The 225961-nt window shown below is 71.8% G+C and carries 210 protein-coding genes and 1 pseudogene (2 of these 211 running past the window's edge); 113 read left to right on the top strand and 98 right to left on the bottom strand.

Annotation, left to right across the window (positions count from 1 at the left end):
• Nucleotides 1-384, top strand: partial view of a TetR/AcrR family transcriptional regulator gene (locus NH2_RS07970; RefSeq protein WP_067650534.1) — the 3' portion only. It extends 219 nt beyond the left edge of the window; the window shows 384 of its 603 coding nt (coding positions 220-603); its start codon lies beyond the left edge, outside the window; its stop codon occupies nt 382-384.
• Here the strand turns inward: NH2_RS07970 and NH2_RS07975 are convergent.
• Nucleotides 377-1150, bottom strand: a complete 774-nt coding sequence (locus NH2_RS07975) for a MerR family transcriptional regulator (protein ID WP_067650537.1) — start codon at nt 1148-1150, stop codon at nt 377-379. The two genes, NH2_RS07970 and NH2_RS07975, sit on opposite strands and share 8 nt — an antisense overlap.
• A 218-nt stretch (nt 1151-1368) precedes the next feature.
• Here NH2_RS07975 and NH2_RS07980 point away from each other — a divergent pair, with 218 nt between their 5' ends.
• A complete protein-coding gene (locus NH2_RS07980) occupies nt 1369-2589 on the top strand; it encodes a PucR family transcriptional regulator (RefSeq protein ID WP_067650541.1) in 1221 nt (406 codons plus the stop codon).
• Nucleotides 2590-2598: 9 nt separating this feature from the next.
• On the opposite strand, the gene NH2_RS07985 is transcribed toward NH2_RS07980, so the two are convergent.
• Genes NH2_RS07985 through NH2_RS07995 form a run of 4 tightly spaced genes read right to left on the bottom strand, consistent with a single transcriptional unit; the run spans nt 2599 to nt 5100 of the window.
• Nucleotides 2599-3117, bottom strand: a complete 519-nt coding sequence (locus tag NH2_RS07985; protein ID WP_067650545.1) for a cyclophilin-like fold protein — start codon at nt 3115-3117, stop codon at nt 2599-2601.
• A 32-nt stretch (nt 3118-3149) separates the two neighbouring features.
• Complete coding sequence (locus NH2_RS30120) at nt 3150-3281, bottom strand: hypothetical protein (RefSeq protein ID WP_281202015.1); 132 nt, start codon at nt 3279-3281, stop codon at nt 3150-3152.
• Nucleotides 3278-4294, bottom strand: coding sequence for a zinc-dependent alcohol dehydrogenase family protein (locus NH2_RS07990; RefSeq protein ID WP_067650548.1), 1017 nt, complete (start codon nt 4292-4294; stop codon nt 3278-3280). The genes NH2_RS30120 and NH2_RS07990 overlap by 4 nt, the downstream gene beginning before the upstream one ends.
• 26 nt (nt 4295-4320) lie before the next feature.
• Entirely contained in the window at nt 4321-5100 is a 780-nt protein-coding gene (locus tag NH2_RS07995; protein ID WP_067650551.1) for a carboxymuconolactone decarboxylase family protein, read from the bottom strand.
• 153 nt (nt 5101-5253) lie between these two features.
• Between NH2_RS07995 and NH2_RS08000 the strand changes: the two genes are divergently transcribed.
• A complete protein-coding gene (locus tag NH2_RS08000) occupies nt 5254-6114 on the top strand; it encodes a helix-turn-helix transcriptional regulator (protein WP_067650554.1) in 861 nt (286 codons plus the stop codon).
• Between the two features lie 7 nt (nt 6115-6121).
• Here the strand turns inward: NH2_RS08000 and NH2_RS08005 are convergent, their stop codons facing one another.
• From NH2_RS08005 to NH2_RS08020, 4 genes are all read right to left on the bottom strand, one after another.
• Nucleotides 6122-8248, bottom strand: coding sequence for an acetate--CoA ligase family protein (locus NH2_RS08005; RefSeq protein WP_067650557.1), 2127 nt, complete (start codon nt 8246-8248; stop codon nt 6122-6124).
• Between the two features lie 101 nt (nt 8249-8349).
• Nucleotides 8350-9438, bottom strand: coding sequence for an NAD(P)-dependent alcohol dehydrogenase (locus NH2_RS08010; protein WP_067650560.1), 1089 nt, complete (start codon nt 9436-9438; stop codon nt 8350-8352).
• A gap of 36 nt (nt 9439-9474) precedes the next feature.
• On the bottom strand, nt 9475-10359 hold the full coding sequence (locus NH2_RS08015; RefSeq protein WP_067650563.1) for a cytochrome c oxidase assembly protein: 885 nt from the start codon (nt 10357-10359) through the stop codon (nt 9475-9477).
• Between the two features lie 54 nt (nt 10360-10413).
• The gene (locus NH2_RS08020) at nt 10414-11922 is read right to left on the bottom strand and encodes an aldehyde dehydrogenase family protein (protein ID WP_067650566.1); all 1509 of its coding nucleotides are present in this window, start codon (nt 11920-11922) and stop codon (nt 10414-10416) included.
• A 175-nt stretch (nt 11923-12097) separates the two neighbouring features.
• On the opposite strand from NH2_RS08020, the gene NH2_RS08025 reads away from it, so the two are divergent.
• Nucleotides 12098-12802 (top strand): TetR/AcrR family transcriptional regulator, encoded by a 705-nt coding sequence (locus tag NH2_RS08025; protein ID WP_084505313.1) that lies wholly within the window; start codon nt 12098-12100, stop codon nt 12800-12802.
• Between the two features lie 40 nt (nt 12803-12842).
• Here the strand turns inward: NH2_RS08025 and NH2_RS08030 are convergent, their stop codons facing one another.
• The 4 genes from NH2_RS08030 to NH2_RS08040 form a co-directional block, all read right to left on the bottom strand.
• Nucleotides 12843-13034: a hypothetical protein gene (locus tag NH2_RS08030; protein ID WP_067650573.1), complete on the bottom strand. Its 192-nt coding sequence runs from the start codon at nt 13032-13034 to the stop codon at nt 12843-12845.
• A 24-nt stretch (nt 13035-13058) separates the two neighbouring features.
• Nucleotides 13059-15098, bottom strand: a complete 2040-nt coding sequence (locus NH2_RS08035) for a linalool dehydratase/isomerase domain-containing protein (RefSeq protein ID WP_067650576.1) — start codon at nt 15096-15098, stop codon at nt 13059-13061.
• A 58-nt stretch (nt 15099-15156) separates the two neighbouring features.
• Nucleotides 15157-15285: a hypothetical protein gene (locus tag NH2_RS30125; RefSeq protein WP_281202016.1), complete on the bottom strand. Its 129-nt coding sequence runs from the start codon at nt 15283-15285 to the stop codon at nt 15157-15159.
• Between the two features lie 191 nt (nt 15286-15476).
• Nucleotides 15477-16106, bottom strand: coding sequence for a TetR/AcrR family transcriptional regulator (locus NH2_RS08040; RefSeq protein WP_067650579.1), 630 nt, complete (start codon nt 16104-16106; stop codon nt 15477-15479).
• 171 nt (nt 16107-16277) lie between these two features.
• Here NH2_RS08040 and NH2_RS08045 point away from each other — a divergent pair, with 171 nt between their 5' ends.
• A complete protein-coding gene (locus NH2_RS08045; RefSeq protein ID WP_067650582.1) occupies nt 16278-18653 on the top strand; it encodes an acetyl-CoA acetyltransferase in 2376 nt (791 codons plus the stop codon).
• Nucleotides 18654-18680: 27 nt separating this feature from the next.
• Here the strand turns inward: NH2_RS08045 and NH2_RS08050 are convergent, their stop codons facing one another.
• Nucleotides 18681-19274, bottom strand: a complete 594-nt coding sequence (locus NH2_RS08050) for a TetR family transcriptional regulator (protein WP_067650584.1) — start codon at nt 19272-19274, stop codon at nt 18681-18683.
• A gap of 249 nt (nt 19275-19523) precedes the next feature.
• Between NH2_RS08050 and NH2_RS08055 the strand changes: the two genes are divergently transcribed.
• Nucleotides 19524-19952, top strand: a complete 429-nt coding sequence (locus NH2_RS08055) for a nuclear transport factor 2 family protein (RefSeq protein ID WP_067650587.1) — start codon at nt 19524-19526, stop codon at nt 19950-19952.
• A gap of 26 nt (nt 19953-19978) precedes the next feature.
• Here NH2_RS08055 and NH2_RS08060 read toward each other — a convergent pair whose 3' ends face one another.
• From NH2_RS08060 to NH2_RS08110, 11 genes are all read right to left on the bottom strand, one after another.
• A complete protein-coding gene (locus NH2_RS08060; protein ID WP_067650590.1) occupies nt 19979-21142 on the bottom strand; it encodes an acyl-CoA dehydrogenase family protein in 1164 nt (387 codons plus the stop codon).
• 86 nt (nt 21143-21228) lie between these two features.
• A complete protein-coding gene (locus NH2_RS08065) occupies nt 21229-21924 on the bottom strand; it encodes a TetR/AcrR family transcriptional regulator (protein ID WP_067650593.1) in 696 nt (231 codons plus the stop codon).
• A 91-nt stretch (nt 21925-22015) separates the two neighbouring features.
• The gene (locus NH2_RS08070) at nt 22016-23053 is read right to left on the bottom strand and encodes a helix-turn-helix domain-containing protein (protein ID WP_245650473.1); all 1038 of its coding nucleotides are present in this window, start codon (nt 23051-23053) and stop codon (nt 22016-22018) included.
• 9 nt (nt 23054-23062) lie between these two features.
• A complete protein-coding gene (locus NH2_RS08075) occupies nt 23063-24031 on the bottom strand; it encodes an alpha/beta hydrolase (protein WP_067650600.1) in 969 nt (322 codons plus the stop codon).
• Between the two features lie 131 nt (nt 24032-24162).
• Nucleotides 24163-25302, bottom strand: coding sequence for an MBL fold metallo-hydrolase (locus NH2_RS08080; RefSeq protein WP_067650603.1), 1140 nt, complete (start codon nt 25300-25302; stop codon nt 24163-24165).
• 96 nt (nt 25303-25398) lie between these two features.
• Nucleotides 25399-26700: an AMP-binding protein gene (locus tag NH2_RS08085; RefSeq protein ID WP_067650605.1), complete on the bottom strand. Its 1302-nt coding sequence runs from the start codon at nt 26698-26700 to the stop codon at nt 25399-25401.
• Between the two features lie 61 nt (nt 26701-26761).
• The gene (locus tag NH2_RS08090) at nt 26762-27523 is read right to left on the bottom strand and encodes an SDR family NAD(P)-dependent oxidoreductase (RefSeq protein WP_067652452.1); all 762 of its coding nucleotides are present in this window, start codon (nt 27521-27523) and stop codon (nt 26762-26764) included.
• Between the two features lie 146 nt (nt 27524-27669).
• Nucleotides 27670-28869 carry a PucR family transcriptional regulator gene (locus tag NH2_RS08095; protein ID WP_067650608.1) on the bottom strand — a complete coding sequence of 400 codons (1200 nt, stop codon included), beginning with the start codon at nt 28867-28869 and terminating at the stop codon, nt 27670-27672.
• 708 nt (nt 28870-29577) lie between these two features.
• Nucleotides 29578-30429 carry a mycofactocin-coupled SDR family oxidoreductase gene (locus NH2_RS08100; RefSeq protein WP_067650611.1) on the bottom strand — a complete coding sequence of 284 codons (852 nt, stop codon included), beginning with the start codon at nt 30427-30429 and terminating at the stop codon, nt 29578-29580.
• Nucleotides 30430-30562: 133 nt separating this feature from the next.
• Complete coding sequence (locus NH2_RS08105; RefSeq protein WP_067650614.1) at nt 30563-30772, bottom strand: hypothetical protein; 210 nt, start codon at nt 30770-30772, stop codon at nt 30563-30565.
• Between the two features lie 38 nt (nt 30773-30810).
• Nucleotides 30811-31986: an amidohydrolase family protein gene (locus NH2_RS08110; protein WP_067650616.1), complete on the bottom strand. Its 1176-nt coding sequence runs from the start codon at nt 31984-31986 to the stop codon at nt 30811-30813.
• 104 nt (nt 31987-32090) lie between these two features.
• Here NH2_RS08110 and NH2_RS08115 point away from each other — a divergent pair, with 104 nt between their 5' ends.
• The gene (locus tag NH2_RS08115) at nt 32091-32714 is read left to right on the top strand and encodes a TetR/AcrR family transcriptional regulator (RefSeq protein ID WP_067650619.1); all 624 of its coding nucleotides are present in this window, start codon (nt 32091-32093) and stop codon (nt 32712-32714) included.
• 18 nt (nt 32715-32732) lie between these two features.
• On the opposite strand, the gene NH2_RS08120 is transcribed toward NH2_RS08115, so the two are convergent.
• Nucleotides 32733-33788 carry an acyl-CoA dehydrogenase family protein gene (locus NH2_RS08120; RefSeq protein WP_067650622.1) on the bottom strand — a complete coding sequence of 352 codons (1056 nt, stop codon included), beginning with the start codon at nt 33786-33788 and terminating at the stop codon, nt 32733-32735.
• 122 nt (nt 33789-33910) lie between these two features.
• Between NH2_RS08120 and NH2_RS08125 the strand changes: the two genes are divergently transcribed.
• Both NH2_RS08125 and NH2_RS08130 read left to right on the top strand, forming a co-directional pair.
• Nucleotides 33911-34564, top strand: a complete 654-nt coding sequence (locus tag NH2_RS08125; protein WP_281202017.1) for a PaaI family thioesterase — start codon at nt 33911-33913, stop codon at nt 34562-34564.
• 189 nt (nt 34565-34753) lie between these two features.
• On the top strand, nt 34754-36223 hold the full coding sequence (locus NH2_RS08130) for an aldehyde dehydrogenase family protein (RefSeq protein WP_067650624.1): 1470 nt from the start codon (nt 34754-34756) through the stop codon (nt 36221-36223).
• Nucleotides 36224-36414: 191 nt separating this feature from the next.
• Here the strand turns inward: NH2_RS08130 and NH2_RS29185 are convergent, their stop codons facing one another.
• Nucleotides 36415-36657, bottom strand: coding sequence for a ferredoxin (locus NH2_RS29185; protein ID WP_067650626.1), 243 nt, complete (start codon nt 36655-36657; stop codon nt 36415-36417).
• A 205-nt stretch (nt 36658-36862) separates the two neighbouring features.
• Here NH2_RS29185 and NH2_RS08140 point away from each other — a divergent pair, with 205 nt between their 5' ends.
• Entirely contained in the window at nt 36863-38116 is a 1254-nt protein-coding gene (locus tag NH2_RS08140) for a cytochrome P450 (protein ID WP_157103655.1), read from the top strand.
• A gap of 82 nt (nt 38117-38198) precedes the next feature.
• On the opposite strand, the gene NH2_RS08145 is transcribed toward NH2_RS08140, so the two are convergent.
• From NH2_RS08145 to NH2_RS08155, 3 genes are all read right to left on the bottom strand, one after another.
• On the bottom strand, nt 38199-39566 hold the full coding sequence (locus tag NH2_RS08145; RefSeq protein WP_067650631.1) for a FadR/GntR family transcriptional regulator: 1368 nt from the start codon (nt 39564-39566) through the stop codon (nt 38199-38201).
• A 237-nt stretch (nt 39567-39803) separates the two neighbouring features.
• Complete coding sequence (locus NH2_RS08150) at nt 39804-42068, bottom strand: CoA transferase (protein WP_067650634.1); 2265 nt, start codon at nt 42066-42068, stop codon at nt 39804-39806.
• 42 nt (nt 42069-42110) lie between these two features.
• The gene (locus NH2_RS08155) at nt 42111-42737 is read right to left on the bottom strand and encodes a cysteine hydrolase family protein (RefSeq protein WP_067650637.1); all 627 of its coding nucleotides are present in this window, start codon (nt 42735-42737) and stop codon (nt 42111-42113) included.
• Nucleotides 42738-43028: 291 nt separating this feature from the next.
• On the opposite strand from NH2_RS08155, the gene NH2_RS08160 reads away from it, so the two are divergent.
• Together NH2_RS08160 and NH2_RS08165 are read left to right on the top strand one after the other, a co-directional pair.
• Entirely contained in the window at nt 43029-44627 is a 1599-nt protein-coding gene (locus tag NH2_RS08160) for an AMP-binding protein (RefSeq protein ID WP_084505318.1), read from the top strand.
• A gap of 70 nt (nt 44628-44697) precedes the next feature.
• Complete coding sequence (locus NH2_RS08165; protein ID WP_067650642.1) at nt 44698-45492, top strand: MBL fold metallo-hydrolase; 795 nt, start codon at nt 44698-44700, stop codon at nt 45490-45492.
• A gap of 55 nt (nt 45493-45547) precedes the next feature.
• Here NH2_RS08165 and NH2_RS08170 read toward each other — a convergent pair whose 3' ends face one another.
• From NH2_RS08170 to NH2_RS08180, 3 genes are all read right to left on the bottom strand, one after another.
• Nucleotides 45548-45979, bottom strand: coding sequence for a Zn-ribbon domain-containing OB-fold protein (locus tag NH2_RS08170; RefSeq protein ID WP_067650645.1), 432 nt, complete (start codon nt 45977-45979; stop codon nt 45548-45550).
• Nucleotides 45979-47175: a thiolase C-terminal domain-containing protein gene (locus tag NH2_RS08175; protein ID WP_067650648.1), complete on the bottom strand. Its 1197-nt coding sequence runs from the start codon at nt 47173-47175 to the stop codon at nt 45979-45981. Before NH2_RS08175 ends, NH2_RS08170 begins: the two co-directional genes overlap by 1 nt.
• Nucleotides 47176-47304: 129 nt before the next feature.
• Entirely contained in the window at nt 47305-48201 is an 897-nt protein-coding gene (locus tag NH2_RS08180) for an SDR family NAD(P)-dependent oxidoreductase (protein ID WP_084505319.1), read from the bottom strand.
• Between the two features lie 137 nt (nt 48202-48338).
• On the opposite strand from NH2_RS08180, the gene NH2_RS08185 reads away from it, so the two are divergent.
• The 8 genes from NH2_RS08185 to NH2_RS08220 all read left to right on the top strand — a co-directional run bounded on the left by NH2_RS08185 (nt 48339) and on the right by NH2_RS08220 (nt 56266).
• Nucleotides 48339-49238: a LysR family transcriptional regulator gene (locus NH2_RS08185; RefSeq protein ID WP_067650658.1), complete on the top strand. Its 900-nt coding sequence runs from the start codon at nt 48339-48341 to the stop codon at nt 49236-49238.
• A gap of 232 nt (nt 49239-49470) precedes the next feature.
• Nucleotides 49471-50301: a mycofactocin-coupled SDR family oxidoreductase gene (locus tag NH2_RS08190; protein ID WP_067650659.1), complete on the top strand. Its 831-nt coding sequence runs from the start codon at nt 49471-49473 to the stop codon at nt 50299-50301.
• A gap of 43 nt (nt 50302-50344) precedes the next feature.
• The gene (locus tag NH2_RS08195) at nt 50345-51568 is read left to right on the top strand and encodes a cytochrome P450 (protein ID WP_067650662.1); all 1224 of its coding nucleotides are present in this window, start codon (nt 50345-50347) and stop codon (nt 51566-51568) included.
• Nucleotides 51562-52356 carry an SDR family oxidoreductase gene (locus tag NH2_RS08200; protein WP_067650665.1) on the top strand — a complete coding sequence of 265 codons (795 nt, stop codon included), beginning with the start codon at nt 51562-51564 and terminating at the stop codon, nt 52354-52356. The genes NH2_RS08195 and NH2_RS08200 overlap by 7 nt, the downstream gene beginning before the upstream one ends.
• Nucleotides 52353-53378, top strand: a complete 1026-nt coding sequence (locus NH2_RS08205) for a phosphotransferase family protein (protein WP_067650672.1) — start codon at nt 52353-52355, stop codon at nt 53376-53378. The genes NH2_RS08200 and NH2_RS08205 overlap by 4 nt, the downstream gene beginning before the upstream one ends.
• The gene (locus tag NH2_RS08210; protein ID WP_067650676.1) at nt 53378-54601 is read left to right on the top strand and encodes an acyl-CoA dehydrogenase family protein; all 1224 of its coding nucleotides are present in this window, start codon (nt 53378-53380) and stop codon (nt 54599-54601) included. Before NH2_RS08205 ends, NH2_RS08210 begins: the two co-directional genes overlap by 1 nt.
• A gap of 52 nt (nt 54602-54653) precedes the next feature.
• Nucleotides 54654-55523, top strand: coding sequence for an LLM class F420-dependent oxidoreductase (locus NH2_RS08215; protein ID WP_067652455.1), 870 nt, complete (start codon nt 54654-54656; stop codon nt 55521-55523).
• On the top strand, nt 55520-56266 hold the full coding sequence (locus NH2_RS08220; RefSeq protein ID WP_067650678.1) for an SDR family NAD(P)-dependent oxidoreductase: 747 nt from the start codon (nt 55520-55522) through the stop codon (nt 56264-56266). Before NH2_RS08215 ends, NH2_RS08220 begins: the two co-directional genes overlap by 4 nt.
• Before the next feature lie 83 nt (nt 56267-56349).
• On the opposite strand, the gene NH2_RS08225 is transcribed toward NH2_RS08220, so the two are convergent.
• Nucleotides 56350-57327: an aldo/keto reductase gene (locus NH2_RS08225; RefSeq protein WP_067650681.1), complete on the bottom strand. Its 978-nt coding sequence runs from the start codon at nt 57325-57327 to the stop codon at nt 56350-56352.
• Between the two features lie 9 nt (nt 57328-57336).
• The gene (locus NH2_RS08230; protein WP_067650684.1) at nt 57337-58224 is read right to left on the bottom strand and encodes an NAD-dependent epimerase/dehydratase family protein; all 888 of its coding nucleotides are present in this window, start codon (nt 58222-58224) and stop codon (nt 57337-57339) included.
• A gap of 187 nt (nt 58225-58411) precedes the next feature.
• Between NH2_RS08230 and NH2_RS29190 the strand changes: the two genes are divergently transcribed.
• From NH2_RS29190 to NH2_RS08255, 5 genes are all read left to right on the top strand, one after another.
• Complete coding sequence (locus NH2_RS29190) at nt 58412-58894, top strand: lipocalin-like domain-containing protein (RefSeq protein ID WP_067650688.1); 483 nt, start codon at nt 58412-58414, stop codon at nt 58892-58894.
• 227 nt (nt 58895-59121) lie between these two features.
• On the top strand, nt 59122-60246 hold the full coding sequence (locus tag NH2_RS08240; protein WP_084505324.1) for a Gfo/Idh/MocA family protein: 1125 nt from the start codon (nt 59122-59124) through the stop codon (nt 60244-60246).
• 27 nt (nt 60247-60273) lie between these two features.
• A complete protein-coding gene (locus NH2_RS08245) occupies nt 60274-60768 on the top strand; it encodes a nuclear transport factor 2 family protein (RefSeq protein WP_067650693.1) in 495 nt (164 codons plus the stop codon).
• A 34-nt stretch (nt 60769-60802) separates the two neighbouring features.
• Nucleotides 60803-62044, top strand: a complete 1242-nt coding sequence (locus NH2_RS08250) for an NAD(P)/FAD-dependent oxidoreductase (protein ID WP_084505325.1) — start codon at nt 60803-60805, stop codon at nt 62042-62044.
• A gap of 242 nt (nt 62045-62286) precedes the next feature.
• Complete coding sequence (locus NH2_RS08255) at nt 62287-62478, top strand: ferredoxin (protein WP_067650696.1); 192 nt, start codon at nt 62287-62289, stop codon at nt 62476-62478.
• A gap of 61 nt (nt 62479-62539) precedes the next feature.
• On the opposite strand, the gene NH2_RS08260 is transcribed toward NH2_RS08255, so the two are convergent.
• The 3 genes from NH2_RS08260 to NH2_RS08270 all read right to left on the bottom strand — a co-directional run bounded on the left by NH2_RS08260 (nt 62540) and on the right by NH2_RS08270 (nt 66397).
• Nucleotides 62540-63337, bottom strand: coding sequence for a FadR/GntR family transcriptional regulator (locus tag NH2_RS08260; protein WP_067650700.1), 798 nt, complete (start codon nt 63335-63337; stop codon nt 62540-62542).
• A gap of 109 nt (nt 63338-63446) precedes the next feature.
• Nucleotides 63447-65597, bottom strand: a complete 2151-nt coding sequence (locus NH2_RS08265) for an acyl-CoA dehydrogenase family protein (protein WP_067650702.1) — start codon at nt 65595-65597, stop codon at nt 63447-63449.
• Nucleotides 65598-65638: 41 nt separating this feature from the next.
• Nucleotides 65639-66397 carry an SDR family NAD(P)-dependent oxidoreductase gene (locus NH2_RS08270; protein WP_067650706.1) on the bottom strand — a complete coding sequence of 253 codons (759 nt, stop codon included), beginning with the start codon at nt 66395-66397 and terminating at the stop codon, nt 65639-65641.
• Nucleotides 66398-66544: 147 nt separating this feature from the next.
• On the opposite strand from NH2_RS08270, the gene NH2_RS08275 reads away from it, so the two are divergent.
• The 5 genes from NH2_RS08275 to NH2_RS08295 all read left to right on the top strand — a co-directional run bounded on the left by NH2_RS08275 (nt 66545) and on the right by NH2_RS08295 (nt 71908).
• Entirely contained in the window at nt 66545-66829 is a 285-nt protein-coding gene (locus tag NH2_RS08275) for a hypothetical protein (RefSeq protein ID WP_245650475.1), read from the top strand.
• Nucleotides 66830-66931: 102 nt separating this feature from the next.
• Nucleotides 66932-68212 carry an FAS1-like dehydratase domain-containing protein gene (locus NH2_RS08280; RefSeq protein ID WP_067650711.1) on the top strand — a complete coding sequence of 427 codons (1281 nt, stop codon included), beginning with the start codon at nt 66932-66934 and terminating at the stop codon, nt 68210-68212.
• Nucleotides 68213-68268: 56 nt separating this feature from the next.
• Nucleotides 68269-69051: an enoyl-CoA hydratase/isomerase family protein gene (locus NH2_RS08285; protein ID WP_157103656.1), complete on the top strand. Its 783-nt coding sequence runs from the start codon at nt 68269-68271 to the stop codon at nt 69049-69051.
• A 1-nt stretch (nt 69052) separates the two neighbouring features.
• The gene (locus tag NH2_RS08290; RefSeq protein WP_067650715.1) at nt 69053-70243 is read left to right on the top strand and encodes an acyl-CoA dehydrogenase family protein; all 1191 of its coding nucleotides are present in this window, start codon (nt 69053-69055) and stop codon (nt 70241-70243) included.
• A 144-nt stretch (nt 70244-70387) separates the two neighbouring features.
• Nucleotides 70388-71908, top strand: coding sequence for a class I adenylate-forming enzyme family protein (locus NH2_RS08295; protein WP_067650718.1), 1521 nt, complete (start codon nt 70388-70390; stop codon nt 71906-71908).
• Nucleotides 71909-71947: 39 nt separating this feature from the next.
• Here NH2_RS08295 and NH2_RS08300 read toward each other — a convergent pair whose 3' ends face one another.
• The 6 genes from NH2_RS08300 to NH2_RS08325 form a co-directional block, all read right to left on the bottom strand.
• Nucleotides 71948-72571 carry a GTP-binding protein gene (locus NH2_RS08300; RefSeq protein WP_067650721.1) on the bottom strand — a complete coding sequence of 208 codons (624 nt, stop codon included), beginning with the start codon at nt 72569-72571 and terminating at the stop codon, nt 71948-71950.
• On the bottom strand, nt 72552-72926 hold the full coding sequence (locus NH2_RS08305) for a DUF742 domain-containing protein (protein WP_067650724.1): 375 nt from the start codon (nt 72924-72926) through the stop codon (nt 72552-72554). Before NH2_RS08305 ends, NH2_RS08300 begins: the two co-directional genes overlap by 20 nt.
• Nucleotides 72923-73354 carry a roadblock/LC7 domain-containing protein gene (locus NH2_RS08310; RefSeq protein ID WP_067650726.1) on the bottom strand — a complete coding sequence of 144 codons (432 nt, stop codon included), beginning with the start codon at nt 73352-73354 and terminating at the stop codon, nt 72923-72925. The genes NH2_RS08305 and NH2_RS08310 overlap by 4 nt, the downstream gene beginning before the upstream one ends.
• 13 nt (nt 73355-73367) lie before the next feature.
• Entirely contained in the window at nt 73368-75740 is a 2373-nt protein-coding gene (locus NH2_RS08315) for a sensor histidine kinase (RefSeq protein ID WP_067650730.1), read from the bottom strand.
• A gap of 355 nt (nt 75741-76095) precedes the next feature.
• Nucleotides 76096-77103: a DUF2889 domain-containing protein gene (locus NH2_RS08320; protein ID WP_067650733.1), complete on the bottom strand. Its 1008-nt coding sequence runs from the start codon at nt 77101-77103 to the stop codon at nt 76096-76098.
• A gap of 37 nt (nt 77104-77140) precedes the next feature.
• Nucleotides 77141-78043, bottom strand: a complete 903-nt coding sequence (locus NH2_RS08325; RefSeq protein ID WP_084505327.1) for an acyl-CoA thioesterase — start codon at nt 78041-78043, stop codon at nt 77141-77143.
• A gap of 150 nt (nt 78044-78193) precedes the next feature.
• Between NH2_RS08325 and NH2_RS08330 the strand changes: the two genes are divergently transcribed.
• On the top strand, nt 78194-79690 hold the full coding sequence (locus NH2_RS08330; protein WP_067650736.1) for a class I adenylate-forming enzyme family protein: 1497 nt from the start codon (nt 78194-78196) through the stop codon (nt 79688-79690).
• Between the two features lie 120 nt (nt 79691-79810).
• Here the strand turns inward: NH2_RS08330 and NH2_RS08335 are convergent, their stop codons facing one another.
• A complete protein-coding gene (locus NH2_RS08335) occupies nt 79811-80611 on the bottom strand; it encodes a FadR/GntR family transcriptional regulator (RefSeq protein WP_067650740.1) in 801 nt (266 codons plus the stop codon).
• Nucleotides 80612-80720: 109 nt separating this feature from the next.
• Here NH2_RS08335 and NH2_RS08340 point away from each other — a divergent pair, with 109 nt between their 5' ends.
• Genes NH2_RS08340 through NH2_RS08355 form a run of 4 tightly spaced genes read left to right on the top strand, consistent with a single transcriptional unit; the run spans nt 80721 to nt 85371 of the window.
• On the top strand, nt 80721-82262 hold the full coding sequence (locus NH2_RS08340) for a class I adenylate-forming enzyme family protein (protein WP_067650743.1): 1542 nt from the start codon (nt 80721-80723) through the stop codon (nt 82260-82262).
• 4 nt (nt 82263-82266) lie between these two features.
• Nucleotides 82267-83415, top strand: a complete 1149-nt coding sequence (locus tag NH2_RS08345; protein WP_067650750.1) for an acyl-CoA dehydrogenase family protein — start codon at nt 82267-82269, stop codon at nt 83413-83415.
• Nucleotides 83416-83428: 13 nt separating this feature from the next.
• Nucleotides 83429-84577, top strand: a complete 1149-nt coding sequence (locus tag NH2_RS08350) for a thiolase family protein (protein WP_067650755.1) — start codon at nt 83429-83431, stop codon at nt 84575-84577.
• Nucleotides 84574-85371: a crotonase/enoyl-CoA hydratase family protein gene (locus NH2_RS08355; RefSeq protein ID WP_067650757.1), complete on the top strand. Its 798-nt coding sequence runs from the start codon at nt 84574-84576 to the stop codon at nt 85369-85371. Before NH2_RS08350 ends, NH2_RS08355 begins: the two co-directional genes overlap by 4 nt.
• A gap of 92 nt (nt 85372-85463) precedes the next feature.
• Here the strand turns inward: NH2_RS08355 and NH2_RS08360 are convergent, their stop codons facing one another.
• Genes NH2_RS08360 through NH2_RS08370 form a run of 3 tightly spaced genes read right to left on the bottom strand, consistent with a single transcriptional unit; the run spans nt 85464 to nt 90215 of the window.
• Nucleotides 85464-86186 (bottom strand): ABC transporter ATP-binding protein, encoded by a 723-nt coding sequence (locus NH2_RS08360; RefSeq protein WP_067650759.1) that lies wholly within the window; start codon nt 86184-86186, stop codon nt 85464-85466.
• Nucleotides 86183-88930 carry a branched-chain amino acid ABC transporter permease/ATP-binding protein gene (locus NH2_RS08365; protein ID WP_067650761.1) on the bottom strand — a complete coding sequence of 916 codons (2748 nt, stop codon included), beginning with the start codon at nt 88928-88930 and terminating at the stop codon, nt 86183-86185. Before NH2_RS08365 ends, NH2_RS08360 begins: the two co-directional genes overlap by 4 nt.
• 43 nt (nt 88931-88973) lie before the next feature.
• The gene (locus NH2_RS08370; RefSeq protein ID WP_067650765.1) at nt 88974-90215 is read right to left on the bottom strand and encodes an ABC transporter substrate-binding protein; all 1242 of its coding nucleotides are present in this window, start codon (nt 90213-90215) and stop codon (nt 88974-88976) included.
• Between the two features lie 310 nt (nt 90216-90525).
• Between NH2_RS08370 and NH2_RS08375 the strand changes: the two genes are divergently transcribed.
• From NH2_RS08375 to NH2_RS08415, 9 genes are all read left to right on the top strand, one after another.
• A complete protein-coding gene (locus NH2_RS08375) occupies nt 90526-91518 on the top strand; it encodes an NAD(P)H-dependent flavin oxidoreductase (RefSeq protein WP_067650768.1) in 993 nt (330 codons plus the stop codon).
• Nucleotides 91519-91536: 18 nt separating this feature from the next.
• Nucleotides 91537-92319, top strand: coding sequence for an enoyl-CoA hydratase-related protein (locus NH2_RS08380; protein ID WP_067650771.1), 783 nt, complete (start codon nt 91537-91539; stop codon nt 92317-92319).
• A complete protein-coding gene (locus NH2_RS08385; protein WP_067650773.1) occupies nt 92312-93115 on the top strand; it encodes an acyl-CoA thioesterase in 804 nt (267 codons plus the stop codon). Before NH2_RS08380 ends, NH2_RS08385 begins: the two co-directional genes overlap by 8 nt.
• Nucleotides 93112-95385, top strand: a complete 2274-nt coding sequence (locus tag NH2_RS08390; protein ID WP_067650776.1) for an acyl-CoA dehydrogenase family protein — start codon at nt 93112-93114, stop codon at nt 95383-95385. Before NH2_RS08385 ends, NH2_RS08390 begins: the two co-directional genes overlap by 4 nt.
• A 19-nt stretch (nt 95386-95404) precedes the next feature.
• The gene (locus NH2_RS08395) at nt 95405-95908 is read left to right on the top strand and encodes a DoxX family protein (protein ID WP_067650783.1); all 504 of its coding nucleotides are present in this window, start codon (nt 95405-95407) and stop codon (nt 95906-95908) included.
• Complete coding sequence (locus tag NH2_RS08400; protein ID WP_067652459.1) at nt 95905-97419, top strand: AMP-binding protein; 1515 nt, start codon at nt 95905-95907, stop codon at nt 97417-97419. The genes NH2_RS08395 and NH2_RS08400 overlap by 4 nt, the downstream gene beginning before the upstream one ends.
• A 170-nt stretch (nt 97420-97589) precedes the next feature.
• Nucleotides 97590-98726 carry a lactonase family protein gene (locus NH2_RS08405; RefSeq protein ID WP_084505328.1) on the top strand — a complete coding sequence of 379 codons (1137 nt, stop codon included), beginning with the start codon at nt 97590-97592 and terminating at the stop codon, nt 98724-98726.
• A 47-nt stretch (nt 98727-98773) separates the two neighbouring features.
• The gene (locus tag NH2_RS08410) at nt 98774-99943 is read left to right on the top strand and encodes a lactonase family protein (RefSeq protein WP_157103658.1); all 1170 of its coding nucleotides are present in this window, start codon (nt 98774-98776) and stop codon (nt 99941-99943) included.
• Complete coding sequence (locus NH2_RS08415) at nt 99940-101109, top strand: lactonase family protein (protein WP_157103659.1); 1170 nt, start codon at nt 99940-99942, stop codon at nt 101107-101109. Before NH2_RS08410 ends, NH2_RS08415 begins: the two co-directional genes overlap by 4 nt.
• Before the next feature lie 6 nt (nt 101110-101115).
• Here the strand turns inward: NH2_RS08415 and NH2_RS08420 are convergent, their stop codons facing one another.
• Together NH2_RS08420 and NH2_RS08425 are read right to left on the bottom strand one after the other, a co-directional pair.
• Nucleotides 101116-102333 carry a cytochrome P450 family protein gene (locus tag NH2_RS08420; RefSeq protein WP_157103660.1) on the bottom strand — a complete coding sequence of 406 codons (1218 nt, stop codon included), beginning with the start codon at nt 102331-102333 and terminating at the stop codon, nt 101116-101118.
• Nucleotides 102334-102520: 187 nt separating this feature from the next.
• Entirely contained in the window at nt 102521-103951 is a 1431-nt protein-coding gene (locus NH2_RS08425) for an FAD-dependent oxidoreductase (protein WP_169811463.1), read from the bottom strand.
• Between the two features lie 175 nt (nt 103952-104126).
• On the opposite strand from NH2_RS08425, the gene NH2_RS08430 reads away from it, so the two are divergent.
• A complete protein-coding gene (locus NH2_RS08430) occupies nt 104127-104741 on the top strand; it encodes a TetR/AcrR family transcriptional regulator (protein WP_067650801.1) in 615 nt (204 codons plus the stop codon).
• Nucleotides 104742-104827: 86 nt separating this feature from the next.
• On the opposite strand, the gene NH2_RS08435 is transcribed toward NH2_RS08430, so the two are convergent.
• The 5 genes from NH2_RS08435 to NH2_RS08455 all read right to left on the bottom strand — a co-directional run bounded on the left by NH2_RS08435 (nt 104828) and on the right by NH2_RS08455 (nt 111574).
• The gene (locus NH2_RS08435; protein WP_067650804.1) at nt 104828-106996 is read right to left on the bottom strand and encodes a 3-hydroxyacyl-CoA dehydrogenase NAD-binding domain-containing protein; all 2169 of its coding nucleotides are present in this window, start codon (nt 106994-106996) and stop codon (nt 104828-104830) included.
• A 22-nt stretch (nt 106997-107018) separates the two neighbouring features.
• The gene (locus tag NH2_RS08440) at nt 107019-108233 is read right to left on the bottom strand and encodes an acetyl-CoA C-acetyltransferase (protein WP_067650806.1); all 1215 of its coding nucleotides are present in this window, start codon (nt 108231-108233) and stop codon (nt 107019-107021) included.
• 31 nt (nt 108234-108264) lie between these two features.
• Nucleotides 108265-109035 carry a glucose 1-dehydrogenase gene (locus tag NH2_RS08445; RefSeq protein WP_067650809.1) on the bottom strand — a complete coding sequence of 257 codons (771 nt, stop codon included), beginning with the start codon at nt 109033-109035 and terminating at the stop codon, nt 108265-108267.
• Nucleotides 109032-110576: an acyl-CoA carboxylase subunit beta gene (locus NH2_RS08450; protein WP_084505331.1), complete on the bottom strand. Its 1545-nt coding sequence runs from the start codon at nt 110574-110576 to the stop codon at nt 109032-109034. The genes NH2_RS08445 and NH2_RS08450 overlap by 4 nt, the downstream gene beginning before the upstream one ends.
• Nucleotides 110577-110767: 191 nt before the next feature.
• Nucleotides 110768-111574 (bottom strand): ester cyclase, encoded by an 807-nt coding sequence (locus tag NH2_RS08455; RefSeq protein ID WP_067650815.1) that lies wholly within the window; start codon nt 111572-111574, stop codon nt 110768-110770.
• A 165-nt stretch (nt 111575-111739) separates the two neighbouring features.
• Here NH2_RS08455 and NH2_RS08460 point away from each other — a divergent pair, with 165 nt between their 5' ends.
• From NH2_RS08460 to NH2_RS08525, 14 genes are all read left to right on the top strand, one after another.
• Nucleotides 111740-113719, top strand: a complete 1980-nt coding sequence (locus NH2_RS08460; protein WP_084505333.1) for a flavin-containing monooxygenase — start codon at nt 111740-111742, stop codon at nt 113717-113719.
• Nucleotides 113720-113771: 52 nt separating this feature from the next.
• A complete protein-coding gene (locus tag NH2_RS08465; protein ID WP_067650818.1) occupies nt 113772-114866 on the top strand; it encodes an alpha/beta hydrolase fold domain-containing protein in 1095 nt (364 codons plus the stop codon).
• 85 nt (nt 114867-114951) lie between these two features.
• Nucleotides 114952-115620, top strand: coding sequence for a TetR/AcrR family transcriptional regulator (locus NH2_RS08470; RefSeq protein ID WP_084505335.1), 669 nt, complete (start codon nt 114952-114954; stop codon nt 115618-115620).
• A gap of 47 nt (nt 115621-115667) precedes the next feature.
• Nucleotides 115668-116441: an enoyl-CoA hydratase/isomerase family protein gene (locus tag NH2_RS08475; RefSeq protein ID WP_157103661.1), complete on the top strand. Its 774-nt coding sequence runs from the start codon at nt 115668-115670 to the stop codon at nt 116439-116441.
• Between the two features lie 4 nt (nt 116442-116445).
• Complete coding sequence (locus NH2_RS08480) at nt 116446-117648, top strand: CaiB/BaiF CoA transferase family protein (protein ID WP_084505429.1); 1203 nt, start codon at nt 116446-116448, stop codon at nt 117646-117648.
• A 151-nt stretch (nt 117649-117799) separates the two neighbouring features.
• Nucleotides 117800-118762 (top strand): LLM class flavin-dependent oxidoreductase, encoded by a 963-nt coding sequence (locus NH2_RS08485; protein ID WP_067650826.1) that lies wholly within the window; start codon nt 117800-117802, stop codon nt 118760-118762.
• Between the two features lie 20 nt (nt 118763-118782).
• The gene (locus NH2_RS08490) at nt 118783-119931 is read left to right on the top strand and encodes an acyl-CoA dehydrogenase family protein (protein ID WP_067650828.1); all 1149 of its coding nucleotides are present in this window, start codon (nt 118783-118785) and stop codon (nt 119929-119931) included.
• Nucleotides 119932-119942: 11 nt separating this feature from the next.
• On the top strand, nt 119943-121166 hold the full coding sequence (locus NH2_RS08495; RefSeq protein ID WP_067650830.1) for a thiolase family protein: 1224 nt from the start codon (nt 119943-119945) through the stop codon (nt 121164-121166).
• A 2-nt stretch (nt 121167-121168) separates the two neighbouring features.
• Nucleotides 121169-122686 (top strand): AMP-binding protein, encoded by a 1518-nt coding sequence (locus NH2_RS08500; protein ID WP_067650833.1) that lies wholly within the window; start codon nt 121169-121171, stop codon nt 122684-122686.
• 33 nt (nt 122687-122719) lie between these two features.
• Nucleotides 122720-123586: a 3-hydroxyacyl-CoA dehydrogenase family protein gene (locus NH2_RS08505; RefSeq protein ID WP_067650835.1), complete on the top strand. Its 867-nt coding sequence runs from the start codon at nt 122720-122722 to the stop codon at nt 123584-123586.
• Nucleotides 123583-124383 carry an enoyl-CoA hydratase/isomerase family protein gene (locus NH2_RS08510; RefSeq protein WP_067650836.1) on the top strand — a complete coding sequence of 267 codons (801 nt, stop codon included), beginning with the start codon at nt 123583-123585 and terminating at the stop codon, nt 124381-124383. The genes NH2_RS08505 and NH2_RS08510 overlap by 4 nt, the downstream gene beginning before the upstream one ends.
• Entirely contained in the window at nt 124380-125636 is a 1257-nt protein-coding gene (locus NH2_RS08515) for a phosphotransferase family protein (RefSeq protein ID WP_067650839.1), read from the top strand. Before NH2_RS08510 ends, NH2_RS08515 begins: the two co-directional genes overlap by 4 nt.
• 37 nt (nt 125637-125673) lie before the next feature.
• On the top strand, nt 125674-126597 hold the full coding sequence (locus NH2_RS08520) for a DUF7064 domain-containing protein (RefSeq protein WP_067650842.1): 924 nt from the start codon (nt 125674-125676) through the stop codon (nt 126595-126597).
• Between the two features lie 110 nt (nt 126598-126707).
• Nucleotides 126708-127250 (top strand): TetR/AcrR family transcriptional regulator, encoded by a 543-nt coding sequence (locus NH2_RS08525; protein ID WP_218021673.1) that lies wholly within the window; start codon nt 126708-126710, stop codon nt 127248-127250.
• 58 nt (nt 127251-127308) lie between these two features.
• On the opposite strand, the gene NH2_RS08530 is transcribed toward NH2_RS08525, so the two are convergent.
• Nucleotides 127309-128457 carry an acyl-CoA dehydrogenase family protein gene (locus tag NH2_RS08530; protein WP_067650848.1) on the bottom strand — a complete coding sequence of 383 codons (1149 nt, stop codon included), beginning with the start codon at nt 128455-128457 and terminating at the stop codon, nt 127309-127311.
• 87 nt (nt 128458-128544) lie between these two features.
• On the opposite strand from NH2_RS08530, the gene NH2_RS08535 reads away from it, so the two are divergent.
• On the top strand, nt 128545-130320 hold the full coding sequence (locus NH2_RS08535) for an acetyl/propionyl/methylcrotonyl-CoA carboxylase subunit alpha (RefSeq protein ID WP_067650851.1): 1776 nt from the start codon (nt 128545-128547) through the stop codon (nt 130318-130320).
• Between the two features lie 52 nt (nt 130321-130372).
• Here the strand turns inward: NH2_RS08535 and NH2_RS08540 are convergent, their stop codons facing one another.
• The 7 genes from NH2_RS08540 to NH2_RS08570 are packed head-to-tail and all read right to left on the bottom strand — an operon-like array spanning nt 130373 to nt 135759.
• Entirely contained in the window at nt 130373-131584 is a 1212-nt protein-coding gene (locus tag NH2_RS08540) for a thiolase C-terminal domain-containing protein (RefSeq protein WP_067650853.1), read from the bottom strand.
• On the bottom strand, nt 131571-132005 hold the full coding sequence (locus NH2_RS08545) for a Zn-ribbon domain-containing OB-fold protein (RefSeq protein ID WP_067650856.1): 435 nt from the start codon (nt 132003-132005) through the stop codon (nt 131571-131573). Before NH2_RS08545 ends, NH2_RS08540 begins: the two co-directional genes overlap by 14 nt.
• Nucleotides 132006-132033: 28 nt before the next feature.
• Nucleotides 132034-132786, bottom strand: coding sequence for an SDR family NAD(P)-dependent oxidoreductase (locus NH2_RS08550; protein WP_067650859.1), 753 nt, complete (start codon nt 132784-132786; stop codon nt 132034-132036).
• 13 nt (nt 132787-132799) lie between these two features.
• The gene (locus NH2_RS08555) at nt 132800-133339 is read right to left on the bottom strand and encodes an SDR family oxidoreductase (protein ID WP_067650862.1); all 540 of its coding nucleotides are present in this window, start codon (nt 133337-133339) and stop codon (nt 132800-132802) included.
• Nucleotide 133340: 1 nt separating this feature from the next.
• Entirely contained in the window at nt 133341-134486 is a 1146-nt protein-coding gene (locus NH2_RS08560; protein ID WP_084505336.1) for a thiolase family protein, read from the bottom strand.
• Nucleotides 134483-134929, bottom strand: coding sequence for a Zn-ribbon domain-containing OB-fold protein (locus NH2_RS08565; protein ID WP_218021675.1), 447 nt, complete (start codon nt 134927-134929; stop codon nt 134483-134485). Before NH2_RS08565 ends, NH2_RS08560 begins: the two co-directional genes overlap by 4 nt.
• The gene (locus NH2_RS08570; protein WP_084505337.1) at nt 134929-135759 is read right to left on the bottom strand and encodes an enoyl-CoA hydratase/isomerase family protein; all 831 of its coding nucleotides are present in this window, start codon (nt 135757-135759) and stop codon (nt 134929-134931) included. Before NH2_RS08570 ends, NH2_RS08565 begins: the two co-directional genes overlap by 1 nt.
• A gap of 302 nt (nt 135760-136061) precedes the next feature.
• Here NH2_RS08570 and NH2_RS08575 point away from each other — a divergent pair, with 302 nt between their 5' ends.
• The 5 genes from NH2_RS08575 to NH2_RS08595 all read left to right on the top strand — a co-directional run bounded on the left by NH2_RS08575 (nt 136062) and on the right by NH2_RS08595 (nt 142076).
• Nucleotides 136062-137075 carry a CoA transferase gene (locus NH2_RS08575; RefSeq protein WP_067650865.1) on the top strand — a complete coding sequence of 338 codons (1014 nt, stop codon included), beginning with the start codon at nt 136062-136064 and terminating at the stop codon, nt 137073-137075.
• Nucleotides 137072-138364 (top strand): CaiB/BaiF CoA transferase family protein, encoded by a 1293-nt coding sequence (locus NH2_RS08580; RefSeq protein ID WP_067650868.1) that lies wholly within the window; start codon nt 137072-137074, stop codon nt 138362-138364. Before NH2_RS08575 ends, NH2_RS08580 begins: the two co-directional genes overlap by 4 nt.
• Nucleotides 138361-139863 (top strand): aldehyde dehydrogenase family protein, encoded by a 1503-nt coding sequence (locus NH2_RS08585; RefSeq protein ID WP_067650872.1) that lies wholly within the window; start codon nt 138361-138363, stop codon nt 139861-139863. The genes NH2_RS08580 and NH2_RS08585 overlap by 4 nt, the downstream gene beginning before the upstream one ends.
• The gene (locus tag NH2_RS08590; RefSeq protein ID WP_067650874.1) at nt 139860-141362 is read left to right on the top strand and encodes a CoA transferase; all 1503 of its coding nucleotides are present in this window, start codon (nt 139860-139862) and stop codon (nt 141360-141362) included. Before NH2_RS08585 ends, NH2_RS08590 begins: the two co-directional genes overlap by 4 nt.
• Nucleotides 141363-141437: 75 nt before the next feature.
• The gene (locus NH2_RS08595; RefSeq protein WP_067650877.1) at nt 141438-142076 is read left to right on the top strand and encodes a TetR/AcrR family transcriptional regulator; all 639 of its coding nucleotides are present in this window, start codon (nt 141438-141440) and stop codon (nt 142074-142076) included.
• 20 nt (nt 142077-142096) lie between these two features.
• Here NH2_RS08595 and NH2_RS08600 read toward each other — a convergent pair whose 3' ends face one another.
• The gene (locus NH2_RS08600) at nt 142097-142654 is read right to left on the bottom strand and encodes a TetR/AcrR family transcriptional regulator (RefSeq protein WP_067650880.1); all 558 of its coding nucleotides are present in this window, start codon (nt 142652-142654) and stop codon (nt 142097-142099) included.
• Between the two features lie 115 nt (nt 142655-142769).
• Here NH2_RS08600 and NH2_RS08605 point away from each other — a divergent pair, with 115 nt between their 5' ends.
• The 8 genes and pseudogenes from NH2_RS08605 (at nt 142770) to NH2_RS30135 (ending at nt 149615) form a co-directional block, all read left to right on the top strand.
• Nucleotides 142770-143678, top strand: coding sequence for an SDR family NAD(P)-dependent oxidoreductase (locus NH2_RS08605; RefSeq protein ID WP_067650882.1), 909 nt, complete (start codon nt 142770-142772; stop codon nt 143676-143678).
• A 22-nt stretch (nt 143679-143700) separates the two neighbouring features.
• Entirely contained in the window at nt 143701-144375 is a 675-nt protein-coding gene (locus tag NH2_RS08610) for an NAD-dependent epimerase/dehydratase family protein (RefSeq protein WP_245650476.1), read from the top strand.
• A gap of 446 nt (nt 144376-144821) precedes the next feature.
• The gene (locus tag NH2_RS08615) at nt 144822-146063 is read left to right on the top strand and encodes an ABC transporter substrate-binding protein (protein WP_218021676.1); all 1242 of its coding nucleotides are present in this window, start codon (nt 144822-144824) and stop codon (nt 146061-146063) included.
• Nucleotides 146064-146180: 117 nt separating this feature from the next.
• Complete coding sequence (locus tag NH2_RS28635) at nt 146181-146399, top strand: hypothetical protein (RefSeq protein ID WP_067650885.1); 219 nt, start codon at nt 146181-146183, stop codon at nt 146397-146399.
• 41 nt (nt 146400-146440) lie between these two features.
• The gene (locus NH2_RS08625; protein ID WP_169811464.1) at nt 146441-147508 is read left to right on the top strand and encodes a lactonase family protein; all 1068 of its coding nucleotides are present in this window, start codon (nt 146441-146443) and stop codon (nt 147506-147508) included.
• Between the two features lie 267 nt (nt 147509-147775).
• Nucleotides 147776-148591: a mycofactocin-coupled SDR family oxidoreductase gene (locus tag NH2_RS08635; RefSeq protein WP_169811473.1), complete on the top strand. Its 816-nt coding sequence runs from the start codon at nt 147776-147778 to the stop codon at nt 148589-148591.
• Between the two features lie 342 nt (nt 148592-148933).
• Nucleotides 148934-149062: pseudogene (locus NH2_RS30130) on the top strand (alpha/beta hydrolase); the annotation flags it as partial.
• Between the two features lie 115 nt (nt 149063-149177).
• Entirely contained in the window at nt 149178-149615 is a 438-nt protein-coding gene (locus NH2_RS30135) for an alpha/beta hydrolase fold domain-containing protein (protein WP_281202022.1), read from the top strand.
• Between the two features lie 43 nt (nt 149616-149658).
• Here the strand turns inward: NH2_RS30135 and NH2_RS08645 are convergent, their stop codons facing one another.
• Nucleotides 149659-150465, bottom strand: coding sequence for an MBL fold metallo-hydrolase (locus NH2_RS08645; protein ID WP_067650895.1), 807 nt, complete (start codon nt 150463-150465; stop codon nt 149659-149661).
• A 225-nt stretch (nt 150466-150690) separates the two neighbouring features.
• On the opposite strand from NH2_RS08645, the gene NH2_RS08650 reads away from it, so the two are divergent.
• Both NH2_RS08650 and NH2_RS08655 read left to right on the top strand, forming a co-directional pair.
• A complete protein-coding gene (locus tag NH2_RS08650; protein ID WP_067650898.1) occupies nt 150691-151737 on the top strand; it encodes a lactonase family protein in 1047 nt (348 codons plus the stop codon).
• Between the two features lie 215 nt (nt 151738-151952).
• Complete coding sequence (locus tag NH2_RS08655) at nt 151953-153656, top strand: N-acyl-D-amino-acid deacylase family protein (RefSeq protein ID WP_067650901.1); 1704 nt, start codon at nt 151953-151955, stop codon at nt 153654-153656.
• 76 nt (nt 153657-153732) lie between these two features.
• Here NH2_RS08655 and NH2_RS08660 read toward each other — a convergent pair whose 3' ends face one another.
• The 3 genes from NH2_RS08660 to NH2_RS08670 all read right to left on the bottom strand — a co-directional run bounded on the left by NH2_RS08660 (nt 153733) and on the right by NH2_RS08670 (nt 156773).
• The gene (locus NH2_RS08660) at nt 153733-154077 is read right to left on the bottom strand and encodes a hypothetical protein (RefSeq protein ID WP_157103662.1); all 345 of its coding nucleotides are present in this window, start codon (nt 154075-154077) and stop codon (nt 153733-153735) included.
• Between the two features lie 66 nt (nt 154078-154143).
• Nucleotides 154144-155598: an aldehyde dehydrogenase family protein gene (locus NH2_RS08665; protein ID WP_067650907.1), complete on the bottom strand. Its 1455-nt coding sequence runs from the start codon at nt 155596-155598 to the stop codon at nt 154144-154146.
• Nucleotides 155595-156773: an iron-containing alcohol dehydrogenase family protein gene (locus NH2_RS08670; protein ID WP_067650910.1), complete on the bottom strand. Its 1179-nt coding sequence runs from the start codon at nt 156771-156773 to the stop codon at nt 155595-155597. The genes NH2_RS08665 and NH2_RS08670 overlap by 4 nt, the downstream gene beginning before the upstream one ends.
• 110 nt (nt 156774-156883) lie before the next feature.
• Between NH2_RS08670 and NH2_RS08675 the strand changes: the two genes are divergently transcribed.
• The 4 genes from NH2_RS08675 (at nt 156884) to NH2_RS08690 (ending at nt 160417) form a co-directional block, all read left to right on the top strand.
• Nucleotides 156884-157624, top strand: coding sequence for an SDR family NAD(P)-dependent oxidoreductase (locus tag NH2_RS08675; protein ID WP_067650913.1), 741 nt, complete (start codon nt 156884-156886; stop codon nt 157622-157624).
• Between the two features lie 59 nt (nt 157625-157683).
• A complete protein-coding gene (locus tag NH2_RS08680; protein WP_067650916.1) occupies nt 157684-158076 on the top strand; it encodes an acyl-CoA thioesterase in 393 nt (130 codons plus the stop codon).
• 79 nt (nt 158077-158155) lie between these two features.
• Nucleotides 158156-159352, top strand: a complete 1197-nt coding sequence (lhgD, locus tag NH2_RS08685) for an L-2-hydroxyglutarate dehydrogenase (RefSeq protein ID WP_067650919.1) — start codon at nt 158156-158158, stop codon at nt 159350-159352.
• Nucleotides 159353-159427: 75 nt separating this feature from the next.
• Nucleotides 159428-160417, top strand: coding sequence for a LacI family DNA-binding transcriptional regulator (locus NH2_RS08690; RefSeq protein WP_157103663.1), 990 nt, complete (start codon nt 159428-159430; stop codon nt 160415-160417).
• 37 nt (nt 160418-160454) lie between these two features.
• On the opposite strand, the gene NH2_RS08695 is transcribed toward NH2_RS08690, so the two are convergent.
• Entirely contained in the window at nt 160455-161348 is an 894-nt protein-coding gene (locus NH2_RS08695; RefSeq protein WP_169811465.1) for a LysR family transcriptional regulator, read from the bottom strand.
• Between the two features lie 89 nt (nt 161349-161437).
• Here NH2_RS08695 and NH2_RS08700 point away from each other — a divergent pair, with 89 nt between their 5' ends.
• On the top strand, nt 161438-163210 hold the full coding sequence (locus tag NH2_RS08700; RefSeq protein WP_067652476.1) for an acyclic terpene utilization AtuA family protein: 1773 nt from the start codon (nt 161438-161440) through the stop codon (nt 163208-163210).
• A 154-nt stretch (nt 163211-163364) separates the two neighbouring features.
• Here the strand turns inward: NH2_RS08700 and NH2_RS08705 are convergent, their stop codons facing one another.
• Entirely contained in the window at nt 163365-163568 is a 204-nt protein-coding gene (locus NH2_RS08705) for a cold-shock protein (protein WP_067650927.1), read from the bottom strand.
• A 308-nt stretch (nt 163569-163876) separates the two neighbouring features.
• On the opposite strand from NH2_RS08705, the gene NH2_RS08710 reads away from it, so the two are divergent.
• Nucleotides 163877-164764, top strand: a complete 888-nt coding sequence (locus NH2_RS08710; protein ID WP_067650930.1) for an AurF N-oxygenase family protein — start codon at nt 163877-163879, stop codon at nt 164762-164764.
• 10 nt (nt 164765-164774) lie between these two features.
• Nucleotides 164775-166166 carry an FAD-dependent oxidoreductase gene (locus NH2_RS08715; RefSeq protein WP_067650932.1) on the top strand — a complete coding sequence of 464 codons (1392 nt, stop codon included), beginning with the start codon at nt 164775-164777 and terminating at the stop codon, nt 166164-166166.
• Here the strand turns inward: NH2_RS08715 and NH2_RS08720 are convergent.
• The 5 genes from NH2_RS08720 to NH2_RS08740 all read right to left on the bottom strand — a co-directional run bounded on the left by NH2_RS08720 (nt 166127) and on the right by NH2_RS08740 (nt 170856).
• The gene (locus NH2_RS08720) at nt 166127-166978 is read right to left on the bottom strand and encodes a glycosyltransferase family 2 protein (RefSeq protein ID WP_084505344.1); all 852 of its coding nucleotides are present in this window, start codon (nt 166976-166978) and stop codon (nt 166127-166129) included. The two genes, NH2_RS08715 and NH2_RS08720, sit on opposite strands and share 40 nt — an antisense overlap.
• Nucleotides 166975-167955: a hypothetical protein gene (locus tag NH2_RS08725; RefSeq protein WP_067650935.1), complete on the bottom strand. Its 981-nt coding sequence runs from the start codon at nt 167953-167955 to the stop codon at nt 166975-166977. Before NH2_RS08725 ends, NH2_RS08720 begins: the two co-directional genes overlap by 4 nt.
• The gene (locus NH2_RS08730; protein WP_067650938.1) at nt 167952-169040 is read right to left on the bottom strand and encodes a glycosyltransferase; all 1089 of its coding nucleotides are present in this window, start codon (nt 169038-169040) and stop codon (nt 167952-167954) included. The genes NH2_RS08725 and NH2_RS08730 overlap by 4 nt, the downstream gene beginning before the upstream one ends.
• Nucleotides 169037-170137: a glycosyltransferase gene (locus tag NH2_RS08735; protein ID WP_084505345.1), complete on the bottom strand. Its 1101-nt coding sequence runs from the start codon at nt 170135-170137 to the stop codon at nt 169037-169039. The genes NH2_RS08730 and NH2_RS08735 overlap by 4 nt, the downstream gene beginning before the upstream one ends.
• Before the next feature lie 107 nt (nt 170138-170244).
• The gene (locus NH2_RS08740; protein WP_067650941.1) at nt 170245-170856 is read right to left on the bottom strand and encodes a TetR/AcrR family transcriptional regulator; all 612 of its coding nucleotides are present in this window, start codon (nt 170854-170856) and stop codon (nt 170245-170247) included.
• An 89-nt stretch (nt 170857-170945) separates the two neighbouring features.
• On the opposite strand from NH2_RS08740, the gene NH2_RS08745 reads away from it, so the two are divergent.
• The gene (locus NH2_RS08745; protein ID WP_067650944.1) at nt 170946-171875 is read left to right on the top strand and encodes a metal-dependent hydrolase; all 930 of its coding nucleotides are present in this window, start codon (nt 170946-170948) and stop codon (nt 171873-171875) included.
• Nucleotides 171872-173023, top strand: coding sequence for a DUF7802 domain-containing protein (locus NH2_RS08750; protein ID WP_067650947.1), 1152 nt, complete (start codon nt 171872-171874; stop codon nt 173021-173023). Before NH2_RS08745 ends, NH2_RS08750 begins: the two co-directional genes overlap by 4 nt.
• A gap of 73 nt (nt 173024-173096) precedes the next feature.
• On the opposite strand, the gene NH2_RS08755 is transcribed toward NH2_RS08750, so the two are convergent.
• Both NH2_RS08755 and rph read right to left on the bottom strand, forming a co-directional pair.
• Entirely contained in the window at nt 173097-174941 is a 1845-nt protein-coding gene (locus NH2_RS08755; protein WP_067650950.1) for an anthranilate synthase family protein, read from the bottom strand.
• 231 nt (nt 174942-175172) lie between these two features.
• A complete protein-coding gene (rph, locus tag NH2_RS08760) occupies nt 175173-177821 on the bottom strand; it encodes a rifamycin-inactivating phosphotransferase (RefSeq protein ID WP_067650953.1) in 2649 nt (882 codons plus the stop codon).
• Between the two features lie 304 nt (nt 177822-178125).
• Here rph and NH2_RS29670 point away from each other — a divergent pair, with 304 nt between their 5' ends.
• Nucleotides 178126-178344 carry a helix-turn-helix domain-containing protein gene (locus tag NH2_RS29670; RefSeq protein WP_067650959.1) on the top strand — a complete coding sequence of 73 codons (219 nt, stop codon included), beginning with the start codon at nt 178126-178128 and terminating at the stop codon, nt 178342-178344.
• A gap of 102 nt (nt 178345-178446) precedes the next feature.
• On the top strand, nt 178447-178887 hold the full coding sequence (locus NH2_RS08775) for an SRPBCC family protein (RefSeq protein WP_067650962.1): 441 nt from the start codon (nt 178447-178449) through the stop codon (nt 178885-178887).
• An 8-nt stretch (nt 178888-178895) separates the two neighbouring features.
• Here NH2_RS08775 and NH2_RS08780 read toward each other — a convergent pair whose 3' ends face one another.
• From NH2_RS08780 to NH2_RS08790, 3 genes are all read right to left on the bottom strand, one after another.
• Entirely contained in the window at nt 178896-179597 is a 702-nt protein-coding gene (locus tag NH2_RS08780) for an LmeA family phospholipid-binding protein (protein ID WP_067650966.1), read from the bottom strand.
• 80 nt (nt 179598-179677) lie between these two features.
• Nucleotides 179678-180076 carry an Rv0313 family protein gene (locus tag NH2_RS08785; protein ID WP_067650969.1) on the bottom strand — a complete coding sequence of 133 codons (399 nt, stop codon included), beginning with the start codon at nt 180074-180076 and terminating at the stop codon, nt 179678-179680.
• 27 nt (nt 180077-180103) lie between these two features.
• Nucleotides 180104-180421, bottom strand: coding sequence for a hypothetical protein (locus tag NH2_RS08790; RefSeq protein ID WP_157103664.1), 318 nt, complete (start codon nt 180419-180421; stop codon nt 180104-180106).
• Between the two features lie 427 nt (nt 180422-180848).
• Between NH2_RS08790 and NH2_RS08795 the strand changes: the two genes are divergently transcribed.
• Nucleotides 180849-182174 (top strand): serine/threonine-protein kinase, encoded by a 1326-nt coding sequence (locus NH2_RS08795; protein WP_067650975.1) that lies wholly within the window; start codon nt 180849-180851, stop codon nt 182172-182174.
• A gap of 74 nt (nt 182175-182248) precedes the next feature.
• On the opposite strand, the gene NH2_RS08800 is transcribed toward NH2_RS08795, so the two are convergent.
• Nucleotides 182249-183184: an AraC family transcriptional regulator gene (locus NH2_RS08800; protein WP_067650978.1), complete on the bottom strand. Its 936-nt coding sequence runs from the start codon at nt 183182-183184 to the stop codon at nt 182249-182251.
• Nucleotides 183185-183265: 81 nt separating this feature from the next.
• Here NH2_RS08800 and NH2_RS08805 point away from each other — a divergent pair, with 81 nt between their 5' ends.
• The gene (locus tag NH2_RS08805; protein ID WP_067650982.1) at nt 183266-183688 is read left to right on the top strand and encodes a pyridoxamine 5'-phosphate oxidase family protein; all 423 of its coding nucleotides are present in this window, start codon (nt 183266-183268) and stop codon (nt 183686-183688) included.
• Nucleotides 183689-183811: 123 nt separating this feature from the next.
• Here the strand turns inward: NH2_RS08805 and NH2_RS08810 are convergent, their stop codons facing one another.
• The gene (locus tag NH2_RS08810) at nt 183812-184033 is read right to left on the bottom strand and encodes a hypervirulence associated TUDOR domain-containing protein (protein WP_067650985.1); all 222 of its coding nucleotides are present in this window, start codon (nt 184031-184033) and stop codon (nt 183812-183814) included.
• Between the two features lie 299 nt (nt 184034-184332).
• Between NH2_RS08810 and NH2_RS08815 the strand changes: the two genes are divergently transcribed.
• From NH2_RS08815 to NH2_RS08825, 3 genes are all read left to right on the top strand, one after another.
• Nucleotides 184333-184956 carry a hypothetical protein gene (locus NH2_RS08815; protein WP_067650988.1) on the top strand — a complete coding sequence of 208 codons (624 nt, stop codon included), beginning with the start codon at nt 184333-184335 and terminating at the stop codon, nt 184954-184956.
• A gap of 126 nt (nt 184957-185082) precedes the next feature.
• Nucleotides 185083-185508, top strand: coding sequence for a response regulator (locus NH2_RS08820; RefSeq protein ID WP_439951744.1), 426 nt, complete (start codon nt 185083-185085; stop codon nt 185506-185508).
• Nucleotides 185509-185547: 39 nt separating this feature from the next.
• Nucleotides 185548-186234, top strand: a complete 687-nt coding sequence (locus NH2_RS08825) for a PAS and ANTAR domain-containing protein (RefSeq protein ID WP_084505347.1) — start codon at nt 185548-185550, stop codon at nt 186232-186234.
• 6 nt (nt 186235-186240) lie between these two features.
• Here the strand turns inward: NH2_RS08825 and NH2_RS08830 are convergent, their stop codons facing one another.
• Entirely contained in the window at nt 186241-186582 is a 342-nt protein-coding gene (locus NH2_RS08830; RefSeq protein ID WP_067650994.1) for a histone-like nucleoid-structuring protein Lsr2, read from the bottom strand.
• A gap of 271 nt (nt 186583-186853) precedes the next feature.
• Between NH2_RS08830 and NH2_RS08835 the strand changes: the two genes are divergently transcribed.
• From NH2_RS08835 to NH2_RS08850, 4 genes are all read left to right on the top strand, one after another.
• Nucleotides 186854-187279, top strand: coding sequence for a phage holin family protein (locus tag NH2_RS08835; RefSeq protein ID WP_067650997.1), 426 nt, complete (start codon nt 186854-186856; stop codon nt 187277-187279).
• Nucleotides 187276-187767 (top strand): DUF3618 domain-containing protein, encoded by a 492-nt coding sequence (locus tag NH2_RS08840; protein WP_067651000.1) that lies wholly within the window; start codon nt 187276-187278, stop codon nt 187765-187767. The genes NH2_RS08835 and NH2_RS08840 overlap by 4 nt, the downstream gene beginning before the upstream one ends.
• A complete protein-coding gene (locus NH2_RS08845) occupies nt 187764-188024 on the top strand; it encodes a DUF4235 domain-containing protein (RefSeq protein WP_067651003.1) in 261 nt (86 codons plus the stop codon). The genes NH2_RS08840 and NH2_RS08845 overlap by 4 nt, the downstream gene beginning before the upstream one ends.
• 94 nt (nt 188025-188118) lie before the next feature.
• Nucleotides 188119-188598, top strand: a complete 480-nt coding sequence (locus tag NH2_RS08850) for a Dps family protein (protein WP_067651006.1) — start codon at nt 188119-188121, stop codon at nt 188596-188598.
• Between the two features lie 398 nt (nt 188599-188996).
• On the opposite strand, the gene NH2_RS08855 is transcribed toward NH2_RS08850, so the two are convergent.
• A complete protein-coding gene (locus NH2_RS08855; RefSeq protein WP_067651008.1) occupies nt 188997-189716 on the bottom strand; it encodes a metal-dependent hydrolase in 720 nt (239 codons plus the stop codon).
• A gap of 355 nt (nt 189717-190071) precedes the next feature.
• Here NH2_RS08855 and NH2_RS08860 point away from each other — a divergent pair, with 355 nt between their 5' ends.
• The 3 genes from NH2_RS08860 (at nt 190072) to NH2_RS08870 (ending at nt 196005) form a co-directional block, all read left to right on the top strand.
• The gene (locus NH2_RS08860; RefSeq protein WP_439951739.1) at nt 190072-191706 is read left to right on the top strand and encodes a serine hydrolase; all 1635 of its coding nucleotides are present in this window, start codon (nt 190072-190074) and stop codon (nt 191704-191706) included.
• A 76-nt stretch (nt 191707-191782) separates the two neighbouring features.
• Nucleotides 191783-193999 (top strand): molybdopterin oxidoreductase family protein, encoded by a 2217-nt coding sequence (locus NH2_RS08865; RefSeq protein ID WP_067651010.1) that lies wholly within the window; start codon nt 191783-191785, stop codon nt 193997-193999.
• A gap of 152 nt (nt 194000-194151) precedes the next feature.
• Entirely contained in the window at nt 194152-196005 is a 1854-nt protein-coding gene (locus NH2_RS08870; protein ID WP_067651013.1) for a Na+/H+ antiporter, read from the top strand.
• On the opposite strand, the gene NH2_RS08875 is transcribed toward NH2_RS08870, so the two are convergent.
• The 5 genes from NH2_RS08875 to NH2_RS08895 form a co-directional block, all read right to left on the bottom strand.
• Nucleotides 195994-196548, bottom strand: coding sequence for a TetR/AcrR family transcriptional regulator (locus NH2_RS08875; RefSeq protein WP_067651016.1), 555 nt, complete (start codon nt 196546-196548; stop codon nt 195994-195996). The two genes, NH2_RS08870 and NH2_RS08875, sit on opposite strands and share 12 nt — an antisense overlap.
• 229 nt (nt 196549-196777) lie before the next feature.
• On the bottom strand, nt 196778-198028 hold the full coding sequence (gene mshC, locus NH2_RS08880; protein ID WP_067651019.1) for a cysteine--1-D-myo-inosityl 2-amino-2-deoxy-alpha-D-glucopyranoside ligase: 1251 nt from the start codon (nt 198026-198028) through the stop codon (nt 196778-196780).
• A 172-nt stretch (nt 198029-198200) separates the two neighbouring features.
• A complete protein-coding gene (locus NH2_RS08885) occupies nt 198201-198998 on the bottom strand; it encodes an SCO1664 family protein (protein ID WP_067651022.1) in 798 nt (265 codons plus the stop codon).
• Nucleotides 198999-199001: 3 nt separating this feature from the next.
• On the bottom strand, nt 199002-199589 hold the full coding sequence (locus NH2_RS08890) for a DUF3090 domain-containing protein (protein WP_067651025.1): 588 nt from the start codon (nt 199587-199589) through the stop codon (nt 199002-199004).
• Between the two features lie 89 nt (nt 199590-199678).
• Nucleotides 199679-200428 carry a histidine phosphatase family protein gene (locus tag NH2_RS08895; RefSeq protein ID WP_067651028.1) on the bottom strand — a complete coding sequence of 250 codons (750 nt, stop codon included), beginning with the start codon at nt 200426-200428 and terminating at the stop codon, nt 199679-199681.
• Between the two features lie 270 nt (nt 200429-200698).
• Between NH2_RS08895 and NH2_RS08900 the strand changes: the two genes are divergently transcribed.
• The 4 genes from NH2_RS08900 to NH2_RS08915 all read left to right on the top strand — a co-directional run bounded on the left by NH2_RS08900 (nt 200699) and on the right by NH2_RS08915 (nt 204848).
• Nucleotides 200699-201676, top strand: a complete 978-nt coding sequence (locus NH2_RS08900; RefSeq protein ID WP_067651031.1) for an aldo/keto reductase — start codon at nt 200699-200701, stop codon at nt 201674-201676.
• 129 nt (nt 201677-201805) lie between these two features.
• Nucleotides 201806-202837: a heme/hemin ABC transporter substrate-binding protein gene (locus NH2_RS08905; RefSeq protein WP_067651034.1), complete on the top strand. Its 1032-nt coding sequence runs from the start codon at nt 201806-201808 to the stop codon at nt 202835-202837.
• A 32-nt stretch (nt 202838-202869) separates the two neighbouring features.
• The gene (locus tag NH2_RS08910; RefSeq protein ID WP_067652484.1) at nt 202870-203943 is read left to right on the top strand and encodes a FecCD family ABC transporter permease; all 1074 of its coding nucleotides are present in this window, start codon (nt 202870-202872) and stop codon (nt 203941-203943) included.
• Complete coding sequence (locus NH2_RS08915) at nt 203940-204848, top strand: heme ABC transporter ATP-binding protein (RefSeq protein WP_067651037.1); 909 nt, start codon at nt 203940-203942, stop codon at nt 204846-204848. Before NH2_RS08910 ends, NH2_RS08915 begins: the two co-directional genes overlap by 4 nt.
• On the opposite strand, the gene NH2_RS08920 is transcribed toward NH2_RS08915, so the two are convergent.
• From NH2_RS08920 to NH2_RS08930, 3 genes are read right to left on the bottom strand one after another with little or no spacing between them, the layout of a single operon-like run.
• Complete coding sequence (locus NH2_RS08920; protein ID WP_067651040.1) at nt 204811-206907, bottom strand: MMPL family transporter; 2097 nt, start codon at nt 206905-206907, stop codon at nt 204811-204813. The genes NH2_RS08915 and NH2_RS08920 overlap by 38 nt on opposite strands.
• Nucleotides 206908-206914: 7 nt before the next feature.
• Entirely contained in the window at nt 206915-207460 is a 546-nt protein-coding gene (locus NH2_RS08925) for a WKL family lipoprotein (protein WP_067652485.1), read from the bottom strand.
• A gap of 24 nt (nt 207461-207484) precedes the next feature.
• Entirely contained in the window at nt 207485-207841 is a 357-nt protein-coding gene (locus NH2_RS08930; protein ID WP_067651044.1) for a hypothetical protein, read from the bottom strand.
• Between the two features lie 226 nt (nt 207842-208067).
• Between NH2_RS08930 and NH2_RS08935 the strand changes: the two genes are divergently transcribed.
• Genes NH2_RS08935 through NH2_RS08945 form a run of 3 tightly spaced genes read left to right on the top strand, consistent with a single transcriptional unit; the run spans nt 208068 to nt 210411 of the window.
• Nucleotides 208068-209078, top strand: coding sequence for a YncE family protein (locus tag NH2_RS08935; RefSeq protein ID WP_067651047.1), 1011 nt, complete (start codon nt 208068-208070; stop codon nt 209076-209078).
• Nucleotides 209078-209332, top strand: a complete 255-nt coding sequence (locus tag NH2_RS08940; RefSeq protein ID WP_067651050.1) for a DUF5703 family protein — start codon at nt 209078-209080, stop codon at nt 209330-209332. The genes NH2_RS08935 and NH2_RS08940 overlap by 1 nt, the downstream gene beginning before the upstream one ends.
• Complete coding sequence (locus tag NH2_RS08945) at nt 209332-210411, top strand: quinone-dependent dihydroorotate dehydrogenase (protein WP_067651053.1); 1080 nt, start codon at nt 209332-209334, stop codon at nt 210409-210411. The genes NH2_RS08940 and NH2_RS08945 overlap by 1 nt, the downstream gene beginning before the upstream one ends.
• Here the strand turns inward: NH2_RS08945 and NH2_RS29385 are convergent, their stop codons facing one another.
• Complete coding sequence (locus NH2_RS29385) at nt 210412-210864, bottom strand: hypothetical protein (protein ID WP_174552812.1); 453 nt, start codon at nt 210862-210864, stop codon at nt 210412-210414.
• Nucleotides 210865-211143: 279 nt separating this feature from the next.
• Here NH2_RS29385 and NH2_RS08955 point away from each other — a divergent pair, with 279 nt between their 5' ends.
• The 3 genes from NH2_RS08955 (at nt 211144) to NH2_RS08965 (ending at nt 215279) form a co-directional block, all read left to right on the top strand.
• On the top strand, nt 211144-212646 hold the full coding sequence (locus tag NH2_RS08955; protein ID WP_084505348.1) for a PfkB family carbohydrate kinase: 1503 nt from the start codon (nt 211144-211146) through the stop codon (nt 212644-212646).
• Between the two features lie 49 nt (nt 212647-212695).
• On the top strand, nt 212696-213295 hold the full coding sequence (gene ribA / locus NH2_RS08960) for a GTP cyclohydrolase II RibA (protein WP_067651058.1): 600 nt from the start codon (nt 212696-212698) through the stop codon (nt 213293-213295).
• A gap of 154 nt (nt 213296-213449) precedes the next feature.
• On the top strand, nt 213450-215279 hold the full coding sequence (locus NH2_RS08965; RefSeq protein WP_067652487.1) for an AMP-dependent synthetase/ligase: 1830 nt from the start codon (nt 213450-213452) through the stop codon (nt 215277-215279).
• 47 nt (nt 215280-215326) lie between these two features.
• Here the strand turns inward: NH2_RS08965 and NH2_RS08970 are convergent, their stop codons facing one another.
• On the bottom strand, nt 215327-215857 hold the full coding sequence (locus NH2_RS08970) for a YbhB/YbcL family Raf kinase inhibitor-like protein (RefSeq protein WP_067651060.1): 531 nt from the start codon (nt 215855-215857) through the stop codon (nt 215327-215329).
• 20 nt (nt 215858-215877) lie between these two features.
• Nucleotides 215878-217239: a M20/M25/M40 family metallo-hydrolase gene (locus NH2_RS08975; protein WP_067651063.1), complete on the bottom strand. Its 1362-nt coding sequence runs from the start codon at nt 217237-217239 to the stop codon at nt 215878-215880.
• Nucleotides 217240-217440: 201 nt separating this feature from the next.
• Between NH2_RS08975 and NH2_RS08980 the strand changes: the two genes are divergently transcribed.
• Nucleotides 217441-218172, top strand: coding sequence for a PAS and ANTAR domain-containing protein (locus NH2_RS08980; protein ID WP_084505349.1), 732 nt, complete (start codon nt 217441-217443; stop codon nt 218170-218172).
• A 3-nt stretch (nt 218173-218175) separates the two neighbouring features.
• Here the strand turns inward: NH2_RS08980 and NH2_RS08985 are convergent, their stop codons facing one another.
• Nucleotides 218176-218931: a GAF and ANTAR domain-containing protein gene (locus tag NH2_RS08985; RefSeq protein ID WP_067651066.1), complete on the bottom strand. Its 756-nt coding sequence runs from the start codon at nt 218929-218931 to the stop codon at nt 218176-218178.
• Nucleotides 218932-219214: 283 nt separating this feature from the next.
• Between NH2_RS08985 and NH2_RS08990 the strand changes: the two genes are divergently transcribed.
• On the top strand, nt 219215-220387 hold the full coding sequence (locus NH2_RS08990) for an AI-2E family transporter (RefSeq protein WP_067651069.1): 1173 nt from the start codon (nt 219215-219217) through the stop codon (nt 220385-220387).
• A 162-nt stretch (nt 220388-220549) separates the two neighbouring features.
• On the opposite strand, the gene NH2_RS08995 is transcribed toward NH2_RS08990, so the two are convergent.
• Nucleotides 220550-222640 (bottom strand): amylo-alpha-1,6-glucosidase, encoded by a 2091-nt coding sequence (locus NH2_RS08995; RefSeq protein WP_067651072.1) that lies wholly within the window; start codon nt 222638-222640, stop codon nt 220550-220552.
• Nucleotides 222637-223806, bottom strand: coding sequence for a glycosyltransferase family 4 protein (locus NH2_RS09000; protein WP_084505350.1), 1170 nt, complete (start codon nt 223804-223806; stop codon nt 222637-222639). Before NH2_RS09000 ends, NH2_RS08995 begins: the two co-directional genes overlap by 4 nt.
• A 360-nt stretch (nt 223807-224166) precedes the next feature.
• On the opposite strand from NH2_RS09000, the gene NH2_RS09005 reads away from it, so the two are divergent.
• The 3 genes in view from NH2_RS09005 to NH2_RS09015 are tightly spaced (at most 12 nt apart) and all read left to right on the top strand, a layout consistent with a single transcriptional unit that may run on beyond the window.
• The gene (locus tag NH2_RS09005) at nt 224167-224463 is read left to right on the top strand and encodes a DUF6285 domain-containing protein (protein ID WP_067651078.1); all 297 of its coding nucleotides are present in this window, start codon (nt 224167-224169) and stop codon (nt 224461-224463) included.
• Complete coding sequence (locus tag NH2_RS09010) at nt 224460-225455, top strand: phosphotransferase family protein (protein ID WP_067651082.1); 996 nt, start codon at nt 224460-224462, stop codon at nt 225453-225455. Before NH2_RS09005 ends, NH2_RS09010 begins: the two co-directional genes overlap by 4 nt.
• Before the next feature lie 12 nt (nt 225456-225467).
• Nucleotides 225468-225961, top strand: partial view of an acyl-CoA dehydrogenase family protein gene (locus tag NH2_RS09015; RefSeq protein WP_067651085.1) — the start only. Its footprint extends 769 nt past the window's final position; the window shows 494 of its 1263 coding nt (coding positions 1-494); it begins with the start codon at nt 225468-225470; its stop codon lies off the right edge, out of view.

Raw genomic sequence — 225961 nt, forward strand, 5'->3', positions numbered from 1 at the left:
GAGATCGCGGCGACGCTGCGGGCCCGGCCCGGCGCCGAGGCCCCCTGGGAGGCGCTGCGGCACGCGTTCGCGCCGCTGGTCGCGCAGACCGCACGGGACGAACAGGCGCGGGCGATGACCCGGTTGATGATGAACAGCCCGTCGCTGCAGGCGAGCCATCAGGCCAAACAGGCGAGCTGGCGGCAGGCGATGGCGGAGGCGCTGGACGCGCGGCTCGGCGACATCGCCGATCGCGGTGAGCGCGCCATGGTGGCCGACGCCCTGGCGGGCGCCGCGCTGGCGTGCCTGCACAGCGCACAGCTGCGCTGGCTGGACGGCGACGGCGAGCGATCGCTGAGCGAGCTGCTCGACACCGCCATGGGCGCGGTGCACCCGCTCAGCTGACCCGCGGCCCTTGCCTGCCTCCCGGGTGGCCTGCCTCCGCGGTGCGGTGCAGCCGGTCCGAGACCTCGGGCAGATCGGCCTGGATGCGCCGGTCCATGGCGCGGGCCAGCTGTTCGTCGGCGACCTGCCGCACGAAGGGGCGGAGCCGCTCCAGGGTGTCCGCCAGCTCGTGCAGCTCGGCGGGGGAGGGGTGGGCGACCACCCGGTCGAGCAGGTGGGTGCGGAATTCCTGCAGGATGCCGAAGGCCATCCGGTCGAAGGCGGCCTCCATCTCCCAGCTCAGGGCCAGGACCGAGCGCAGCGGGATGCCCGCGGCGACGAAACCGGTGGCGGCGTCGAGCAGCCGGCCGCTGCTGCACACGAAGTGGTCGTCCTCGACCCGCAGATAGCCGAGGGCGGCCGCCTCGGTGATCGCCTGTGGCGTCGCCTGCTCGCCGAAGCGGTCCAGGAGCTGGGCGAAGTCGATGGTGATCTCGCCGTCGCCCCACGCGGTCGAGGCCGCGGTCTCGAAGCCGAGCAGCTCGGAGACCTTGCTGCCGTTCTCGGCGCCCGCCAGGAGCTCGCCGATGCCGTCGAGGCTGTGGCCGCGGTCGAGCAGGTCGGCGATGACACCGAGCCGCTCCAGGTGCGCCTCGGTGTAGACGGCGTGCCGTCCGCGGCGGCCAGGGGCGCCGATCAGTCCGCGCTCCTGGTAGTAGCGCACGGTGCGGACCGGCACCGAGGCCGCCTCGGCGAGCTCCGCGATCCGGTACTCCCGGCCTGTCATCCCTACCTCGTCCCCGTCGGTGCCGATCGGCCTGCTGTGACGATCTTACTGCAACCTTCTCAGTGATAACTGGCCGTCGTGCCGGTTGGTCTCGGTCCTGGACGGCACAGCTGCGGAGATGTACCCTCCGATCACACTTATGACTGGCAGAGTTGAGGTGCGTCGCCGGCGACGCGCGGGGAGGCTCGATTCGCCCGACACGGGAAAGGTGCGAGCCGATGTTGACGAGCGCCCTCGACACCGGGGCAGAACTGCGGATCGCCGGAGTTCCGGCGGCGGGGTTCCTGCGTGGCGATCGCGCGCTGCGCGAGCAGCTGCTCGGCCACGTGTCCGGGCATGGGGCCAGGGCGGGTGCCGCGCTGCCGTGCGGTGCGTCCTGGGGCGAGGCCGCCGAAGTGGTCGGCGGGTGCCTGGAGCTGGTCTCGTCGGCGCTGCAGGACGGCCGGATGACGGAGGTTCCCTCGGCGCTGAGCGCCCGGATCGGGGATTGGGCCGCCGACGGCGTTGCGCTGGAAGCGGTGCAGTACGCCATGCACCGCGGGTTCCGCTTCGTGCACGACCGCCTGGCCCGGCACGCGGGCCGGGCGGACGCGCAGGCGGTCACCCTGGCCGGCCAGCGCCTCGCCGTGGTCTTCGACCGGGTTCAGGCCAGCTTCACCGGCGCCTATCTGCGCGAGGTACGGACCGAGCACGGCGGCGCCGCCGCCATCGGCGCCGTACTCGCCACCGCGCTGACCTCAGGAGCCGCGGTCCCGGCCACGGCGCGGGCCGCCGGATTCCCGATCGCCGACAGCTACGTGGTGCTCGCCCTCGGCCTCGGCGATCCGCATCGCGATGCCGATCGCTCGCTCCGCCGGGCGCGCACCGAACTCGCCGCTGCCCGGATTCCGGCGCTGCTCGGGGTGGGCGGCGGTACCCTGCTGGTTCCCGAAGGCGGTGACGCCGCCGCGCGGGAGGTCTTCGATCGGCTGCGCACCACCATCGGGGCGCCGATTCGCGCGGGCGCGGTGCGCGCGGCGCGCGGCGACGTTCCCGAGGCCGCCCGGCGCGCCCATGAGCTACTGGAGCTCGCCGAGCGGCTGGAGCGCCCGTCCGGGATCTACCTGATGGCGGATCTGGCGGTGGAGTACCAGGTCAGCCGCCCCGGACCGGGCAGGCGGCAGCTGGCCGCGGTGCTGGCGCCGCTCCGGGCCCAGCCGGAGCTGCTCGCGACGCTGGCCGCCTACCTGCGGTACGACCGCCATCGCCGCCGCACCTCGCGCGCGCTGTTCATCCACGACAACACCGTCGATCACCGGCTCCGCCGCATCGCCGCGCTGACCGGCCTCGATCCCATGCACGTCGACGGCCTGTGGTCGCTGCAGGCCGCGCTGGTGGCGCACAGCTACGAGCTCGGTGCCGTCGCGCCGGGGCAGCCGATCGCCGCCGAGGCCGGGTGAGCGGGCGGGTCAGCTCGCGGCGGTGACGGTGAGGGTGGAGCCGTCGGCGGCGCCGGTGACGGCCGCCAGCCCGCTCTCGATCTCGCCGATGAGCACGATGCCGGGGGCGGGGACGCGGAAGCCGTCGTCGAGGTAGTAGATGGCCAGGTCGGCGCTCGGCGCCCAGTAGCCGAGCTGCCCGGCGCGGTAGCCGTCCTGCCCGCGCCCGTCGGTGAGCTCGCGGGGCAGCGGCGCGACCTTCTCCCGCCCGCCGAGGTCGCGCAGGGTGACGGTGAGCGGGAGCAGGGCGGCGAAGTCGCGGGCGGTGGGGTTGTCGTAGAGGGTGGCGGCGGCGGTCGCCGTGCCGACGGTGAGCTGGATCCGCATGAGCGGAACCTCCTGGGGCGCGCCGGTCGCCGAGGCGGCGGAGGCGGTGGTCGACGGGCGGTCGGTGGCGCCGTCCGGCGCGGCGGAACAGCCGACCGCGGTGGCGGCGGCGACCGCGACGGCGGCGCGGACGATCGGCCGGGTCGTGCGGGGGAATGGCACCGTCTGGCTCCTGGTGTCGTGCGGTCGTGCTGTCAGGCGTCGGTGTCGGCTCGCCGGTACTCGTCGTCGGTGACGTGTTCGAGCCAGATGACCTCGTCACCTTCCCACAGCGCGAGGTGGATCATGAAGCGGCCGCGGCGGCTCACCGCGCGCGGCGCGTTCACGGTCGCAGCAGGGTCTTGATCGCGCGCCGCTCGTCCATGGCGGCGTAGCCGTCGGCGACCCGGTCCAGCGGCAGCGTGAGGTCGAACACCTGGCCGGGGGTGATCGCGCCGGACAGCACCCGCTCGATCAGATCGGGCAGGAACCGGCGCACCGGGGCCGGGCCGCCGCGCAGCCCGACGTGGGAGTAGAACAGCTGCTCACCGGGGATCGCCACGTCGTGCGGGACACCGACGAAGCCGACATTTCCGCCGGGCCGGGTCGAGCGCAGCGCCTGGTCCATGGCCTCCGGGGTGCCGACACACTCCAGCACCGAATCCGCGCCGACGCCGTCGGTGAGCTCGAGCACCCGCGCGACGCCCTCGTCGCCGCGTTCGGTGACGATGTCGGTGGCGCCGAAATCGAGCGCGAGCTTCTGCCGGTCGGCGTGCCGGCTCATGGCGATGACCCGCTCGGCGCCGAGTTGCCGCGCGGCGAGCACGCCCGAGAGCCCGACGGCGCCGTCGCCGACCACGACCGCGGTCGAGCCGGGGCGCACCTCGGCGGCGACGGCGGCGTACCAGCCCGTGCCGGTCACGTCGGAGAGCGCGAGCAGGCTCGGGATCTGGTCGGGGTCGGGCTGGTCGGGGGTGGCGACCAGGGTGCCGTCGGCGAGCGGGACGCGGATGTACTCGGCCTGACAGCCGCCGACGAATTCCCTGTGCGCGCAGGAGGTGTGGTAGCCGTTGCGGCAGTGCGGGCAGGTGTTGTCGGAGGCGAAGAACGAGCCGATGACGAACTGCCCCGGTGCCACGCCGGTGACCTCGCCGCCGACCTCCTCGACGATGCCGACGTACTCGTGCCCCATCGGCTGCGGCTGATCGACCGGGTTGATACCGCGGTAGTCCCACAGGTCCGAGCCGCACACGCAGGTGGCGACGGTGCGGATGATCGCGTCGGTGGGTGCGGTCAGAACCGGGTCGGGGAGCTGCTCGCTGCGGATGTCGCCGGGAGCGTGAATAACGGTGCCGCGCATGCGGTTTCTCCTTCGGGGGTCGGGGGTCAGCGGTTCGCGAGCACGTCGCGCACGACGGGCAGCGCGGAGAAGACCGGTGGCCAGCCGGTGTAGAAGGCCAGGTGGGTCAGGGTCTCGGCGGCCTGGGCCGCGGTGAGGCCGTTGTCGAGCGCGCGGCCGAGGTGGTAGGTGATCTGGGCGGTCTGCCCGGTGGCGATCAGCGCCGCGACCGTGACCAGCGACCGGTCGCGCGGCGCCAGCCCGGGGCGCAGCCACAGGTCGCGGAACAGCACATCGGTGGTGTACTGCCCCACCCCGGCACCGACCGCGCCGTAATCGCGCTCCACCCCGGCCGCGCGGGCATCGTCGGCGTCGAGATCCAGCGGTAGCGGGTTCTCCGGCGTGACCGGCGGCAGCTCCGCGGCGGTGACGCCGCGGCGTTGGAAGATCGGGGCGGTGACCGCGACCGCGCCATCGGCATTGCCCCGGCCTGCGTAGAACGCCAGGTGGGTGATGGTCTCGGAGATCTCGGCCGGGCTCAGCCCGTGGTCCAGCGCGCGCTCGAGCTGCGCGCCGAGCGGTGCGGTCTGGTTGCGGGCGATCAGGGCGGCCACGGTGATCAGGCTGCGATCGCGGGGGGAGAGATCCGGGCGGGCCCAGACCTGGTCGAGCACGGCCCTGTCGTAGTGGGCCAGTACCGGCGCGACCGCGCTCGGATCGGTGGGGGAGGGGGGCACTGTCGTCTCCTTGGCCGAGGTGCAGGCCGCGGTGCCGGTCACGACGAGCGCGGCGACCGCGGTGGTGAGGAAAGCTCTGGCACGGTTCATCGAGGGATCGGGCCTCCGTCGACACTGATAGCTGCGGGATTGCCCCTGGGGCGAAATCTATGCAACCAGCCGCGCCGGGGTGGTGGGAGGCACCGCTGTGAGGTGTACCGGCAGGGCACCCCACGCGCGCGGCGGCCGTCGTAACCTCGAGGTATGGACAGCCGGAGCGAGATCCGCGAGTTCCTCACCTCGCGGCGTGCCAAGATCACCCCGCAGCAGGCCGGGCTGCCCAGCTACGGCGGGCACCGCCGGGTGCCGGGGCTGCGCCGCGAGGAGGTGGCGCTGCTGGCCGGGGTGAGCGTGGAGTACTACGCGCGGCTCGAGCGCGGCAACCTGACCGGCGTCTCCGAACCGGTCCTGGAATCGCTGGCCCGCGCCCTCGCCCTCGACGACGCCGAGCGCTCGCACCTGTTCGACCTCGCCCGCGCCGCAGTCCCGGCCACCGCGCGGGCGCGCAGACCCCGCCCGCGCGCCCGGGTCCGGCCCGCCATGCAGCAGCTGCTCGACGCCATGACCGACACCGCGGCCTTCCTCCGCAACGGCCGCCTGGACATGCTGGCCACCAACACCCTCGGCCGCGCCCTCTACTCCCCGGTCCACGGCAATCCGCCGAACCTGGCCCGCTTCTGCTTCCTCGACCCCGCCGCCACCGAGCTCTACCCCGACTGGGACGGCGCCGCCGACACCTCGGTCGCGCTGCTCCGCACCGAGGCAGGCCGCGACCCGCACGATCGCAACCTCACCGACCTGGTCGGGGAGCTCTCGACGCGGAGCCAGGAGTTCCGCACCCGCTGGGCCGCCCACGACGTCCGGCTGCACCACACCGGAACCAAACGTTTCCACCACCCCGCGGTCGGCGAGCTGGTGCTGGCCTTCGAGGCCATGCCGCTACCCGCCGACCCGGGGCTGACCCTGACCGCCTACACCGCCGAGCCGGGTAGCGCCTCCCGCGACGCGCTCACCCTGCTGGCCACCTGGGCGGCGACCGCGGATCGGCACGACGCCGCGCTGTAGCCGGTTCTCAGGTGCGGTCGGTCCACTCCACGACGGCGTCCAGCGCCTCGATCCGCGTGCCGTCGACGCGCAGCGGGTTGATCTCGAGCGACACCAGATCCGGCCCGAGCGCCACCGCGAGGTCGCCGATCCGGGAGATGACGGTCGCGAGCCGGTCGCGGTCGACGGCGCTGCCGCCGCGCACGCCGTCGAGCACCGCGGCGCCCCGGAGCTGATCCAGCAGGCTCCCGGCCCGGTCGGGGCCGATGGGCAGCGTGGTCAGCACGGAATCGTCGAGTACCTCGACGAGGATGCCGCCGAGCCCGACGGCGAGCACCGGCCCCCACTGCGGATCGCGCACCACCCCGACCAGGAGTTCGGTGGCGGGCGGGCGCATGGGCGAGATCAGCACGCCCTCCACCCGGGCGCCGGGGACCGCCGTGGCCGCCGCGCGCACGGCGTCGTAGGCGCTGCGGACCTCGTCCGCGCCGCTGACATTCAGCCGGACCCCGCCGATGTCGCTCTTGTGCAGGATGTCCGGCGAGGCGATCTTCAGCACCACCGGCTCGCCGATCTTCTCCGCCGCCTCGATCGCCTCCGCGGCCGTGGTGGCGAGGGTGGCGGGCACCACCGGGATGCCCGCGTCGGCGAGCAGCCTGCGGGCGGCGGCCTCCGACCACGAGCCGCGGCGCGCGGCGGCGGGGGGCACCTCGATCTCCGCACCGATGTGCGGTGGGGTCGCCGTGAGTGCGCGGACCCGCTGGGACCAGCGGACGACGTGCTGCAACCCCACCACTCCGGCCTGCAGACCGGGCAGCACCGTCGGAATCCCGGCCTCGGCCATGATCTCGCGGCTGTACCCGGTCACCGGTTGCACGACCTGGTTGACGAAGACGGTGGGCACCGCGGCCGCGGCGATCCCGTCGCCGATCGCGGCGAGCAGCGGGGTACCGGGGTTCGGCCCGCTCCCGGCCCAGGGAATCGAGCTGATCACCGCGATCACCCCGATCGACGGATCGTCGGCGAGGGCGGTGATGGATTTGGTGAACAGGCTCGGGTCGATCACGGCGGCGCCGGTCACGTCGAGCGGGTTCTGCACGGTGCCGTAGGCGGCGAAGAACTCCTGCAGCCGATCCCGGGTGGGCGGCGCCAGTTCGGGCAGCTCGGCGCCGAGATCCTGGGCGCGGTCGGCGACGATGTCGCAGGCGCCGCCGGAGATCGAGACGACCCCGATCCCCGGCCGGTCCAGCAGCCCCACCTGGGCGGCGGTGTGCGCGGTGGCGATCATGTCCTCGATCGAGGTGACCCGGATGATGCCCAGCTCGTCGAAGACGGCATCGATGACCCGGTCGTCGCCGACGAGCGCGCCGGTGTGCGCCGCCGCGGTCCGCGCGGAGAGCTCGCTGCTGCCGGCCTTGAGCGCGACGATGGCTTTGCCCTTGGCCGCGGCGTTGAGCGCGGCGCGCCGGAAGACCTCGGGGTCGCGGATCGTCTCCATGAAGATCGCGATCGCCCGGGTGGACTCGTCCTCGACGAGGAAGTCGAGCACATGGCCTGCGGTGATCATCGCCTCGTTGCCCAGGGTCACCAGGTAGGAGAGGTCGGCGCCGATCATGGCGGCGAAATCGGCCATGGCCGAGGAGCTGGCCCCGCTCTGCGACAGCAGCCCGATGGATCCCGCCCCCCGCTGGGTCACCGGCACCGAGGTGGCGGCGATCCCGTCGGCGAAGTTGGCGAAGCCGAGCATGTTCGGGCCGAGCACGAGCATGTCCAGCGACTCGGCGTGCGCGACGAGCTCGGCCTCGGCGCGGCGCCCCTCGGGGCCCGCCTCGCCGTACCCGGAGGAGAGGATCACCGCGTTGCGGACCCCGGCGGCGTGCGCGTCGGTCAGCGCCTCCAGCGTGCCCGCCTGGGGCACCATCGCGTAGGCGAGATCCACCGGGACCGGGATCTCGCGGCAGGAGGTGTAGGTGGGCTGCCCGTGGGTCTCGGCCCCGCGCCTGTTGACCAGGTAGGTGCGGTCGCCGAAGCCGTGGCGGACGAGGTTGTGGTAGGCGCTCACCGAGAATCCGGACTTGTTCGAGGCGCCGACGAGCGCGACATTGCGCGGCCGGAACAGGGTCCTGAGCCGTTCGGGAGTGATGGCGACAGACATGGAGGGTCTTCCTCGGTGCGAAGGGGGGTGGGGGACCGAATGGCCGGGTCGGCGCGAAGGGCCGCTCGCCCGGGGCCGGGACAGCGTCGTCCTTCCCGGGGTCAGGGGAGGTGGAGCACCGGCTTGATGGCGTGGCCGTGCATGTCGGCGACCGCGTCGTTGATCTTCTCGAACGGATAGACCGTGATGATCTTCTCGACCGGGAACTTCCCTTCGGCGTGCCAGTTCAGCAGCGTGGGAATCATCTCGGCGGGGTTGGCGTCGCCCTCGATGCTGCCGCGTACGGTCTTGCCGTTGCTGATCAGATCGACGATGTTCACGGTCAGCTCGGGGCTGCCGATGCCGACGGTGACGAGCGTGCCGAGGGCATCGAGCGCCGCGAGCGCGTTCGCGATGACGGCGGGGACGGCGGTGGTGTCCAGCGCGTGGCTGGCGCCGCCGCCGGTGATCTCGGTGATCGCGGCGACGAGGTCATCCGCGGCGCCGTCGATGGCGTGCGTGGCGCCGACCTCGAGCGCGAGTTCGCGGCGCTGCGCCGAGAGGTCGACGGCGATGACCGTGCGGGCGCCGAGCGCGCGGGCGGCCATGACCGCGGCCATCCCGACGCCGCCGACGCCGAAGACGACGACGCTCGAATCGGCCTGCGGCCGCAGGATGTTGAGCACCGCGCCCGCGCCGGTCTGGAAGCCGCAGCCCATCGGGGCGGCGATCCGCAGGTCGACCTCCGGGTCGACCACGACGACGTTCTCGGCGGTGGCGATGGCGTGGTGGGCGAAGCTGGACTGGCCGAAGAAGGCCGACCAGACCGGGTCGCCGTCGATGCTCACCGGGGTGGTGCCGTCCGGGCGCGCGCCTGCGGCGTTGAGCGGGCCGAAGTTCGCGCAGTAGGCGCGGTGCCCGGCCGCGCACCGCGCGCAGGAACCGCAGCTGTTGTAGCTGATCAGCACCTTGTCGCCGACCGCGATTCCGGTGACGGCCGCGCCGATCGCTTCCACGATGCCCGCGCCCTCGTGGCCGTAGACGGCCGGGGTGTCCGGGGCGGAGTAGGCCTTGCTGGTGAGGTCGGTGTGGCAGATCCCGGCGGCCACGATCCGCACCAGCACCTCGTTCTCGCGGGGGTCGGAGAGCTCGACCCGCGCCGGGGTGAAGGGGCTCTCGGGGCCATAGGACAGCGCCGCTGTTGTGTGCATGGGAAATCTCCGAAAAAATCGAGTGGACAGGGGGTTTCAGGAGGAAGCAGGCCGCGCGGCCCGCGTCAGCACGGGCAGGAGGAAGATCGCCTCGACGATCATCATGAGCAGGCCGCCCGCGCGCTGGTCGGCCACCGCGGAGAGCCCGGCTCCGGCATGGGGGTGGCCGGGCAGGATCGGTTCGCCGGCCAGGATCAGGGCCAGGCCGATGAGTCCGGCCGGAATCCCGGCGAGGTACACCGCGACTCGCTGGGGTGTGGCGTGGACGGGGTCGGGGTCGCCGAGCACCCCGACCCACAGCGCCACGCCTGCGGCGAAGGTGAGCAGGGCGAACAGCGCGGAGCCGGGGCCGGTGGCCGGGGTCGGCAGGTGCCACAGCAGCATGATCAGCGCGTAGCCGAGCGCCGCCGGGATCGCCAGCCGCCGTACCACCGCCGCGGGGGCGCGACGGTGCCGATACACCAGCGAGGCGAGCAGCGACGGTGCGATCACCAGCAGCAGCATCAGCCGGATCATCATCGCCAGGTGTGACGCCCCGGCGGCGGCCTGCGCCACCGGGAGGAAGGCGACGACCACGATCGCGATCACCGCGAGGAGCCGCCATTCGTCCCCGCCGCCGCGGCGGCGGGTCAGCCATACCGTGACGGCCAGCGCGCAGGCCACGGCCAGCGTGACGGTTCCGGTCACCGGGGAGAGGTGCGCGCCCGCGGTGCCGCCGCCCTGCCCGTGCCCGCCGTGCGCACCCTGGAGCGGCTCGGGCTCCGCCGCGCTCCGCGCCGAGAGCAGGCGGCCGAGGCGGATCAGCCCCTGCGCGAGCAGCCAGGCCACGAGCAGCTCGACGGCGGCCAGCCCGGCCAGCCGGAGCAGCCGGGGCCGGGGCGGCTCCTGCGCTGCGGGCCGGGGGGCGGTGGGTGCTGGCATGGCTGGTCCTGGTGGTCGATTCGGTCGGGGGAGGCGGTCCCGGCGGCGGTGCGCTCAGCTCCGCGGGCGGCCGGCGACGCGCGCTTCGATCTCGGTCCGCGTCTGGCCGATGAGCGCCGCGATGCCGTCGGCCTCGGCCTCGCCCGCCGGGGGCAGCGCCCCGGCCATGACGCCGACGGGCAGCTCGCTCGCGGCCACCGTGCGCAGATGGCTGAAGGTGAGGAAGCCGGTCTCGCCGTGGTACGCGCCCATGCCGCTGCGGCCGATGCCGCCGGACGGCGCGCCGGGAATGCCCCAGTGCAGCGCGATGTCGTTGCGGGTGACACCACCGGAGGTGGTGTGCGCCAGAAAATGCCGGAACTCCGCGTCGTCGTCGCCGAACCAGTACGCCGCCAGCGGGCTCGGCTGCCGGTTGATGTAGTCGACGGCCTCGGTGCTGTCGTCGTAGCCGTAGACCACGATGACCGGTCCGAAGATCTCCTCGGTGGCGATCGCCATCTCGGGGGTGACGCCGAGCAGTACCGTCGGCGCGATCCGCCGGGACCGGCGGTCGGGCAGCTGCGCGAGCTCGCCGCGATCGGCGATGGTGACCGCCCGCGCGCCCTTGGCGACCGCGTCCTCGATGAGCCCGTTGACCCGGTCGAAGTTGCGCTCGTCGATGATCGACACCACCGAGCGGTTGGTCAGGTAGCCCGGGAAGTAAGCGCGGACCGCGCGCTCGTAGGCCGCGACGAAGGCGTCCTCGCGGCCGCGCGGGACGAAGACGTAGTCCGGGCACAGGCAGATCTGCCCGCCGTTGGTCAGCCGGAACCCGGCGATCCGCTCGGCGGCCTTCGTCAGATCGGCCCCGGCGGCGATCACCACCGGGTTCTTGCCGCCCAGTTCGAGGGTCACCGGCACCAGATTACGGCCGGCCGCCTCGGCGACGTGTGCGCCCACCGCGGGCGAGCCGGTGAAGAAGAGGTGGTCGAAGGGCAGGTCGGAGAAGGCGCGGGCGGTCTCCAGGCCCCCTCGGACCACGGCGACCTCCTCCTCCCGCATCCGGCTCGCGACGGCCCGCGCGAAGACTTCGGCGGTGCGCTCCGGGATGTCGGAGAACTTGATCATCACGCGGTTGCCCGCCGCGAGCGCCTCGATCGCCGGGTGCACCACGAGCCCGACCGGGAAGTTCCACGGCCCGATGACGCCGACCACGCCCTTCGGCCTGACCTGGACGAACGAGGGCGTCCCGGTCTCGGCCGTACCCGGCAGCGGGCGATCGCCCATCCAGCTCTCCAGATTCGCGCGCACGTCGGCGAGCGCGCCGACCCCGCCGATGATGTCACTCATCAGGTTCGCCAGCCGCGGCCTGCTGCCGAAGTCGGCGTCGAGCGCGGCGGAGATCTCCTCCGCGTACTCGAGTACCCCGGCCACGAACCGGTCGACCCGGTCCAGCCGGACCTCGGCGCCGGGGATGCCCTCCGCGATCGCCGCCCGCCGCTGCGCGTCGAGGAGGGCGCGCAGCTCGGCCGCGGAGGGGTCGGTGGACAGTACCGGGGTCTCGGTGTTGTCGAGCACGGTCATGGCTGGATTTCCTTTTCTGCGGTCGGCGAAGCCCGGGGCGGGAGCGGAGGCCGGGAGACTGGGAGAAGGGGGGTCGAAGTGTGACCCGCGTCATCTCACCTTAATACCGACAGGTATTGTTGGCAATAGTGCGGTTGGGGCGGGAGGGGCCGCGGTGCTTGGGTAGGATCATCAGGTGTCAGCGCAACGAGTGGTTCGTGACCCGGCCGCCGGACCCGAGCTGGTGGACGATGGCGGGGTGCCGCCCGGTCGCAAACGCCGCCCCGGCGGCGGGCGGCGGCGTGACCCGCGGATCGACGAGCGCATCCTGGCCGCCGCGCGCGAGGTCTACGCCGAGCACGGCTGGGCGGGCTTCACGCTCGACGCCGTCTCCAAGCTCGCCGGGGTGAGCCGCGACGCCATCTACCGCAGGCACGGTGACCCGCGCCGGCTGCTGCACGCCATGGTGCTCGAGGGCGAGCACCCGCAGCTCGCGCCCGAGCCCGGCGACGACCTGGCCGCCGTTCTGCGCCGCTACGCGCACTCGGTCTACGACTTCTTCACCGCGGGCCACGGCGCGGTGCTGCTCCGCGTGCACATGGAGGCCAAGCGCTTCCCGGAGGTGTACCGGGCCTACCGCGATCAGGTGGTCGAGCCCAATCAGCGCCGGCTGCACGAGACATTGGAGCGGTTGCTGGCGAGTGCGGGGGCGGACCTCGGCGATGTCGACATCGCGATCTTCACCGAGTCCATCGACGGCGCGATCCTGATGCACGCGCTGCTCAATCAGGACGTCGGTGACGACGAGGAGCGTGCCGTCCGGGCCAGGGCGATGCTCGAAGTGATTGTCGCACAGGCACTCTCGGCGGCCGGGCTGCCGCAGGGCGCCGCGCGCGGATGATCGGCCTCCCGGCCGCGGTGCCGCGCGCGGCGCCAGGGCGTCATCGGCTGGCGTAGAACTCGCGCATCGCCAGCCGCTGCAGCGGACGGCCCGGGGTGAGCCCGATGGCGGTGATCAGCATGTACCACGCGGGCACGCTGATCCAGTTGTCCACGATCGCGCCCGCGGTGGACTCCACTCCGCGCAGCGCGTCGAGTGCTCGTCCGGCAGCGGATTTCTCGTCGTTGGTCATGGGGATTCCCTTCGGTGGATGGGGTCAGCTGTCGGCGGCCGGGCGCAGCGCGACCGGGGTGCGGTCGGCCAGCGGGACCTCGAACCGCGCGGTGCCGGTCTCGTCGGCGGTCACCGGCGTGGTCGTGCCCGCGATGTCGGCGAGGTAGCCGCCGCCGGGGCGCAGCCGGGTGACCCGCACCTCGGTGCGGACCGTGCCCTCGACCGGGTAGAGCACGAAATCGAGCCGCTCGCCGTCGGTCTCGGCCCGGGCGACCATCGCGTCGTCGTACTCGACGTGGTCGAGCAGCGGGCCGGTGCTCCACGCCTCGGGCAGGCCGCGCTCGACGAGATCCAGCCAGCCGCCCTTGCGGGTGAACGCACCGCGGGCCAGCAGCGCGACCGCGGACAGCGAGGCGCCGGGGAACTGCAGGGTGCCGTTCTCCCGGTTCGACGGGGTGACCTCGAATGCCTCGTCCCACGCCGCCCGTGCCAGCTCCTCGTCTCCGGCCTCGCGTGCGGCATCCATGATTCCGCCGTACTGCGCGAGCTTGCCGCCCCCGGCATTGCCGTGGTCGAAGCCGCGGGGCATGTCCTTGAAGATCGTTCCGGTCGGCGCGCCGTTCTCGTCGTAGGTCCACACCCCCGCCCTGGTGAGCGCCCAGCCGCGGTCCGCGAGCTCGGGGACGAGCGGCCGCATCTCCACACTGGTGAACGGGACCGCGCCGTTGCCGTAGCCGGTCCGGGTGGACTTGAACATCAGCGAGGTGCCGTCGGGGCGGTGGAACTCCTCGTCGATGGTCTTGGTGAAGCCGTGCTTGATGCGATCCCAGTAGTTCGTGCCGAGCATCCGGTCGTGGATGCGGAAGGTGTTGGCGGCGGTGCCGTTGCAGAACGGGTAGAGCCAGTTGGGCTCGCAGACGATCATCGACCACGGCGATTCGCCGAGGTCGGCCTCGATGGCATCACACATGGTGCTCAGCGAGTACTCGTAGCGGCGATCGGCGTCCCAGGTGAAGCGCAGCGAGCCGGGTTCGAGGTAGCGCAGATCCCCGGTGGCGGACTGGTAGGTGGCGATCTGCAGGCCGTAGAACCCGGTGAGCATGACGTTCTGCTTGCGGACCGGATCCGGGTTGTTCTCCAGGTTGCCCCACAGGTTCTCCAGCCACCAGTAGCTCCACACCTTGCGCTGCTGGTACTTCGCGATCAGGTTGCGCTGCGCCGCGCTGAGGTAGCCGTGGAAGGCGGGCATCCGGGCGTACTGCAGCATCGACAGTGCCCAGCCGACCTGGTTGATCTGGTAGCGCACGGCGGTCGGCTGGAACTGCTCGAGGATGTCGTAGTTCGACCAGTCGTCGGCGTCCTGCCTGGCGACGTCGAGCACGGTGCGCGCGAGCAGCAGTTCGTCGCGGGTCAGCTCGGGGCCGACGAAGGGCTCCGGCCGGTCGTCGCCGCGCAGCGGCGGGGAGAACGCTTCCAGGTACTTGTTGGTCTCGGTCGCCACCGCCTGCTGCTTGTGCAGGTCCTGCCTGGCGCGCTGGACCAGCCACGCGGTCGCGCCGGCCACCGCCAGCGGCACGGCCACCCGCGCCGCGTCGTGCACCTTCGACGACTTCTCGGCTGCCCCGCCCGCGAGCAGGGCGCTGCCGAGCCAGGTCAGCGGGGTCATCAGCATATTGCCGTTGCCGATCCACACGATCAGGCCGGTGGCGCTGGTCAGCGCGGACAGCGCGCCACGCACCGGCTTCCCCGCGTAGGCGTAGCCGCCGCCGGGCAGCATCAGCCCGAGGCCGGTCGCGCGCCCGCGCCGGGAGCCGGCCAGCGCGCTCAGGCCGAGCCCGGCGAGCTCGACGGCGCCGAGAATCGCGAAGGTGCGCCGCTGCCTGGCGCGAGTGAGCGGGCCGTTGCGGTACCTGCGTTCGGGGATCACGATCGTCGACGGGTAGACCGCGCCCGCGTCGAGGTCGGGGTGTGCGAGCAGCTCGCTCCGCCGCGCGGGCGGTGCGACGGTGGCGAGCGCGCCGACCGCGCCTGCCGCCAGTGCCAGCGAGCTGCGTGCGACTCGGCGTCGAGTGCGTCTGTTCATGTTTCGGTGCTCCCGTGGAGTGGGTGAGGGTTGCTGAGGGCCGGTCGAGCCAGGGGGGTCATGCCCTGGCGGCCGCGCGGCGGCGTTCGGCCTCGATCACGATGTCGTTGAACGACGGGCGCCCGCGCCGGATCATGCGGGTCTTCAACGACGTGAACAGGGTGGCTACGAACAGGCAGCACGCCATCGCGGATTCCTCTCGTCGATTCGGGCGGCCACGAAGGAATGGACCGGCGGCCTGCGTTCCCGGGGCCGCGTGCCCGGTGGTTCGGCGTTGTCCGATGTCAGTACGCCGTTCGGATGTGACTTGCGTCATGACCGATGTTAATACCGACAATTAATGTTGGCAATAGGCAGATCGTCGCGGCCGACGGTGGTTCAGCGCCGGTGCCGCGCCCCGGTCGCGGCAAGGACGAAGTCGACCAACTGCTCGGCGTAGCTGTCGGCCGCGGCGAGCTGGCGCTCGCGCAGCTGCGGCGGCGCGGCCTGGGCATGCATCATCGCCGCGCCGCAGAGGGCGTCCAGCAGCAGCGTCACCGAGGTCTCGGGCGGGAGTTCGCCGCGATCGATCGCCCGCCGGACGATCGCGCGGACGGCGATCACCTGGGAGCCGGAGACCTCCCGGTAGTGCTCGGCCAGGCCGGGCACGAGGTGGGCCTCCAGGCTGAGCCGGAGCGCGGCGCGGCCGCCGTCGGGCAGGTAGATCGCCAGCATCTGCCTGGTCAGCGAGAGCAGCTCGGTGCGGACGTCGTCGAACTCCGGGTCGGTCACCAGCGCCACCCGGGCGCGCACCGCGTCGATGAGCAGGTCGGTCTTGTTCGGCCAGCGCAGGTAGACCGAGGCCTTCCCGGCTCCGGCCCGGCGCGCGACCGCGACCATGCTGAAGCCCGCCCAGCCCACCTCGCCGAACACCGCCATGGCGGCGTCGTAGACGCGCCGGTCGACATCGGGGTCGCGCGGGCGCCCGGAAGCCGGAGCCGCCGGGGCGCCGGCCGCAGTGCTGGCCATGGGTGCAGGCTACGGCCTGCGGGCGCATTGCGGAACAGTTTGTGTCTAGGTATTGTCGCTGCCGGCGATACCGAACGTGTGATGTTCAGTAAGTCGGCCGCGCTCGTCGCCGCGACCCGCGCTCTCACCAGCCCCGTCCGCCCCGCTCGGCGGTGGATTCCGGAGGAACCCATGACGATCTACCCCGACCTCGATCCCCGGACCCCGGTGATCATCGGCGTCGGCCAGGTGGCCGAACGCATCGACGACCCGGAGTACCGCGGCCTCTCCCCGGTCGATCTGGGAGTGGCGGCCGCGCGGGCGGCGGTCGCCGACGCCGGTGCCGAACCGGAGACGCTCATCGCGGCCATCGACACCCTGGCGACGACCAGGCAGTTCGAGGATTCCGTGCCGGGTGCGCCCGCGCCGCTCGGCAAATCGGCCAAGTACCCCGTCTCGGTGGCGCGCCGCCTCGGCGCCGCGCCGCGCCGGACGATCCTCGAGGTCGCGGGCGGACAGTCGCCGCAGCACCTGGTCACCGAGTTCGCCAGGGCCATCGCGGCGGGCGAGTCCGATGTCGTCCTGCTGGCCGGCGCCGAGGCGATCTCCACCATCCGTCACCTCGCCGCGGCCGAGACCAAGCCCGATTTCACCGACGACCCGGACGGTGACTACGAAGACCGGGGCTTCGGGCTGGCCGGGCTGACCTCGCTCGAACAGGCCGCACACGGCCTCACCACCGCACCCGTGCAGTACGCCCTGCTGGAGAATGCCCGCCGGGCGGCCAGGGGCGAGAGCCGGGAGAAGTACGACGCGGCGATGGGCGCGCTGTTCGCGCCGTTCACCGCCGTCGCGGCCGCCAACCCGCTCTCGGCGGCGCCGCAGCGGCGCTCCGCCGAGGAACTGGTGACCCGCACCGAGCGCAACCGCCCGATCGCCGATCCCTACCCGCGCTTCCTGGTGGCGCGCGACCAGGTCAACCAGGCCGCCGCCGTGCTGCTCACCTCGGTGCGGACGGCGGAGCGGCTCGGGGTCGACCCCGCCCGGTGGGTGTTCCTGCACGGACAGGCGGATCTGCGTGAGCGCCCGCTGCTCGAACGCGCCGAACTGGGATCGGCGCCGTCCGCGGTGGCCGCCGTCGAGCACGCGCTGGCGGTGGCCGGGGTGAGCCTGTCCGATATCGGCTTCTTCGACTTCTACAGCTGCTTCCCGATCGCGGTCAGCAATATCACCGACGCCATCGGGCTCTCCCCGGATGATCCGCGCGGGCTCACCCTGACCGGCGGGCTGCCGTTCTTCGGCGGCGCGGGCAACAACTACTCCATGCACGCCATCGCCGAGGCGGTCGGCCGGGTGCGGGGTGCCCCCGGCAGCCGCGCGCTGGTCTCGGCCAACGGGGGAGTGCTCTCCAAGACCTCGGTGGGCATCTACAGCACCACGCCGCGCGCCCTGCGGCCCGACGACAGCGCCGCGCTGCAGCGCGCCATCGATGCCGCGCCCGCCCCCGAACACGTCCGGCACCCGAGCGGCTGGGCGCGGATCGAGGCCTACACCGTGCAGCACACCCGCTCGCGCCGGATCGGCATCGTGATCGGCCGCCTCGAGGACGGCGGCGGCCGGTTCCTCGCGCAGGTCGCGCCGGGCGACGACGCGTTGCCTGCCCTGCTGGAGACCGCGGAGCAGCCGGTCGGCCTGCGGGTGTTCGTGACCGCGCTCGGCTACGGCAACCGGGTCACCGGCACCGAGGAGACCGCCGCGGAGCTCTTCCCGGCCCGGACGCCGGGGCTGCGCGACGACTACGAATTCCTCACGGTGCGACGCGAGGGCCATCTGCTGGAGATCACCATCGATCGTCCCGAGGTGCGCAACGCGCTGCATCCGCCCGCGCACGAGGAGCTCGACGAGGTATTCGACGCCTACTTCGCCGACCCGGATCTCTGGGTCGCCATCATCACCGGCGCGGGCGACAAGGCGTTCAGCGCGGGCAACGACCTGCTCTACAGCACCACCGGCAAGCCGATGTACGTGCCGCGCAATGGATTCGGCGGGATCACCACCCGCAGGGCGATGCACAAGCCGGTGATCGCGGCGGTCAACGGCTTCGCCATGGGCGGCGGGTTCGAGATCGCGCTCGCCTGCCACCTCGTGGTCGTGGGCGCCGACGCCACCTTCGCCCTGAGCGAGGTCAAGGTCGGGCTCGTCGCGGGTGCGGGCGGGGTGATCCGGCTGCCGCGAGCGATACCGCGCAAGCTCGCCACCGAGCTGATCCTCACCGGGCGGCGCATCGATGCCGAGGAGGCCGCGCTGCTCGGGGTGGTCAACCGGGTCGCGCCCGCCGGCGGCGCGCTGGCCGAAGCGCGCAGGCTGGCCGCGGAGATCATCGTCAACTCGCCGACCTCGGTCCGGTTGTCGCTGAAGCTGATGGAGCAGACCGAGGGCATCACCGATACCGTCGCCGCCGTCGCGGCGCCCACCGACGTGGTGGACGAGCTGATGTTCAGCCAGGACGCCACCGAGGGGCTGACCGCGTTCGCCGCCAAACGGGCGCCGGTGTGGCGCAACCGCTGACCTCTGCCCGCCGGATCCGGGCTACGGCTACGGCAGGCGGCCGGTGAAGAGTTCGGCCGCCTGCTCGAACCGGTCCTCGAGATGGTCGAGCAGCCGGGGCTGCCGGTTCAGCACGGCGTTCTCGAAGCTGGCGCGGTCGGTGATGGTGAAGGCCAACGACGACCAGAGCATCGGCCGGGCGTCGTCGTCGGGCCGCACACCCATCCGCTCGGCGATGATGTCGGCCACCATCCGGACCCAGTGCCGCTCCCGCTCGGTGTAGGCGGACAGCAGCCGGGGCGTGTCGTAGATCAACCGGACGACGGCGGCGTCGACGGCGGCGCACTCGCGCGCCGTCGCCACCATGGCTCCCATCAGCACCCGCCAGGGCGGCTCGCCGCCCGGATGATCGCGGACGTGCCTGTGGACGACGGGCGCCACCTCGTCGAACAGGCTGATGACCGCGTCTTCCTTGGACGAGAAGTGGCGGTAGAAGGTCCGCTGCACCACGCCGACCCGGTCGACGATGTCGTTGACCGAGACATTGTCGAAGCCGCGTTCGACGAACATCTCCAGGGCGGTGCGCTGCAATTCCGCGCGTACCGCGAGTCGCTGCCGTTCGCGCAGCGGGGGACGGGTCACGCCCTCGCCTTTCGTCGATGGTACGGACCGTTCACCCGACCGCAGGTGCGGTCATTGTGCCACAGCGGGCGCGCCGTCCGCCCCTTGTCCGGCGGCGACCGCCGGGATATTGTGACTGCGCTTACTGAATTGATGCGCATGACTGACAGATGAAGCGGGTCATCGGGGCTCGCGCCGTGCGCGTCCGAACCGTCGCCCGGCCTCCCTGTTGCGGCACATCTCGCAGCCATCCGACAAGTGAGGAACGCCGTGAGCGACAAATTCGATGTGGTCGAGACCCACAGCCGGTACTGCGATGCGCTGGATCGGGGGGACGCGGACGCGCTGGTGGACGTCTTCACCGCCGATGCCACGTGGACCTGCGGTCCGATGGGGACGTACCGCAATCACGACGGCATCCGGGCGCTGTGCAAGCTGACCGCGGAGGTGACCGGCGGCGCGGTCATGCACTCGACCTCGAACCACATCGTCGAGATCGACGGGGACACCGCCCGGCTGCGGTGCTACCTGCTCGGGATCTCCTGGAATCCGGCCGAGGGGATCGCGCCCAACGTCGGCGGCGCCGGGCGCTACGATGTCGCGCTGGTCCGGGCAGGCGACGCGTGGAAGATTCGGCAGATGGACATCTACCTCTCCGACGATCCCGACAAGGCGATCGACGACCGCTTCAAAGCCTGACGGCCCGGCCGCGGCCGGGCCCGGCGCTATCGGTGCGCGGGCAGGCCGAGCACGCGTTCGGCGAGATGGTTGAGCGCGAACTCGTTGCTGACCGGCCCGGATCGGGACAGCCGTGCGTCGAGGTAGTGGTCGAGCCAGCCGTTGCGCTCGTCCCACGCCTCGGCCCCGAGCACCTGCACCGCATGGTCGGCGCAGTCGAACGCGAGGTCCGAGGCCAGCACCTTGGCCGCCTCGGCGGCACCGGCGGCGTCCTGCCCCCGCTCGGCGTCGTGCCCGGCCGCGGCCTGCCACACCAGCAGCCGCACGGCGGCCGCGCGGGCGTGCAGCCGGGCCAGCGGATGCGCGATCGCCTGGTGCGCGCCGATCGGGGTACTTCCGGTGACGACACGCGATTTCGCGTGTGCGACTGCGTGATCGAGCGCATAGGTGGCCGAACCGGTGCAGAGCGCGGCGGTCAGGATGCGTTCGACGGCGGCGAAGGTCCAGAGCACCCGCATTCCCTGCCCCGGCGTCCCGACGACCGCCTCGGCCGGGACCACCACGTCCTCGAAGTCGAGCTGGTACTGGCGCACTCCCTCCCGGTACCGCATAGGGACCTCGGTGACGGTCACCCCCGGCGACCGCGGATCCACCAGAACGGTGGTGTGGCCGCCGTCGGTTCGCCCCAGGACGAGCACTCGCTCGGCGAGATCGACGCCGGAGCTGATCCGCTTGCGCCCCGAGACGCTGAAATCATCGCCCTGCGCGCGTATTTCGGTCCGCGCGGCGAACAGGTTGTGCCCGGACTCCGGCTCGGTCGCCGCCATGGCGAGATGCACCGAACCGGAGGCGACGCCGGGCAACCAGGCCGTGCGCGCGGCCTGCGGCCCCGCCCGGTCGATCGCGCGGGCGATGGCGATCGACAGCACCGGCATCCACAGCACGATCCCCCGCTCGGCGAAGGCTTCCAGCACGAGCGCGGCGCCGAGCAGCCCCGCCCCCTCCGGTCCGTCGAACGCCGAACCCAGGCAACCGGTTTCGCGGAACGCCTGCCACACATCGGGGCGGACGGCGCCGTGCTCGATGGTGTACGCGCGGATCGCCACAGCGTCCGCCGTGAATCGCGCCGCCGCCGAGGCCGCCCGCGCCCGCACGGCCCGGTACTGCGGACCGAGGTCGATCGGCTGCGCTTCGGGGATGGAAAAGGACATGGCTACTCCCGGTGGGTAAGGACGCGCGACAACGCTGACAGAGTAACACTCCAGAGTGTTGCTCTGTCAGGTTCCTGCGGCCTCGGTTACCGCGGAGCTCGCAGCGCGGCTTCGGTTTCCCCCTCGGCGAGCACCCCGCCGGCCGCGTCGAGCAGCTGAATCCGGAGCCGGCCCCGGACAGCCGCGGCAGCGGGCCGCGGCGGCGCGGGGCTTCCGGACAGCCCCGCTACCGCGGCGTCGACCAGGTCGTCCAGGTGCGCCGAGACCGTGCCGGACAGCTGCCCGGCCAGCCACTGCTGGGCGAGCGCGTGGGCGGGGCCGGTGACGATCGCGACGATCACCGCCATCGGCAGATCCCGCACGGCACCGGTGGCGACGAACGGCGTCAGCCACTCGCGGTAGGCCGCCGCGATCTCCTCGTTCATCGCCCGCAGCCGCTCGCCCGGCTCGGAAGCCCAGTCCAGCCGGCCCTGGGAATACACGAACCGAGCGCGGACCGGATCGGATTCGACCCAGCTCAACTGCTGCGCGATCACCCCGCCCACGCCGTCCGCCACCGTCGCCGGCCGCGCGGAGAGCACCTCCCGGTACCCGGCGTGCACCGCGCCCATCGCCTCCACGTACAGCGTGCCCGCGATCGCCTCCTTGCTGCCGAAATGATGGAACAGCGCACCGTTGGAGACCCCGCTGCGCTCCCGGATCCTGGTGATCGAGGTCCGCTCGTACCCGTCTTCGGAGAAGCACTCCAGTGCGGCGTGCAGGACCCGGTCACGAACGTTCATAGCGCGACAGAGTAGTGCTCCGGTGGCCGAGCCGACGTGACCGGAGGCCGACCGCGGGCGGATCGCCGGCGCAGCCCGGCGTGCCCGGCCGTCAGGGCATCGTGTTCAGCACCATCACCAGTGCGGCGGCCCTGGCGCGCCCGGCGACCGAGTCGACCGGGAAGCCCAGCTGGTCGGAGAGCCGCGCCAGGCGATGGCCGACGCTGCTGTGATGCAGGTGCAGCGTCTCCGCCGCGGCGCGCAGGGTTCCGGCCGCGAGGTACACGCGCAGCGTCTGCAACAGGTCGCGGCCGGACTCCTCCGCGGCCAGCGCGTCGGCGCGGATCAGGTCGGGAATCCGTTGCCGCAGAGTCGGATCGGCCGAGCCGAGCAGGACGAGCGCGCCCAGCTCGTCGGCGCGGACGACCGGCTCGGTCGCGGTCGCCTGGGAGCGGGCGAACCGGGCCTCGTCGAGGTAGCGATGCGCCGCGGAGACCGGACCGGCCAGCGAGACGCCGACCCGGCCCGCGCTGTCCGGGGGGCAGGCGATCTGTGCGGGCGCGAGCCGGACCAGGTCACCGTCGAGCACGACCGGCACCGAGCGCCCGGCCGTCGCGCCCGCGCCGCGCCCTGCGGAGTCGGCAGCCGTCACGACGACCCGGACCTGGGTGTCCGGCGTGAGACCGAGCGCGCCGCAGGACGCCAGCATCGCGGCCTCGCCTGCCGGAACCAGCAGTGCCCTCGTGTGTTCGGCCGAGGTCGGCGCCTGCGCGGGGTGCAGCACGATGGCGGTGGTGAGCGCCATGCGGTCCACCAGCATCTCGTCCAGCGCCAGCGTGGCTCCGCCGCGCTCGATCCACGCGGTCCCCGCCACCTCCCCGTCGACCACGATGGCCCGGCACACGGTGGGGGTGCCCACCGGCTCCGGTGAGCGGCGGCCGTGCTGGTCGCAGCGCAGCCGGATGGCGGGCCACCCCGCCCGGCCGGAGATGTCCACGCCCGCGGTGCAGCCGGCGAGCGCCGCGCCGGCTCGCACCACGGCCGCCGCGTCCGCGCCGTGCCGGACCAGGGTGTCGAAGTAGTCGATCACCCGCACCAGGCCGGCGGAGTCCGCGTCGAGCTCCGCCAGCCGGTACATCAGTCCTCGCATCCGGTGACGCTACGAGGCGGGCGCCTGCACGCGCAAGCCCCGGGCCAGCGCGTACCGCAGTTCGCGCTGACTGCGCTTGCTGACCTCCGCGCCGATCAGCGTGGAGCCGTGGAAGGTCCCGGGGAAGGAGTGCAGCTCCACGCTGACCCCCGCCTGCATCATGCGCTGCGCGTAGTCGATGCCCTCGTCGCGCAGCGGATCGAGTTCCATGGTGCACAGGTAGGTCGGCGGCAGGCCGGCGAGGTCGGTCACCCGTGCGGGTGCGGCGTACGGGGAGACGTCGGGATCCGACGGCCCGGCGTACGACTCGCCCAGGTAGAACTGCCAGGAGAGGATCGCATTGGGCCGATGCCAGACCGGGGTGTCGACGAAGGTGCGCATCGAGACCGTCTCCAGGCGGTCGTCCAGCTCCGGGATCTCCAGCAGCTGGAAGGCGACCGGCGCGCCCTCGTCCCGGGCGCGCAGGACGATGCTCGCGGCGAGCCCGCCACCCGCGCTCTGACCGCCGACGGCGATCCGCTCCGGGTCGATACCGAGCTCCGCCGCCGCGGCGCGCAGGTAGGTCAGCGCGGCCCAGCAGTCGTCGTGCGGCCCGGGAAACGGGGTCTCCGGGGCGAGCCGGTAGTCGACGCTCGCCACCGCGATCCGCAGCTGCCGGGCGACATCCACGCAGAACGGGTCGTCGCCCTGCGCGGTTCCGACGACGAAACCGCCGCCGTGGATCCACAGCAGGACCGGCAGCGGGCCCTCGCCGCTCTCCTCCGGGGTGAAGAGGCGGATGCCGACGTCGGGCGCGTCCCCGATGCCGGGTGCGGCGAGTTCCCGCAGCGACACCCCGTCCATCGAGAGCTCGGCGAGTTCCGGCGCGCGCATCTCGTCCAGGGTGACGCGGGCGGTGACGGGGTGGGCGAAGTCGAAGGGCGGCATCATCGTCACCGCGGCCGCGAGTTCGGGATCCAGGGTGGGGAATTCGGTCATGATGCCATCCTCGCGCTCGGAGTGTCGTGCGTCACTTCACCGCTGGCGGGTATGTGCGCCGCCCTTTCCGACACCTGTCGGATGCGGAGAGCCGAATCGCCGGTCGCGCGAGCAGCCCAGGCGCGCGGGCATCAGCGGGGGGCGGACGCGCCAGGAGCGGCTCGGTCGAGCGGTTCCCACCAGAAGTCGACGGCGGGCGGATCGCCGACGTCGACCAGCTCGCCCGGGCGCGGCACGGCCAGCCTGACCCGGTGTGCCGCAGCCTCCTTCGTGATCCGCCTGGCCGGCTCCGCCCACCCGTGCAGCGCGAGGTCGAAGGTCGCCCAGTGCACCGGGACGAGCAGAGCGCCGCCCAGTTCGCGGTGCGCGGTCACGGCCTGCTCCGGTGTCATGTGGATGTCGGGCCAGCGGTCTCCGTAGGCGCCGATCTGGGCCAGGGTGAGATCGAAGGGGCCGTAGGTCTCGCCGATGGCGGCGTAGCCGGGGAAGTAGCCGCTGTCCCCGGTGTAGAACGCCCGCCGCCGCTTCCCGGCCAGCACCCAGGAGGCCCAGAGCGTGCCGTCCCGGGAGAGCCCGCGCCCGGAGTTGTGCCTGGCCGGAGCCGCGGTGAGCCGGATGCCCGCGACGGTGGCGCTCTCGTGCCAGTCGAGTTCGACGATCCGTGCGGCGGGCACACCCCAGTGCTCCAGGTGCGCCCCGACGCCGAGCGGCACCACGAACGGCGCGGCCTGCAGCCGGAGCAGTTCGCGGATGGTGGCGGCGTCGAGGTGGTCGTAGTGGTCGTGGGAGATCAGCACCGCGTCGAGCGCGGGCAGCTCGCGCAGCGGTACCGGGACGCGGTGCAGGCGCCGGGGCCCCACCAGCGCGGACGGCGAGCACCGCGCGCTCCAGACCGGGTCGAGCAGCACCCGGACGCCCTCGAGCTCGACCAGCGCCGAGGCGTGCCCGTACCAGGTGACGTACAGTCCATCGGGCGCCGACGGCGCCGCCACCGGCGTCAGCACCGGAATCGGACCGGCGGGCACCCGCGCGGTGCCACCGGCGACGAACTCGGGCAGCGTCCGGAGCGCTCCCGCGGTCGAGAGCATCCGTACCGGGACCTCGTTGCGGAAGGCGCCGTCCCGGAACTGCGGGGACCGGCTGATCCGGGCCGCGCGGTCGCCCTTCGGCGCGGCGCCGAGCGCGGAAAGGACGTCACGGCCCGAGCGGGCCGCGGCCACCCCCGCGGCGGCCGTGCGAGCCACGGCGGCGCGCGCGTGACGTGATGCCATCGGACTGCTCCTGACTCTCGGCGGGCCGCGGGAGGGGCGGCATATCCGAAGGGTAGGTGAGCCCCCGGGCGCGTGCGCCCGGGGGCGCGCACGGCGTCACTGTCGCCCGTCGGCTCCGGCTGCCCACGCCTCCCGTTCGGCGTCCGATCCGGCACGGGGCCGGAGTACCTGAAGCCTGCCGTCGATGCTCAGCCGCCCGCGATCTCCGGTGCGGAACCAGCCGTCGGCGGTCAAGGCCGGGGCACTGCCCGCGCGCCGCGAATACCCGGCGAACAGCCCCGCACCGGTTACCTCGATCTCGCCGGAGATCCCCGCCCTGACCCGGACCCCGTGCCGGACGATCCTGACGTCGATGCCGGGCACCGGCGTGCCGATGAGATGCAGCGTCCGGGCGGAGGTGATCCCGGTCCTGGCGCCGTGCAGGATCAGCGGTGCCTCGGCCAGGCCGTAGTCGTGCGACATCGTGATGCCCAGCTCCCGCTTGACCAGCCTGTCGATATCCGGAACCTCCGGCCGCCAGTTGGCGAGCAGCGCCCTGACCTCGGGCACCAGGTGCCTGCTTCCCCGCGGCAGCGCCCGCCGCAGCCGGAGCAGCGCCAGGCCGAGTGCGCTGTCCCCGCACCCGACCGTCACGCCGAACTGGCGCAGCACGCCGACGGTGAAGGAGGGCGCGTGCGGCTGCATGAGAACGATCGGTATCCCGCACTCGATCAGCGCGGCCAGGTGAACGACCCCCCACACGCTGGAGAGCGGAAGCATCAGGGCACCGACATCCCGCCCGCCGCCACCGAGGAGCCCCCCGGCCCGCAGCGCGTGGCTCGCGCTGCCGAGCGACACGTCCGTGTGCTGGACGGCGGACGAACCGGCGGCAGGCGCGGCGCCGGTGAACAGCCAGCGCGGGCTCCACTCGCCGCGCCGGTACGGCGGCAGCCGGATGCCGGCGCGGGGGAGGGTCCAGCCCGGCTCCAGCGTGAGCAGCCGGACACCGGCGGCGGGTGCCGCGGCCGGCGCGCCCCCGCGTTCGCCGCGTTCGTTCTGCACCACGAGGACCTCCGCCGCCGCGGCCGTCAGTGCGGAGGTCAGTGCGGTCTCCGAGGCGTCCGCGGGCACCGGGGCCTGGACGACCCCGAGCCGGGCCAGCCCGAGCACGAGCAGCGCGGCGGCGATGCTGTTGTCGAGCTGCCAGGCGACGGTCATCTGCGGCCGGATGCCGCGGGCGAGCAGTGCCGAGGCCAGTGCCTCGGCCGCGGCGACGGCCTGCGCCGCGGTGAGGGTCTCGCCGTTCTCGCCGATGAGCAGGACGTCGTCGCGGGCCGGGGAGGCCGCCCTGCGGGCGAGCAGATCCCAGACGAAGCCCGGTTCGACGCCGCGCGGGCGGGCGGCCGGGACGAGTCCCACGGGCGCGGCGCGGGGCCGGTCGCGAAGGTCGGGCGGAGTGCGTGTCATCGCCGCGCCGATCTCACCGGGGCGCCATGCGAATCGCTCCGTCGAGCCGGATGACCTCTCCGTTGATCATCGGGTTGGCGACGATGTGCGCGGCGAGGGCTCCGTACTCCGCGGGGCGGCCGAGGCGGGACGGGTGCGGCACCTGGGCGCCCAGCGACTCCCGTGCCTCCTCCGGCAGGGTGCCGAGCAGCGGGGTTTCGAAGAGCCCGGGCGCGATCGTGTTGACCCGGATGAGCAGCGAGGCCAGATCGCGGGCGATGGGCAGGGTCATCCCGACCACACCGCCCTTCGACGCCGAGTAGGCGGCCTGCCCGATCTGCCCTTCGAAGGCCGCGACCGAGGCCGTGTTGACGATGACGCCCCGCTCGCCCTCGATCGGCTCGGTTCGCGCGATGCGTTCGGCGCCGAGCCGCAGCACGTTGAAGGTGCCGATCAGATTGACGTCGATGACCTTGGCGAAGGATTCGAGGGGGAAGGGTCCTTTCTTCCCGATGGTGCGCATCGCGGTGCCGATGCCCGCGCAGTTCACCACGATGCGCAGCGGGCCGAGCGACTCCGCGACGTCGAGCGCCGTCGCGATGGCGATCTCGTCGGTGACGTCGGCGGGCACGAAGCGCGCCTGCTCGCCGAATTCCGCCGCCACCGCCTCGCCTCGGGAGGAAGGTAGGTCCACGATCACCACCCGTGCGCCCGCGGCCAGCAGCGCCTCCGCCGTGGCCGCGCCGAGACCCGACGCTCCGCCGGTGACGACCGCAACACTGTCGGTGATTCTCATGTCCATGTCCTCCGCTCGCCGCTGTGGTGCGTACCTATATTACTATGTAATACAGGTAGATCCGTCGGCGATCGGAAACAGGCAGAGCCGGTCAATCGGGTGGGTTGCCGGTAAATCGCCGGACCGATTTCGCGCGGCGAGGGGGGTCAGCGAAAAGGTCTGACCGGCGAATGGAGTTCGCAATCGAAGCAGCTGCGCCGATGGTCGTACGCGATCAGCGCGTGCGCGGCACGGCAGATGCCCACCGCCGTCGTCAGATCCAGGCCGGTCAATCGCGTGATCCGCCGCAGCCGGTAATCGACGGTATTCGGATGCACGTGCAGCCGGCGCGCGGTCCGCTGCCGATTCATGTCGTAGGTCAGATAGACGCGCAGGGTTTCCAGCAGTTCGGGCGCGGTCTCCAGCGGGTCGAGCATGGCGGTGATCAGCCGGGAGACCGCACCGCCCCGCATCAGCTGGTATTCGACGGCCATATCGGCCATCGGGTAGAGGCCGGGGGGGCGGTTGCCCGCCCGGACCAGGGCCAGGAGTTCGTGCGCGTGCTCGGCCGCCTCCGGGATGTCCTCGGCGGTGCCGATCACCGTGGTCGCGGTGAGCGGGACCTCGGCGGCCTTGGAGAGCCGGGCCAGGGTCGCGGAGTCCAGCTCGGTGGCGTCCTCGGTGAGCGCGACCAGCACGGTGCCGCCATGGCAATCGAGCAGTGGCAGCATCCGGCTTTCGAAGAGTGCCCCGAGCTCGGCCAGCAGCCGGTTCAGTCCGCGCCGGGCCACGTCGAGTGGTTGATTGTCCCTGCCGCGCCGCCCGGTCGCGCGTTCGGGGATGGCGACGGCGACGACCTGGTACGAATTCGCGATCTCCACCCCCGCCTCGCGGGCGAGCGCGGTGTCGGCCCGGCCGCTGAGCAGCGCGACTGCGAGCGCCTGAGCCGCGGATTCGTCGTCGGCGCGGCGCGCTTCGGCCGCGTACGCGTCGGCGGCCTCGGCGGAGACCGTGTCGAGCAGCTGCATGGTGAGGTCGCTGGCCGCCACGAGCGTGTCGACGTCCGGCCCCTCCACCGCGAGCGCCGTCAGGCTGAAGGCGACCCGGGTCGCCTCGTGGCAGATCCGGAGGGTGGTGGAGAGGGGAACGCCGTCGCGAGCCCACTCGGTCGCGGTCGCCGCGATGGTGCCGAGCCGGTCCCGGGCGGGAACGACCTGGGTCTGCAGCATCTCGGTGACCAGATCCAGGCAGCAGCGGGCGAGGGCGATGGTGGTCGGGCCCGGTGCCGCGTCGCACGGGGAGAGGTCGAGATCGGAACGGCGGACCAGATGGGCGGCGATCTCGTCCGGGCTCGGCGGTGTCGCCAACGCTACCGACCTTTCGGTTTGCAAAGCGTTGCCGGACGAAACAGTTGACGAATCTATAACTTCGTGAGCCATTTGTTTGTCGCTCCGTTGCGTGCCGTGCTGATAATCCGCGCCCGACGGGTGAAACCGGGTGGAGGCCGCTGCGCGGTAGTTGCCAGCTATGGTGGAGATCGAACCATACTAAGTTGACCTAGTTGGCTACGCAAGGTCGCTGCCGCCTCCGCGGGGGAGCTATTACCCCGTTTACCTGGGCAGATCCCGATCGGGGGCCGGGGCGGGCGGAGCGTGTGACGCTCGGAAATTCGGACAAAGTGTTCGATCGATGTGTAGGAATAATCCTTTTTCGCCGCTGTCACGTGTGAGCTGTCACAGGAAATTCCGGGGTTTTGTGGTTCTGCACCATGATGGGTCCGATCGCCTCGATCGGCGCTACCGCGGGCCGTTCCGAGCTCGGTACCGGGCGATGTCGCAGCGCGCCGGGGTTTTCGGCTACCCGGCCCCTGGGCGCCGGACGACCTGCGGCGGCCCGGACGGCTCTGCGCACCCGGCAGCCACCGCCCCGGAACCGAGCGGCGGGCCCGCGCCACCCGGCCGGTGGCATCGGCCGCAGGCCGGTTCCCGGAGGCCGCCGCTCAGGGTCGGGCCGTCCAGCCGGATATTGCATGGCAGCGAATGTCTCGCGAATCGTCCGGCGGCCTCCGGTATCGCTCATCGCCCCTGTTTGACGATCGCCCCGGCGTCGATCTTCATCTGCATGCCGGTCACGTAGCGCGACTCGTCGGAGGCGAGGTAGACCACGGCGTGCGCGACATCGTCGGGCTCGACCCACGGGACGGGGATGGCCTGCAGCCGGCGGAAGCCGGCGGCCGCCTGCTCCGGCGTCGGCCGCTCCAGATCGGGCCGGAACGTCCGGTACAGCGCGTCGTTCTGCAGCATGACGGTGTCGCAATTCGTGGGATGTACCGCGTTGCACCGGGTTCCGCTCGGCGCGAGCTGGACGGCCAGCGTATTCACGTAGTCGATGACGAATCGCTTCGACAGGCTGTAGCCCGCGCCGCCCGGCCCCTGCGGGCCCTGCGTCGGCGCCCCCGCGCTGAGCAGCCCCGCGACCGAGCCGATGACGATCACCGAGCCGCCGGGAGTGAGGTGCGTGAGCGCGGCGTGCACGGTGTTGACGACCCCGACCAGGTCCACGTCGACCGAGTCGACGAAGGCGGCGAGCGGCCGGTCGAGGCCGAGCGGGCAGATGCCCGCGTTCGCGACCACCACGTCCAGACCGCCGAGTTCGGTCACCGATCGGTCCAGGAACCGCTCGACCGCCACGCGGTCGCGCACGTCGATCGCCTCGGCGATGATGCGGCGGCCGGTCCGCTCGACCAGACGCACGGTCTCGGCCAGATCGTCCGGGGTCGCCAGCGGATAGTTGTTCGAGGCGATGTCGGCGCAGAGGTCGAAGCCGATGATGTCGGCGCCCTCCTCGGCCAGCCGGACGGCGTGGGCGCGGCCCTGCCCGCGCGCCACGCCACTGATCAGGACGGTCTTGCCTGCTACCCGGGCCATGCTGTGCTCTCCTCCGATGGTGCTCGGTGCTGTCGTCGGCCCCGGCTTCGCTGCCGGGCCGGGGGTGTCCAGGACAGAAAACGGGCCGTGCGCGAATCGCGCACGGCCCGCTTCCGGTCCGGGGAAAAAGCGGTTACCCGCGCTCGGTCTCGGCGGTGTGCGCGCGTGCCAGCTCCAGTCCTTCCGCTCGGGTCGGGACGGTGGTGTCCCACCTGCCGCAGGTGCAGAAGGCGATGTAGTGATCGCCCTTGGGCAGGACCGCCTGGGTGTCGCAGTACCCGGAGGCCTCGGCCATGGAGGAGACGAACTCGCCCGGGAGGTCGTAGAGAACGCTGTCGCTCATCGGAGTGCTCTTTCGGTCGGTGGCATGGCGCGTCGCCGTCAGACGGTGGCGGTCTCGGGCTTCTCGGTGCCTGCCGCGGGGAGTTTGGGAGCATCCGGGAACAGCTCTTCGAACGTGCCGTGCGTGATCCGGTCCTTGACCTTCTGGTCCACGGTGTCGAACAGGTCGTGCAGGGTCTGCTGCGTGTGCCCGTAGGTGCCTTCGATGTGCGGGTAGTCGCTACCCCACATGACGTTGTTGTAGCCCATGCCGGTGAGTGCGGCGACCGCCGACTCGTCGTGCTGGAACGAGGCGTAGACCTGGGAGTAGATGATCTCCTTCGGCGAGCGCGAGAGCTTCGGCCGCACCGCCATCGAGTGCTGGCGGTAGCCCTCCTCCATGCGGTCGGCGACGAACGGCACCCACGTCGCGCCGCCCTCGGAGACCAGCACCTTGAGGCCGGGGTGGCGGTCGAGCGCGCCGGAGGCGACCAGCTTCATGACCGCGCGCTGGCCGCCGAAGGTGGTCTCGGTGTAGTTGAGCACCGCCCCGCCGGGGCCGCGGTAGGTGGCACCCGGGGTGCTGCCGGTGGTGAAATCGATGGGCTCGGTGCCGATGTGGAACGCGAGGACCATGCCGATGTCCTCGGCCAGCGCCCAGAAGGGCTCCCAATCGTCGCGGTTGTAGTCCTTCTGCAGGGGGTGCGGCGAGACCGGGAGGAAGACGGCGCGGTAGCCGATCCGGCCGCAGCGCTCCAGCTCGTCGCAGGCGTCCTGGATATCGAGGGTCGAGACCTGGGCGGTGGGGATCAGCCGCGGCGAGTAGTCCATGATCGCCTCCTTCGCCCAGTCGTTGGAGACCCGCAGCGCCTCCCGCAGCACCCGCGGGGTGCGGAAGGAGCTCGACCACATGCCGAGCGAGGGGAAGATGAGCTCGGTCCAGATCCCCTCCTCGTCGAGGTCCTTCAACCGCAGCTCGACATTGCCCGCGCCGGGCGCGCGATGGCTGGCGGCGTAGAACTCCTCCTGCGCGATGTTCGGCAACCGCCGCCGGAACGCCTGCCCGTCCACGTAGACGGTCTCCCACTTGCCGTCCTCGTCCTTCTCCGAGCGCGGGACCAGCTCGGCCAGATCCGAGGGCAGCCGCGAACGCCACAGGTCAGAGGGCTCGAGGAAGTGGGAATCGCCGGAATTGGCCCACAGCTTGTTGGACACGATCGGTCTCCGTTCGTCCATCCGAATCTTGGTAGATATTCTAGAATCGCATTCTAGGATGTAAGCTGATTATGAAGCGGCCGAGGCGCGGAGTCAACCCCCGGCGCACCGGCGAGGGAGGAACGATGCTGCAGAGCAAGGGGCCCGCACAGGCCCGGACGTGGACGAGTACGTCGGCCACCAAGGAGCGGATACTCGACGCCGCGGTGCAGGTTTTCGGGGCGAGGGGGTTCACGGCGGCCACGATGGCCGAGATCGTCGAGCGCTCGGGTGTCAGCGTGGGCAGCATCTACCATCACTTCGGCGGCAAGGCCGAGGTCTTCAACGCGATCTGGGAGAACTTCGGCGCGCTGCTGCGCCGCCAGGTCGAGGAGGGCATCGAGTCGGCGCGGGCGGCGGGCGAGACCGACCCGTTCGAGCTCTTCATCGTCGGAATCCGGCGCTATCTGCGGTTGATCTGGGAGAACCGGTCCAGGGCCAGGGTGATCGCCATGGGCGACACTCCACCGGGATTCGACGCCCAGCGCCGCAGGCGGAGCCGGGCGGGCGGCGACAGCGAGCTCGCGATCCTCGAGCTCGGCCCCTCGCGCCGGGACCGGCTCTTCGGCGACTTCCTCATCGCCATGCGCAACGAGACCACCATCGCGCTCTTCGGCATCGCCACCGAGGCCGAGGCCGAGAGCCTGATCGATGAGACCGAGCGGTGCTTCCGGCGCCTGCGCGGCGACGGCGCCGCGGGGCCGGAATAGGGTGCGGCCGCTCGGGGCTCAGACGCCGACCAGCCTGCGCCGGTGCTGCGCGACCGACCCGTCGAGCAGTTCGTCGACCTTGATCCGGCGGATCAGCAGGTGCACATCGTGTTCCCAGGTGAAGCCGATGCCGCCGTGCACCTGCAGCGCCGTCTGCGCCGCGGTGCTGGTGGCCGCGCCCGCGTACGCCGCCGCCGCCGCCACCGCCCGCAGCCGGGCGCTCGCATCGTCGCCGTCGAGCGCCACCGCGGCCGCCCACACCGCCGCGCGCGAGGTCTCGACGGCCAGCGCCATGTTCGCGCAGTGGTGTTTGACCGCCTGGAACGTCGCGATCGGGCGGTCGAACTGGGTGCGCTGGCCGGCGTACTCCACGGTCATGTCCACCAGCCGGGCGGCCGCGCCGACGGCGTCCGCTGCCCTGGCCGTCGCGAGCACGTCCTGCGCCCAGGCCAGGGTGCCGGTGGGCAGCGCCGACCACTGCCCCGCTTCCAGGGTGTGGTCCAGATCGAGCACCGACCAGGAGCGGGTCAGGTCCAAGGTCTGCAGCGTGCGGAGGCCGAGGCCCTCGACGGGCAGGACGGCGGCCGCCTCGGCGCCGGTGTCGGTCGCGGCGAGCACGAGCACCGAGGCGGCGCCGAGCAGGCCGGTCACCGGGGCGGTGCTGCCCTGCAACCGCAGCCGGGCGCCGTCGATCCGCGCGTGCGGGGCGGCGGTCTCGGGCGAGGGAAGCGCGGGAAGCACGAGCTCGGCGCCCGACTCCGCCTGCGCCAGCGCCGGGTGCTCGAGCTGCTCGAGCAGCCGCGCCGCGACCGCGAGTTCGGCCAGCGGCAGCGGGCTGCCCGCCCGCCCGTGCTCTTCGACGAGAACCGTGAGGTCGACCGCGGTGCCGCCGGTGTCGGCGGTGAGCAGGCCGATGAGGCCGGATTCGGCCAGATGGCGCACGGCGCCCGGGGTCGGCTGCGCCGGGCCCGCATCGATGCCGGGTCTGCGCTCGGCGATCGGGTCGTTGCGGGTGAGCCACGCGCGCTCGGCCTCGACCAGGGCTTCCTGCTCCTCGCTCAGCGCGAAGTCCATGTCACTCCTTCGGTCACGGGTGATGACTTAGTTAACCATGTAATCTACGTCCTGTGTGCGTTCGCGGGCAGGGGCAATCCTAGAGTTCGAACCGACCGGTTCATTCGAAGACGGAGGCGTACATGACCGACAATCATCAGGAGACCGCTCTCGACGAGGTCAGCGTCGGTGGCGGCTGGACGGCGGTCCGCAATCGCGGTTTCGACGCGGGCATCCACGACGAGCACCCCCAGCCCTACGACGAGATGATCGCAGGCGCCAGGGCCATGCTCGACGCGCTGGCGGGGGCGAATCCGCCGCTCGCGGTGGTCGACCGGGTGGCCGGGCACTTCGCGGAGGTGCGGCAGCTCCTGGCCGAGTTCCAGGTACCCGAGCGGCGTCGGCCCTTCGGGCACCTCGACGTTCCCGGCCGGGCGCAGTGCATGTCGCCCGCCGTCCGCGCCGAGCACTGGAGCCGGGATCGGCTCGCGGGCACTGTCACCTTCGGGCAGTACTACTTCGGCGGCAACGGCGCGGCGCACGGCGGCACCATCCCGCTGATGTTCGACGAGGTGCTCGGGCGGCTGGCCGGCACCGATCGCACGCCGTGCCGCACCGCGTTCCTGCACGTGGACTACCGATCGATCACGCCCATCGGGGTGGAGCTCAGCACGGTGGGCTGGGTGGAGCGGGAGGAGGGGCGCAAGCGTTACCTGCGCGGCGAGCTCCGCCACGGCGACGTGCTCTGCGCCGAGGCGGAGGGGTTGTTCGTCGAGCTGAAGCCGGGCCAGCCCTAGCTCAGGGCCGGTCTCGGGCCTTGCACGGGGCCGGTGGACCGTAATAGCCTGTGACGGAGACTACATATGCGTCTAAGTTAGCGTTGTTGTCTCCGTGGCTGCGGTCGCGAGCCGTCGAGCGGGACACTCCGGCGTCGCGCACCGTCGACGACCCACCAACCGATCCGGACCGGACCCCAGGAGCGACCCATGACCACCGCTACCACCGATCTCGGCCGTCCCGATGTGCATCTTCACATCGGCACCGAGCGCTTGGCCGAGGGCTCGGCGGGCACCTTCGAGCATGTGAATCCGGCGACCGGGCAGGTCGACAAGATCATCCCGCTGGCCGGGCCCGCCGAGGTCGACCGCGCGGTCTCCGTCGCGGCGGCGGCCTTCGCCACCTGGAAGCGCACCGTTCCGGCGGAACGGGCGCGGCTGCTGAACCGGCTGGCGGATCTGATCGATGCCAGGACCGAGGATTTCGCCCGGCTCGGCGCGATGGACAACGGGACGCCGATGAGCGGCGGCGCGGGCGGCGTTGGCCTGTCGACCTCGTGGATCCGGTACTACGCGGGCTGGGCGGACAAGGTCACCTCCGAGGTGACCTCGACCCTGACCGCGGGCGGCGACCTCGGGTACACCCTGCGCCAGCCCTACGGCGTGATCGGCATCATCATCACCTGGAACGGGCCGCTCATCTCGCTCGCGATGAAGATTCCGGCCGCCGTCGCCGCTGGCAACACGGTCGTGGTGAAGCCGTCCGAGCTGACGCCGTTCTCCGGCGAGCTGTTCGCCGAGCTCGTCGCCGAGGCCGGTTTCCCGCCCGGGGTGATCAACATCCTGCCGGGTGACGCGGCCTCCGGCGCCGCGCTGGTCGAGCATCCGCAGGTGAAGAAGATCTCCTTCACCGGCGGCCCCGCCACCGCGTCCAAGATCCTCGCCGCCTGCGCCCCGACGATGAAGCCAGCGGTGCTCGAGCTCGGTGGCAAGTCGGCCAACATCATCTTCGAGGACGCGGACCTGGACGCGGCGTGCGGGTTCGGCACCATCATGTCGGTGGGCCTGCTCGCCGGGCAGGGGTGCGCGTTCCCGACCCGGATGCTCGTCCAGCAGTCGATCTACGAGGAGGTCGTGGCGCGGGTCAAGGCCATCGCGGAGACGATCGTGGTCGGCGACCCCTTCGCACCGGATACCTTCACCGGGCCGGTGGTGAACCAGGCCGCGTTCGAGCGCATCCAGGGCGCGATCGCCAAGGCCGCGCAGGACGGCGCGCGGCTGGTCACCGGCGGCGCGCCGGTGCAGCTCGACGGCGATCTGGCCGGCGGCTACTACCTGCAGCCGACCGTGTTCGCCGATGTGGACCCGGACTCCGATCTGGCCCAGGAAGAAGTCTTCGGGCCGGTGCTCGCGATCATTCCGTTCCGCGACGAGGCGCACGCGATCGAGATCGCCAACAACACCCGCTACGGCCTCTCCGGCTACGTGAACACCAAGGACATCGGTCGTGCGCTGCGCGTCGCGGAGGAGCTGGTGACCGGCGAGGTGAAGATCAACGGCGCGGCCAGCCTGGTCGCCACCCGGCCGTTCGGCGGCCTGGGGCTCAGCGGCCTCGGCAAGGAGGGCGGCCGCGCGGGGATCGAGGAGTATCTGTTCACCAAGGGTGTCGGCATCGCCTGAGTGGTGCCGCCGGCCGTGGTGCCACACCGAGGCGGGCGGGCTCATCGCACCGATGGAGCCCGCCCGCCGGGGGTGCCCGCCGCGCGGATCCGTTCGCGGAGCCGCGCGGCCTTCCCGCACCTGTCGTGGTGCCGCAAAGAGTGCACTTTTCCAGCCGGTTCCGGCCCCTTCGGGCCGGGCGGCCGCATCGGTCAGTCGCCGAGTTCTATCGCGCCCCACGGGCACGCCTGGACGGCGCTGCGCACGGTGGCCGGGTCGACCTTGCTCCACTCGACATCCGAGCGGACCTCCGCCTTGCCGGTCTCGGCTTCGCCGGTCACCGCGAAGACGTCGGGTGCCTGCCTGGCACACGCGCCGGTGCCGAAGCAGAGTTCGTGGTCGACGGCGATCTCGAGGTGCGGTGACGACGAGGACTGATGGGCTGTATCGGTCACTGGCCTACTCCTGGGAGGGAAATGTTTTGGAATCGGCGCCGCCACGCTCTCGATTGGCGTGGAACCAGCACCTGCGACATAAACCGTATCCTGATTAGGACTAGTCAGGCGCTGCGAGTCACTATACAGTGATTCGGGCCACGTTAAAACGTGTACGGAATTGCGGATTTCGCTCTCGAGGCGAGAGAAAGATGTGGAGGACGGCATGACGGCAGCATCGACGGTGAAAGCCATCGGCGTGGACGAGCGGGGCATTCCGATGGTCGATCCGGCCTTCGTGCCGCAGGTGGTCGGCGGAGACGTCGACTGGCGCGGCCAGCTGGACGCACTGCGGGAGGCCTTCCCGCTCTTCCGCGTCGGCGAGGACAAGACGATCTGGGTGACCCGGCACGAGACCGCCCGCGAGCTGTTCGCCGACGGGGAGACCTTCTACGAGCCGAACTGGGTGCAGCAGTTCGGCAGCCACGACGCCCTGCTCGACGGCTCCGGCTTCAAGCCGACCGACGACTTCGACGCCGTCGCGGGCGCGCACCGGCAGGTCCGGCTCCGCCGGGCGGTGATGGAGCACTTCACGCCGAAGTACGTCAAGACCTGGGAACCCCGGATGCACGAGGTCGCCAGGGAACTACTGGCCAGGTTCAGCGATCGCGGCGAGTGTGACTTCGTCAACGAGTACTCGAAGTACTTCTTCCCCTACCTCTCGGCGCAGTGGCTGGGCGCGCCCAAGAAGGACTGGGACCAGCTCGTGCAGTGGCAGCACGAGATCTTCCAGCTCAAGCCCACGACCGAGGGCGACCGGATGCTGCACATGTCCGGGCAGGCGATGAACAGTGTGTTGCAGTACGTCAGCGGCCTCATCGCGGAGAAGCGGGTCAACCCGGACGACAGCTTCACCAGCTACGCGGTCCACACGACGGTCGACGGCACCCCCCTGACCGAGGAGGAGGTGCGCGGGATCATGACCATCACCGTCCTCGGCAGCGCCCATACGGTGACGGCGCATCTGGGCGAGATCTTCCGCCACCTCGCCGATCATCCCGAGCACCAGAAATTGGTCGCGGAGGATCCGGATGCCATCGATGCGCTCGGCGAGGAGCTGCTCCGGGTCCGCTCACCGTTCGGGCACAGCCGCGTGGTGACCAAGGACATCGATTTCCACGGCGTGCAGCTGCACCGCGGCGAGCAGTTGTTCGTCATGTACTCGATGGTCAACCGGGATCCGCGCTGCCCCGGATTCGATCAGGTCGACGTGGAGCGCAGGCCGAATCCGCACCTCGCGTTCAACTACGGCCCGCGCCGCTGCATCGGCCTGCACTGGGCGCGCTTCGCCCGCAACGTGGCCATCGAGGAATGGCACAAGCAGATCCCGAGCTACCGGCTCGGCGTCGACGTGACCGAGCTCACCGAGCAGATCTACGCCGGGACCGGATTCCCGTCGCTGCCGCTGGTGTGGAAGTAGCTCCACCGCGAAACCTCGAGACGTGCCCGGGAGATTCCCGGGCACGTCTCTTTGCGTGTGCGGGGGAGTGGCAGCCGAGTGCCTAGGCTGTGAGGTGCTGGATGTGGCGCCGGAGCCGGTGCTGGGCCAGCCCCTCGTCGCCGACCAGAACCGCTTCCACGATCCGCTGATGCACCCTGCCACCGTCGCCGTTGCCGCCGTTGCCGGTGCATGCCGCGCCCTGGCCGCCCTCGGCCCCCCGATGCCGGGCCCAGAGCTCGGTCAGGATGCCGAGGAAGATCTCCAGCACCGGATTCTCCGACAGCTTCGCCAGCCCGGCATGGAACCCGTCGCCGGCAGCCGCCTGCCCCAGCCCCGCCACCACCGCCGGATCGTCGCGACGCGCCAGCACCCGCCCCAGCGCCCCCACCTCGACCGTCTCGCGCACCACCACCAGGTCCTCGGCGCTCACCCGCCGATAACTCAGGTACAACGCGATCGTCTCCATACTCGCCCGCGGATCCGGCGCCGTCACCACCAGCCCACCGCCCGGCCCCCGCCGCATCCGCGCGACCGAGTGGTACTCGAGCAACCGCACCGCCTCCCGCAGCACCGCCCGCGACACCCCGTGCCGCGCCAGCAGATCCGCCTCCGACCCCAGCACCTGCCCCACCGGCCAGCCACGCCGGGTGATCTCGTCGTGAATCCGCCCCGCCACCACCTCGGCCAGCTTCGCCCCCGGCTCACTGGGCTGGCGCGTCGCCACCCCCGTACGCACCCGCCGCGTCCGCCGCTCCAGCAGCCACGCCGACACCCTCCGCAGGTGGTCGGCCGACGCCGCCTGGGCCCGCCCCCCGTCTCCGGAGATCACCGCCTCCACGATCTCGAGGTGGGTCGTGTGCGCGTGCGCCTTCCCCCGCGTCACCTCGTCCCGCGACACCAACCGCGTCGCGTGTGCGTACCGCGCGGTCAGCCGGGCCAGCACATCGACGAACAACCCCAGCACCGGATTCCCCGACGACTCGCCGACCAGCACGTGCAATACGTCCTGCGCGAAGATTCCGGGCTCGGCCGCCCGCTGCTGCTCCTCGGCCAGGCACTCGCGCAACCGCAGCACCCCGTCCTCATCGATCCGCGCCGCCGCCAAGCCGGCAGCCAGCGGCTCCAGCAGCAACCGCGCGAACATCAAGTCCTCGACCGTGGTGCCGATGTACTCGAGGAAGATCACCAACGCACGCGTCGCCGGTATCGCGTCCGGCGCTCGCACCAGCAACCCACCGTTCGGCCCCCGCCGCATCCGCGCGACCTGGTGATGCTCGGCCAGCCGCACCGCCTCCCGCAGCACCGACCGGGACACCCCGTAGCGCACCCGGAGATCCTGCTCCGACCCCAGCACCGCCCCCACCGGCCAGCCCCGGCCGATGATCTCGCCCTCGATTCGCCGTGCTACCTGCGACGCCAGCTTCCCCACGCCGACCGAGCCGGGGGCGGAGACGGGGTCGTCGAAGTCGGCGCCTACGGGGGCACCCGTTGTTGAGCTCGGCACGACGCCCCTCACGTTCGTATGTCAGGAGCCCTTATTGTAGTCGTAACCGGCTTTGCACCGTAAAGTCGACGCAGCGAGGCGGAATCAGCTGACTGAATCGGTAGTTCCGTGCGCAGCGGCGTCAGCTCCCTCCGGGCGGCACCGTGCCCGCCCGGGCTCCGGTCAGTGTGACCAGCCCGCGGGAATCACCGGCCCGGCCACGACCTTGCCGTCGTACAGCGCGTCGATGGAATCGGGCGAGTAGCCGAGTTCGGTCAGCACCTCGCGGGTCTGCTGGCCGATGATCGGCGCCGCGCGGTCGAATCGGAGGTCGAAATCGGGGAAGTGCCAGTAGGCGCCGGGCTGTTCCATCCGGCCGAAGAAGGCGTGGTCGTATCCGACGATGAGCCCCGCTTCGATGTTCTCCGGGCGATCGAAGAACTCGAATTGATATTCTTCGCGCACGAGTTCCGCGGGAATTCCGCGAGTCGCGAGCCGCTCCAGCAGTTCGCCGGATTCGTATTTCAGAATCGCGCCTGCGATATCGGAATCCGTGCCCGCGCCGACCGCGGCACGCAATTCGGCCAGTTGCTCGCCGGACTCGGTCACGACCGCGATCCATCCGTCCGCCGCTTCATAAATACGATTTCCGGGCCCGTATCCGACCTGTTCCGCGTCGAATCGCGGATAGGGAGCCAGGGTGTCGTCGGCCAGCCGCAGGAAGGTTTCGCTCTGGGTCATCGTGGTGGAGCGCAGCAGCGAGCCCTTGACCGTGGTCGAGCGACCGGTCCGGGCACGGTGGTAGAGCGCGAGCATCGTGCCGACGAACGAGGTCAGGGCGGTCTGCACGTCGAGCGTGCCGAGCCGGGAGAACTGCGGGGGATTGCCGGTCCCGCCGTTCTCGACTTCCCAGCCGCCCAGCGCCTGGAAGACCGAGTCGTACCCGGGGTTGTCGGTCTTCCCGCCCCGCTCGCCGTAGCTGGAGACGTAGCCGAACACCACGTCCGGGTTGATCCGCCGGATCGTTTCCTCGTCGATGCCGTTCTTGACCGCAGCGCGCGCCCGCTGGTTGTGGTGCACGACATCGGCCCACTCGACCAGCCGGCGCAGCACGCCCTGGCCGTCCTCGGAGGTGATGTCGAGGGCGATGGCGCGTTTGTTGCGCGAGCAGGCTTCCCAGAAACACGCCTTGTAGCGCAGCCGATCGCCGGAGACCGGTTCGACCTTGATGACGTCGGCGCCGAGGTCGGCCATGAGCATGGGAGCCATCGGACCGGCGAGGAACGACCCGAGGTCGAGAATCTTCAGCCCGGAGAGCGGCAGGTCGGGCCCGGGGGTGGTGGCCGTCGTGGCGCGGGCGGGCGCGGCCGCGGCGAGTTCCGCGGCGTCGTCCTGCCCGAGCAGCGGAGCGGGGCCGCGCACCCGCAGCGGCGGCTCGATCTCGAAGGGCAGCCCTGGCTGCCGGATCCGTCCGTGCTCCGGGTCGTCGAGGGTGACGGTGTAGTCGTTGGCGAGCACGTCGGGATCCCGGAGCAGCTCGCCCAGGTGCAGCGCGGGCTCGACCGCGATATCGGCGCCACGCAGCGCCGCGAGCCACTCGGAGCTGGGGCGCAGGCGCACCAGCGACCGGAATTCGTCGCCCCCCGGGGTGATCGACTCCGCTTCGGCTCCGAGTTCGGACACCAGCTCGCGGACCAGGGGGATGGATCGGAGCGGAACCTTCTCGCCCGGGTTCATCAGCTGCAGCCACACCCCGTCGCCGCACTCGTAGAGGGCCGTGGTCGGTGCGGTCTCGTATTTGGTGAGGAACAGCTCGGGGATGGGATTCGACGCTCGATTCCAGAACAGCGAGACCGTGTTGAGCATGCCCTGCAGCAGGCTGGTGTGCACGCTGCCGCCCCGCCCGGTCTGCTCCCGCACCAGCAGCCGGGCCAGGATCCCGCCCGCCGCGAGCGCCGAGGCGCCCCAGCTCGGCAGCGGGAAACGCATCGGAATGGGGCCGTCGCGATGGCCGAGGGCCTCGCCCATCAGCCCCGATCGCGCCTGGACCAGGAGATCGTGCCCCGGCAGTTCGGCGTCGGGGTGGTTGACCGGGTAGCCGGTCACCGAGCACACCACCAGGGCGGGGAACCGGTTCCCGAGCGTCTCCGGGTCGAGGCCGTGCCCGCGGGCGACGGCGGGGGTGTACCCGTGCACCAGGACGTCGGCCCCGGCCAGCAGGGATTCGAGGGTGGCCCGCCCCTCCGGGGTCTCCAGATCGGCGATCACGCTGCGCTTGCTGCGGTTGAGCGTCGGGAAGGCAGAGGTTGCGCGAGCGGGGTCGCCGGAGCGGGATTCCACCTTGACGACCTCGGCACCGGCTTCGGCCAGCGTGCGGGTGGCGGCGGGCCCGGCTAGCCCGGTGGTGAGGTCGACGACCCGCAGGCCCTCGAGGATACCGTCGGTCATAGGGAAGTTCCTCGTCGTGGTTCGAGCTCGGAGGGCGGGTGGTCAGCGCGCGGGGGAGGCCGCGGCGTGCAACTCTTTCTGCAGCGTCGAGCTGTCGGTGATGGTCGCGAGCAGCGGCAGATGCATCGTTACCTGCATCCGGTGGGTCTCCGCGGTGCCGCCCGCCGTGCAGTCCTCCACCAGGATCACGTCGTAGCCGTGCGCGATCGCCTCGGTGGCGGCGCCGGGCAGGGCGATATTCGTGGAGACGCCGGCGAGCACGACGGTGTCGGCGCGCAGCCCACGCAGCGTCGCATCCAGGTCCGTGCCGGTGAACGGCGCCATGCCGTGGTGCCGGTCGCTGACGACATCCTGTGGCGCGCAGACGATCTCGTCGTGGATCGCGGCTTCCCTGCTGCCCGCGATCAACCGGCCCGCCTTCTTGATCCGCGCGGCGAGAACGCAATTCGTCCGGAACCCGACGAAGTCGGGGCGCGCACTGATGGTGCAGTGCACGACCGGCAGATCCAGGGACCGGAAGGCCGCCGCGAGATCGTTGATCTTGCCGATGATCTCTCGCTCGACGACCTGCTCGATCAGCGGGCTGGTCTCGTAGGCGGGATTGGTGATGGCGTTCTGACATTCCGAGATCAGCAGTGCGGCCCGGCGGCCGGACTCGATGCCCTTCATCCCTGGTCCCTTCCTCGATGGTCCGCATCCCCCCGCCGGTCGCTCCGGCGACAGGCGGGTCCGGTGGCGCGTGTCACAGCTCACTCGGAAGGTAACTTAGATTACTTGGTTGGTCAAGAGCCGGGGGGTGACGGTCCTGGTGAAGCGCTGCCCGCGAGCGCGCCGGCCGGGATTCGAGTCGGAATTGGTCCAGCAGAAAGTTATATAGGTTAGTTTTGTTGGGCACGTGCCCGTCGCTACACCACGGTACGGCGTCGTCGATCGCGCAGCACCCGAACCCGAGAGATGATTATGGCAGCAACCGAGAACCTGTCCGCGTCGGCCGCGCAGTGGAACCGCGAGGGGTTCCACGGCAGCCGGACCTGGCCCGAGGTGCTCGCCCGGAGCTGTGCGGCGGGTGCCGCGGCCACCGTGGTCTACGCCGCGGGCGAAAGCACGCCACTGGTGACGACCGTCGGCGAGATCTTCGCGCTGGCCCAGCGCGCCGCCGCGGCGTTGCAGCTCCGCGGCATCGGGCCGGGGCGCGCGGTGGCCGTGCAGCTACCCAACGGCATCGAAGCCTCCATCGCCTACGCGGCGGTGCTGCTGACCGGCGCCGTCCTGGTGCCGATCGTGCACGTCTACGGCCCGAACGAGGTGCGCTTCATCCTCGAGCAATCCGGCGCCGAGGTGCTCGTGCAGCCGGCCCGGGTACGCTCGGCAGAGTACGCCGACCGGCTCCCCGGCTACGCCGAGATCTCCACCCTGGACCGGGTGATCGTGGTCGGCGACGACGTGCCTGCGGGCGCGTCGGCCTGGACCGAGCTGATCGGGACGAGCGCGCGGTACCGGCCCCCGCGCGTCGACGCGAACGACGTCGCGCTGCTGATCTACACCTCGGGCACCACCGCGGCGCCGAAAGGCGTGCAGCACAGCCACAATTCGCTGCTGGCCGAGCTGTGCTCCGGTCCACGCTCGCTGCTCGACGCCGAGGACTCGGTGCAGCTCGTCTCCTTCCCGCCCGGCCACATCGCCGGTGTGTCGAGCGTGCTGCGCCCATTGCTGCACGGCATCGATACCGTGTACATGGAGTCGTGGGAGGCGGCCACGGCGGTCGCGCTGATCGCGCGGTACCGGGTCACCGCGACCTCGGGCACCCCCTTCCACCTGGCCGGCCTGCTGGATCTCGGCGATGTCCGGAGCGAACTGCGGACCCTGCGCGAATTCCTGATCGGCGCGGCCACCGTGCCCGAGGAACTGCTCCGGCGCGCGGCGGAGGCAGGCATCAGCACCTACCGCTGCTACGGCTCGACCGAGCACCCCACCGTCACCTGCGGCAGCCCCGGCGAACCGGAGGCTGCCCGGCATCGCACCGACGGTGCGCCGCTGCCCGGCGTGCGGGTGCGCGTCGTCGACCGGGCAGGCGCCGAGGTGCCGGTCGGCGTCGACGGGGAGATCCTCACCCGCGGCCCCGACCAGTTCGTCGGGTACCGGGACGCGACCCTGAACGCGGCCGCCTTCACGGCGGACGGCTGGCTGCGCACCGGCGACCTCGGGCACCTGGACCCGGAGGGCAGGCTCACGATCACCGACCGGCTCAAGGACGTGGTGATCCGCGGGGGCGAGACCATCTCGGCGAGCCAGCTCGAGGACGTCCTCGCCACCCACCCCGCGGTGGCCGAGGCGGCGATCGTCGCCGCTCCCGACCCGCGCTACGGCGAGGTCGTGGCCGCGGTGGTGGTGCCCGCACCCGGCGCCGAGATCGATCTCGCGGCGGTGCGCGCGCACTTCGCCGCCTCCGGCCTCGCGAAACAGAAGACACCCGAGCGGCTGGTGGTCGTCCGGGAGCTGCCCCGCACGGCGCTGGGCAAGGTCCGCAAAGCGGAGTTGCGGGAGACCCACTTCGGCTGACGCGGCCGAAGCCGAGCGAAAGGACGGGACACACAGTGCATGCGCAATCGGGAGCAGCGGGGGAGAGCCGGTGAAGGTCGGAAGCATCGAGATCCTTCCCGTCGTCGACGGCACCGGGCGTGAACTCGCCACCGGCATGCTGAACCGGCCGGGCGTCCCCGACGCCTGGGCGTGCCACGCCGAGCAGCTCGACGCCGACGGCGTGCTGGTGTTCCCGCTGGGCGGGTTCCTGGTCCGGTCGGGCGATCGGACGGTGCTGGTGGACGCGGGAGCGGGGGCGATCGCCAACGACCGCTACACCGGCGGCCGCTTCCTGGACGGGCTGCGCGGCTACGGGGTGGCGCCCGAGGACGTCACCGACGTGGTCTTCACCCATCTGCACTTCGACCACGTCGGCTGGGCCACCCGGGGCGGCCGGATCGTGTTCCCGCGCGCCACCTACCGTGTGCACGAGGCGGATTGGGCGCACTTCGTGACCGCGCCCGACGCGCTGCCCGGCGCGGTGCGCAAACTCGCGCCGCTGGCGCCGCAGCTCGAACTGTTCGGCTCGGACGGGCCGATCGCGCCCGGCATCGACGCCAGGCACGCGCCGGGGCACACCCCCGGCTCGACCGTCTACGTCGTCTCCGACCGCGGCGAGCGGGCGCTGCTGCTGGGGGATGTCGTGCATTCGGTGGTCGAACTCGGCGAGCGCGACTGGGAGGCCTGGTTCGACGTCGACCCGGCCGCCGCGAGCCGGGTGCGCAACGAGATCGCCGACGAGGTCGCCGATACGCCGGATCTCGTGGTCGGCGCGCACTTCCCGGAGCTCGCCTTCGGGCGGGTGATCACCGCGGGCGGCGACCGGATGTTCCGGGCGGTCTGACGCGACCGGCCCGGTGGGATCGCCACCGGGCCGGTGCGGGCGGGCTCGTGCCCGCTCAGCTGTTCTCGGCAGGGCGGAACAGCGGAATCTTCCAGCCCTCGGTGATCGGGCTGAAGGTGACGGTCACCGGCATGCCGATGTACACCGCGTCGGGATCGACCTCGATGATGTCGCTGACCAGCCGTGCGCCCGGCGCGCCCTCGAGGTCGAGCACCGCCGCAGCGATGACGATGTCGGGGAAACCGGGGTAGCCGCGCACGATGGAGAACGAGAACACAGTGGCCCGTCCGGACAGCTCCACCCAGTTCTGCGCCTTGGAGCGGCAGTTGGGGCAGTACGGCGTCGGTGGCATCCGGAACGTGCCGCAGTCGCCGCAGGCCAGCGCGACGAGCCGATCCTCCTTGGCCGCCTGCCAGAACGGCTCGGTCACCGGGTTGGTGGTGATCCGCACGTGATCGCCGGGCAGTGCCTGCGCCGCGCCCGCCATCAGAGCGCCTTGCCCAGGATGAGCCCGCTGACCGGGATGTGCGCCGGGCCTCCGGTGCACAGCGCGAGTTCGGCGCCCTGCACCTGGTTGATGGCGGTACCGCGCATCTGCTCGATGCCTTCCTTGATATGGGTCATGCCGATGATGTACGCCTCGGAGAGCTGCCCGCCGTGCGTATTGACCGGCAGCGAGCCGCCCCGGTAGCGGATCGCGCCGCTCTCCACGAACGGCCCGCCCTCGCCCTTCTTGCAGAAGCCGTAGTCCTCGAGCTGCATGAGCACCATCGGGCTGAAGTGGTCGTAGAGCAGCGCGACGTCGATGTCCTCCGGGCCGACGCCCGCGCGGCGGTAGAGATGCTGGGCGACGGGGGCATGCCCGGAGGAGGCGAAGGTCTCCTGCGGCATGCCGAACCAGCCGAAGGCGCGGCCCCAGTCCCGGCTGCCGCCGTGCGCGGCCGCGATCACCGGCACCGGCTTCTGCTTGAGATCCCGGGCGCGCTCGAGGCTGGTGGTGATCACCGCGATGGCGCCGTCGGTCTCCAGGCAGAAATCGAGCAGGCACAGCGGCTCGGCGATCATCCTGGCGTCGAAGTAGTCCTCGGTGGTGATCGGCTGGTCCTTGAAGATCGCCTTCGGGCGATTCAGCGCGTTCTGCCGCTGCGAGACCGCGATCTCGGCGAACGCCTCGCGGCGGGTGCCGTAGTCGTGCATGTGCCTGCGGGTCAGCACCGACATCGAGTGCCCCGGCCCGGCCAGCCCGGCCGGCTGCAGGAACGAGTTGGTCGGGTTCGGCGCCGCCGCGGCGCCGACGGCGCCCAGCCGGGAGTGCGGGTTCTGCTGCAGCGCCATGACCGTGACGACGACATTCGCGTCGCCCGCCAGGATCGCCGCCCTGGCCAGCCCGATGGACCCGGCCGCGCCGCCGCCGCCCGCGGTGAGCGCCGCGGTGAAGGTCACCTCGGGGATGCCGAGGGTCTCCATGAACTCCGCGGTGTCCATCTTGTCGACGTAGCCCGCGCCCGCGCCCGAGTAGTAGGCGAATCCGTCGATGTCGGTGACCGACAGCCCCGCCTCGTCGCAGGCATTGATGATCGCCTCGCCCGCGAGGTCGGGAATGGTGCGCGGCCAGGACCGGCCGCGCTTGTAGTAGTCCGTGGCGCCGACACCGACGATGGCCACATCCGGAGCCGTCGTCATGCGCCTCCCTCCCGGGTAGAGCGGGGAGAACACAGCATTGTGGAGTCCTTCCGAGGAGGGCCGGCGACGCGCCGAGGAGTAATTGAGAGTACTTATCTTCGTTCAGTAGAGGTGACCGGTCCGCGATTGTCAACCGAGCGGTCGCTGCTGCGCAGCGGTGCCGAGCGCGGCCGCGGCCGCCGCCATCTTCTCGTGGGTCCAGGCACCGTCGGTGGTCACCACGGTATCCGGGGCCCAGCCGCGCCAGAGCACCACCCTGGACCCGGTGACCGCGAGGATCCGGCCGGTCATGGGAGCGCTCGCGGGCGCGGCCAGCCAGCCGACGACCGCGGCGACGCTCTCCGGCTCCAGCTCCGCGCGGCGCTCGGCTGGCAGTAGCTCGGTGCCCCACAGCGGGGCGGTCATGGCGGTGTAGGCCAGCGGCGCGATGGCGTTGACCCGCACGCCGTAGGGCGCCAGCTCCTTGGCCATGGCGGTGGTCATGGTGTTGATCCCGGTCTTCGCCACCGAATAGTTCACGTGCCCGGGATCACCGCCGTCCAGGCCGTTGCCGGAGGAGGTGTTCACCACCGCGGCCTGCCCCGGCCTGCCTGCCTTCGCTTCCGCGCGCCAGTACGCGGCGGCGAAGCGGGACGGGGCGAAGGTGCCCGTGAGGTGGGTCCTGAGCACCGAGTCCCAGGCCTCCTCGGTCATCGAGAACGACATCGCGGGCCTGCTGATGCCTGCGTTGTTGACCAGGACGTGCAACCCGCCGAAGGTCTCGATCGCCGCCTCCACCATCGACCGCGCCGTCGCCCAGTCCGCGGCGTCGCCGGCGAACCCGATGGCGCGGCCGCCCGCCTCCGTGATCTCGGCTGCGACCGCCGCCGCGGCCGCACCGTCCAGATCCTCCGCGACCACCGCCGCGCCGAGCCGCGCGAGCTCGCGCGCGTGCGCCCGGCCGAGCCCGGCTCCGGCCCCGGTCACCAGCGCCACCCGGCCTGCCAGCGGGTGCCCTCCGGCTGCCGGGGATCTCGATGCGACCATGTAATCAGTAAACTCAATAGCTTCGTCCCGGCGCAACCGGGCCGATTGCCGCCGAATCGGCGCCGCGCGAGTTCGCGCGGGCCATCATGGGGGAGCGGGCGCGCGCTCGCGTCGTGGTCCGGAGGAGGCTCGTCGTCGTGGACGTTCACCAGCTGCGGTGTTTTCTCGCGGTGGTCGAGGAGCGGCACTTCGGACGCGCCGCCGAACGCCTGCACCTCACGACCTCGCCGGTCAGCAGGGCCGTCCGCGACCTGGAGCGCGAGATCGGAGCACAGCTGCTGGTCCGGGGCCCGCGCGAGGTGACGCCGACGGCGGCCGGCGCGCGGCTGGCGGCGCGCGGCGCCACGGTCGTCTCGGCCTTCGACGCGCTGCTGCCCGACCTGCTCGCCGAGCTGGATGCCGCGCGCAGGGTCATCCGGGTGGGCAGCAGCCATCTCACCGAACCCGATGTGCTCGACACCGTGGTCGAGTGCGCGCGCAAGGCGGTGCCCGACCGCGAGGTCGTCCTGCAGATCCTGCCCCCGGCGGAACTCTCGGGCATGGTGGCCGACGGAGTGCTCGATCTCGCCGTCGAGTACCTGCCCGTCGAGCGCCCCGGGCTGCGGGCCCGCGCGGTGGCCGGCTACCGGATGGGCATCGCGATGCGCGCCGACGACCCGATAGCGGCGCGTCCCGGCGAGCTGACCGTGTCCGACGTGATCGGCCGCACCATTCAGCTACCCTCGGTCTCGGTGGTGCCGGTACCCCCGGTGGTGGCCGATCTCAAGCGGCAGCTGGAGGAGAAGGGCGCGCGCGACGTCCGGGTCTTCCCCACCGCCGATGTGATCCGCCTCGCCGAGCACGTGCGGCGCACCGGCGACCTCTCGCTGTCCTTCGTCGACGTGCAGACCGGGGCGACCCGGGTCTACTACGAGCAGTCCTTCCGCGTGCGGCGGCTGGCCGACGGACCGGAGATGACGGTCGGGGTCGTCTGGCGCGCCGACCGCGGCGAGGAGGCGATCCTGAACGCCATCCTCGCGGCCATTCCGGCGCTCTGAGCAGGGGCCGCCCGGCCGGTCGGTCCGGTGTTGCGTGTTGCGGGACGCCGCGTCGCGGAAACGGCAATTGAGATCCCCGGCCGGGTCGGCTCTAATGAGGTGACTGAATACTGTGCTGTCGCTCACAGCGGCGGACCGGGCGGTATGCCCGCGCAGCGCCGGTGGACCAGGCGCATGCAGGGAGGCGGCTCCGGAGCCCGCGCCTGGAGGACAACGAACGAAGGAGTTCACAGTGGCCGGATCTCTCGAAGGCCGCGTGGCTTTCATCACCGGCGTCGCGCGCGGCCAGGGCCGGGCGCACGCGGTGCGCCTCGCCCGCGCCGGCGTGGACATCATCGGGGTGGATATCTGCGCGGACTACCCGCACATGAACTATTCGAATGCGACCGAGGACGACCTCGCCGAGACCGTCGAGCTGGTCGAGAAGGAGGGGCGCCGGATCGTCGCCCGGGTCGCCGACGTCCGGGATTACCACGGGCTGAAGGCCGCCTTCGACGAGGGCTACGCCGAGTTCGGCCGGGTCGACATCGTCATCGCCAACGCGGGCATCATCCGGCTCGGCGACGAGCAGGACTTCCTGAGCGAGTGGCAGGAGGTCATCGACACCAACCTCACCGGCGTCTTCCACACCGTGCGCGCGGCGCTGCCCGCCCTGAAGCAGGGCGGGCGGGGCGGTTCGATCGTGCTGACCAGCTCCACCGCGGGGCTGAAGGGCACCGGTTCGGCGGTGGCAAGTTCGCAGGCCTACGCGGCGGCCAAGCGCGGCCTCGTCGGGTTCATGCAGACGCTGGCCAACGATCTGGCGGCGGAGTCGATCCGGGTGAACACGATCCATCCGACCGGGGTGGTCTCGGGGATGACGCAGAACCCGGTGATGGACCGGCTGATGGCCGAGGCCGCGGCGTCGAAGGACAACGCGATCTCCGCGATGCAGAACGCGTTGCCGATCCCGATCCTGCAGGCCGAGGACATCGCCAACGCCGTCGCGTGGCTGGTGTCCGACGAGGCGTACTACATCACGGGCGTGGCGCTGCCCCTCGACGCGGGCTTCACGGTTCGCTGAAGCCGCCGACACATTCGCCGTTCGAGCCAACAAAGGAAGAGCCATGGAGTCAGTGAGTACCGCCGAGGCAGCGCAGACATCCGGTTGCCCGCTCGCCCCGATGCGGGCCGGTTTCGACCACTCGACCACCCCGGAACTGCTGGCGCAGCATCGGGAGACCTGGAACCGGCTGCGGTCGGAGACGCCGATCTTCCGCAGCGACATCACCCCCAAGTACGACATCAACTACCTGATGACCTACGCCGACAACCTGGCGGCGCTGCAGGACACGGCGACGTTCTCCAGCAGTTCGGTCAACTACCTCGACGAGCCGCACCAGAAGCTGATCCCCGAGGAGCTGGACCCGCCGGAGCACGGCAAGTACCGGCGCACCCTGGCGGGGCCGTTCGCCCCGGGCGTGATCAAGAATCGCGAAGACGAGATCCGGCAGTTCTGCGGCGAGCTGATCGATGAATTCGTGGCGAAGGGCGGCGGGGATTTCAAGCAGGAGTTCGCGCTCAAGTTCCCGACCACGATCTTCCTGCGCATGATGGGGCTGCCGGTGGAGCAGCGCGACCAGTTCATCGAGCGGGCCGACATCATCATGCGCACCCTGCCCGAGAACGACCCGGACGGTTCGATCAAGGGCACCGCGGCGGCGCAGATCATCGGCGATCTCAACGCGGTGCTGGAGCTGCGCCGGGCGCACCCGACCGACGACCTGGTCTCGCATCTGCTGGCGCAGACCATCGACGGCGAGCCGGTGAGCACCGAGGACTTCTACGCGATGGGCTTCCTGCTCTACCTCGCGGGGCTGGACACCGTCGCCAACATGCTCGTCTACATGTTCCGGCACCTGGCCGAGGACCCGAAGCTGCGCCGGGAGCTGATCGAGGAGCCGGAGCTGATCCCGGACGCGGTCGAGGAGTTCCTGCGGTACTACTCGATCGCGTCCGGCGCCCGCGTCGTCACCACCGACACCGAACTGGGCGGGTTCCGGATCAAGAAGGGCGATCGGATCCTGTACTGCACCGCCGCGGCCGACCGCGATCCCGAGCAGTTCCCGGACCCGGACACCTTCATCCCGGACCGGCGCCCCAACCGCCACATCGCGTTCGGCGCGGGTCCGCACCGCTGCCTCGGCTCGCACCTCGCGCGGCTGGAGCTCAGGATCGCGATCGAGGAGTGGCACAAGCGGCTGCCGGACTACCGGGTACCGGAAGGCACCGTCTTCACCGAGCACGTCGGAACCGTGTCGGGGTACGACGCGCTGCCGCTGGAATGGTGACTGCGCCGGGCCGATTCACGGGCCGGACCGCCATCGTCACCGGGGCGAGCCGGGGCATCGGGCTGAGCGTCGCCGAGCGGCTGGCCGGCGAAGGCGCGAAGGTCGTGCTCACCGCGCGCGGGCCGGAGGCGCTCGCGGCCGCGGTGGAGAAGCTGGGCGGGCCGGAGTACGCGGTGGGCGTGCCCGGCCGCGCCGACGATCCCGATCACCGGGCCGCGACCGTGGCCCGGGCGATCGAGACCTTCGGCAGCGTGGACATGCTGGTGAACAACACCGGCATCAACCCGGTCCACGGGCCGCTGATCGAGCTGGATCTCCCGGCCGCGCGCAAGGTCGTCGAGGTCAACTGCCTGGCCGCGCTCGGGTGGACCCAGCAGGTATACCGCGCCTGGATGGCCGAGCACGGCGGATCCATCGTGAACGTGTCGTCGGTCGCCGGGGTGCTCCCCGCCCCCGGCATCGGGTTCTACGGTGCGAGCAAGGCCATGCTCAACCACCTCACCGAGGAACTCGCCGTCGAGCTCGGACCGGGGATCCGGGTCAACGCCGTCGCTCCGGCGGTGGTGAAGACCCGGTTCGCCAGCAAGCTCTACGAGGGCCGCGAGGACGTGGCTGCGGCGGCCTACCCGCTCGCGCGGCTCGGCGTGCCCGCCGACATCAGCGGAGCGGTGGCCTTCCTGCTCTCCGCCGACGCCGGCTGGATCACCGGCCGGGTCCTGGTGATCGACGGCGGCGTGACGCTGACCGGCGGGCCGGACGCGGGCGAGCCGATCCGGGCGACCCGATGAGCGCGGACGAGGTGGCCGGCCTCGACCTCGCCCGCCTCGGCGACTGGTTCGCCGAGGCCGTGCCGGGCGCGGGCAGCCGGCTCGGCGCGCGCCTGCTGGCGGGCGGCAAGTCCAACTTGACCTACGAGGTCACCGACGGCCGCTCGACCTGGATCGTGCGGCGGCCGCCGCTGGGCCACGTGCTGGCGACCGCGCACGACATGGCGCGCGAGTACGCGGTACTGGCCGCGCTGCGGGACACCGCCGTCCCGGTGCCCGCGACCTACGCGCTGTGCCGGGACGACAGCGTGCTCGGCGCGCCGTTCTATGTCATGGAACGCGTGGCCGGGACGCCGTATCGGTACGCCGCCGAGCTGGAGCCGCTCGGCGCGGAGCGCACCGGGGCCATCGCAGGCAGCCTGGTGCGCACCCTGGCCGAGCTGCACGAGGTCGATCCGGCCGGCGTCGGGCTCGGTGACTTCGGCAGGCCCGAGGGCTTTCTGGCCAGGCAGATCCGGCTCTGGCGCAGGCAGCTCGAGGCTTCCCGGACCAGGGAGCTGCCCGCCGCCGACGAACTGCACACCCGGCTGCTCGCCGAGGTCCCGCCGCAGTCGGCGCCGGGTATCGTGCACGGCGATTACCGGCTGGACAACGTCCTGGTCGACCAGGACGATCGCGTGACGGCGGTGATCGACTGGGAGATGGCCACCCTCGGCGACCCGCTGACCGACCTGGCGCTGCTGGTGGTCTATCAGCGGATCGGCCGGGTGGACCGCGGCCGCGCGGTGCCCGACGCCGCCTCCGCGCCCGGCTTCCTCGCCGAGACCGAGATCCTCGACGCCTACGCCGCGCGCAGCTCCCGCGACCTCTCCCGATTCGGGTTCTACCTCGCGCTCGCGGCCTTCAAGTCGGCGGCGATCCACGAGGGTATCCACTATCGCTACATCCACGGTCAGACCGTCGGAGCGGGTTTCGACCACGTCGGCGCCGTGGTGCAACCCCTGCTCGATATCGGGCTCACCGCACTGAAGGAGCTTCGCTGATGGACTTCGCGTTCGATGCCGAGACCGAGGAACGCCGCGCCACGCTGCTGGATTTCATGGACAGCCACGTGTACCCGGCCGAGCCGGTGTTCTACGAGCAGCTCGACCGGCTGCCGGATCGGTGGGCCTGGGATTCGGTCCCGGTGCTCGCCGAGTTGCGGGCCGAGGCGCGGCGCCGCGGCCTCTGGAATCTGTTCCTGCCCGGCGAGCACGGCGCGGGGCTGACCAACCTGCAGTACGCGCCGCTGGCCGAGATCACCGGGCGCAGCGGGCAATTGGCTCCGCCCGCGCTGAACTGCTCGGCTCCCGACACCGGGAACATGGAGGTGCTGTCGATGTTCGGCACCGAGGCCCAGCGCAAGGAGTACCTGGATCCGCTGCTGGAGGGCGAGATCCGATCGGCGTTCGCGATGACCGAGCCCGACGTGGCCTCCTCCGACGCGACCAACATCGCGACGAGGATCGAGCGCGACGGCGACTCCTACGTCGTCAACGGGCGCAAGTGGTGGATCACCGGTGCGATGAACCCGAACGCCCGGATCCTCATCGTGATGGGCAAGACCGACCCCGGCGCGGAGCGGCACCGGCAGCAGTCGATGATCCTGGTGCCACGGGACGCTCCCGGGGTGGAGATCCACCGGGGCATGAGCGTGCTCGGCTACGACGACCACGATCACGGCGGCCATGCCGAGCTGAGCTTCACCGATGTGCGGGTGCCCGCGGCGAATCTGATCGGCGCCGAGGGCGACGGCTTCGCCATCGCCCAGGCCCGGCTCGGTCCGGGCCGCATCCACCACTGCATGCGCTCGATCGGGGTCGCCGAACGTGCCATCGAGCTGATGTGCGCGCGCGCCGACGAGCGGGTCGCCTTCGGTAAGCCGCTCTCCGAACAGGGCGTCATCCGGGACTGGATCGCCGAGGCCAGGGTGCGCATCGAGCAGCTGCGGCTGCTGGTGCTCAAGACCGCGTGGCTGATGGACACGGTCGGCAACCGGGGCGCGCACGCGGAGATCCAGGCCATCAAGATCGCCACGCCGATCACCGTGCAGTGGATCCTGGACAAGGCGATCCAGACCCACGGGGCGGGCGGGCTGTCCCAGGACTTCACCCTGGCCGCCGCCTACGCGAGCATCCGCACCCTGCGCCTCGCCGACGGCCCCGACGAAGCACACAAGAACGCCCTTGCGCGGGCGGAACTGCGGCGGCACCGCGACGCGCGGTGACCCGGCCCGAGCCGCCGGCGGGGAGAACCGCCGGAAACGAGAGGAACTCACGATGCATTTCGGCTTGAACATGGTGCCGGTGCGGCTCACGGAGCTGACCGAGGTGGCACAGCGCGCGGAGCGGCTCGGGTTCGAGTCGCTCTGGGTGGGCGAGCACATTCTCACCCCGGTCTCGCTGGACCTCGCCTACCCGGGCGGGGACGGGAAGCCGCCGTTCGCGCCGGACTCCCACTTCACCGAGCCGTTCGCCACCCTCGCGCATCTGGCCGCGGTGACGACCCGGGTCCGGGTCGGTACCGGGGTGGCGATCCTGCCGCTGCACGCGCCGCTGTCGCTGGCCCGCTCCATCGCCACGGTCGACGTGCTCTCCGGCGGCAGGCTGAGCGTCGGGCTCGGGGTCGGCTGGATGCGCGAGGAGTTCGAGGCCGTCGGCCAGGATTTCGCTACCAGGGGCAAGCGCCTGGACGAGATGCTCGCGATCTTCGACGCCCTGTTCACCCAGGAGCGGCCGAGCTACACCGGGCGGTTCTACTCGCTGCCGGAGATGGGCTTCGAGCCCAAGCCGGTGCAGCGCCCGCGCCCGCCGATGCTGGTCGGCGGCTCCTCCGAGGCGGCGCTGCGCCGGGCCGCGCGGGCCGGCGACGGGTGGTACGGCGGCCAGCAGGGCCCCGAGGAGGTGGCCGGGATCGTGCGCAGGCTGCACGAGCTGCGCGCGGAGTACGGCAGGCCGGCCGACGAGCCGTTCGAGATCACGGTGCTGACCGGGTGGGGCAAGGGCTTCGACGCCGAGGTGATCGCCGGCTACGAGGCCGCGGGGGTGCACCGCGTGGTGGCGACACCGTGGCGCCGCAGCCGCGAGGCGATCGCCGGGATCGAGGAGTTCGCGGCGGCGGCCGGGCTGGCGTCGGCGGTGGCGGGGTGAGCACTCGCTTCGAGGGCAAGATCGCGCTGGTCACCGGTGGCGGCAAGGGCATCGGCGGCGCGATCTCGCTGGCGCTGGCCGCGGACGGGGCGGACGTCGCGATCAACTTCCGCAGCGACGCCGAGGCCGCCGAGGAGACGGCGGCGGCCGTGGCGGCGCTCGGCAGGCGCGCACTGCTGGTGCCCGCCGACATCGCCGACGAGGATGCCGTGGTGGCGATGGTCGACCGGGTCCGTGGCGAGCTGGGACCGATCGACCTGCTGGTCAACAACGCCGCCTACACCCGGCTGGTGGACCCCGAGAAGATGACCGTGAAGCTGTGGCGGCGGATGTTCACCGCGAACGCCGAGGCGGCGTTCCACCTCACCTGGCTGGCCAAGGACGATATGCGCGCCCGCGGGGGAGGGGCGATCGTGAACATCTCCTCCACCTCGTCGCTGAAGCCCGACCCCGCCATGATGGCCTACGGCGCCTCCAAGGCCGCGCTGAACTCGCTCACCGAGACGACGGCGCTGGCGCTGATCAAGGACAACATCCGGGTGAACGCGGTCGCGCCGGGGTTCGTGCAGACGCCGCGGGTGGGCACGGTTGATCCGGCCACCCTGGAGCGCATGGTGCAGAACCTGCCCGCGGGCCGGGGCGGCAGGCCGGAGGAGATCGCCGCGCTCGTCGCCTTCCTGCTCTCGGACGAGGCGAGCTACGTCAACGGTCAGGTGGTCACGGCGTCGGGCGGCCCGCGATAGCCGCGGGCAGCACGCCGAACCGGCGCCGAGCCTTCAGGCTCGGCGCCGGAATCACTTGTGCGGCAGCGTATGTCGGTGCGGAGTCAGAAGCCGACGATACCGTGCGGGATATACGGCTCCTCGAGCAGCCGCCGCTCCTCGTCGTCGAGCTCCAGCTCGAGGGCGGCCACCGCGTCCTCCAGGTGATGCGGCTTGGTGGCGCCGACGATCGGCGCGGTCACGCCGGGGGCGCCCGCCAGCCACGCGAGCGCGACCTGCGCGCGCGGCACCCCGCGCTTCTCCGCCACCTCGGCGACCCGCTCGACCACGGCGCGGTCGGCCTCCTCGGTCTTCTCGTACAGCCTGCCCATCATCAGGTCCGAGGACGACCGCGCGCTGTCCGCCCCGGGGTCGCGGGTCAGCCTGCCGCGCGCGAGCGGGCTCCACGGCAGGATCGCGACGCCTTGGTCGCGGCAGAACGGGATCATCTCGCGCTCCTCCTCGCGGTTGAGGAGGTTGTAGTGATCCTGCATGCTGACGAACCGGGTCAGCCCGTTCAGGTCGGCGGTGTACTGCGCCTTGGCGAACTGCCACGCGTACATCGACGAGGCGCCCAGGTAGCGGACCTTGCCCGCTTTCACCAGATCGTGCAGCGCCTCCATCGTCTCCTCGATCGGAGTGTGCGGATCCCAGCGGTGGATCTGGTAGAGGTCGATGTAATCCACGGCGAGGCGCCGCAGGCTGTCGTCGATCGCGGTCATCAGCGCCTTGCGCGACAGCCCACCGCCGTTCGGGCCCTCGCGCCACGGGATGAACGCCTTCGTGGCGATGACGACCTCGTCCCGGCGGGCGAAATCGGCGAGCGCCCGGCCGAGGATCTCCTCGCCGCTGCCCCCGGAGTAGGCGTTGGCGGTGTCGAAGAAGTTGATCCCGAGCTCGATCGCCCGCCGCAGGAACGGCCGGCTCGCCTCCTCGTCCAGTACCCACTGGTACCCGCCGCGGCTCGCGTCGCCGTAACTCATGCAGCCGAGCGCCAGCCGGGAGACCTGCAGGCCGCTGCGGCCCAAACGCACGTAGTCCATGTCGTCTCCTCAGCTCGGCAGGTGGTCGCGCCAGGAGCGCTTGGGATCCCAGCCGAAGAGCTTGCGCGCCTTGGCGATCGACTCCGGGCCCGCGTCCGGCCGGTCCAGCGTGCCCAGCGGCGGCGCCGAATCGCCGTAGGCGAGTTCGAGCAGCTCGGCCAGCGGCCTGCCGAGCATGTTGTCCGGCTGGGCCGCGTAGACGACCTCGTGGCCGGGAGTGTTCGCGGTCGCCGCGAGCACGATGAGCTCGCCGAGATCGTCGGCGTCGACATAGCTCCACTGGTTGAAGAACGGCTTGACGGCCTTCTTCGCCGACGCCTGCAGGGGAGCGACGAACGACGCGTACTCGCCCGGCTCCAGCACCAGCGAGGGCCGCACCGACACCGCGGTCGCCGTCGAGCGGCGCACCAGCGCGTCCAGGATCTGCTCGCCGAGGTACTTGGAGAGCGCGTAGGGCTCGTGCGGGCGGATCGGATGCTCCTCGTCCACCGGCAGGTAGTCCGGAAGCTGCGGGCCACCCTGGGCGCTCATGAACCCGGTCGCCGTCTCGCTGGAGGTGTAGACCAGCCGGCCCACCCCGCACCGGAACACCGCCTCGGCCACGTTGAAGGTGGTCATCGTATTGGTGCCGAAGACGATGTGGGCCGGATCGTGGACCGGGTCGGGCAGACCCGCGGTGTGCACCACGACGTCCGGCTGCACCGTCTGGATCAGCCCGGCCGTCTCCCCGTAGTCACGCAGGTCGGCGCGGATGTACGGGGGCGCGGCGGGGTCGATCGGCGGACCGTAGGACGGGGCGCCGATGTCGCTGGCCGTCACCCGGTGTCCCGCCGCCACCGCGGCGGCCACCGCGTGGCGGCCGACCTTGCCGCGTGCGCCGGTCACAAGTATCTGCACAGAACCTCCTGGGGAACTTCGGTCGCGGAGCGGGGTGCCGCGCCGTGCAGTAATGCAGTGTACTCTTTACCCTTGCGGAAGCCCAGCTTTTCGCACCTACCCTCTGATTCATTCAGAAGAGGAGACTCAACTCCTGCACGACGGCCGGACTTCCCGCCCGTCGGCTCCCCGGCGAAGTGGAGAACACGTGGCAGACAACGATCCCGCCCGCACCGTCACCGCCCCCCGCGGGCTCCGGGAGCGCCTGGTCGGCGCGTGGCGGCTGGTGACCTTCACCGGTCGCACCCGGTCCGGGCGGACGATCCACCTCATGGGCGAGCACGCCACCGGGCACCTGCTGTACTCCGCGGACGGCTTCGTGTCGGTGAACCTGATGCGCGCCGACCGGCCCCGGGGTGAGCACGGCACCCGGCTGGACGAGCTCGACGATGCCTTCGCCGGCGTGCTCGCTCGGACCTATCTCGCCTACAGCGGGCCGTACGAGCTGTACGAAGAGCGCGCGCTCGTCCGGCACCACTTCGAACTCTGCCTGGATCCCGATCTCATCGGGACCCTGCAGGAACGGCGGGTCGAATTCTTCGGCGACGAGCTCGAGCTCAGTGTGCCGACGCCACAGATCCCCGGTACTCAGCTGCCACTGTTCCTGCGCTGGCGCCGCGCGGCCGGATAAGGCTCCTCGTCGGCTCGGATTCCCCCACGGACGGCGCGGCGGAGTGGTAGGGATTCCGTGCGGAACGTGGTCCTTGACACAGTTGAGGGCACCGTTTAGCGTTAGGTTACTTAGTAAACCAAGTTCGCTCAGAGGGTGGCAACGGTGCCGCTTACCTGCGGCAACGGCGCCGCAGCCAGAAGTTGAACCTGGGTTTTCGTATCAATGCTGAGCGAAAGGATCGAGATATGCGGGTCGGCGTAATCGGCGCTGGAATGTACGCGAATCTGTCCCTCAACAATTACGTCGCGGCTGGTGTCGAAGTCGTTTCGGTGTGTGACGTCGTGCCCGAGCGGGCCAAGGCGGCCGCCGAGACGTTCGGCGTGCCGAACGTCGACGCCACCCACGAGGAGCTGCTCGAGCGTGCCGAGATCGACCTGGTGCACGTGGTGGTTCCGCCCGTGTATCTCGCGACGATCAGCCGGGACGTGATCGCGGCCGGGAAGAACGTGCTCTCCGAGAAGCCGCTCGGCGTCAGCGCCGAGGAGGCCGCCGACCTGCTCCAGCGCGCGGAAGCCGCGGGCGTCGTGCACGCGGTGGGTCACGAGATGCGCTACGACCCGCTGCACCGGCACGCGAAGAACCTGGTCGCCGAGGGGTTCATCGGCCGCCCGGTGGTGGTCAACGCGCGCGACTTCACGAACTACGCGACGAACCCCAAGTTCTCGACCTTCTACTCCTGCTGGCCCCGGATGGTGGCGGACGGCGGCGGCGTGATGCAGCAGCACCTCTCGCACACCATCGACCTCATCCAGAGCATCGTCGGCCCGATCACCGAGGCGACCGGGCGGGCTACCACCTACCAGACCACCGCACAGGTGCTCGACCCGTCGATCAGCCCCGCCAAGCTCTTCGAGCTCGGCGCGGAGGCGCCGACGATCGGCACCGTCGAGGTCGACGGCGACGATGTCGTGACGGTGCTGGCCACGACGGCCACCGGCGCCGTGCTCACCGTCAGCTCCGGCTGGACCGTGCAGCACCCCACCGGGCTGGCCTGGGAGATCCACGGCACCGAAGGCATCCTCACGCTGGACGGCGAAGGGGTGCTGCGCGGAGCGCGGAGCGGCGAGGAGCTCCGCGAGCTCACGGCTACCGAGGACGTCGGCGTGCAGGGCGCCCCCGACCTGCTGCGCCGCTGCGGGCTCGGGGTGGCCGAGCCGATGCACCTGCCCTTCATGTTCCAGGAGTTCGCTCGCGACCTCTCGCAGGTCATCGCCGGGAAGCGGGAGACCGGCGCCTACGCGACCTTCCGCGACGGCCTCGCCACCCGCAGGGCGATGGACCAGGTCGAGCGTTCGACCGTGCGCGCGTAGCCAGTTCGACCGATTTCGGAGGTAGTCATGCTCGATTCCTACACTCAGCTCCTGCTCGACGAGTTCGCTTGTCGCCGGTTGATCGAGAAGTACTGGTGGACCGAGAACGCGCGGAACGCCGCGGAGCTCGCGGCGCTGTTCACCGAGGACGGCCGCTGGGGTGCGGCGGTCGGCCGGGAAGCGGTCACGGCGCAGGCCGAGGGCTTCTTCGCGATGATGGCGCCGATCGCGAAGAACCCGACCGGCTTCGGCGGGGTCGACATCAGGGTCGACGGTGACGAGGCGACCGGATTCGTGCACGGCATCGCCCACCTGGTCCTGCCGCAGGACGGCGGCGGCACCAAGATCGTCGTGGTCGATGCCCTCTACGACGTGCGCTTCCGGCGCGAGCAGGGGGAGTGGCGCATCGCGCTGCTGACCGGAATCGACGCTCCGGAAACCCCCCACGATTCGAGTTTCCAGTTCGAGGCGCCCGGCACCGTGATCGATCACGGGATGCCGCAGGCGCACGCGGCGGGCTGACCGGCCCGTCGGCCGGATGTAGGTAAGGAGCCTGATGTCGGAATCCGTGGTTGTCGTCGGAGCGGGGCTGGCCGGTCTGCGAACGGTCGAAGAGCTGCGCCGGGCGGGATTCGGCGGCGCGATCACGCTGGCCGGTGCCGAGGCGCACCCGCCCTACGATCGCCCGCCGCTGTCCAAGCAGATCCTGGCCGGGACCATGACCCCGGATCAGGTCGTGCTGCGGAACGAGGACGCGCTGCGCGAACTCGACGTCACGCTCCGGCTCGGGGCCAAGGCGACGCGGCTGGACCGGATGAGCCGGAAGGTCGAGTTCGACGACGGGACGGTGCTGGAGTACGACCATCTCGTCGTCGCCACCGGAATCACCCCGCGGCGGCTGCCGATCGGCACCGAGCTGGCCGGCGTCCACGTCCTGCGCACGATCGATGACGCGCTCGCCTTCCGGGCCGAACTCGCGGAGGCGGCGTCGGTCCTGGTGGTCGGCGCCGGCTTCATCGGCTGCGAGGTCGCCGCCGGGCTGCGCTCGGCGGGGCAGGACGTGGTGCTGGTCGAGGGGCAGGAGCAGCCGCTGGCCGGGGTGCTCGGCCCGGAGGTCGGCGAGCTCGTGGCGCGGTTGCACCGCGCGGCCGGAGTCGATCTGCGGTGCGGGGTCTCGGTCGCCGAGCTGTTCGGTACGGACCGGGTGCGCGGCGCGCGGCTGTCCGACGGCGCCGAGGTGGCCGCGCCGGTGGTGCTCAGCGGCATCGGTTCGCGCCCCGCGGTCGAGTGGCTGCAGGACAGCGGTCTGGTCCTGGACAACGGAGTCCGCTGCGACGAACGGGGCCGGACCAACGACCCGCGGGTCTGGGCGGTCGGCGATGTCGCCGCCTGGTGGGATCCGGCCTCGGGCAGGCACCTTCGGGTCGAGCACTGGACCGGCGCGGGGGAGCAGGCCGCGATCGTCGCCGGTGAGCTGTGCGGGACCGGCAGCGCCGAGCGCGGTGTCCCGTACTTCTGGAGCGACCAGTACGACGTGAAGCTCCAGGGCTTCGGGCACTTCGGCCCCGACGACGAGGTCGCGGTGGCCTTCGACGACGGCCGCCGCTTCGTCGCGCTGTACAGCCGGGGTGCCACGGTGACGGGCGCCGTCGGCGGCGGGGTACCGCGCACCATGATCAAGCTCCGTGCGCTGCTGGCGCGCGGGGCGTCGACGGAGGAGGCGCTGGCGGTCGTGGCCGCTACCACCACCCCCGTGCCCTCCGCGGTCGCGCAGCCCGCTGCGACCGCGGACCGCTAGCGCGCCGATTCACCGAGCCGTCCCGGAGCCACTCGGAAGCCGCAGGGCCTTGCCGTGCGGCTTCCGTGCTCCGGGTCGGCGTCGCGGCGGGGCTGGAGGCGGGCATGGCAAGGGGCCGACTCCGGCTACTTATCCGGGGTTCGGCCGACAATTATGGCCGCCGATTGCCCGTATCAGTACACTGATCTCAGGCAGTACGTCGAAGCCTTCGACTCCTGCCACCACTTCGACCGGGAGGTTCGATGAAGGTTCACGTCGACACGAACAAGTGCTCCGGCCACGCCCTGTGTGCGGCCAACAGCCCGGAGGTCTTCGACCTCGACGACCTCGGCTATGCCGTGACGGTCGACGGCGACGTGCCCGCGGAGCAGCAGCGCGCGGCTCGGCTCGGTGCGGAATCGTGCCCTGAACGGGCCATCGCCATCGAGGACTGACAGCGCTGTCGGCTGTTTTCGACGCCTGCCGGTGTGGCCCCGCCGCACCGGCAGGCGCCGTTCACTCGAGAAGGTCGCGGACCTGCGTGTCCTCGCGGTCGCGCAGGACCAGCGCCCGCGCGACCACCATATGCTTCTGCCAGTGGGCGAAGGCGCCCGCGCCGTCCCGCGCGCGGAGCAGTTTGATCAGCTTGCGCTGGGACCGGACGAAGAGCTTGTAATTCGCCTCGTAGCGCTCCCAGGCGGTGTCCCGGCTCTCGGCCGACACCGTCGTGGTGTGGCGCTCGTAGATCTCCTGCAGCATCCCCGCGATCAGGGCCAACGTGGCGTTGCCTGCCAGCTGCACCATCCGTAGGTGGAACTCCGTCGCGGTCTTGGCGAAGGTGCCCGCGGCGAACGACGACGGGATGGCCTCGTCGACGATGCGCTCCAGCTCGTCGAAGGCCTCCTCGGTCCCGGTCTCGGCCAGCAGCCGGGCCGCGGCGGGCTCGATCGCCTCGCGGGCGACGTACACGTCGGCCACCGTGGCGCCGGACAGCTCCAGCAGCAGCGCGGCCGGCCGGGCGAGCACCTCGGGGCCGGGCACGCCGACCCGAGCGCCGGAGCGGGAGCCGCGACGCACCTCGACCAGCCGTTCGGCCTCCAGCACGCGCACTGCTTCCCGCAGGGTCGGGCGGCTCACCGCGAAGTGCTCCATGAGCTCGGCCTCGTGCGGCAGGTGGTCGCCGTCCTTGAGCTCACCGTCGACGATCATCCGGCGCAGCTTGCGCGCGACGAGTTCGGCGGTCTTCGGCGGGCGTACGGACCGCCCTGCCTCGCTGCGTACGGCGAAGAGGGGAGCCAACGCTTCCTCGGTCACGGGACCACCTTCCAGCTGTGAATGACTTCGCGTACCTAGTTAAAATACACGAGGGTATCCGGGGCAGCGGCCCGTGCGATGAGCGCTGCCCCGGATGACGGATATCGCCTCAGTTGGCGATGCGCTCCCGCGGCAGGCCGAGGACCCGCTCCGCGATGACGTTGCGGTTGATCTCCGAGGTGCCGCCCGCGATCGTCATCGCCCTGGAGAACAGGTAGTTGTACGCGCGCTGCGGCTCGTCCCCGGCTACCACGGCGGGGCCGGCGATCCGCATCCCCAGCTCGCTGACGTGCTGGGAATGCTCGGCGGCGAGGAGCTTGGTGATGCTGCCCTCCGGTCCCGGATCGCCGCCGGCCACCGCCCGCACCACCCGCCGGACGTTCAGCACCGCCATCGCCTGCTCCCGGGCGGCGAGCGCGGCCACCGCCCGGCGGATCGCGTCGTCGCCGGGGGTGTGGCGCTCCGCGAGGCCGAGCAGGCCGAGGGCCGAGCGGTCGTCGGTGCCCGGCGAGCCGCCGCCGATCGACACGCGCTCGTTGCCGAGGGTCGCGCGCGCGACGGTCCAGCCGTTGTCGACCGCGCCGACCACATCCTCGTCGGGAACGAAGACGTCGTCGAAGAAGACCTCGTTGAACACCGCCTCGCCGGTGATCTCGCGCAGCGGCCGCACGGTCACCCCGGGCGCGTGCATATCGACCACCACCGCGGTGATGCCCTTGTGTTTGGGCACGTCCCGATTCGTGCGGATGGTCGCCAGGCCGCGGTTGCAGTACTGGGCGCTGGAGGTCCACACCTTCTGCCCGGTGATCCGCCAGCCGCCGTCGACCCTGGTACCACGGGTCGCGACCGCCGCGGCGTCGGAGCCGGCGCCGGGCTCGGAGAACAGCTGACACCACACCAGCTCACCCATCAGCCCGGGGCGAATCCAGCGCTCGATCTGCGCGGCGTCGCCGTGCTGGACGAGGGTGAGCAGGATCCAGGCGCCGATCCCGAGGTTCGGCAGCTCGACACCGGCGAACTCCTCGTCGAGCACCAGCTGCTCCACCGGCGACGCGGCCCGGCCGAACGGGGCGGACCAGTGCGGCATGAGATAGCCGGAGTCGACCAGGAGCGCGCGGCGCTCTGCCTCCGGCGCGGCGCGGTACCGGTCGAGGAACTCGCGTGCCTGGACCCGGAAATCCGCCGCCTCGGCGGGAAGATCGACCGCGTGCTGGCGGCGCAGCCCCGCGGCGCCGGCGGCGGCGATCGAATCGAGGGCGGCGGCGGGGTCGCCGAAGAGCGCGCGCAGCGCCTGCGCGCGGCGCAGGAACAGGTGGCAGTCGTGCTCCCAGGTGAACCCGATACCGCCGTGGATCTGGATGCTCCGTTCGGCGTTGCTCACGAAGGCGTCGAAGGCGAGCACGCGCGCGGCATCGAGGGCGAGGTTCGCCTGGTCGCCCGCGGTGCCTGCGCGCGCGGCGTCCCAGGCCACCGCGGTCGCGAGCTCGGCGGTCGCGAGCATGTCGGCGAGCTGGTGCTTGACGGCCTGGAAGGACCCGATCGGCCTGCCGAACTGCTCCCGCACCTTCGCGTAGCCGAGCGCGGCGTCGAGTGCGGCACGGCAGCCGCCGGCGGCCTCCGCCGCGGCGAGGGTCCGGGCGATGTGCCGCAGCCGCGCCGCGGCGCCGGGGACGAGTGCCGCGGGCGTCACGTCGCTCAGCACCACGTGCGCGAGGCGCAGCGTCGGTTCGAAATCCGGGGCGGGCGCGACGGTGATCGCCGGGTCGTCCGCGGCGATCAGCACGAGGTCCGGTCCGGCGGTGAGCGCGAGCACGCCCGCGCCGACCGCGCCGACGACCAGGCCCGCGTCGCCCGAGACCGTGTCACCGGAGCGGGTGAGCGTCCCGCCGATGCCGAGCCCGGCGAGCGTCGAGCCGTCGGCCAGCCCCGGCAGCCACCGGGACTGCTGCTCGTCGTCGGCGGTCGCGGCGAGGGTCGCCGAGACCGCCACGCCGGGCAGGAAGGGGACGGGGACGAGCAGGCGCCCGAGCTCCTCGGCGACGACAGCCAGCTCCGGCAGCCCGGCCTCCGCACCGTCGAACCGGGAAGGCAGGTGCAGGGCGAGCCAGCCGAGTTCGGCGAGCTGCTTCCACAGCGGCGTGGTGTCGGTCTCCGGTGCATCCACCAGTCTGCGGGCGAGCCCCGCGGCGTCGTGGCCGGTGAGGAACGACCGGACCGCATCGGCGATGTCGCGGTGCTCGTCGGTGATCGCGAGTGGCATGGAGGGTTCCTAGCGGAGTCGGGGCGGGTGCGGGGGCGCGCTCAGCGGGGGGCGAACCGCTGGCCCGCGTCGAGCCGCAGGCACTGCCCGTTGAGCATGGGGTTGTCGATGATGGCGAGGGCCAGCTTGGCGTACTCCTCCGGCCTGCCCATACGCTTGGGGAAGGCGGCGTCCGCGACCAGCGCGCCGACCTGGTCGTCCTTCAGCCCGGCGGTGGCTCCGGTGGCGAACAGGCTCGGCGCGATGGCGAGCACCCGGATGCCGAGCGAGCCCAGATCCCGGGCCATGGTGAGCGCCATGCCCGCGATCCCCGCCTTGGCGGCGGTGTAGGCGACCTGGCCGATCTGGCCTTCGAAGGCCGCGATGGAGGAGGTGTTCACGATGACGCCGCGTTCGCCGTCCTCGGGTTCGTTACCCGCCATGTGGGCGGCGGCGAGCCTGCCGAGGTTGAAGGTCGCGATCAGGTTGAGGTCGATGACGCGGCGGAAGTTGTCCAGGTCGTGCGGGCCGCCGCGGCCGAGGGTCCGCTCCACCCGGCCGCCGCCCGCGGTGGTGACGATGATGTGCAGCCCGCCCAGCTCGGCGACGGCCGCGGCCAGGGTCTGCTCGGTGCCGTCGAAGTCGGTGATGTCGGCGGGGTGGAAGGCCGCGCCGATCGTCTCGGCGATCGCCTTCCCGTCACTGGACTCCCGATCGAGGATGGCGACCTGGGCGCCACCGGCGGCCAGCGCTTCGGCAGTGGCCCTTCCCATTCCGGAGGCGCCTCCGACGACGACGGCTTTCTTTCCGGTGAGCTGCATGCGGACTCCTGGGATCGAGTGGAATACTTATAGTACTATCTTAACTATGTGATGGGCGCTACCCCGCGGCTGCTTCGGCCCCGGGGCGGGCCCGGGCGTGCAGTCCATTCGAACGGAGGAACAGTGATTCTCAAGGTCGGTCAGTCGTTGGCCAGTTCCGTCGACGCCACCACCGTGATCGTGGTGCGCGCGCCCACCGCGGATGTCGCGTTGACCTGCGGCGGGGCCGAGATGGTTGTGGGCAGGAAGGGTACGGGCGACGGCTCCGGGATCGGGCCCGAGCATGTCGGCGGGGCGCAGCTGGGCAAGCGCTACGCCGACGAGGGGGCCGGCCTGGAGCTGCTCTGCACGAAGCCCGGGACCGGCAGGCTCGAGCTCGACGGCCGCGCGCTGCCGCTCAAGGCCGCCAAGCAGTTGCCGTCCTCGGACTGATTCCGCCCCCGTCGGAGTCTCGCCCCCGCTGCGGTCTTACATATTGCACTAGGTTCACTTACTCTGACGAAGAACCGAACTTATCGACCACGGAGGCACTCCTTGAGCACATCGGAGAAGACGGACACCGGACCCGAGGTCTACACGTTCCGCGAGGAGGACATCCAGCGGGCGAAGGACCTGGTCGGCGTCTTCCAGGCGGTGACCCAGCGTGAGCAGTACACCCGCGCCACCCCGGACGTCATGCGCAACTTCGCGCGCAGCTACGGTGACGACAATCCGCTGTTCGTGGACGAGGAGTACGGCCAGGACACCCGGTGGGGCGGGCAGATCGCGCCGCCGATGATCAATATCGCGCTCACCAAGGGGTTGCTCGCCGATCCGGTGCCGAAGGAGCAGCGCCGCCCGTCCTTCCGCGGCATCCACGTGTTCGTCTCCGGGACGACCACCGACTGGTACCGGCCGGTCTACGACGGTGACACGCTGCACTCCTTCCAGGGCTTCGAGAGCGTCGAGCTCAAGGAGTCGGAGTTCGCCGGCCGGTCGCTGATCGTCACGCGCATCCACGTGCAGTTCAACCAGCGCGCGGAGGTCGTGCAGACCCAGCGGGTGATCACCATCCACACCGAGCGGCACGAATCGAAGAAGCGCAAGAAGTACAACGCCATCGAGCCCGCGTCCTACACCCCGGAAGACATCGCGAAGATCGACGAGATCTATGCCGCCGAGTCGCCGCGCGGTGCGAACACCCGCTACTTCGAGGACGTCGCCGTCGGCGATTCCGTCGGGGTGATGGCGAAGGGGCCGCTGACCACCACCGACATGGTCGTCTTCCACTCCGGCGGCTACGGTTTCGCGCCGTACGCCCCCACCGCGAGCCGGCTGGCCTACAAGAACCGCAAGCGCATCGCGCCGTTCTACATCCCCAACGGCCAGGGCGTTCCCGACGTCGCGCAGCGCATCCACTGGGACAGTGAGTACGCCCGCTCGATCGGCGTGCCCGCCGCCTACGACTACGGCATGATGCGCGACTGCTGGCTGACCCACTACCTCACCGACTGGATCGGGGACGAGGGCTGGCTCGAGTCGATGTCGAGCCAGATGCGCAAGTTCAACTACCAGGGCGACACCCACACCATCACCGGCGAGGTCGTCGGCAAGCGGGTCGAGGGCGACCGCAACCTCATCGACATCGAGCTGCGCGGTACCAGCCAGCGCGGTGAGGTCACCTGCCCGGCCACCGCGACCGTCGTGCTGCCGAGCCGGGAGACCGGTCTCGCCATCCTGCCGACGGCCCCGGTCGAGCTGGAGCGAGTCGCGGCGCAGATGCTCGCGCGCCACGGCCGGCTGCGTGCCGAGCAGCGGCGCGCCGCGCGGGCATGACCATGGGCGAGCCGGCCACCGTCGCCGCCGGCGACCCGTATCTTTCAGGAGGAATTGTGGATCTGAGCGGTTTGACGACGGTGATCGCGGAGTTGAAGGACCACGTCCTGACGATCACCCTCGATCGCCCCGACCGGCTGAACTCGTTCACCAACACCATGCGCCGGGAGTTCTTCGACCTCTGGGCCTACGCCAGGGAAGAAGCCGACGTCCACGTGATCGTGCTGCGGGCGAACGGCGAGCGCGCCTTCTCCACCGGCGCCGACGTCAAGGAGGGCACCTTCCTCTCCGAGAACGTCTTCAGCCGCCGCGATCCCGGCATCGACCTCTCGCCCAAGCACAACGGCTGCTGGAAGCCGCTGATCTGCGCGGTGCACGGAATGGCCGCGGGCGGCGCGCTCTACTGGCTCAACGAGGCCGACATCATCATCGCCAGCGAGGACGCGCAGTTCTTCGATCCGCACGTCTCCTACGGCATGGTCGCCGCCCTCGAACCGATCGGGCTCGCGCACCGGATCCCGATCGGCGAGGTGCTGCGCATGGTGCTGCTCGGGCTGGACGAGCGGATGTCGGCCAAGCGCGCGCTGGAGATCGGTTTCATCAGCGAGATCGTGACCCGCGCGGAGCTGTGGCCGCGTGCCCAGGAACTCGCCGAGCGGATCGCGGCCAAGCCCGCGGCCGCCATCCAGGGCAGCGTGCGGGCGATCTGGGAGTCCAAGAACACCGGCCGCACCGCCGCGCTCGCCACCGGCATGTACTACACCGACATCGGTAACCCCCTCGGCCGGGCCGAGGTGGTCCGCTCGGAGGTCGCGACCCGCGAGTACCAGGTGCGCTGACATGGATTTCGGGATGACCCCGGAGCTGGAGAAGTTCCGTGCCGAGGTCCGCGACTTCATCGCCGCGAACAAGCCCGCCGTCGAGGTGAAGGCGGGAGTCCGCAGCGCGGAGAGCGCCGAAGAGCTGGCGCTGCTGAAGGAGTGGACCGGGAAGCTGTTCGCCGCGGGCTATATCGGCGGTGACTGGCCCGAAGAGTTCGGCGGCAGGGGGGCCGCGCACTCCTCCGAGCGCGACGTGGTCGTCGGCGAGGAGATCGCGCGCGGCCGTGCGCCTGCCCCCGTGCAGGGCGCCGCGCAGCTGGTGGCGCACGCGCTCATCGACTTCGGTACCGACGAGCAGCGGCGGGCGTACCTGCCCGGAATCCGCTCGGGCCGGTTGATCTTCTGCCAGCTGTTCAGCGAGCCCGGATCGGGCAGCGACCTCGCCTCCCTGCGGACCAGGGCGGTGCCCGGCGAGGACGGTGGCTACCGGGTCACCGGTCAGAAGGTGTGGACGACCAACGGGCACTGGGCCGATTACGGTTACCTGCTCGCGCGCACCGATCCGGAGGCGCCGAAACACAAAGGCATCAGCGCGTTCATCGTCGATATGCGGCTGCCGGGCGTCGAGGTGCGGCCGCTGCGGGAGATGACGGGGACCTCCGATTTCAACGAGGTCTTCCTCGACGGTGTCGAGCTCCCGGCGGACGCGTTGATCGGGGAACCGAACCGCGGCTGGACGATCGCCAATTCCAGTCTGTCGCACGAGCGCAGCGGCGTGGCCACGAGCGCGGTGCGGTTGCAGCAGAACGTGGAGGCGCTGAAGGACCTCGCGAAGAACGTCACCAGGAACGGCAGGCCCGCGATCGAGGACGGCGCGGTCCAGGACCGGATCGGTGAGCTGGCCGCGTCCGTGGCGGCGCTCTCGGCGCTGGTCTACGCGAACATCAGCCGGTGGTCGCGCAAGACCGAACGGCCCTACGACGCGCCGATGGCGAAGCTGATGTTCAGCGAGCTCGGCGTCGACATCGCCCGCTTCGCCCTCGAACTCGCCGGCGAGGCGGGGATTCTCGTCGAGGGTGATCCGAAGGCCGTCGACCGGGGCCGATGGCAGGACGAGTTCCTGTACGCGCGCGGTTTCACGATCGCGGGCGGCAGTTCGGAAATCATGCGCAACATCATCGCCGAGCGGGGGCTCGGGATGCCTCGGTAGGGGTTTTCCCGATTGACCTAGTTAACTATGTGATCTATCTTTGGGCCACATGGTTCTCTCGGCTTAGCGCGGGAAACCGCAGGACAACGGGACCGCTGCGGAACGAACTCCAGTTCTTCCCGTCGGCAGAAGTAGGAGCATCGAGTGACGGGTATCAGGGAAGCGCTGGGGTTGCTGTGGTCGGCATCCGACGACGCGAAACTGGTTCAGCAGGATGCGGCGTGGCATACCTGGAGCGGGGTGCGCGCGCTGGTCGAGAAGGTCGATATCGAACTCGGCCGGGTCGGCTGCGGCGAGGGCTCGCGGGTCGGGGTGGTGCTCGGTAATCGGATGGAATCCGTTGCCGCGCTGATCGCTGTGCTCGGCAAGGGCCGCACCATCATCACACTCAATCCGATGCAGCCGCTGCCGCGGGTCACCGCGGACGCGGTCGCCGCGCTTCCGCAGGTGGTGCTCGCCCCGCAGAGCCTCTGGGACGAGGAGGAATTCGCGTCGGCGCTGGCCTCGGCGGGCGTTCTCGGCTTCGCCGTCGACGGCGTCGAGGTGGTGCAGCGCACCGGGGGGCCCGAGGTCGAGCTCGGTGCCGCTGAGCACGATCGGGAGCCGGTCGCGGTCGAGATGTTCACCTCGGGCACCACCGGCCCGCCCAAGCGCATCAAGCTGACCTGGCGGCAGCTGGAGGCGGCGCTCGCGGCGGTGCACGGCCACACCGGCAAAGGGCTGGAGCGGCGGGAGCCGCTGACCGGCAGGGTCGCGCTCGTGTCGCTTCCGATCGTGCACATCGGCGGGCTGTGGGGCGTGATCCAGGCCCTCGCCGAGGCCCGCCCGATCGTCATGCTGCCGCGCTTCACCGTCGAGGGGTGGGTGACGGCCGTGTCGGAACACCGGCTCGGCCTCGCCGGCTTGCCGCCCGCCGCCATGCGGTCGGTCCTCGACGCAGGGGTGCCCGCGGAGAAGCTGGCCAGTCTGCGCGCCATCACCACGGGCACCACCTTCGTCAGCCCGGACCTGGCGGACGAGTTCAGTTCCCGCTACGACGTGCCGGTGCTGATCATGTACGGCGCGACGGAGTTCGGCGGCGCCATCGCCGGCTGGACGAAACCACTGCACCGGGAGTGGTGGAAGCGCAAGCGCGGCAGCGTCGGCCGGCCGTTCCCCGGCGTGCGGATGCGCACCGTCGACGAGCACGGGACAGTGCTGCCGGTCGGCACCACCGGCAGGCTCGAGGTGTGCTCGAGCCAGACCGGCACCGGCACCGACCAGTGGGTCCGTACCAGCGATCTCGCCCACCTGGACGACGACGGGTTCCTCTACATCGACGGCCGCGCCGACGACGCGATCGTCCGCGGCGGTTTCAAGGTGCAGCCGGAGACGGTGTGCGATGCCCTGCGCGCGCACGATTCGGTGCTCGACGCCTCGGTCTTCGGCCGGGCCGACGAGCGGCTCGGCCAGGTGCCGATCGCGGTGATCGAGCTGGTCGAGGGTGCGGCTCCGGTGGACGAGGCCGAACTCAAGGAGTTCGTGCGCAAGCAGCTGACGGCCTACGAGGTCCCGGTCGCGGTGTACGTGGTGGACGAGCTACCGCGCAGCGTTTCGCTCAAGGTCGATCGACGGCGGCTACTCGAGCTGGTCGCCGAAGTCGAGGCCGAAGCCGAATCGGCGTAGCGGCGGTGCCGGGCCTGCGCGCGCAGGCCCGGCACCGCGCTAGCCGCCCGAGAGATGCCCGGGCCGCATCTCGACCAGCCGATTCGCGCGCGCCAGCACGTATTCCATCAGGGTGAGCAGGACGTTCTTGACCGACTCCCGATGCCGTGCGTCGCACAAGGCGATGGGGGTGTCGGGGCCGAGGTCGAGCGCGGCCCTGACCTCCTCCACGGAGTACCTTGCCGCGGCGTCGAAGCAGTTCACCGCGAGCGCGAACGGGATGCGCCTGCTCTCGAAGTAGTCCACCGCCGCGAACGAGTCGCCGAGCCGCCGGGTGTCGACCAGCACGACCGCGCCGAGCGAGCCGCGCGAGAGTTCGTCCCAGAGGAACCAGAAGCGGTCCTGCCCCGGCGTGCCGAACAGATACAGCACGCACTGCGGCGTGAGCGTGATGCGGCCGAAGTCGAACGCGACCGTCGTCGTGGTCTTCGACTCCACGCCCGAGAGGTCGTCCACCCCGATGCTGAGTTCGCTGATGACCTCCTCGGTGCGCAGCGGAACGACCTCGCTGATCGTGGAGACGAGCGTGGTCTTGCCGACGCCGAAACCGCCCGCGATCAGAATTTTCACCGCGGTGATCGACACCGGATCCCGGTCGCGGAGCTCAGAGTGCGCGAATACCATCCAGTACCGTCCGAAGTAGATTGATGTCCGCTGAATCGGCGTTCATGGGCTGTGGCGAGCGGTAGGCCACGTACCCGTCGTTGATCAGATCGCCGATCAGCACCTTGGTGACCGCGAGCGGCCTGCGGATCGCGGCCGAGATCTCGGCGACCGATTTCGGGACACCGCACAGCCGCAGGATCTCCCGGTACTCGGGCTCGGCCCTGGTCATGCCGATGCCGGTCGACATCGTGATCACCAGCGTGATCATGTCCAGCTCGTGGCTGTTGCTCCTGGTGCGTCCCCGCGTCACCGCGTACGCGGGCACCAGTGGGCCCGCGTCGTCGTCGAACCAGGGTGTGTCCTGCGCGGTCATGGCAATCGATATCCCATGTCGTTGCCCGGATGCGGCCGGGTGCCGGTCGAGAGGAAGGATCCGACACTGGTGACGGTCTGGTTCATCTCGTAGGCGACCATGCCCATGTTCGTGGTGTCGTCGGCCAGCACCGCCAGGCAGGCGTTGTCGCCCGCGGAGGTCACGAACAGCATCGCGCGGTCCAGTTCGATGACCGACTGGCGGACCCCGCCGACGCCGAAGTGCCCGCCCGCGCTGCGGGCGAGCCCCTGCAGCGCCGAGGCCATGGCGCAGAACTGCTCGGCGCTGTCGCGGGTCAGGGAGCTGGATTTACTGATCAGCATGCCATCCGTCGAGAGGACCACCGCGCTCTCGATACCGGGTAAGCGGTTCAGTAGATCGTCGAGGAGCCAGTCGAGATTCCTGGTGGTGCCGGAAGAGGTCGTCACTGGTGTTCCCTGTTCAGTAGTCGGTGCCGGTGGAGTTCGGGTACCGCGGCGGATTCACGCGACCCTGGCGGGTCCCGTTCTCGATCGCGGTGTAGAGGGCCTTGGCTTCGTGCGCCGAGCGCTGGGCGGGCGGTTCCGAGTGCGGTGCCTGTTCCGGGGGCTGGGTGTGCGCGAGTTGCGGTGCCAGGCTCTCCTGGCGGCGCCGGCGCGGCAGGTCGGGGCGGGGGTCGTGCGGGGGCGGAGCCTGGTCGGCGTACCGGTCCGCGACGGGCCCGTCGAGCCGATGTCCCGGCTGTTCCGCACCGACGGCATGCCCGCCCTGCCAGGAGTGCGCACCGCCGCCGGCGGTGTGGTATCCGCCGGGGTCGGCCATCGCCGACGGCGCCCGATCGACAGGCGCGGGCGCGCGGTCGGCGCCCGCGGGCAGCTCGCGCCCGGGGTCGTCGTCGGCGGAGAGCAGCGCGGCCGGGACGAGCACCACGGCCTTGACGCCGCCGTACTCGGACTCGGCCAGCCGGACCGACACATCGATGCGCGCCGCGAGCCGGGCGACGACGAACATGCCGAGCCGGTTGTCCCTTGTCAGCGCCGCGAGCGCGAAATCCGGTGGCGAGGAGAGCATCTCGTTGAGCTCGGCCATGCGATCCGCGGGAATCCCGAGGCCCTGATCGACTATCTCGACCACCACGCCCCGGCCGACGGCATTGCCGGAGACCTCCACGCGCGAGTCCGGTGGCGAGAACGACGTCGCATTGTCGACCAGCTCGGCCAGCAGATGCATGAGGTCGGCGATCGCGCTGCCGATCACTCTGACGTCGGGCAGCCGCACCACCCGGACGCGCATGTAGTCCTGCGCCTCGGCCACCGCGCCACGGACCAGGTCCTCCAGCCGGACCGGATTGCGCCACTGCCGCCGCGGCTGCTCGCCGCCGAGGATGATCAGGTTCTCCGCGTTGCGGCGCTCCCGGGTCGCCAGGTGATGCAGCCGGAAGAGCAGGTCGAGTACCTTCGGATCCTCCTGCTCGTACTCCGCCTCGTCGAGGAGCTTGAGGTGCCGGTGCAGCACGACCTGGCTGCGGTAGGCGATGTTCAGGAAGACGGTGTTCACGCCTGTCCTGGTCTGCGCCTCGGCCTCGGCGGCCCGCACCGCGGTCAGCTGGGCGCGGTTGAAGGCATCGGCCACCTCGCCGATCTCGTCCGAGCCGAATTCGAGACGCTGCAGCGATGATTCGACGTCCACCTGCTCGCCGCGGCGCAGCTTGCCGACGATGTCGGGGAGCTGGTCGTCGGTCAGGGTGATCGTCTCGTCGCGCAGCCGGTGCAGGCGCCGGATCATCCGGCTCGACAGCTGCAACGCGGTCACCAGGGCGACGATGCTGACCGCGAGGATCGTGAGCCCGGCGACCAGTGAGCGATTCGCCCTGTTGTCGCCGGTGGCGTGGGTGAGCACGGTGGTGCGATCGATCTGCGCGTTCCAGACGCGCAGCAGGCCATCGGTCACCGCGACCACCGCCGCCTGCCACTCCGCGATGGGGATCGGCGGCGGCTCGCTCGTCTCGGCCGCGCCGCTGCGGGTTCCGGTTCGCGCGGCGGCGGTGTCCGGGCTCGTGCCCTGCAGCAGCACGCGCTCCGCCTCCTGCAGCCGCTGCCACTCGGCGGACGCGGTCAGCTCCTGCCAGCTTGCCTGCGCCTCCGGAGCGAGGGCGGCCTCGACCATCATCATCTGGTTGCGGAAGAACCCGATCTGCTGCACGACTTCCGCGCGCTCCTCGGGTGCCGAGCCGCCCGCGGTCGCGCCCGCGATCGCCAGGTCGTGGGCGCGGGTGAAGGCGTCGGTGGCGGCGATCAGGTCGACGACCGTGGCGAGGCCGAGCGCGATCTCGGTATCCGGCGCGCTGTGCGCGTAGGCCGACATGGCGCCGCGGGAGACCGCCATCAGCTGGTTGTAGAAGGCGTAGGCATCCAGGGGTGCGACGGCGTTCGTGTCGACCCGGGCCCGCATGGACAGCAGTTCGCGCCCCAGCTGCTCGAAGACCTTCTGCGCGCCGGCGGCGGAGCCGGGCTTGGCGGCCTCGTAGGCGGCGGTCGCCTCGATGCTGTGGCGCATCGTGGTGTCCAGCCCGGCTCGCGCGCTCTGCAGTTCGTCGGCGACCTCGCGGTCTCCGGCGATCCGGAGCAGCGTCACGCGCCGCTCGGTCTGCACCGTGCGGGCGAAGTCGACCGCTGGGGCGGCCTGGTCCTCCTGTTCGGCGGCCCAGTTCTCCAGCTGCTGACCATCCAGCACGAGGTATGCGGCCCCGCCGCCGCCGATGAGCAGGAGCGCGAGGCTGGGAATCAGCGCGATGGCCGACAGGCGCGCGCGGAGCGTGCGGAATGCCTTGAACACCCGATCCAACCTAGCCGGTGGTTCGTTCAGGGGATAGCTGTTTCGGACAATTGATTCTACTGATTTGCGATGCGTACCTGCTACCAACGGTGCGGCGACCACCGGCGTCCATATGGCCGTCTATGGTGGGATGACAGCGATTTTCGCGTTGCCGGACCCGCAACGGCCCGCCACTCCGCGCGGGGGACGCGATGCCCGATGCGGGGAAATAGGTCGTCTCTTTCGGCATACCGGCCGGAAGGATTCCGGCCGGGTCGCCTGCGCGGCAGCGGGAGGTCCGGGGTGGTTCCGCGGCGGCACGCACCGATACCGGCGGCGGCGAAAGCGGGGTGCGGGTGGCGTGCGCCTGCCGCGGTCAGCGCTCCGCGCGCAGCGCGCGGACCAGGGCGGGGACCTCGGCGAGCGCCCGCAGCGCGTCGTTGAGGTGGGTGCACCCCGCGGTGCCCGCGAGTTCGTGCTGCACGACGCTGCGCAGGTCGGCGAGTGGAGTGCCGATCACCGTGCCGACATTCAGCGCGGCGAGCGGGCACTCGGCGTACGGAAGTACCCGCGGATCGGCGTCGACGCCGAGCAGCCGTCCGGTGGCCGGGTCGGCGGTGGCGCGCACCCGGTACTCGTGCACGGCGACCCGTCCGCCCGCGGGCGTGGTCGAGCTGTCCTGGAACATCGAGTCGATGACGATCACATCGTCCAGGTGCACGTCGATGCGGCGTGCCCGGCGCATCGAGACCTCGGTGATCTCTTCCAGCGCGTGCCAGCCCGCGGGGTCGTCCGCCCGCGGCAGTGGCCCGACCGGCCGGACCCGATGGTCCCACTTCGCCGACCCGTCGGGCCGCAGCGCGGACGATCCCGCCTGCAGCCCCACGCAGACCCCGGTCACGTCGCGGGCGGGCCGGGTGGCGAGCGCCTGGACGAACACGTCGTGGTCGATCCAGCGGGAGTAGGCGAAGCCCGCGATCAGCGACGAGCCCGAGATGTCGTCGAGCAACAGGTAGAGCGGCGTGCCCGCGGCGGCTTCGTCGGCCATCGTCTCGGCCAGCACGCCCCGGGAGTTGCTGCCGCCGCGCAGCCCGGCCAATGCGGCGACGCGCGGATGCGCGGGCGTGGTCTCGATCTCCTCGATGGTGCGCGTCGCGGGGTCGACGCCGACCCGCATGGCGTCCTCGCGCAGCGGTACCGGGGCAGTTCCGTCGCCCGGGGTCAGCAGATCGCGGGCGCGCCCGGTGAGCCGGAGCTGGGTGCCCTGCCCGCCGGGCCAGCGCATGTCCACGGTCGAGGTGCGCCGGACCGAGCCGGGGCGGCGGGGCGGGGTCGGTCCGGCGGGCCCCCGCGCGACGAGGCCGATCGGAATCTCCACTGCCATTCGATTACCTCCTGCTGCACGGACGATTCGACAGCGGTCACGCTCGCAGCCGGAGCAGCCCCTCCTGGGTTGTGCTCGCGACCAGCACGCCGTCCCGGTCGTAGAGGTGGCCCCTGGCCAGGCCGCGCCCGCCCCCGGTCCACACCCCCTCCTGCTCGTAGAGGTGCCACTCGTCGGAACGGAATTCCTGGTGCAGCCAGATCGCGTGATCGAGGCTCGCGTGCTGCAGTCGCGGATCATCGACGGTGATGCCGTGCGGCGACAGGGTCGACGACAGCAGGAACATGTCCGAGACGTAGGCGAAGCCGGCGGCCTGCGTCAGGGGATCGTCGGGGAGCCGGTCGAGGGTGCGCACCCAGGCGCGCTGCCGCGGCGGCCGGGATTCTCCGCGCGCGATGGCGACCCGCGGGTACTCCTCGGGAAATCGGAAATCGATCGCGATATTGGCGCGCATCAGCGGCAGCCAGGCGGTGTGGTCGACATGATCGGGCGGAATCGAGTCCTCGAAGGCGGGGAGCTCTTCGGGCGGCAGCGCGGTGCTGCGCGTGAGCTGATGGGAGAAGCCCGGCTCCGGCCGGTGGAACGACGCCGTCAGCACGAAGACGGCCACCCCGCGCTGCGTGGCCCGGACCGTTCGGGTGGTGAAACTTCCGCCGTCCCGGACCCGCTCGACGTGGAAGACGACCGGCGCGCGCGGATTTCCGGGGTGGATGAAGTAGCCGTGCAGCGAGTGCGCCCGGCGCTCCGGCGGCACCGTCCGGCCCGCCGCGACCAGGGCCTGGGCGACGGCCTGGCCGCCGAAGATCCGCACCGCTTCGTCGTTGTGGGTCCGGCCGAGGAACAGGTCGGTGTCGATTTCCTCGAGGTCGAGGATGCGCGGAAGCGGCGGATGCGGACCGGGCGCGGGATCGATCGCGCCGAGCTCGAGGCTGCTGGACATCGATCCACTATATAACTAGGTCATAGTTGTGGCGACCGCGGACAATCGGAGCGACCGTCCACTTGTTGTACTATGATAACTATGTGAGCGCTTGCGGCTCGGCGTTCGATCGGCGACGATGCGGCTGAGATGCGGACTTGGGAGTGGCGAATGAATCTGACGATGCTGCTGGACATGGCGATCGATGGTTTCGGTGACCGGGTCGTCATCGGCTCCAGGGAGAACGGCATCACCGCCGCCGGGCTCGGGGCAATGGCCGCCGCGGGAGCGGCGGTGATCCGGGAGTCCGGCGCGGATTCGGTCGTCTATCTGGCCGTCAACGGACCGGCCTTTCCGGTGGCCATGTTCTCGGCCGCGCTGGCCGGGGTGCCGCTGGTTCCGGTGAACTACCGGCTCGGCCACGAGCAGATCCAGGCACTTCTGGCCAACCATCCGCGCGCGCTCGGGATCGCCGACGAGGCGCAGCTGCCGATTCTGCGCGACGCGGGCGTCGCGGCCAGGACTCCGGAGCAGTGGCTGGCCGCGACCGCCGAGCCCGGCGCCGCCGCGCTACCCGCCGAGGACACCGAGGCTCCCGCGGTGGTCATCTACACCAGCGGTACCACGTCGGCACCGAAGGGGGTGCTGCTGCGGCACGAGCACCTGACCTCGTACGTGTTCGGATCGGTCGAGTTCGCCTCGGCCGACGAGACCGACGCCGCGTTGATCAGCGTGCCCCCGTACCACATCGCCGCCGTCGCGAATGCCATCACCAGCCTGTACTCCGGGCGGCGCACCATCGTGCTCGAACGGTTCACCCCCGCGCAGTGGCTCGGGGTCGCCCGTGCGGAGCGGATCACCAACGCGCTCGTGGTGCCGACGATGCTCGCCCGGATCGTCGAGTCCGACGAGGACAAGACGCTGCCGTCGCTGCGCAGCCTGGCCTACGGCGGAGCGCCGATGCCGATCGCCGTGATCGAGAAGGCCCTGCGGATCTGGCCGGAGGTCGGCTTCGTCAACGCCTACGGCCTGACCGAGACCAGCTCGACGGTGGCCGTACTCGGACCGGAGGAGCACCGGGCGGCGCTGACCGGCTCCGATCCCGCCGTGCGCGCCCGGCTCGGGTCGGTCGGGCGAGTCGTGCCCGGCATCGACCTGGAGATCCGGGACGCGGACGGCGCACCCGTCGGCCCCGGGATCCCGGGCCGGATCTGCGTGCGCGGCGAGCAGGTCTCCGCCGAGTACGCCGGTATCGGCCGCGCGGTCGACGAGCGCGGCTTCTTCGACACCCGCGACCACGGGTACCTGGACGCGGAGGGCTACCTGTTCATCGGGGGCCGGGTCGACGACACGATCATCCGCGGGGCGGAGAACATCGCGCCCGCCGAGATCGAGGACGTCATCCTCCGGCATCCCGCGGTGCTCGACGTCGCCGTGGTCGGCGTGCCGGACGAGGTGTGGGGCCAGCGGATCGAGGCCGCCGTCGTGGCGCGCCCCGGCGCCGTGCCCGATGCCGAGGAGCTGCGCGACTACGTACGAAAGGTGCTGCGCGGCAGCAAGACTCCGGAGCGCATCGTGTACTGGGACGAACTCCCGCGGACCGAGACCGGGAAACTGGTGCGCAGGCACGTGCTCGAGCGGATCACCTCGGGCGACGTCGCGGTGTAATTGCGACGGGGGAGCGGGGCCGTGCACTCGCTGCGCGGTCCGGATTCCCGGCGCGGGCGGGAGGCCCCACCTCTGCCTCCCGCCGCGGCCCGCATCCCGCGCTCCGGCGCGGGCGGGCCATCAGGCGAAGAGGTCGACGACGGTCGCGCCACCCGGTCGGCCCCGGAGCAGCCCGCCGCCGGTGACCCGGAGGTGTTCGGCCCAGTGCTCCTGGGCACCGCGGCGGTCACCGGCGGCGATCAGCCCGACGAGTTCGTCCAGCGAGCCGAGGTCGGCGCCGTACCGGTGCGGCCCGGCCCCGTCCGCGGCGGTGTGCGCCCGGTGCGCGGCGATGACGGTGCCGAGCACGGTGGCCTGCACGGCCAGGCTCCGGTTACCGGCCCGTTCGACGACCAGCCGGTGGAACTGCGCGACGAACTCGATGTACTCGGCGCCGGGCGCCGGTGCGGTGGCATCGTGGTCGGCGATCCGGTGCAGCACTTCGACGCACGCGCGCAGATCGCGCAGATCCTTGGCGGTGTGGCGCTCGGCGAGCAGCCCGGCGCAGATCGGCTCGATGAGCATTCTCGCCTCCTGGATGTCGGCGAGGGTGGTGCCCTGCATCTGCAGGATCATGCCGATGTAGCGCGCCGCGACCGCGATATCGGGCCCGGTCACCTGCGCCCCGCCGCGCGTGCCGCGGCGGCTGCTGAGCAGCGACTCGGCCTCCAGGATGCGGATCGCCTCGCGCAGCGTCGGCCGGGAGATGCCGAACTGCGTCATCAGCTCGGCCTCGGTGGGCAGCACGTCGCCGGTCAGCAGCTCGCCGCGGACGATATCGCGCCGGAGCCGCATGGCGACCAGCTCCGCGGTCTTGGGCGTGCGCAGCGGCGTTCCTGCGGCGGCGAGCCCGCGGGACACGGCGGCACGGGTGTTCTTCATTGCTTCAGAGTACCCTGTGATTGTTGACCTAGTTAACCTTGTCAGTTATTTTGACCAAGGGTGCGCGGTCCACCCGACGGCCCGGTACCGCAGGTGTGGGAGGTTTCGCATGACAAGCATCGAGGGCGCGCTCGCCCGGCTGTGGGCGGCGGACAGCGACGCCGCCATGGTCAAACAGGGCGATACCTGGTTCACCTGGGGAGAGGTCAGGTCCCTCGCGGAGAGCCTGGACAGCGCGCTGACGGCCGCCGGGTGCGGCAGCGGCAGCAGAATCGGCGTCGTTCTCGACAACCGGGTCGAATCCATCGCCGCGCTGATCGCCGTTCTCGGCAACGGCCGCACCATCATCACGTTCAATCCGATGCAGCCGGTCGCCCGGCTCACCGCGGACCTGCGCGCGGCCGCTCCGCCGGTGGTCCTGGCCTCGGCGTCGATGTGGAGCGACCCGGTGTTCCGGGCCGCGGCCGAGGAGGGGTCGATCGCCGGCTTCGCGGTCGACGGGGATGCGGTGGTGCCGACCACGGCGGGGCCCGCGAGTCCCGCCCCGGACTCGGGCGACCAGGGCCCCGCATCGGTGGCGCTGGAGATCTTCACCTCGGGCACCACCGGCCCGCCCAAGCGTATCCCGCTCACCTACCGCCAGCTGGCGGCCGCGCTCGGCGCGGTGCACGGCCACACCGGGGCGGCGGCGCCGCCGGATCGAGTACCGCTCAGCGGCCGCGTCGCCCTGGTCACGTTGCCGATCGTGCACATCGGCGGGCTGTGGGGCGTGCTGCAGAATCTGGCCGAGGCCAGGCCCTTCGTCCTGCTGCCCCGATTCACCGTCGAGGGCTGGTGCGCGGCGGTCAGGGAGCATCGGCCGTCCGTGGCGGGGCTCCCGCCCGCGGCCATGCGCGCGGTGATCGCCGCCGACATCCCGCCCGCCGACCTGTCCAGCCTGCGTGCCATCACCGCAGGCACGACTTTCGTCCATCCGGACCTCGCGGACGAGTTCACCGCGAAGTACGGCATCCCGGTGCTGATCATGTACGGCGCGACCGAATTCTCCGGCGCCATCGCCGGCTGGACCAAATCCATGCACGAGCAGTGGTGGACCAGGAAGCGGGGGAGCATCGGCCGCCCGATGCCCGGTGTCGAGCTCCGCGCCGTCGGCCCGGACGGCGCCGTGCTCGCGCCCGGGCAGTCCGGCCGCCTCGAGGTGAGCGCCGGGCAGACCGGGAACGGCCGGGATGAGTGGGTCCGCACCTCCGATCTCGGCCGGATCGACGAGGACGGCTTCATCTACATCGAGGGCCGCGCCGACGACGCGATCATCCGCGGCGGGTTCAAGGTGCAACCGGAAACGGTCGCCGAGGCGCTGCGCGGCCACAGCGCGGTGGCCGACGCGACCGTGTACGGCCGGGACGACCAGCGGCTGGGGAAGGTCCCGGTGGCGGTCGTCGAGCTGCGCGACGGCGCGGCCCCGGTTCCCGAGGACGAGCTGAAGGAATTCTGCCGCGCCCAGCTGACCGCCTACGAGATCCCGGTGCGGATCTACACCGTCGCCGAGCTGCCCCGCGGCGTCTCGCTGAAGGTCGACCGGCGCAGGCTGCTCGAACTCGTCGCGGAGCTGGACGAGTCCGCGTCGGTCTCCGCAGTGACGGGAGGGTAGCCCGGTGCGCAGGGAGATCTTCGAGAGCGAGCACGAGCAGTACCGGGCGACCGTGCGGGAATTCCTCGCCCGCTACGCGACTCCGCATCAGGAGCAGTGGGAGGCCGACGGCATCATCGACCGGAAGCTCTACGTCCAGGCCGCCGAGTTCGGGTTGCTCGGCTTCGCGGTGCCCGAGGAGTTCGGCGGCGGCGGGATGGCCGACGACTTCCGCTACAACACGATCGTCAACGAGGAAGTGACACGGGCCTCCTCCGGTGGGCCCGCCTTCCCGCTGCAGAACGATGTGCTCGCGCCCTACCTGCTCGACCTCACCACCGACGAGCAGAAGGCTCGCTGGCTGCCCGCGTTCGCGCGCGGTGAGCTGGTCGCCGCGGTGGCGATGACCGAGCCGGGGGCAGGCAGCGACCTGCAGGGGATCAGGACCACGGCGCACCTCGACGGCGGCGACTGGGTGGTGTCGGGGTCGAAGACCTTCATCTCCTCCGGCATCCACGCCGACCTCGTCATCGTGGTGGCCCGCACCGACCCGGAGGCCGGGGCGAGCGGCGCCTTCACCCTGCTCGGGGTGGAGCGCGACATGCCGGGATTCACCCGTGGCCGCAATCTCGAGAAGCTGGGCATGCACTCCCAGGACACCGCGGAGCTGCACTTCGACCAGGTGCGGGTGCCCGCGGCGAACGTGCTCGGCGAGGTCGGCCGCGGGTTCGTGCACCTGATGCGCAACCTGCCGATGGAGCGGCTCTCGATCGCCGTGACCGCGGTCGCCTCCTGCCGGACGCTGCTGGACTCGACGCTGGAGTACGTGAAGTCGCGGCGGGCCTTCGGGGTGCCGATCGGCTCGCTGCAGGCCAACAAGTTCGAGCTGGCGACGCTGGAGACCGAGGTCGACATCGCCCAGGTGTACGTCGACCGGTGCATCACCGCGCTGAACGCGGGCACCCTCGACGGCACCGACGCGGCCAAGGCCAAGTGGTGGACCACCGAGCTGCAGCAGCGGCTCATCTACACCTGCCAGCAGCTGCACGGCGGGTATGGCTACATGATGGAGTACCCGATCGCCAAGGCGTACGCGGATGCCCGGATCCAGACGATCTACGGCGGGTCCACCCAGATCATGAAGGAAATCATCGGGCGTTCGCTCGGACTGTAGAAAGGAACTCGCTATGGGCGCAGTAATTGTCGAGGCCGTCCGGACCCCGATCGGAAAACGGAACGGTTCGCTCTCCGGCATCCACCCCGCCGATCTGTCGGCGACCGTCCTGAAAGAACTGGTGACCAGGGCGGGCGTCGATCCGGAGGTGATCGACGACGTCGTCTGGGGCTGCGTCGGGCAGGTCGGTGAGCAGACCTTCGACATCGCGCGCACCGCGGCGCTGGCGGCCGGCTGGCCGGAGTCGGTGACCGGGGTGACCGTGGACCGGCAGTGCGGCTCGTCGCAGCAGTCGCTGAACTTCGCGGTGGCCGGGGTGATCGCGGGCCACTACGACGCGGTCGTGGCCGGCGGTGTCGAGTCGATGTCGCGGGTCCCGATGGGCTCGACGGTGGCCGCGAACGGCACCCCGCACAGCCCGTGGTTCCTGGAGCGCTACGGGGTCTCGCCCAACCAGGGCATGGGGGCGGAGATCATGGCCGAGAAGTGGGCGCTGTCGCGCACCGAGCTGGACGCGTTCTCGGCGCGCTCGCACGAGCGCGCCGCGGCCGCGCAGGACGCCGGGCTCTACGACGACCAGATCGTGCCGGTCACCCTGCCCGACGGCACCGTCTTCGCCAAGGACGAGGGCATTCGCCGCGGCACCACCGTCGAGCGGCTGGCCGGGCTGAAGACGGTGTTCAAGGAGGACGGCGTCATCCACGCGGGCAACGCCTCGCAGATCTCCGACGGCGCCGCGGCACTGCTCATCGTCAGCGACGAGTTCGCCGAGCGGCACGGGCTGACGCCGATCGCGCGGCTGCACACCGCCGTGCTGGCAGGCGCGGACCCGGTGATGATGCTCGGGGCCCCCATCCCGGCCACCGAGAAGGCGCTGCGGAAATCGGGGCTCTCGGTCGCGGAGATCGACGTGTTCGAGGTGAACGAGGCCTTCGCGCCGGTGCCGATGGCGTGGCAGAAGGAGATCGGCGCCCCGGACGAGAAGCTCAACCCCAATGGCGGCGCGATCGCGCTCGGCCACCCGCTGGGCGGCTCGGGCGCCCGGATCCTCACCGACCTGATCTTCCACATGCGCCGCAACGACCTGCGCTACGGCCTGCAGACCATGTGCGAGGCGGGCGGGCAGGCCAACGCCTCGATTCTCGAGCTGGTGCGGGGATGACCGCCGCGACCGAGGCCGCCGCGCTGGTCGAGCGGAAGGGCAACGTCCTGCTGGTCACCATCAACCGCCCGGAGGCGCGCAACGCCGTGAACGCCGCGGTGAGCGCCGCTGTCGGCGGCGCGCTGGCCGAGGCGGAGGCCGACCCGGAGATCCGGGTGGTCGTGCTCACCGGCGCGGGCGACAAGTCGTTCTGCGCCGGGGCCGACCTCAAGGCCATCGCGCGCGGTGAGCCGCTGTTCGCGCCGGGGAACGAGCACTGGGGTTTCGCCGGGTTCGTGCGGCACGTGATCAGCAAGCCGACCATCGTCGCGGTCAACGGCACGGCGCTCGGCGGCGGCACGGAACTGGCGCTGGCCGCCGACCTCATCGTGGCCGCCGAGAGCGCGACCTTCGGGGTGCCCGAGGTCAAGCGGGGGCTGCTGGCCGGCGCGGGCGGGGTGTTCCGGCTGCCCGCCCAGATCCCGCAGCGGCTGGCCATGGAGATGATCCTCACCGGCGATCCGATCTCAGCGGCTACCGCCCGCGAGTACGGGTTGATCAACCAGGTCGTGCCGGACGGCACCGTGGTCGAGGCGGCGCTCGCGCTGGCCGAGCGGATCGCGGTCAACGCCCCGCTGTCGGTGCAGGCGAGCAAGCGGATCGCGCTCGGCATCCACAGCGGCGAGCGGCTCGCCGAGAACGACCGGTGGGGCCACTCCGAGTACGAGTGGAACGAGCTGATGACCAGCGAGGACGCCAAGGAGGGGCCGCGGGCCTTCGCCGAGAAGCGGCCGCCGGTCTGGCAGGCGCGGTGACCACCACGCTCGCGGCGCGCTCCGCCTGAGCCGGACAACGACGAAGCCGCCCCCGTCTCCGACGGGGGCGGCTTCGTCGTCTGGGCCGGGCCTCAGGCGGTCGCGCCCTCGGCGGCGCCCAGGTACGCCCGCTCGATCCGCTGCGGATCGGCCGCGAGCTCGGCCGCGGGGCCGTGCAGGACCTGCTGCCCGTGCGCGAGCACCACGGCGGTGTCGGCGGTCGCGAGCGCGAGGCGGACGTGCTGCTCCACCAGGATCACCGCGGTGCCCCGGTCGTCGGCGACCCGGCGGATCACCGGGAGCAGCGCTTCGACGATGACCGGGGCCAGCCCCATGCTCAGCTCGTCGATCAAGAGCACCGTGGGCTTCTGCATCAGCGCGCGCCCGATCGCGAGCATCTGCTGCTCCCCGCCGGAGAGCATGCCCGCGCGGACGCCGAGCCGCTCCCCGAGCCGGGGAAAGTACTCGACGATATCGGCGACGGCGGGCCCGGAGCGCTTGCGGGCCAGCTCCAGATTCTGGGTCACGGTGAGGCCGGTGAACAGCGCCCGGTCGTCCGGCACCAGCACCAGCCCGGCCCGCGACGCCTTGCGCGCGCGGCCGGACCCGATCTCGGCGCCCGCGATCCGGACCGTGCCGCCGAGCCGGGGGAGCAGCCCGGCGAGAGTGTTCAGCACGGTGGTCTTGCCGGCCCCGTTGGGGCCGAGCAGGCAGAGCACCTCCCCGGCGGCGAGGGTCAGGTCGAGGCCGCGGACACAGGGGCGACCGTTCGAATAGCCCGCGTCGAGGCCGGCGCATTCCAGGACGGCGCTCATGCCGGTACCTCCGTGGGAGCGTGGGTGGTGCCCAGGTAGGCCTGCACCACCCGGGGATCGGACCGAATCTGCTCGGGCGTGCCCTCGGCGATGACGCGGCCGAGGTCGAGCACGATGATCCGGTCGCAGATGTCGAGGACGAGCTCCATGTCGTGGTCGACCATGAGCACGGTCACCCCGGCGTCCCGGACCGCGAGCAGCCGCTCGCCGAGCCAGCGGCTCTCGGTGCTGTCCAGCCCCGCGGCCGGTTCGTCGAGCAGCACGATGTGCGGCCTGCCCGCCAGTGCCCGCGCCACCGAGACCAGCTGGCGCCTGCCCTGCGACAACTCGCTGACCGACCGGTCGGCCACCTCGTCGAGGTGCAGCACCCGGAACAGCGCATCGATATCGGGGGGCGCGGCCCCCTTGCTGCGCTCGGCGGCGGCCACCGTGCCGACGGCGACATTCTCCCGCACCGTGAGGTCGTCGTAGAGCTCGATGCCCTGGAAGGTCCGGCCGAGCCCGAGCCGGCTGCGGCGGTGCGGTTCCAGCCCGTCCACGCTGCGCTCGCCGAGGGCGACCGTGCCGGAGGCGGAGGCGAAACCGCTGAGCACGTCGATGCAGGTGGTCTTGCCCGCGCCGTTGGGGCCGATCAGCCCGACGATCTCGCCGCTGCGGACCGTGAAGCTCACGTCCTCGAGCGCGATCACACCGCCGTAGGAGACGCCGATGCCGGTGGCCGAGAGCAGCACCTCGCCGGAGACCTCCCTGACCCGCCGCCGCGGCGGCTCCGGGGCCGGGGCCGCCGCTTCGGTCTCGGCCTGCGGTGGCCGCCGCAGCAGGCCGCGGCCGTACGCGGTGATCCGGTGCAGCTGCCCGGCCAGGCCCTCGGGGTAGCGCAGGACCGTCACCACCAGCAGCACGCCGGAGATGATCGCGTAGTAGTCGCCCAGGTGCAGCACCCGGTCCATGAATATGAACAGGATGCCACCCGCGCCGAGGACCCCGGCGAGGACACCGCCGGAGACCGAGGTGATTCCGGCGATGTAGATGATCGCGAACAAGCCGACGCCCGCGAGCACCGCGAACGATTCGGCGGTGGCGACCGTCTGCTGATACCCCATCAGGGCGCCGCCGAGGCCTGCGATGAACGCGCTGATGGCGAAGGCCTTGATCTTCGTGCGGGACACGTCGATTCCGGCGGCCGCGGCCGACCGCTCGTTGGCCCGGACCGCGAGCATCGAGGCGCCGAGCCTGCTGGTCCGCAGCCGAGCCACGCCGAGCGCCACCACGACCAGCACCGTCAGGCACACGATGCCGAAGGCGATCCGGGGATACCCCTCGCCCGATCCGATGCCGAGATCGAGGCCGAACAGCGTCGGATTCTCGATGCGCGCCCCTTCCAGGCCGCCGTTCAGGTTGCTGTTGCGGAACCAGAAGGCGTCGAGGAAGACCGCGAGGGCGAGGGTCACGACGGTGACCGGCAGCCCCCTGATCCGCAGCGCGGGCAACCCGACGACGACGCCGATCACCGTGGCGGCCACTGCGGCCAGCAGTGGTGCGATCGGGAACGGCACGCCCAGATCCGTGGTCAGCCTGCTGAGTGTGAACGCGCCGATCCCGGCGAGGGTCAGCTGGGCCAGCGAGATCTGGCCGGCGAAGCCGGTGACGACCACCTGGGAGAGCGCGACGATCGCCACGATCAGGGTCGTGATGATCGCGGCCCGGTAGCTGCCGGAGGTGGCCGCGAGCGCGGCGACCGCCACCACGACCGAGACGACGGTGGGAACCACCAGCCCGTGCGGCCGCGGTGCCCGGCCGAGCGTCTGCACGATGACGGCGCCCCTGGTGGGCAGCGGGCGGCCGCGCACGACCAGGAAGAGGAGGATCAGCACCAGCGGAACCAGCTCGGCCATCCCGGATTTCGGGAACCAGTCGACCGTGTTCTGCAGGTGCGTGGTCTCCGACTGCAGCATGCCGATGCCGAGCCCGGCCACCACCGTGAGCGACAGCGAGGTGAAGTTGCCGACCAGTGCGGCGGCGAGCGCGGGAACGATGAACAGGGTGTAGGAGACCGGCACCAGCGGCACGATGGGCGCGATCAGAATGCCGCTCAGCCCCGCCACCATGGTGCTCAGCGCCCAGTTGCCGAAGGCGATGCGTTCCGGCGAGAGCCCGGTGACCAGCGCGCCCTTCTCCGACTCGGCGGCGGCACGGGTGGCGAGGCCGAAGCGGGTCCAGCGGTAGGCCAGGGTGAGCACCACCGCGAGGGCCACGATCACCCCCGCGAACCACAGCCGGTCGACGGGGATCCGGGAGCCCCCGAGCGAGATCACCCCGGAAGGCAGGATGTCCTTCACCGAGACCGGGGTGGTGCCGACCCGCACGGCGAGCAGCGCCTGTACGAAGAGCATCACGCCGATGGAGGCCACCGCCTTCGCGACCGGCGGCGCGGTGCGCAGCGGCCGGAAGACGACGGCGTAGATCAGCGCGCCGAGCGCGGCCGCGATGGCGAGCGATATCGCCATCGCGGGCCACAGGCCGAGGCGCTCTCCGAGGTCGACGGTCTTGGCCATCCCGGGAATCGGGTTGAGCAGTTCCCCCTTCCGCAGCAGTCCGTAGGTGTAGGCCACGTACAGCGCAATCGCTCCGGTGCTGAAGTTCACCACACCCGAACTGCGGAAGGTCATCACCAGGGCGAGCCCCAGCGCCGCGTATACGGCCCCGCTGCCGAGCCCTAGAGTAAGGAAGACCAGATGATCCATCACGGAAAGCTCCTCGCCTGCATCAATGTCTCGCGAACCGGAGCTACTTCGTGACCTGCGGGTCGGTGGCTACGCCGTCGCGCAGCGTGACCCGCACCATGTCCGTGCTGCACAGCGCGGGCAGCTGCGGCACGGAGCTGTCGCAGGAGAAGGTGATCCCGTGCCCGACCGGCAGCGGCACGTTCCGGGCCGAGGTGAGCGCGGCGGAGACCGCAGCCGCGGTCGGCTCGCCGGTGACCCCCTGGGCCGCGCGCACCAGGCCGAGGGTGCTCTGGTAGCCGGCGTAGGTCAGCCCGCTCAGCTCGGTGTTCGGGGCGTACTGCTTCATCACGGTGCGGTAGAGCACCGCCTCGGGGTCGTCGGAGGTGAGGTCCGAGGTGGAGAACACCTGCGCGCCGTCCAGCGCGTCACCGACCGCCTCCACGGTCGACGGGTCCGAGCACGGCTGCACCAGCATCTTGTCCTGGCCGGCGCCGAGCGTGTCGAGTGCCTTCAGCACCGAGGTGCACAGCGTCGGGTCGGCCGCGATGGCGACCGCGCCGACATCGCTGCCGATGCCGGAGCTCACCTGCGGGGTCGCGTCGGGGGTGCCTGCCGGGATCGGCACCACGTTCAGCTCGATGCCCTTGGCGGAGAAGGCCGCCTTGCCCATGGAATTCGCGGTCACGACGGTGGCGGGGGAGTCCAGGACGAAGATGGTGGTCTTCTTGTGGCCGCGCTCGGCGGCGTAGGTCGCCATCCCCTGCAATACGCCGGGGTAGCCACCGGTCAGCGAATACGCGCCGGGGGTGGTCATCTCGGCGGCGCTGGATGCGTTCGCCACCACATACGGGATGCCCGCACCGACGATGACCGGGACCATCGTGTCACCGAAGGCCGACGCGGTGACCACGACGGCGGTGACCCGCTCCTCCACCATCCGGTTGGCGCAGTCCCGGTTGGACGCCGGATCTTCCTTGGTCGCGCAGGTCACGAGCTCTACCCGATGGCCACCGATGCCGCCGAGGTTCGCATTGGCGTAGGCGACCACGGCCTCGGCCGCCTCGCGGTTGCCGGGCAGCGAGATCGCGGCGCCGCCCTCCGGGCTGAGCAGCCCGATCCGGATCGGGCTGCCGGTGGCGGCGTTGTCCGGGAGGGTGGTCTCCGGCGCATCGTCGGTCGAGCTCGACGACGAGTCGTCACCGCCGCAAGCCGTGGCGAGCGCGAGTGCGGGGACCAGGGCCAGCAGGGAGAGCCGGCCGACCCGGGCCCTGGTGGATCGCCAATGGTGACGCTTGTCGGTCATGGGATTCCTTCTTTCGGGGGCCGCTGAGCAGCCTTTGCTCACCGGTGATGTGGGTCACAGATCCGGGGGAGTGAAGCAAACGTATGGCGGCGCTCCAGATATGTCAATGAGCAATCTAGGTTGACCAGGTCTCGGAAAAAAATGAGACAAGCTAAGGACAGGATGTGCTGGCGGGTGCCATCCGCGGGTCCGAATTTGCAGGTAGAAGCAGATATCCTCGGCGATGCCGGTACCTGTTTGCCCTGGCCTAGATAGTCAACTATGTTATCTATGTAAAGCTCGATCGAGCGGGGAGCACTCAGGAGCGGCCATGCTGAAGACACGATTCACCGAAGAGTTCGGCGTCGAGCACCCCATCGTGCAGGGCGGGATGATGTGGGTCGGGCGGGCCGAGCTCGCGGCGGCCGTCTCCGAGGCGGGCGGCCTGGGAATCATCACCGCCCTCACCCAGCCGACGCCGGAGGCGCTCTCCGCGGAGATCGCCCGGGTCCGGGAACGGACCGACAAGCCGTTCGGGGTCAACCTCACCCTCACCGTGTCGATCAATCCGCCGCCCTACGAGGAGTACCGGCACGCGATCATCGACGCGGGCGTCCCCATCGTGGAGACCGCGGGCTCGAATCCGCAGGTGCACGTCGAGCATTTCAAGCAGCACGGAATCAAGGTCATCCACAAGTGCACCAGCGTGCGGCACGCGGTGAAGGCGCAGAGCCTCGGCGTCGACGCGCTGAGCATCGACGGTTTCGAGTGCGCCGGGCATCCCGGTGAGGACGACGTCCCCGGACTGGTGCTGATCCCGGCCGCGGCGGACCGGATCACCCTGCCGATCCTCGCCTCCGGCGGTTTCGCCGACGGCCGCGGCCTCGCCGCGGCGCTCGCGCTCGGCGCCGACGGCATCAATATGGGCACCCGCTTCATGTGCACTGTCGAGAGCCCGATCCACCAGCGGATCAAGGAGCAGATCGTCACCGCGACCGAGCGCGACACCCAGCTGGTGTTCCGGCAGCTGCGCAACACGCTGCGCACGGCCAAGAACCCGGTGAGCACCGAGGTGGTCGAGATCCTCGCCCGCGGCGGTACCTTCGCCGACGTGCAGGAGCTGGTCGCGGGTACCCGCGGCCGTAAGGTCTACGAGAACGGGGACCCGGACGCGGGGATCTGGACCGTCGGCATGGTGCAGGGGCTGATTCACGACATCCCGACCGCGGGCGACCTGGTCCGCCGCATCGCCGCAGAGGCCGAGACTGTGCTGCGCCGCTCCGTGGCCCTCATTCCGGACCCGGTTCCGGCCGAAGTCCGCTGACCGACGAAGGAGTTGGGGATGAGCGAGAACAACGGCGAGACCGTGGCCGAGCCGGTGCTGGTGACCCGGGACGGCCACGTCGCGATCCTGACGTTGAACCGGCCCGACCGGCGCAACGCCATCAACCGCGCGATGCGCAAGGGAATCAAGCGCGAGTTGTGGCGGCTCGACGCCGACGACGACGTCCGGGTGGTGGTGATCACCGGCGCCGGGACGGCCTTCTCCGGCGGCGTCGACCTGCCCGAGGCACTGCGCGGCCCCGCGCCCCGCACCGAGGGCACGACCCCCACCCAGGTGCTGCGCGCCATCGGCAAGCCGGTGATCGCGGCGATCAACGGGCCCTGCTACACCGGTGCCTTCGAGCTCGCGGTGAACTGCTCGTTCATCATCGCCTCCGAGCGAGCGGTCTTCGCCGACACGCACGCATCCATCGGGCTGCTCAACGGATGGGGCGGCAGCGCGATGCTGCCCCGGATGGTCGGGCTGCCCGCCGCGATCCAGATCATTCTCAGCGGTGAGCCGATCGACGCCGCGAGGGCGCTGCGGATCGGGCTGGCGAACGAGGTCGTGCCGCACGATCAGCTCATGCGCCGCACGCTCGCGATCGCCGAGCTGATCGCCGCGGCGCATCCGGGGGCGGTACGGCGCATGCTGCGGCTGCTCAAAGAGGGCGCGGGCGCGTCGGTCGCGCACGCGCTCGGCCTGGAGGCCGAGGCAGGCGCCTCCTGGCGCCCGGACGGCTCCGATGTCGGTGACCGGTACGGCAGCAAGCGGCCCGTGGAGCGGACCTCGGATGCCTGAGACCGCGGTGCCGAACCGGGCGGCGGGGGCAACGGCCACCGCGCTCACCGAGGTGCTGCGCCTGGAGCGCATCGACCGGGATCTGTTCCGCTCGGTCCAGTTGTTCGACAGCTCGCATCCGCTCTACGGCGGCCAGGTCATGGCGCAGGCGCTGCTGGCGTGTGGCGCGACGGTCACCGGCGCGGGGCGCGTGCCGCATTCGCTGCACGGCTACTTCCTGCGCCGCGGGGACGCCGCGCGGCCGGTGCTGTACCGGGTCGAGTGCGATCGCGACGGCCGGGCGTACTCGGCCAGGCGCGGGGTGGCCGTGCAGGACGGCGAGGTCGTCTTCAGCATGTCGGCGTCGTTCCGCACCGCCACCGCGGGCGCGGAGCACACCGGTGCCGAGGTGCTGCCGCTGTTGTCTCCCGGGCAGTGCGCACCGGTGGCGGTCCGCCCGGAGATCGCGCTCGAAGCCCGCGTGCAGGATTGGTCCTGCGCGCAGCGGAGCTACCCGGCCAGGTTCTGGGTCCGGCCGAAGGGCGATCTGCCGCAGAACGATCCGCTGCTGCACGCGGCGGCGATCGCCTATGCGTCGGACTTCTCGACCGGGCTCGCCCGTACCGTGGGCGGCCAGGTACTCGGTCCGAGCCTCGACCACGCGCTCTGGTTCCATCGCCCCCCGCTCTGGAACGACTGGCTCTTCGCCGACCTCGGCGCCGGCCGGACGGCGGGCAAGCGCGGCTGGTACACGGGTTCGCTGCTCGCGGGCGGCGAGATCGTCGCGAGCCTCGCGCAGGAGATGGCCTACCGGTGACGGCGCCGAGCGCACAGCACTGGCGCGCGCGGCTGGCCGCGCTGCTCGCCGACTACGCCGAGCGGCCGCGGCCCCGCACGTCGCGCGAGCGCGCCGCGGCCGCGCGCGCGTGGCAATCGGAGCTGGCCGATGCCGGTCTCGCCGCCCCCGGCTGGCCGGAGGCCGACGGCGGCCTCGGTCTCGGGCTGGACGACCAGATCGAGTACCACCGGATGCTGGCCGCGGCCGGGGCGCCGAAACACCCGAACCCCATCGCCTTCATCGTGGCCTCGACCCTGATCGTGCACGGAACCGAACTGCAGAAGAAGCGCTTCCTCGCGCCCCTGCTGCGCGCCGACGAGCTGTGGTGCCAGGGCTTCTCCGAACCCGGCGCGGGCAGCGACCTGGCCGCGCTCTCGACCAGGGCGGTCCGCGACGGCGATCACTACCGGGTGACCGGCCGCAAGATCTGGACCACCTACGCCACCGCCGCCGACTGGATGTTCGCCCTGGTGCGCACCGGCCCGGCCGGGCGGGGCGCCGACGGGATCAGCTACCTGCTGATCCCGATGGACTCCCCTGGCATCGGGGTCCAGCCGCTGCGCGACGCCGCGGGCGGTTGCCGCTTCGCGGAGGTCTTCTTCGACGAGGTCCGGGTACCGGTGGAGAATCTCGTCGGTGCCGAGGGCGCGGGCTGGTCGGTGATGCGCACCTCGCTCGGCCACGAGCGCGCGACCGCGTTCTTGGCCGACGAATTCCGCTACCGCGGCCTGGTGGACCGGGTCTGCACGCTCGCGGCGAACCGCGGTTACGGCCGCGATCCGCTGATTCGCCAGGAGCTGGCCGCGGTCGAGACCGGCGTCCGGGCCATCGCGGCGCACAGCGCGCGCGCCCTGGACGCCGTCCTGCGCGGCGCTGATCCGGCCGGGGCCGCCGCCATCGCCCGGCTCGTCAGGTCGGAGTTCGAGCAGCAGCTCCATCGGCTCGCGCTCCGGCTGACCGGCCCCGGCGCCGTGGCGGGCAGCCGCGCGGAGTGCGCCGTCGACGGCGGCCGCTGGGGATACGGCTATCTGATGTCGAGGGCGACCACGATCGGCGCGGGCACCGCCGAGATCCAGCGCAACACCATTGCCGAGAAGGTTCTGGGGCTGCCGTCGCACCGCGACGACGTCGTCCGGGCGGTGCCGGTCGCGCCGGGCCGGCCGCAGACCGCGCCGGAGCCGGAGGAGGCCGCGCTGCGCGCCACGCTGGCCCGGCTGCTGGCTCCGCACACGACCACGGAGCGGTTGCTGAGCTGGACCTTCGAGCAGGCCGATTACGACATCGGGCTCTGGGACGAGCTCGTCGGCTTCGGTCTGCCCGGCCTCGCGGTACCCGAGACGCACGGTGGCGCGGGCGCGGCCCTGCGGCTGCTCGCCGCGGCGGTGGAAGAGGTCGGATACGCGCTCGCGCCGGTGCCGCTGGTGCCGACCCTGATCGCGCTCGAGGTGCTGCGGCGCGCCGGTGCCGACGAGGCGGTGCGCGCGATCTGCGCCGGCGCCACCGCGGCCTTGGTCGCGCCGGTCGACGACGGCGGCCTGGCACTCGGCGGGGTACTGCCGAGCCTGGTCGGCGCCAGGGTGACGGGCTCGGTCGGGCTCGTCCCCGGCGCGCCGGTCGCCGATCAGCTGGTCGTGCTCGCCAGGGATGCCGTCACCGGGGAGCTCGCGCTCGGCATCGTCACCCCCGCGCAGGTCGGGCTCGCCGCGGCGGAATCCTTCGATGTCACCGGGACCATCGGCAGCGTGCTGCTCGACGATGTCGAGCCGGTGCTCGTCGCGCGCGGCGCCGAGGTGATCGACATCCTGGAGGCCGCCGGACCGGTCGCCCAGCTGCTGCTGGCCGCCGACTCGGTCGGCGTCGCGAACCGGGCCCTGGCGCTGGCCGTCGGCTGGGCCGTGCAGCGGATGCAGTTCGGCCGCCGAATCGGCTCCTACCAGGCGATCTCCCATCGCTGCGTGGATATGCTGATCAGCGCCGAGGGGGCGCGTGCGCTGGTGCTCGCCGCCGCGGACGGGCAGGCGGTCGATGCCGAGGCGCGGGTCGGCGTCGAGATCGCCTGCGCCGCCGCGCTGGACGCCGCGGTCCAGGCGGCCGAGCACTGCCTGCAGATCCACGGCGGCCTCGGCTTCATCTGGGATCACCCCGCCCACCTGTTGCTGCGCCGGGCGATCGCGAATCAGGCGACGCTCGCCCGGCCCGAGAACCTCCGCGACCGGGCCGCGAGCGCCGTGCTCGCCCGGCTGTCCTGAAACCCCGAAGGAGATCCCCGTGACCGCGATCGACGCCGGACTGGCCCTGCTGCGGGTGTGCCTAGGGCTCACCATGGCCGCGCACGGCTACGGAAAACTGTTCCGCGGCGGCCGTATTCCCGGTACCGCCCGCTGGTTCGACGGCATGGGCATGCGCCCGGGAACGGTGCACGCCTGGCTCGCCGCTGGCACCGAGGCCGGTGCCGGAATCCTGTTCGCGCTCGGGCTGCTCACCCCGCTCGCGGCAGCCGCCTTCGTCGCCCTGATGGTGGTGGCGGCGTGGACCGTGCACCGCGAGCACGGGTTCTTCGTCGCCGAGAACGGCTGGGAGTACAACCTGGTGCTCGCCGTCGGCGCGGTCGCGATCGCGGTCACCGGGGCGGGCCGGATCAGCCTGGACTGGGTGATATTCGACGGCAATCCGGTGACCGGCTGGACCGCGCTCGCGGTCTCGGCGGGGTTGGGACTGGTATCCGGGGTGGCGTTGCTGGCGGCGTGCTACCGGCCCGCGCGCACGGCATGAACCTCACCGAACTCGCCGCGCGCTACGAGGACAAGCCGGCGATCGTGCTCGGGGCCGCGGCCCTGAGTTACCGGGAGCTGGAGCAACGCTCCAACCGGATCGCCCGGATGTTCCGATCCCGCGGGCTGCGGCCCGGCGATCCGCTCGCGATCCTGATGCGCAACGAACTCGAGTTCTTCCCCGTGGTCTGGGCCGCGCAGCGCGCCGGACTCCGGTACACGCCGGTCAACTGGCACCTGGGCGCTGACGAGGCGGCCTACATCGTCGCGGACTGCGGGGCGCGGATGCTGGTCTACTCGGCCGAGCTGGCCGAGCTGGCCGCGGCCGCCGCGGCGGGCGCACCGGCGCTGCGAGCACGGATCGTGGCAGGCGCCGGCACCGCCGACGAGCATCTCGACGACGCGATCGCGGACATGGCGGAGACGCCGATCCCGGATGAGTGCGAGGGCTACTACATGCTCTACTCCTCCGGCACCACCGGCCGCCCCAAGGGCATCCTCCCCGCGCTCACCGGTGATCCGTTCGGTACCGGCCTCGGCATCGATCACCTCATGGCCTCCGCCTTCGGCTTCGGTCCGGACACGGTGTATCTCAGCCCCGGCCCGCTCTACCACGCGGCGCCGCTGGGGTGGACCTTCGGCACCGTGCGCAACGGCGGCACCGCGGTCGTCATGGAGCGCTTCGACGCCGAGGAGGCGCTGCGGCTCATCGACCGCCACCGCGTCACCCACGCGCAATTCGTCCCCACCATGTTCGTGCGCATGATCAAGCTGCCCGCCGCGGTACGGGAACGCTACGACGTCTCCGGCCTGCGCCTGGTCGTGCACGCGGCGGCGCCCTGCCCCGTGGCCGTCAAGCTGCGGATGATCGAGTGGTTCGGCCCCGTGCTCACCGAGTTCTACTCGGCCACCGAGGGAACGGGGTTCTGCATGATCGATACCCCGGAGTGGCTCAGCCACCGGGGTTCGGTCGGCCGGGCGGTCCGCGGCGTGCTCCACATCTGCGACGACGACGGCACCGAGCTCCCGCCGGGCGAGGTGGGCACGGTCTGGTTCGGCGACGTCAAGCGCTTCGAGTACTTCGGCGATCCCGCGAAGACGGCGGCCGCCTTCGACCACCGGGGCTGGAACACCCTCGGCGATCTCGGCCACCTCGACGAGGAGGGCTACCTGTATCTGTCCGCGCGCCGCTCCGACCTGATCCTGTCCGGCGGTGTGAACATCTATCCGCGGGAGATCGCGGATGTGCTCACCCTGCACCCGGCGGTCCTCGACGTCGCCGTCGTCGGGCTGCCGGACGAGGAGATGGGCGAGCGGGTGCATGCCCTCGTCCAGCTCGTACCGGACGCGGAGCCGCCCGGCCCGGCGCTGGAGCGGGAATTGATCGAGTACTGCCGAGCGCGGATCGCCTCCTTCAAAGCGCCGCGGAGTATCGCCTTCGGGCCGGTGCCGCGGCTGCCGAGCGGTAAGGTCCGCAGGCGCGACATCGTGCCGGGCGAGCAGCGGGGCTGACCGGCCGTCGTCCGCGCCGCAGTGGGATCGGTTCCGCTCCGGACCGCGTGCGGCCCAATTACAGTGTCCTGATTATGGTTCCGACAGCAGCCCGGTCACCAGTTACCAACTTGTCATAAAAACAGTACGAAACAGAACCGAAACCCGGGCGAATCGGCGACGATATCCCCATGAGTATCCTGAATAGGGCGGTCAGAGTGGGCTTGCGGGGCTTGCTGCCGCTCTCCGCGGTTCTGGGCATGGTCGGCGCCGGAGTACCGGCCACGGCGCAGCCCGATTCGGCGCGGAGCGAGCGGATCTACGTCGTCGGCGCGGCCGGCGACGGTGTGGTCGGCGTCGAGGTCTCGCCCGGTGCCGCCCCCCGGCTCCTCGGCGAGGCCGCGCCTGGCCCGCTCGGCGCGCTCGCCGTGGACGCCGCACCCGCAGGCGATTTCGTCTACGCCGGGTCGGCCGCGGAGGCCGGGATCACCGCCTACCGCGCGAACCCGGACGGCACGCTCGCCCCGGTGCCCGGCTCCCCGGTCTCGGCACCCGGCCCGGTCATCACCATCGTCGTCGCCCCCGACGGCAAACATCTGTACGCCTCCACCACGGTGGGGCTGCGGGGCGCCGTGGTCAGTTACGCGATCACCCCGAGCGGGCTGCCCGTGCAGCTGGGTGAACCGGTCGAGCTGGAGTACACCAGTCACTTCGGCATGATGGCGATCTCGCCGGACGGGCGTCACCTGTACACGACCGACTACTTCGGCAGCGCCATGATCCACCTGCCGATCGGGCCCGACGGCGCCGCGCTGCCCACGCGGCAGCGCATCGACGCGGGCAGCTCCCCGGTGAACCCGGAGGTGTCGCCGGACGGACGATTCCTCTACACCGCCAACGAACTGGGCTCATCGGTCTCCGGCTTCCGGATCGGCCCGGACGGCTCGCTGAGCCCCGTCCCCGGCTCGCCGTTTCCGGCGGGCGGGGGCACGCACGGGGTCGCGATCACGCCGGACTCCCGCCGCGTCTATGTTCCGAGCATCACCAGCGACAGCATCGACGGTTACGCGATCGGCCCCGACGGCAGCCTCGCACCGCTCCCCGGATCGCCCTACCACGCCGAACCCGGCGGCATCGTCGGGCGCACCCTGGCAGGCGGCGACGGCACGCGGCTCTATTCCATCGAGGAGTTCGGGCTGCCTGGCAATCTGACCATCGGCCTGCAGGCCTATGTCATCGGCGCCGACGGCGCCCTCACCCCGACCGGGAGCCCGGTGGATCTCGGCATTCTCTTCACCGACGGCCCCTCGGCCACCATCACCGGATGAGGGCGATCCCAGCCCTCGACCACTGCGAAAAGGAATCTCACTCCACTATGACTACCGTTCTTCCCGGCCGCGCGAATCCCGCCCGGCGCCCCGTGCGGCGCGGCCTTCTGCTCGCCGCGGTGGCCGTGTGCACGGTCACCATCGGCGCCGGCTCCGGCGCTGTCCAGGCCGAGCCCCGGCCCGAGCGCGATCAGCACATCTACGTGACGAGCGTCGGGTTCGACCAGCTGGTCGGCATCACCGTGCGCCCCGGCGCGGCGCCCCGGCTCGCCGGGCCGCCGACGGCCGTTCCCTCCGGCGGGCTGTTCAAGAACGCCGCGGTCTCGCCGGACGGCAAGTACCTGTACGTGGGGCCCTTCCTGGACCAGGGTCTGGCCGCGTTCGCGATCAACGACGACGGCACGCTCACCGCGCTGCCCGGTTCCCCGGTTCCGTCCTCCGGGCCGGTGGGGACCGTCGTCGTCGCCCCGGACGGCAAGCACCTGTACGTCTCCTCGTCCGAGGACGCGCGCGGGGTCGTGACCAGCTTCTCGATCGGCCCCGGCGGCCTGCCGGTCCGGGAGAGCGTGGCCCAGCTCGAGTTCTCGTCCCACTTCGGGACGATGATCATCGCGCCGGACGGCCGCAACCTGTATGTGGCCGCGGGCTTGGGCAACGAGCTCCTCCGGCTGCCGATCGGCGCGGACGGCCTCGCCGGCGCGCCGGTCCAGCGCATCCCGGCCGACGGCTCCCCGCTCAACCCGGCCATCACACCGGACGGCAAGCACCTCTACGTCGCGAACGAGCTGAACGCCGTGGTCTCCGGCTACGACATCGCGCCGGACGGTGCGCTGAGCCCGATGGCGGGTTCGCCCTTCGCCACCGGCGGCGGCCCGCACGGGGTCACGATCACCCCGGACGGCTCGCGGCTCTACACCCCCGACATCGCGGCGAACGCCATCACCGGGTTCCGGATCGCGCCGGACGGGCGGCTGACCCCGCTGCCGGGGTCGCCGTTCAGCGGCGGCACCGATCCGACCGCCATGCCCGGACAGCTGCTGGCAAGCCGCGACGGCCAACGGCTGTACGCGGTCGGGGTCGGCACGGTGGCCATTCCGCCCTCCGCTCGGCTGCTGACCTTCGACATCGCGCCCGACGGGTCGCTGCGGCAGTCCGAGGCTCCCCTCGACACCGGCCAGAACTTCGTCGACGGCCCCGCTTCGGTAATCACGCCGTGACCCGCGACGTGAGCAACCAGAACCGGCTACCCGGAGTGCACGCCCCGATGTCCCGGAGAATGATGATGCCGGTGGTGGCCGTACTGGCGGCCGCCGTCGCCGCCGGCCCCGCGGCCATGCCCGCGCAGGCCCGCACCGACGACATCCAGCACATCTACGTCGCCGGGATCGCCTCCGACGGGGTGGTCGGCATTCAGGTCGCCCCGGGCGTCGCACCCCGGCTGGTCGGACCGTCCACCCGGCTCAGCTCGATCCCCTCGTTCAAGGGGGTCGCCGCCTCCCCGGACGGCCGCTACCTCTACGCCGGGCCGGTCGGGGACCCCGGCATCGCGGCCTTCGCGATCAACGACGACGGCACCCTCACCGAGGTGCCGGGCTCACCGGTTCCCTCGGGGCCGCTCGGCACCCTGGCCGTGGCACCGGACGGCAAGCATCTGTACGTCTCCGCGCACGAGAACGGCGGCGGCACGCTCACCACCTACGCGCTGACCAACGGGCTGCCCGTCCGGATCAGCACGGTGCAGCTCGACGTCACGAGTCTGTGGGCCATGCTGGCTGTGACCCCGGACGGCCGCAATCTCTACGCCTCCGACTACTTCGGCAACAGGGTCATCCACGTGCCGATCGGGGCGGACGGCGTCGCGACCGCGTCGGGCCAGCGCATCGCGACGGGGTTCGGCCCGGAGAACCCGGGCATCTCCCGGGACGGCAAGTACCTGTACGTCTGCAACGAGGTGACCAGCAACGTCTCCGGGTACCGCATCGGCCCGGACGGCTCGCTGGCCGAGCTCGCCGGCTCCCCGTTCCCGGTCGGGATGGCGCCGCACGGGATCACCTCGAGCCCGGACGGCTCCCGGATCTACGTGCCCAACACCGGCTCGAACGACATCTCCGGGTTCCGGATCGACGCCGAGGGGGCGCTCGTCCCGCTGCCGGGGTCGCCGTACAGCGCGGGCACCGCACCGGTGAATCTGCCGATCCAGCTGCAGGCCAGCCGGGACGGTGGCCGGCTGTACTCGATCGGAGCGGGCACGCCGGACATCGCCGTCACCGCGCGGCTGCTCACCTTCGACGTGCGGCCGGACGGGTCGCTGCAGCAGTCGGAGGCGCCGCTCGACACCGGTCAGCTCTTCGTGGACGGCCCGACCACGACGATCACCCCGTAGCGGGCGTCACGGCAGCGGCAGCCGCGCCGCCGGCTCGAAGGTGACGGGCAGCTCGGCTGGGGTGCGGTGCAGCGGCCCCGGACGCCAGCGCAGCTCGTCGTGCGGGACGGCGAGCCGGAGTTCGGGCAGCGCGTCGAGCAGCTGGTCCACCGCGTTCTGCGCGATGAGGTAGGCCAGCGATCGGGCGGGGCAGCGGTGCGGGCCCGCACTCCAGGCCAGGTGCGCGCGGTTGCCGGTGTGGTCGCCTGCGATCTCCGGATCCTGGTTGCAGCCCGCGAGGCTGACGACCACGGGCTGGTCGGCGGGGAGCCACACCCCGTCGACCAGCACCGGCCTGCGCGGGTAGGTGAAGCTGTTGTTGGGCAGCGGCGGATCGTGGAACAGCACGTGGTCGATGGCGTCGCGGGTGGAGAGCGTCCCGGCGAGGACGCCGTCGCCGAATTGGTGGTCGGTGAGGAGCAGCCGCAGCGCGTTGGCGATCAGGGCCTGTACCGGCTCCGATCCCACCCCGTAGAACACGCTGAGCTGCTGCACGAGCTCCTCGTCGCTCAGCTCCGCTCCGTGCCGCAGCAGGCTGCTGGTGATGTCGGCGCCCGGGGTGGCCCGGCGGTACTGCAGCAGCTGCCGGATGGCGTCCTCGAAGATCCGGTTGCCCTCGTGGGCGCCGCTGCCCTCGAGGACGGCGGCCACGCCATCGGCGGCCCGCTCGCTGATCGCGGGCGGGCAGCCGAGGAGTTCGTTGACCACCGTGAAGACCAGGGGAGCGCTGTACTCCGCCACCAGCTCGGCCGCCCCGGCGGAGCAGAAGGCGTTGATCAGCGGAACCGCGTTGCGCTCGACGACGGCGTTGATCGCGTGCAGATCGACATCGGCGAGCGCGGCGGCGACGACGGCGCGCAGCCGTTCGTGTTCGTGGCCGGTGCTGCGCATCGGGATCGGTCGCCACTGCAGCACCGGCAGCACCGGACAGTCGGGCGGGACGGTCGCCTGCCACGGGCGGGGGTCGGCGGGGAAGTGCTCCGGGTCGTTGAGGATCCCCAGCCCGGTGCGGTAGCCGATGACGAGGGTCGCGGGCACGCCCGGCGCCAGCTCGACCGGGACGAGGGCCCCGTGCGCTTCGCGCATCGTCCGGTAGACGCGGGCCGGCTCGGTGCCGAACTCCAGGGCGTACAGGGGAACTCGCTGCCCGTCACCGGTGACGAGATCCGAGGGATGGCTGAACAATCGTTCTCCAGGGGAAGTGGCCGCGCGGTGCAGGCCGGTAGGTCGAGACCATCGGACCCTAATGCGCGCGGCCACTCCGGCGGACCGAACTGGCCGGTTTCCCTCCGATCCGGTCGGGAGACCGACGGCTTCGGGCGGTGCCGCGCCGCCCGAAGCCGCTCTCCCCGAATCGGATTCGGCCGGTGCGCTACGCCACCGATGCCGCCGCGCTCGCGGTGGCTGCCACCTGCTGCCCGGCGATCCGCCCGAAGGTCAGCGAGCGCAGCACCGAGGTGCCCGCCGGGTAGGTGCCGTGGAAGGTGCCGACGATCTCGCCTGCGGCGTAGAGCCCCTCGATCCGCTCGCCCGCCTCGTCCAGTACCCGGGCCGCGCCGTCGGCCCTGATGCCGCCGAAGGTGAAGCAGATCTGCGGCACGATCGGCCAGGCCTCGAACGGCCCCTGCGCGAGCGGGTAGGCCCAGTTCGACTTCGGCGGCTCCAGCCCGACCGTGCTCTTGCCGTCGAGCCTGCTCAGGTCGATCGGCGTGGTGTCGGTGGCGGCGTTGAACGCCGCGACCGTGCGGGCCAGCCCCTCGGCATCGATCCCGAGCAGCTCGGCGAGCTCGGCGAGCGTGTCGGCCTGGATACCGGGCTCGGTGGTGAAGTTGATCTGCGACAGGTGCGGCAGCGCCTCGCGTGCCGCCGCGTCGGTGATGGCGTAGGCCACCCCGTTCGCCTTGCGGTGCACGGCGTTGGCGATGTAATCGAACTGCATGTCGTAGGTCGTGGACATCTCGTCGACGATGCGGTTGCCGTCGGCGTCGACCACGATGCCGACCATCCAGGTGTTGACCAGCGCCTCGATATTGCCCGAGCGGGGATCGACCGGCTCCAGGTGGGCGCCGGAGTACTGCCCCGAGCGCGCCGCGCCGATGGCGGCGGCGATCTCGATACCGCCGCCGTTGTTGATCCGGGTGCCCGGCGAGACCGGCTCCAGCTTCTGGCCGCCGGGGATGTGCTTGCCGAGCAGCTCCTGGTTCCCCTCGAAGCCGCCGGAGGCGAGCACGACCGCGCCGGTGGAGAGCAGGTGCTCCGCGCCCGCGGCGTCGCGCACCCGGACGCCGGTGATCGGGCCGCCGGGGGTGCGTTCCAGCCCGACCGCCTCGACCTCGTAGAAGAAGGTGGCCCCGCGCTCGCGGGCCAGCTCGGTGAAGACGTCGACGAACCGGCGCCCGCCGCCCTCGATGCTGTAGCCGTACTTGACCCGGGTGCCGGGCAGCCCGACCGGCGCCTTGGCGAGCGGGACACCGCGCTGGCGGATCCAGGTGAGGGTGTCGACCGCGTTCTCGTAGAAGGCCTCGATGTAGGCCTCGGTCACGGCGTCGCCGCCGGAGGTCTCGCGGACGATCTCGCCCCAGTCCGAATCCAGCTGGGTATCGGCGTCGAGCCGGAATCCGGCGGTGGTCCAGGCCGAGGAGCCGCCCCGGTGCTCGTAGTCGGCCCGGTCGAGGACCGCGACGCGCGGCGCCGTGCCCCGGTAGGTCTCCAGGAAGGACACGGCCGCGCTCAACCCTGCGGCGCCGTGGCCGACGATGACGACGTCCCACTGGCCGTCGAAACTCACTGTCTCTGTGGTCATTTCAGGTCTTTCTCGGTAAGCCCACTCACAACGGCGGGAGGCTGTGGCACTCGCCATAGTAAAACTAACCAACTAGTTAGGCAATAGCCGGGGTGTTGCCGAGTTCGGGCTTTGTTAGAGTGGGCGGAGCCGCGGCGCTCTCCGTGGTTTTCGCGCGAAGGAGGATCGGCGTCCGGTGACCGCCACGGCCGACTCCCGCGATCTCTCGCGCAAGGACCGCATCCTCGCCGTCGCCGTGCGGGAGTTCGCCGCCAAGGGCTTCGCCGCGGTCCGGGTGGACGAGATCGCCCAGCTCGCCGACTGCAACAAGGCGCTGATCTACTACCACTTCGGGAGCAAGGAGGGGCTCTACAACGCCGTCTTCGAGACGTTGATCCCCGCGGTCCAGCAGTTCTGGGACCTGGCTTCGCAGACGACGGTCGCGAACTGGTTCGAGATGTCGGCCGAGTGGGCCCGCCGCTCCGACACCGTCCCGTGGTCGCGGCTGATGGTGATGGAGGGGCTCGACGACCGCGGCCCCGGATCGGTGCCGCTGGAGGAGGAGCGGATCGAGTCGCTGCGGCACCAGACCGAGCTGGTCGTGCGGGCGCAGCAGCGGGGTGAACTCGATCCGGCGCTCGATCCGGAGATGATGTCGCTGACGTTCACGCTCTGGCCGCTGCTGCCGCGAATCTTCCCGCAGTTCGTCCGCATGGTCACCGGGTACGGGCCGGACGATCCCGAGTTCGCCGCGCGGATGCAGCAGTTCATCTCGGATGTGATCACGCGGCTCCGAGCGCCGGAGAACTGACGCCCGCGTCGGCTGGACGCCGGAAACGCGCCGAGCCGGAGGGCGCGCCGCGCGCCCTCCGGCTCCTCGTTGTGCTGCCGCCTCCGCTACCAGCGCTCCTGGCCCGCGAGTGCCTTGCCGACCAGGCTCTCGGGCGGCGTGAAGTGGTCGCCGTAACGCTCGGCGAGTTCGCGGGCCCTGGCCACGAAGCCGCGCAGCCCGCCGGGGTAGCCCTCGATGTACTGCACGACGCCGCCGGTCCAGGCGGGGAATCCGATGCCGAGCAGCGAACCGACGTTGGCGTCGGCGACCGAGTCGAGCACGCCCTCGTCGAAGCACCGGACGGTCTCGACGGCCTCGGCGAAGAGCATGCGTTCCCGCAGGTCCTCGAGGGGGATATCGGCCTTGCTCGAGCCGAATGCCGCGCGCAACCCCGGCCAGAGCGCGGTGCGCCTGCCGGACTCGTCGTAGTCGTAGAAGCCGGCCCCGGTCGAGCGGCCCCTGCGGTCGTGCCGGTCGATCATCGCCGCGAGCACCGGGTCCGCGCCGTGCTCGGCCCAGGTGCCACCGGCGGCCTCGACGGCGGCCCTGGTCTCGGCGCGCACCTTGCGCGGCAGGGTCAGGGTGAGCTCGTCCAGCAGCTGCAGCGGCGGGGCGGGGTACCCGGCCTGTGCTCCGGCCTGCTCGATGACCGCGGGGTCGACGCCCTCGCCGAGCGCGGCCAGGGCCTCGCCGAGGAAGGTCAGGATGACCCGGCTGGTGAAGAAGCCGCGGCTGTCGTTGACCACGATGGGGGTCTTGCGGATCTGCAGGGTGTAGTCGATGACCCGCGCCAGCGTCTTCGGTGCGGTGTTCTGCCCCGTGATGATCTCGACCAGCGGCATCTTGTCGACGGGGGAGAAGAAGTGGATGCCGATGAAGTCCTGCTGCCGCTCCACGCCCTCGGCCAGCAGCGTGATCGGTAGCGTCGAGGTGTTCGAGCCGAGCACGGCATCCGGGGCGACGATGTGCTGGATTTCTTGGAAGACCCGGTGTTTGAGCTCGACGCTCTCGAAGACCGCCTCCACCACGAAATCGACGCCCGCGAAGTCGGCGGCCTTCTCGGTCGGGGTGATCCGGGCGAGCAGCGCGGCGGACGCCTCCGGCGTGGTGGCGCCCCTGGCCAGGGCCTTCTGCTCCAGCTTCTCGGCGTAGGCCTTGCCCCGCTGCGCTGCCTCCAGGGTGACGTCCTTCAGCACCACATCGATCCCGGCCTTCGCCGACACATAGGCGATGGCCGCCCCCATCATGCCTGCGCCGATCACGCCGACCTTCGTCACAGTGACGGTCTCGAATCCGGCCGGGCGGCTCGCCCCGGACCTGATGGCCTGCAGGTCGAAGAAGTTCGCCTTGATCATGTTCTTCGACACCTGACCGGTCACCAGGTGCACGAAGTAGCGGGTCTCGATCAGGGCCGCGGTGTCGACGTCGACCTGGGCGCCCTCGACGGCGGCGGCGAGGATGGCCCGCGGCGCCGGTGCCGGGGCGCCGCGGAACTGCTTGCGCAGCACCGTCGGCAGCGCGGGCAGCTGGGCCGCGAGCTCCGGGTCCGACGGGCTCCCGCCGGGGATGGCGTAGCCGGGGGCGTCCCAGGGCTGGACCGCGCCGGGGTGTGCGGCGATCCAGGCCCGCGCCGCCGGGATCAGCGCGTCGGCGGTCTCGACGAGCTCGTCGACGAGCCCGAGCCGGTGCGCCTCCGCCGGGCCGAAGCGCTTGCCGGGCAACAGCACCTCGGTCAGCGCGGTCCGGACACCGAGCAGCCGCACCGTCCGGACGATCCCGCCGCCGCCGGGCAGCAGCCCCAGCGTCACCTCGGGCAGGCCGAGTACGGTGCCCGCGGTGTCGGCGACGATCCGGTGGTGGGCGGCGAGCGCGATCTCCAGCCCGCCGCCGAGCGCCGCGCCGCCGATCGCCGCGACCACCGGGCGCCCCAGCGTCTCCAGCCGTCGCAGCTGTGCCTTGATCCGGTTGGTGTGCGCGGTCATCGCCGGCGCGTCGGCGGGGGTGCAGGCGACGAGCTCGTGCAGGTCGCCGCCGGCGAAGAAGGTCTTCTTCGCCGAGGTGATGATCACCCCGGTGACGGTGTCCCGCTCGGCTTCGAGCCGGTCGATGGTGGCCGCCATGGACTCGACGTAGGCGGCGTTCATGGTGTTGGCCGATCGGGCCGGATCGTCCAGGGTGAGCACGACGATGCCGTCCGCGCCCTGATCCCACCGGATGGTGTTCGATTCGCTCATGATGTGAGTACCTGCTCCCGCTTCAGACCCGTTCGATGATGGTCGCGATGCCCATGCCGCCGCCCACGCAGAGATTGATCAGCGCCCGCCGCTCGCCGCGCCGCTCCAGCTCGTCGACCATGGTGCCGACGAGCATCGCGCCGGTCGCGCCGAGCGGGTGCCCCATGGCGATGGCGCCGCCGTTGACATTGAGCTTCTCGTCCGGGATGTCGAGATCCTTCTGGAACTTGAGCACCACCGAGGCGAAGGCCTCGTTGAGTTCGAAGAGGTCGATGTCGGCGACGGTCAGCCCGCTCAGCGCCAGCACCTTCGCCGCGGCCGGGGTGGGCCCGGTCAGCATGATGGTCGGGTCGGTGCCGGTGACCGCCGTCGCGACGATCCGGGCGCGCGGCGCCATCCCGAACCGCTCGCCCGCCTGCTCGTTGCCGATCAGCACGAGCGCGGCGCCGTCCACGATCCCCGACGAGTTCCCGCCGTGGTGCACGTGCTCGACCCGCTCGAGCCACGGGTACCGCTGGGTCGCCACCGCGTCGAAGCCCGCCGCCGCCCCGGCCGCCGCGAACGACGGCCGCAGCCCCGCCAGCGACTCCACGGTGGTGCCCGGCCGCCGGTGCTCGTCGTGCTCGAGAATCGGCACCCCGTTCATATCGACGACCGGCACAACGGATTTCGCGAAGTATCCGCCCGACCACGCGGCCTCGGCGCGCTGCTGCGACCGCACCGCGTAGGCGTCGACGTCGTGGCGCGAGAAGCCCTCGATCGTGGCGATCAGATCCGCGCCGATGCCCTGCGGCACGATGTTCAGGTCGTAGACGGTCGCCGGGTCGGTGAACATCGCGCCGCCGTCGGACCCCATCGGGACCCGGGACATCGACTCCACGCCGCCGGCGATCACCAGGTTCTCGAACCCGGAGCGCACCTTCTGCGCGGCGAGGTTGGTCGCCTCCAGCCCGGAGGCGCAGAACCGGTTCACCTGTACCCCGGCCACCGAGTGCGGCAGCCCCGCCGCCAGCGCGGCGGTGCGGGCGATCACGGCGCCCTGGTCGCCCACCGGGGCGACGACCCCGAGCACGACGTCGTCGATGTGGCCGGGGTCGAGCTCGGGGAAGCGCGCGCGGAGCTCCCGGATCAGCCCGACCACCAGGTCCACCGGTTTCACCCCGTGCAGCGCGCCGGTGGCCTTCCCCCGTCCGCGCGGGGTGCGTATCGCCTCGTAGATGTATGCCTGATCGGACAAGGTCCTGTTCTCCTTCACCGTGCCGGTGGGGTCATTGCAGAGTGACGTAGCCGCCGTCGACCGGCAGCACCACGCCGGTGATCCAGGCCGCCGCCGCCGAGGCGAGGAAGATCGCGGCGCCCGCCATGTCGTCGGGGCCGCCGGTGCGCCCGAGCGGAGTGCTCGCGGCCGGGCTCGCCGCCGGATCCTCGAACGCGAACGAGGTCATCCGGGACTTCACGAAGCCGGGGGCGATGGCGTTGACCGTGATGTGCTCGGGCGCGAGCGTGCTCGCGAGGTGCCTGGTCAGCTGGTGCACCGCCGCCTTCGAGGCGGAGTAGGCGTAGGACTCCCACATCGGCACGTGCATGCCGTCCACCGACCCGATGTTGATCACGCGCGCGGGGGCGGCCGCGGTGGCCGACCGCTGCAGCAGCTCCAGGCAGGCGACGGTCAGGTGGAAGGGCCCCTTGAGGTTGACCGCGAGCACCTTGTCCCATCCGCTGTCCGGGTAGGACCGCAGCGGTGCGCCCCAGGTGGTGCCTGCGTTGTTGACGAGTACGTCGAGGTGGCCGACGTGCTCGGCGGCGGCCGCCGCCAGCGCGGCGCACCCCGCCGCGGTCGCGACGTCGCCGGGGACGGCGTGCGCGCGCTCGCCCAGTTCGGCGGCGAGCGCGTGGCACTCGTCGGCATTGCGCGCCGAGAGCAGCACACGCGCGCCCGCGGCGTGGAAGCCGCGCGCGATCATCTCGCCGATGCCCTTGGTGCCGCCGGTGACCAGGACGGTCCGGTCCGCCACGTCGAACAGGTGCGCGGCGGTCACTTGACCCCGTCCCGATCGCCCCAGCCCAGCTCGAGCCCGGCGAGGACGACCCGCCGGGTGTCGACGGGATCGATGATGTCGTCGAGGTACACGTGCGCGGCCGCCTCCCACGGGGCCGACTCGTCGAGCCAGTGCCCGGTCAGCTCGTCCTCGAGCGCGCGCCGCGCCGCGATTCCGCCCTCGGCCTCGGCGTCCTCCAGCCGCCGCCGATTGACGGTCTTGACCCCGATGTCGGGCGCCATGAACCCCAGCTGCGCCGAGGGCCAGGCGACCAGCAGATCCGGCTTGGTCGGGCGGCCGCCCATCGCGTAGTGCCCGCCCCCGTACGCCTTCCGGACGACGACGGAGACCTGCGGCACGGTCGCCCGCGCGAGCCGCGCGACCAGCCGCTCGTACCACAGCACGATGCCCTGGCGCTCGGCCTCGACACCGATCATGAGCCCCGGCACGTCCTGCAGGAAGACCAGCGGAAGGTTGAAGGTGTCGCACATGTCGGCGAAGCCGTGCAGCTTCTCCAGCGCCCGCGCGTCGAGCGCGCCCGCCCCGAACCGGGGCTGGTTGGCCAGGATGCCGACGGGCTGCCCGGCGACCCGGGCGAAGGCGGTGATGACGGCCTTGCCCGCCTCCGGCCGCCACGGGAGCACGGTGTCCGCGTCGACGACGGCGTCGATGACCTCCATCATGTCGTAGGCCTGCTTGGCCGCCGTCGGCACCACCTCGCGCAGCGTTGCCGCGGCGCGCAGGGGCTCCGCCGCGGGCGCCACCGGTGCCGGGCGCGCGGCATTGTTGGGCAGGTAGGACAGGAACGCCGCGATGGCGGCGAACGCCTCCTTCTCGGTGGGCACCACCAGGTGGGCGGTGCCGACCTCCTGCGCGTACTCCGGCCCGCCGAGGTCGTGGTCGCTGACCTTCTCGCCGATCGCGCCGGCCACCACCGAAGGCCCGGAGAGCGCGATCGACGACGACTCGGTCATCACGATCACGTGGGCGGTGCCCGCGTGCAGCGCCGAGTCGCCGTAGCCGGGGCCGAGCACCGCCGCGATCCGCGGGATCTCCGGGTACCCCGCCGGCACCTGCAGGAAGGTGCTGAAGTCGAAGGGCAGCCCGGAGAAGCGCCACCCCATCACGTCGGGGATGCGGCCGCCGTCGGCATCGCACAGCAGGATCAGCGGCAGGCCCTTGCGCGCCGCGATCTCCGCGATCCGGTTCTGCTTCTTCATGCTGATCGGGGCGGTGGTGCCTGCGAGCGTCGTCGCGTCGATGGCGATCACGCACACCAGCCTGCCGTCGATCCGGCCCCAGCCGGTGACCGCGCCATCGGCCGGGATCGGCCGCTCGTGCCGCAGTTCGGGCTCGGCCAGCAGGCCGATCTCGAAGAACGTCCCCGCGTCGAAGAGGCCGTCGATGCGCTCGCGGACGGTCAGGCGCCCGGAGGCGTGATGGCGCGCCACCTTGGCCGGGCCGCCCATGCCGAACGCGATCTCACGGCGGCGGTGCAGTTCGTCGAGGTGCTCGGCCATCGTTGCTGGCTGATCGGTCATGACCTTCCTGTCCACAAGCGGGTCGGGTGCGGGCGGGCGCACAGTGGTGGGTTCTGCCGCGCCACGCCCCGCGGGCGGAGGTGTGCAGTCGGCGGGAGCCGGGACCGCGAGTGCGGCCGGGCCAGAATTTACTTAACGATAAGTCAAATTCCGCGCCCGGTCAACGCTCCGGCGCGGCCGGGGCGGTCGGCTCAGGCGGGCTCGCCTGCCGGGAGCGGGAGGTCGGCGGGCCGCTCCAGCTCGCGCACCACGTCGAGGCGGTTGCCGACGAGGTGGCCGCCGCGCACCCGGTCGCCCTCGGTGTGCACCAGCCCGACGACGTGGAATCGGACCTCGCGCGCGCCGCGCTCCGCGCCGGTCTCGGGCAGGCCGCCGTCGTACGCGCCCACCTGCGTCACCCGGAACGCCACCGCCTCTCCCGCGGAGAACAGCACGTCGATGGTGCTGTTCGCGTCGCGCAGGCGCGGGCCCGCCGTACCGTCGTCGCGCCGCACCGTGCCGCCCGGCATGCCGTCGGCGATCCAGGCGCGGACCGCCGCCTCGGCGCGCGGATTCGCCGGGCGGGCCCGCTCGTCCCACGGCGCCGTCGCCGGGGCGGGCACCGGGATCGGGCCGCCCCCGGCCAGCTGCCGCCGCCGGGACAGGTAGTCCTGCTCGACGAAGTTCTCCAGCAGCCGGGTGCCGTCCCAGCGGTACAGGCCGATGCCGGACCAGGCCGCGCGCCGTCCGCCGTGCCGGATCGACGCACCGTGCTCGGAGAAGCGCAGGGCGAGCTCGCTGCCGTTGGTCACGATCTCGTGCACGGTGAGGCCGAGTCCGGGGAACTGCCGGAACTGCGCCGCGGCGGCGGGGACGTAGTGCTCGTCCCGGCCGCGCAGCACGTGCGCGCCCATGCGCAGGGTGTATCCGGGCGCCATGATCTGCGCGCAGACCGCGGTGTCGTGGCGGTTGGTGTACTCCACGACGTAGCGGCGCATCAGGGCGACGAAGGGCTCCATCGAAACTCCGTTCAAGGCGTGATAGCAGACAGCTATTTGCATGTCTGTGCTGGAAGAACCGCTCCGAAGTCGAAAGGCATTGTGCGGCCTCGGCGTCCATGTTAGTTTACCCACACCCATCTAACAAACGCACGTTAGATAAGTGTTTCCCAGGAGGTCAGAGCCATGATCAGTAGGCGGGAACTTCTCGACGCCTCGGACGAGACGATCGAGGACGCGGTCGGCTACGCGGATCCCATGGTGCTCCGGGGGCTGCTCTACCAGCTCACCGGAGACGAGAGCATCCGCGCGACCGGGACGGCGAAGGTCCCCTTCGGATTCCTGTCGCTGAACGCGGTCACGGCGGAGGAGGACGTCGCGCTGCTGCGCGTGAAGGCCGTCGCCTATCTGAAGGCGTACCGCGACGCCGGCGCGGGTGACGTCCCGATCGGCCCGGCGGAACGGCTGGTCGACAGCCTCGGCCTCACCGCGGGCGAGGAGATCCAGGCTGCGGACCTGGAGATGTGGCTCGAAGAGCTCGCGATCGACCCGTGGGCGCGGTCGCTGGAGTGGTCGAGGGAGCCGGACGCCGAGCGGGTGGAGGCGTTCTCGGTTGTCGTGATCGGCGCGGGCTTCGCCGGGCTGAACGCCGCGGTGCAGCTGAAGCGGGCGGGGCTGCGCTTCACCGTGCTGGAGAAGAATACGAGCGTCGGCGGCACCTGGTTCGCCAACCGGTACCCCGGGGTCCGGGTCGACACGCCCAGCCGCGGGTACAACCACGTCTTCGGCGCCGGCTACGAGCAGTCGAAGCCGTTCGCCGAGGGCGCGGAGAATCAGGCCTACCTGGACTGGGTGGCCGACGAGTTCGAAATCCGCGAGCACGTGCGGCTCGGCACCGAGGTCGTCTCGGCGGTCTGGAACGAGAGCGACGAGCACTGGGAGCTGACCGCGGACGGCCCCGAGGGCCGGACGGTCTACCGGGCGCGTGCCGTGCTGACCTGCGTCGGCTTCCTCGTCCGCCCGAAGCTGCCCACCATCAGCGGCCTGGAGACCTTCGAGGGTGCGGCGTTCCACTCCTCGCAGTGGCCCGCCGATCTGGACCTGGCGGGCAAGCGGGTGGCGGTGGTCGGCACCGGCGCCACCGGGTTCCAGCTGTCGGCGGCCGTGGCGGGCAAGGCCGCGCACACCTACGTCGTGCAGCGCACGCCGGACTGGTGCTACGAGCTGGAGGGCTACACCGCCACCTACCCGCCCCAGGTGCTGTGGCTGGATCGGAACCTGCCCTACCACAAGAACTTCGCGCGGTTCCAGGCGTCCTGGATCTACGGCCCCGAGGTGATCCTGAAGGTCTACACCCGCGATCTCGCCTACACCGGCGATCCCGACGCGCTGAGCGCGGAGAACAAGCTGGTGCTGGAGCAGCGCCGGGAGTTCATGCGGGCGAAGTTCGCCGACCGGCCGGACCTGTTGCAGGCGATGACGCCCGCGCATCCGCCGCTGTCCAGCCGCCCCATCCTGGTCGACTCGAACTACTCGCTCTACGACGCGCTGCTCCGGGACGACGTCTCGCTGGTCACCGGGGGCATCAGCGACATCGACGCGCACGGGTTCCGCGGCGGTGACGGGAAGTACCACGAGGTCGATGTCATCGTCTTCGCCACCGGCTTCAAGGCCAACGAATTCCTGTGGCCGATGGAGGTGCGCGGCCGCGACGGCAAGGCGCTCGCCGAGGTGTGGGAGCGCGACGGCGCGCGCGCCTACATCGGATCCATGGTCCCCGGGTTCCCCAATTTCTTCATGGTGTACGGCCCCAACACCAGCCCCACCTCGGGGCTGCACACGATCTCGACCATGGAGCTCGCGGGGCGGTTCGCGCTCGAGTGCATCCGCGGGCTCGTCGAGCAGGGCGCGGGCACGGTGGAGGTCTCCGACGAGGCGTACTGGCGGTACAACGAGGAGGTCGACCGGCGGGAGGCCGACAAGACCTGGCTCGATCACCGCGCCAACAACTACTACCGGAACGAGCACGGCCGCTCGTCGATCAACAACCCGATCGATGTCCGCGACATGTGGAAGTGGCTGCGCAGCCCGGTGGAGCCGAGGGCGGGCGTCGCGGTCTCCGAGGTCGTCAGCCCGTTCTTCGGACAGGATCTGATCGTCAAATGAGGACGCCGGATATCCGGGCTCGCGCCCGTTCCACCGAATCGAGGAGGACACCGTGTCGCTAGCAGGCAACAGGCAGCAGGCGCCGGGCAGGATCGGAGCACCCGAACTCTCGCTGGGGACCGATCCGCGCGCGGACCAGCGCATGGTGGCGGTGCTCGCGCAGCTGGGCATGGCGGCCAATGCCGCGCCCCCCGCGGTGCCCGCGAACGGTGCCCGCGCGGACCAGCTCGCCATGCTCGCCGGCATGGAGTCGGGCTTCGAGCAGGTCTACGAGGCGCTGTTCGCCGGGCTGGAGCCGATCGAGGGGCTGCGCTCCGAGCGGGTGACCATCGAGGGCACCGGCGGCAACGCGATCGAGCTGACGATCGACCGGCCCGCCGCCGCCACCGGGCCGCTGCCGTGCGTGTTCCACATCCACGGCGGCGGCATGGTGATCATGTCCGCCGCCGAGCCGAGCTACATCCGGCTCCGGCAGGAGATCGCGGTCCGCGGCGCCGTCGCCATCGGCGTGGAGTTCCGCAACGGCGCGGGGAAGCTCGGCGCGCACCCGTATCCGGCCGGGTTCGAGGACTGCAAAGCCGGGGTGCGCTGGGCGATCTCGAACCTGAGCGCGCTGGGCGGCTCCGGCCTCGTCGTGGCGGGCGACTCCGGCGGGGGCAACCTCGCGCTCGCGGTCGCCCTCGCCGCGAACCGGGAGGGCTGGGCCGGTGAGATCGCCGGCGTGCACGTGCAGTGCCCGTTCATCCACGGCCGCACCGGCACTCCGCCGCCGGAGCTGACGTCGCTGCGCGCCAACGACGGCTACTTCCTGAGCTTCGACCTGCTCCAGGTGATGGCCGAGGCGTACGACCCGGGCGGCAGCCATGCCGAGGAGGCGACCTGCTGGCCGTACCACGCGAGCGAGGACGACATGGCCGGGCTCCCGCCGCACGTCATCTCGGTCAACGAGCTGGATCCGGTGGCCGACGAGGGAATCGCCTACTACCGGCGGCTCGTTCGCGCCGGGGTCGCGGCCAGGGCTCAGCTCAATCTCGGGCTGTGCCACACCGGCGACATCATGTTCCCGGCGGCGCTGCCCGACGTCTACGCCGCGGCCATCGATGCGGTGGTGGGATTCGCGCGGTCCGTGGTGCCCGCCGCGCCCTGAGCCGGACGGCATCGCCGATGCGCCCCCGTAGACTTCGATATCCGTCGTCGTGACGACGCCGCGCGAGCCACAGACCAGGAGTGAGATGGCACAGCCGACCGGGCGGGCTTCCCGTCGCTCCCAGCGTGAGCGGAAGCCTCGGGAGGAGCGGTGGACCGAGCTGCTCGAGGTGGCCACGCGGGTCTTCTACGAGAAGGGGTACGAAGCCGCCTCGCTGCGCGACATCGCCGATCGCATGGGCATGCTCAAGGGCAGCCTCTACTACTACATCGAATCCAAGGACGACCTGCTCTTCGAGGTGATCACCGCGGTGCATCAGCGGGGCCTGGACGTGATCCGGCCGCTGGCCTCGGGGACCGGCTCACCGCTGGTGCGGCTGGAGCGGGTCGTCCGCGGGCACGTGGAGCACACCTGCCACAACCTCATCTCCACGACGGTCTTCCTGCACGAGCTGGGGGTGCTGTCGAAGGAGCGCCAGCGCATCGTTCTCGGCGAGCACTCCTACCAGGATGTCTTCCGGGGGCTGATCGCCGAGGCGCTCGACGCGGGCGAGGTGCGTTCCGAGGTCGACCCGCGCCTGGCGGCGCTGTCGATCCTCGGCTCGGCCAACTGGGTCTATCGCTGGTTCCGGCCGGACGGCCGCGATTCGGCGCACACGGTGGGGGCGAAATTCGCCGATATGGCGGTCCGGGGCATCGCGAGCGACGCGGGCTCGAGGGCGCTGACCGGCGCGGCCGGGCAGCTCGAGCCCTGACGATCCGCCGCGCGAAGCGCCCGGACATCGATCGACAAGGAGTTCTGGTGCAAGCACGCTACGGGATGCTCGACGTGTCGGTGGCGGACGGAGTCTCCGTCGTCACGTTGAACCGACCCGAGAAATACAACAGTCTGACCTCCGCCTTCTGGTCGGAGCTGCGGGTTCTGCTGGCCGATGCCGAGGCGGACGATTCGGTCCGGGTACTCGTCGTGCACGGCAGCGGTCCGTGCTTCTCCTCCGGTGGCGACATCGCGGGTTTCGGCGCGCTGGACGACGTGCCGGCGCGCCGCGCCTACCAGGAGGACGCCTTCGCGGCGTTCAAGGCCTGGGAGCGCTTCGCGAAGCCGACCATCGCCGCGGTGCACGGCTACGCCCTCGGCGGCGGCTGTGAGCTGACCATGGTCACCGACATCGTGGTCGCGGACACCACGGCCCGGTTCGGGGTCCCGGAGGCGAGCGTCGGGCTGATGCCGGGGCTCGGCGTGGTGCGGGGCCGGGCCAACACCTCGCTGCACTGGATGAAGTACCTGATCTTCACCGGTGAGCGGATCGGCGCCGAGGACGCCAGGCTGGCCGGGCTGGTGAACATCGTGACCCCGGAGGGCGAGCACCTGCGCGCGGCGCTGCGGATCGCGGAGCAGGTGGCGACCAAGCCCGCCACGGCGCTGCGGGTCGCCAAGCGCATCCTGAACCGCGGCAGCGAGGAGGGCTACGACTACGCGCTGGAGGCGACGGCGCTGCTGCACGGCACCGCCGACCAGAGCGAGGGCGTCGCGGCCTTCCGGGAGAAGCGGGCTCCCCGCTTCGAGGATCGGTGAGGTGATGGCGACGACGGCACCCCGCGCGGAGCACGCGCGCGACGAGACGACGACCGCGGCACGGAACGAACCGGCCCGCGGCGGCCCGCTGGCCGGGCTGCGGGTAGTCGAGCTGGCGGGGATCGGGCCCGGCCCGCACACCGCGCAGATCCTGGCCGACCTCGGCGCCGACGTGGTGCGGGTGGACGGCCCGCCCGGCCGGTCGCTGCGCATCGGCGACCGGAGCCGCCCCGACCACGGGCTGCGGAACCGGCGCTCGATCGTCGCCGACCTGAAGACCGCGGACGGCCTCGAGGCGGTGCTGCGGCTGGTCGAGCGGGCGGACGTCCTGCTGGAGGGGATGCGGCCCGGGGTCGCCGAGCGGCTCGGGATCGGCCCGGAGCGCGTGACGGAAGCCAACCCGGGGCTGGTCTACGCCCGGGTGACGGGATGGGGCCAGGACGGCCCCTTCGCGACCACCGCGGGCCACGATCTCAACTACATCAGCGTCACCGGCGCGCTGCACGCCATGGGGCGCGCGGGTGAGCCGCCCGCGCCGCCGCTGAACCTGGTCGGCGACTACGGCGGCGGCTCGATGCTGGCGCTGGCCGGCATTCTGGCCGCGCTGTACGAGCGCGCGAGCTCGGGGCGGGGGCAGGTGATCGACGCGGCCATGGTGGACGGCGTCGCCCTGCTGAACCAGCCGCTGTTCGCGCTGCGCGCCACCGGCGGCTGGACCGACGAACGCGCGGCCAACGTCCTGGACGGCGGCGCTCCCTTCTACGACACCTACCGCTGCTCCGACGACCGCTTCGTGGCGGTGGGCGCGCTCGAACCGCAGTTCTTCGCCGTCCTGCTGGCCACGCTGGGAATCGAACCCGGCGCGATCGAGCAGTACGACCGGGCAGGCTGGCCCGCTCTGCGGGCGCGGTTCCGCACGATCTTCGGATCGCGCACCAGGGACGAGTGGGCGGCCACCTTCGCGGGCACCGACGCCTGCGTCACGCCGGTGCTCTCCTACGGCGAGGCGGCGGGCCATCCGCACCTGGCCGCCCGTGGGACCGTCGCCGAGATCGGCGGGGTGACCCAGGCGGCCCCGGCCCCGCGGTTCTCCCGCACCCCCGCGCCCGCCCCGCGGCCACCGGTCCCGACCGGCTCGGCCACCGCCGCCGATGTTCTGCGAGACTGGCGGAACAGGGCTGTGGCAACCCCGGAGCAGCGGCGCTGACCTCGTTCTCGAGCCGCTGACGGAGCGCCGGGCGTATCCGGTGCGAATCCTTGACCGGCTCCAGAATTCGACTTACCATTAAGTAAAATCAGGAGAGGAGGTGGGTGGTGCCCGCACCGCACGGAGCACGCCGCCGGCCTCGGGTCCGGCGATGAGGGCCGGGCTCTACCTCGATCTCCGCAATCCCGGCGGCACGGGCTGGCCCGCCCTCTACGAGCGCGCGCTGCGCACCATCGAGGAGGGCGAGCGGCACGGCGCCCGTTCGGTCTGGCTGACCGAGCACCACGGGTTCGCGGACGGGTACCTGCCGCAGCCCCTCACCTTCGCCGCGGCGGTGGCGGCCCGGACGAGCTCGATCCGGATCGGCACCGCCGCGACGCTGGTCACCCTGCGCGATGCCGTCCACCTCGCGGAGGAGGCCACGGTCGTGGACCTGCTCAGCGGGGGGCGGCTGGACCTGGGGCTCGGCGCCGGGTACCTGCCGGACGAGCGCGAGCTGCTCGGCAGGCCGGAGGCGCCGACGGTGCGCACGTTCTTCGAGGCCATCACCGCCGTCACGGCCGCGCTCGGCTCGGCGGCGATCACGCCGCAACCCGTGCAGTCGCCGCTGCCGATCTGGGTCGCCTGCGGCGGCCCGCTCGGCGTGCGGGCCACCGGGCGCCGCGGGCTGCGGCTGCTCTCGGCCGATCGCGACCGGGAAGCGGCCTACCTGCGGGCCTTCCGCGCGGCCGGGCACGACGCCGCGGCGGCGGAGATGGCGGGGCCGGTCAACATCTTCCTGAGCGAGGAGCCCGGCCGGGTCGCGCCGATCGTGGAGCGCTCCTACGAATACCTGTGGCAGACCTACCGGGACCGGGCGCGGCGCGCGGGCGCGCGGGCGCCCGTCCCCGTCGGCGCGCCGGAGGCGCGGGCGGGCGGACTCGGGCGCGGCATGAGCGGGCTGGTCATCGCCACACCGGACGAGGCGGCGCGGCTGGTGCGCGAGCACTACGCCGGTGGGCTGGTGACCGAGATCTTCACCTGGTCCCTGCTGCCCTTCGTGCCGCCGGACCTCATGGCGGCCCACGTCGAGCTCTGGTGCTCGGCGTTCGGCCGCCTGATCGCAGACATCTGACAACCAAGGAGGTGTGCCCGATGGATCGCCAACGGCACTCGGGTTTCGTCCAGCTGACCCAGGAACAGCAGGCGCTCGCCGAGCTCGGCTACGAGCTCGGCAAACGTTTCGAGGACCGTCGCTTCGACGACCTGGCGGCCACGGCCGAGCAGTGGGAACTCGTGCGCAAGGCCGGGATCACCGGGCTCGCCATCCCGCCGCGGTACGGCGGCGACGGCGACTTGTTCGACCTGTGCCTGGCCATCGAGCGCATCGCGGCGGGCGGCCTGCCCTGCGGGCGGCTGGTCATCTCGCAGGGCGTGGCGGCGAGCATCCTCGCCGGGCACGGCAGCGACGCCCAGCGCGCGGAGTGGCTGCCCCGGATCGCCGACGGCTCGGCGCGCTTCTGTTTCGCGATGACCGAGGCCGGGGCCGGATCGAACCTGAACCGGATGAAGACCAGGGCCCGCCGCACCGCTGAGGGCTGGAGCATCAGCGGGGAGAAGACCTACATCTCCGCCATCGACGACTCGGAGGCGGTGGTCCTCGCCGCCAAGGACGAGGAGACCGGCGGCATCACCCTGTTCCTGCTGCCGCTCCCGCACCCGGGGATCGCGCTGACGCCGGTCGAGCTGGAGCTGGCCACCTTCGAGCGGCAGTGGACCGTCCACCTGGACAACGTCTCGGTCGGGGCCGACGCCGTGGTCGGCACGGTCGGCGCCGGGAACAAGGCGCTGTTCGACGGGTTGAATCCGGAGCGGCTCGCGGTGGCCGGGCAGGCCATCGGCATGGGCCGCTGGTCGCTGGCCAAGGGGATCGAACACGCGAAGAGCCGGGTGGTCTTCGACGTCCCGATCGGGCAGCACCAGGGTGTCCAGCATCCGCTCGCCGAGGCCTGGGTGCGGCTGGAGGCCGCCTGGATGCTGACCCAGCGGGCGGCCGAGGCCGCCGCGGCGGGCATCGCAGGCGCGGGCACGATGTGCAACGCGGCCAAGGTCGCCGCCTGCGACGCCGGGCTCGCCGCCGCCGACGCGGCGCTGCAGGCCTTCGGCGGCAGCGGCTTCACCAGCGAGTCGATGGTCTACCAGCGCTATGCGCACCTGCGGCTCAACCAGACCGTCCCGGTGGCGCGGGAACTCGCGCTCAACCACATCGCGTCGTCGGCACTCGGCCTGCCGCGCTCGTACTAGGAGGAGCTCCGATGGACTACAGCGACGTCGTTGTACTCGGCGGCCGCCGCACCCCGTTCGGCAAGTTCGGCGGCGCGCTGCGCGCCGTTCCGAGCGTGCAGCTGGCAGCCTTCGCGCTGGACCGGGCCCTCGCGGCGACCGGCGTGCGACCGGACCAGGTCGACAGCACCTATCTGGGCGTGACCACGCCGTCCGAGGTCGCGCTGGACGGGACCATCCCGGCCCGGGTCGCCGCGGTGCGCGCGGGCATCCCGGTCGATCGGGTCTCGCTGACCATCGACCGGGCCTGCTGCTCGTCGATGACCGCGGTCGCGATGGCGGCGAAGGACATCGCCTCCGGCGAGGCGCGGGTGGTGGTGGCGGGCGGCACCGACAACATGGGCCGGGCGCCGCTGCTGGTGCCGTCGGACGTGCGCTGGGGGCTGCGCCGCGGCGCCCCGGTGCTCAAGGACCCGATGTCCGACCCGGGGGCCGATATCGGCGGCAACCCCGTGGCCTACGACGCCGGCGCGGTCGCCGAGGAGTTCGGGATCGACAGGGACCGCACCGACGAGTGGGCCCTGCGCTCGCACCAGCGCTACTTCGCAGCGCTGGACCGGGGCTTCTTCGACGAGGAGATCATCGCCTACGCCGACGATTCCGCGACGCTGGACCGCGACGAACTGCCCCGGCGCGATAGCTCCCTGGCGAAACTCGGCGCGCTGGCCTCGGTGCTCGGCACCCGCCTCGTGACCGCGGGAACCGCGCCCGGCCAGGACACCGGTGCCGCCTTCGTGGTACTCGCCAGCCGGGCCTTCGCCGAGGAGCACGGGCTGCGGCCGCTGGCCACGATCGCGGCGACCGCGAGCATCGCGCGGCCGACCCGCGAGGTGGCGATCGCGCCCGCGGAGGCGATCGAGACCGTGCTCAGCCGTGCCGGGTGGGGGCTGGACGAGGTCGACGCGATCGAGATCAACGAGGCGTTCGCCTGCGTCCCGCTGGCCTCCGCGGCCGTCCTGGAGAAGAACACCGGCGTGCCCGCGTCGGAGATCCTGGCGCGGACCAACGTCAATGGCGGCGCGGTGGCGATCGGGCATCCGGCGGGCGCCAGCGGCGCCCGGCTGGTGCTGACCCTCGCCAGGCAGCTGGCGGCGCGGGGCGGTGGCCGCGGGGCCGCGGCGATCTGCGGCGGCCTGGCGCAGGGCGACGCCGTCGCCCTGCGCGCGGAGCACGGCACCGGCGGGAAGGACCTCTGACCATGGGCGGCATCAGCGACTGGCCGGAATTCAACGCCCGCTACGCTCCGGCGAGCCCGGCGATCGTGTTCGGCGGCCGCACGGAGACCTGGGCCGAATTCGAGCACGCGGTGGCCCACATCGCAGGCGGACTGCGCCGCAACGGCGTGCGGCACGGTGACCGGGTGGGCATCCTCGCCCAGAACCACCCGCACTACCTGCACGTGGTGCTCGGCGCGGCGCGGATCGGCGCGGTGATCGTCCCGCTGAACATCCGGCTCTCGGTCACCGAACTGCGGTATCAGATCACGCACAGCGGCCTGGTCTGGCTCTTCCGGGACGCGTCGTTCGCGCGGACGGCGGCCGGGTTCGAGGATCTGATCCCGGCCGCGCGCAGCACGGAGATCGACGGGCCGTCCATGGCCGAGCTGCTCGGCGGCGACGGGGTTCGCGCGGCGGCCGACGTCACCCCGGACGACCCCGTCGCCATCCTGTACACCAGCGGAACCACCGGGCTGCCCAAGGCCGCGGTGCTCACGCACCGCAACGTGGCGGCGGTGGCGGAGGCCTCCGGCCGCTGCGACAGCGTCGGCAGCGACGACCGCGTCCTGATCGCCGTCCCGCTCGCCTTCACCGGGCCGCTGCTGCCGACGGCCATGCCGTTCGTGGCGGCGGGGGCAAGCATCCTGCTGGCCAAGGAGGCGCACATCGACGACATCTTCGACGCCATCGAGCGGCAGCGCGTGACGGTGCTGTCCCAGGTTCCGCTGGTCTACCAGAAGATGGAGCAGCACCCGCGGTTCCGGAGCGCGGAGCTGTCCGGGTTGCGCAGCGCGCGCAGCGGCGGCTCGCCGATCCCCGAGTCGCTGATCGCGCGCTGGCAGGAGCGCGGGGTGGCGCTGGTCGGCTCGTACGGGCTCACCGAGGCCTCCGGGCTGGCGCTGCAGCTGCCTGCCGCCGAGGCGAGCCGCAAGATCGGCTCCGCGGGCGTTCCGATCCTGCACCACCAGATCCGGGTGCTCGACGCGGACGGCCGCGAGTGCGCGCCGGGCCGGGTCGGCGAGCTCCAGGTGCGCGGCCCCGCGGTGATGTCGCACTACCTGAACGACGAGCAGGCCACCGCGGCCGCCTTCGACGGTGAGTGGCTGCGCACCGGCGATCTGGTGGAGCTGGACGACGAGAACTTCGTCAAGATCGTGGACCGGAAGAAGGACATGCTCATCTCCGGCGGGCTGAATGTGTACCCCGCCGAGATCGAGCGGGTGCTCGCCGGCCATCCGCATGTCCTGGAAGTCGCGGTCGTCGCGACGCGGGACGAGAAATTCGGCGAGCGGCCGGTGGCGGTCGTCGTCTCGGACAAACCGGAGCTGACGCTCTCCGACCTGGAGCCGGTACTGGCCGAGCTCGCGGACTACAAACGTCCGGTCCGGCTCGAAGTGGTCGACGAACTCCCGCGCACCATGAGCGGAAAGGTCATCCGGCGCGCGCTGGCCGAGCGGTATCACGAGCCTGCGCAGCGCGGTAGTTCACAGCACGCATGACGACGCATCGAAGAATCGAAGGTGAGTAGGGACATGGTGAAGACAACGCTCGTGGTCGGCGCGGGCACGATGGGCAACGGCATCGCGCAGGTTCTCGCGCAGGCGGAGAAGGAGGTGCGGCTCGTCGACGTGACCGACGAGGCGCTGCGGCGCGGCCTGGATGCCATCGAGTCCAGCCTGGGCAGGCTGGTGAAGAAGGGCAGGATCACGGCCGACGAATCGGCGGCGGCCCGCGACCGGATCGTGCCGTCGACCGACCTGGAGGCCGCGGCCGGGGGAGTGGACTACGTGATCGAGTCCGTGCCGGAGGAGCTGGAGCTGAAGCGGGAGGTCATGGCCCGGCTGGACGCCGTCGCGCCGGAGCACGCCGTCTTCGCGACCAACACCTCGCAGTTCGGGATCAGCGCGATCGCCTCGGCGACCGCGCGGCCGGACCGGGTCATCGGCACCCACTGGTTCAATCCGCCGCCGATCATGAAGCTCATCGAGATCGTCCGCGGCATCGGCACCTCCGCCGAGACGCTGGCCACCACCAGGGAACTCGCCGCGGCCTGCGGCAAGGAGACGATCGTCTGCCAGAAGGAGAACCAGGGCTTCGTCACCTCGCGGCTGATCCTGCTGTTCAACCTCGAGGCCATGCGGATCGTCGAGGAGGGGATCGCCTCGGTCGAGGACGTCAACAAGGCCTGCGTGCTCGGCTTCAACCACGCGATGGGCCCGCTGGACACCCTCGACCTCGGCGGGCTGGACACCACGCTCTTCGCCGCCGAGGCCATGACCCACCACTACGGCGACCGCTTCCGCGCGCCGCAGCTGCTGCGCTCGCTGGTGAACGCGGGCCGCCTCGGCCGCAAGTCCGGGCACGGGCTCAGCGACTACCGGGAAGGGCAGTCGTCGTGAGCGATCCGCTGGTGCTGCTCGAGGTCGCCGACGGCGTGGCGACGGTCCGGTTCGACCACCCGCCGGTCAACGCGCTCAGCGGCGAGGTGCTGACCGCGCTGACGGCGGTGGTCGATCGGCTGGAGGCCGACGAGGCGATCCGCGCGGCGGTGCTCACCGGCACCGGGACCAAGGCGTTCGTCGCAGGCGCCGACATCAGCGAGTTCGCGGAGATGATCGAGCGGGGCACGATGCCCGCCCGCGCCGCCTCCAGCCGCCTGCTCTTCGATCGCATCGAGGCGCTGCCGATCCCGGTGCTCGCCGCGGTGCAGGCGAGCGCCGTCGGCGGCGGCCTCGAGCTCGCCCTGCTCTGCGATGTCGTGATCGCCTCCGAGCGGGCCAAGTTCGGGCTCACCGAGACGAAGCTGGGGCTGATCCCCGGCGGCGGCGGCACCCAGCGGCTGAGCCGCAAGATCGGCATCGGCGCCGCGAAGTACCTGCTGCTCTCCGGCCGGGTGATCCCGGCGGCGGAGGCGCTGCGGCTCGGGCTGATCGAGCAGACGGCGCCGCCGGAGCAGGTGCTGGAGACCGCGCTCGCGCTCGCGCGCGAGCTCGCCGCGCTGCCCGCGGTGGCCGTGCAGGCCGCCAAGGCCGCGATCGACCTCGGCACCCGCCTCCCGCTCGCCGACGGCCTCGACCTGGAGCGCGAGGTCTTCCTGGAGACCTTCGACTCCGACGATTTCCGGCTCGGCTTCGCCGCCTTCCTGAACAAGCAGCCCGCGACGTTCAACTCCGTCGCCTACCGGCGCCCGCGGTGAGCGGTCCGGCGCTCGCGGGGCAGTGGGGTGCGTTGCAGCCGTGGGTGGCGGCGGCGCTCGGCGGCGACGTCGTCGACGTGGTGCGGCTCTCCGCGGGCAACTCGCGGACGTCGTGGAAGGTCGGTGCGCGCGGCGCCGACGGCATCGTGCGCCGGTACGTCGTGCGCCACGAGCCCGGCTCCGGGCCGCTGAGCGGAACGCCGCTGAACCTCGGGCGCGAGCAGGTGGTCTACGCGGCGCTCGCGGACCGGGGCGTCGCGGTGCCGCGGCTGCGCGCGGTGCGCCCCGGCGGGGACGCGCTGATCACCGATTTCGCCGCGGGCGACGACCGCTGGGAGCCGCGGCTGCTGGAGCCGTACCTGCGCGAGCTCGGCGCGCTGCACGCGGTCCCGGTGGACGACCTCGCGCTGCCCGGCTTCGCCCGCTCCTCCCGCGCCGATCTCGAGCTCTGGTGGGAGGTGCACGACCGGAAGGCGGCGACCGTGTCGCCGCTGGTCGAGATCGCGCACCGGGTGCTGCTCGACTGCCACCCCGGCGAGATCGAGCCGGTGCTCTGCCACGGCGACGCCGGGCCGGCGAACTTCCTGCACGACGGGGAGCGCGTCACCGCCCTGCTGGACTGGGAGTTCTCCCACCTCGGCGACCCGCACGACGACCTGGCGTGGATCAGCGTGCGCGCGTGGATGTTCGGCGTCGATCTTCCCGACTTCGCGGAGCGGGTGCGCGGCGGCTACCGGCCGCCCGCGGGCACCGCGCTCGACTCCGCGCGCTTCGCCTACTGGCAGGCGGTGGTGCTGCTGCGCAACCTGATCGTGGTGCTCTCCGCGATCGAGAACGGCGAGCCGGGCCGCACCCGCTTCGTGCACCTGTCGCTGCGGCCGACGCTGGAGTGGGTGCTGGCGGCGAAGGTCGCCGAGGTGGCAGGCTTCGCCCCGCCCGCACCACCCCCCGCCCCGGCGGACGGCCCGGCGCGGCCGGGCGGCCACCTGCTGGACGAGATCACCGCCGGGCTGGCCGAGCTGCTGCCCGCGGTCGCCGCGGATCCGGACGCCACGCGCCGGGTGCGGCTGATGCGGCGGCTCGCCGGCCAGCTCGCCGCCACCTGGAATGTGCGGGTGCCGCCGCCGCCCGGCGAGTACGCGGACGCCACCGCCGAGCAGCGGCTGCGCGAACTCGCCGCCGTCGCCGCCGCCGAGCTGAGCGTGCTCCCGCGCTCGGCCCGGATGGCCGCGACCGCGCTGCCGACACTGTGACCGACACGAATCGCGAAGAGGGACCGAGACAATGGCGATGACACCGAGCGACGACGGCTTCCACCCCGTCGTCCGCGAGCCCGAGCACTGGGCCGAGACGGCCTGGTTCGCGGCCGACGTTCCCGACGAGGACCTGGTCATCTGGTTCTACCCGCTCTTCCGTCCCGAGCTGGGGGTGATGTCCTGTGGCATCTACGTCTTCGGGCCGGGAACGGCCGAGCCGTGGGAGATGCAGTACTACCGGCAGGTGTGGCAGCAGGCGATCCCGCCCGAGGCGAAGGGCCCGTGCGAGCTGCGCCTGCCCAACAGCCTGAGCTACGAGGTGCTCGAGCCGCTGCGCCGCTACCGGCTGCGCTACGACGACGCCGGGGAATTCAGCGCCGACCTGACCTTCACCGCGCTGCACGACCCGCACGAGCTCGGGGTCGGCGGCGGCATCGGGCACATCGACCAGTTCGGCCGGCTGCGGGGCACGGTCGAGCTCCGCGGTCGCACGATCGCGGTCGACAGCATCGAGATGCGCGACCGCACCTGGGGGCCGCGGCGGGAGCTGAAGCAGAAGACCCGGCTCGGCTACAGCTACGGCGCCGACCGGGACGGCCGCGGTTTCCACTGCTCGGTGCGGTTCGACGCCGAGGACACCTCCCGGTTCATGACCGGGTTCTTCCTCGCCGACGGCGCGACGACCGAGCTGCTCGACGCCGAGCGCACCGTCGAACGCGATGCCGCGGGCCGCCCGGTCGCGGTGACCCTGCGGGTGCGCGACGCCGCGGGCGAGCACGAGATCACCGGCGTGGTACGCGGCCAGATGACGCTCTACACCAGCCCCTACGTCGTCTTCGTCTCGTCGGTGCGCTGGACCCTGCCGGACGGCGGCACCGCCTACGGCGAGGACCAGGACACCTGGTCGCCGGGGCGGCTGCGCGCCTACCGCCGTGCGGAGGGCTTCACCGCGCCCTAGGTGATAATGACCGCGACGAGGTGACAGAAACGAAGGGGAGAGCCGGTGACCGTTCAGTGGCTACGCGGATAACGAATTCCGCGAACGAATCGCGACGCAAACAGCAGATCGTGGCGACGGCGATCGATCTCTTCCACAGCAAGGGGTACCGGGAGACCTCCCTGGGTGATATCGCGGAGGTCATCGGCTTCACCAAGCCCGCGATCTACTACTACTTCAAGGGCAAGGAAGACATTCTCTTCGAGATCGTCGACTCGAATGTCGACGCCGCGCTCTCCAGAATTCGTGCCATTTCCGGGCGCGGCGGCTCGCCCGCCGAGCGGCTCTACGATCTGCTGGTCGCCAATACCGTGGCCGTGCTCGGGAATCTCAAACCCAACACGATCTTCTACAGCTCGCGCGGGATGCTCTCGCCCGAGCGGGAGCACGACATCCGCCAACGCGAGCGCGAATACACGCGCGTGGTCCGCGATCTGTACGCCGAGGGCGTCGCGGCCGGCGAGCTGCTCGACGTGGATCCGGCCGTCGCCACGTCGACGCTGCTCGGCGCCTCGATCTGGTCCTACACGTGGTTCGACCCGGAGGGGCGGCTGCCCCGGGACCGGGTCGCCGAGGAGATCGCGCGGCTGCTGATGTCCGGGTTCCGGCGCTGATCCCCGGCGCGGCGGGCCTGCGCCGCGCGGCGCAGGCCCGCCCGATGCGCGGCGCCGGTCACAGCCCCAGTGAGCGCCCGATGATGTCCTTCATGACCTCGGTGGTGCCTGCGTAGATGGTCTGGATGCGGCTGTCGATCCAGGCCCGCGCGATCGGGTACTCCGCCATGTACCCGTAGCCGCCGTGCAGCTGGACGCCGCGGTCGACGATCCGCTGGCACAGCTCGGTGGTCCACCACTTGCCCTGCGCGGCCTCGGTCGCGGTGAGCTCGCCCGCCACGAAGGCCAGGATCATCCGGTCGACGTAGGCCTGGGCGATCTCGGTCTCGGTCTTCATCTCCGCGAGCACGAAGCGGTTGTGCTGGAAGCTGCCGACCGGCTGTCCGAAGGCCCGGCGCTCGGTGGCGTAGGCGAGCGTCAGCTCGTAGGCCCGGCGAGCCTGGGCGGCGGCCTGGACGGTGACCGCGAGCCGCTCCTGCACCAGGTGGCTCATCATGACGTAGAAGCCGCGGTTCTCCGCGCCGAGCAGGTTCCCGGCGGGCACCCGCACCCCGTCGAAGAAGAGCTCGGCGGTGTCCGCCGCGTGCTGGCCCACCTTCACCAGCTTGGCGCCGCGGGAGAAGCCGGGGCGGTCGGCCTCGACGACCAGCAGCGAGATCCCCCTGCGCCCCGCGGCGGGGTCGGTCTTGACCGCCACCACCACCAGGTCGGCGTTCAGACCGTTGGTGATGAAGGTCTTCGACCCCGTGATCACGTACTCGTCGCCGGTCCTGATCGCGGTGGTGGCGATCCCCGCGACATCCGAGCCCGCGCCCGGCTCGGTCATCGCCAGCGCCAGGATCGTCTCCCCGGTGACCACGCCGGGGAGCCAGCGCTTCGCCTGCTCGGGGGTGCAGTTGTGCAGCAGGTAGGGCAGCGCGATATCGGCCTGCAGCGACAGCCCGAGCCCGGCCGTCAGCACATCGGCGGCGGCCAGCTCCTCGGCGAGGATCGCGTTGTACCGGAAGTCCTCGATGCCGCCGCCCCCGTACTCCTCGGGCGCGGCCACGCCGAGCAGCCCGAGCTCGCCCGCGGCCAGGAAGAGGTCCCGATCGACGGCGCCCTGCCGCTCCCACCGCTCGCGGTGCGGGACGACGTGCTTGGCGACGAAGCGCCGCACGCTCTCCCGGTACTCCTGGTGCTCGGCCTCGAACAGTTGCCGTTCCATCGGTCTCCTCGAATATTTACTTACCGTTAAGTCGAATGGTAGCATCGGTGGCAATTCAGCGGCCACCGTGGCGGATAGGGGTTCTTGGTGTTCGAATCAGTGCTGATCGCCAATCGAGGCGAGATCGCGTGCCGGCTGATCCGGGCGTGCCGGGAACTCGGGGTGCGCACGGTGGCCGTCTACTCCGAGGCCGACCGGGATGCTCCGCACGTCCGCCTCGCCGACGAGGCGCACCTGCTCGGCCCCGCGGTCGCGAGCGAGAGTTACCTCGATGTCGCGCGGATTCTCCGGGTGGCGCGGGAGGCGGGCGCCGAGGCGATCCACCCCGGCTACGGATTCCTCTCGGAGAACGCCGAATTCGCCCGTGCCGTGGCAGACGCCGGGCTGGCGTTCGTCGGGCCCCCGGCCGCGGCCATCGAGTCGATGGGGGACAAGCTGTCCGCCCGCGAGGTCGCGGGCAAGGCGGGCGTCCCCGTCGTTCCCGGCACCACCAGCCCGGTCACCGACGCCGCGGAGGCCATCGCCTTCGGCGCCGAGCACGGGTATCCGGTGGCGGTGAAGGCCATGTTCGGCGGGGGCGGCCGCGGCATGAAGATCGTCACCGATGCCGCCGCGATGGCGGAGGCCCTGGAGAGCGCGCAGCGTGAGGCGGCGGCGTCGTTCGGGCGCGGCGAGTGCTACCTCGAGCGCTATCTGGAGCGGCCCCGCCACATCGAGGTGCAGATCCTGGCCGATACCGACGGCACCGTCATCCACCTGGGCGACCGGGACTGCTCGCTGCAACGCCGTCATCAGAAGCTCATCGAGGAGGCACCCGCGCCGGGCCTGGCCCCGGCGGTGCGCGCCGCCATCGCGCGGGCCGCGGTGGAGGTGTCGCGGGCCATGGGCTACGTCAACGCGGGCACCTGCGAATTCCTGCTCGACGCCGACGGCGAGACGTTCTACTTCCTGGAGATGAACACCCGGCTGCAGGTCGAGCACCCGGTGACCGAACTGATCACCGGCGTCGACCTGGTGCACGCTCAGCTGCGGATCGCCGCGGGCGCGGGAATGGGGCTGACCCAGGACGACATCCGCCCCCGCGGCCACGCCATCGAGGCGCGGATCAACGCCGAGGACCCGCACCGGGGTTTCGTCCCGACCCCGGGGACCATCGTCGATCTCGCCCCGCCGCTGGGGCCCGGCGTCCGCTTCGACGTCGCCGCACGGGCCGGGTACGAGGTGCCGCCGTACTACGACTCGCTGATCGGCAAGCTGGTGGTGTGGGCGGCGGACCGCGACACCGCCATCGCCCGCCTGCGGCTCGCCCTCGACGAACTCGTCATCACCGGCATCCCGACCACGACGCCGTTTCACCGGCTCGCCGTGCGCCACCCGCAGTTCGCCGCGGTCGAGCACTCCACCGTCTCCGTCGAGCGGGAATGGGAGCTGAGCGGGCTGCCCGCGCACGACACCGGCGATCGAGAAAGTGAGCAGTCCATGGTTTCCAGCAGCCCGCAGCGGCGGTCCGTCCGCGACGTCGAACTGACGATCGGCGGCCGCGCCACCTACGTGACGGTGTACGGCGCCGCGGCGGCGCCGCCCGAGCCCGCGGCGCAGACCCGGCGGCAGCGGGAGCGGGCCGACCGGGCCGCCGATCCGGTGCACGCCGGCCCCGAACTCACCGCCCCGATGCAGGGCACGGTGGTCAAGGTGGCGGTCGCCGACCGCGATCCGGTGACCGCGGGCGACCTGATCTGCATCCTGGAGGCGATGAAGATGGAGAACCACATCGTCGCCCATCGGGACGGGGTGGTCACCGTGCACCGGCACCCCGGCGATGCGGTGGAGAAGGACACGGTGCTCGCGGTCATCCAGGACTGACGACACGACGGTGCCTGCCGGGAATCCCGGCAGGCACCGTCGTGCCGGGATATCACACCGGCGATCTGCTCAGCACGGCGCCGGAGCCGATGTTCATCAGCCCGCTGACCACGACGACATTGTCCGCCTTCGCGATCTGGCGCGGCCCGGCGCGCCCCTGGACCTGCAGGGTGGCCTCGACCCAGTGCCCCATGCCGTGCAGCCTGCCCTCGCTCAGGTTGCCGCCGTGGGTGTTGATCGGGAACTCGCCCTCGATGTCGATCCGGCCGCCCTGGATGAACTCGTACGCCTCGCCCTCGCCGCAGAAGCCGAGTCCCTCCAGCCAGAAGTAGACGTCGGGCGCCCAGCCGTCGTAGAGCATGGCGGCGTCGATGTCGGCGGGGCGCAACCCCGATGTGCTCCACAGCCCCCGGCCGATCGTCTCCGCGGTGTGGGTCATCTGTTCGAACATGCGCGGGCCGATCCCGCTCACGAGTCCGCTGATCGAGCGCGGCTCCAGCCCCTTCTTGATGCCGGACTGCCCGAGCCCGGTGATGTAGGCGGGCGGGTTCGGCAGCTCCCCGGCGAGGTCTGCTCTGGTCATGACGATGGCGGCGACGCCGTCGACCGGGATGTCGCAGTCGAACAGGCACATCGGATCGGCGATCATCCGCGCGTTCATGTACTCCTCGACCGTCAGCGGGGTGTCGCGGAAGAACGCGTTGGGGTTGAGATTGGCGCCCCTGCGCTGGGCGACCGCGAGCGTCGCCAGGTGCTCGCGTTTCGCGCCGTAGCGCTTCATGTAGCGCATGTAGGCGGGGGCGAACTCGGCGATCGCGCTCGATTTGCCGTACGGCAGGGTGTAGGCCAGATTCCCCGGCGCCTCGACGTCGCTCTCGATCGGCTGGTAGCTGCCGCCCGCCACGAACGACATGGCCCGCCAGACCACGGCGTAGTCGCAGCGGTTGTGCGCGAGCGCGTGCGCGGCCTGCTCGATCGCCGTGCTCACATTGCCGTTCTGGGTCTCGGCCCACCACCGGATATTGCGGAAGCCGAGGTTGTGCACGAGCCAGCCGACGCTGACGAACTGGGTGCCGTCGGTGGGGCCCTCCGGGAACTGCGGGAAGGTCGCGGCGCCGTCGACGTCGTCGAGCTCGATGCCCGCGTCCCGGACGGCGGCGAGCACGGCGTCCTTGGCGAGCAGGCCGAGCGGCCGGGTGAGCCTGCGGCCCACCTCGGAGTAGCCGACGCCGACGATCGCGACCGGGTTGTCAGGGCTGAACATCGTCGTCTCCTCGCAAGCGGAACTGCAGCAGCACCTGGTCGCCGCGCGGCTCGAAGTCCGCGACGACCGGGAGGTCGATGTCGAGGGCGTCGAAGTCGTACTCGCCGACCAGGTTGGTCACCAGCACCAGCGAGGGCTGCTCCTCGAGGGCGACGGAGACGAGCACGTACGGCACGTCGCCGGCGAACGCGGCCACCCAGGTCTGGTGCACCGCGGTGAAGGCGTAGATCGTGCCCCGGCCGGAGACCTGGGTCCAGGCGAACTCCTCGCCGAGGCACTCCGGGCAGAGCATCCGCCGCCGCTGGCTGTACCAGCCGCAGGAGGTGCAGCGCGAGAGCACCACCCGGTGCTCGCGCAGGGCGTCCCAGTAGGGCCGGTCGGCCTCGGTGGGGATCGGGATCGGTTTTTCCAGGCTTGTCATGTACTGCCTACTCGATGTCGTCGGCCGGTCAGGACGGCCGCGTGTACAGGCTCTTGCCGCCGCAGACGTAGAGCAGCTGCCCGGTGGTCGAGCCGCCCGCGGGCCCCGCGAAGTAGGACACCGCCCAGGCGACGTCCTCGGGCTTGCCGATGACGCCGGTGGGCTGGGCGGCGAGCAGCCGCTCCATGACCTCGGGGGTCTCGTTGCGGATCAGGGGGGTGTCGATCAGCCCGGGTGCGATCGCGTTGACGGTGATCCCGTAGCGGGCCAGCTCGATGGCGGTGGAGCGGGTGAAGGAGACCACCCCGCCCTTGGACGCCGCGTACGCGGACTGCCCGAACCAGCCGAGCCAGGCCCTGGAGGCGATATTGACGATGCGGCCGGAGCGCCTGCCGATCATGCCGCGGGCCGCGGCGCGCGAGCAGTTCATCACCCCGGTCAGGTTGACCGCGATGGTGCGGTTCCAGTCCTCGTCGGTCAGCTTGCGGAGCGCCCCGTTGATGCTGATGCCCGCGTTGTTGACCAGGATGTCGAGCGGGCCGTAGCGCTCCTCGGCGGCCGCCACCATCGCGTCGGCGTCGGTGGCCGAGGTGATGTCGGCGGCGGCCGCGGCGGCGGTGTGCCCCGCCGCGGTGAGCGCGGCCGCGGCGCGCTCGGCGCCGTCGGCGGAGCGGTCCGCGATGGTGACGGCGGCGCCCTGCGCGGCGAGTTCGGTGGCGATGGCGAGCCCGATGCCCTGGGCCGCGCCGGTGACGACGGCGGTCTTTCCCCGGAGATTCACGATGCTGGTCCTCTCACACGCTCAGGCTGGACAGCAGGCTGGATCCGCCGCAGCAGAACAGGACCTGCCCGGTGATGTAGCTGCTGCGGGGGTCGGCGAGGAAGGCCGCCGTCGCCGCGACGTCCTCGGTGGCGACGGGTTCGGGCAGCAGGCCGCGCACGTCGTCGGCCGCGGGGTCGCCGGGCGCGATCAGGTTCACCCGTACCTGCCGTGGCGCCAGCTCGAGGGCGAGGCTGCGCACCGCCGAGGCGAGCGCCCCGGCGATCGCGGCCGCCTCCGCCCGCTGCGCGCTGCCGAGCTGGTCGCGGCTGCCGATCACGACGATCGCGCCACCGCCGCCTGCGGCGTCCCGGAAGCGCCAGCGCCGCGCGCCGTCGAGCAACCGCCCCACGACCCCGCTGTCGGCCCGGCCGCCGGCGAGCCCGGCGTCCACGACGACGGCGTCGACCGCGCTGTCGCGGTCCGCGGTGACCTCCCACCCCGACTCGAGCAGCTGTGCCGACACGATCTCGGTGAGCGGTGTCGGTTCGGATTCGATGCGTACGACGGGCATGTCAGGCCTCCGCGGTGAGGATGTGGACGGAGCAGGCGCCGTTGTCGACGCCGAAGATGCCGCCGCCGGTGGTGTGGGTCAGCGCGACCTGCGCACCGGGCACCTGGAGGTCGCCGGCGGCGCCGATGAGCTGCCAGTAGGACTCGGCGAGCTGGCTGACGCCGGTGGCGCCGACCGGGTGGCCGCGGGAGAGCAGGCCGCCGCTCGGGCTGACCGCCACCCGGCCGTCGACGGCGAACTCGCCGTTCGCCACCGCCCGGTACGCCTTGCCGCGCTCGGCCAGCCCGAGCGCCTCGGTGTGCAGGAACTCGGCGATGGCGAAGGCGTCGTGCAGCTCGACCAGGTCGAGATCGGCCGGGGTGATCCCGGACATGGCGTAGGCCGCCTCCGCGGCGCGAGCGGTGATGTCGGGCCAGGTCATGTCGCGGAAGGAGGTGTGGAACTGTCCCGATCGGACCACGCTGGCGGCGACCCTGGCCGTCGGCCTGCCCAGTTCCCTGGCGAAGTCCTCGCTGCACAGCAGCACCGCCGCCGCGCCGTCGCTGTTCGGGCAGCAGTGGAACAGGTGCAGCGGATCGGCGATCGGGCGCGACTGCTCGACCTGCTCCGCGGTGACCGCGGCGCGCAGGTGCGCGCGCGAGTTGCGGGCGCCGTTGCCGCGGTTCTTGACCGCCACATTGGTCAGGTCGGCGACGGTGGCGCCGGTTTCGGAGAGGTAGCGCTGGGCGCGCATGGCGTAGGTCGCGGGCATCACGACGCCCTGGTCGATCTCGATATCGGCGGTGGTGAGCGGCAGCGTCCCGCCGCCGAAGGCGGAGAGGTTCTCCACGCCGACCACGAGCACGCAGTCGTAGACGCCTGCGGCGACGCCCTGCCACGCCAGGTGCACGGCGGATCCGCCGCTGGCGCAGGCGTTCTCGACGGTGAACACCGGCTGGCCGGAGACCCCGACGCGCTGCAGGATGCGCTGCGCGACGAGCGAGCCGCCGTAGACCGAGCCGACGAATCCGGCCTGCACCGCCTCCGGCGCGACGCCGGTGTCGGCGAGCAGCGCCGCCGCCGCCGAGATGCCGAGGTCGGCTGCGGACATGTCCCGGTGCTTGCCGAAGGGGTGCACGGCGGCGCCGGCGATATAGACGTTCTTCACTGCTGGCCACCTTCGGTCGGGGCGTTGATGTCGTGGGGAAGCGGGCGGGCCACGTAGGAGAGGAGCGTGGTGCCGTTCCGGTCGCCGATCTCGCCGAGCTCGAGCCGCACGGTCGTGTCCGGGGTGAGCGCCGCGTCGGCGGCGGTGTGCGCGAGCAGCCGGACCCCGTCGATATCGACGTAGCTCAGCACATAGGGCGCGGGGAATCCCGGCGGGCCGACCCGGACGACGGTGGAGGCGTAGGCCACCCCGGTCGGACCGCTCTCGATGTCGGCGACGTCGGTTCCGGCGCAGTGCGAGCAGATCGACACCGGCGGGAACCAGCGGCTGTGGCAGGTGTGGCACTCGGTGATCCGCAGCCGCACGCCGCCGTCGTCGTGGGTGAAGTAGGCACCGGCCACGACTTCGGTGGCGGGAGTGGAAGATTCGGTCTCGGTGGACATCAGTGACCTCCGTAGGCAGGGTCGCGTCGTTCGGTGAAGGCCAGGCGCCCCTCGGCCCGGTCCGCGGTATCGCGCAGCAGCCCCCACATCGCCTGCTCCATCGCGATGGCGTGGCTGAGCGGGAGGTCGTAGCTGCGCTGGGCGAGGCTGCTGATCGCGCGGACCGAGAGCGGGCCGTTGGCCGCGATCCGGCGGGCCAGCCCGAGCGCCGCCTCCAGCAGGTCGTCCGGCTCGTACACGTCGCTGACCAGCCCGACGCGCAGCGCCTCGGCGGCGTCGATCCGGTCGCCGGTGAGCAGCATCTTCATCGCCACCGCGGGCGGGACGGCGCGCAGCAGGCGGGACAGCCCGCCGACCGCGGGCAGGCTCGCCCAGCGGGCCTCCGGCAGCGAGAAGGTCGCGTTGCTGGACGCGATCCGCAGATCGCAGTCGAGCGCGATCTCCAGCCCGCCGCCCGCGGCGTGGCCGTTGATCGCGGCGATCAGCGGTTTGCCGACGGCGATCTGGCTGAGCGTGATCGCCCGGACGTATCCGCCGTCGGCCACTCCCTGCTCCCAGGGGGCGAGCAGCGCCGCCGCGAAGGGCGCGCCCTCCGGGGGTGTGCGGCGCAGGTCGGAGCCGGCGCAGAACGCGCGCCGCCCCGCCCCCGTGAGGACGGCGACCGCGAGCGAGCTGTCGTCGCGGAACTCCTCGAGGGCGTGGCGCAGCAGCACCATCGAATCCGGGTCGAGGGCGTTGTGCACCTCCTCCCGATCGAGCCGGACGACCAGGATCGCGCCGTCTCGTTCCGTGGTGACGCCCGGGCGTGGTGACTCGCCGGTATCGGACATCGGAATTCTCCTATCGGGTGCTCTCGGATGGTTCTGCGACGTTAACCAACGAGTTGGTTGAAAGTCAACGAGCCTGGTAGAGCGTGAATGCGCCGCCAACCAAACGGTTGACACTCAATTAACTAGTTGGTTAGTCTATGCGGCACCCGCTCGACGAGGAGAACCGGCCGGTGCTCCAGGCCCCGGTTCGTCGCCCGATCGCGGCCCTCAGCCCTGTGCAGCGAGCACGAAAGGAACGACATGCCGCACGACCATTCCGCTCCACCGACCGCGGCGGCGCCGCCCGTCCCGCGAGCCGCGCCGTGAGCGGGCTGCGGCCGCTGGCCGGGCTGCGCGTGGCCGAGCTGGACCATTCGCCTGCGCTCGCCGTGTGCGGCATGTACCTCGCCGGGCTCGGCGCGGAGCTCACCGATTTCGCCGCCGCGGAGCGCGGGGCCGACTCCGCCCTCGCCGATTACCTCGGTGCGGACAAGCGCGCCGCGGCCGAGCCGTTCGACCCGCGCGAGGCGGGCGCCTACGACATCCTGCTGTGCACCCGCCCGCCTGCCGAGCTGCCCGCGCACGTGATCGCCGTCGTGGTGTCGCCCTTCGGCCGCACCGGGCCGCGGGCCGGGTGGCAGGGCGGCGACTTCCTGGCCCAGGCCGCCTCCGGGCTGATGAGCCTGATCGGCGACGCGGACGACGCGCCGCTCGCCATGGGCGGACACCAGATCGAATACACCGCGGGAGTCGCCGCGTTCACCGCGACCATGGTGGCGCTGCGCGCCCGCGACCGCGACGGGCTCGGACAGATCGTGGAGACCTCGCTGTTCGAGACCGCCGCCTACATCGAGTGGAAGGGGCGGATGTACCAGCAGGCGGGGAACGAACTGCGGCGCGGAGACCGCTCCGGCCCGATCGTCACGCGGTGCGCGGACGGGTACTTCGGCTTCTACTACCGGGAGATCGATTGGCCTGCGATCCTGCGGGTCTTCGGCTCCGCGCGGCTGTCCGATCCCCGCTTCGCCACCCACGCCGACCGGAGCGCCAACCAGGACGAGCTGATCGCGGTGCTCGACGAGCTCTCCCGCGACCTCCGCCGCGACGAGCTGTACCGCAGGCTGCAGGCCGAGCGGGTGCCGGTCGGGCCGGTCTTCGACGCCGCCGACCTGCTCGGCTCGCCGCAGTACGCGGAGCGCGCCTTCTTCACGCCGCTCGGCGGCGACGGGGTCCGGCCGGAGTTGCCGGTGACCTTCAACGGCGCGCGCAGCGCCGGGCCGCCCGCCCTTCCCCCGCACCGACCGAACGACTCCGTCCGAGGGGAGACCTCCGAATGACGCTTCCGCTGGCCGGCGTCCGCGTCCTCGACCTGGGGATCATCACCGCGGGCGCCGCCTCGTCGCAGGTGCTCGCCGACTTCGGCGCCGATGTGATCAAGGTCGAGTCCACCACCTATACCGACCCGTTCCGCAACTGGACCCAGGTGACCGGCGGCGGATCGAGGGACCTCAACGCCAGCCCGGCCTTCCACGCGGTGAACCGGGGCAAGCGCGGCATCGCCGTCGACCTGAAGACCGGCGCGGGCCGCGAGCTCTTCCTCGCGCTGGTCGAGGAGGCCGACATCGTGGTGGAGAACTTCCGCCGCGGCGTCCTCGAACGGCTCGGTATCGGGTTCGACCGGCTGCGCGCGGTCAACTCGCGGATCGTGCTGCTCTCGCTGAGCAGCCAGGGTTCGACCGGCCCGGAGCGCGACTACATCTCCTTCGGCTCGACGCTGGAGGGCATCGGCGGGCTGATGTCGCTCACCGGCTATGCCGAGGACCGGCCGGTCTGGACCGGCAACAACATCAACTACCCGGACCAGCTGGTCTCGGTGATCGCCCCCGGGCTGGCGCTGGCCGGGCTCCGGCTGCGGGACTCGACCGGGATCGCGGTGCACGTCGACCATGCCCAGCGCGAAGCGGTGACCAGCGCGATGGGGGAGGAGATCGTGCGCGCGAGCCGGGGACTGCCCCGCCCGCCGCGCGGATCGAACTCCAACCCCGCCTGCGCGCCCTGGGGTGTCTACCCGGCGGCGGGCGACGACCGGTGGATCGCCGTCGCCGTGGCCACGGACCGGCAGTGGCGCGCGCTGTGCGCGGTGCTCGGCCTGCCGCACCTGGCCGACGACGCCCGGTACGCGACCACGGCGGATCGGATCGCCGCGCGCGCCGAGCTCGATCGGTTGCTCGCCGCTGCCTGCCGGAACCGGGACAAGGTCGCCCTCGCCGAGGAGCTGCAGGCGGCGGGGGTGCCCGCGGCGCCGGTGCTCACCCCCGGTGAGGTGCTCGCCGACGCGCAGCTGGCGGCGCTGGGGTTCCCGCAGCGCACCCCGGGCGGCACCCTGCTGCACCGCGGCTTCGCGGCCCGGCTCTCCCGGACCCCCGCCGCCGTGCGCCGCCGGGCCCCACGGCTCGGCGAACACACCGCCGAGGTGCTGCGGGAGGTGCTCGTCCTGGACGAGGATCGAATCGAGCACCTGCGCGCGGCGGACGCGATCTTCTGCGATCCCGGCGCCGCGGCCGTGCCCGCCGAAGCGTCCCCCGATACCGAAGACCTTCCCGCACGAGAGGCCGCTCAACGATGACCGCCACCGTCTCGAATCCCGTCGGCACCGTCGGCAACAGGTTCCCGGAGTTCCGGCCCGAGGAGCAGTACCGGATGCTCATCGGCGACGACTGGGTGGCCGCGGCCGACGGCGCGACCTTCCGCTGCTTCGACCCCTTCGACGACCGGGAGTGGGGCCACGTGCCGCTGGCCGGGGAGTACGACGTCGCGCGCGCCGTCGCCGCGGCCCGCGCCGCCTTCGAGGGCTGGGCGACGACGCCTGCGCTGCAGCGCGCGCTGATCCTGCAGCGGTGGGCGCAGCTGATCCGGGACAACGTGGAGGCGCTCGCGCGGTTGCAGGTGCACGAGAACGGCAAGACGATCACCGAGATGCGCGGCGCGAGCGAGTTCCTCGCGATGACCGCCGACTACTTCGCGCAACTCGCGCTCGGGCCGGTCGGGCTCACGATCGAGCCCGAGGTGCCCGGGCACGAGGCGTGGACGCTGCGGCAGCCGATCGGGGTGGTCGCCGCGATCGCCCCGTGGAACAACCCGCTCGGCCTGCTGTCCTGGAAACTGTTCCCCGCGCTGGCCGCGGGCAACACCGTCGTCGTGAAGCCCTCCGAGGTCACTCCGGCCTCGACGCTGCTGCTCGCCCGGCTCGGCCGGGAGGCGGGGCTGCCGCCGGGGACGGTCAACGTCGTCACCGGTGCCGGGGCCACCGGTGCCGCGCTCGTCGAATCGCCCGGGATCGACAAGATCGCCTTCACCGGGTCGAGCGCGACCGGCGCGCGGATCGCCCGCAGCGCCGCGGCGCGGTTCGTGCGCACCACGCTCGAGCTCGGCGGCAAGGGCGCGCAGCTGGTCTTCGCCGACGCCGATCTCGACGCGGCGACCTCGTCGCTGGTCAACGGGATCGTCGCCGGAACGGGGCAGGCGTGCAACGCCGGTTCCCGGGTGCTGGTGCACGACGACGTCCACGACGAGGTGGTCGAGGCGCTGTGCCGGAAGCTCGGCGAGGTCAGGATCGGCGACCCGCTCGATCCCGAGTCGGTGATCGGTCCGCTGGCCTCGCGTCCGCAGTACGAGAAGGTGACCGGGTATCTCGACATCGCCGCGGCGGAGGGTTCCGAGCTGCTCTTCGGTGGACGGCGCGGGAGCGAGATCGACGGCATCGAGTCGGGGCGGTTCGTGGAGCCGACCCTGTACGCGACGCCGGAACCGTCGTCGCGCATCCGCCGGGAGGAGATCTTCGGCCCGGTCGGCGGGGTGATCCGGTTCCGCGACGACGACGAGGCGATGCGCATCGCCAACGAGACGCGGTTCGGCCTCGTCGCCGGGCTGTGGACCACCGATGTGTCCCGCGCGCACCGGCTCGCGCGGCGCCTGGAGTCCGGCGTGGTCTGGATCAACACCTGGCGCGCGTTCAGCAACAACGTGCCCTTCGGCGGGGTGAAGAGCAGCGGCGTCGGCCGCGAGATCGGCCCGGACGCGCTGCGCGAGTACACCGAGACCAAGTCGATCTGGCTCGGGCTGTGACCGCGCGGGCCGAAGGCGCGGCGGCGCTCGCCGAGGCGGGCGGGCCCGCGCTGACGCGCTGGTTCACCGATCGGCTCTGGTCGGAGATCGGCGGGGGCGCACCCCTGCCGGGTGCCGTCACCGTCACCGGGGACGGCGACCTCGGCACCCCGTTCCCGCTGCTCGACCTCGCGGCGGCGAGCTTCGCCGTCACCGGTGCGGCCGTCGCGGAGCTGCTCCGCGCGGCGGGGCACGACGCGCCCGCGGTGGCGGTGGATCGGCTCTCCGCTGGCACCTGGTTCGACGTTCCGCTGGCGCCGACCCGCTACGCCGACGCCCCGGAGCCGCACGGGGTGCACTCGGGGTGGATGGCGGAGTTCCGCACCGCGGACGCGCGCTGGATTCGCGTGCAGGCCTCCTTCCCGACGCTGCGCCGCAGGCTCTGCGCGGCGCTCGGCGTGCGCGAGGATCCGGACGAGATCGGCCGCGCGCTGGGCGAGCTGGCGGCCGAGGACGCCGAGCGGCGGATCACCGCGGCGGGAGCCGCGGCGGCGGTCGGCCGCTCCCTGGCGGAGTGGCGGCACAGCCCGCAGGGCAGCGCGGTCGCGTGGGAGCCCTTCGCCGCCGGGCGGACCACGCTGACCCGCACCGCGCGGTGGACGCCGCATCCGGAGCGGCCCCTGCTCGGCGTCCGGGTACTCGACATGACCCGGATCGTGGCCGGTCCGATGGCCACCCGGATGCTGGCGGCGCTCGGGGCCGAGGTACTGCGGATCGACCCGCCCGACGGCGACGAGGTCGCCATGATGGGCCCCACCGACATCTGCCTCGGCAAGCGGTGGGCACTGCTCGATGCCAGAACCCCGGAGGGGCGGCAGCGCTACCGCGAACTGCTCGCCTCGGCCGATGTGCTCGTGCACGGCTACCGGCCTGGCGCGGTGGACGGCCTCGGCTTCGACGAGCAGGCGCGCGCCGAGATCAGCCCCGGGCTGGTCGAGGTGACGCTGGACGCCTTCGGCTGGACCGGCCCGCTGCGCGGGCGGCGCGGCTTCGACACCATCGTGCAGTTCGCCTCCGGGCTGGCCGACGAATTCGCCCGGTGGGGGAGCGCCGATCCCGGACGGCTGCCGCTGAATTCGCTCGGGCACCGGGTGGACGGATCCCGGCCCCGGATTCTGCCGATCGAGATCCTCGACTTCGCGACGGGCTACGCGATGGCGGCGGCGGCGATCGCCGGGCTGCGCAGGCAACTGACGGAAGGAACGGGATCGATCACGAAACTCTCGCTCGCGCGCACCGCGGGGCTGCTCACCGAGCCGCGATTCACCCCGGCGGCCGGGTTCGTGGAGCTGCCCTTCGCGGCGGCCGAGCGGCCGCGGGTCCGGGAGATGAACCGGCGGCCGTCGCGCCGTCTCGAATTCCCGGTGCGGCTCGAGGGAGTCGAGCTGTTCTGGGACCGGCCCGCCGAGAATCCGGGTTCGTCGGCCGCGCGCTGGGCCACCACCCGCCCGGACCGCTGAAGCCGGGCACGCACAATGGTTCCGAGACGTTCGGCCGCCGCGGCAGGCACCCCGCCGCCGGGTAACCTCGGCGCGGTGAGCGCTCCGAAGTCACCGGCGAACGACGATCAGGCCAGTCGCAAGGATCGAATCCTGCGCGCCGCGGCCGAGGAGTTCGCCGACAAGGGCGAGGCCGCGGTGCGCATCGATGAGATCGCGCGCCGCAGCGGAGTCAACAAGCAACTCATCTACTACTACTTCGGCTCCAAGGCGGAGCTCTACGCCGCGGTCCTGCAGATGATGGTGGAGAACAACGTCGCCATGTGGGAGGAGACGGCGAAGTCGAACCTGATGGCGGGCGTCCGGCGGCTGCTGGCCGCCAAGGACGACGACGACATCGCGTGGTCCCGCCTGCTCGCCTGGGAGGGCATCGAGTACGGGGGGTCGCGCGGTGACGAGAAGATCGTGCTGCAGAGCCGCCGCACCAAGGCCTACTCCGGGGTGACCGAGCTGTTCCGGCGCGCGCAGTCGGCGGGCGAGCTGGCCCCGCAGCTCGATGCCGAGATGCTGACCGTCGTCTGGTCGCTGCTGAACATGAGCCAGACCCTGCTGCCGCAGGTGGTCGAGATGGTCACCGGGCTGGATCCGGCCGGCGCGGAGTACGCCGAGCGGGTGCGCGCCTTCTGCCTGACGCTCGTCGAGCACCTCGGCCCTGGTGGTACCGCACCCGAGTGACCCGGCTCGCACCGCGCCCGCTACGGCCGCAGTCCGTCCAGGATGATGGCGACGACCCGGTGCGCGACGTCGGGGGTGTGGTTGCGCACCGCTTGGCAGGCCACGATGATCGCCTTGGCCTCCCGCAGGGTGAGGTCCGCGCGCACCGTTCCGGCCTGCTGCGCCGCGGCGAGCAGTTCGGCGAGCAACTCCATGAACTGCGCTTCGGCCTGCGGCACGACATCGCTGTCGGCGCCCGCACCCGCGATGGCCTGAGCCAGCCCCTGGTCGGCGGCGCCCCACTCCAGCGCCATCGCGCGGATGAAGCCGGCCAGCGCGGCACCGGGCGAGCCGGTCTCCAGCAGGGCTCGACCGGCGGCGACGATCTGACCGAGACGATGGGCGATGACAGCCGCGAAGAGCGCGTCCTTGGTGGGAAAGTGCCGGTAGACGGTGCCCGCGCCGACCCCGGCGCGCCGAGCGATCTCATCGATCGGCACCGCCGACCCGATCTCGGCGAAAGCCTGGTATGCGTTCTCCAGCACCGCCTCCCGATTCCGGACGGCGTCGGCACGCAGGGGTCGGGCACTGTCCGCCACGGGGATTTCACCTCCTGTGCGCGACCCCACCTGAAAACGGGGCGCGCGTTCCGTATAGTGGTCGGTAGAAGCGGAGCAAGCGCTCCGAATACCGATTCTACGGAGGAGAGCCTTCATGGCGAAGTGGACCACCACCGATATTCCCGACCAGACCGGGCGCACCGCCATCGTCACCGGTGCGAACTCCGGGCTCGGCTTCGAGACCGCCACCGCGCTCGCCGCCAAGGGCGCTCGCGTGGTGCTGGCAGTGCGGGACCTCGACAAGGGTAAGGCCGCCGCGGAACGCATCATCGCCGACACGCCCGCCGCGCGGGTCGAGCTGCAGCGGCTGGATCTCGGCTCGCTGGCCCAGGTCAGGGCCGCCGCCGAGGAGCTGAAGGCCGCCCATCCCCGCATCGACCTGCTGGTGAACAACGCCGGGGTGATGTACCCGCCCAAGCAGTACACCGCGGACGGCTTCGAGCTGCAGTTCGGCACCAACCACCTCGGCCACTTCGCGCTGACCGGGTTGCTGCTCGAGCACCTGCTGCCGGTGCACGGCTCGCGCGTGGTGACCGTCAGCAGCGTCGGGCACCGGATCCGCGCGTCGATCCACTTCGACGACCTGAACCTGGACAAGAAGTACAGCAAGCTCGAGGGGTACGGGCAGTCGAAGCTCGCGAACCTGCTGTTCACCTACGAGTTGCAGCGCCGCCTGGCCGCCGCGGGCCAGGACACGGCCGCGCTCGCCGCCCACCCGGGCGGCTCCAACACCGATCTGGGCAGGCACCTGCCTGCGGTGATCCGGGTACCGGCGATGCAGCTGTTCTCCCAGTCCGCCGCGATGGGTGCGCTGCCGACCCTGCGCGCCGGCACCGACCCGGCGGCCCGCGGTGGGCAGTACTACGGCCCCGGCGGCGTCGGCGGGCTGAGCGGCCACCCGGTGCTCGCCGAATCGAGCAAGCAGTCGCACGACACCGAGATCGCGCGCCGGCTGTGGGAGGTCTCCGAGGATCTCACCGGCGTCTCCTACAGCCTGAACTGACCGAGCCTACGAGAACAGGACTATGATGCGCATCGTCATCTTCGGCGCCACCGGCATGGTGGGCCAGGGCGTCCTGGAGGCCTGCCTGCGGGCGGACGCGGTCACCGAGGTCCTGGTGATCGGCCGCTCGCCGACCGGACGCAGCCACACCAAGCTGCGGGAGATCCGGCACGAGGACTTCACCGACTTCGGCCCCATCGCCGATCAGCTGACCGGGTGGGACGCCTGCCTGTTCTGCCTCGGCGTCTCGGCGCTCGGCATGAGCGAGGCCGACTACCGGGCGATCACCGTCGACTACACCCTCGCCGCGGCGCGCGCGCTGCTCGCCGCCAACCCCGAGCTCACCTTCTGCTACGTCTCCGGCGCGGGCACCGACGGCACCGGCAAGACCCGGATGATGTGGGCGCGGGTCAAGGGCGAACTCGAGAACACCCTGATGGAGATGTCGCCGAACGCCTACATGTTCCGGCCGGCGTTCATCGTGCCGCTGCAGGGAACCAAGGCCAAGACCAAGGCCTATGTGGCGCTCTACCGGGTCGTCACCCCGCTCTATCCGCTGCTGCGCCGGCTCGCACCCCGCCACGTCACGACGAGCCTGCGGCTGGGCGAGGCGATGATCCAGATCATCCGCGACGGCGCGCCCGAGCGGGTCCTGGAAACGGCCGACATCAACGCGGCCGCCGCGCGCGGGGATTGATCGCGCGCGGCGGCCCGCGCCTTCGGCCGCTCCTCGGGGAGGGGCGGACCGTGATGCCGACGACGGTGCCGACGCCGACGCTGGTCACTGAGATGTGCTGACCACCGTCGGCGTCGGCATGCGATTCGGGGCTATCGGGTGCACCGAGACAGCTCATTCACAACGTCGCCGTCGGCCGGCGAATCCGAGTGGCGGGAATCGAGCGGAGCTGCGGCGGAAAACCGGTGCTCGACGGGGGTCATGGCTAAATGAGTGGCACCATTGTGGTCGCCCGGCCATCGTCGAAAGTCATAAACGCGGACGCGGCAGGACGGGCACTACCTAGTTAACCTAGATAGCTTATTGACAGAGGAATTCTCTCGATCTAGATTGTCCTGGCCCCCGGTTCTGTGATCTCCGTCACGGGATTGCCGGGGCTTCGGCTCCGTCGAGAGAGAGAATCCCCGATGATCTTCCAACGCCGTGGACAGGGTTCGAGCGGCACCCGCGCCGGCCGGCTGGCCCTCGCCGCCCTGCTGCCGACCCTGGTCGTGATCGCCGCCTGCGGGGCCGAGGACTCCTCCTCCAGTCCGGGCGACGAGCCACCGACCGCCGCATTTCCGGATCTTCCCGCCACCGGAACACCGATCAAGATCGGCATCATCAATCCGGAGGGCGGCCCGACGGTGTCGCTGCCCGGAGCCAGGCAAGCCGCAGAAGCCGCGGTGCAGTACGCCAACGCGCATCTCGGCGGCATTGCCGGACATCGCATCGAAGCGGTGAATTGCGCGATGAAAGAGGATCCGGCGTCCACTCGCGATTGCGCCAACCGCATGGTCGAGCAGAAGGTCGCCGCCGTCGTCGTCACCGCATCGGCATTCGGCGACACGATGGTTCCGATCATCACCGGCGCCGGAATTCCCTACGTCGTGGCGAACGCGGCCAGCGCCGCGGAGATGACCACACCGGGGGCCTATTCGCTCACCGGCGGGTACCCCGGCACCCTGCAGTCGATGGCGGCTTACGCGGGGAACCGCGGTCACAAGAAGGTATCGCTCGTGGTGTTCGATTCCCCCGCCTCGGTCGCCACCGCGAACAGCCTGGGCAGAGCGGCCTTCGAGGCGCGGGGGATCGAGCTGCGGGTGATTCCCATCCCGCCCGGCACCCCCGACGCGACTCCGCAGGTCAGCTCGGCGATCGGGGATGACGCCGACGCGGTCGCCGTCGCGACCGACCCGACGGTGTGCACCTCGGTGCTGAAGGCGCTCGACACACTCGGCGCCACCCAGGAGAAGCTGCTGATCTCGCCGTGCAGCGATGCCTCCACCGTCGAGGCCGTCGGCGACGCGATCGAGGGTGCCAGCGTGTTCTCCAGTGCCGATGTCTCCTCCGACGACCCCGAGGCGGTGCTCTACCGCGACGTGCTCGACAGGTACGCCGGCGGCGCCGAGATCGGCGGCGCCTCCTACGCGGGTTACCAGGGCATGCTCGGCGTGGTCCGGGCATCGCAGGCCCTCGCCGGGGAGCCGAGCGCCGCGGCGGTCGGCGCCGCCATCGCGGCGGCACGGAACGTGCCGCTGCCGCTCGGGCACGGCATCTCCTTCTCCTGCGACGGATCGGTCCCCGGCCTTCCCACGATCTGCAGCCTCTCCCAGGTGCGGGTCACGATGCGGGACGGGAAGCCGGCCGACCCGGAGGTCACCGAGTAGCGCCGGCGCCGCCCGGCGTCACCATCCCGGCCAACGGGTCCGGTCGCGGTGGCTCCGTGTCACCACCCGCGTCCCCGTTGGCGGGCTCCGATCTCCGGAGTCATCGAGGTTCTTGTCGTGCTGCACGCACTGAATTCCCCGCGCAGCAGGCGAACCGCTGCGCTGTGGCAGGCGGTGGCATTCCCTGCCGTCGCCGTCCTGGCGCCGGCGGTGGCCGCCGCCCCGGCCAGGGCCGACGAGGTCGCGCCCGGCGGCGACGCTCAGCACATCTATGTGGCGGGGGCGCTGTCCGACGCGGTCGTCGGTCTGAACGTTCGCCCCGACGGCCCCCGGTGATCGCCGGTCGCGCCGCTCCCACCGGGTACGGTTCGCTCAGTGTGGTCGCCGCTCCGAGCGGCGACCACGTGTACGTCGGGCTCACGGTCGGAGCCGGTATCGCCGCGTTCGCCGTGAACCCGGAGGGCACACTGGCCGACCTCCCCGGCTCGCCGGTCGCGACCGCGGGCCCGACCGCGACCCTCGCGGTGGCGCCCGACGGCAAGCACCTGTACGGCACCACCACCGACGGGCTGCGCGGTGGAGTCAGCACCTACGAGATCGGGCCCGGCGGCCTGCCCGGTCCGGCCGTCGCCTTCGCCGAACTCGACTCCACCAGCCACTTCGGCATGTTGACGATCGCGCCGGACGGCCGCAATCTCTACCTCGCGGACGGAGCGGGCAACCAGATCGTGCAGCTGCCGGTGGATGGGAACGGTATCGCGCGACCGGGCGGGCAGCGCATCCCCGCCGGTGGTATGCCGGTCAGCCCCGGGGTCACCCCGGACGGCAGATTTCTCTTCTCGCCCAACGAGAGCGGAACGGTCTCCGTCTACCGGATCGCCGCGGACGGCGTGCTGACCGAAGTCCCCGGTTCGCCGTTCCGGACCGGCATCATCCCGCACGGGGTGACGTTCAGCCCGGATTCCACCCGCGCCTACGTGCCGCACGCCATCCTGAACACGATCGCGGGCTACGCCATCGGCCCCGACGGCGGGCTCACGCCGCTGCCCGGCTCACCCTATGGCGGCATCCCGATCGATTCCTCCGGGCGCGCCCTGACCAGCCGGGACGGACGCAGGGTCTACATCATCGAGGTCGCCTCGTTCTCCGACCGCGGCTCCGCGCACGTGCGGACCTACGACGTGCTTCCGGACGGCGCCCTGCGCGAGTCGGAACGCGCGGTGGACACCGGGCTCATCTTCCCGGACGGGCCCTGCGCGGTGATCACGGGCCGACGATCCGCCGACGCGCGCGCCGGGCCGTTCGCCCTTCGGGGCAGGCCCGGCGCTGACCCGTGCCGGGCCGGGAGCGTGGCCCGCGGCCGGTCTCGGCAGCCGGGTGTTGCGCGTCCGGACGTGCGCCGTGGCGGAATGCGCAATGGCGTTCGCGCCCGCAGCCGACTGTAATGAGGTGACTGAATTATGTGTCGCCGCTCACAGTGGAACTGGGTCGTCGCAGCGTTCTGGCACTTCGACGATTTCCGCCTCGAGTTACCGCGGTCCGCTCCCATCATCGGACAGCAGACCCGAGAGATTCTCGCCGAACTCGGCTACTCCGCCGAGCGGATCAAGGCTCTCTACGAGAGCGGAACGGTCGCCGGACCGAAGATCCCGGCGGGATGGCAACACTGACCGACAGGTCGCCACGCTTCGAAACACCGACAGGAGAACTCGATCATGGGAACACTCGACGGCAAGGTCGCCTTCGTCACCGGCGCCGCGCGTGGGCAGGGGCGGGCGCACGCGGCCAGGCTGGCCCGTGAGGGCGCCGACATCCTGGCGCTCGACGTGTGCGGTCCGCTTCCCGACGTGTCCTACGACCACGCCACCCCGGAGGACCTGAAGGAGACGGCCCGGCTCGTCGAGGCCGAGGGCCGCCGCGTGCTGACCGCCGAATGCGATGTCAGGGATTTCGGCACGATGCGCGAGTTCGTCGCCGGCGGGGTGACCGAGCTCGGCCGGCTCGATGTGGTCGTGGCGAACGCGGGCATCTGCACGCCGCTGCCCTGGGATGAGGTCACGCCCGCGGTGTTCGCGAACACCCTCGACATCAACGTCACCGGGGTGTGGAACACGGTGATGGCATCGGCCCACCACCTGGCCGGGGCGGGGGGCGGCTCGATCATCCTCATCAGCTCGGCGGCGGGGCTCAAGGTCCAGCCCTTCATGGTTCACTACACGACGAGCAAATTCGCCGTCACCGGCATGGCGAAGGCATTCGCCGTCGAATTGGCGAAGGATCACATCCGGGTGAACAGCGTCCATCCCACGGCGGTGAACACCCCCATGGGGACCGGCACCATCCAGGATGTCCTCGGCCGCGCGATCGAGGCCAACCCGCGGCCGGGGGCAATGTTCACCAATATCCTGCCGGTCGAGGCGATCGAATCGGAGGACGTCGCCGACACCGTCGCCTTCCTCGCCTCCGACGCCAGCAAATTCATCACCGCGCACGCGCTCGCAGTCGATGCCGGTTCGACCCAGTACTGACCGCAGAACAGAAGGACAGCCATCATGACCGAGACGACGCCGCGGTCGGAGCAAGAACGCGCCGCGCCGCCGCTGGATCCCTAGCTGGCTCCGCTGGTGGACGCTCAGCTCGCCCAGTTCCCCTGGCTCAGCGGCGGCGATGTGCCGATCGCGGAGCTGCGGGCAGCGGCCAATTCCGAGATCGCGATCGCCATGCGGCCCGACCTGACGGGCAACGGCGCCGTGCGGGTGGAGGAGTTGACGATCCTGAGGCCGGAGGAGGGGCTCGAACTCGTCCTCACGGTGCTGAAACCGGCGACCGACGGGGTGCGGCCGCTGATCTTTCACATCGACGGCGGCGGAATGATCTCGGGGGACCGCTTCCTCGGGCTCGGCGACCTGCAGCCCTACGCCGCCGACGGGAGCGCGGTGATGGCGTCGATCGAGTATCGGCTGGCCCCCGAGCACCCCGACCCGGCGCCGATCACCGACTGCTACACCGGGCTCCGGTGGTGCGCGGACAACGCCGAGTCGCTCGGCATCGATCCCCACCCGCATCATCATCACCGGCATCAGCGCGGGCGGCGGGCTCGCGGCCGGGACAGCCCTGCTCGCCAGGGACCGCGGCTATCCGACGATCACGCACCAGGTGCTGCGCTGCCCCATGCTCGACGATCGCTGCGAGTCCTACAGCGCGCGCATGCTCGACGGCGGCGCGATCTGGGACCGCGCGACCAATCTGTTCGGCTGGACCGCGCTGCTCGGTGAGCGGCGCGGCACCGACGACGTCTCGCCCTACACGGCGCCTGCCCGCGCGAAGGAGCTCTCCGGCCTGCCGCGCACCTATCTCGACGTCGGCACGGTGGAGACCTTCCGCGACGAGGTCATCGAGTTCGCCCAGCGGCTCTGCGAAGCCGGGGTCGGGGTGGACCTGCATCTGTGGGGCGGCGCGTTCCACGGCTTCGACCTGATTCCGGCCGCCGCCGTCTCCCGGGCGGCGCGGGCCACCCGGGACGAGTTCTTCCGCCGCGCGCTCGCGGGCTGAACTCGGCCGTCGGCCCTCGCCGCCGGGCAACCGGCGGCGAGGGTCAGACCGCGACGGGAACCCAGCGGCGATCGCCGCCGGCGTCGCGGGTGATCCGCCCGCCCCCGGTGCCGGGGAAGTGGGCCCCGATCGCGACGGCGCCGGTGCGCTCCATCTCGTCGGCGAGCCGGGCGCGGGAGCGGGCCGCCCCGGCGTGGTCGGCGTCGAACAGATCGCCCCAGCCGTCTTCGACCAGCGCGGCCGGGTGGTGGGCGGTGTCGCCGATCAGCAGCAGTGGGCCGTCCGGGGTATCGATCTCCACGATGCTGTTGCCCGGGGTGTGGCCGGCGAAGAGGCGCATCGTCACCGAATCGGCGATCTCGGTGCGGTCGCCCTCGGCGGGGACGAGCAGATCGGATACGCGATGGACGATGTCGCGGACCCCGGCCATCTCGGGGCCGGTGCCGGAGTGGTCCAGGATCCAGTCGATGTCGGCACGGTGGCAGACGTGCCGCGCGTTCGGGAAGACCGGATCCCCCGTCGGGGCGAGCCATCCGAGATGGTCCAGGTGCAGGTGGGTGACCACGATGTCGGTGATCTGCTCCGGCGGGACCCCGAGCGCGTCCAGGGATTTCATGAATTCCCCGCTGCGCTCGAAGATGTCGGTCGCCGGTCCGAAACCCGCGTCCACCAGGATCGTGCGGTCCGCCGAGCGCAGCAGGAATCCGCCCATCGGCATCAGCCAACCGTCCTCGAACCACGGCGCCGCCGTCTCCCAGTCCGGAGCCGCGGTGGCCGGCGGCTCGAGCAGGTGGCCCGGCGGGGCCGGATGTTCGACATCGAGGACGTGATCGATGCGGTAGACGGACACGGGCCCTCCTGCGGCGGATTACATTTCTAACCAAGTAAGCGATGTTAACGATCGAAATGTCAAGGGCCCGATCGTCGGTGTTGGACGAAGTAACACTGGCGGCCCGGAGTCTTTATCGGGTACTGATCTCTAGGAAAGAGTGATCGTTCGGCGGCAGCATAAGAGGGTGGCGTGGCTATGAGGATACTGTTATTGCTACCCGTGGTAGCGACGCTCGCTGTCGTTATGGGTGCGGCGCCGGCCCGGGCGGAGCCCGGCGCGCAGTACATCTACGTCGGCGGTGCGTTCAACGAGGGCGTGGCCGGCTTCGAGGTGCGCCCCGACGCGGATCCGAAACCGGTCGGCGCGACGGTCCCGGCCCCCTCCGGGTCCTACAGCGTGGAGGTGACTCCGGACGGGAAATACGTCTACGTCGCCTCCTCGAGCGAGAACCGGATCGCCGCGTTCGCCATCGCGCCCGGCGGCACGCTGACCGAGCTGCCGGGATCGCCGCTGCTGACCGCGGATCGGATCGTGGCGGTGGCCGCCGCGCCGGACGGGCGGCACCTGTACGCGACCACGACCGACGGGGTGCGCGGAGCCGTGATCACCTACTCGATCGCCGGGGGGCTGCCCGTGCGCGTCGCCACGACGCCGCTGGACATCACGACGCACTTCGCCTTCCTCGCCGTCGCTCCCGACGGGCGCACCCTCTATGTGGACGATTACGTCGGCGGCCAGATCCTGCGGTTGCCCCTCGACTCCGACGGAATCGCGTTGGAACCCCGGCAGCGGATCGCCGCGGGCGCCACTCCGATCAATCCGGCGGTGAGCCCGGACGGGAAACTGCTGTACGTGTCGAACGAGGTGACCGGCACGCTCACCGGATTCGGCATCGCCGCGGACGGAACGCTGACTCCGCTGCCCGGCTCGCCGTTCCCGACGCTGCCCGGCAACCGCGGGATCACGTTCAGCGCGGATTCGTCCCGCGCCTACGTGGCGCACGCGCTCAACAGCGTCTCCGGATATCGCCTCGGGGCCGACGGCGGCCTCACGCCGCTGCCGGGGTCGCCCTACAGCGCCGGGGCAATACCCAGCGCGCCCGGACTGTCCTTCTTCGATCGCGACGGCGAGCGCCTCTACGTCGTCACACTCGGCTCGCTCAGCAGCGCCGGGCCGTCGACCCTGCAGGGCTTCGACGTGCTCCCGGACGGAGCGCTGCGCCCCTTCGGCCCTCCTATCGACACCGGCAGGCTGTTCACCGACGGACTGGCCGCTGATATCACGCCGTGAGCCCCGCGCAAAAGGAACACTCAAAGCGTCTGCTCCCGATACTTGACGCAGCCAGGAACACGCCGAAAGGCGAAAAGAGGATGCTGAAATATTGACTGTTGCTGCCTCGGCAGGCAGCATGGTGGAAGAGGATGGTCCCTCTCGGATCGACGGAGGGGCCTCGGAGCCCCTATTTGCGAGCTCCGAATGACGGACGATCGTGAGGAGCTTCATTCATGGCCGAGTACGATCTGGTGATCCGTGGCGGTTCGGTGGTCGACGGCAACGGCGGGCCCCCGCGCACCGCGGACGTCGCCGTCGTGGGGGATCGCATCGCCGAGGTCGGCCGCGTCGACGGCACCGGGAAACGGGAGATCCAGGCCGACGGCGCGGTCGTGGCACCGGGCTTCGTCGACATCCACACCCACTACGACGGGCAGGCGACCTGGGATTCGCGGCTGCAGCCCTCGTCGTGGCACGGCGTGACGACGGTCGTCGCGGGGAACTGCGGGGTCGGGTTCGCCCCGGCCAAGCCCGAGCACCACGACCGCCTGATCGATCTCATGGAGGGCGTGGAGGACATCCCCGGCATCGCTCTGCACGAGGGCCTCTCGTGGGATTGGCTGACCTTCCCCGAGTACATGGACCTGCTGGAGAAGCGGTCGTTCGATATCGACCTGGCGGTCCAGGTGCCGCACGCTGCGCTGCGCGTGCACGCGATGGGGGACCGGGCGGCCGCGCGCGAGGAGGCCACGCCCGAGGAGATCGCGCTGATGGCCAAGATCGCCGCCGAGGCGGTACAGGCCGGAGCGCTCGGCTTCTCCACGTCGCGGACCCTGAACCACAAGAGCGTCGACGGTCAGCTGACGCCCTCCTACGGCTCCGGGGCCGACGAACTCGTGGCGATCGCCCGGGCCGTCGGGCAGACCGGCACCGGGGTGTTGCAGTTCGTGAGCGACTTCCCCGAGCCGGAGCAGGAATTCCAGCTCATCCGCGAGATGGTGACGGCGTCGGGCCGCCCGCTCTCCTACTCGCTGCTGCAGTTCCCGTTCGACACCGACAAGCACAAGACGCTGCTGGCCCTGACCGACGAGGCGCAGCGCGCGGGGATGCCGATCCAGGCCCAGGTCGCGGTGCGCGGCGTCGGGCTGCTGATCGGGCTGGAGAACACGCTCAACCCGTTCATGCTGAACTCGGTGTGGCAGCAGCTGGCCGACCTGCGCCCGGCCGAGCAGGCCGCGCGCATGCGCGATCCCGAACTGCGCAGTGCGATCCTGTCCGCCCAGACCCTGGAGAAGGAGCGGGGTCGCCTCGGCGGCGCACTGATCCACAAGTACGAGCTGATGTACGAACTCGGCGATCCGCCGAACTACGAGCCGTCGCCCGAGGATTCGATCGCCGCCCGCGCCGCGCGGGAAGGCCGCGAACCGGTCGAGCTGGCCTACGACATCATCGCCCGCGGCGACATGCTGAACGTGATGAGCGCCAACTACAGGTTCGGCAACCTCGACGATGTCTACGACATGCTGCGGCACCCCTACGCGCTGCCGGGGCTGTCCGACGGCGGTGCGCACGTCGGCACGATCTGCGACGGCAGCTTCCCGACCACGCTGCTGACCCACTGGGTGCGGGATCGCGACGGCGCCCGGCTGGAGCTGCCGTACGTCATCCAGCGGCAGGCCAGGGATACCGCGCGGGCGGTCGGGCTCACCGACCGGGGCGTGCTCGCCCCCGGCCTCCGGGCCGACCTGAACGTGATCGACATCGAGAATCTGCGCCTGCACCGCCCCGAGGTGCGCTTCGACCTGCCCGCGGGCGGCAAGCGGCTGCTGCAGCGGGTCGACGGCTACCTGCACACCGTGGTCGCGGGCCAGGAGACCTACACCGACGGCGCCGAGACCGACGCGCTGCCGGGCAAGCTGGTCCGCGGCGCGCGGTAGCGCCCGCCGAAACCCCGGTGCGCACCGGCTACCCGGTGCGCACCGGGGTTTCGCGGTTTGCCCCGGAGCCGGGAGGTCAGCGCGGACCGGCCCCACCGGACGCGTGCGGCCCGCGTGGCTCGTCCTGCCACCCGCACGGCAGGGCGCAGCCGACGCGCACCTCCACGTCGGTCCGCCCATCGGGCAGATCGCGTTCGACGGCGACGGCCTGGGCGGCGTATCCGCACGCCGGGCAGCTCTCGAAGAAGTCGAGGATCTCGCGCACGCGCATCGCGACAACGGTGGCGGTGAAGGCCGTGATCCGAGCAGGCCGGACCGGCCGGCTGCGCGGTGCGCCGCGCCGGGGGGCATCGGCCGGATCGCCCCCGCGGCGGCTCTGGTCGAGACCGGGCACAGGTCGCAGGCGCCGGCTCGGGTTCATCTCGCTGATCCGCTCGGTTCGGGGCCGCGCAGGGGCCGTGCGCCGGCCCCTGCGTTCATCGGAGGGTCACACCGCTCGCACGGCGCACGTCTTGGTTCGCGTGTAGAAGTGCAAGGCTTCGAGCCCCTGTTCCTTGAACGACGATCCCGAGAGCTTGAAGCCGCCGAACGGATGATGCACGTCCCAGCCGGAGGTCGGGAGATTGACCGCGGCCTGGCCGGTCTCGATGTCCCGGAGGAAGCTGTGGGTTGCCGCCAGGCTGGTGGTGAACAGGGCAGCCGAGAGGCCGTACTCCGAGGCGTTCGCCAGGTCGATCGCCTCGTCCAGGCTGTCGACCCGCAGCACGGCGATCACCGGCCCGAACACCTCGTCGCGCCAGATCTTCATGTCGGCGGTGACATCGTCCACGACCGTGGGCAGGACATAGCAGCCCTTGGCGAGCACGTCGCCGTCGCCCTGGGTACCGCCGACCCGGATGGCGGCGCCCTCGTCCCGCGCGCGGTCGATATGCGCCAGGACCTCGGACTGATGTCCCTTGCTGACCAGCGGCCCCAGCGCCACGCCGGGTTCGAGGCTCGGCCCGGCGGTGATCGCACCGGCCAATTCCACCAAGCGCGCGACGAACTGGTCCGCGACCCGCGATTCGACCAGGACGCGGCTGGTGGCGGTGCACCGCTGCCCACCCTGCCCGAACCCGGCCGCGGCGATCGTCTGCGCGGCCAGCTCCAGATCGGCGTCCGCCAGCACGATGGCGGCGTTCTTCCCGCCCATTTCGCACTGGATGCGCTGATTGCGGCCCGCGACACTGCGCTGCAGATCCAGCCCCACCTCTGTCGATCCCGTGAAGGTGATGGCGTCGATCTCCGGCGCGTCCACCAGCAACGCGGCGATATCGCGGGCCCGGCCGGTGACGGTCGTGATGACCTCCGGCGGGAGCCCGGCGTCGAGCAGCGCGCGGGTCAGCTCGAGGGCGATCACCGGGGTGTCGCTGGCGGGTTTCAAGACCACAGCGTTGCCGGCCGCCAGCGCGGGCGCCAGCTTGCGGGCGGGAGTGAGCAGCGGATCGTTCCACGGCGTGATGGCGAGCACGACACCGACCGGAACGTGCTGGACCGTCGTGATCGTGGCGGGGCGCGCGTCGTGAATCAGGTCGCCGTAGGGCAGCCGTGCCATGCCGCCGTAGAACTCGAAGAACTCGGCGGCCTTGCCCACCTCGCCGGTGGCCTCCGCCAGTGTCTTGCCGTTCTCCCGCGCCAGCAGCTCGGCGAGCGCCGGCTGCCGCTCTCGCAGAATGGCCGCGGCGCGGTACAGCACCTGGCCGCGGGCGAGCGCGTTGGTCGCCCCCCAGATCTTGGCGCCCCGCCGTGCCGTCGTCATGCCCGCGCGGATGGTCTCCGGGGCCAGCGCGGGCACGCGGGCGATGATGTCGGACCAGTCCGACGGATTGCGGACATCGACGTGGTCGGCCGCGTCCTGCCACCGGCCGTCGATATGCGATTGATGGACAACCGGTTCACTCATGCGGGAACTCCCATCGCGGTCCAGGCGCCGGCCAGATCGCCGGTCCGGAGATGACTGAAGAGAAGGGCGAGGCGCTCGGGCTCGAGCGCCACCGGGTTGGTGGGGCGAGGATAGTCACGGGCCACCGCGGGCCCGAGCGTGCTCGACTCGTCCTCGGCCCCGAACCCGGTCAGGTCGGTCGGGATACCGACCGCGGCGGTCAGCCGCTGAACGTCCTCGGCCAGTTCACGCAGTGTGGCATCGGGCCGATCGAGGACCAGCCGGGCGATGTCATCGGCCTCCTCGGCAGGCATCAACTGGTTGTAGGCCAGGGCGAAGGGCAGCGCGAGGGCGCATCCGACCCCGTGCGCGAGGTGGTGCCGCGCGGCCAGGATGTAGCTCATCGAGTGCCCGAGGGTGACGCCCGCGTTCAGCGAGACGCCGGCCAGGAACGAGGCGTAGAGCAGGTCCGAACGCGCCTCCCGGTCGCCGTCGAAGGCGCGGGGGAGCTGCGCGAAGATCCGGCGCGCCGCTTCGCCGGAGAAGTGCCACGTCAACTCGTTCGAGGTGGTCGACATCATCGACTCGATCGCATGGGACAGCGCGTCCAGGGCGGTCGCGGCGAGCACGGCAGGCGGCAGATCGGCCACCAGATCGGCGTCGAGCACCGCGATGTCCGGGACGAACTGCGCCGAGAGGACGGCGCGTTTGGCACCGTCGACGGCGAACATCGCGACCTTCGTCGCCTCCGCGCCGGTGCCGGTCGTGGTCGGAATCATGACCAGCGCGGGCAGGTTCGCCAGGAACGGGACGGGCCCCTTCAGCTCCCGCAGCGAAGCGCCGGAGACGGTCTGGTAGCTGACCAATTTGGCCGTATCGAGCGCGCTGCCCCCGCCCATGCCGATCACGGCTACCGCCTGCACGGCCGCGGCCGAAGCGGCCGCCTCCTGGACCATGTCCAGGTTGGGTTCGCCGACGATGCCGGAGAACACCCGGGTCTCGAACCCGGCCTCGTGCAGGCCCGCGATCAACGCGCTGGTCATGCCCGATTCGTGCACGAAGCGGTCGGCCACGATGAAGACCGAGCCGGAGCGCACGCCCTGGGCGGACAGCAGGGCTCCGACCTCGGCGCTCGCCCCCGCCCGGCGCACCACCTTGCGGGGAAAGAGAAACTCGGCAATGTCGGCGGAAGCCACAGCCGATCGCCTCCTCGTCTATCATTCACGACTGCGTACGGATGACTACGTAACCATATACAGGTGACAGACATCACGGCAACGGCCCCTTCGAAACGAGGTACCAGTCCATGGCAACCCGGACCGCACTGATCACCGGCGCCTCCCGAGGCATCGGCCTCGCCATCGCCGAGCGGCTCCTGGCCGACGGTTTCGACATCACGATCTCGGCCCGCGACCCGGAGAAGCTCGCGGCGGTGGCCGAGCGCCTGCGCGAGCGCAGCGGACGCCGGGTCGTCGCGCTGGCAGGCGAACTCGGCGATCCGAGCGCTGTCGAAGCCGTCACGCAGGCCCATCACGAGGCCTACGGGGCGATGTCGGCGCTCGTCCTGAACGCGGGCGTCGGCACCCTCGGCAGCATCGGCGAGATCCCCATGAACCGCTTCCAGAAGGTCGTCGACCTCAATCTCCGAGCGCCGCTGCACTACCTCCAGCAATCGCTCCCCCTGCTGCGGAAGGGTGCCGAGGCCGACGAGGTGCACGGCGCCAAGGTCGTCGCGCTCGCCTCCATCACCGGCGTGTTCGCCGAGCCGCAGCTCGGAATCTACGGCGCCACCAAGGCCGCGCTGAGCCTGCTGATCGACACCTTGAACATCGAGCAATCGGCCTCCGGCATCACCGGGACCTCCATCGCGCCCGCCTACGTCGACACCGACATGGCGGCCTGGAAACACGGCGAGCTCGCGCCCGAGTCGATGATCCCCACCAGCGACGTCGCCGAGCTCGTCGGCGCCCTCGTCGCCATGAACCGGCGCACGCTGATCGGGCAGGTGGTGATGGCCCGGTCGGGCAGCGACGGCCGCCGGGCATGACGATCCCGCGATCTGTCGCAGACGTTTCCCCCCAATCTCGGCGCATTCAGGAGCAGACGATGACCGTGCAGGTGCCGATCCGCACGCACTACTACCAATTCGATCAGCAGGGCGTGGCCTTCAACATGTGGTACATGGCCTTCATCGAGGAAGCCCGCAATGGATTCCTCGCGGCGCAGGGCTATTCGTTGGAGACGTTGCTCGGCGCCGGATTCGACATCCAGGTCGTGCACACCAGGATCGATTGGACGTCCGCGCTGCGCTACGGTGACCCGCTCGTGGTCGAGGTCATGCCGGGGAACGTGGGGACGACGAGCCTCGGTCTCGACTACCGGTTCCTGGTCGCGGGGGAGGTGCGCGCCACGGCGGCGGGCGTGTACGTCATCGTCGACGCGGCGCTCCAGGGCAAGGCGGCACTACCGGACGGGCTCAGGGCCGCCCTCACCGCCTGACGGCGCTGCCCTACAGTGGTTACGTAGTCATAGCGCCTGGTACCACTGTGGTTCCGGCTCGGAGCAAGGAGGGTTTCGGTTGACCAAGTTCGATGTCGTGGTCGTCGGTGCCGGGATCGTCGGGTTGGCCGTCGCACGCGAGGTGCTGATCCGGCGCCCGGCAGCGACCATCGCCGTCGTGGAGAAGGAGCCGAGAGTCGCGGTCCACCAGACCGGTCACAACTCGGGCGTGGTGCACGGCGGCATCTACTACGAGCCGGGTTCGCTGAAGGCGCGGTTGTGCGTCGAGGGCGCCGCCCTCATGTACGAGTTCGCCGAGCAGCACGCCATCCCCTTCGAGCGGTGCGGCAAGCTCATCGTCGCCGTGGACGCCGCGGAGCTCCCGCGCCTGGATGCGCTGGAGCAGCGAGGTCAGGCGAACCGGGTGCCGGGGCTGCGCCGGGTCGGCGCCGCCGAGATCCGCGACATCGAGCCGAACGCGACCGGCATCGCCGCGCTGCACGCGCCGAACACCGGCATCATCGACTACCCGGCGGTCGCGCGCGCGATCGAGGGCGAACTGCGAGCCGAGGGCGTGGAGTTCTTCTTCGACACGACGGTCACCGGCATCTCGGACGGCGTCTCGTGCACTGTCGGCACGGATGCCGGGCCCATCGTCGGTCAGCAGGTGATCGTGTGCGCCGGTCTCTGGTCCGACCGGCTGGCCAGGAGGTCGGGCGCCGACGCCAGCCCGCGCATCGTGCCGTTCCGCGGTGTCTACCTCGAACTCGCGGCGACGGCGGAGCCGGTGGTGCGCGGCATGGTCTACCCGGTACCGGACCCGACCCTGCCGTTCCTCGGGGTGCACGTCACCAAGCACATCGACGGGCACGTAATGCTCGGCCCGACCGCGATGCTGGTTCCCTCCCGGGACGGCTACTTGTTCCGCACCATGCGCGGTCGCGACATCTGGGACACCGCGACGTGGCCGGGCACCTGGAAGATCGCGCGCAAATTCTGGCGCACCGGCATCGAGGAGATCCGGCTGGCCACGAGCAAGCGCGCCTACGTCGCCGCTGCCGCGCGGTACGTGCCGTCGCTGACGATGGACAGCCTCGCGCGCGGATTCCACTCCGGTGTCCGCGCGCAGGCCGTGGATCGGGCAGGCACGCTCCTCGACGATTTCGCGATCTCCCGGTCCGGCGCCGTGGCCCACGTCAGGAACGCACCGTCGCCGGCGGCGACGTCGGCATTCAGCCTCGCCCGGGAATTGGTGGATCGCATCGAAGCGAACTGATCGGCACCGATACCGGGGAGGAGTCGCCGAAGCGTCGATCGTGAGGATGAGTTGAACCGTCACGAGGCAGATCGAGTGCCAACGAGTAAAGACATCGCGCGCCTGGCAGGCGTGTCGCAGACGACGGTGTCGCGGGTCCTCCTGGGTAAACCGAACGTCAGGGAGGAGACCCGGCAGAAGGTGCTCTCGGTTCTGGACGGCACCGGCTATGTGGCGAACGAGCAGGCCAGGGCGATGCGGACGCGGCGCACCGGCACGATCGGGGTGGTCACCGGGCGGATCACCAACCCCTTCTACCCCGAGTTGATCGATGCGCTCGGCACCGCGATCACCGGGCGCGGGCTCCGCATGACGCTCTGGGCCTCCGACGCGGACTCCGGCGAGCGAGCGGCGATGGAGGCGATGCGCGGCCGTCTGGTCGACGGTGTCGTCTTCACCGCGGCGACGAAGGGGTCGCCGCCGCTGGCCGCGGCCCTGCGGGCGAATCTGCCCGCGGTCCTCATCATCCGAAGTCTGGACGGCGCGCGCTGCGATCAGATCACCAGCGACAATCTGACGGGTGGCGCGCTGGCCGCCGAGCACTTCCTGGCGCGGGGACGTCGCGATGTCGCGGTCATCGGCGGCGATGACGGTGTCAGTACCAGCCGGGAGCGGCGCGCGGGATTTCTCGATCGGCTGCGCGAGGAGGGGGTCGAGGTACCGCCGGAGTACGTCATCGATACCGACTTCTCCCACGATTCCGCGAAATCCGCGGCGCGCGCCCTGTTCTCCGAAGCAGGCGGGCCACGCGCGCTCTTCTGCGTCAACGATGTCGTCGCCTTCGGTGTTCTCGACGCCGCCCGGGAACGCGGTGTCGCGATTCCCCGCGATGCGGTGGTGATCGGCTACGACGACGTGAAGATGGCGTCGTGGGATCTGTTCGACCTCACCACCCTGTCGCAGCCGGTGGAGCAGATAGCCGAACTCGGCGTCGCGAAGCTGCTGAGCCGGCTCGACGATCCGACGCGGCCGTTCGAGCACCACCGATTCCAGCCCGAGTTGCGAATACGGGGATCCGCCCCCTGATCCCGGTGACCGCCGAGCAGCGCGACGGCGGACGGAACTAGGGCGATTGCGTCCCCGGCGCGTCGGCCAGGAGCGCGGAGAGCGAATCGGCGTCGATGCTGTCCGGCCGCCAGATCAGGTCGGTGGGCAGGGACAATTCGTGCCCCCGCACCGGAAGGATCACCACGGGCTCGCCGAGGAATGCCTTGCGGGTCGCTCCGGTTTCCAGCCCGACCAGCGCGAAGGCAGTGCCCTCCAGCACCAGGTGCAGCAGGTCGGCGACATTCGTGCCGTCGACCACCGCGCGCGCCAGCACGCCGTACCGTGCCAGGAGTGCGTCGGTGCGGCCGTAGACCGACGGGGCGGCCAGGTGGTTGATGGTGGCCCAGGCCAGCGACCGCAGGTCCTCGAGCGCCACGCTGTCCCGGCCGGCGAGCGGATGCTCGGCGCTGAGCGCGACACCGACGGGCTGCGAAGCGAGCCTGCGCGTGCGCAGCGCCGCCGCTCGCCGCACCCCGTGCACCAGGGCCAGATCCAGCGCGCCCGCACGAACCGCGGCGGTCAGCTCGGCGGTGTTGCCCGGCACGAACCGCACGCCGGGCGCGATCCGGGAATCCCGGACGGCCGCTGACACCCGTTGCCGGACGGCCGTGCCCACATCCGGGGCCACGCCCACCCGGAGCCTGGCCGTCGAATGCGACCGCGCGAAATTCCGCTGCAGGGCGTCGAACCGTTCGACCACATCGCGGGCCTGTGGCAGCAGTGCCTGACCGGCCGCGGTGAGCCGCACATACTGCGGTGTGCGGGAGAAGAGCGTCGTGCCGACCGCGTTCTCGAGGTCTTTGATCCGCTGGCTGAGCGGGGAGGGCGAGATGTTGAGCCGGGCGGCGGCACGGGAGAAGTTCAACTCGTCGGCGACGGTGACGAAATATCGCAGATGGAAGATCTCCACCGCCCGACCGTAGCATGTGACCGCAGCGGTCATGTGACCTTCCGGAATCGGTCGTTCCCCTCCCCGCTGTGCGGCTCTACGGTGGCACCATGACTCGACGCGCGATCAGGATCGCCAACTTCTCCGGCTACATCCGTGACCGGAACACCGCCATCGCCGAGGCGGTCAACGGCGATCCGGTCGACGTCCTGATCGGTGACTACCTGGCCGAGGTCACGCTCGCGGCGCTCTCCGGTGAGCTCGCGGAGAATCCCGGACCCCGCTATGTCGCCAAGTTCCTGCGTCAGCTCGCCCCCGAGCTCGGTGCCATCGCCGAGCGTGGGCTCAAGGTGGTGACCAACGCGGGCGGTTTCGACCCGGCCGGGCTCGCCCAGGCCGTCCGCGATCTCGTCGCCGAGCAGGGACTCACCCTGCAGGTGGCGCATATCGAGGGCGACAACCTGCTCCCCGATCTCGACCGGTTGCAGGAAGAGGGCCACGAGTTCACCCACCTCGACTCCGGGAAGCCGCTGCGGACGTGGCAGACCGAACCGTACGCCGCCAACGCCTACCTGGGCGGCTGGGGGATCACCGAGGCGCTCCGTCGTGGCGTGGATATCGTGATCACGGGCCGCGTCACCGATGCCTCCCTGACCAGCGGTCCGGCCGCCTGGTGGCACGACTGGCCGCAGGATGCCTGGGACGCGCTGGCCGGCGCGATCACCGCCGGACACGTCATCGAGTGCGGTGCCCACGCCACCGGTGGCAACTTCTCCGGATTCGACGAGCTGTCCGCGCTGACCCGGCCGGGCTTCCCGATCGCCGAGATCGCGGCCGACGGCAGCAGTGTGATCACCAAGCATCGGGGCGACGACGGCGCCGTCACCGTCGACACCGTCACCGCGCAGCTGGTCTACGAGATCCAGGGCCCGCGCTATCTCAATCCGGACGTGACCGTGCACCTCGAGTCCGTGCGGCTCACCCAGCTGGAGGCCGATCGGGTCGCGATCGCACCCGTTGTCGGGTCCCCGCCCACGCCGACCGCGAAGGTCGCGCTGTTCGCGCCGATCGGCTACCAGGTGTGCCACTACGCGTACCTGACCTCGCCGCGCGCCGAGGCCAAGCTGGCGCTGCTGCGCGAGCAGCTGACCGCGCAGCTCGGCGACGTCGTCGAGACCCTCGACATCACCGCGCTCGGCCGCCCGGCGGACGACCCCGCCTCGCAGTGGGAGGCCACGGTCGCGGTGCGCGTCATGGCCACCGCCCGGGACGCCAAGGCGCTGCGGATCGTCGGCCCCGCCCTGGCCGGGCTCTACCTCTCCAGCTACCCGGGCTTCCACCAGGACGGCGCCACGCCGGTTGCCTACCCGCCCATGCTGCGCACCGACTACTGGCCGGCGCTGCTCGACACGACCGTGGTCGAGCACCGGTTGTGCACCGCCGACGGCGAGACCGTCGCCATCGGCGGGGCGCCGCAGACCCAGCCGGTGACGCCGGTGCCGAGCGAGCCCGGACAGCCGCGATCCGCCGAGGGTTCCGCGCGGCCGCTCGCGACCGTGGCGTACGCCCGCAGCGGTGACAAGGGTGGCAACGCCAATGTCGGCGTCTGGGTTCCCGATCCGGCCGCGTGGGAGTGGCTGGCGGGAACACTGACCGCCGAACGCTTCGCCCAGTGGTTCCCCGAACTGGCCGTCGGCGGCGTGGTCCGCCACGAATTCCCGCACCTGCGGGCCGTGCACTTCGTGGCGCTCGGCGTGCTCGGCACCGGCGGCTCGTCGAACCTGCGCGTCGATCAGCTGGGTAAATCCATGGGTGAGTACGTGCTGAGCAGGCACGTTCCCATCCCGGACGAACTGCTGCGCGGTCGCGACGTGGTCGTCTGACCGGGCCGGGGCACCGACACGGGTCTTGTAGATCACCGACACCGACGGCAGCCCCCATCACCGGCTCCCGCTGATCCCGGCAGCGCCGGCCGACCGACCCCGGAAAGCACGGAAACCCGCGCCGAAGCGCGGGTTTCCGTGGTTCTGGCTGCTCTCAGATGGCGCGGACGCTCTGAGCCTGCGGACCCTTCTGGCCCTGCTCGATCTCGAACTCGACACGCTGCCCCTCGTCGAGGGACTTGAACCCGGAGCCGGAAATCGCGGAGTAGTGGACGAACACGTCAGGGCCGCCACCGTCTTGCGCGATGAACCCGAAGCCCTTTTCGCCGTTGAACCACTTCACACTGCCTTGCGTCATTTACTTAGTGTTGCTTTCTGTTGAGAGCCGGGAGATCGCTGCGACAACCCGTGCTCACCGGACAGCCTGCCATATCTACTCCTCCAGCGCACCCTCGGGGAGGTAAACGTGACGATCGCTACGGGATCGCAACCGACCGGTCCCGGAGTGAAACGTCGGTGAACAGCGGCCGGGGGTCCGCTGACCGCGTGGAATCCGACCGGTGATCCGGTCAGGGACATACGGCTGCCGCGGGAGCAGTCCCAGCCGTTCGGCGCTCCGAATGTTGTGGGACCTCGGCTCGACACCGCCCGACCGAAGGAGTGACGATGACGTCTGCGGACAGCGATGCCCTGTTCGAAGATCTGCTGTCCTCGGCAGCGCGGCTGTCCTTCGACGCCCGCGACCCGGCGATCTTCGCCGACGCCAAGCACGACGACCGCTCGCACGGCATGTCGCCGCGCTGGTCGCCGCTGTACGACACCGCGGCCTGGCGCGCGCTCCCGCCCGACCGGCAGGTTCTGGTGACCAGGGCCGAGGTGGCCCAGTTCCTCGGTGTCGCGATCTGGCTGGAGCTGCTGCTGCAGTCGGCGCTGCTGCGCAGGCACGTGAACGCCGACCCGGCGCGCCCGGACACCCGCTTCCTGCTGCACGAGTGCGCGGACGAGAACATGCACTCGCTGATGTTCGTGAACGCGGTGGCCGGGATCGGGGCGCGCTTCCACCGCAGGGACTTCTCCTTCACCGTCTTCGGCTGGCTGTTCCGCTACGTGGCCTGGCGCGAGGCGGTCTACGGGCTGGTGCTGGCGGGTGAGGAGATCTTCGACGTCATGCAGCGCGACTGGATGGCCGATGCCGAGGTGGCCGCCGCGGTGCGCCAGACCTCCTACATCCACGTGGTGGAGGAGTCGCGGCACATGCAGTTCGCGCGGCGCAATATCCGCGACCAGCTGGCCGGGCGCTCGCGGCTGCGGCGCCGGGTCTGCGCGCTGATCATCGCGATCGGCACCCACGTGATCGGGAAGAGCCTGATCAACCGGCGGGTCTACGAGGACCTCGGCCTGGATTGGGGGACCGTGAAGCGGGCGATCGACGGCAACGAGCACCACCGAATGATGTTCCGCCGGGCCGCCGAGCCGCTGATGGATTTCCTGAGCCGGGAGGAGCTGCTCGACCGCGGCTCCCGCTGGATCTACCGCAAGTCGAACCTGCTGTGAGGGAACCCGCGTGACCCATGTGATCCTCGGCCACTGCTGCAAGGACGCCTCGTGCGTCACGGTGTGCCCGCAGAACTGTATCCACCCCGCGCCGGGGGAGCCGGGTTTCGCGACCGCCTCGACCCTGCACATCGATCCGCGCACCTGCATCGACTGCACCGCCTGCGTGGAGGCCTGCCCGGCCTCGGCGATCAAGTCCGAGTTCGACCTGACCAGCACCGAGCTGCCCTTCGCGCGGATCAACGAGGAGTTCTTCCGGGGTAGGCCGCGCTCGCCGCGGGTGCCCGCGCCGCGCGGCACCGGCCACCGCGCGCTGCCCGCGCCGCTGCGGATCGCCGTGGTCGGCGCCGGTCCGGCCGCGCTCTACACCGTGCGGGAGCTGCTGCAGCGCTCCGGCTCGGCGCGGATCACGGTGTTCGAGAAGCACGAGGAGGTCGGCGGGTTGCTGCGCCGCGGCGTCTCGCACGCCGACAGCCGGGTGCGGGACATGATCGGGCTGTTCGGCAAGCCCTTCGGCGACGACCGGGTGACCGTGCTGCTCGGCACCGAGATCGGCGTCGACATCGCCGTGGACGAGCTGCGCCGGGAGTTCGACGCCACCGTGCTGGCCTGCGGCGCGACCCGCCCGCGCACCCTCGGCCACGACAACCACCGCCGGATCCCCGGCTTCCACCACGCCATCGACATCATCGCCGCCGACAATGCCGGGCTGCCCGCGCCCGCCGGGGCCGGTGACCTGGGGCCGGTGTGCCTGGTGGTGGGCGGCGGAAATGTCGCCATGGACCTGGTCCGGCACATCGTCACCAGGGACGCGGTGAACCCGGGCGGGCGTCCGGTCGAGCAGATCCTGGTGCTCTCCCGCACCGATCGGGTCGCCTTCACGCCCTCGGTCTTCCACAAGCTCACGCAGCTGCGCGATGTCGACCTCGCCAGGGACGGGGCCGGGCTGGCGCCGGGCGCGGTGGCGACCCCGTTCGTCCGCGATATCGGCGAGCTGCCCGCGGTCGACATCGCCGAGCCGCCCGCCCGCGGCCGCACCCGGGTGGTCTTCTCCTTCGGCAGCGAGGCGACCGGGCTGGAGATCGCCGACGGGCGCACACTGCGGGTCTCGACCAGCGCCGGGCGCACCTTCGGCGCGAACTCCGTGGTCAGCGCCGCCGGGTTCCAGGTGACGCCGATCCGCGGCGTCCCGCTGAGCGAGCGCGGCACGGTGGCGAACCGGGCGGGCCGGGTGGTGGATCCGGCGACCGGCGACGTGGTCCCCGGGCTCTACGTCACCGGGTGGGCCAAGCGCGGGCCGGTCGGCGGGGTGGGCGACAACCGGGTGTGCGCGGCGGAGACCGTCGCCGCGCTCGCCGACGATCACGCGGGGGCGCGCTCGGGGGAGCTGCTGCGGGTGTGAGCGCGCGCGGTCCAGGCGTCGCGGGCGGGGTGGTACTCGGCCAGCCCCGCCTCGGCGAAGGCCCGGAGCCAGCCGGTCATCGGCCAGCGGCCCCAGCGGCGGTGGAAGCGGGCGGCATTGGCGAGAATGTCGGCGAGGTGCTCCACCGGCGGGTCGGAGACCGGGTGGTGCTGGTGGTAGGCGTCGGCGCCGCCCGCCCAGTGCAGCGGTATCCCGGCCGCGGCGGCCTTGGCGCCGAAATCGGTGTCCTCGCCGCCGTAGCCGCGGTAGCCGGGGTGGAAGCCGCCGAGTGTTCGCCAGGTCTCGGCGGTCGAGGCGAAGGACAGGGACCAGAACAGGTCGTGGTCGCCGTCGCGCAGGACCGCCCCGGGGCCGGGGTCGGGGCGGACCGGGTGCGGGGACCGGTGGGCTTCGAGCCGCTCGAGGTCGTAGCCGCCCGGCGGTGGCGGGGGCAGGTAGGTGACCGGGCCGCACCACAGTGCTTGCTCGCCGGCGGCCGCCAGCTCGCGGTAGCGGGCCAGCGATTCCGGGCCGGGGACGCAGTCGACATCGAGGAAGATCAGGACCTCCGCCCCGGCCGCCAGCGCGGCCTTGGCGCCGAGGTTGCGCGCGGCGGCCAGGGGAAGCGGAGCGGTGCAATCGCATTCGACCACCCGCGCCGGGGTGCCGGTGAGCGCGGGGGCGACGGCGTGGTCGCCGAGGGAGACCACGATGTGATGATCGGGGCGCAGGGTGCCGAGTTCGATGCCGCGCAGTTGATTGCGCAGGTGCGGCAGGCGGTTGCCGCACAGCGTGATGACCGCCGTCGTCACGATGCCCGCCGTTCGCGCGCGCCGGTGAGCTCCTCGATCACCGCGGCGGCCCTGGCGGCGGCGCCGGTGGTGCGCCACGCGGTCCACCGGCGCGGGTCGAGCTCCGCGGCGCGCTCGAGCAGCCCCGGCCATGCGCCGGGCGCGGGCCATCGCGTGGCCACCACCGCGAGCCCGGCGGCGTCGAGCACGGCGGCGGTGGCGTGCTGCTCGCCGAAGGGGCGCGCGGCGGGAATCAGCACCGCCCGCGCCCCGGCCGCCGCGATATCGGCGACCGCGCCCTGCCCGCAGTGCGTGACCACGACCCCCGCCCCGCACAGCAGCGGCCACGGATCATCCACCCAGGCGCCCGGGCCGAGGTAGCGCCGGTTCCCGTGCCGCGCGGCCAGTTCCGCGACCTCCCGCGCGCCGAAGTCCGCACCGCCCGCGCCTGCCAGCACCAGCACATCGGGCGCCCGCGGATCCGGAACCCGCGCGCGCCCGGCGAAACGGCTGATCCCGCCGACGAAGCGGACATCGTTGCCGCGCAGGTAGGGCGGATCGTTCAGCTCGCCCGGCCAGGCCGCGATCACCCGGTCGGCGATGCGGTGCACCAGCCGGTGCGGGTCGTCGCCGCGCACGCCGGGCAGCACCATGGTCGCCACCGGGACCCCGTGCAGCCGGGCCAGGAGCGCGACCTCCACCGACACGTCGACGACCATGGCGGCGGGCCGCGCCGCGGCGATCCACGCCGCGATCGCCGCCATCCGGTCCGCGAGCCCGCGGTCCCCGCGCGGCACCCAGTGCAGCGCGCCGCCCGCGTCGGTGCCGGTGGGGTCGGCGCCCTCGTCGTCGCGGGGCAGGAGCACCGCGTCGGCGAATCCGGCGCCGGGGTCGGGCAGCGACGTCAGCACGGTCACCGGCTCCCCGAGTTCGGCGGTGACGGCGCGGGCCCGATGCAGGTGCCCGGAGCCGTGGTGGTGCACGTAGTAGCCGATCACGCGGCCGCCTCCGTGCCGCGGCCGATCAGCTGCGCGTAGCGGCGCAGGTAGGCATCGACCATCCCGGACTGCGCGCAGTGCGTCTCGGCGCGCCGCCTCGCCTCCGCCCGCGACAGCGCGGCGGCCCGGTCGACGGCGGCCGCCATGGCGGCGGTGTCGCCGGGTGCGACCAGGACGCCGGAGCCGGAATCGAGGATCTCCGGAATCCCGCCGCGGGCGAAGGCGACCACGGGCGTCCCGCAGGCCAGCGCCTCGGCCACCACCAGCCCGTACGGCTCGTCCCAGCAGGGGGTGACCAGCGCGGCCGCGCACGAGCCGACCAGCTCGGCGAGCGCCGCCTGGTGCAGGTGCCCGTGGTAGACGACCTCCGGCCCCAGCCGCGGCGCGACCGCGCGCGCGAAGTAGCCGCCGTCGCTGACCGGCCCGGCCAGGTGCAGCCTGCGCCCGGCCGCCGCCGCTGCTTCGATCGCCAGGTCCGTTCCCTTCTCCGGGGTGATCCGCCCGGTCCACACCAGGTCATGGCCGCCGGGGCCGACCGGCCAGCGGCGCGCGTCGACGCCGTTGCCGATCACCGGGATCTCGCCGAGCAGCGGCCGCCACGACAGCGCGGTGTGCGCGCTGACCGCGGCGAACGCCGACCCGCCCGCCCCGGCGACCCCGACCGCGGACTCCAGCCACGGCGTCGGCGGAGTGTGCAGGGTGGTCAGCATCGGCACCGCGACGCCTGCCGCCATCGCCACCGGCAGGTAGTGCAGGCTGTGGTTGTGCACCACGTCGAAATCCGCCGCGCCGGTGCGCTGGAGGCGCAGCATGAGGCTCAGGTAGGCGTGGTGGTCGGCCAGGAACGCCGGCGGGGCGGCCGAGGGGTCGGCGGCGGCGAGCGGGCTCGGGGTGAACGCCGGTTCGGTGACGGTCGCCGCGTCGAGCGCGGGGTCGCTGCCTGCCGCGGCGAAGAGCGTCACCGCGTGGCCGCGGGTGCGCAGCGCGCGGGCCAGGTGCCAGACGTGCGCCTCCAGCCCGCCCGCGAAGGGCTGGGCGATGGGGTGCCTGCTGGAGGCGATGAGCGCGACCCGCAGCCCGCTCACGACAGGGCCCGCTCGTAGAGCCGGCGGTGCGCGGCGGCCAGCGCGCGGCGCTCGCCGAGCCGCTCCGGCCAGGTCGCGCGGGGCGCCGGGGCGGCGTGCGCGGCGAGCACGGCGCGCCGCAGGGATCCCGCGTCCAGCCCGTCCGCGCCGAATCCGTAGGTGTGGCAGGGGCGCTGGTCGCCGTAGTGGCCGCAGTCCGGGGCGAGCACCGCGGTGCCGAGGTCGTAGCAGGCCTCCAGCCACCCCGAGTGCGTGCCGAAGCGGTAGGGCAGCACCGAGACCGAGAGCGACGACAGGTACTGCCACAGCTCGGCGTCGGAGAAGTACCCGTGCACCCGGACCTCGACCTGCGGCCGGTCCCGGAAGGCGAGCAGCGCGGCGCCGGTGCGTGGGTCGTACCAGTGGTTTCCCGGGTCGAAGAGCTCGTCGTGCAGGTTGATCCGCAGCACCGCGCCGGAGAGTTCGGCGACGACACCGGCGAGCACCTCCAGCACCGGCAGCGGATCCATATTGGCGCGCAGGCTCTTCACGTGCACCCCGACGCCGAACTGCCGCGTCGGCGGTCGCTCGCCCCGCACCAGCTCCGCCTCGACCACGTGCGGGTGCGGCAGCACGTGCGGCCGCCGCCCCCAGCGGCGCTCGATCTCGCGGGCGGCGCCGGGCGTGAGGGTGATGAGCACATCGGCGGCCTCGATCAGGACGTCGAGCTGGGCGAGGTGGTCGCCGGGGTCGGGGTGGTGCGGGTTGCGCAGGTCGTGCACGGTGTAGACCAGCGGTTTGCCGTGTGTCCGCAACCGCCGGGCAATTGCGTGCAGCGCGGCGGGCTCGACGCTGTCGAAGCCGAAATGGACGTGCATGAGGTCGAATTCGGCGTGGTGCGCGTCGATCCAGGCCGGGTCGAGCATGAGCGGCGGCCACCAGCCGCCCGGCACCGTGCGGCCGTCCGCGGGCGGCGGGTCGGGCAGCCGGAGCACGCCGTCGGCGTCGCCGGGGTCGCCCAGGTGCCGCACGTAAACGTGCGAGGCGGGCACCGACGCCACCCGGATCGGCGCAGGCGCGCCCGGCCGCCGCGGCGGCGCGAGCACGGCCTCGGTCATCGCTGCCCGCCAGGAGTTCGCACCATGCCGGGTCCGTCCTTTCGCCGCTGATCACAGGTGACGATGGGCTGCTACCCCCGGTGCGTACCGGCAAACTTTCGGCGGCGTCAGCCGACCCGCGACTGCGCGGCGATGGCGGTGCCCATCCAGCGGCGCAGATAGCCCCGCAGCTGCGCCTCGGTGCGCGGCGGATCGCCGGGCGAGACGAAGAAGGACTGCATGGTCCGCAGCACGTACTCCACGAGTTCGCGCAGCGCCTCCTCGTCGTACCCGTGCCGCTCCCAGTCCACGTCGAAGCGCCGGATCATGGTCATGCCGAAGGTGCGCGCCTGCTCGGAGGTGAGGCTGTCCGGGTCGCGCCCGGAGTAGGAGCTGGAGAGCAGCAGCCCGAGGTGCGGGGTGCGGCGCACCTCGACGAGGGTGAAGAGCACCCCCTCGGTCATCGCCTCGGCCGGGTCCTCCAGCCCCGCCACGTGTGCGGTCAGCCGGTCGAGGAAGCCGTCGACGGAGGCCATGGCGGCGGCGGTCATCAGCGCCTCGGCGGTGGGGAAGTAGCGGTAGACGGTCTGCCGGATCACCCCGAGCACCTCGGCGACCTGGGCGATCGTGATCGCCGCGCCGGTCGCGCCGATCAGCTCGACGGCGGCGGCGACGATACGGCGCTGCGCGTCCTCGTCGTCGGCCGGCGGACTGCCGCCCCATCCGCGTCTGCGCGCCACCGACCGGACATTACCAGCGCGAAAGCAATCATACAGCGATGCGCTTTTGTGTATGGTGACCCAAACGGCCCCGACGTATGAGGCGAGAGATGACCCAGTTGCAACCGCGGAAGATGGATTTCGGCTTCGACACCGCCGACGTCCCGTTCTGCTGGAACCCCGAGAACCCCGCGTGGTCGAGCATGACCAATGCCGTCTCGTTCCTGGCTGTCGGCTTCGAGAAGATGATCGTCAAGCTGATCATGCAGCTCAAGCCGGTGCTGACCGACCCGGAGGTGGCCGCGGAGGCGATCGCCTTCATGCGGCAGGAGGGCCACCACTCCACCGCGCACCGCCAGCACGTCAAGGCGCTGATCGCGCAGTACCCCGGGCTGCAGAACACCCTCGACGCGGTGATCGGCGAGTTCGACCTGCTCACCGAGGCGACCTCCACCGACTACCGGCTGGCCTACACCGCCGATCTGGAGGCCACCTTCACGCCGGTCTTCAAGCTCATGCTCGACCACGCCGACACCCTCTTCCGCCCCGGCGACGACCGGGTGGCCTCGCTCTTCCTCTGGCACTTCGTGGAGGAGGTCGAGCACCGGAGTTCGGCGCTCATCCTGTTCAACGCGCTGGTCGGCAACGAGCTGTACCGCATGCGGATGGCGCCCTCGATCTTCGCGCACGTCATGACGGTGATCCGGATCGCCTGCGCCGGATTCAATCAGCACATCCCGCTGGCACAGCGCAAGGTCGACGCGCTCTCCATGTTCGCCACCCACCGGGTGAAGCAGCGGGTGCTCGGCTCCGTCGCGCCCTACCTGACCAAGGGCCCCATGCCGCGCGCTTTCGACGGGCTGCCGCGCCGGGAGCAGCTCACCGCGCTGGCCGGGGTGTTCCGCAGCCAGCTGCCCGGGCACGATCCCGGCACGGAGAAGCTGCCGACGCTGGCGGGCGAGTGGTTCGCGCGCTACGACGCCGGCTACGACTGCACCCGCTGGTACACCGCCGAAACGCCGCTGGCGGTGCGGGGATGAGCGACCTCTGTGCCCCCACCTTCGCCGAACTCGCGGTGCGGCTCGGCTTCTCCTGCGACGAGGCGGGCGGGCTGATCGAGTTCCGCAACCCGGCCGCGCTGGAGAACTGGACGCTGCCGGTGCTCGAGGCGACCATCGTGCTCGGCTCGATCCTCGCCCTGGTCCACGCCATCGTGCGGCTGCGCCGCCACCGCGACCCGACCAACCTCGTGCTCTGGTTCGGCGCCACCGCCTACCTTTTCGTGATCGAGCCGCCGCTGTACTTCCCGGCGGCGTTCGGTATCGAGGAACACGTCGACACCATGTTCGCGCACAACGTCTTCACCGTGGACTTCCTGTGGGGGCGGCTACCGCTCTACATCGTCGCGATCTATCCGCTCATGGCGACGCTGGCCTTCGAGATCGTCCGTATGCTCGGGGTGTTCCGCCGGTACGGGGTGCTGGCGGGCGCTGTGTGCGTGGGCTTCGTGCACCACGCCTTCTACGAGATCTTCGACCACATCGGCCCCCAGCTGCGCTGGTGGGAGTGGTCGCTGGACAATCCCATCAACCAGCCCTTCTTCGCCGCGGTGCCGCTGCCGAGCGTGGTCGTCTTCGCCGCGCTCTGGCCGATGTCGCTGGCGCTGTGCGTGCAGTTCTTCGTCGGGCGGCAGGTGGATGCCGGGGTGGAGTTCACCGGCCTGCAACTGGTTCGGCGGACCGTGGTGATCGGACTGCTCGCCTCGGTCGGCACTTTCGTGTTGCCGTTGCCCGCCACCGTGATCGGGGTCGGCAGCGACACGGTTCGCGGAATCGTGTACGCGGCGGAACTGGTCGTGCTGGCGGTGGTGGCGGTGGTGCTGCTGTGCCGGCGGTGGTCGGAGCTGCGGGCCAACGCCTCGTCGCCGCGCGGTGATCGCAATGGGTTCGTGCAGTGCTATGCCGTCGTGTACCTGGTGGTGATGGGGGTGCTGTGGGTGACCGCGCTTCCGTTCTATTTCGGCGCGGAGGACGGCGTTACCGGCAAGGGTGATCCCATCGGCAGTCTCTGGTACACCATCGCCTGCTTCGGCATCGCGATCGCTTCGGTGCTCGCCACCGTCACGATCCCGCCGATCGCCGGGCCGAGTGCAGCGGTGGCGCCTGCCGAGGAGTCGGCCCCGGCCTAACGCCCCGGTGGTGCGGCCGGGTCCCGGGCCGAGGGGCCGCACCGCAACCCGCCTCGGCCCGCCCCGCCCCAGGTCACCGCCCGGCGAGCGCGTGCGTCACCAGCTCACCGAGAATCTCGATCCCGTCGGTGCTCAGCACCGACTCCGGATGGAACTGCACCGATGCGAATCCGGGCCCGCGCAGCGCGTGCACGGCCCCGCTCGCCCCGTCGACGCAACTGGCGACCCAGGGCGGCGGCACCGCGCCCACCGCGGTGAAGCTGTTGTAGAGCCCGACGGTCGTGCGCCGCCCGAAGAGGTCGATGGTGTGCTGGCTGCCCTGGTTCGGCGCGGCCAGCCGGACCAGCCGCAACCCGAGCCGCGCGGCCAGCAGCTGGTGGCTCAGGCAGATGGCGAGCAGCGGGCGGCTCTCGCGCAGCCGGTGTCGCAGCAGGGCGTCGATGCGCGCGATCCGCGGCTCGGCCGCATCGGTGGGGTCGCCGGGGCCGGGGCCCATGACGAGCAGGTCGGCGGGGTCGGAGTCGGGCTGGTCGCTCCAGCGCCGGATCCGGACGGTGAGCCCGAGGTGCCGCAGCTGGTGGCCGAGCATGGCCGACCACTCGTCCTCGCAGTCGACGATCGTCGCGGTGACCGGCTCGGCGCCGGTGCGCGGCGTGCAGGCGGGCTGGCGGTCGAGCCAGAACTGGGCGAGCGAGCCGTTGCGCGCGGCCAGCGCCTTGCGGATCTCGGCGTGCTCGTGCAGTGCGGTGCGCCCGGCGGCGGGCCGGTGCCCGCGCCGCACGCCGAGCGCCTGGAGCACGCCGGCGAGCTTGGCGTGCGTCTCGGCGACCTCGGTGGCGGGGTCGGAGGCGCGGACCAGCGTCGCGCCGACGGAGGCCTTCACGGTGCCGTCGGCGCCCAGCTCGACGGTGCGGATGAGGATCGGGGCATCCAGGGTCTGGCCGTGCTCGTCGCGGCCGAGCAGGGCGAGCACGCCGGAGTAGTAGCCGCGGCCGCCCTCCTCGTAGCGGTGGATGATCCGGGCGGCGTTCTCGATCGGGGAGCCGGTGACGGTGGGGGCGAACATGGTGGCGCGCAGGATGTCCCGGACATCGCGGGTGCTCGCGCCGCGCAGCAGGTACTCGGTGTGGGTGAGGTTGCCCATCTGCTTGAGGTACGGGCCGAGCACCTGGCCGCCGCGGTCGCAGACGGCGGCCATCATCTTGAGCTCCTCGTCGACGACCATGAACAGCTCGTCGGTCTCCTTGCGGTCGCCGAGGAATTCGAGCACGGCGCGCGGGTCGGGCGCGGCGCCGGGGTGGCGCAGGGTGCCGCTGATCGGGTTCATCAGCACCGTCCCCGCCTGCGCGGAGACGTGCCGCTCCGGGGTGGCGCCGACCAGCGCCAGCTCGGGGGTGACGAAGGCGAAGGTCCAGTAGGCGCCGACCTCGTGGCGCAGCAGCCGGCGCAGCAGCACCAGCGCGCTGCGCACGTGGTCGCCGCCGATCCGGCCCCGGAAGTCCCGGCGGATGACGAAGTTGGCGCCCGCGCCGTGCGCGATCTCGTCGGTCACGATCTGCTTGACGATCTGCGCGTAATCGCTGTCCGAGGTGGTGAATTCGCCGGCGCGCAGCCCGGGGCTGCCCGCGGGCAGCAGGTCGACGGCGTCGGCGACCGCGGCGGTGTCGCGCGCCTCGATCAGCAGGCAGGTGAGCGCGGCGCCGTCGTCGTGGCAGGCGAAGCCGCGCTCGCCGATCTGCCGGTACGGGATGGCGGCGAGCACGGCGGGGCCGTCCGCCGCCTCGGGCAGCGGGATGTCGCCGATGGCGGCGACCTCGCGCGCGCTGCCGGTCAGCACGTCCAGCGTGCTGCCGTCACGGCAGAGCAGCGCGAAGCAGTCGTGTTGCCCTTCGAGGACCTCGATCAACAGCTCGGACACCGGGAACCCTTTCGTATCGCCTGCCCGAACTCCGAACCCCTGCTCGCCAGAGGCGCGTCCCGACGGGAAGGCAGCCTCTGAGCGGAGCGATCGCACGCTGACGGGGCGCCTAGTGGCGCCACTGCCAGACGTGCCGGGTGATCATGATCGGAGACCCTACAACACCGTCCCGGGAATGTCCGACTGGAAACATTTCGCGTCGGGAGGTGGGCTCGGCCCCGGGGAGACCGCTCACCGGCCGGGCAGCAGTTCGACGTAACCGTCGGTGCCGTGCACGCGGATGCGCTGCCCGTCCCGGACGAGCGCGGTGGCGTGCTCGACCCCGACGACGGCGGGCAGGCCGTACTCGCGGGCGATGACGGCGCCGTGCGTCATGAGCCCGCCCGCCTCGGTCACCAGCCCGGCGATGGCGACGAAGAGCGGGGTCCAGCTCGGGTCGGTGTAGGCGGTGACCAGGATGTCGCCCGGCTGCAGGTCGGCGTGCGCGATATCGGTGACGACGCGGGCGCGGCCCTCGACCGTCCCGGCGGAGACCGGGGTGCCGGGCAGCGCGCCCGCGGGCAGGTCGGTGCGGCGGTAGGCGCCGGTCAGCACCTCGCCGTCGGAGGTGAGGACCCGCGGCGGGGTGAGCGCCTGGTGCGCGCGGAACGCGGTCCGGCGGGCGGCGATCAGCTCCGCGTCGGCGCGGTGGCAGGCGGCTACCGCGCGGAGTTCGTCGAAGCGCAGGTAGTCGATGTCGTCGGCGGCCCGCAGCACCCCGGCCGCCACGAGCCGGTCCGCTTCGCGCAGCAGTGCCTGCTTGTACACGAAGTAGCGGCAGACCATGCCGTACTTCGGGTACTCGCGATAGCCGGAGAAGGTGCGGACCCGGTCGATCATCCGCTCGGTCTCGGCGGCCTTCGCGGCACCGTCCGGGAGCGCCCGCACCTCCCGCAGGATGCGCTGCCCGGCCTGCTCGGCGGCGTGCAGGCCGTCGGCGAACTGCCGGGCGCCCGCCCCGGCCTCGAACCCGGCGACATTGCCGAGGATGGCGGGCAGCAACGTGGCGGGGCGCTCGCTCCAGCGCGGGCGGGTGATGTCGATCTCGCCCGCGCAGCGCATGCCGTACCGCTCGAGGAAGCCCTCGAGCGCTGCCCGTGCCTGCTCCCCGCCGGGCAGGCCGGGCAGCCGGTCGGCGAATTCCTCGGTCGCGACCCGCTGCTCGCCGGCGGCGAGCCGGTCCGGGAAGCCCGCCTGCGCGCGGTGTTCGATCTGCCGCAGGTAGGCGATGACCTCGGGGTGCGGGCGGATGGCGTCGGCGACGTCGAGCAGCGCGAGCCCCATCTCCGAGGTGATATTGCCGGGGACCGAGCGGGTGAGCGCGTCGGCGGCGTTCTTCTCGCCCAGCCACTCCAGGAGCCGGTCGTTGAGCCACTCGGAGGCCTGCATGGCGGCGGTGATCAACGCGAGGCCGCGCGGGTCGAACAGCACCCGGCGCAGCTCCTGGATATCGGCGCGGATGAAGTCGAGCAGCGCGGCCCCGGTGTGGCCCTCGATCTCGCGCTTCAGCACCGCCAGTGATGCCTCGCTCTCCGCGATGAGTTCGCCGACGGTCGCGGGGTCGAGTTCGGCCGGTGCGGGCACGGTGCCCGGCACCGGACGATCCGGCTCGGCCGCCTCGGCGACGTAGCCGCCGCGCTCCACCAGGGTGCGCAGGGCGTCGCCGAGCAGCGGATCGGACTTGCCGAGCGCCGCCACCAGCGCGGCGCGGGAGCCGGGCGCGGCGAGCACCGGGGTGACATCGACGAAGAGCCGCCCGCCCGCGTCCCGCATGGGCGCGCCGCTGGTGAGCTGCCACAGCGAGATGCCGAGCGGCTTCATGGCATCGGTCATCATCTGCTGGTGGCCCACCGAGACGTAGACGCGGGTGCCGCCGTCCGCCGCTTCGGGAATGGGGAAGAGCGTGGTGATCGGCCTGCTCTGCACGATGCGGACGCCGTCGTCGGCCAGGCACCACTCGATGTCCTGCGGGCTGCCGAAGTGCGCCTCGATCCGGCGGCCGAGCCGCGCGAGCTCGAGCACCTCGGCATCGGTCAGCACCGGGTCGTCGCGATGCTCGGGCGCGATCTCGCGCACCCGGGTGCCCCCGGCCGGTGCCGCCTCCATCGCGAGCTGCTTGGACGCGATGGCCCGCTCGACGATCGCGCCACCGCGCACCCGGAGGTTGTCGGCGTTCACCAGCCCCGAGACCAGCGCCTCGCCGAGCCCGAAGACAGCGTCGATCGAGGTCACCGTGCGGTCCGAGGTCACCGGATCGGCGGTGACCAGCACCCCCGCGGCACGCGGGAAGATCATGGCCTGCACCACCACCGCCATCCGGATCCCGCTGTGCCCGAACCCGTTCCGCTGCCGGTAGGCCACGGCCCGCTCGGTGAAGAGCGAACCCCAGCAGCGGCGCACGTGCTCGAGCACCTCGTCGGCGCCGGAGATGTTCAGGTAGCTGTCCTGCTGCCCGGCGAAGGACGCCGTCGGCAGATCCTCCGCCGTCGCGCTGGAGCGCACCGCGTAGGCGCCCTCCGCGCCGAGCCGGGCGTGCGCGGCCACGATCTCCGCCGCCACCTCGCCCGGGATCTCCAGCTCCTCGATCGCGGTGCGCACCCGCGCGCTGAGCACCCGGCCCGCCTCCCGGTCGCCGGGCTCGAGCCGGGACAGCTCGTCGAACAGCTCCTCCAGCTCGGGCGCGCCCGCCACCGCCGCGGTGTAGGCCGCCGTGGTCACGCAGAACCCGTCCGGCACCCGCACCCCGTCGACGCGCGACAGCTCGCCGAGGTTCGCGCCCTTGCCGCCGACGATCGCGACCTGGGTCCGGTCGATCTCCGCGAAGCCGAGCACATAGGCCATTCGCCACTCCTCACCTGGGGTTTCTCCTACGACGGGAGCGAGTATGGACCACAGATCGGCGGCTCATGAGCGCGCGAAATCGGGTATACAGTGAAAGGGGGATGGGGGATCAGACCGCGATGGGCTCCCACTGCGGAATGCGCCCGGTCGTGGCCAGAATCCGATTAAGCGTCGGTGCGGAGTCCGGGATCGGCACCGGTCGCGCTCACCTGCTCGAGCAGGAGGGCGAGCACGTCGTCGTCCCAGCCCGCGCCGGCGAGCCCGGGCGCCCGGTACAGCAGGTGGTTCGGCCGAGCACGTCGGGGTGAGCCCCAAGTGGGTGCTGCGCCGCTACCGGGTGCGCGAACTCGCCCGGCGGCTCGAGCGGGGCGCCGAGATCGACTGGCCACTGCTCGCCGCCGACCTCGGCTACGCCGACCAGGCGCACTTCGTCCGCGACTGCACCCGCATGCTGGGCGAGCCCCCGACCCGCTTCGCCGCCCGCTATCGAGACCGTCCGGAACGTTCCCCGGCGGCCCGATAGACCCGATATGCTCGGTGGGCGAACAACTTCCGCCGCTGGCCCGTCGATGCCGACGCCGGCGGTGAGCAAGAACCGAATGCTCGACGGGGGAGGGCTCGAACCATGAACATTCGACGACTGGGCGCGGGAATCGCGGCAGCGCTGGGGATCGGGGTGCTCGGCGGGGCGACAGCCGTTCCGGCGCAGGCGGATCCGCTCCCGCAGTGGGCGCCGATCGGCACCACGCTTTACACCTTCGGTGACGCGAACTTCTGCGCCGGAGCGATTTCCGTGGATCTCGAGGCCGCGCCGAAGAAGCCGGGGTTCGTGCGGGCGCGGGTGACGCCGCAGGGGTACCTGAGCGGGCCGTGCGGCAACCGCGTCATGATCGGCTGGGTCGGCTCGGCGGGCTTCCGGCACCAGGACGTGTACGTGCGCACCGGCGCGGTGCGCGGCGAGACCGTGACCGTCGACCTGTGGGTGGGGATGGGCCCGGCCAAGATCATGTCGAGCAGCTGGCCGATCCAGGGGCCGTTCGCCGAGTGGTACCTCTACGTTCCGTAGCCCCCGGTTCAGGAGAGGTCGTCGAAGCGGACGCCCGCGGCCACCGCGGTGACGTGCAGCCCGTCGGCGGCGGCGCGGATGGCGGTGATCCGCGCGCCGAGCGGCAGGTCCTGCAGCGGAATGGTGAAGGCCAGGCCGCGGCTCACCACCGAGAGCGGCAGCGCGGGGCCGCCGACGGCGGACTGCACCGAGATCGGGGTGAGCTCGATCCCGTCGTCGGCGGGCGCCATGGCGAAGACGATGGTCGCCGGGACGGGGAAGGGGAGCCCGTCCACCGGGAAGGTGCCGGTGACGCGCAGCCCGTCCGGGCTGTCGGAGAGTTCCCGGACGCCGTCGTCGGCGAAGCGGCGGACGGTGTCGTAGGGGAGCACTGCCTCGGCCGTCGCCCCGGCCGCGACCAGGGTCGAGGTATTGCCCGCGACCAGGTCGGCGAGCGGGGCGGTGACGTCGGTGAGGGTGAGCCGCAGGTCGCGCACGGTGACCTCCTGGTCGCTCCACTCGTCGGCCCGGATGTCGATGGTCTCGTACCGGCCGTCGGCGGCCTGGGTGAGGAACGGGAAGCCGCCGATATCCACCGCCGGGTCGCGGTCGAGCGCGTACTCGGCGGCGATCCGGCGCCCGATCTCGTTCTGCGCCAGCACCACCGCGATCCGGTCGCCCGCGATCAGCCCGATCGCCGCGACCACGATCAGTATCACCAGCGCGCGCATGCGCTCACCTGCTCGGCCATCGCACCATCATCGCGGCTGCGGGCCTGCGGTGCGAACCATTGCCCGCTATCGGCCGCGGATCAGGGCGCGTCCAGCACGCCCGCGGGCACGCCGTAGGGCAGGAACCGCACCCGGCGGCGGTCGTCGGTGTTGTCGCGGTGCGCGCGCAGCGCCTCCAGCTCGCTGGGGAAGACCTGGTCGACCCGGGCCGTGCCGTCCTCGTCCACGGTGTAGATCACCCAGACGCCGCTGCCGGTCGCGCCGGCGGTCTCGCCCTCCGGCTGCGGTGCGGTGCGCGGCTTCTCCGGCTGCGGCGCGAACTGGCCGAGCAGCGCCGCCAGCGAGCCGATGCTCGCGCCGTCGACCCGCTCCAGGTACCCGCCCGCCTTGCCGATCAGGTCGCGCAGCTCGATTCCCGCCTCGCGCAGCGCGCGCTCGATGTCTTCCGGGTCGAGGCCGAAGGGGCCGTTGGTTGCCATCGCATGTGCTCCTGGGGACGAGACGATTCACTCCGTCCCCCGAGTGTCCTCGCGAAATCCCGATCCCGCCACGTCGGTCTCCGCGACGGTGCGGGTGACGGACTCGTCCTCGCGAAAGACGAACCGGTCGATGCGCGGCTGGTTGCCGATCACCTCGGCCGCGGCCGCGGGGTCGACCAGCGGGCCGACGAAGGCGTAGTAGGTCCACTCCCGCCCGCTGCCGTCCCGCCGCGGGGCGCGGCCGTGCCGCAGCTCGCGCACCCGCCGCCACAGCCCGGTCCCGGCGGGATCGGCCACCACATCCCCGAGACCGACCTCGGTCACCGCCACCGATTCGGTCCGCATGTGCTGATTCTGGCAGCCGCGCCGCGCGCCGTCGCGCCGGAAACGGCTGCGGCTCACGGTGGCCGGACTCACACTCGCGCGAGCGCCCCGGCCACGGCGCCGTCGCTCGGCGCGTGCAGCACCGTGGAGCCTGCTGTGCCGGGCGGGGCCGTGCGCGGCGGGGGCTCCCCGTGCCCGTGGTGCGTGCCCCGGCCGCTCGTACGGTCGCCGGCCATATACGCCCTAGGGGTACGCCTGAAGGCCGCCGTGGGCGGCTGCCGCACCTGGGCTACCGTGAACCGCGCCGACCACGCATTCCACCGAACTCCGCACCGGGGCCGGGTGAGCACGCGAGGATCAGCACAACCGCGGTGGTTCGCCCCGCGGGGTTTCGTCGCGGCGCAGTGGTTATCCCGCGACGGGGGAGCGCGCACGGGAGGTTCTGCACATGGGCGAGACGTGGTTCGGCCACTACCGCCTCGATCGGCTGCTCGGCAGCGGCGGCTCGGGCCGGGTCTGGCTGGCCCACGACACCGCCACCGCCCGGGACGTGGCGCTCAAGGTGCTCGCCGCCGACCTGGCCGCCGACCCCGGCTTCCGGCGCCGCTTCACCAGGGAGGCCAGGCTCGCCGCCCAGCTGCGCGGCCCGCACACCGTCGCCATCCACGCCTTCGGCGAGCTCGACGGGCTGCTCTACCTGGACATGGAGCTCATCGACGGCATCGACGGCGCCGCCCTGCTGCGCCGCGAGGGCCGGCTCGCGCCCGGCCGCGCCACCGGCATCGTGGCGCAGGCGGGCGCCGCGCTGGCGGCGGCGCACCGGATCGGGCTCGTGCACCGCGACGTGAAGCCGTCCAACCTCATGGTGACGCCGCGCGAGTTCGTCCACCTCATCGACTTCGGCACCGCCACTCGCGACGGCCAGCCCGCCATCACCGCCACCGGCAACCTGGTCGGCACCCTCGGCTACGTGGCCCCCGAGCGCTTCTCCGGCGCCGCCGACGCCCGCTCGGACCAGTACTCGCTGGCCTGCGTGCTCTTCGAACTCCTCACCGGCCGCAGGCCCTTCGGCGACGGCGACTCCCCGCAGCAGGTGCTCGCCCACCTCATGACCGCCCCGCCCGCCGCGAGCACGCTGAACCCCGCGGTGCCGCGCGAACTGGACGCGGTGATCGCCCGCGGCATGGCGAAGGAGCCGGGGGAGCGCTTCGCGGACGTGGAGCTGTTCGCCGCCGCTGCCCGCGCCGCCGTCGGCGGCCGCGACATCGTGACCGCCGACCTCGCGCCCGCGACCGTTCCCGGTCCCAGCTATCGGCACCTCGCGCCGATCACTCGCCCCGAAACCCCGGCGCCGGGCGGCAATCGACCCCGGATCGCCGCGACCGCGCTGGCCGCGCTCGCCGCCGTGATCGGCGGCGCGCTCTACCTGAACCGCCCGGTCGCCGTCGGCATCATCGACGGCGCCCCGACCACCCCGCCCGCCGCCACCACCCTGCCCGCCGCCAGCGCCAAGGCCGCGCCCCCGCGCAGCGCGGCACCGATCGCGGCCACCCCCGCCCCCTGCCCGGATTGCGGCACCGAAACGGCTGGACCCCCGCCGCCCGCAGCCGGACCCGAGCCGATCCCCGCACCGCCGGCTGCCGCACCGCAGCCGATCACCCCGCCCCCCGAGCCGCGCCCCGGCAACAACGGCAACGGCAACTCCGGCAATGGAAACGGGCCGGGCGGCAACAACGGCAATGGCAAAACCAAGCCACCCAAGCCGGACAAGTAACGTCCCGGCTCCCTGGTTACCCCCTCGCCGGAACAAGAGGCCGGGCCTGCCCCGCCGGATACTGCGCGGCCTGATCAGGCCGGCTCGCGCCGCCGCAGCCGGAACTCGCTCGGCGCCACCCCGCGCACCCGCTTGAAGGCTGCGCTGAACCCGAACGGGTCCGCGTAGCCGACGATCCGCGCGACCTCGGCGATGCTGGTCTCCCGCTCGGCGAGCAGATCGGCGGCCAGCGTCATCCGCCAGCGGGTGAGGTAGGTCAGCGGCGGCTCGCCGACCAGCTCGGCGAAGCGCTTGGCCAGCGTGGAGCGCGACACCCCGGTGCGGCCGGCCAGCGCCGCCACCGTCCATGGCGCGGCGGGCTCGGCGTGCAGCAGCCGCAGCGCGTCGCCGACCACCGGGTCGCGCTGCGCGGCCCACCAGGCGGGCGGCTCGCCGCCGGGCCGGTCGAACCACTCGCGCAGGGTGCACACCAGCATCCAGTCCAGCAGCCGGTCCAGCACCACCTGCTGGCCGGGCACGTCGGTGGCGACCTCGGCCGCCAGGTGGTCGAGCACCGCGTCCCCGGTCCCGCCCGACCCCACCCGCAGCACCGCGGGAAGCGCCTCGAGCAACCGGCCGCCGAGCTCGGCGCGCACCGGGTACGCGCCGACGATCAGCGTCGTCGCCCCCGGCGCGGGCTCGCCGCAGCCCGCCCACCCCAGCCGGTACCTGGTGCCGCCCTGCTCCGGCCCCGAGCAGGACGCCCCGCACGGCACCGCCTCGGCATCGGTGCCCGGATCGTCGACGAAGGTGAAAGTCGTGGGGCCGCGCACCACCGCCGTCTCGTAGGCGCGCACCCGCTCCGGCGGCCCCGCCTCCGGCACGATCCAGCCCGCCCCCGACAGCACCGTGCACAGCGTCAGCGGCGCGCCGTCCACGAAGTGCAGCGACCACGGCGGGGTGAGCGTCGAGCTGCCGAACAACGAACCCTGGGCCCGCACCCCGCGAATCAGGTCACCGAAGACATCCACCCCGCCAGATTAGACGAATGGACAGGCAATTCGGTTTCTCACCTATGGCTCTGTCCGGCCCGGCCCCGTTGAATCGAACCCATGGGCACCGACACCACCCTCACCCCCGACGACACCGCCTTCCTCCGCCGCCCCCTGCACGGCTTCCTCACCGTCGCCGCGGGCCCGATACCACCGCAGCCGCGCCCGGTCTGGTTCGAACTCGCCGGCGACGGCACCGTGCACATCTTCACCGAACGGAGCAGCGCCAAGCTCCGCCGCCTGCGCACCGACCCGCGCGCCTCGCTCGTGGTCGCCGCACCGGTGGGGGAGCCGGAGCGCTGGGTCTCGGTCGCCGGCCGGGTCACCGTCGAGCCGGACGGCGCCCGTGACCTCTGCGACCGGCTCGCCGCCCGCTACTGGGACCTCACCGACCCGGCCCGCGCCGCCGCCCTCGCGACCATGCGCGCGAGTGACCTCGTCCGGCTCGTCCTGCACGTCGAGAAGGTCGCCCGCGTGGGCTAGTAGCCCTTCTACAGCGGATCGCGGCTGCGGTTCATCGGCGGGTCGCGCACTTCGTGCCGAGGCCGCAGCTCCGCGCCGGTCAAGTCGACCGCTGCGGCGAACTCGGCCGTCGTCCGCGCGCCGTCAGTCGTCGGCCGGCTTCAGCGCCGAGGGCTTGTGCACCGCATCGCGGCCGCTCTTCTCGCTGCGCACCCGGTACTGCGGGTCGTCCTCCGACGCGCGCACGGTCCGCCCCGCCGCCTCGGTGTCGGAGGTGATCTTCTCCTCGACCTTCCCCTCGGCGGTGCTCCCGTGGCTCTTCCACTCCACCCTGTCGCCCCTGCTGAACGATCGGTCCTTGCTCATGCGCGGCTCCTCACGGTTCGGGAAAATCAGCGATCACCCCGGAGCTACCCGGGCGACCGAGGCGAAAACGCGCAGCTCGGCGCGCGAACCGACCCGGATCGGTCCGCCATTCCCGAGCGTTCCGCGTCCCCGAGGAGACCACCCGCACCCCGTTTCCTCATGCACGGCCCTGTGGGCTGCACGACACCTCCTGGCAGCCGAGCTCTTCGCCGACCGCGGCCACTCGCTGACCCGGTCAGCGGACTGGACCGAAGTCGCCGAGACCAGGGATGTCGGCCCCGCCCAGTAGAGTCCGCGCCATGCGAGCGGGCATCGGCGGACCGGAAGCGAACAGCACGGCCGACATCTGGCGGCGATCGGCGCACTGGTGGCAGGCCAACACCCCGCTCGGCGCCGCTGCCATCGGCCCCGCACCCGAGCTGCCGCTGCCCGCCGACGCCGCCGTCGGCTTCGCCTTCCCGCCCGCTGCCGCGCAGCGCGCGCAGCTGCCCGCGCTGCTCGCCCTCGCCGCCTACGACCGCCCCGCCGAGGTCGCGAGCGACCTCCTCGACGGCGATATCGACCGTCCCGACCACCCCTACCTGCTGGTCCTGCCCGCCGAGCGGATCCAGCCCTGGACCCGCGGCCGCACCGCACCCGGGCTGCGCAAGGCGCTCACCGCGCACGGCTGGTCCGGGCTCACCGTTCCCGAGTACCTGGTCCTGCAGCGCCAGTCCTTCGACGCGCACGGCGACCACCGCTTCGACGCCTACACCGGCGACGAACCCGGCTGGAGCTGGCTGCCCGCCTCCACCAACGGCCCGCTCGTCGGCATGGCCTACTACAACCCGGGCAGCGGCACCGTGCAGATCGCCGCCTGCAAGACCGGGAGCAAGAACCCGCGCAAGGGCGCCCACCTCGGCCGGGTCCTCACCGGCCCCTGAGGCACAGCGCCGCACCGGATCTGGTTGACTGACCGCACCTCGACCGCCCAGCTGGGCCGGGGCATCCGCACTCCGCCGCGCGCGGTGGACACCTGGGAGGCCGCCGTGCCCGACGCCGAGTACCCGATCGACGTGCTGCTGGTCGAGGACGACCCCGGCGACGAGCTCATCACCCGCGAAGCCTTCGACACCCACACCCTCGGCAACACCCTGCACGTCGTCCGTGACGGCCAGGAGGCGCTGGACTTCCTCTACCGCCGCGGCGCGCACACCGGCGCCGTGCGCCCCGACCTCATCCTGCTCGACCTCAACCTGCCCAAGTACGACGGCCGCCAGGTACTGGAGCGGATCAAGGCCGACCCCGAGCTGGCCGCCATCCCGGTCGTCGTCCTCACCACCTCCTCGGCCACCGAGGACGTGGAGAGCAGCTACCGCGCCCGCGCCAACGCCTTCGTCACCAAACCCGTCGACCTGGACGCCTTCATGACCGCCATCCAGCAGATCGACGGCTTCTTCGTCCGGGTGGTGAAGTTGCCCCGGCCACACCCGTGACCGGTGTGTCGTCCCCGCAGGTCGCGCTATTGTTCCAGGGTGTCCGAGTCCGCAGTTCCCGAGTGCAGGGAAGACCCGCTCGCCGATCTCCCCGAGTCGGTCGACCCCCAGGTGACGGGCGGCTTCACGCTGTGGTTCGCCGACGGCCGCTGGGAATGGTCACCCGAGGTCTACCGGCTGCACGGCTACGAGCCCGGCGCCGTCGAACCCACCACCGAACTGGTGCTCGCGCACAACCACCCCGACGACCGCGACCTGGTCGCGAAGCTGATAGCCCGCGCCCGCACCCACCGCGAGCCCTTCTCCGGCAGGCACCGGATCATCGACACCGAGGACTGCGAGCACACCGTCCTCGTCGTCGCCAACCGCATCCTCGACGCCGACGGCGAACCCATCGGCACCAGCGGCTGCTACATCGACCTCACCGACACCATCGACGCCGCAGGCCAGGCCGCCGTCAGCGACGTCGTCCCCGAGATCGTCGAGTCGAGGGCCGTCATCGAACAGGCCAAGGGCGTCCTCATGCGCATGTACGGCATCAGCGCCGATCAGGCCTTCAAGGTGCTCTCCTGGCGCTCCCAGGAGACCAACACCAAGCTGCGCGCCCTCGCCGCCCAGCTCGTCGCCGACCTGCCGCAGGTGCCGCCACCCCGGCCGGACACCCTCACCGTCTTCGACCACCTGCTCCTGACCGGCCACGAACGCATCCCGCCCGGCCAGGACTGACCCGGCTCAGGCCGGCTGCGCCTCCCGATAGGCCGCGACGATCTCCGACGGGATACGACCCCGGCTCGAGATCTCGTGGCCGTTCTCCTTCGCCCACGCCCGGATCGCCGCCACATCCTCCCGGCTCGCCGACGACCGGGCCCCGCCGGCATTCTTGCTCCGCGCCGCCCGCCCGGTCTTCCGCGCGTACGGCGTCCACTGCTCCAGGAATTTCCGCAGCGAACGCGCATTCTCCGCGGAGAGATCGATCTCGTAGGACACACCGTCCACTCCGAAAGCGACCATTTCATCCGCGGCCGAGATGCCGTCGTAATCGTCCACCACCGTGACCACGACTTTGCGTGCCATGAAGCTCTCCCTCTTCGAATGCGACGAAAACGCGACAGAATCACTGTAGCCCAGGAGATCACGCCCGATAATTCGGCGAACAAATCACGGCAGAACGCGGTGGCGGCGCACTGCAGGCAACTCCGTTCCCAGCGCCGCGATCGCGTACGCATACGAGAATTCGATATTCCCGCCCCGAACACCGTTGCGCTCATTCCGATTCCGGCGCCCCGAACGCGGCGTTTGCCCCGCTGGGCCCCGGGTAACCGCCACCCGACCGAAGGAGGGAAGCATGACCAACGCCGCACCGACCGACCGGACCGGGCCCGCCGACGCCCGCTCCGTCTCCGAACTCGTCGGCGACGCCGGCGAGCAACTCAGCCGCCTCGTCCGCGACGAGATCCGGCTCGCCACCCTGGAGATGCACCAGAAGGGCAAACGCGTCGGCAAGGGCGCCGGGCTCGCGGGCGCGGGCACCGTCCTCGCGCTCTACGGCGTCGGCGCGCTCGTCGCCGCGGCGATCATCGGCCTCGCCGAGCCGCTGCCCGCCTGGGCCGCCGCGCTCGTCGTCGGCGCCGTGCTGCTCGTCGTCGCGGGCCTCCTCGCCGTCGCAGGCAAGAAGAACGTGCAGAGCGCCACCCCGCCGCTTCCCGAGGACGCCGTGCACGGCGTGCAACAGGACGTGGCCACCATCAAGGAGAGGAGCCGCAGGCAGTGAGCCCGGACCCCGATATCGACCCGAAGACCGAGAGGGAACTGGTCGCCGCCGACCGCGACCGCGCCCGCGAGGAGCTCGGTCAGGCCGTCGAGGAGCTGACCCACAAACTCGACGTGCCCGCCCGCGCCTCGGAGAAGGTGACGGAGGCCAAGGAGAACACCAGGGCCGCCGCGGCCGGAGCCAAGGACAAGGTCGCCGACAGCGCGCAGCACGCGGGGGAGCGGGTCGCCGAGACCGCCGCCGTCGCCAAGGAACGGGCCGCCGAGTCCGCGACGGCTGCCAAGGAGCGGGCGGCCGACACCGCCGCCGTCGCGAAGGAGAAGGCCGCCGAGGCAGCGACCGTAGCCAAGGAGAAGGCGCCCGAGCCGGTCGCCCGCGGCGGGCGCCAGGCCGCCGACTTCGTCCGCGCCAACCCGGTGCCGGTCGCCATCGGCGTCGTCAGCGGCGTCGTGCTCTGGCAGGTGCTGCGGAAGCGAGGCAGGCGATGAAGCTCGCCTACAAACCGCTCGGGCTCGTCGTCAGCGTCCTCGGCGGCCTCCTCGCCAATGCGATCTTCGGCAAAATCTGGCAGACGATCAGCGGCGAGGACGAGGCACCGCACGCCACCTCCGAGGACTACGGCTGGCGCGAGGTGCTGCTCGCCGCCGCCATCCAAGGCGCCGTTTTCGGTCTGGTGAAGACCGCCATCGACCGTGCGGGGGCGGAAGGATTCCAGAAGGTCACCGGTACCTGGCCGGAGGAGTGAGATCACGTTCACGCTGTTCCGCTGCGTGAACCCGGCGATGCCGGGTAGCCAACGGAGAGGACATCGGGACCGACGACGAGAGAGAGGTACAGCAATGTCGCAACCCATCACCAGCACCCTCGAGGCCGAACAGCAGCGCATCGCCGGTGAGGCCCTGCGGGCCACCGTCGTCGACCTCATCGACCTGTCCCTGATCGCCAAGCAGGCGCACTGGAACGTCGTCGGCCGCAACTTCCGCTCGGTGCACCTCGCCCTCGACGAACTGGTGACCGCCGCCCGCGAATTCACCGACGCCGCCGCCGAGCGCGCCACCGCCATCGGTGTCAGCCCGGACGGTCGCGCGGCCACCATCGCCCGCGACAGCGCCGCCGACGGCTTCCCGGACGGCTGGCAGAAGGACACCGACGTCATCAACGGCGTCGTGACAAACCTGGCCTCCGTGATCCGCGGCCTCAGGGAGCGTATCGACGCCACCGAGAAGGCGGACCCGGTCACCCAGGATCTCATCATCGAGATCGCCGGCCGGCTGGAGCAGCTGCACTGGATGTGGCAGGCGCAGGTCGCCGAGGCCTGACCCCGGTCTGCACGGCGAACCGCCCCCCGAGCCCCGGCTCGGGGGGCGGTTCGCTGTCCGCCAGCGCCGACGATGCTCACGACGTCAGGATCCAGATGTGCACCGTCATGAGATGTTAGTACCGCGATATGCGCATCAAACTATGTCAGCGACCATTGCCGGCGCGCACCGGGGGAGGGAGCGGCCCACGGACCGTCGCCGAAAGCCTGAGATCGGCCGTGAGGTGCCGAATCCGTCCCCGGTTGAGCACCGAGGCGTGGTGGCTCCCGTCGTGCTCGTGATCGCGCACCCACTGCGCCTACCAAAAACATTGCATGTATGCGACTATGCGCATCAAACAAGTCGCTGCCAGCAACCAAAAAACAAAAGCCCAGCACAGACAGGGGAGAACCTGCCGATTACGGCAGCTGCGTGATCGTGAACCACAGCAGCACAAGCGTTCCTGCCATGAAGAGGGGAGCGAGCACCCACGTCTCGACCTTGTTCCCGGTCCGGCTGATGATCTCGATCCCGAACCGCTTGCGGTACGGCCACAGCAGGGGACACCCGCGGTCGGTGAGGCAGTCGCCGAGAATGTGCACCAGGCAGCCGAGCGCGACGCAGAACGGCAGCCACGGGGGAGCGTCGGAGATCCAGTGCGTCATGGCAAAGGTGCCGCCGAGCGCGAGCGCCAACACCGTGCCCCAGGCGCGGATGCCTTTGCCGGGCGGGCAGAGATGCAGCGCCCGCACCGCGAGCGCGAGCAGCACGAATATGAGCCCCAGGGTGAAGGGTCTGCCGAGGTAGGTCATCCCGGCCCAGGTTCCGACGCCGGCGAAGGCGACGAAGAGCAGGGAGTGCGTGGCCTTGCGGTGGCCGCCCGCGAGCCAGGAGACGACCGTGCAGAAGAGCTCGGAGACGGGGCCGAGGGTATTGGCGATGGTGCCGTCCGGGTGGTCCATGTCGGGCAGCAGCGCGGCGCCCGCCGTGAGGAAGACGCCGAGCAGCAGGTCGACCGTTCCGAGGTGGTGATCGCCGACGACGTCGATCACCGGGAAGGTCAGGGTCGAGACCGGGAGGGTCGCGGCGGCCGCCGACCAGCCGAGTGCGCCGCTGGTCGCGTGAGAATGTCCGAGCACGCACTCACGTTATCGATCTTTGGTCCACATGCGACTCACCGGGGAGAGCGGTACAGGTTGACATAATGTAGATTATCGGCAAATTACGACCCGACGTTTTCGGGTCGGACCGGCATTCGCTGCACATGTGCTCTGCACGCTGTGTTGCCCGCCCACGCCCCCCAAGTCGGCGGAGGCTGCGAGGTTGGGTGATCCAGTCCGGTTTGCGTGACGACGACCGCACTCCTCCAATGTGTCACAGTGACACCTCGATCGGCTCTTTTACGTCACTGTGACGTATTGGCCGCGCCGCGCGGGAACCCGGCAAAACTCATTGCCAGTTGGTTGCTGACCGCTAGGCTCGTCGCATTGTGCTGTGCATCACACCAAGGAGGTGGTGGCCGTGCGGGATCGGAGCCGAGTGGCGATCGGGCTGGCGGTGGCGGCGGTGCTCGTCGTCGGGTCCTGCGCGCAGGACGATTCGGGCGGCGGGACGGCGTCCTCGAGCCCGGCGCCGCCGAGCGGCACGGCGCAGCAGGAGTCGCCGGGGCAGGTCGCCGGTGTGGCCATCCCGGACGGGCAGATCGATCGGGCGGTGGGCCGGCTGGATCAGATCGCCGACGAGCTCATGAGTTCGTCGAAGATTCCGGGGATGGCGGTCGCGGTGGTGCACGGCGGCAAGGTCGTGTACAGCAAGGGGTTCGGGGTGCGGGATGTGACGACGCGGCAGCCGGTGGACTCGGGAACGGTGTTCCAGCTGGCCTCGGTCTCGAAGCCGCTCGGTGCGACGGTGGTGGCGCGGGAGGTGGCGGCGGGCCGGGTGGCCTGGGATACGCCGGTGCGGCGGTTGTCGCCGGGGTTCGCGCTGCGCGATCCGTACGTGACCGAGAACGTGACGATCGGCGATCTGTACTCGCACCGGTCGGGGCTGCCGGATCACGCTGGTGACCTGCTGGAGGACCTCGGGTACGACCGGGGCCAGGTGCTGGAGCGGCTGCGGCAGTTGCCGCTCGAGACGTTCCGCGATTCCTACGCCTACACCAACTACGGGCTGACGGCGGCCGCGGTGGCGGTGGCCGAGGCGGCGGGCACCTCGTGGGAGGAGCTGTCGCAGCGGGAGATCTACGGGCCGCTCGGCATGGCGTCGACCAGTTCGCGGTACGACGAGTTCGTGAGCCGCCCGGACCGCGCGGTCGGGCACATCCTGGTGAACGGTGAGTACCGGCCCGCCGATCCGCCGCGGGACCCGGATCCGCAGGCGCCCGCGGGCGGGGTGAGCTCCTCGGTGGACGATATGACGCGCTGGATGACGATGATGCTGGCGGACGGGACGTTCGAGGGCACGGAGATCGTGCCGCCGGGCGCGCTGCTGCCCGCGGTGTCGCCGCAGGCGATGTCCGCTCCCCCGGCCTCGCCGGATTCGCGGGCGGGGTTCTACGGGTTCGGCTTCAATGTGGGGACCTCGCCGGCGGGGCGGGTGACGCTGGGGCATTCGGGGGCGTTCAACCGGGGTGCGGGGACGGCGTTCACGCTGATTCCGTCGGCGGATGTGGGGATCGTGACGCTGACGAACGCGGCGCCGATCGGGATTCCGGAGACGTTGAACGCGGAGTTCGCGGACCTGGTGCAGTTCGGGGAGGTGCGGGAGGATTGGCGAAAGCTCTTCGCGGGGGTGTTCGAGCAGATCAACGCGCCGTTCGGGGATCTGGCGGGCAAGGAGCCGCCGGCGAACGCGAAGCCGGCGCGGCCGCTGCAGGAGTACGCGGGCACCTACGACAATGCCTACTTCGGGCCCGCGGTGGTGTCGGTGGACAATGGCGCGCTGGTGCTGACGATGGGTCCGGCGGGGGTGCGGATGCCGATGCGGCACTGGGACGGGGACAAGTTCGTCTTCGCGCCGCAGGGTGAGGGCGCCAATCCGGGGTCGCTGTCGACGGCCCGGTTCGAGGAAAATCGGCTGATCCTGGCCTATTACGAGCAGGAGGGGCTGGGCATGTTCGTGAAGCCCTGACCGTTGACCGCTCTATGGCGGCGGGTGTGACGCGGGTAACCTGGTCGAAAAGTTCGGCAGAAGGTGACGAAGCTTGATGAACGCGACCACCGTTGCCCGGCAGTGCACCCTGTGCGAGGCCCATTGCGGAATTCTGGTGACGGTCGAGGATCTGCAGGTGACCCGGATCGAGGGAAATCCCGACGATGTCCTGTCCAAGGGCTATATCTGCCCGAAGGCGACGGCCATGGGCGGGCTGCACCACGATCCGGATCGGCTGCGGACGCCGATGAAGCGGGTCGGCACGGAGTTCGTGCCGATCGGCTGGGACGAGGCGTTCGCGGAGGTGGGGCGCAGGCTGCGGAGGGTCCGGGCGGAGCACGGCGCGCACGCGGTCGGCATGTACCTGGGGAATCCGGCGGCGCACAGTTCGTCGGTGATCTACGGGGGGATGCTGCGCGCGGCGCTCGGCACGAACAATTTCTTCACGGCGTCGTCGATCGATCAGTTCCCGCAGGAGTTCGCGGCGTGGCAGATGTTCGGGTCGAATGTGCTGATGCCGGTGGCCGATATCGATCGGACGCATCGGCTGGTGATCCTGGGCGCGAATCCGGCGGTGTCGAACGGGTCGGTGACGACGATGCCTGGCGCGCGGGATCGGATCAGGGCGGTGCGCAAGCGCGGTGGCACGGTAGTGGTGATCGATCCGCGGCGCACGGAGACGGTGAAGCTGGCGGACGAGCACGTGGCGGTGGCGCCGGGTGGTGACGCCTACCTGCTGCTGGGGATGCTGCACGTGCTGGTGAGCGAGGGGTTGGTGGACGGCGCGGCGGTGGGGTCGCGCACGACCGGGTTCGAGGAGTTGCGGGCGCTGGTGGCGGCGGCGACGCCGGAGTGGGCGGCTCCGCTGGCGGGGGTGGAGGCGGAGGTGATCCGGCGGTTGGCGCGGGAGCACGCGGCGGCGCCGTCGGCGGTGATGTACGGGCGGATCGGGGTCTGTCACCAGGTGACGGGGACGTTGACGCACTGGTTGATCAATGTGATCAACGCGGTGACGGGGAATCTGGACCGGGCGGGTGGGCAGATGTTCGCGACGCCCGCGGTGGATGCCGCGCGGCTGGCGCGGCGTATTCCGCTGGCGGGGTACGGGAAGTGGACGGATCGGTCGGGGCGGTTCAAATCGTTCCGGTCGGAGTTGCCGGTGGCGGTGCTGGCGGACGAGATGCTGACCGAGGGGCCGGGGCGGATCCGGGCGATGGTGACCTATGCCGGGAATCCGGTGCTGTCGACGCCGCAGGGCGGGCGGTTGGACGAGGCGCTGGCGGGGCTGGATTTCTATGTCGCGGTGGATATGTACGTCACGGAGACGACGCGGCACGCGGATCTGATCCTGCCGCCGATCTCGCCGCTGGAGCGCGAGGACATGGACATCCTGTTGACGGTGTTCAGTGTGCGGAACAATCTGCGGTTCAATCCGCGGGTGTTCGAGCCGCCCGCGGACGGGCTGGAGGATTGGGAGATCCTGGCGCGGTTGGTGGCGGAGATTCTGCCGCTGCCGGTGCGGCCGGTGACGGGGCGGGCGGTGACGGCGGTGCTGGATCGGCTGAGTCCGCTGCGGCTGGCGACGGCGGGGGTCGCGGTGGGGCCGTACGGGGTGTTGCGCAAGGGGCTGGGCGGGGTGACGGTGTCGAAGTTGCGGAAGACGGCGGGCGGGATCGATCTGGGGCCGTTGCGGCCGCGGTTGCGGCAGTTGATCGCGACCAGGGATCGGAAGGTGCACCTGGCGCCGGAGCCGTTGGTGGCGGGTGCGCGGGAGTTGATCGCGGAGGCCGAGCGCGGCGCGGCGGTGACCGCCCCGGCGGACGGGTTCCACCTGCGGTTGATCGGGCGGCGGCATCTGCGGAGTAATAACTCGTGGTTGCACAATCTGCCGTCGATGGTGAAGGGGAAGCCGCGGTGCACGGTGCTCATGCACCCCGATGACGCGGTCGCGCGCGGGCTGGCCGACGGTGATCCGGCGCTGGTGTCGTCCCGGATCGGGGCGATCGTGGTGCCGGTGGAGGCGAGTGACGAGATCCGTCGCGGGACGGTCGCGATTCCGCATGGGTGGGGCCACCGTGAGCCCGGTGTCGGCTGGACGGTCGCGGCCGGTCTTCCGGGCGCGAACGTCAACCTGCTGCACGATCCCAAGGCGACCGATCCCTTCACCGGCAATGCCGCGGTCAACGGAACCTGGGTCACCGTTGCCCCCGCCCTTGGCGCCCCCGAGGTCGCCGAGCGGCCCGAGGAAAAGGAAGCCGCCATCCCCGGCTGACCAGAGCGAGCGCGGCCCCTCCGCGCGCGGCGCGCCGCTCCGGGACGGGGCTACTCCCCTGCGGGGTATTTGCTCTCTCCCCCGGAGGCTGGGGTTCCGAGGCTGAGCCCGGTCGTCCTCCCCCTCCCGGCAGGGGGTGACACAATGCTCCGATGCATGTGGCTGTCGGCTTGGTGGTCCTGGTGGCAGCGGCGGTGGCGCTCGCGGCGCTGGCGCGGAGGGCGGGGCTGTCGGAGCCGCTCGTCCTGACGGTGGCGGGAGTAGCCGCCTCGTACCTGCCGTTCGTCCCGCAGGTGGACCTGGACCCCGAGGTGGTCCTGCTCGGGGTCCTCCCCCCGCTGCTGTACACGGCGGCGATCCGCACCTCCCTGCTGGATTTCCGGAAGAACGCGACGACGATCGCGCTGCTGTCGGTGGTGCTGGTGCTGTTCTCCACGTTCGCGGTGGCCGCGGTGGTGTGGCTGCTGCTTCCGGTGCCGTTCGCGGTGGCGGTGGCGCTGGGCGCGGTGGTGGCTCCCCCGGACGCGGTGGCCGCGACGGCGGTGGCGAGAAGGATCGGGATGCCGCGGCGGATCGTGACGATCCTGGAGGACGAGTCGCTGTTCAACGACGCGACGGCGCTGGTGGCGCTGCGGACGGCGATCGCGGCGTCGGCGGGTTCGGTGTCGGTGTGGCAGGCGGGCGGGGATTTCGTGCTGGCGGCGGGGGGCGGCGCGCTGGTGGGGGTGCTGGTGGCGGCGGTGCTCGCGATGCTGCGGCGGCGGATCACCGATCCGGTGCTGGATACGACGCTGTCGTTCCTGGCGCCCTTCGCGGCGTACCTGCCCGCGGAGGAGGTGCACGCGTCGGGGGTGATCGCGGTGGTGGTGTGCGGGATGATCCTGGGTCACGGTGCGCCGCGCTGGCAGAGCGCGGCGTCGCGGATCGCGGAGCGCACGAACTGGCGCACGGTGCAGTTCATTCTAGAGAGCTCGGTGTTCCTGGTGATCGGGTTGCAGGTGCGCCACATCGTGGAGGACGCGCTGGCGTCGGGGCTGGATCAGGCGACGTTGCTGGTGGCGGTGGTGGCGGTGCCGGCGGCGGCGATGCTGGCGCGGCCGCTGTTCGTGTTGCCGTGGGCGTGGCTGAGCCGGGCGCGCGGGCGAGGTGAGGAGTCGCTGCGGGACGGGCTGGTGGTGTCGTGGGCGGGGATGCGCGGGGTGGTGACGGTGGCGGCGGTACTGCTGCTGCCGGAGGACACGCCGCAGCTGGCGGTGTTGAAGCTGTTGGCGCTGCTGGTGGTGGCGGGGACGCTGCTGGTGCAGGGGTCGACGCTGGCGTGGGTGGTGCGGGCGTTGAAGTTGCGGGGACCGAGCCGGGCGGAGGACGCGCTGCAGAAGGCGAATCTGTTGCAGCGGGCGGCGGCGGCCGGCTCGGCGGAGCTGGATCGGCGGGTGACGCCGGAGACGCCGGAGGAGGTGGTGCGCGCGCTGCGGGAGCGGTTGGCGTTCCGGACGAACGCGGCGTGGGAGCGGCTGGGGCGGGCGGAGTCGGAGCTGGCGACGCCGACGGCGGAGTATCGGCGGTTGCGGCTGGCGATGCTGGGGGCGGAGCGGGAGACGGTACTGCGGGCCCGTGACGAGGGCGCGCTGGATTACGAGATCCTGCAGGCGGTGATGGCGCGGCTGGATCTGGAGGAGTCGATCATCGATCGGTTCGACGAGGCGGAGGTGGCGGAGCCGGAGCCGTTGACGGCGCCGGAGCGGGCGGAGAGCTGCGCGCATCTGCGGGCGGCGCCGCTGGTGCGGGTGCCGGATTCGGTGGACGGGTGCGCGGCGTGCATCGCGGAGGGGCTGACCTGGGTGCACCTGCGGATGTGTCTGGCCTGCGGGAATGTGGGGTGCTGTGATTCGTCGGCGGGGAATCACGCGTCGAAGCATCATGCGGCGGTGGGGCATCCGGTGATGCGGAGTGTGGAGCCGGGCGAGGCGTGGCGGTGGTGTTACGTGGACGAGTTACTGGGGTGAGCGGCGGTGCGAGTAGATGAGCCGGGCGAATTCGGTGAGGAGCCGGTCGAGGCGGGGTTCTTCGGCGCCGGGGGCGATCTGCTGGTAGCCGATGAGGGTGGCCATGCCGAGTGCGGTGAGCACGCCGGCGATGTCGGGGTCGTGCACGATGCCGTCGATGGCCTTGTGCACGGTGCGGCGGCGGGATTCGTCGACGCGTTTGAGCGCGACGGCGACGGATTCGTCGTTGGCGGCCCAGGCGCGGATGGCGGCTTCGGCGCGGTGGTTGAGGCCGCAGGCGAGGTCGTAGAGGGCGCGGATGTCGTCGTCGGGGGTGCTGCGGCCGAAGTTGCGGGCGCGCAGCACGAGTACCTGCCGGTGTTCCCAGGTCTCCAGGAGGAGGTCGACGAAGCCCTGCCAGCTGCCGAAGTGGTGGTAGAAGGAGCCGGAGGTGACGCCGAGGCGGCGGCAGAGCACGCCGATATTGAGGCCCTTGAAGCCGAGTTCGGCCAGCACCTCGAGGGCGATGTCGAAGTACTGATCCTTGGTGACCACGCGGGACATGGGTCGCCGATCTGCTCGCAGGGACGGGAGTGAGGCCGAAGAGTACCTCATGCGCCTGCCTGCGCCCGGCGGCTGGACGGGGCGAAATCGGCGAACCGCGTGCACATCTTCACCGGCTGTCGGCTTTCGTGTCGTTTCGGGTCAGCCCGGTGGCGGGGTGCGGGCGAGTTACGCCTTCGTCGACGACACCGGTGACCGGGTCAGCGCGGTCGCCGGATCGGTTCGCCCGCTACCGGGCGGGTCGGAGTTCGATGCCGAGCAGGGCGTCGACGGCGGTGCGGATGGCGGCGGGGGCGTCGGGGTCGGCGCCGCCGTAGGCGATCGCCTGGCGGGCCCATTCGTCGACGGCGGCGAGCGCCTTGGGGGTGTCGAGGTCGTCGGCGAGGTGCTGGCGCAGGCGGGCGACGGTGTCGTCGGCGGCCGGGCCCGCGGCCTGGGCGGTGGCGTCGCGCCAGCGGGCCAGGCGCTGCTCGGCGGTGCGCAGGATCTCGTCGGTCCACATGCGGTCCTGCCGGTAGTGGCCGGCGAAGAGGCCGAGGCGCAGGGCGGCGGGGTCGGTGCCTGCGCGGCGCAGGGCGGAGACGAAGACGAGGTTGCCGCGGGATTTCGACATCTTCTCGCCGTCCAGGCCGATGAGGCCGGTGTGCACGTAGTGGCGGGCGAAGCGGCGGCCCGCGCCGAGGGCTTCACCGTGTGCGGCGGAGTATTCGTGGTGCGGGTAGATCAGGTCGGAGCCGCCGCCCTGGACGTCGAACTCGGAGCCGAGCCGGTTCAGGGCGATCGCCGTACACTCGATGTGCCAGCCGGGCCGTCCGGGGCCGAAGGGGGCGGGCCAGGAGGGTTCGCCGTCGCGGGCGGCGCGCCACAGCAGCGGGTCGATGGGGTCGTTCTTGCCGGGGCGTTCGGGGTCGCCGCCGCGTTCGGCGAACAGGGTCTCCATGGTGGCGCGGTCGTAGCCGGATTCGTAGCCGAACTGCTCGGTGGCGTCGGCGCGGAAGTAGATGTCGGGGTATTCGTCGTCCTCGACGGTGTAGGCGGCGCCCGCGGCGAGTAGTTTGCCGACCAGTTCGACGACCTCGTCGACGGATTCGACGGCGCCGATGTAGTCGCGCGGGGGCAGTACGCGCAGCGCGGCCATGTCCTCGCGGAAGAGCTCGATCTCGCGGGCGCCGAGGTCGCGCCAGTCGATGCCGTCGCGGGTGGCGCGTTCGAAGAGCGGGTCGTCGACGTCGGTGATGTTCTGCACGTAGTGCACGTCGTGCCCCGCGTCGCGCCAGAGCCGGTTGACGAGGTCGAAGGTCAGGTAGGTGGCGGCGTGGCCGAGGTGGGTGGCGTCGTAGGGGGTGATGCCGCAGACGTAGAGGGTGGCGGTGCGGCCGGGGGTCACCGGGCGTACGGCGCGGTCGGCGGTGTCGAACAGCCGCAGCGGCGGCCCTGTTCCGGGGATGGTGGGGATGGGGGTGTCGGACCAGGACTGCATGGTTCGAGGGTAGAGGTGCGGGCGGGGTGGCGGTGCCGCGCCCCGCTGGCAGGCGCCCTCGCCGCACCCGGGGCGGCGGGGCCGACCTGCGGCGGGGCGGCGCCCCGGTGAAGTCAACCGTTGGCGTCCGGGAGATTCGCCGCACCCGGGCGGAGCGGGGCGGCGGGGCGGGTCAGAACGCGGGCCAGGGAATGGGGCGCGCGGTGTCGGGGAGCGGCATGACGGGGTCGTCGAGCAACCGGCGGGCACGGTCGGCGAGCGCGGTGATCTCGGTGTCGGTGAGGTGCTCGGCGAGCTCGTCGGCGAGGTCGCCGCCGATCTCCTTGACCAGCCCGGTGATGGCGGGCAGCAACTCCTCCGGGATCGGCTCGCCCGCCCATCCCCACAGCACCGTGCGGAGCTTGTTCTCGGCGTGCAGGCAGATGCCGTGGTCGACGCCGTAGACGGTGCCGTCGGCGCCGTCGAGCGCGTGCCCGCCCTTGCGGTCGGCGTTGTTGACGATGACGTCGAGCACGGCGAGGCGGCGCAGCCGGGCGTCCTCGGAGTGCACCAGCGAGACCTCGGTGCCTGCGGGGTCGACGGCGCGCAGCACCTCGCGGAAGCCGTCGGGGACGACACCGGCGGGGGTGAGGTCGACGAGGTCGAGGGTGTCGGCGTGGTCGGTGGTGTCGATCCAGCGCTGCACCATGCCGGGGCCGAAGGGGCCGTCGCGCAGGATGGTCTCGGGCACGGTGTGCCAGCCGAGGGTCTCGGCGATCCGGTAGGTGGCGACCTCGCGGCCGGCGAGGGTGCCGTCGGGGAAGTCCCAGAGCGGTTGTTCGCCGCGGATCGGTTTGTAGACCACGCGCAGCGGGGTGCTCGGGTCGGCGGTGGCGATGTCGCAGACCAGGGTGAGGTTGCTGGCGGTGCTGATCCGGCCGAGCACCGCCAGGTCGCCCGCCCGGAACAGCGGGTCGTCACCGCCGGGCACGGGTCACTCCTCTTCCAGGTCGGCGGCGCCGAAGATGTCGCCGCGCTTGTAGCCGTTGGTGCGCACGCACATGTGCCCGCCCGGGGAGAGCGGCTCCCCGCAGAGCGGGCAGGGCGGGCGCCCGGCGGCGATCACCTTGGTGGAGCGCAGCGCGAACTCGCGGGCCTGGACGGGGGTGAGGAATACCCGGACCGCGTCCGGGCCCTCCTCGGTGTCGTCGAGCACGACCGATTCGTCGACCTCGGTCTCGGTGATGGCGAGCAGCTCGACCACCACCGCGCCTGCGTCGGCGTCCCAGCCGAGCCCCATGGTGCCGACCCGGAACTCCGCGTCCACCGGGGTGACCAGCGGATCGGTGTCCCCGACGGCTTCGGCCTGCGGCGGCACCTCGGCGCCGAACCGGCGCGCGACCTCGTCCAGCAGCAGCCCCATCCGATCGGCCAGCACCTTGACCTGCTGCTTCTCCAGCAGCACGCTGACGACCCGCGGATCCTGCACGGCCTGGAGATAGAACGCGCGATCACCCGGTTCACCGACGGTCCCGGCGACGAAGCGATCGGGGGTGCGAAATACGTGGATTGCTCGTGCCATCTGCACCCTCCTCGAACCCTGACCCTCTCGACTACCCGGCGTGGCGTTTTCCAGACGCCGGGGCGAGCCGGGGGCCCCGTGTGACGTCTCTACAACGGATCGCGGCGCTCCGCATTCCCATTATCCGCGACCGGGCCCGGCGTCACCTCACCGCCGGGGACCGGGCCGGGAGCGGGCGCCCCGGCCTTGGCGGGGCCGGCGGGCGGCGCGGCGGCGAGCGCGGACAGGTCGGCGCCGGTGTCGTTGAGCCGCCAGACGTAGGGGGCGTGCGGGGAGTAGCGGATCACGCTGATCGAGGCCGGCTCGACCACGATGCGCTGGAAGCCGTCGAGGTGGATGCCGAGCGCGTCGGCCAGCACCGACTTGATCACGTCGCCGTGCGTGCAGGCGACCCAGAGCACGTCGGCGCCCTCATTGGCGTCGGCGAGGCGGCGGTCGATGTCGCGGATCGCGGTGACCGCGCGGCGCTGCACGTCGGCCAGCCCCTCGCCGTTGGGGAAGACCGCGCCGGAGGCGTGCCGCTGCACGACCGACCAGAGCGGCTCCTCCAGGAGTTCGCTGATCGGGCGGCCGGTCCAGTCGCCGTAGTCGACCTCGAGCAGCCGGTCGTCGTACTCGGGTTCGAGCCCGAGCCGCTGGGCGAGCGGGCCGACGGTGCGCTGGCAGCGCAGCAGCGGGGAGTGCGCGATGTGCCGGATGGGGAGCCCGCCGAGCCGGTCGGCGACCGCGGCGGCCTGCTCGGCGCCGCGCTCGGTGAGTTCGACGCCGGTGCTGCGTCCGGCGAGCGTGCGCGCGGTGTTCGAGGTGGAGACGCCGTGGCGCAGCAGGATGACCGTCATGGGGTCAGCCTAGTGCGCGGGGCGTTCGCGCCGCCCCGGTCGCGGCGGGCGCCGGCCGCGACCGCCCGCCGCGGCTGTCCGAAATATCCGTTCCGAACCGACAGTTGGGCTCGCCGGCCCGCCGTGATCACGCAGCGACAGTACAGGCCGCTGTCCGGGCCCGGCGCGGAGGCGGGGGCGGCACTGTGTGGGACGGCGCGGTGCCGGCTTGGCTCTCCCGCGGTGCTGACGGCTTAGGCTTGGCGCCGTGACGAGAGCGTGGACGCGGTAATGGAACAGCGGACGGTCGGCCGCAGCGGGCTGCGGGTGTCCCGGATGGGCCTGGCCACCCACACGTGGGGCGACCGTACCGGCGCCGACGAGGCGGCGGTGCAGATGACGGCGTTCCTGGACGTGGGCGGCACCCTGGTCGACACCTCCCCCGGCTACGCGGCCGGCGGCGCGCAGCGGGTGCTCGCCGAGCTGCTCGGCGATCTCGTCAACCGCGACGATCTGGTGCTCAGCGGCTGCTCCGGGGTGGTCCCGATGTCCGCGGCCGAGGCCGGGCCCGCGCTGCCGGAGCCGGTGCGCCCCGCCGTCGACGCCTCCCGGCGCGGGCTGCTGGCGCAACTGGACCGGACGTTGCGCGAGCTCGGCACCGACCACCTGGATCTGTGGAGCGTCGGCGAGTGGGACCCCTACACCCCGCTGGACGAGGTCGCGGGCACGCTCGAGCACGCGGTGCGCGCCGGGAAGGCCCGCTACGTGGGGGTGCGCGGGTTCAGCGCCTGGCAGCTGGCGTCGCTGGCCGCGCTGACCCCGGTGGTGGCCGCGCAGCACCCGTACTCGCTGCTCGCGCGGGGCGCGGAGGAGGATCTGCTGCCCGCGGCGCGGCACCACGGGACCGGGCTGATCGCGGCGACTCCGCTCGCGGGCGGGATCCTGACCGGCAAGTACCGCGACGGGGTGCCCGCCGATTCGCGCGGGGCGGACGAGGCGACCGCCGACGAGATCACGCACCGGCTCGACGAGCGCGCCAACCGCGTGGTGGACGCGCTGGTCACCGCCGCCGACGGGCTCGGCACCTCACCGCTGGCGGTGGCGCTGGCCTGGATCCGGGATCGGCCGGGGGTGGCGAGCATGATCGTCGGGGCGCGCGATATCGGGCAGCTCACCGGGGTGCTCGCCGCCGAGACGCTGGAGTTGCCGCGGGCCATCGCCGCCGCGCTCGACGACGTGAGCGCGCGCCCGGAGACCGGGCACGAGTAGTCCGCCCGCGGGGCGGGCGGCGCGCCGGTTCCGGTGAGCGGGCTGCCCGACAGCCCCGGCGGGGACTGGTGTCGTCCGGCACCGACCGTGCGGCCCGCACGGTGCGGGCGCCCCGCTAGCCTGGGCGGCATGAGGTGTGGCGGTGGTGTTCGTTCCGGGGGAATCCGTGCCGTGCTCGCGGTGCTCGCGGTGATCCTGGCGGCCGGGCTCACCGCCTGCGGGGACACCGGGACCGGGGCGAGCGGCGGGCAGCGCGGCCCGGCGACGGCCGCGCTCACCGACCTGGACCCGGTGCCGCTCACCCCGCCGCCCGCCCCCGCGCTGCCGGTGACCGTGCGCTCCTTCGACGGCACCGAGGTCACCGTCGGCTCCGCGGACCGCATCGTGGCCGCCGACCGCTACGGCACGCTGGCGCAGACGGTGTGGGCGCTCGGGCTCGGCGCCAACCTGGTCGGGCGCAGCACCGCGGCCGCCTTCCCCGCGGTGCGCGACGTGCCGAACGTGACCGGCGGCAGCGGCTCGCTCAATGTGGAGTCCATTCTCGCGCTGCGGCCGACGGTGTTCCTCACCGACACCACCAGCGCCGCCCCGGCCGTGCGCGAGCAGCTGCGCGCGGCCGGGCTCGCCGTCGTCTACTTCGACCCGCAGCGCACCATGGACGGGGTGGTGCCGCAGATCGAGGCGGTCGCCGCCGCGCTCGGCGTCCCCGACCGGGGCGCGCAGCTGGCCCAGCGCACCCGCGACGAGATCGCCGCCGCCACCGCCGCCGTGCCGGAGCAGGACCCGCCGCTGCGCATCGCCTTCCTGTACCTGCGCTCCACCGCCATCACCATGATCGCCGGGCCCGGGTCCGGCGCGGACGCGCTCATCGCCGCCATCGGCGGGGTCGATGCCGGGACCGCGGCCGGGGTGAGCGAGCCGTTCACCGCCATCACCAGCGAGGGCATGATCAATGCCGCGCCCGACGTCATCCTGGTCATGACCGACGGGCTGCAATCGGTCGGCGGGCTGGACGGGCTCGCGAAGGTGCCGGGCATCGCCCAGACCCCGGCCGGGAGGGACCGGCGGGTGGTGGACATGTCCGATGCGGTGCTGCTGTCCTTCGGGCCGAACACCGGGCGGGTCGTCGCGGCGCTCAGCGATGCCGTCTACGGCGCATGAGCCGGACCTCCGGCGCCGATCCGGCGACGCTCATGCCGCACTCCCCCGCCCCGGTCGCCCCGCGCAGCCGCGGTGTCTCCCGGATCGCGGCCGTGTCGATCGTGGCGGTCGCCGCGCTGATCGCGCTCGCGCTGCTCTCGGCCACCCTCGGCCAGGTGCCGACCACGCCGGCCGAGGTGGCGGGCAGTGTCCTGCACCGCCTCGGCCTCGAGCTGGGCCCGCTCCCGGCCCACCCGGCGGGCGAGGTCACGCTGTGGGAGGTGCGGTTCCCGCGGGTGCTGCTGGCCGCGTTCGTCGGCGCCGCGCTCGCCACCGCGGGCGCGCTGCTGCAGGGCGTGTTCGCCAACCCGCTCGCCGAGCCCGGCGTGATCGGTGTCTCGGCGGGTGCCGCGGTCGGCGCGGGCACGGTGATCGTGGTGGGTGGCGCGTTCGTCGCGGCCTGGTCGGTGGCGGCGGCCGCCTTCGCGGCGGGGCTGGCGACCACCATGCTGGTGTACCTGCTGGCCCGCTCGGGCGGGCGCACCGAGGTGGTGACGCTGGTCCTCACCGGCGTCGCGATCAATGCCTTCGCCGGTGGGCTGCTCGCCTTCCTGCTGTTCGTGGCGCAGCCCGCCGCGCGCGACCAGATCGTGTTCTGGCAGCTGGGCAGCCTCAACGGCGCCACCTGGGACGCGGTCGGCATCGTCGCCACCCTGACCACGCTCGGGATCGGGGCCGCGGTCCTGGTGGCGCGGAGACTGGACCTGCTCGCGCTCGGCGAATCGGTGGCCAGGCACCTCGGGGTCGATGTCGAGCGGTTGCGGGCGATCGTGATCGCGGTGGTCGCGCTGCTCGCCACCGCCGGGGTGGCGTTCACCGGGATCATCATGTTCGTCGGGCTGGTCGTCCCGCACGTGGTGCGCATGCTCGTCGGCCCCGCGCACCGGGTGCTGATCCCGCTCAGCGCCGTCTTCGGCGCGGTGGTGCTGCTCGCCGCCGATGTCGGCGCCCGCACCCTGGTCACAAATGCCGACCTCCCGCTCGGCATGCTCACCTCCCTCGTCGGCGGGCCCTTCTTCTTCTGGCTGCTGCGCCGCACCCGCGCCCGCTCGGGAGGGTGGGCATGAGCGCCGCTGCCGAGCGGGCAGGCGCACCGGTCGGCGGCCCGCGTCGGCGCCGGATATTCGGCCGCGGTGCCGCTCCCCCCGAGCCCCTGGAACGGGGCGCGGTCACCCTGCGCGCCCGCGGTGTCACCGTCGCCCGCGGCAGGCGAGAAGTCCTGACGACCGTCGACTTCGAGGTCGCCACCGGCGAGGTCGTCGCCCTGGTCGGCCCGAACGGCGCCGGGAAGTCGACCCTGCTGGCCGCGCTGGCGGGTGAACTGCCCGCCAGCACCGGCGCGGTCGAACTCGACGGCCGCCCGGTCACCGCCTGGTCGGCCCTGGACATGGCCCGCCGCCGCGCGGTTCTCCCCCAGAGCCACACCGTCGGCTTCCCCTTCACCGCCCGCGAGGTGGTGGCGATGGGCCGCGCTCCCTGGGCGGGCACCGACCGCGACCACGACGACGAGACAGCCATCGACGCCGCCCTGGCCGCCGCCGACGTCACCCACCTCGCCGCACGCCCCTTCCCCACGCTCTCCGGCGGGGAACGCGCCCGCGTCGCCCTGGCCCGCGTCCTCGCCCAGGACACCGCGACCCTGCTGCTCGACGAACCCACCGCCGCCCTCGACCTCGGCCACCAGGAAGCCGTGCTCGGCCTGGCCCGCGACCGCGCCCGCGACGGCGCCGCCGTCGTGATCGTGGTCCACGACCTCGGCATCGCCGCCGCCTACGCCGACCGGGTCGCGGTCCTGGATCGCGGCCGGGTGGCCGCCGACGGCGCCCCGCGCGCGGTCCTGACCACCGGACTGCTCAGCGCCGTCTACCGGCACCCGGTCGAGGTCATCGACCACCCGGTCACCGGCGCGCAGCTCGTGCTGCCGGTGCGCCGGGTCAGCGCCGCCACACCAGCTTCAGCACCGCCGGGGTGAGCAGCATGCGGATGACGGTCGCGTCCAGCACCAGCGCGGCGATCATGCCGTATGCGATGTACTTCATGAGCACCAGGTCGGAGAAGCCGAACGCCCCGGTCACCACGATCAGGATCGCCGCCGCCGAGGTGATCACCCCGCCGGTGTGCGCGATCCCGTAGCGAATGGCCTCGGGCGGGTCCGCGCCGGCCGCCCGCGCCTCCGCCATCCGGGACTGCAGGAACACCTCGTAGTCGGTGGAGAGCCCGAAGATCACGCAGACGATCAGCACCAGCGCCGCGAACATGAGCGGCCCCGGGGTGAAGCGCAGCAGCTCCGACCCGTGCCCCTGGACGAACATCCAGGTCAGCAGCCCGAGCGTGGAGGCGAGGCTGAGCGCGCTCATCGCCACCGCCTTCACCGCGAGCACCAGCGACCGGAACGCCACGTACATCAGCGCCAGCGACGCGCTGACCAGGATCAGCAGCAGCCACGGCAGCCCGGCCAGCAGCCCGTTGATGCTGTCGCGTTCCAGCGCGGGCACTCCGGCCACATACATCCGGACCCCGTCCGGTTGCGGGATCTCGCGCAGCGCGCGCACCACCCGGTCGGCGTCGCGGTCCTCGCGCAGCCCGGCGCTGAGCACGTTCACCCCGTCGCGGGTGGCGGCGGCGGGTTCGAAGCGGCCGGTGAGCCCGGGGACCTGGTTGGCGGCCCACCGGATGTCGGCGAGCTGCTGCGGGTCGGCGCCGACCACGACGAGCTTCACCGGCTCCAGCCGCAGTCCGGGGAAGAGCTCGTCGAAGCGTTCCTGCGCCACCCGGGCCGGGTGGTCGTGGTCGAGGTAGCGTTCGCTGAGCCCGCCGAACTCGATGTGCCGGAACGGGGAGCTGAGCAGCGCGATAGCGAGCAGCACCGGCACGATCACCAGCCACGGGCGGCGCATGGCGAACCGGGCCAGCCGGGCGAAGAACCCGGCGTCGATCTCGGCGTCGGTCCTGCCCCGGGAGAACCGCTTCCAGCCCCACAGGTCGATGCGGTGCCCGACGATGCCGAGCAGCGCGGGCAGCGCCGTCACCGAGAGCACGGCCGCGATCAGCACCGAGGAGATGCCGCCGTAGGGCACCGAGCGCAGCACCCCGTTCGGGTAGATGAACAGCGCGCCCAGGCTGATCGCGACGATCAGCGCCGAGAACAGCACGGTGCGCCCCGCGGTCGCCACGGTCCTGGCCACCGCGTCCTCGACCGCGCGGCCCGCGGCGAGCTCCTCCCGGAACCGGGTCACCGCGAAGAGCCCGTAGTCGATGGCGAGCCCGAGCGAGACCAGGGTGACCACCGCCCCGGCGAAGACGTTGACGTCGATGTAGCCGGTGAGCCCGCGCATCACGCCCTGTCCGGCCAGGATGGTCATGCCGCCGATCAGCACCGGCAGCAGCGCGCCGACGATGCCGCCGAAGACGAAGTACAGCAGGATCGCCACGAGTGGCAGCGCGATCACCTCGGCGCGGCGGATATCGTCCTGCATGCCGGTGTTGATGCCCTCGACCACCGGTTGCAGCCCGGCCAGCTGCACGGTGGTGCCGCCGGGGCCGGTGCCGTCGCCGTTCGCGCCGAGCGCGGGCTTGAGCGCGAGGAAGTTCTCGATCGCCTCGGTGCCCTGCTCGCGCAGCCCCACCACGGCGAAGGCGACGGTGCGGGATTCGTCGGTGGCGGAGGCGGCGAACGGACTGTCCCAGTAGCTGTCGATCTTCGCGACCCGGTCGGCGTGCTGTTCGCGCAGTGCGGTGAGCGCGGCGGTGACCGGGCCGCGCACCGCCGGATCGTCCACGGTGCTGCCCGCGGGGGCGGTGAAGAGCAGGATCAGGTCGCTGTCGGTGTCGCGGCCGAAGGTGTCGTCGGCGATCTTCGACCCGGCCACCGATTCGCTGCTCTCGTCGAACCAGCCCTCCTGGGTCAGGTGGTCGCCGAGGTCGCGGCCGTACCAGCCGGTGACGAGCACCGCGAACACACACAGCGCGAGCACCACGACGCGGTGCCGGTGGACGAACCTGCCCCAGCGCAGGGAGCCGGAGTGCAGCACGCGCGCCTCAGCCGCAGGCGGGGGTGCGGTAGTCGGCCGAGCGCAGGATCCCGCACAGGTCGGTGCGCGAGATCTTCCACTGGTCGTCCAGGTACACGAAGTGCACGACGGTGGTGCGGATATTGCTGCCCGTCCCGTCCTTGTCCAGGCGCAGGGTGGCGGTCAGGGTGCCGTCGCGGTTGTCGAAGACCGGGTCGGTGACCCCGTACACGGCGCGCGGATTGTCCTGCAGCGCCCGGTACATGTCCGGGATGGCGTCGCGGAAGGCGGCGCCGTCCTCGATCAGGTTCGTGCGCTCGGCGTCGGGCAGCGCGGGGTCGAGGGCGCTCTTGATCCTGGCGTCGAGCTCGGCCGCGGTCGGGATGTGCCGGTTCGCCACCGCCGACGAACTCGCCGCGATCGAGGAGGTGACCGCGGCGTTCGCCGAGGAGCGGGCGGCGGCCACGGCGTTCTCGTCCACCCCGTCTCCGCAGGCTGTGAGGGTGAACACGGCGGCGGCGGCCAGCGCGGTGCCGAGCGCGCGGCGGATGGGGTGCAGCGGTGTGGGAAGCATCACCTACAGGGATACCGTATGCGGTCAGCGGCCGTCGATGACGGCCCCCAGCCGTCCCAGAAGGGCGCGCACGATCGTCGGCTCCCCCGCCGCCGTGCCCCGGGCCGGGACGGCGGTGGGCAGCAGGTCGCGCACCAGCGCGGTGACGCTGCGCGGGTCGTCGAGGTCGATGTCGGTGACCGGGGTGTCGGCGACCGCGACCACGTCCTCGGGGCCGGGAACCTCCAGGTCGGCGTCGTGCCGGTATATTTCCACGAAGAGAGTGGACCGGACGGTCCGGAACGCGAAGGGGTGCCCATCGGCGGTGCTGCCGAAGCCGTGCGCGTACGGGCCGACGGTGAGGTCGTCGACGGCGAAGCCGGATGATCGGTCGGGCGGCAACCGGGTCTCCCTGGGTCGGTGGTGGTCACCTTCACGGTAACCCCGGGGCGAACGGCCGAAACACCGTCGCGGCCGGGCGGGGTTTCATCCGGCGCAGCGATGTTGCGTCATCATGGGTCGATGCGGTCTGCTCGTATGTCGGCCCCGGCGGGGCGGGCGTTTCGCCCCGGGCCGTGATCGGGCCGGGGCGGTGTCGCGGGTGAGCGGTGGAAAGGGAGTGCGGCGGATGCGTCCGGTTGGTTCACTGGCGGCGGGGCTGGTGGCGCTGGCATTGCTCACCGGCTGCTCCGCGGACGGCTCCGGCCCCGACGTCCCCACCAGGGCACCCGCCACCCCCGCCGCCGCGCCTGCCCCCGCCGTCCCGCCCGCCGGGCGCACCGCGCTCCCCGGGGCCACCTACCCGCTGCTCGCCGCCGACCCGGGCAGCGGGCTGCTCGCCGCCGCCGCGGGCACCCGGCTCGACGTGCTCGACCCCGGCGCCGAGCCGGTCGCCGTCGCCCGCACCCTCACCCTGCCCGGTGCCGCCGCCGCGCTCGTCCCCGGACGGCCCGGCGAGGTACTCGCCGCCGTGCCGGGCGCCGTCGTGCGGGTCGCGCTCGGCACCGGTGCGAGCAGCGAGGTCCGGGTCGACGGCGACGTGCGCAGCGTGGCGCCCGGCCCGGAGGACACCCTCGTCGTCGGCACCGGCGACGGCGCGATCCGCACCATCGGTCCCGACGGCGCCGTCCGCGCCACCGCGGACGGGCTGGTCTCGGCCGACGCGCTCGCCGTCGTCGGCGGGCAGATCACCGTGCTCGATCGCCGCCAGAGCATGATCGCCGAACTCGACACCGGCGCCGACCGGCTCGGGCTCGGGCTGCGCGCCGGCGACGGCGCGACCACCCTGCTCGCCGACCCGCTCGGCCGGGTCCTCGTCACCGACACCGACCACGGAGAACTGCTGGTCTACACCACCGCGCCGCTCGTGCTGCGGCAGCGGTTCCCGGTAGGCTCCTCGCCCTACGCACTCGCCTACGACGCCATGTCGGACACCGTCTGGGTGTCGTGCACGCAGAGCAACGAGGTCGTCGGGTTCGACCTCGGCACCGGGATACCGGTGGAAGTGGACCGTCGTCCGACGGTCCGGCAGCCGGACGCGCTCGCCGTCGACGCGCGCACCGGCGACCTGTTCGTGGCATCGGCCGCCGGCGACGGCGTCCAGCGGATCGCCGCGACGGATCGGAAGAGAGGTCAGTGATGGCGCCGAAGCATCGGAGTTCGCGAACCGCGCTCCCCGCGGGCTGGGAGACCAGCGGCGACGACTACGAGTACGTGCCACTGCGGCTGCCACCCGAGGTCACCCGGGTCACCGCGTCCATGCGCCTCGCCATCCAGGCCGAGTACGGCGGCTGGGAGCTGTCCCGGGTCCGCGCCTACACCGACGGCAGCCGCCGCGTGCTGCTGCGCAGGCGACGCAACGCCGCGCTACCCGAATCCGAACCGGGGATCTGATGTACGGCCTGCTGCTGCGCCTGATGTTCCTGCTTCCGCCGGAGCGGGCCCACCACACCGCCTTCGCCCTCATGCGCTGGGCCGCCCGGGTCCCGCCCCTGCGCGCGGCCCTGGCGAAGGTGCTCGCCGGGCCCGACCCGATCCTGCGCAGCACCGTCTTCGGCGTGGACTTCCCGGCCCCGCTCGGCCTCGCCGCGGGCTTCGACAAGAACGCCGACGGCGTGCACGCCTGGGCCCCGCTCGGCTTCGGCTTCGCCGAGATCGGCACCGTCACCGCGCACGCCCAGCCCGGCAACCCCGCCCCCCGGCTGTTCCGGCTGCCCGCCGACCGCGCCCTCGTCAACCGCATGGGCTTCAACAACGAGGGCGCCGCCGCGGCGGCGGTGCGGCTGCGCACCCGCCGCCCCGGCGGCGTCCCCATCGGCGCCAATATCGGCAAGACCAAAGCCACCCCCGCCGACGAGGCCGCCACCGACTACGCCACCAGCGCCGCCCTGCTCGGCCCGCACGCCGACTTCGTCGTCGTCAACGTCAGCTCCCCCAACACCCCCGGCCTGCGCGATCTGCAAGCCGTCGAGGCCCTGCGCCCGCTGCTGCGCGCCGTGCTCGACGAGGTCACCGTCCCGGTGCTGGTCAAGATCGCGCCCGACCTCTCCGACGACGACATCGACGCCGTCGCCGACCTCGCCCTCGAACTCGGGCTGGCGGGGATCGTGGCCACCAATACGACCATCAAGCGCGACGGGTTGCGGACGCCGGTCGCCGAGGTCGAGGCGTGCGGGGCCGGTGGGCTCTCCGGGCCGCCCGTCGCCGACCGGTCGCTCGAGGTGCTGCGCCGGCTGCACCGCCGGGTCGGCGGCCGGCTGGTACTGGTCTCGGTCGGCGGGATCGAGACCGTGGATCAGGCGTGGGAGCGGATTCTCGCCGGGGCGAGCCTGTTGCAGGGGTACACCGGGTTCATCTACGGGGGGCCGTTCTGGGCGCGGCGCATCCACCGCGGGATCGCCGCGCGGTTGCGTGCCGGTGGATATCGGGAACTGGCCGAGGCCGTCGGCGCGAAGCACCTCGACCCGGCCTGATCACGGGAACACCACCGGCGGCTCGGTGTGCGGCCTGCACCGGTCGGTGAAGTACTCCAGCCCGTGGCTCGGGCCGTGCGCCCGCGGGCGCCGCGGAATCCCGGTATCGCCACCCCGCGCCCCCTCGGCAGGTTCACCCGGCGCGATCTCCACCACGCCGTGCACCGCCCGCGCCGCCATCGCCTTGGCCAGCAGCAGCACCGCCTGGGCGAATACCAGTCCGACGCGGTGCGCCCGCTCCTGCATCAGCGCGAACGCCATCGGATCATCGACCAGCGCCGGGTCCGACACCAGCTCGTCCAATTCCATTCCCGCCCGCGCCTGATCCGCGGTGAGCGGACGATCCCGCCACCAGCTCAGCCGCCACGGCTTCCGGCCCCCGAAATCCACCCGGAACGCGTACTCCGGGGAGACATCACTCGTCATCCGCGAGTCGGTGATGTGGATTGGCATGATCCCTCCTCACCGGCCCCTCGGGCCTCTTCCCCGACGGGAGGAGCCGATTTCAGTGTGACAGTTGCCGCTGAAAGCGGTCAATTGCCATCGAGTCATGGGAATTGACATGTGAACATTGGGGTAAACCTGATGTCAGGGCGGGTGGACGACCAGCAATCCCGCTGTGCGGGGGGATATTCCGGCGAGTATGCCAATCTGCGACCTATCAGATGTCATCGGGCGGACGCACTCTGGCAAATGGCGCGGTAGTTTGGAGCGGTAGCGGGAGGTGAGGCCGTGAGCGGGCCGCTGGACGGGCAGGTCATCGCTGTCCGGCAAATTCTGACCCGGCTCGGGAAGCGGTCGGGGCTCAGTGCCGAGCGGGTGCGTACCACCGAAATCGATGTCTCGCCCCTGCTGGAATTGCCCGCTATTCGCGCACGCGCGCGCCGCACGAGAGTGGACTCCGCCGAAGCGGTGCTGCCGGTCGTTCGCGAAGTGGCGCAACAACTCCCACCCACCGACCGGCTCGTCGTCGACGCCGCGCTGGCGCTCGGGCTGATCGCCGACGCCGAGGTGGACACCGGCCGGCTCTACGCGGGCGATCTCGGCGAGCGGCGCGAGTACCTCTCGCAGGCGTGGGCCTTGCTGCACACCGTGCTCGGCGCCGCGCCCCCGCCACCGGCCCCGAGCGTCCGCACCCTGCGATCCTCACCGGAAAGACGGGCGTTCACCGCCCTCGCCGCGGCTTTGGTCGACGACCCGGCCAGCAGCCGGAAATACTCGTCGGCGCGGGTGTCGCGGCACGCAGACGAAATCGCCGACCGATTCGGCGCCACCGGCACGGTCACGGTCCTCGGCAACGCGGTCGTCGACCACCTCTACCGCGTGGACGGGCTCCCGGTGGCAGGCGGCACGGCGAGTGGGCGCTTCGAACGACGTCTCGGTGGCAAGGGGCTCAACCGGGCGGTCGCCGCTTCGAGGCTCGGTATGAACACCAGGCTGCTCGCTGCCGTCGGCGGCGACGATGCCGGGCGCCACCTCTTGGCCCTGCTCGAACGCGAGGGCGTCGACACCTCGATGATGAAGATCGTCCGGGACGCCGACACCGACGTGGCCGCGCTCATCGTCACCCCCGGCGGCGGCACCAGCGTGATCAGCCCCATGGGCCATCAGATCCAGTTCACCGAGCAGGACCTGCTCGACCCCGAGGTGGCCGCGACGCTGGTCAGCTCCGACGTGGTGATCATGACCCTCGAATCACCGCTGCCCGTCGTGGAGCAGGCGCTGTCGATCCTGCGGGAAGCCCCGCGGCCCCCCACGCGGGTGCTACAGGCCGCTCCGCCGCACGAGCAGCCCGCCTCGCTCTACCAGTTCCTCGACGGGATCGAGTACGTCGTCGGGAGCACCTGGCAGCTCAGCCGCCTGGTCTCCGCCACCCCGTACACCCCCGAGCAGGCATTGCGCGTGTTCGACGACGAGACCGCGCCCAAGCTGCTCGCCCTCGGAGTCGGCACCGTCTGCGCGATCGAGGGCTTCAGCTGCCAGCTGCGCGGCAAGCACGGCACGGTAGACATTCCCCGGCCCCGGCTCGCCGCGATGGACGACGCACCCGGCGCGCACGCCGCTTTCTGCGGCGCGCTCGCGCACCAGTGGGTGCATACCGGCGGCGAGCCCGACTTCCACTGGATCTGTGGCGCGATGGCCGCCACGCAGTCCTTCGCGGGTGACGTCCCCGAGGCCATGCCGAGCCAGGAGGCGATTGATCGGATCGCCGACCCGCCGGGCGGCCACCCATGATGTACGTTTGCCCCGCCATGCACGATCCCAGACCGCTTCGGAGGAAGCATTGACATCGACCGCGTGTGATCGGCCCGAGGCCGCACATCGGAGCCCGCGCAAGGGGAGCGAGCTGAACGTCCAGGTCATAGAACTATCGGACGCCATCAACGGGGGCCATCTCCTGATCTTCGGCAACGCCACCAACGGCTGCCTCGTCCGGCTGCACTCCCGCTGCCTGTACGGCGAGGTGCTCGGCTTCCAGGACTGCGACTGCGGGCCGGAACTCGAGGCCGCCATGGACCTCATCCAGGCCGAGGGGGCCGGGGTGCTCGTCTATCTGGAACAGGAAGGCCGGGGGGCCGGGCTGTCGATGAAGGCACGCGGGCTGGGGCTGGGCCAGCGCGACGGGCTCGACACCTTCGAGAGTTATCACCGCCTGGGGCTCAACGAGGACCTGCGGGACTACAAAGCCGCCGCGAACGCGCTCGCGGCGCTGGGGCTGGACCGGGTCCGGCTGATGACGAACAATCCGGACAAGGTCGCCGCGCTGCGGGAAGCCGATATCGAGGTCGATGTCGTTCCGCTGCACACCGAGCCGCAATCGGAGGAGGCCCGCCGGTACCTCGCGGCCAAGCGGATCAGGCGCGGACACCTGCTCCCCGAGTAGAAACCCGAATCCGGGCGACCCGGACCCCCTCCCCGCTACGATCGACGTGACCCACACCACTCCCGCGCACCCTGAACCCTGACACGGTGACATAAGATCAACCCCAGTCTGTCAGGGGCTGCGTGTGGCCACGCTCGACGATCGGGACAACGACATGACTACACCGGACATCGGATTCGCCCACGAGTCGGGCGCCACCGTCTACACCGTGCCCGCCGCGTTCCAGGAAACGGTGCGGCTGCGCCCGGATCAGGTGGCGCTGCGCACGGTCGGGGGGACGCAGGAGATCACCTGGAGGCAGTACGCGGAGCGGGTCGAGGCGCTGGCGGCCGGGCTCGCGAACCTCGGCGTCGGGCACGGCGACACCGTCGGGATCATGCTCACCAACCGGCCCGAGTTCAACCTGGTCGACACCGCGGCGCTGCACCTGGGGGCGACGCCGTTCTCGGTGTACAACACCAGCTCGGCGGAGCAGATCGCGCATCAGTTCGGCAATGCGGGGAACCGGGTCGTCGTCACCGAGCAGGCGTTCCTGCCGGTGATCGCGCAGGTGGAGACCCCGGTCGAGCACCTGATCGTGGTCGACGGGCCCGCCACCGGCGCGCTCACCCTCGCCGACCTGGAGGCGAACCCCGGGGCGGACTTCGATTTCGAGGCGAGCTGGCGGGCGGTGCGCGCGGACGACCTGGCCACCCTCATCTACACCTCCGGCACCACCGGGCCCTCCAAGGGCGTGGAGATCAGCCACCGCAATGTGCTGGCCCAGATCATCGCGCTGCTCAGCGGGCCGCTGAAGGTCGGCTTCGACGACCGCGCGGTCTCCTACCTGCCCGCCGCGCACGTCGCCGACCGCATCTCCGGGCACGCCATCAGCCTGCTCACCGGCGTGCAGATCACCACCGTGCCGGACCCGAGGGAGATCGCCGCCGCACTGCCCGACGCCCGGCCCACCACGTTCTTCGGCGTGCCGCGGGTGTGGCAGAAGATCAAGGCCGGGGTGGAGGGCAAGCTCGCGGCCGAGCCGAGCCCGGTCAAGCGCGGGCTGGCGGACTGGGCCGTCAAGACCGGGATCGCCGCCGCGCGTGCCGATCTCGCCGGTAGGGGGCGATCGCCGGTGCTCAGGGCGCAGCACGCGCTCGCCGACAAGCTGGTGCTGTCCAAGCTGCGCGCCGCGCTCGGGCTCGACCAGCTGCGCGTCGCCTCCTCCGGCGCGGCGCCCATCCCGCCGGAGACCCTGGAGTACTACCTGGGGCTCGGGTTCGTGGTGAGCGAGGTGTGGGGCATGTCGGAGACCACCGGCGTCGGCACCTTCACCGACCTGGACAACCCGCGCCCGGGCTCGGTCGGGCGGCCCGTCGACGGGGTCGAGCTGAAACTGGCCGAGGACGGGGAGGTGCTGATCCGGGGGCCGATCGTCACCCGCGGCTACCGCAATATGCCGGACAAGACCGCCGAGGCCATCGATCCCGACGGCTGGCTGCACACCGGCGACGTCGGCAGCCTCGGCGACGACGGCTACCTGCGCATCATCGACCGCAAGAAGGAACTCATCATCAACGAGGCGGGCAAGAACATCGCCCCCTCCGCCATCGAGAACGCGGTCAAGGCCGCCAGCTCGCTGGTCGGGCAGATCGTCGCCATCGGCGACGCCAGGCCCTACATCACCGCCCTGATCATGGTCGACCCCGACGTGCTCGCGCTGCGCGCCAAGGACCTCGAGGCCACCGGCGAGGAGCTGCCCGCGCTGGTCGCCCGCACCGAGATCGTCGACGAACTGCGCGCCGCGGTCGCCGCGGGGAACACGAAGTTGTCGCGGGTCGAGCAGATCAAGCGCTTCACCGTCGTCGACCGGGTCTGGGAGCCCGGCGGCGAGGAGCTCACCCCGAAGATGTCGCTCAAGCGGGTCCCGATCGCCGAGTCCTACGCCGCCGAGATCACCGCGCTCTACGGCCCGGAGGCGGGCGGGCGCGTGATCGCGGTCTAGGAGGACGGCCCCGGACATCGAGTCCGGGGCCGTTTCCACCGAAAGAGCTACTGCTCGTAGGTCGCGACCAGGGTGGCGCGCGCCAGGGTGTGGCTGAACAGGTTGAACCCGAGGAACGCCGGGCTCGCCTCCGGCGGCACGCCCAGGCTCTCCACATCCACCGCGTGCACCACGACGAAGTAGCGGTGCGGGCCGTGCCCCTCGGGCGGGGCCGCGCCCACGTACCCGGCGAAGCCGGCGTCGTTGCGCAGCGTGATCGCCCCGGAGGGGAGCGCCCCGCCCTCCTCGCCGCTGCCCGCGCCCGTCGGGAGCGAGGTGGTGCCCGCCGGGATGTCGGCGACGGCCCAGTGCCAGAACCCGGACGCGGTCGGGGCGTCCGGGTCGTAGACGGTGACGGCGAAACTCTTGGTGCCCTCGGGAAAACCGGACCACGACAGCTGCGGCGAGATATCCCGGCCGCCCGCGCCGAACACCCCGCTCACCTGGTCGTTGCCGAACTTCTCGCCGTCGGCGATGTCGTCGGAGGTGACGGTGAAGGACGGGACATCGGGCAGCGCGTCGTACGGGTTGTGGCTCATGGGTCCTCTCTCGGTTCGGTTCAGCTGTGCAGCAGGAAGTGTTCCAGTACCCGGGTGCCGAATTCGAGCGATTCCACCGGCACCCGCTCGTCCACGCCGTGGAACAGCGCGGTGAAATCCAGCTCCGGCGGCAGCCGCAGCGGCGCGAAACCGAAGCAGCGGATCCCGAGCTCGGCGAAGGCCTTGGCGTCGGTGCCGCCGGAGAGCATGTAGGGCACCGTGCGCCCGTTCGGGTCGTGCGCCAGCACCGCGGCGTTCATGGCGTCGACCAGGTGCCCGTCGAAGGTGGTCTCGTAGGAGTCGAGCTCGGTGATCCACTCGCGCTCCACATCCGGGCCGATCAGCTCGTCCACCTCGCGCTCGAACTCGGCCAGGCGGCCGGGCACCACCCGGCAGTCCACCACCGCCTCCGCGGTCTGCGGGATCACGTTCGCCTTGTACCCGGCCGAGAGCATGGTCGGGTTGGCGGTGTCGCGCAGGGTGGCGCCGATGATCCGGGAGATCGTGCCCAGCTTGGCCAGCCTGCCCTCGATATCGGGGCCCGCCGGATCGAACTCCAGCCCGCTCTCCTCCGATACCGCCGCCAGGAACTCCGCCACCGAATCCGAGACCACCAGCGGGAAGGTGTGCGTGCCCAGCCGCGCCACCGCCCTGGCCAGGATGGTCACCGCGTTGTCCTCGTGCAGGAACGAGCCGTGCCCGGCGCGCGCCTTGGCGCGCAACCGCATCCAGCCCAGCCCCTTCTCCGCGGTCTCCACCAGGTAGAGGCGGCGCTCGGTGCCGTCCCGGCGCGGCACCGTGAGCGAGAAGCCGCCGACCTCGCCGACCGCCTCGGTGATGCCCTCGAACAGATCGGGGCGGTGCTTCACCAGCCACTGCGAGCCCCACTTGCCGCCGTTCTCCTCGTCGGCCAGGAAGGCGAAGACGATATCGCGCGGCGGCACCGTGCCCTCCCGGCGGAACTGCCGCGCCAGCGCGAGCGACATGCCGACCATGTCCTTCATGTCGATCGCGCCGCGGCCCCACACGTAGCCGTCCCGGATGGCGCCGGAGAACGGGTGCACGCTCCAGTCGGCGGCCTCGGCGGGCACCACGTCCAGGTGGCCGTGGATCAGCAGCGCGCCGCGCGCGGGGTCGGCGCCGGGCAGCCGGGCGAAGACATTGCCGCGGCCGGGCGCGCCGGACTCCACGTACTCGGTCGGGTAGCCGACCTCCTCGAGCTGCTCGATCACCCACCGGGCACACTCGGCCTCGCCCTTGGTGGTCGCCGGCTCGCCGGTGTTCGAGGTGTCGAATCGGATCAGCGCGCTGACCAGATCGACGACCTCGGCGACGGCGCTGGAGTCGGGACGGGTACCGGATGCTTCGCCAGTTGCGGACACGTTCCCTTTCCTACCATCAGGAACCGGCGGGCTGCCGCCGGTGCGATCGGCCCGATCGGAAGTACCGGCCGGTTTCAAGATCAACACGGGCGCCCCCGCGACCCGCCCGGCACCGGAATTCAGTATCCTGGTCGCAGTCACGCGCCACCCCAGACCCCGGTGGCCTGCGGCGAAGAATATTTCGTCGGAAGAGGTAGGGGTATGGACCAGGCGAACAGTGATGCCGTCGTGCTCGGCGCCGCGCTGCGGGTGCCCGACGAGGACGGGCTGCCCGGCGGCGCCGATCTGCTCGCGGGCGGCCGCAGGCAGGCGGCAGGCGGGTTCCGGTTCTGGCTCGCCGACCAGCGCTGGGAATGGTCCGACGAGGTCGCCGCCATGCACGGCTACGCCGAGGGCACCGTGCAGGCCACCACCGAGCTGCTGCTCTCGCACAAACACCCCGAGGATCGCGACCAGGTGGCCGCCACCATCGCCCGGACCGTCGACACCGGCGAGCCGTTCTGCAGCAGCCACCGCATCGTCGACCGGGCGGGCGCGGTGCGGCACGTGCTCGTCGTCGGCGACTACATGATCGGCGACGACGGCGCCGTGCTCGGCACCAGCGGCTACTACATCGACGTCACCGACACCTTCGCCGAGAGCCGCAAGGCCACCCTGGACGGGGTGCTGCCCGAGCTCTACGAATCCCGCGCCGCCATCGAACAGGTCAAGGGCGCCATGATGCTGGTCTACGGGATCAGCGCCGACCAGGCCTTCCGGGTGCTCGCCTGGCGCTCGCAGGAGACCAACGTCAAGCTGCGCACGCTCGCCGCCCGGCTCATCGCCGAGCTCACCGCGACCGCCGACGCGGACGTGCAGCTGCGCACCAGGTTCGACCACCTGCTGCTCACCGTGCACGAACGCGCCGGCGACGACGGGCACCCCGAGCCCTGACCGCTACGGCTCGCCGGCGCGGGCCGCGGCGAAGGCGAGCACCGCGGCGGCGTCCACCGAGCGCTCCACCACCTCGCGCGAGAGCTCGGGCAGCCGGCGCCGGTGGTGGCGGGCGTAGCCGCGCAGCGCGGCGAACGCCGTCTCCGGGTGCAGCTCGCCCTGCGCCGAGAGCACGCCCTTGGCCTGCTCGATCACGATCCGGGACTGCAGCGCGTGCTGCAGCTGGTTGTTCACCGTCCTGGTGTCGGCCAGCTGCCTGGCCCGCAGCAGCGCGATGGTGGCGATATCGGCCAGCGCCTGGCCGACCGCGAGATCGTCGTCGGACAGGTGGGTGCCGGTCTCGGAGCTGAACAGGTTCATCGCGCCGAGGCGCTCGTCGCGCAGCCGCATCGGCAGCGCGTACACCGAGCGCAGCCCCTGCTCGTAGGCGCTCGGCGCGAACTCCGGCCAGCGCTGCTCGTCACGGCGCAGATCCTCGGTGACGACCCGCTCGGCGGTCCGGTAGGACTCCAGGCACGGGCCGTTGCGCGACTGCACCTGCAGCAGCTCCAGCCAGCGCGCCGTCTCGTCGGTCGAGGCGAAGACCTGCAGCTCGCCGTGCTCGTCCACCAGCAGCACCGCGCCGTTGTCGGCGGGCGGCAGCAGCTCGACGGCACGGTCGAGCAGGTACTGGACCAGGTCCATCGGGTCGTAATCGTCCACGAGCGTGTCCGCCAGACGGACGAATGCCGCCACCAACTCCGCTTCCCGGCGCGCCATTCCTCCCACTCCTTCCAGATCCACCTGGCCCGCGGGCCCGGCGCCGGGTCAGCGCCCGGCCGTGATTCGAGATTGCCCGGCAATCTTTCCGTCAATCCCGTCGGAATCCGAAGCACCGGCCCGGCGTGGCGCGGCACACACCGGACGGAACGTGATGCGCGCCTGCCCATTCCACCGGGGCCGCCACGTTTGCCCGCACCCGCAGCGGGAATCGCGGAAGCCGTGATCGGACAACCCAACCCGGCCCGGCGCGCTTCGCGCCCCGCCGTGCGAAACTGACCGCGTGAGCGCGGACGACGCCGTCGAGCACGGCACCAAGCCAAAGCCGGGCAGGGCCCCCGACCGGGGCGAGGTGATCGGCGACGGGTTCCTCTGGCTGGCCAAGTGGTCGCTGTGCCTGGTCGCGGTCGCCGCGGGGGCCTGGGTACTCGGCAACATCATCGCCAAGCTGTGGGTCATCCTGCTGCCGGTCGCGATGGCCATCGTGGTGGCCACCGTGCTCTGGCCGCCGACCCGCTGGATGGTCAACCACGGGCTGCGCCCCGCGCTGGCCGCCGGCCTCTCGCTGCTCGGCTTCATCGGCGCGCTGGCCGGGGTGATCGCGCTGATCGTCCCCTCGGTCGTCGACCAATCTCCCGACCTGGCCGACAAGTCCACCGAGGGCGTCAACCAGGTGCGCGACTGGCTGCGCGGCCCGCCGCTGCGGGTCCGCGACGAACAGCTCGACACGGCGGTCGACGCCATCGTGCAGCGGCTGCAATCCAGCGCCGAGCAGATCGCCGGCGGGGTCTTCACCGGCGTCACCACCGCCACCTCCGCGCTCATCGGCATCTTCCTGGTGCTGGTGCTGGTGTTCTTCTTCATCAAGGACGGGCCGCGGTTCCTGCCCTGGCTGCACCTGCTGCTCGGCAGCCGCAGCGGGCGCCACGTCGAAGAGGTCCTCAACCGGATGTGGGTCACGCTCGGCGGCTTCATCCGCACCCAGGCGCTGGTCAGCCTGATCGACGCCATCTTCATCGGGGCCGGGCTGGTGATCCTGGGGGTCCCGCTGGCCATGGTGCTCGCGGTGATCACCTTCATCGGCGGGTTCGTGCCGGTGGTCGGGGCCTTCGTCGCCGGGGCGCTGGCGGTGCTGGTCGCGCTGGTCGGCAACGGCTTCACCACCGCGCTCATCGTGCTCGGCATCATCATCGCGGTGCAGCAGCTCGAGGGGAACGTGCTGCAGCCGGTGCTGCAGAGCCGCAGCATGAAGCTGCACGCCGTCGTGGTGCTGCTCGCGGTCACCGCGGGCGGGTCGCTCTACGGGATCGTCGGGGCGTTCCTCGCGGTGCCGGTCGCCGCGATCGTCGCGGTGGTGGTGCGCTACATCGGCGAGCAGATCGACGTCGTCACCGAACCCGCCCCCGAGGCCACCGAGAACAACCCCTCCCGGGCCGGGAAACCGGAGGCCGAGTAGTCGGTCGTGCCTCCGGCACGACGGGGGTCGCGCCCTTCGGGGCCTCGCTGTCCGGCGGCCACGGCTCGCACCTGCGGTGCCTGCGCCGCGGCCACCGGACAGCGAGGCGGGCGCGACCCCGGACCGGCCCGGCTTCACCGGCCCGGCTTCACCGGCCCGGCTTCAGCGGATGTCGAGGTGCCAGCCCGCGGGTAGCCCCTCGACCCGGGCGGTGTCGCCGCGGGCGACGACGTGCACGCTCGCCTCGCCCAGGCGCAGGTCGGTGAGGCGCACCTCGCCCCAGGCGGCGGGCAGCCGCGGGGTGAGCAGCAGGGTGCGGCGCGGCAAGTCGGGCTCGAGGCCGAGCAGGGCACGGATCAGCAGCAGCGGGGCCGCGCTGGCCAGCGCCTGCGGCGCGCACGCCGCCGGGTACGGGATCGGCGGGTCGAACCGCTCGCGCGGGAACCCGCAGAACAGCTCGGGCAGCCGCCCGCCGAAGCGCTCCGCGGCATCGAGCAGCCCCGCCGCCAGCGACTCCGCCAGCTCCGCGGCCCCGCTCACGTGCCGGTAGCGGGCCAGCCCCGCCACCGCGATCGCGGTGTCGTGCGGCCAGATCGAGCCGTTGTGGTAGCTCATCGGGTTGTAGGCGCCCATTCCGTCGGCCAGCGTGCGCAGCCCGAACCCGCTGTTCATGCCGGGGTCCGCCAGCCGCTCGATGACCTCCTCGGCGCGCTCGTCGGCCACGATCCCGGTCCACAGGCACTGGGCGGCATTGCTGGTCAGCGCGTCGATCTGCTGCTTGTCGCCGTCCAGGCCGAAGGCGTACCAGCCGTGCTTGGGAATCCAGAACGCCTCGTCGAAGCGGGCCCGCAGCTCCTCCGCCGCGGCCGGCATCGCGGTGGCGGTGCGGGTGTCGCCGAACGCCGCCGCCAGCTCCGCGCGCGCCAGGTACGCCGCGTACACGTACCCCTGCACCTCGGCCAGCGCGATCGACGGCCCGGCCGGGCGGCCCCTGGCGTCGGTGACCGCGTCGAAGCTGCCCTTCCAGCCCTGGTTCACCGGCCCCTGATCCGAGAGCCGCCGGTACTCCACGAAGCCGTCGCCGTCCCGGTCGCCGTACTCGGTGATCCAGCGCAGCGCCGCGTCCGCCGCGGGCAGCAGCGCCTCCACCTCCTCGTCGGGGGCGCCCCAGCGCCGCGCCTCGGCCAGCAGCACCACGAACAGCGGGGTGGCGTCCACCGAGCCGTAGGTGAGGGCGTCGTGCCAGTCCCGGCCGCCGTGGCGTAGCTCGTGCATGATCCGGCCCGGCTGCTCCTCGGTGAAGGCGTCCACCCGGGTGCCCTGGGTCGCGGCCAGCTCGCGCAGCGTGGACAGCGCGAGCCCGTGGTCGAGCGGCAGCGTCATCCACGAGGTGAGCAGGCTGTCGCGGCCGAACAGCGTCATGAACCAGGGCGCGCCCGCCGCCACGTACCCCGCGCCCGCCGCGGAGTCGTCGATGCGCAGCGCGCCCAGGTCGGTGTCGGCGCGGCGCAGCACCAGATCCAGCGCGGGTGCGCTCGCGGTGAGCGCGGTCGGGGTGGCGCGCCAGTGCCGGGCGGGGTGCTCGGCGCAGCGGTCGACGCAGGTCACCTCCACCCGGCGGTGGCCGCTGATCGGCTGCACCAGCAGCCGGACCTCCCACTCGCCCTGCGCGGGCACCACCGCCTGCCACCGCAGCTGCCCCGGCACGATCACCGGGGCCGGGCCGTCGGCGCGCACCGCTACCCCGTGCCCGGTGCCGCTCTGGTCGTGCAGCAGCAGCTCGTGCTCGGCCGGGGTCGCCGTTACCGGAACCCGGTGCGCGCGCCCCTGTTTCACCGCGAGCAGCCCGGCGAAGTCGGCGTCGGCATGCAGTACGAGGCCGAGCACGGTGTCCTCGTGGCCCAGGTTGCGCACCGTGACGGTCTCGGCCAGCCCCTCCCCGACCAGCCTGCGCCGCTCGATCAGCAGCGTGCTGTCGGCCAGCCCGGCGCGCGGCGGCACCCGTAGCACGAACCTGGCCTCGTCCGGCTCCGGCATGTCCAGCGCGAGCTGCTCGGCCGGGTGGCCGTCGGCCAGCAGCTCCCAGCGCGACAGCAGCCGGGTGTCGCGGTAGTAGAGCCCGGCCGCGGCGCCGCCGATATCGCCGCGCGGGTCCGAGGCGCAGAAGGTGGTCGCCTCCACCAGCGTCACCGTCTGCGGGCTGGTGTCGAAGGGCAGCTCACTGCGGTGCGGCAGGGTCTGCGGATCGGTCATGCGCGGCCTCCGGCCCCGACCGGCGCGCGGCGGGCGAGCACGGCGCGGTAGGCCTGCTCGTACCCGGCCGCGAGCCGCTCCACCCCGAAGCGGGTCTCGGCGTCGCGGCGGCAGTCGCGCGGGTCGAGCGCGGTCACCCGGTGCAGCGCGGCGGGCAGCTCGGCCGGGTCGTCGGCGATCATGCCGGTCACCCCGTGCGTGACGATCTCGGGCACCGCGCCCGCGCGCAGCGCCACCACCGGGGTGCCGCAGGCCAGCGCCTCGATCAGCACCATGCCGAAGGGCTCCTCCCAGCGCACCGGGAACAGCAGGCAGCGCGCCCCGGCCAGCAGCCTGCGCTTGGTGCCGGCGTCGGCCTCGCCGACCAGGGTGTCGTCCGGGCCGAGCAGCGGGCGCACGGTCTGCTCGAGGTAGCGGCGCTCCCCCGGCTCGCTGCACTTGGCCGCGAGCACCAGCGGCACCCCGGCCGCGTGCGCGGCGCGGATCGCCAGGTCGGGGCCCTTGTCCGGGGAGAAGCGGCCGAGGAACAGCGCGTAGTCGCCCTTGGCGGATTCGAACGGCCAATCCGCCGGGCGCAGCGCGTTGTGCACCCGCGCCACCCAGTTCAGGTCCGGGGCGAGCGCGCGCTGCCGGTCGCTGATGGCGACCAGCGCGGCGCTGTCGCCGATCTCGCGGTAGTAGTCGGCGAGCTCGGAATCGACCGAGCCGTGCACGGTGATCACCGGCGGGATGCCGAGCCGGGCGAAGGCGGGGGCGTTCAGCGCGCCGGCGAAGGTGTGGTCGTGGATGACGTCGACCGGGTCGGCGGCGTGCAGCGCCTCGATGGCGCGGCGCACCGCCAGCGCGTGCACCACCTCGGGGAACGGCTCGCCGAGCCGGGCCGCGGCCGGGGTGTCGGAGACCGCGACGAAGCGGGCGCCGGTGCCCGGGCGCCCGACCCCGAGCAGCGTCACCCGGTGCCCGCGCGCCACCAGCGCGTCGGCCAGGTCGGCGAGCACCGCCTCCACGCCGCCGTAGCCGCTCGGCGGCACCTCGTAGTAGGGCGGGGCCACGAGCGCGATGTGCAGCGGGGCGCCGTCCGGTCCCTCGGCCTCCGGGAGGCCGGGCGGGGTCAGCGGGATCGGCGAACTCCCGGCAGCCTGGCGTGTTCCGGACATCGTGCTCATCGGGCCTCCTCGTGCGGGGTTGCCGCCGGCGCGCGCGGCAAGGGAGCGATCGGACGTGATCGGTGGAGCGAGAAGGAGATATCGGGCGACACCGTAACCGCTGCGACGCCGGGCCGACCGGTTTTGCGCCGTCGGCCCGCGAGTGTCGGCGCGCACACCTGGCCACGGTTCGGCAACTACCCGGGTGGGCGGGCGTGAAACGGCGGGACTCGAAATCGCGCGCTGACCGGCCCGCACCGAAATCCCTCGCACGCAATCTTTTTCGCCGGGCTCCGGCAACTGACAGCAGCCGCCCGCACAACGGCCGTAGGATGCGCTACGGTACGAACGGCCACGACGACGTGACGGAAGGCGGCGCGGATGCAGTACCGTCCCCCGGCCCGGGAACTCCTCGGCGACCTGGCCGAACTGCTCGGTGAGGTCCTGCTGCCCGCGCTCCCGCCGGAGCTGCGGCACCGCGCCAGGGTCGGAGCCAACCTGGCCCGCATCCTCGCCCGCGAGGCCGAGCTCGGCCCGGCCGCCGCCGCCCGCGAGCGGCAGACACTCGCCGCCCTGCCCGACGGCGACGAACGCGCCGAATGGGCCGCCCTGGTCGAGATCGCTCGCGCCGACCTCGCCATCGCCAAACCCGGCTACGACGCCTGGACCGGCGAATGAGCCCCGACCTCGCCGCCGGGCTCGCCGCGCACCTGGGCGCCGCGCTCGGCGAACCCGCCACCGTCGATGCCGTGCGACCGCTCTCGGCCGGGGCCCGCCGCCGCAATATCGCCGTCGACGCCACCGTCGGCGGGGGGCGCCTCGCCCTGGTCGCCACCCTGGTCCCCGCCGGGGTCCAGCTGCTCCCGGTCACCGCCGAGGCCGCCGTGCGCGAGCTGGCCCGCGCCGCCGGGGTCGCCGTGCCGGAGCTGGTGAGCGTCTGCCCCGACCCCGCCGTCGTCGGCGAGCCCTTCCTGCTCTCGGCCCGGATCGAGGGCGAGACCGTGCCGCGCCGGGTGCTGCGGCTGGTCGAGGCCGAGCGCAACGGCGAGCGGATCGCCGTCCAGCTCGGCGCGGCCATGGCCCGGCTGCACGCCGTCGACCCCGCGCGCGCCCCCGCCGACCTGCCGGGCACCGCGGGCACCGACCCCGCGGGCGCCGCGCTCGCCGAGGCCGAGAAGGGGGTCGCCGCGCTGCTCGCCGACCGCCCCGCCTTCGCCTTCGCGCTGCGCCGCCTCGCCCGCGACGTCCCCGCCCCGCCGCCACGCCCCGCGCTGATCCACACCGACCTGCGCAACGGCAACCTCGTCATCGGCCCCGACGGCATCCGCGCCGTCCTGGACTGGGAGGGCGCGCAGCGCTTCGGCGACCCCATGCGCGACGCCGCCTGGGCCGCGCTGCGCATGTGGCGCTTCGGCGCCGACGACCGCGAATTCGGCGGCTTCGCCGGCCGCGAGCCCTTCGTCCGCGGTTACACCGAGGCCGGCGGCGACTTCGACCCGGATCGTTTCCGCTGGTGGAAAACGCTGGCCACGCTGGCCTGGGGCATCGGGCTGGCCGGGCAGGCCGCCGCGCACCTCGACGGCAGCGTCCGCGACATCGTGATGGCCGCCAGCGGGCGGCGCATCCCGGAGATCGAATGGGACCTGCTCATGCAGACCCGGCCGTCCTGACAAGGGAGAAGCATGGATTTCGAGCTGCCAGCCGCGCTCACCGCCTACCTCGCCGAACTCGACGAGTTCATCGAGCGCGAGATCGTGCCGCTGCAGCGCGCCGACGACAACGACCGCTTCTTCGACCACCGCCGCGAGGACGCCCGCACCGACTGGGACCGCGGCGGGCTGCCCAGCGCCGAGTGGGAGGCGCTGCTCGACGAGGCCCGCCGCCGCGCCGATGCCGCCGGGCACCTGCGCTACCCCTTCCCCGTCGAGCACGGCGGCCGCGGCGGCGGCAACCTCGACATGGCCGTCATCCGGGAGCACCTCGCCCGCCGGGGCCTCGGGCTGCACTGCGACCTGCAGAACGAGCACGCCGTCGTCGGCAACAACGTCGGCCTGCTGCTCATGCTCGAGTACGGCACCGCCGAACAGCAGGCGGAATGGCTCGAGGACCTCGCCACCGGCGCCCGCGGCTTCGCCTTCGGCATCACCGAACCCGACCACGGCTCCGACGCCACCCA

The sequence above is a fragment of the Nocardia harenae NBRC 108248 genome (assembly GCF_001612885.1).
Classification (GTDB): Bacteria; Actinomycetota; Actinomycetes; order Mycobacteriales; family Mycobacteriaceae; genus Nocardia; species Nocardia harenae.

Bases quoted from the DNA above. Each gene is read 5' to 3' on its own strand.
- NH2_RS07975 (WP_067650537.1), bottom strand. From the start codon at position 1,150: ATGACAGGCCGGGAGTACCGGATCGCGGAGCTCGCCGAGGCGGCCTCG.
- NH2_RS07980 (WP_067650541.1), top strand. From the start codon at position 1,369: ATGTTGACGAGCGCCCTCGACACCGGGGCAGAACTGCGGATCGCCGGA.
- NH2_RS07990 (WP_067650548.1), bottom strand. From the start codon at position 4,294: ATGCGCGGCACCGTTATTCACGCTCCCGGCGACATCCGCAGCGAGCAG.
- NH2_RS07995 (WP_067650551.1), bottom strand. From the start codon at position 5,100: ATGAACCGTGCCAGAGCTTTCCTCACCACCGCGGTCGCCGCGCTCGTC.
- NH2_RS08000 (WP_067650554.1), top strand. From the start codon at position 5,254: ATGGACAGCCGGAGCGAGATCCGCGAGTTCCTCACCTCGCGGCGTGCC.
- NH2_RS08005 (WP_067650557.1), bottom strand. From the start codon at position 8,248: ATGTCTGTCGCCATCACTCCCGAACGGCTCAGGACCCTGTTCCGGCCG.
- NH2_RS08010 (WP_067650560.1), bottom strand. From the start codon at position 9,438: ATGCACACAACAGCGGCGCTGTCCTATGGCCCCGAGAGCCCCTTCACC.
- NH2_RS08015 (WP_067650563.1), bottom strand. From the start codon at position 10,359: ATGCCAGCACCCACCGCCCCCCGGCCCGCAGCGCAGGAGCCGCCCCGG.
- NH2_RS08020 (WP_067650566.1), bottom strand. From the start codon at position 11,922: ATGACCGTGCTCGACAACACCGAGACCCCGGTACTGTCCACCGACCCC.
- NH2_RS08030 (WP_067650573.1), bottom strand. From the start codon at position 13,034: ATGACCAACGACGAGAAATCCGCTGCCGGACGAGCACTCGACGCGCTG.
- NH2_RS08035 (WP_067650576.1), bottom strand. From the start codon at position 15,098: ATGAACAGACGCACTCGACGCCGAGTCGCACGCAGCTCGCTGGCACTG.
- NH2_RS30125 (WP_281202016.1), bottom strand. From the start codon at position 15,285: ATGGCGTGCTGCCTGTTCGTAGCCACCCTGTTCACGTCGTTGAAGACC.
- NH2_RS08040 (WP_067650579.1), bottom strand. From the start codon at position 16,106: ATGGCCAGCACTGCGGCCGGCGCCCCGGCGGCTCCGGCTTCCGGGCGC.
- NH2_RS08045 (WP_067650582.1), top strand. From the start codon at position 16,278: ATGACGATCTACCCCGACCTCGATCCCCGGACCCCGGTGATCATCGGC.
- NH2_RS08060 (WP_067650590.1), bottom strand. From the start codon at position 21,142: ATGTCCTTTTCCATCCCCGAAGCGCAGCCGATCGACCTCGGTCCGCAG.
- NH2_RS08065 (WP_067650593.1), bottom strand. From the start codon at position 21,924: ATGAACGTTCGTGACCGGGTCCTGCACGCCGCACTGGAGTGCTTCTCC.
- NH2_RS08070 (WP_245650473.1), bottom strand. From the start codon at position 23,053: ATGCGAGGACTGATGTACCGGCTGGCGGAGCTCGACGCGGACTCCGCC.
- NH2_RS08075 (WP_067650600.1), bottom strand. From the start codon at position 24,031: ATGACCGAATTCCCCACCCTGGATCCCGAACTCGCGGCCGCGGTGACG.
- NH2_RS08080 (WP_067650603.1), bottom strand. From the start codon at position 25,302: ATGGCATCACGTCACGCGCGCGCCGCCGTGGCTCGCACGGCCGCCGCG.
- NH2_RS08090 (WP_067652452.1), bottom strand. From the start codon at position 27,523: ATGAGAATCACCGACAGTGTTGCGGTCGTCACCGGCGGAGCGTCGGGT.
- NH2_RS08100 (WP_067650611.1), bottom strand. From the start codon at position 30,429: ATGGCCCGGGTAGCAGGCAAGACCGTCCTGATCAGTGGCGTGGCGCGC.
- NH2_RS08105 (WP_067650614.1), bottom strand. From the start codon at position 30,772: ATGAGCGACAGCGTTCTCTACGACCTCCCGGGCGAGTTCGTCTCCTCC.
- NH2_RS08110 (WP_067650616.1), bottom strand. From the start codon at position 31,986: ATGGACGAACGGAGACCGATCGTGTCCAACAAGCTGTGGGCCAATTCC.
- NH2_RS08115 (WP_067650619.1), top strand. From the start codon at position 32,091: ATGCTGCAGAGCAAGGGGCCCGCACAGGCCCGGACGTGGACGAGTACG.
- NH2_RS08120 (WP_067650622.1), bottom strand. From the start codon at position 33,788: ATGGACTTCGCGCTGAGCGAGGAGCAGGAAGCCCTGGTCGAGGCCGAG.
- NH2_RS08125 (WP_281202017.1), top strand. From the start codon at position 33,911: ATGACCGACAATCATCAGGAGACCGCTCTCGACGAGGTCAGCGTCGGT.
- NH2_RS08130 (WP_067650624.1), top strand. From the start codon at position 34,754: ATGACCACCGCTACCACCGATCTCGGCCGTCCCGATGTGCATCTTCAC.
- NH2_RS08140 (WP_157103655.1), top strand. From the start codon at position 36,863: ATGACGGCAGCATCGACGGTGAAAGCCATCGGCGTGGACGAGCGGGGC.
- NH2_RS08150 (WP_067650634.1), bottom strand. From the start codon at position 42,068: ATGACCGACGGTATCCTCGAGGGCCTGCGGGTCGTCGACCTCACCACC.
- NH2_RS08155 (WP_067650637.1), bottom strand. From the start codon at position 42,737: ATGAAGGGCATCGAGTCCGGCCGCCGGGCCGCACTGCTGATCTCGGAA.
- NH2_RS08160 (WP_084505318.1), top strand. From the start codon at position 43,029: ATGGCAGCAACCGAGAACCTGTCCGCGTCGGCCGCGCAGTGGAACCGC.
- NH2_RS08170 (WP_067650645.1), bottom strand. From the start codon at position 45,979: ATGGCGGGCGCGGCGCAGGCACTGCCCGGCGATCACGTGCGGATCACC.
- NH2_RS08175 (WP_067650648.1), bottom strand. From the start codon at position 47,175: ATGACGACGGCTCCGGATGTGGCCATCGTCGGTGTCGGCGCCACGGAC.
- NH2_RS08180 (WP_084505319.1), bottom strand. From the start codon at position 48,201: ATGGTCGCATCGAGATCCCCGGCAGCCGGAGGGCACCCGCTGGCAGGC.
- NH2_RS08195 (WP_067650662.1), top strand. From the start codon at position 50,345: ATGGAGTCAGTGAGTACCGCCGAGGCAGCGCAGACATCCGGTTGCCCG.
- NH2_RS08200 (WP_067650665.1), top strand. From the start codon at position 51,562: ATGGTGACTGCGCCGGGCCGATTCACGGGCCGGACCGCCATCGTCACC.
- NH2_RS08205 (WP_067650672.1), top strand. From the start codon at position 52,353: ATGAGCGCGGACGAGGTGGCCGGCCTCGACCTCGCCCGCCTCGGCGAC.
- NH2_RS08210 (WP_067650676.1), top strand. From the start codon at position 53,378: ATGGACTTCGCGTTCGATGCCGAGACCGAGGAACGCCGCGCCACGCTG.
- NH2_RS08215 (WP_067652455.1), top strand. From the start codon at position 54,654: ATGCATTTCGGCTTGAACATGGTGCCGGTGCGGCTCACGGAGCTGACC.
- NH2_RS08225 (WP_067650681.1), bottom strand. From the start codon at position 57,327: ATGGACTACGTGCGTTTGGGCCGCAGCGGCCTGCAGGTCTCCCGGCTG.
- NH2_RS08240 (WP_084505324.1), top strand. From the start codon at position 59,122: ATGCGGGTCGGCGTAATCGGCGCTGGAATGTACGCGAATCTGTCCCTC.
- NH2_RS08245 (WP_067650693.1), top strand. From the start codon at position 60,274: ATGCTCGATTCCTACACTCAGCTCCTGCTCGACGAGTTCGCTTGTCGC.
- NH2_RS08250 (WP_084505325.1), top strand. From the start codon at position 60,803: ATGTCGGAATCCGTGGTTGTCGTCGGAGCGGGGCTGGCCGGTCTGCGA.
- NH2_RS08255 (WP_067650696.1), top strand. From the start codon at position 62,287: ATGAAGGTTCACGTCGACACGAACAAGTGCTCCGGCCACGCCCTGTGT.
- NH2_RS08265 (WP_067650702.1), bottom strand. From the start codon at position 65,597: ATGCCACTCGCGATCACCGACGAGCACCGCGACATCGCCGATGCGGTC.
- NH2_RS08270 (WP_067650706.1), bottom strand. From the start codon at position 66,397: ATGCAGCTCACCGGAAAGAAAGCCGTCGTCGTCGGAGGCGCCTCCGGA.
- NH2_RS08290 (WP_067650715.1), top strand. From the start codon at position 69,053: ATGGATTTCGGGATGACCCCGGAGCTGGAGAAGTTCCGTGCCGAGGTC.
- NH2_RS08300 (WP_067650721.1), bottom strand. From the start codon at position 72,571: ATGGTATTCGCGCACTCTGAGCTCCGCGACCGGGATCCGGTGTCGATC.
- NH2_RS08305 (WP_067650724.1), bottom strand. From the start codon at position 72,926: ATGACCGCGCAGGACACACCCTGGTTCGACGACGACGCGGGCCCACTG.
- NH2_RS08320 (WP_067650733.1), bottom strand. From the start codon at position 77,103: ATGGCAGTGGAGATTCCGATCGGCCTCGTCGCGCGGGGGCCCGCCGGA.
- NH2_RS08325 (WP_084505327.1), bottom strand. From the start codon at position 78,043: ATGTCCAGCAGCCTCGAGCTCGGCGCGATCGATCCCGCGCCCGGTCCG.
- NH2_RS08330 (WP_067650736.1), top strand. From the start codon at position 78,194: ATGAATCTGACGATGCTGCTGGACATGGCGATCGATGGTTTCGGTGAC.
- NH2_RS08335 (WP_067650740.1), bottom strand. From the start codon at position 80,611: ATGAAGAACACCCGTGCCGCCGTGTCCCGCGGGCTCGCCGCCGCAGGA.
- NH2_RS08340 (WP_067650743.1), top strand. From the start codon at position 80,721: ATGACAAGCATCGAGGGCGCGCTCGCCCGGCTGTGGGCGGCGGACAGC.
- NH2_RS08350 (WP_067650755.1), top strand. From the start codon at position 83,429: ATGGGCGCAGTAATTGTCGAGGCCGTCCGGACCCCGATCGGAAAACGG.
- NH2_RS08355 (WP_067650757.1), top strand. From the start codon at position 84,574: ATGACCGCCGCGACCGAGGCCGCCGCGCTGGTCGAGCGGAAGGGCAAC.
- NH2_RS08360 (WP_067650759.1), bottom strand. From the start codon at position 86,186: ATGAGCGCCGTCCTGGAATGCGCCGGCCTCGACGCGGGCTATTCGAAC.
- NH2_RS08365 (WP_067650761.1), bottom strand. From the start codon at position 88,930: ATGGATCATCTGGTCTTCCTTACTCTAGGGCTCGGCAGCGGGGCCGTA.
- NH2_RS08370 (WP_067650765.1), bottom strand. From the start codon at position 90,215: ATGACCGACAAGCGTCACCATTGGCGATCCACCAGGGCCCGGGTCGGC.
- NH2_RS08375 (WP_067650768.1), top strand. From the start codon at position 90,526: ATGCTGAAGACACGATTCACCGAAGAGTTCGGCGTCGAGCACCCCATC.
- NH2_RS08380 (WP_067650771.1), top strand. From the start codon at position 91,537: ATGAGCGAGAACAACGGCGAGACCGTGGCCGAGCCGGTGCTGGTGACC.
- NH2_RS08385 (WP_067650773.1), top strand. From the start codon at position 92,312: ATGCCTGAGACCGCGGTGCCGAACCGGGCGGCGGGGGCAACGGCCACC.
- NH2_RS08400 (WP_067652459.1), top strand. From the start codon at position 95,905: ATGAACCTCACCGAACTCGCCGCGCGCTACGAGGACAAGCCGGCGATC.
- NH2_RS08405 (WP_084505328.1), top strand. From the start codon at position 97,590: ATGAGTATCCTGAATAGGGCGGTCAGAGTGGGCTTGCGGGGCTTGCTG.
- NH2_RS08410 (WP_157103658.1), top strand. From the start codon at position 98,774: ATGACTACCGTTCTTCCCGGCCGCGCGAATCCCGCCCGGCGCCCCGTG.
- NH2_RS08425 (WP_169811463.1), bottom strand. From the start codon at position 103,951: ATGACCACAGAGACAGTGAGTTTCGACGGCCAGTGGGACGTCGTCATC.
- NH2_RS08435 (WP_067650804.1), bottom strand. From the start codon at position 106,996: ATGAGCGAATCGAACACCATCCGGTGGGATCAGGGCGCGGACGGCATC.
- NH2_RS08450 (WP_084505331.1), bottom strand. From the start codon at position 110,576: ATGACCGATCAGCCAGCAACGATGGCCGAGCACCTCGACGAACTGCAC.
- NH2_RS08455 (WP_067650815.1), bottom strand. From the start codon at position 111,574: ATGGAGCCCTTCGTCGCCCTGATGCGCCGCTACGTCGTGGAGTACACC.
- NH2_RS08460 (WP_084505333.1), top strand. From the start codon at position 111,740: ATGATCAGTAGGCGGGAACTTCTCGACGCCTCGGACGAGACGATCGAG.
- NH2_RS08470 (WP_084505335.1), top strand. From the start codon at position 114,952: ATGGCACAGCCGACCGGGCGGGCTTCCCGTCGCTCCCAGCGTGAGCGG.
- NH2_RS08480 (WP_084505429.1), top strand. From the start codon at position 116,446: ATGGCGACGACGGCACCCCGCGCGGAGCACGCGCGCGACGAGACGACG.
- NH2_RS08485 (WP_067650826.1), top strand. From the start codon at position 117,800: ATGAGGGCCGGGCTCTACCTCGATCTCCGCAATCCCGGCGGCACGGGC.
- NH2_RS08490 (WP_067650828.1), top strand. From the start codon at position 118,783: ATGGATCGCCAACGGCACTCGGGTTTCGTCCAGCTGACCCAGGAACAG.
- NH2_RS08495 (WP_067650830.1), top strand. From the start codon at position 119,943: ATGGACTACAGCGACGTCGTTGTACTCGGCGGCCGCCGCACCCCGTTC.
- NH2_RS08500 (WP_067650833.1), top strand. From the start codon at position 121,169: ATGGGCGGCATCAGCGACTGGCCGGAATTCAACGCCCGCTACGCTCCG.
- NH2_RS08505 (WP_067650835.1), top strand. From the start codon at position 122,720: ATGGTGAAGACAACGCTCGTGGTCGGCGCGGGCACGATGGGCAACGGC.
- NH2_RS08520 (WP_067650842.1), top strand. From the start codon at position 125,674: ATGACACCGAGCGACGACGGCTTCCACCCCGTCGTCCGCGAGCCCGAG.
- NH2_RS08530 (WP_067650848.1), bottom strand. From the start codon at position 128,457: ATGGAACGGCAACTGTTCGAGGCCGAGCACCAGGAGTACCGGGAGAGC.
- NH2_RS08540 (WP_067650853.1), bottom strand. From the start codon at position 131,584: ATGTTCAGCCCTGACAACCCGGTCGCGATCGTCGGCGTCGGCTACTCC.
- NH2_RS08545 (WP_067650856.1), bottom strand. From the start codon at position 132,005: ATGACAAGCCTGGAAAAACCGATCCCGATCCCCACCGAGGCCGACCGG.
- NH2_RS08555 (WP_067650862.1), bottom strand. From the start codon at position 133,339: ATGCCCGTCGTACGCATCGAATCCGAACCGACACCGCTCACCGAGATC.
- NH2_RS08565 (WP_218021675.1), bottom strand. From the start codon at position 134,929: ATGTCCACCGAGACCGAATCTTCCACTCCCGCCACCGAAGTCGTGGCC.
- NH2_RS08570 (WP_084505337.1), bottom strand. From the start codon at position 135,759: ATGTCCGATACCGGCGAGTCACCACGCCCGGGCGTCACCACGGAACGA.
- NH2_RS08580 (WP_067650868.1), top strand. From the start codon at position 137,072: ATGACGCTTCCGCTGGCCGGCGTCCGCGTCCTCGACCTGGGGATCATC.
- NH2_RS08585 (WP_067650872.1), top strand. From the start codon at position 138,361: ATGACCGCCACCGTCTCGAATCCCGTCGGCACCGTCGGCAACAGGTTC.
- NH2_RS08605 (WP_067650882.1), top strand. From the start codon at position 142,770: ATGGCGAAGTGGACCACCACCGATATTCCCGACCAGACCGGGCGCACC.
- NH2_RS08610 (WP_245650476.1), top strand. From the start codon at position 143,701: ATGATGCGCATCGTCATCTTCGGCGCCACCGGCATGGTGGGCCAGGGC.
- NH2_RS08615 (WP_218021676.1), top strand. From the start codon at position 144,822: ATGATCTTCCAACGCCGTGGACAGGGTTCGAGCGGCACCCGCGCCGGC.
- NH2_RS08650 (WP_067650898.1), top strand. From the start codon at position 150,691: ATGGGTGCGGCGCCGGCCCGGGCGGAGCCCGGCGCGCAGTACATCTAC.
- NH2_RS08655 (WP_067650901.1), top strand. From the start codon at position 151,953: ATGGCCGAGTACGATCTGGTGATCCGTGGCGGTTCGGTGGTCGACGGC.
- NH2_RS08660 (WP_157103662.1), bottom strand. From the start codon at position 154,077: ATGAACCCGAGCCGGCGCCTGCGACCTGTGCCCGGTCTCGACCAGAGC.
- NH2_RS08665 (WP_067650907.1), bottom strand. From the start codon at position 155,598: ATGAGTGAACCGGTTGTCCATCAATCGCATATCGACGGCCGGTGGCAG.
- NH2_RS08675 (WP_067650913.1), top strand. From the start codon at position 156,884: ATGGCAACCCGGACCGCACTGATCACCGGCGCCTCCCGAGGCATCGGC.
- NH2_RS08680 (WP_067650916.1), top strand. From the start codon at position 157,684: ATGACCGTGCAGGTGCCGATCCGCACGCACTACTACCAATTCGATCAG.
- NH2_RS08700 (WP_067652476.1), top strand. From the start codon at position 161,438: ATGACTCGACGCGCGATCAGGATCGCCAACTTCTCCGGCTACATCCGT.
- NH2_RS08705 (WP_067650927.1), bottom strand. From the start codon at position 163,568: ATGACGCAAGGCAGTGTGAAGTGGTTCAACGGCGAAAAGGGCTTCGGG.
- NH2_RS08710 (WP_067650930.1), top strand. From the start codon at position 163,877: ATGACGTCTGCGGACAGCGATGCCCTGTTCGAAGATCTGCTGTCCTCG.
- NH2_RS08735 (WP_084505345.1), bottom strand. From the start codon at position 170,137: ATGACCGAGGCCGTGCTCGCGCCGCCGCGGCGGCCGGGCGCGCCTGCG.
- NH2_RS08745 (WP_067650944.1), top strand. From the start codon at position 170,946: ATGACCCAGTTGCAACCGCGGAAGATGGATTTCGGCTTCGACACCGCC.
- NH2_RS08750 (WP_067650947.1), top strand. From the start codon at position 171,872: ATGAGCGACCTCTGTGCCCCCACCTTCGCCGAACTCGCGGTGCGGCTC.
- rph (WP_067650953.1), bottom strand. From the start codon at position 177,821: ATGGCCTATGTGCTCGGCTTCGCGGAGATCGACCGGACCCAGGTCGCG.
- NH2_RS08775 (WP_067650962.1), top strand. From the start codon at position 178,447: ATGAACATTCGACGACTGGGCGCGGGAATCGCGGCAGCGCTGGGGATC.
- NH2_RS08780 (WP_067650966.1), bottom strand. From the start codon at position 179,597: ATGCGCGCGCTGGTGATACTGATCGTGGTCGCGGCGATCGGGCTGATC.
- NH2_RS08785 (WP_067650969.1), bottom strand. From the start codon at position 180,076: ATGGCAACCAACGGCCCCTTCGGCCTCGACCCGGAAGACATCGAGCGC.
- NH2_RS08790 (WP_157103664.1), bottom strand. From the start codon at position 180,421: ATGCGGACCGAATCGGTGGCGGTGACCGAGGTCGGTCTCGGGGATGTG.
- NH2_RS08795 (WP_067650975.1), top strand. From the start codon at position 180,849: ATGGGCGAGACGTGGTTCGGCCACTACCGCCTCGATCGGCTGCTCGGC.
- NH2_RS08805 (WP_067650982.1), top strand. From the start codon at position 183,266: ATGGGCACCGACACCACCCTCACCCCCGACGACACCGCCTTCCTCCGC.
- NH2_RS08810 (WP_067650985.1), bottom strand. From the start codon at position 184,033: ATGAGCAAGGACCGATCGTTCAGCAGGGGCGACAGGGTGGAGTGGAAG.
- NH2_RS08815 (WP_067650988.1), top strand. From the start codon at position 184,333: ATGCGAGCGGGCATCGGCGGACCGGAAGCGAACAGCACGGCCGACATC.
- NH2_RS08830 (WP_067650994.1), bottom strand. From the start codon at position 186,582: ATGGCACGCAAAGTCGTGGTCACGGTGGTGGACGATTACGACGGCATC.
- NH2_RS08835 (WP_067650997.1), top strand. From the start codon at position 186,854: ATGACCAACGCCGCACCGACCGACCGGACCGGGCCCGCCGACGCCCGC.
- NH2_RS08845 (WP_067651003.1), top strand. From the start codon at position 187,764: ATGAAGCTCGCCTACAAACCGCTCGGGCTCGTCGTCAGCGTCCTCGGC.
- NH2_RS08850 (WP_067651006.1), top strand. From the start codon at position 188,119: ATGTCGCAACCCATCACCAGCACCCTCGAGGCCGAACAGCAGCGCATC.
- NH2_RS08865 (WP_067651010.1), top strand. From the start codon at position 191,783: ATGAACGCGACCACCGTTGCCCGGCAGTGCACCCTGTGCGAGGCCCAT.
- NH2_RS08870 (WP_067651013.1), top strand. From the start codon at position 194,152: ATGCATGTGGCTGTCGGCTTGGTGGTCCTGGTGGCAGCGGCGGTGGCG.
- NH2_RS08875 (WP_067651016.1), bottom strand. From the start codon at position 196,548: ATGTCCCGCGTGGTCACCAAGGATCAGTACTTCGACATCGCCCTCGAG.
- mshC (WP_067651019.1), bottom strand. From the start codon at position 198,028: ATGCAGTCCTGGTCCGACACCCCCATCCCCACCATCCCCGGAACAGGG.
- NH2_RS08890 (WP_067651025.1), bottom strand. From the start codon at position 199,589: ATGGCACGAGCAATCCACGTATTTCGCACCCCCGATCGCTTCGTCGCC.
- NH2_RS08895 (WP_067651028.1), bottom strand. From the start codon at position 200,428: ATGACGGTCATCCTGCTGCGCCACGGCGTCTCCACCTCGAACACCGCG.
- NH2_RS08900 (WP_067651031.1), top strand. From the start codon at position 200,699: ATGGAACAGCGGACGGTCGGCCGCAGCGGGCTGCGGGTGTCCCGGATG.
- NH2_RS08905 (WP_067651034.1), top strand. From the start codon at position 201,806: ATGAGGTGTGGCGGTGGTGTTCGTTCCGGGGGAATCCGTGCCGTGCTC.
- NH2_RS08910 (WP_067652484.1), top strand. From the start codon at position 202,870: ATGCCGCACTCCCCCGCCCCGGTCGCCCCGCGCAGCCGCGGTGTCTCC.
- NH2_RS08915 (WP_067651037.1), top strand. From the start codon at position 203,940: ATGAGCGCCGCTGCCGAGCGGGCAGGCGCACCGGTCGGCGGCCCGCGT.
- NH2_RS08925 (WP_067652485.1), bottom strand. From the start codon at position 207,460: ATGCTTCCCACACCGCTGCACCCCATCCGCCGCGCGCTCGGCACCGCG.
- NH2_RS08935 (WP_067651047.1), top strand. From the start codon at position 208,068: ATGCGTCCGGTTGGTTCACTGGCGGCGGGGCTGGTGGCGCTGGCATTG.
- NH2_RS08940 (WP_067651050.1), top strand. From the start codon at position 209,078: ATGGCGCCGAAGCATCGGAGTTCGCGAACCGCGCTCCCCGCGGGCTGG.
- NH2_RS08945 (WP_067651053.1), top strand. From the start codon at position 209,332: ATGTACGGCCTGCTGCTGCGCCTGATGTTCCTGCTTCCGCCGGAGCGG.
- NH2_RS29385 (WP_174552812.1), bottom strand. From the start codon at position 210,864: ATGCCAATCCACATCACCGACTCGCGGATGACGAGTGATGTCTCCCCG.
- NH2_RS08965 (WP_067652487.1), top strand. From the start codon at position 213,450: ATGACTACACCGGACATCGGATTCGCCCACGAGTCGGGCGCCACCGTC.
- NH2_RS08970 (WP_067651060.1), bottom strand. From the start codon at position 215,857: ATGAGCCACAACCCGTACGACGCGCTGCCCGATGTCCCGTCCTTCACC.
- NH2_RS08980 (WP_084505349.1), top strand. From the start codon at position 217,441: ATGGACCAGGCGAACAGTGATGCCGTCGTGCTCGGCGCCGCGCTGCGG.
- NH2_RS08985 (WP_067651066.1), bottom strand. From the start codon at position 218,931: ATGGCGCGCCGGGAAGCGGAGTTGGTGGCGGCATTCGTCCGTCTGGCG.
- NH2_RS08995 (WP_067651072.1), bottom strand. From the start codon at position 222,640: ATGACCGATCCGCAGACCCTGCCGCACCGCAGTGAGCTGCCCTTCGAC.
- NH2_RS09000 (WP_084505350.1), bottom strand. From the start codon at position 223,806: ATGAGCACGATGTCCGGAACACGCCAGGCTGCCGGGAGTTCGCCGATC.
- NH2_RS09005 (WP_067651078.1), top strand. From the start codon at position 224,167: ATGCAGTACCGTCCCCCGGCCCGGGAACTCCTCGGCGACCTGGCCGAA.
- NH2_RS09010 (WP_067651082.1), top strand. From the start codon at position 224,460: ATGAGCCCCGACCTCGCCGCCGGGCTCGCCGCGCACCTGGGCGCCGCG.